This is a genomic window from Tahibacter amnicola, from assembly GCF_025398735.1.
GTDB lineage: Bacteria > Pseudomonadota > Gammaproteobacteria > Xanthomonadales > Rhodanobacteraceae > Tahibacter > Tahibacter amnicola.
Window position 1 is genome coordinate 237,501 of record NZ_CP104694.1, and the last position, 229,700, is coordinate 467,200.

A 229,700-nucleotide genomic window follows, 5' to 3' on the forward strand; every position below is an offset into this window, starting at 1 on the left:
TTCTCGAACGACAGCAGCTCGAAGTAGCGCCACATCAGATCGTCGGACAGACGCATTACCTTGCCGAAGATTTCGTTGGGCGGCTCATTGATGCCGATGTAGTTGCCCAGCGACTTCGACATCTTGTTGACGCCGTCGGTACCTTCCAGCAACGGCATGGTCAGCACGATCTGCGGCAGCTGTCCGGCTTCCTCCTGCAACTGGCGTCCCACCAGGAGGTTGAACTTCTGGTCAGTGCCGCCCAGCTCGACGTCAGCCTTGAGCGCCACTGAGTCGTAGCCCTGCACCAGGGGATACAGGAACTCGTGGATGGCGATCGGCTGTTCGTTCCGGTAGCGCTTCTGGAAATCGTCGCGTTCGAGCATGCGGGCGACAGTGTGCCTGGCCGCCAGCTTGATCATGTCAGCTGCGGACATCTGGCCAAACCACTCGGAATTGAACCGCACTTCCGTGCGTTCCTTGTCCAGCACCTTGAAGACCTGCTCGGCGTACGTCTCCGCATTGGCCTCGATGTCCGCGCGGCTCAGCGGCTTGCGCGTGACATTCTTGCCGGTCGGGTCACCGATCATTCCGGTGAAGTCGCCAATCAGGAAGATGACCTGGTGCCCGAGGTCCTGGAATTGCCGCATCTTGTTGAGCAGCACCGTATGACCCAGATGCAGGTCGGGCGCAGTGGGATCGAAGCCGGCCTTGATGCGCAGAGGACGGCCCAGCTTGAGCCGGGATTCCAGGTCTTCGCGCTTGATGATTTCTTCCGCACCGCGACCGATCAGGTCAAGCGCTTCCTGTAGCTGGGACATCGGCGTAACTCTCCGGATAGCAGGCCAGCCCGGACAGCCTTTGCATTTCTGGCCGTCCAGACGTCTGGTTCGTTAAATAAGAGGGGGTGGCAGTTAATTATTCGTTAACCACCGAGATCCTTGCAAACCCGCGCCAATGCTGGCGTTGACGGGATTCGAATGACGCGGCTATGGTACGTTCCGTTTTGTCGGAATGCGAACGTGACCGAGACCCCAGCCGCACATTCCAGCACCCGCCGCACCAACCGCCGCCTGGCATTGCGGCGGCGCGCACTTCGTAAACATTTTCATTTTTACTCGAAGTGCCGGAATTGGGCCCTGGCGAAAAATGTGTCGGTCGTGCCGATCAGCTGGCGCCGCGAACATTGGATCCTCGCCAGCGTTGCCGTCGCGCTGACCATCGTCGCCGGCCTGGTGATGCCGACCTGGGCCAACGCGATGCGTCACGACGAGCTCCCGCCGGTCACCACCGTCTCGATACCGTTGCCGCCGCTGACGTCCGATGCCATCCATGCCGCCGACGGTGCCGAAGCGGGGCTTGTGCAGGCCGGCATGATGCCGGGGATGGGGGAAGACCCCTGGACGGTCGTCACCGTACGTCCGGGCCAGTCACTCGCCGACATTTTCCACGAGCACGGGCTTTCGCCGACCTGCCTCCAACGCGTGGTCGACGCGAAGGTCGACAACGGCGCTTTCCGCCGCATTCATCCCGGCGACGAGTTCGCATTCAAACGCGCGGACGGCCGCCTGAGCACCCTACGCTTTGATCGCGACGATCACACCCGCGTTGTCCTGACGCTCGATGAAAAGGAAGTCCACACCGAGATCGTCGAGCGCGCGCTCGAGCGTCGCGTCCACGTCGCGCACGGTGTGATCAGAAGCTCGCTGTTCGAGGCCGGTGACCAGGCCGGCATGTCCGACTCGATGACGCTCAAACTGGCCCAGGCATTCGGCTACGACATCGATTTCGCGCAGGACCTGCGCGTCGGCGACAGCTTCACCGTCATCTATAACGATGTCTATCGCGAAGGCGAACGCCTGCGGGATGGTGAAATCCTCGGCGCCACGTTCATCAACGCCGGACAGCGCTACACCGCGTTTCGCTACGAAACGGCCGACGGCACGGTGTCGTTCTACAACGAGGAAGGCCGGCCGCTCAGAACCTCGTTCCTGCGCACGCCGGTAGAGTTCACCCGTATCTCCTCGCGCTTCAGCGCGGGCCGCATGCATCCGGTACTGGGCAAGATGCGCGCGCACAAGGGCGTGGACTACGCGGCGCCCTCGGGCACGCCCATTTATGCCGCAGGCGACGGAAAGGTCGAGTTCCGCGGCCAGAAGAGCGGCTTCGGCAATGTCGTGATCCTCCAGCACGCGGGCCGCTACAGCACCCTGTACGGCCACATGTCGCGGTTCGCCGCCGGCTTGTCCAACGGCCAGCGCGTCCGCCAGGGCCAGTTGATCGGCTACGTCGGCGCCACGGGCCTGGCGACCGGGCCGCACCTGCACTACGAATTCCGTCTCGATGGCGCCCATCGCGACCCGCTCAGCGTCACCCTGCCCAAGCCCGAGCCGCTGCCGGCCAGCGAGCTGGCGAAGTTCCGTGGCGTGACCCAGCCGATGCTGGCGCAGCTGAAGATGCTCGAAGACACACGCCTGGCTTCTGCCAGCAAGTAAGCGTGGCCGACACCCCGTTTTTTCTCGGCCTGATCTCCGGAACCAGCGCGGACGCCATCGACGTGGCGCTGTGCCGGTTCACGCCGACACCCGAGTGCGTCGCCACCGCAGCATTCCCCTACCCGCCTGACCTGCGCCGGCGCGTTCTGGCGTTGGCGCGCGATGCCGTCCATGTGAACCTGGACGAGCTCGGACAGCTCGACGTGGAAATCGGCCGCGTCTTCGCCGACGCCGCGCTGGCGGCCCTGTCCGATGCAGGGGTGCCCGCGGCCGCAATCCGCGCCATCGGATCGCATGGGCAGACCATCCGGCACCGGCCCGGCGGCACCGCACCCTTCACCCTGCAGATCGGCGACCCCAACACCATCGCCGAGCGCACCGGCATAACCACCGTGGCAGACTTCCGCCGCCGCGACGTCGCGGCCGGCGGCCAGGGCGCCCCACTGGTGCCGATATTTCACGCCGCGGTGCTGCGTCATCCCACGCACGACCGTGCCGTTCTCAATCTCGGCGGCATCGCCAATGTGACCTTGCTGCCGTCGGGCCCGTCGACCGATGTACGCGGGTTCGACACCGGCCCCGCCAACTGTCTGCTCGACGCCTGGGCCGAGCGGCACCAGGGCACGCATCGGGACGACGGCGGGCGCTGGGCGGCACAGGGAATGGTTGATCAGGGGCTCCTGGCCGACCTGCTGGCGGACCCCTACTTTGCCCTGGCCGGCCCCAAGAGCAGTGGCCGCGAAGTATTCAACCTCGACTGGCTCGACCGCGCCCTTGGCGGGCAGCAACGTCAGCCAGTCGATGTGCAGGCGACGTTGCTCGCCCTGACTGTGCGCAGCGTGGCCGATGCGATTCGACGGGATGCGCCCGGCACCAGGGAGGTGCTCGTCTGTGGCGGCGGCGTGCATAACGGTGCGCTGATGCGCGCGCTGACTGAATCGCTGGCGCCGGCCAACGTCGAGAGTACCGCCGCCTGCGGCGTGGATCCGGATTTCCTGGAGGCCATGGCGTTCGCCTGGCTGGCCCGGCAGCGGCTGGAGCGCCAGCCCGGCAGCCGCACGTCGGTGACGGGCGCGATCGGCGACCGGGTGCTGGGAGCCGTCTACGACGGCGGGTGACTATTCGCCGTCGTCGGTGAACAGGGGTTTGCCGGCGACCCGTTCGAAGGCTTCCAGGGCAGCGCGAAACGCCGCCGTTTCATTCGACTCCCAGGTTCCGCTGAGCACGGCGATGTCATGCAGCTCGCGCCGGGCGATGTCATCCTCGGAAAGGCCCACGCCGCGACGCAAGGCGTGCAGGATCGCCTCGTTGATCGACCATTGGTGTTCGCGAGCGATCTCCTTGATGCGCTCGGCAAGCGTGTCATCGATGTGGCGTACAAGAATATCCGGCACGTTCGTCCCTATTTCAAACGCTGTCGACCATGCCCCTGTATCCGCATTCTCGCAGCAAGTGTGGTCAATTTCAGCCGTCGACTCGATCACGTTCCATCCAATGGCGCAGGCGGGCGAATATCCACAGCGTAGGGATGATCGACAGCGCGCTGAAGGCGAAAAACGCCGCGTAGCCAAAGGATTCGACAAAAAACCCGGAGACACCCCCAATCAGCTTGCCCGGAAGGTTGGCCAGCGAGCTCAGGAGTGCGTACTGGGTAGCACTGAACCGGCGGTCCGCCAGGCCCGACATGAAAGCCACCAGGACCGTTCCGGCGAAGCCCTGGCAAAAATTGTCGGCCGAAATCGCCGCGACGAAGGCCCACAACTGCTGCGGGAAGAGCCACATCAGCAGAAAGGCAAAGTTCGACAGGGCAACACCGAAGGCGGCTACCAGCAGGCCACGACGGATCGGCCACAGCGTCGCCGCAACCCCGCCGAGGGTCGCTCCCGCCAGGCCCAGCCACACGCCGTACAGCTTCGAGACGGTGGCGATCTGTGCCTTGGTGAATCCGCTGTCGAGGTAGAACGGCCCGGCCATCACGCCGATCATCTGGTCCGGCAGCTTGTACAAGCCGACGAAGAGCAGGAGCGTCAGCGCCAGTGCGCTGCCATTGGACCGGAAGAACGCGATGATCGGTGCCAGGTAGGCCACCAGGACACCGGCCAGCCCCCGGGGCATCCCGCCGCGTGCCAATTGGTCGACCAACGGCTGGTCGATCGGTTGCTCCGTCGCGACGGCGGCGGCCGGCTCGCGCGACAGCACGATCGCCAACAGCGGCAGCAGCATCAACGATGCTTCAATCAGATAGGTGCGCTGCCAATCCAGCCACTGGGCGGCATAAAGTGCCCCGGCGCCGCCGGCGATCAGCCCGAATCGATAACCAAAGCTATAGGTGGTGACCAGGGCGGCCTGGTCTTCCTGCGCGGCCACGTCGATGCGGTAGGCATCGACGACGCTGTCCTGGGTCGCGCCGGCAAAGGTGGTCAGCGCCAGGAATGTGAGGAAGAGGGGCAGCTGACCGGTCGGACCGACCATCGCCATTCCGACGAGGCCGAGGACCACACCCAACTGCGACAGCACCAGCCAGCCCCGGCGACGCCCCAGACGTCCGAACAGGGGCGCCCGATAGCGGTCCAGCAGCGGCGCCCAGAAAAATTTCAGGACGTACAGCAGGGAGATGTAGCTGACCAGGCCGATGGAACCCAGGCTCAGGCCCGCTTCCCGGAACCAGTAGCCCAGGGTCACGCCGACCAGCAGGAACGGCAGGCCGGCGCCGAAACCCAGGAAACACAGCGTCAGTGCGGCCGGTTGCGCGAACGCCCGCCGCAACCGCGAAAAGCCGGATTCCCGGGCCAGGGACTCCGGCCGTGCACTCACCGGGCGCTCCCGGGTTCCGGCGCGTAGTCCACCGTATAGGGCGCGTGGTCGGAGAACCGCGGTTCGCGCAGGATCTCGCAGGACTTCAGTCGCGCCTTGAGCGACGGGGTCACGACCTGGTAGTCAATCCGCCACCCCACGTCGTTGGCCCGGGCCTGGCCGCGATTGGACCACCAGGTGTAGTCGCAGCCCTCCGGCTTCATGCAGCGGTAACTGTCAACCCAGCCGCGCTTGAGAAACAGCTCGTCCAGCCAGGCGCGCTCTTCGGGCAGGCAGCCGGAGTTTTTCTGGTTCGAGGTCCAGTTCTTGATGTCGTTGCGCGTGTGGACAATGTTCCAATCGCCACAAATCACATAATCGCGGCCACTCGCCAGCCAGCTGTCGAAGATCGGCATGATCCACTCCATGGCCTTGAACTTGAACTGCTGGCGTTCATCACCCGACGAGCCCGACGGCACGTACAGTGAAACGACGCTCAGGTTGCCGTAGCGGGCCTCGATGTAGCGGCCTTCGTCATCGAAGGGCGCCCAGCCCAGACTGGTGCGGACTTCATCGGGTTCCTGGCGGCTGTAGATCGCGACGCCGCTGTAACCCTTCTTGGTCGTCGCGTCACGGAAATACGTGTGATAGCCCTTGGGCCGGAACTGGGCGTCGGCCAGCTGGTGTTCCTGCGCCTTGGTTTCCTGCAGGCAGAGAATGTCCGGCTTGTGCGTGGCCAGCCAATCGAAGAATCCCTTGGTCGCCGCCGAACGGATGCCGTTGGCGTTGAAACTGACGATACGCATGCTCCATCAACCTGCAGCCGCAAAGCGCGCAGGGTAGCGGGCCCGCCCGGCGACGCCAAGCGCCGGACGGCATGCACGCAGACCGGCTCAGCTGCCGACGATACGCACCGACTGACCGGCCCGCAGGCGCTCGGCACCGCGCACCACGACCCGATCTCCGGCGGCCAGGGCACCGCTGACTTCCACACGGGCGTCACGCGCCACGCCGGCCTTCACTTCGACCTGTTCGGCGGTGTTGTCCGGTTTCACCCGCATGACATAGGTGTGCGATTCGCGCAGCACCAGGGCGTCACGCGGCACGGTCAGCCCGGCTGTTCCCTGGGATTCGGGCAGAGCGACTTCGACCGCGGTGCCGACCAGTGCGAATTCCTCCGGCAGGCTGACACGCAGCTCGAACTGGCGCGAGCGTTCGTCGCCCACCGGCACGATGGCGCGGACGCTGGCAGGCTGGCTGGCGCCCTTGAGACGGATCTGCAGCTCCTGCCCGGCACGCAGGTGGGGCGCAAGATCCAGCGGGGCCTGCACGCGCGCCTCGAGGTTTTCGGTGTTGACCAGGTGCACCACCGGGCCGCCGGTCTGCAGGTATTCGCCCCGCTGTACAAAGCGTTCGCTCACCACGCCGTCGAACGGTGCGCGGATGTCGGTTTCCGACAGCGCGTGCTCGATGCTGCGCCGTTCCGCATCGGCACGGGCGAGCTCCTGGCTGGCGCTTTCGAGCGTGGCGTTCGCCTCGTCGAGCTGGGTCTGCGCGACGGCGTTGCCGGGTGCGAGCTTGGCCAGGCGCGTGGCCTGGGTGCTGGCCAGATCACGCTGAGCCTTCGCGCGTCCGGCGCTGGCTTTCGCGCTTTCCAGGCGCAGGCGCAGGGCGACGTCATCGAGCTTGGCCAGCCGATCGCCACGTTTGACGACGGTGCCGACTTCGGCGATCTCCATGACGCGGCCGGCCGCCACGCCGGCGATCTTGGCGTCTTCGCGGCTCACGACACTGCCCGGCACCCAGCGCGTGGGCGCCAGCGCCGTGGTGGTGGCCTCGCCGACGGCGACGGTGGCCGGCGGCGGGGCGGGTGCCTTTTCCGGCGCCTTGTCCTGGGCCTGGGTGAAGGCGAACGGCACGGCCGCAAGGCTGGCGATGAGGAACGAGAAAGTGACTGTTTTCATGGACGTGGTTTTCATGGGTACTCCCCGTTTGCTCAGGCCGCGCGTGGATAACTGGGTGCGTTCTCATCGCGCACCGGTGCCGCGTCCGCGGGCTTCTTCTTCGGCCAGTGCGCCAGGCGCATCAGGCTGGGCAACAACAACAACGAAAAGACGAGGCTGATCACGACGCCGCCGACGTTCACCGCCGCCAGGCCGCGGTAGATGACGCTGCCCGGGCCGGGATTGACCGCCATCGGCAGCGCGCCGAGAGCACCGGTCAGGGTGGAGGCGAGAATCGCGCGCAGGCGCTGGTTGAGGCCGATCCGGATGGAATCTTCCAGCGAGTGGCCGCTGAGCTGGGCCTCCCGGGTGAGATCGACCAGCAGGATGGCGTGATTGACGATCACGCCGATCATCATCACGAAGCCGATCATCGACAGAAGGTCCAGCGGCTGGAACGCGAACAGCCCCAGCGCGCGCAATCCGACCATGCCGCCGATGAGCGCCAGCGGCACGGTCAGCATCACGATCGCGGCCTCGCGCACGGACTTGAACAGTGCCGCCATGATCAGGAACAGCACCAGCAACGCCAGTCCGAAGTTGGTCGCCATGGTCTGCACCACCTGCTGCAGGCGGTCGGCGCTGCCGGCCATGCGCACGGTACCGTCGGCGGGCAGGGTTGCCTTGATCGCGGGCACCACGTCCTTTTCCAGGGTCGCCAACGCATCTTCCAGCGACAGGTTGGGCGGCGGGTCCACGGTCAGGGTGATCGTGCGGCGGTGGTCGAGTCGACGGATCTGGGTCGGACCGATAACGCTGTTGAGCGAAACCAGGTCACCCAGCGGCACGATCTGGCCCGACGGCGTGACCAGCGGCGCCTCGGCCAGCTGTTCCGGCGATTGCCCGGCACTGGCACGCAGGATGATCGGCACGCGCGTTTCGCCGTTGAAATACTCGCCCAGCCAGGCGCCATCGCCGACGGCACGCACGACGGTGCCGACCGCGGTGCGATCCCAGCCGGCTTCGGCGATGCGCCGGTCGTTGGGCACGGCGTGCAGTTCACTCTGGACGGCGTCGGTATTGGGGAAGGCCTGAACGCTGGCCCCGGGGAATTTCTTCTCCAGCAACTGGCGTCCCTGCTCTGCCGCGCGCTCGAGCGCGGCGGTGTCGTCGCTCTGCAGGTGCATCGCGACCGAACGCACCGATCCACCAAAGCCGCCGAAGAGATCCCCCTCGGTGGCAAAGGCACGCGTATCCGGCAGGCCCTGCACTACCTCGTTGCGAATGATCTGTTCCAGTTCGCCGATGCGTTTTTCGTCCACCACGCGCGCACCAATGGTGCCTCCGCCCGGCCACAGCAGCAGGTAGTAGTTCTTCAGCTGCGGCTGCTTCTCGCCCTTCATGTAAGGCTGCAGGCGCTCCAGGATGACCGGCGCGATCTCGCGATTGACCGCTTCGGGGCTCATGCCGGGGGGAAATTGAAGAAGGCGTCGATTGCGGCACGCTTGACCGGCGGCAGGTAGTCCAGCCGCGGCAGGAACACCCAGCACAGAATCAACGGCGCTACCAGGAGTGCAGCAACCCAGCCCAGCTGCTTTGGGCGCGAATCGGTCCAGCGGATGATCCATTCGGTCAGGCCCGGCCATCCGTCGCCGTAGCCGGACGACAGCTTCTTGGCCTTGAGCCAGCCGCCGGCCGCTGCCGGCAGCACCGTCAGCGCCACGACGATCGAAATCGCGACGGCAATCGAGATCGTCAGGGCAAGGTCGGCAAAAATCTGGCCTTCGACGTCCTGCAGGAACAGCACCGGAAGGAACACGGCGATCGTGGTGACCGTCGAGGCAAACAGGGCCGGCACCACCTGGCGCGCACCGGCCAGGGCCGCCTCGAACGGCGTCTGCCCCGTTTCCTTCAGGCGGATGATGTTGCCCGAGACGACAATCGCGCCCTCCACCACCATGCCCACCGCGAAGGCGAGGCCGGCCAGCGAGATGACGTTGAGGCTGCGGCCGGTCAGCTGCAGCACGATGAAGGTGGCCAGCAGGCAGATCGGAATCGAGGTGGCAATCAGCAGGGTTGCACGCCCGTCCCGCATGAACCACCACACGCAGATCAGGGCCAGCAGCGCGCCCACGATCAGGTTCTCGGTCAGAAGACCCACGGCGCGATTGATGAACAGGCCCGAATCGAAGGACTGTTCGATGCCCAGCCCCTGGGCCTTGAGCGGTCCGTCACGCAGCTCGGCGACGACCGCCTTTACCTCATTGAGCGTGCCCAGGACGTTAGCGCCGCTCTGGCGCAGGATCTGCAGCCCGATCGCCGGATTGCCGTTCTGGTAGGCGAAGAACTGCTGTTCCGGCGGACGCACCTCGATCGTGGCCACATCCCCCAGCTTGATCGGCTTGCCGTCGCGCCAGGACAGCACCATCTCGCCCAGCTGGTCCGGTGTGTAGCGGCCGGTAAAGCGCAGGGTGAACTGACGGCGGCCCACTTCCACCTGGCCGCCGGAGACGTCGGTGGCGCTGGCGGCACGCGCGGCGATGTCGGTGATCGAAACGCCCATCGCCGCAGCCTTGGCCAGGTCCACGGTGATGCGCACTTCATCCGGCGGGCCGGCATTGATGTTCACACCGGCGACGCCCGGCACGGCCTCCAGGCGCGGGCGGATCGTCGCCTCGATGTATTCGCGGTACTTGCTCACCGGCCCTTCGGTGCCCGGCAGTAGCTGCACGAAGAACCAGGTCAGCGACTGGTTGGAGTCATCGGCGCCCATCTGTACGACCGGGCGATCCGCGTCGCGCGGCAGCGGCGGAAGGCGGTTGAGGCGTCCAAGCACTTCGACCAGGGCATTTTTCATGTCCGTGCCGATGGCGAAGGTCAGGTTGATGTTGCTGTTGCCGGTGCCGGCATTGCCGTCCAGCTCCTCCAGTCCCGGCAGGCCCTGCAGCACGCGCTCCTGGGGTTCGAGCAGTTCCGACTCCACTTCTTCCGGCGATGCGGATCGCCAGAAGGTGTTGATGGAGATCTGCGGACGCTCGATGTCCGGGAACAGCTGCAAAGGCAGCTTGCCCAGACTCAGAAGGCCAAACAGGCAGACCAGCAGCACGGTCACGCCGACGGCGACCGGATTTCGCAAAGATGATTCAATCAATTTCATGGCAGACCTCTCGCCGGAGCCCGTTCCCGGGATGAGTGCGGCCATAGCTTCGCCCCGTCCCGCAAAGGTCGGATGCGGCAGAGGTCATAGAGGTTGCGTGGATTGCGGTGAACGGCCGCCCGGGTGCGGCGAAACGTTCCTTGAGCTCGCTACGAGCGGGGCCCGGGGCAGAATCTGCGGCGCGGACGCGCCTTTTTACCTGCAGCGAGTGACGCGGCCGGACCAGCGCGGCGCACCGGTGCGCCGCGCATAGCCACAAAGAACACTAGTTCATCAAGTGAACTTTATCTTTGTAGCTTCGCGACAACTTCAACGTGTGGCCGGAATCCAGCGTGACGAAGTATTCGCCGTTCAGATGCGAACGCAGCTCGCGCACGCAATCGAGATTGACGATGGTGGAACGGTGGATCCGCTGGAACCGGCGCGGATCCAGGCGCTGTTCCATGTCGCGCATGGTGGCGCGGATGACGAAGTTCTCGGTGTTCGTGTGGATGCACAGGTAATCGCCCGCGGCGTCGATCCAGCGAATGCAGTCCGGGTCCAGGCGGATCGTGCGATTTCCGTCCTTGATGGCGAGCTTCGCGGCGGGGCCGGCACCGAGGGTGGATTCCTGGGCCAGCGCCTCATCCAGGCTCATTTCCGGCTTGCCCGACACGCGCGCGAGCAGGCGCAGCAGACGGTCGCGATTCTGTTCGGCCTCCCGCGCCGCCAACCGCTCGCGGACGGTCTTCAGGGCCTGTTCCAGGCGTGATTCGTCGACCGGCTTGAGGAGGTAATCCACCGCGCAGGTCGAGAAGGCGTTGAGCGCGTACTGGTCGTACGCCGTGACGAACACCGTCAGCGGCAGCTGTTCGGCAGGCAGCGACTTGAGCAGGGCAAACCCGTCGACTTCCGGCATCTGCACGTCGAGGAACATCAGGTCCGGCTGGTGCGATGCCACCGCGAGTGCGGCTTCGCGCCCATTGCCGGCCTGGCCGACGATGCTGATGTCACTGAAGGCGGCCAGGCGCAGTTCAAGCCCCCGGCGCGCGAGCGGCTCGTCGTCGACAATCAAGGTACGGATCATGATTTGGTCTGGCTGGTCGGATCAAAGGGAAGACGTAGTACCGCCTCGACGCCGCCGGTCGCCCGATTCCGCACGTCGAAGGACTGGTTGCTCCCATATAGCACGCGCAGCCTTTCCCGCGTATTCACCAGACCCACGCCGTGACCGTTGCAAGCGGGCCCTTCCGGCAGGCCCGGGCCATCGTCCTCGATATGGATCTCAAGCATGGCATTGTCGATGCGCGCGCGGATCGCAATCGTACCGCCCTCGATGCGGCGGCTGATGGCGTACTTGATGCTGTTTTCAATCAGAGGCTGCAGGATCAGGCTGGGCACCAGCGCTGTCCGTGCTTCGGTGCTGGCCTCGACTTTCACATTCAGGCGCTCGCCGAAACGCAGCTGCTCGATACCCAGGTAGCGGGTCACCGCCTCCAGTTCGTCGTTGAGCGTCACGCGCTGCATCGGATCCGAATCCAGCGAATGGCGCAGGAAGGCCGACAGTCCGCTCACCATGCGGTTGGCGGTGGCGTTCTGGTTGTCCAGCACCAGGGTCGAGATAGCGTTCAACGTGTTGAACAGGAAGTGCGGATTGAGCTGGTAGCGCAGCATCTTGAGCTGGGCTTCATGCGCCATCGCGTTGGCGCGCAGGGCGGTTTCGCGCTCGTGCGCGATCTCGCGACTAAACTTGATGCCGAAGTACAGGCCACTCCACGACAGGAAAACGTAGAAAGCCGTGCCGAAATAGCCCAGGTAACCCAGCAGGCTCGAGGGGCGGCAATCCAGGCACCAGCTGAAGACCACCTCGGCATACAGGCGCGCGTAGATCGCGGTCGCGATGGTCAGGAGCAAGGCCGCGGCACCGATCAGGCGCCAGGTCTGCAGGCCCCAGATCGCCCGGTAGCCCAGGCGCAGCAGTGTCGATGTGGCGAAACCCAGCAGCGTCGAGGCAAGGATCACCCGGTAGTAGCTCGGCGGTTTTCCGTAGCCGATCGCCGCCAGGAAGTTCAGCGCGAAATAGCCAGCCCAGCCAATGCATTGCAGCGCCCAGAACAGCCGCGTCGACGAGGCGAAAAAGCGTTTGAGGGCGGTCATCGTGAAGTCTGGCACCATGCGGCCCATGCTAGGGGGCCCGGCCCGATAGAAGAGCGCGTTTGGGCGTGTTTAGGCAACTCCTGGGCGCGTCTGGCGGCCGACCCTGACCATGTCCTCCATTCGTTTCCGGATGGGTACCGGTAGGCGGCCGCACGGCTCCATCCCTCCGCAGCACCCCGGCAGGTGCCTACAATTCCGCCTTTTCCGGAGGCCACCATGCGCGACCATCAACGCGATTTTCTCGACCTGGCACTGGCGCGGCAGGTTCTGCGCTTTGGACAGTTCACCCTCAAGAGCGGCCGCACCAGCCCCTACTTCTTCAACGCCGGACTGATCGACAGCGGTGCCGCCCTGCATCGCCTCGGCCAGGCGTATGCCACTGCGGCGGTCGAATCGGGCATCGCCTTCGACATGCTGTTCGGCCCGGCCTACAAGGGCATCGCCCTGGCCTCGGCCACCGCCATCGCGCTGTCGACGCAGCACGGACGCGACCTGCCCTTCGCCTTCAACCGCAAGGAAGCCAAGACCCACGGCGAGGGCGGCAACCTGATCGGGGCGCCGCTCAAGGGCCGGGTGCTGATCGTGGACGACGTGATCACCGCCGGAACGGCGATTCGCGAGTCCCTGGCCCTGATCCGCGACCAGGGCGCCCAGGCTGCTGGCGTGTTGATTGCATTGGATAGGCAGGAGCGTGGGCAAGGCAATCTGTCGGCCGCCCAGGAGGTCACTGCGGAATTTGGCATCCCCGTTATTGCGATTGCGCGCCTGGCAGACCTGCTCACGCTGGCCGCGGAGCGACCGGAGCTCGCGGCCGAGCGGGAGCGACTGGAAGCCTACCGCACCGCCTACGGCACGGAATGACGCATATCGGCCGATTCGCGCGCCGCGACACGGCCTGGACGTTCACATGCCACCTATACTGCTCCGAAGGAGGAGACACCCATGCGTTTAGCGGTACGAATCTCGATAGTCGGGCTGTTGGTGGCGTCCCTGGTCGGCGGCCTGGCGTACGCCCAGGGCGGCAGCTCCACGCGGCTGCGCTACAAGTGGCGTGACGAAAAGGGCGCTTTGCACTACGCCGACGCAATCACGCCGGAAGCCGCACGGCTGGGCTATGAGGTCGTGAACGGCCAGGGCCTGGTGGTCAAGCGCGTGGAGCGCGCCAAGACGGAAGAGGAACTGGCCGCCGCCAAGGTGGAAGCCGCCCGCGTCGCCGCCGAAAAGGCCGCCGCGGACGAAATGGCAAAGAACGACGCCCAGATGCTGGCGGCCTATCCGACGGAAGAAGACCTGCGCAAGGCGATGCAGGCGCAGATCGACCTGATCGACCAGAACATCCAGGCCACGGAGATCGGTATCGCCAGCCAGGAAAAGAGCCTTGCCGAACGGCTCAACCACGCCGCCGAACAGGAGCGCGAAGGCAAGCCGGTGCCGCAGACCGTCCAGAACCAGATCAGCAAGCTTCGCAAAGGCCTGACCGACCACAAGGCCTTTCTTGAAAAACGCACTGCCGATCGCGCCGCCATGCTCAAGCAGATGGAAAACGAACTGGTGCACTACCGCGAACTGAAGACGCGCACCAAGGACCACTGACGCCAGCGCCGGTGCGGCACCGATGCCCGCTGGCTGACGCCACAAATGCAGAGGGGCGCCCACTGGGCGCCCCTCTTCTTTTCCGGATTCACCGCCGCTCGCGAAGACGACCGGCCCTAGAACGGCAACTTGATATTCGGCTCCACGGCCTGCAGCTGCTTGCGGTAGGCATCCTGGATCCGCAGCATCGCCGTTTCGTTGTCCGCGTCGAATCGCAGCACCAGAATCGGCGTGGTATTGGACGCACGCACCAGGCCCCATCCGTCCGGCCAGTCGGCGCGGACGCCGTCGATCGTCGTCACGCGGGCGCCCTCGAAGCTGGCCTTTTCGCGGAACCGCTCGATAAAGCGGTAATGCTCGCCCTCGGCCATCGGGATTTTCAGTTCCGGCGTGCTCACACCCTTGGGCAGGGCGTCGAAGATCTGCTGCGGATCGCGTCCTTCCGGATCGCTGCCCAGAATTTCCATCAGGCGGGCCGCGGCGTAGATACCGTCGTCGAATCCGTACCAGCGTTCCTTGAAGAAGAAGTGGCCGCTCATCTCGCCGGCCAGTTCCGCTTCGATCTCGCGCATCTTGCTCTTGATCAACGAGTGGCCGGTCTTCCACATCACCGGGCTGCCGCCGTGCTTGAGGATCTCCGGCTGAAGCTTGCCGGTGCACTTGACGTCATAAATGATCGAAGCGCCCGGATTGCGCACCAGCACATCCTTGGCAAACAGCATCAGCAGGCGATCGGGGAAGATCACCTCGCCCTGACGCGTCACCACGCCCAGACGGTCGCCGTCGCCATCGAATGCAAGGCCGATATCGGCATTGACCTGCTTGACCGTGAGAATCAGGTCGCGCAGGTTGTGCAGGTCGGACGGATCCGGGTGATGGTTGGGGAATTCGCCGTCCACCTCGCAGTACAACGGCATCACATCGCAGCCGATGCCTTCGAGCACCTGCGGCGCGACCGCCCCCGGAACACCGTTACCGCAATCGATCACCACGCGCAGGCGCTGGTCGACCTGGATATCGCTGGTGACGCGGTCGATGTAGTCCGCCTTGACGTCCATGTGCTGCAGGCCGCCGTTACCGCTGGTGTAGCGGTTCTCGGAGATGCGCTCATAGAGCCCCTGGATCGCCTGTTCGGCGAGCGTCTCGCCCCCCAGGACAATCTTGAACCCGTTGTAGTCCGGCGGATTGTGGCTACCGGTAACCGATACGCCCGAGCCGGTATTGAGGTGGTAGGTCGCGAAATACACCAGCGGGGTCGGCACGAGCCCCAGGTCGATGACATCCATGCCCGCCTCGCGCAGGCCGGCGATCAGTCCTTCGGTCATGTCGGGACCGGACAGGCGGCCATCGCGGCCCACCACGATCTCACGCAACCCGCGCTCGATACCTTCGCTGCCGATGGCACGGCCGATCTGGCGCGCCACGCCTTTGTCGAGCGTCTTGCCGATCACGCCGCGAATGTCGTACGCACGGAAGATGCTGCGGTCCACGGCCAGTCCGTGCACATGGCGCGGCGCGGCCGGCGGCGGCGGCGGGGCACCGGTGTGACCGGTGACTGCAGGACGGGGAGTGGCGGGGCGAACCGTGGCTTTGGGTTCCTGACGCAGTGCTTCGGCCATCGTGATCTCGGGCTCCTTGGAGGTTTTCGAACCAAGCTTCCCGCCGAGTTTCTCCAGGCCTGCCTGAATGCCGACCTTGCGCAGCCACAGCGCCATCGCACTGGCACCAGCAAAGACGAGGCTGAGTACCAGGAACAACCAGGGGTTATCGGGGCCGACGATGTACAGGCCCGGCGGTACGGCAGCAACGCGGAAGGTGGTCCCGCCCACCGGCATGCCGGGATCGATCACCACTTCCTGCTCGCCCGAGCCGACACCCACCAGCAACAGGTCGCCGCTGGAGCCGTCGCCCTGGCGCAGTTCCAGGCGCCCGAGAGCCACGTCGGCCGACGCAAACTGGTCGAGCAAGGGCTGCATGGGCAAGGCCACCCACGCGACGGCGATGATCCGGTCGTCTTTCTTGACCGCCTCGGCAAAGGACAACACGCGCGTGGACTTGCCGATCACCGTGGACTGCACCGGAGCCGAGCCACCCTGCGCCTTCATCACCTGCGCCGCCTTGGCGTAGCCGAACTGGCGGAAATCCGCGCGGATCACCGCCTGCAGATCGGGATCAAAGAACTGGACCTCGCTCATTTCCGGCACCGCCAGACGCAACGCGGTTCGCGCCTCCTCGAAGCCCGCCTCGCCGTTCTCCAGCGGGCGCACGACAGCATCAGAGGCCAGTGCTGCGGCCAGGCGGTCGTGCGTTTCCTTGATGACCTGGGTCAGACGCACCGATTCGGTCTGGCGCAATCGCGCCAGATCCGCACGGGCGCCCGCATCACGCCACCGCTGTAACGCCTGCCAGCCGCAGAACACCGCGGCGATCATCAGTGCCGTCGCTGCTCCGAGCTGGGCGGCCCGCTTCCAGTTGATGTCGGGCAATGCGAACTTGCGGGTCGTGTCAGCCGCGGGTTCGACCACGGTTGCCGTTGCACCGGCCTTGCTATTCTTCATTCGCTGCACTCCGTGCGCCGGCAATCACGCAGTTCCGGACGAGCCGAAGCCGCCCTCTCCGCGTTCTGTGGGTACGAATTCGTTGACCAGGCGAAAATCCGCGCGGGCGATTGGCAAGAAGACCAGCTGCGCGATGCGGTCTCCCGGCGCGATGGTAAAGGGCTGATTGGAGCGGTTCCAGCACGAAATCATCAGCGGTCCCTGGTAGTCGGCGTCAATCAGGCCCACGAGGTTGCCAAGGACAATACCGTTTTTGTGCCCCAGACCTGATCGCGGCAGGATCACGGCGCAGTAGCCTGCATCGTTGATATGGATCGCCATCCCGGTGGCGACGAGCTCGGATTGGCCCGGCGCCAGCACCAGTGGCGCATCGACCAGGGCCCGCAGATCAAGCCCGGCCGAACCCGGCGTGGCATACGCCGGCAGTGGAAATTCGGTTCCCAGGCGCGGGTCGAGGATTTTGATGTCGACGTCGATCATGCGGCGTCCCTGCGGGAAGCGTTGAAGCGTGCGGTGATCCGCTCGATCAGACTGCGTGCGAGTTCGCGCTTCGACGCCGTCGGCAGATGTTCGGCACCATCGGCGGCGATGAGCGTGAGGGCGTTGTCGTCGGCTTCGAAACCCAGCCCGCCGCCGACGCGATTGGCGGCAATCATGTCCAGCCGCTTCTTTTCCAGCTTGAGGCGGGCATGCGCCTCGACATCCTGGGTTTCGGCGGCGAATCCGACCAGGAACGGCCGCCGCGGCAGCGCCGCGACCTCTGCCAGGATGTCCGGATTCTGGGTCAGGCAGAGGGTCATCCCGCCATCGCCCTGCTTCTTGATCTTGTGCTCGGCCACGGCGACCGGGCGGTAATCGCCGACGGCCGCCGCGGCGACGAAGATGTCGGCGCTCGCGGCGGCGGCCATGACTTCGCGATGCATCTCGCAGGCGCTGCGGACATTGATCCGGCGCACGCCGGCCGGCGTCGGCAGATGGACGGGCCCGGCCACCAGGGTGACCTGCGCCCCCTGCCGAGCCGCTGCCTCGGCGACGGCAAAACCCATGCGGCCAGAACTGCGATTGCCCAGGAAACGCACCGGGTCGATGTCTTCGAACGTCGGCCCTGCGCTGACCAGCACCCGGACTCCCGTCAGGATGCCGGGCGCGCGATGGCGCGCCAGCTCCGCCACGAGTTCGGTCGGTTCGAGCAACCGGCCGGGACCGATCTCGCCACACGCCTGGGCTCCGGATGCCGGGCCAAACACCGCGACGTTCCGTTGGCGCAGCACGGCAACGTTTGCCTGGGTCGCCGCGTGGGCCCACATCTGCTGGTTCATGGCCGGGGCGATCGCCAGCGGCGCGGCGCTGGCCAGGCACAGGGTCGTCAGCAGGTCGTCCGCCTGGCCTTGCGCCAGACGCGCGATCAGGTCGGCCGAGGCCGGCGCGATGAGGATCTGGTCCGCCCAGCGCGCCAGCTCGATGTGCCCCATGGCTGCTTCCGCCGACTCGTCCCACAGGCTCTGGCGCACCGGGTGACCGGACAGGGCCTGGAACGTCAGCGGCGTGACGAAGCGTGCAGCCGACTCGGTCATGACCACACGCACCTGCGCCCCCGCCTCCACGAGGCGGCGGACCAGGTCAGCGGCCTTGTAGGCGGCTATACCACCCGAGACGCCCAGCAGGATCCGCAGCTGCGCCAGGGAAGAAACGTCCATCAGAATATTCCTACGCAATTTCGCGACAATAGCTTACGGGAAAGCCGGCGCCGAGCGGACGCCCGCAGGCGTCGCGGCCGCTAATGTCCGACTGGTGGGCGGCCGGTGGTCGGCGGCCCGACGAAAGGACACTCGCAATGCCGATCTCCCAATGGCCAGTCCAGGAACGTCCGCGTGAAAAACTGCTCAGCCGCGGTGCCCGGCAGCTCTCGGATGCCGAATTGCTGGCACTGTTCATCGGTACCGGCAGTCGTGGCCGGAACGCCGTGGAGCTGGGCCAGGAACTGCTGGCCGGCTGCGGCGGACTGGCGGCACTGCTGAACACCGAGAGCGAGCTGCCGCGCGTGCGCGGGCTGGGCACCGCCAAGCAATGCCGGCTCAAGGCCATCATCGAGCTGGCGCGCCGGGCCTCCGAATCGGCGCTCTGCCGGGGCACCGGTCTGCGCAACCCGGGCGACAGCGCGCAATTTCTGGAAGAACGCCTGGCGGGCTATCCCTACGAAGTGTTCGCGGCCATCTTCCTGGACAACCGCCACCGCGTCCTTGCGTTCGAGGAAATGTTCCGCGGCACCATCGACAGCGCCTCGGTTCATCCGCGCGAAGTGGTGCGCGCCTGCATTCGCCACAATGCGGCAGCGGTGATCTTTGCGCACAACCACCCTTCCGGTGTTCCCGAGCCCTCGGAAGCCGACCGCGCGATCACCGCCGAACTCACCCGCGCGATGAGCCTGATCGGGGTGCGGGTGCTGGACCATTTTGTCGTCGGTGCCGGCTGCTCCGTATCGCTGGCCGAGCGCGGCATGCTTTGATCGATCCGTTCCGGTTTCGCCTGTGACGCACCCGCTATCGCGGGCAGGCCGGACGTACCTATACTGCCATCGGCTTGGGGAGGGCTTGGCCGCACGTGATCCTGCCGTTTCCGCATTCGTTTCCGGAAGACGCCACCGAACGCGCGATCCCCGACGTCGTCCGCGCACGGGCGCTGCTGGCGGAGAAAGCCCCGGCGTTCGGCCTTGCGCTGGCGCGCCGCAGCGAGACGCTCGCGCGGCTCGCCGGCCCCGCCGAAGCCGGCCTCATCGCCCGCTGCAACGATGCCGTTTCGCTGGCCTACGCGCGGCTTGCGCATCGTCACGGCTCGTGGGGCGAGGATTTCCACGCCTACCACAACGAACACCACATCCTGGAGATCTTCGACAGCCGCATCGCCCGCCTGATGAACGAGGTCGGCGCGACGGCCCTGTCGGTCCACGACTGGCTGCTGCTGGGCCTGTTTGCCGCCTGCCATGACCTGCGCCAGCGCGAGCGTGCCGACTACTGCGCCGGAGTGGGCAGCAACGAGCGCGCGAGCATCGAGGAAGGCCTGCGCATCCTGACCCTCTGCGGCTTCGATCCGGACAACGATGACGACTTTTTCATCGGCCTGGAGCTCATGATCGCCGGCTCCACGTTTGATGCACGCCCGGCGTCGGCGCTGGCCTGGGAGTACAACTCGGTGGACCTGCTGCAGTCCGGCGGGGCCCTGGCATCCAAGCTCGACGCCAAGCTCGACAAGCACGCGGCAGGCTGGCGCCTGAGTCCGGCCATTGCACACGCGCTGGACCTGGCAACCATCGCCGCGGACCTGGATACCGCCAACGTCGCCGAACCGTTCGCCCAGTTCGTCGAAACGGGGATGCGCCTGTGCCTGGAACGGGAGATGCGCTGCCACCGCAGCGTCGATGACCCGGGATCGGCGCTGCCTGTGCTGGGTTTCCTGACCGACGGCCAGGAACGCTTCTTCTTCGAGCTCCATCGCTTCAATTCCGAAGCCGGCCGGCGCACCTTCTCCGCTGCGAAGGCCGCCAACGCCGCGCCGCTGCTGGCCCTGACGATGGCGTTGCGCGATCGCGTCGAACGGTTCGGCCAGCCCGGCTCCGGCGCGCAGGTGATCGCCGAGTTGCGCGCCCTGACCCACCGGATCGCCGCCGACGCGACGTGATCTGCAGCACTGCCGCGATCACTGCCTCATGCGATTGCGCGACTCGTGTCTAAAAGGGAAGATTCCGTTTTTGTTGCATGTGCTGGAGTCGCCATGTCCTCGCTCGAAATGAACAACGGCGTCCATCGTGACGAAGCCGAAGCCGCCGTCCGCACGCTGTTGCGCTGGGCCGGTGAAGACCCGTCCCGCGAAGGATTGCTGGATACCCCGCGGCGCGTGGTCGATGCCTACCAGGACTGGTTTTCCGGCTATGCGGACGATCCGGCCGAATACCTGCGCCGCACCTTCGAGGAGGTCGCCGGCTACGACGAAATGATCGTGTTGCGCGATATCGAATTCGAGTCGCATTGCGAGCACCACATGGCACCGATCATCGGGCGGGCGCACGTGGGCTATCTGCCGACGAACAAGGTCGTGGGTATTTCCAAGCTGGCGCGCGTGGTCGAAGGCTTCGCCCGTCGCTTCCAGGTGCAGGAAAAGCTCACCGCGGAGATCGCCCGCTGCATCCAGGACGTGCTCGCCCCGCGCGGCGTGGGAGTGGTGGTCGAGGCGGTACACCAGTGCATGACCACCCGCGGCGTGCACAAGACGCGTGTCTCCATGGCCACCAGCCAGATGCTCGGCGCCTTCCGCGACGATGCGCGCACCCGCGCCGAATTCCTCCAGTTCATCGCCATTCCCGGCGCGCGCTGAGCCGGAGCGGCAGCGCGCTACACGCGGACGAAGGGCCGCTCGAACATGTGGTAGTGGCACTGCTCCATGCCCAGCGACGCGTAGGTCTGCTGCGCGCGCTGGTTCTCCCACTCCACGTAGAGACGCAGGCCGATCACACCGTCCTGGGCGCGCGCGCGGCGCTCCATCTCGGCGTACATCGTTCGGAATACGCCGAGCCGGCGCGCCTCGGGCGCCACGTAGACGCTCTGGATCCACCACCAGTCGCCGTTGCGCCAGTCGCTCCATTCGAAGGTGATCAGCAGGCAGCCAGCCGCGACGCCATCGCGCTCGGCGATCATGTAAAAGCCGCGGCGCGGTTCGTCGAAGACGCTGGTGATACCCCGCGTGAGCAACGCCAGGTCAAGCTGTTTCTGCTCGGTTTCCAGGGCCATGGCGGCATTGCCCTGGGCCAGGAAGGGAATGTCGGCGCGCGTGGCCGGACGGACGGTGACGGTCATCGGATTGCCCTTGAGTCGGTGATGGTCACTACGGCCGGTCCGCGCGACGGCGCGAACTGCCGAGTTTCCGGGTCAGTGTGTTGCGCCCCAGGCCCAGCGCCTGCGCCGCGTGTTGCCGGTGTCCATCGTTGGCACCCAGGGCCGCTTCGAAGAGCACGCGTTCGAGCTCTGCGGTAGCGGTTGCGTGGAGGCCGCCATGGCCAGCAGCCAGCTCGCTCTCGGCCCAGCGCCGCAGACGCGAGGACCAGTCGGCCAACGGATCCTCCGTCGCCACCACCGGCCGTGCGAACGGCAGGTCCTCCGCACGCACCTCGCGCCCCGGCGCCATGACGGCCAGCCGGCGGCAGACGTTTTCCAGCTGGCGCACGTTGCCGGGCCAGTCAAACTGAGCCAGCGCAGCCAGGGCCCCGGGCGTCCAGCGCTTGGATTCCACCCGCAGTTCGTCGGCCGCACGGGCCAGGAAGTGCTCGGCCAGCAGCGTGATGTCCTCGCGCCGCTCGCGCAGTGCCGGCAGATGGATGCGCACCACATCCAGGCGGTGCATCAGATCCGCGCGGAATTCGCCACGTTCGACCTTGGCTTCGAGATTCTGGTGGGTCGCGGCGATGACGCGCACATCGGCACGGATCAGCTCGCGCCCGCCGACGCGGTAGAACTCCCCTTCTGCCAACACGCGCAGAAGGCGCGTTTGCAGCAGGAGGGGCATGTCGCCGATCTCGTCCAGGAACAGCGTGCCGCCGTCAGCCTGCTCGAAGCGCCCGGAATGGCGGCGGGTGGCGCCGGTAAATGCACCGGCCTCGTGGCCGAACAACTCCGATTCGAGCAGTTCCGACGGAATCGCGGCCGTGTTGAGGGCGACGCAGCCGGCCGCCGCGCGGGGGCTGTGGATATGCAGTGCCCGCGCAACCAGTTCCTTGCCAGTTCCGGTCTCGCCGGTGATCAGCACGTTGAGGCCGCTGGCGGCGACGCGGCCGATGGCGCGGAACACTTCGCGCATCGCGGGTGAACGCCCGATGAGATCCGGTTCGCGCGGCGTCGGGCGCGCGGCGGCAGTGGTCACCGCCGCACGCCGCTGCGACAGCGCGCGCTGCGCCGCCTCGACGGCCTGGTCAAGGTCAAAGGGTTTGGGCAGGTAGTCGAAGGCACCGTGCCGGTACGCCGCCGCGGTCGTGGCGACGTCGGTGTAGGCGCTCATCACGATGACGGGCAACTGCGCCCAGTGCGTGCGCAGCCGCTCCAGCAGCGCAAGGCCACTCTGCCCGGCCATGCGGACGTCGGTGAACAGCAGGTCGGGCTGGCCTCCGGCCAATGCCTCCAGCGCGCTTTCGGCGTCTTCGAACTCGCGCACGCCCAGGCCCGCATCGCGCAGCGCCGCCGCCAGCACGAAGCGCACGCCTCGGTCATCGTCAATCAGCCAGACCGTCGCCGGCTCAGCCATGGCGCTCTCCATACGGTAGCAACAACGTGAAGTGGGTCTCGCCGGCCCGGCTCTGGCCATCCAGCGCGCCGCCGTGTTCGCGCGCGATCTCCCGGCACACGGCCAGGCCCAGGCCACTGCCGTCCGCGCGTCCGCTGACCATGGGGAAGAACAAGGTATCGGCGATCTCCGGCGGAATGCCGCGACCGTTGTCGACCACGTCCACGCGCAGCGCCAGACGCACCAGGCGGTCATCGATCCGCGCGCCATGCTCGGCACGGCTGCGCAGCGTGATCCGCTCGGCGCCCGCCTCCATCGCGTTGCGCGCCAGGTTCAGCACCAGCTGGGTCAGGCGGTCGGGATCGCCGTCGATGGCCGGCAGGCTGGGATCGAAGTCCCGGATGAGCCGCGGCGGATGCTCGTCGGCAGCCAGGAGCGCGGCGACCCGTTCGAGCACCTCGTGAATATTCAGCGGCGCCCGCTGGGCGGCTCCGGTGCCCTGCAGCAGCCGGTTGGCAAGGGCGGCCAGGCGGTCGGCCTCGGCAATGATGAGGTCTGCCAGCTCCTTCGACGCCGGCTCCACCACGCGCCGGCGCAACAGCTGCGCCGCGCCGCGCAAGCCGGCCAGTGGATTCTTCACTTCGTGCGCAAAGCCCCGTAGCGACTCTGACAGGCGCGCCGTGGACGCCGGGGGTGCGGGCGGCAGGGCGTGGATCTCCAGCAGCAGGTCGCCGTCGGGCAAGGGACTGAGGCTGACGTCGACCAGAACCACGCGCTGTGGCCCAACCGCCAGGGCCACGCCGCGCAGCTGGACGACCCGCTGTTCCAGTGCCGAGCGCGTCGCGGCCTCGACCAGTTCCGTGCGGCCGGGCGCCAGGTCCGCCAGGGTTTCGCCTTCCAGGCGTCGCCGGCTCTGCCCGAGCAGCTCGCACAGCGCGGCGTTCGGGGCGCACAGGCGCAAGCCTGCGTCGAGGCGCGCGGCGCCGGTGCTGAGCTGGTTCCAGAGTGCGGAGGTTTCCACGCAATTGGTGCAATCAGGTTGATCAGCACCATCATAGTGCGACTCGCACCGGCAGATCATCTTTCGGGCGGGACTCCGGATGGAATGCTGACACCCCCATTGGATCGCGTCATGCGCACTTCCCTGCCAGCCGGCGCCATTGCCGGTCGCCTGATTGCGCTGTTCTTCGCCCTGTTCGCGCTGGCGATCGCATTGCGTTATCCGATGGCCACGCGGACCGGGCTTGCGTTCAAGCTCGCTGTCATCCACTGGCCGCTGGGCCTGGCCATCGCCTGGTTCCACGAAGCGACCGCGCCACGCCTGCCCGCGCGGCTGTTGTACGCGGCGCTGGGACTGTTCCTTTTCGCGGGGGCAGTTCTTTGTGCCGGTGTCTACGGATGGGCGCCGGTGCAGGTGATCGGTCCGGCTCGCCTGGGCGCCGCCATTGCGATGGGCGTCATCAGCATTGCACTCGCCGTGTCCGCGTTCCGGATGTCGCGACCAGAGCCCCGGTAGACGGTCAGCCGGCCGACACCTGGATACGGGGGTTTCGCGATTCGCGGCCGCCGGAAAACGGTCGGGATATTCGAATCCGTACCGCGTGAAGCGCCATTGGAATCGCCATCTGTTCTTATGCCAGGGCCAGCCGCGAATACTCCGACTGACGCCCGCTTTCCTTCCGCCCCGGGCATTAACCAGGGCGATTTCTGGCGAACACAACAACGCCCCACATCTGGCGGATTCCGGCGCATCGGCGCCTGCCACAGGCAAATCCGGACGCGCGCCCACCGGTATGCGCGGCCACGAAATGCACCAAAAGCAAAGAAATATTCCAGACAAATCATGTCATTGGCGATTTGTTTATTTATTTATTCCAACTTCACCCCTATTCGCCTCCGTATCGTTTATTGTTACCGAGCGTCAGCCCCCGTACTTCTGGAATGCCTGCAGTTTGCCGTCCGGCACGACTCGCAAGCCGGATGGTGCTGTGCGCGGGCTTTCCTCGTGGCTGGCGAACCTGGTCAAAAGCCTTCCTGGAGGGGAGTTCATGAAACGCTTTTTACGAACCAGTAGTCGCTCACTTTCGGCTTCATCCCTGTTGAAGCCGCTATTGCTGTGCCTTTTTGCGGCGACCTCGGCCCAGGCTATCCAGCCTGCCGATACGTCCGCGCACCGGCCGTTGCTGACACGGCCCTACCTGGCACCGGAACTGGAGGTGCAGCCGGCATTGGAGCCGTCGGCGAACCTCACCGAAAGCTTCAGCCTGCATCCGGCCGCCGCCGCTTTCGTCAAACGCCATCCGGGGCAGTGGGAGCTGCGCTGGGACCGGCGTGCGGACCGTCCCAACCTGATCCAGGGCGCCGGCGTACCGCTGATTCCGGGACGCGGCAATTCGCTCACGGCCGAGAAGATCGGCCTTTCCGCGGGCGAGAAGATCGACATGGCCGTCGTGGAAGCGCGCCTGCTCGACTTCGTCGCCGAAAACAGCGACCTGCTCCGGACCGACGGCCTGGAATTCCAGCTCGATCCGCAGGGCAGCGTCGCCTACGGCGAAGACAACTCGCACTGGTTTGTCGAGTTTGCGCAATCCAAGGACGGTGTTCGCGTACGCGGTGCGAACCTCTTCTTCCGAATTTCCAATGGCAACATTGTGCAATTTGGCAGCCATATGGTCGCGCCGGTGAAGATCGACGCGTTCCCGGCATCCGTGCGCGAGAAGGCCTTCGAGGTGGCATTAGGCGAGCTGGCCTTCCCGGCACGCGTGAAGGTTGAGACCCTGGTGCAGCCCGGCGAACTGCTGATCGTGCCGTTCGCGGCGGACAGCGCCCGCGCCGGCGAAGGCTACAAGGGCGCCAACGGCGAGGGCTACGCCCATCGGCTCGCCTGGCGGTTCGTCTTCCGCCTCACCGGCGACAAATCCACCTACGAGCTCCTGGTCGATGCCAAGACCAACCGCGTGATCGAGGTGCGCGATCTGAACACCTACGCCAATGCCGTTGTCGACGGCGGCATCTTCACCGGCGTCAACACCGGCCCGGAAACCATCGTGCCGATGCCCTTCGCCGCCGTCACCAATGGCACCGCGAAGGTGACAGATGCATTAGGCATCTACGACTACACCGGCGGAGCAGCCACGGTCACCCTGGACGGCAAGTACTTCCGCATGAGTGACACCTGCGGATCGATCTCGCTGTCCAATTCCACCGACGGCAACCTGCACCTGGGCACCGACACCGGCACCGATTGCGGCGCAGCCGGCGGCGCGGGCGGCAACGGCAATACGCGCGCATCCCGCAACGGCTTCTACTACCTGACCAAGATCAACCGCAAAGCCGCCACCTTCCTGCCCGGCAACAGCTGGATCGCCGGCAAGGTGACCGCCAACATGAACATCAACGACGTCTGCAATGCCTACTGGAACGGCAGCACGTTGAACTTCTTCAAGTCCGGCACATCCGGGTCGACCTCCTGCGCCAACACCGGTGAACTGGCGGCCGTGTTCCTGCACGAGTGGGGCCACGGCATGGACACCAACAGCGGCGGAGCCGCATCCGAATACGGCAGCGGCGAGGCCGTGGGCGACACGTTCGCGTTCCTGGAAACCCGAACCGGCTGTATCGGCAACGGCTTCTTTGTCTCCGGCAGCGGCTGTCACAACTGCGCGGCTTCGTGCACCGGCGTTCGCGACCTGAATGCGTTCAGCACCCTGGGCGCCGCCACGATCGCCAAGCCCTCGACCATTACCGACAACGCCGGCGCCAACTGCGACCGTTTCGCGTGCCCGTACCTCGCCAATGGCATCACGCCCTACCAGGGCCCGATGGGCTACGAAGGCCATTGCGAAGCGTACATTTCCGGTTCGGCCAACTGGGACCTCGCGCAGAGCCTGGTCGCCCAGCACGGCGCGACGGCCGGCTGGGCGCAGATGGACAAGATCTGGTATGCCAGCCTCACGCCGAGCAAGAGCGCCTACCAGGTGACCTCCGGCGGCAAGTGCAACGTATCGGCCACGGTGAACGGTTGCGGCGCGAACAACTGGTACACCGTGTACCTGGCCGCCGACGACGATGACGGCAATCTCGCCAACGGCACCCCGAACGCCTGCCGTATCTGGGATGCTTTCAATGCGCACGGCATCGCCTGCGGTACGCGCCCGGCCTGCTCGGGCGGCACGCCCGACTTCACCATCGCCGCCACACCTGCCAGCCAGAGCGTCTGCGCACCGGGCACCACCAGCTATACCGTCAACATCGGCGCCACCGGCGGGTTCAGCAACAACGTCACGCTGGCTGCCAGCGGCCTCCCGTCCGGCGTCACGGCCTCATTTGCTCCCAATCCGGTAGCACCCGGCTCCAGCTCGACGCTGACACTCAACGTCGCCTCGTCCGCGGCCGCCGGCAGCTACACCGTCACCATAAACGGCACCGCCAGCGGCAGCGCCGGACACTCAGCCACCACGCAGCTTGTCGTCAATGCCGGTGCGCCCGCTGCGCCGACCTTGTCCGCGCCGGCGAATGGCGCCACGGGGGTATCGACCTCGCCGACGCTGTCCTGGAACGCCAGCGCCGGAGCCAGCACCTACACGCTGGAAGTTGCGACGGACGCGGCATTCAGCAACATCGTGCAGAACATCCCCGCCATCACCACGACCAGCCGCACGGTTACCGGGCTTTCGTCGGCGACGACCTACCACTGGCGCGTCCGCGCGGTCAGCGGCTGCGGATCGAACACCTCCGGCGGTTTCAGCTTCACTACCAGCACCTCCAGCAATGTGCTGCAGAATGGCGTGCCGGTGACCGGTCTTTCGGCGACGACAGGCAATTCGCTGCTCTACACGATGGTCGTTCCCGCCGGCGCGACCAACCTCCGGTTCGTCACGTCCGGCGGCACCGGCGATGCGGACCTCTACGTCAAGTTCGGTTCCGCACCGACCACCTCGAGCTACGACTGCCGTTCGATCGGTTCCACTAACAGCGAAACCTGCGCCATCACCACCGCGCAGGCCGGCACCTACTACGTGCTGGTCTACTCCTACGCCAACTTCTCCGGCCTGAGCCTCACCGGCAGCTTCAACACCGGCGGCGGCAACGTACTGCAGAACGGCGTACCGGTGAGCGGATTGGCAGCCACCAGCGGCAACTCCGTGCTGTACACGATGGAGGTTCCGGCGGGCGCCACCAATCTTCGCTTCACCACCACGGGCGGCACGGGTGATGCGGACCTGTACGTCCGGTTCGGTGCGGCGCCGACGACCTCGACCTATACCTGCCGTTCGTGGACGTCGTCCAACGCGGAGACGTGCAACATCACGCCGGCGCAGGCAGGCACCTACTACGTGATGGTGCGGGCGTATGCGACCTTCTCCGGCGTCACGCTGACAGGCAGCTACACGCCATGACGCTTCGCTGATCCAACGCATCGGACGCGTTTCGCGGCGGCCGGCGCAAGCCGGCCGCCGCTGTTCCCTCGCACGGGGCCGTCTGTCGGACCGTCGCAGACGTTGACAACCCGCATTGCCGGGCGCGGTTAGGATGCGACCGGGGTGGTCCGGGAGGTATCCGTCATGAAACAGCGCGTCCTCATCGCCGTCTGTGCCATTGTTCTGGCGGGACTGCTACTGGCCGAGCCCGCGCTGGCGGGACCTGGCGGCAAGATCGCCCGCGCCGTGTTCGAAACCTTCTGGGGCAAGGTCGCGCTGGCCGGCCTGACGATCGTGTTCGCGCCGATCATCATCTATACGCTGGTGCGGGAGAAGCTGGCCGAACGGCGCGCACTGCGCGATCTTCACTTCATGGCCAGGCATCATCAGCTGTTCGACTGGCTCGGCGTGCACCAGCGCGCGATCGACTGTTTCACGCGAGTGCATGCCGCCTGGAGCCGGGAAGATGTCCGCGAAGCCGCGGAATGGATGACCGAGTGGTACTGGCAGAACCAGCAGGTGGCGCATCTGGCACGCTGGGAGCGCGAGGGGCTGCGCAACGTCTGCCAGGTGCGGCGGCTGCGGCAGGTTCGGCCGCTGCTCTTCGCGCATCACAACAATGGCGCCGAGCACGAGGGCTCTCTGCTGGTGCTGTCGATCACCGCCAACCTGTGCGATTACCTGCAAGCGCGCGCCACGGGCGTCGTGGTGGAGGGCAGCAAGGCATTCAAGGACGTCACCACGCTCTGGACGTTTGTCGTTTGCGACGGCCGCTGGCGCGTGGCCAACATCGAAGAAGACACGCTGTCGCTGATGTACGCCCGCTATGCGGCAACGCTGCCGCCGGTCGAGTCGACGCTGGGGCATTCTCTTTCGGCCTGATTCGCGCGGGCCTCGCCCGACTGCTCGACATCCGCTGAAACATCCGATTGGACGGATTTCTCTGTCTCGCGAAGCTGATCGCTTGCAATTGGATCGCGCGCTATCTAATATGCGGCCCATGAAGTCCCGCACCCCACCCGCCAGCGCCACACCCGCCCTCCTGCTCGACCAGCAGCTGTGCTTCGCGCTGTACTCCACCACGCTGGCCATGAACAAGGTATACCGGCGCCTGCTCAAGGCGATGGACCTGACCTATCCGCAATACCTGGTGATGATGGTGTTGTGGGAGCGGGACGCCGTGACGGTCTCGGAAATCGGCGAGCGCCTGTTTCTCGACTCCGCCACCCTCACGCCATTGCTCAAACGGCTGGAAACAGCCGGTCATCTGAGCCGCACGCGCGCCAAGGATGACGAACGCAATGTGCTCATCGCGTTGACGCCCCAGGGACGCGCGCTGCGCAAGCAGGCCCAGCGCGTGCCCGATGCCGTCTTCTGCGCCGCGCAGTGCGACCCGGAGGAGCTCGCCACGGTGAAGAGTCACCTGGAAAAGCTCCGGGCCAATCTCATGAAAGCCGAATGATTCATCAGCGTACGCATTAGATCGCGCGCTATTCAGTCGTACACACCTCAATAAGGAGTCTGCCATGAAAGTCGAAAACGTCCTCTACCGTGCCCACGCCAAGGCCACCGGCGGTCGCGATGGCCGCGCCACCTCGTCCGACAACGCCCTCGACGTGAAGCTGTCCACGCCACGCGAACTGGGCGGCGCCGGCGGCGACGGTACCAATCCGGAGCAACTGTTCGCGGCTGGCTATTCCGCCTGCTTCCTGGGCGCGCTCAAATACGTCGCCGGTAAGGAAAAGGTCGCCCTGCCGGCCGAGACGACCATCGAAGGCAGCGTCGGCATCGGCCCGATCGCCACGGGCTTCGGTATCGAGGTGGAACTGAAGATTGCCCTGCCGGGCCTTGATCGTGCCCAGGCTTCCGCGCTGGTGGAGAAGGCCCACGTCGTGTGCCCGTACTCCAATGCCACCCGCGGCAACATCAACGTGACGCTGACCCTGGTCTGATCGTCCGGGCCGGCCGCAGCCGTGGCTGGCCCTTTTCGCGCAGGCGGCGCGCGTCCGCACAAGCCGCTAAGATCCGCTACGAAGCCGCCGCAACTGGCGCCGCCCGACTGTTCCGTCCGAGGAGTCACCTCCATGACGCAGATCGTGAAATGCGGACTCATCCAGACCTCCCTCGCCTGCAGCGTCGACGAGCCCCTCGAAACGATCCGCTCCGCCAACCTGGAAAAGGTGATGGTCTACCTCGACCAGGCCGGCCGAGAGGGCGTGCAGATCCTCTGCCTCCAGGAAGTGTGCACCGCTCCCTACTTCTGCGCCGAGCAGGACACCCGCTGGTACGGCTTTGTCGAACGGATCCCCGATGGCCCCACGGTCCGCCTGATGCAGGAACAGGCCCGGCGGCATCGCATGGTGATCGTGCTGCCGCTGTACGAAGAGGATGTCACCGGCATCTACTACAACACCGCCGCGGTCATCGATGCCGACGGAACCTACCTGGGGAAGTACCGCAAGAACCACATTCCGCACTGCGCACCGGGATTCTGGGAAAAGTTCTACTTCCGCCCGGGCAATCTCGGCTACCCCGTGTTCGCCACGGCCTACGCAAAGGTCGGCGTGTATATCTGCTACGACCGCCATTTCCCGGAGGGCGCGCGAGCCCTGGGACTGGCCGGCGCCGAAATCGTCTTCAACCCGTCGGCCACGGTTGCCGGCCTTTCCGAACACTTGTGGAAACTGGAGCAACCCGCGCACGCGGTCGCCAACGCCTATTTCGTCGGCGCGATCAACCGCGTCGGCGTGGAGGCCCCCTGGAACATCGGCCAATTCTACGGCCAGAGCTATTTCTGCGATCCACGCGGCCAGTTCCTGGCCATGGGCTCCCGCGACAATTCCGAACTCGTCACCGCGGAACTGGACCTGGCGATGATCCGCCAGGTGCGCAATGTATGGCAGTTCTATCGGGACCGGCGGCCGGATACGTATGCGTTGTTGGTGCAGCCTTGAGGTCGTAGGAATGGGCGCGTGCATAGCACCTGCGCTGTTTCCCGGCTTGCTCGAAATTCTACGGCCTCGCAGGGCAAGTAGTGTCGCAGGACGCGTGCGCTCCCTGCCGCGCCTCTCAATCTCCGGCAACGGAGGATCTGCTTCCCCGCATTGCCTGTCTGGGTTGAATGTGCCAGGGTCCTTCGGCTTGGCATAGCCCTTACATCCAGCAGTCGCAAACGTCACGCCAACTGAAATAGCACAAGACCTCGCCGCGCCGCCGCGCAGAGGCCCATAGGGAAGAGCTGCGAATAGCGCATTTGCCCTGCGCACATGTGCAATCAGCTCCAGAAGAGGTCACCCGCGCTTCTCCGCGTGCCCGGCAAACAGGGCTGGGATCCGTGATGCGCGAGACCTGGTCACCGTCAGTCGGGGCGATTTCCAGCGAACGCCGAACTTGTCCGGCATGCGAAGCAGGGCCGAGTTCGCGCGACTGAAGCCCACTACGGTGCTGTGGCGGGCGCACAAATCAGCGCGCCTCTATCCGCCAGCCCGATGGATTCGCCCTGCTAGTCAGAGTCGAAAGTTGCGAGACTCTTCTCGGCTAGCGCCAGGTTCCGCCCCACTTGTCTCGAGAACGTTCCGCTCTTTGGGCGAATCTTGCGGTAAATTCTTATCGCGTCCCTGTAGCGCCCCTGGTCCGCAATCACGTTGGCCAGGTTAAACATCAGCTCACATGAGGCAGGACGCAGCTTTAGCGCAGCCGCGTAGTACCGCTCAGCCAGTTTCGGTCTTCCAAGGCTGTCATAGCAACCCGCAACAGCCCACAACGCTTCACTATCTTCTGGCCAGCTGCGGACAGATTTCTTGAAGGCAGCCAACGCCTCTTCCCATCGACCGGATCGGGCGTAGGCATCGCCAACCAGGTACCACGCGTGGTTACAGTCGCTTCCAAACGGCGGCCGTATGCGTTTACCGTCCGTCAGCTCGCCGACTACTTCATCATACCTTCCGCCGCGGAGTTTCGCGGCGATCCTGTCGAAAGGGTCAGATCGCATATGGCCCCTTCTCTCTCACAACCAAACGGGGAGCATCATTGTTCCACACATTGCATCTTTGTACGTCAAACCATTTAGTAGCGTGTTGCTCACCCCTAATCATGCCGACAGAAGCTCGCCGTACCGTCAGAGTTCGCTTGAACCAGCAGAGCAATTGACCGCAACGCCAGTAGGCGCCTCATCGAATCTACCTGGTCTGGCGTACACGAGCTCACCACACCCATGCGCTCCACACTCTCAAGCATATCCTCACGCTCGCGCATCGCCCGTAGTCAATGCCTGATCTTGCCCCGATTTCCCGGACACCTGCTTAGAGTGCCTAACAAAACGCCGCGTAGTCTACAATGCGTCAGCCACAAAGAGTTGAGTGCTGACGGATGAGTAAGCTTGAGATCAAGGACGATCTATGGGACGTGATTCGGCGGCTACTTCCGCCGGAGCCAGATCGCCCGAAAGGTGGTCGGCCAAGAGTGCCGGATCGTGCTGCCATCAACGGCATCGTGTTTGTCCTGAGGACGGGGATTCCATGGGAGCATTTGCCGCTCCGGCTAGGCTATGGATCCGGCATGACCTGCTGGCGACGGCTGCGAGACTGGCAGCAGAGCGGTGTTTGGGATCGATTGCACAAGGAACTGTGATCCTACCCCAGTTTGCCGGACACCCGGATAAGCGATTCAATATCGCCATCTGAGGTGAGGCAAATGACCAAGAAAGTTGTGGCAAAGAAGACCCGCAATCGCTATAGCGCGGAGTTCAAGGAACAGGCGCTGGCCCGCGCCGAGAAGGACGGCGTCGCTATCGCGGCGAAAGACCTGGGATTGGCGGAAAGCCAGCTGTATTCGTGGCGTCTGAAGTCCAAGCAAGCGGGTCAAATGACCGAGGAGCAGCGGGCAATTTTGGCGGACCATGCACGCCTGAAGCGCGAGGTCGCCCGTCTTGAGGAAGAAGTTACCTTTTTAAAAAAGCGGCGGCGTACTTCGCGAAACAGCCCAAATGAAGTACGCCGTGGTCGCCGAGAACGAAGGGCAGCACTCGGTGCGGATGATGTGCCGTGCGCTTACCGTTTCGCCGGGTGGATACTACGAGTGGTGCAAGCGAGAGCCGTCGCGACGGACCCGCCAACGAGCAGCGTTGGATACCGTTGTAAATAGCGCTTTCCAGGCGCAAAAAGGTCGAGCAGGGGCGCCACGTTTGACTCACGGTTTGAAGCAGCAAGGCATCAATGCGGGACACAACCAAGTAGCCGAAAGCCTTCGCCGACAAGGTTTACGCGCCAAGGCGGCGCGCAAATTCAAGGCGACAACGAATTCCGCGCACTCGTTGCCGGTGGCGCCGAATCTGTTGCAGCAGAACTTCAGTGCCGAGCGTCCTAACCAAGCCTGGGTCGCGGATATTACATTTGTGGACACGGCGGAAGGCTGGCTCTATTTGGCGGTCGTGCTTGACCTATTTTCCCGACGTGTTGTCGGTTGGTCGATGTCGGATCGAATGACGGCTACGCTCGTGTGCGATGCCCTGCGAATGGCGCTATTTCGCCGCCAGCGGCCGCGTGGCGTGATCATTCATTCCGACCGCGGGAGCCAGTACTGTTCACGCGAACATCGCGCCTTGCTCGCGGAGAATGGCTTGGTAGCCAGTATGAGTGCCAAAGGAAACTGCTACGACAACGCCGCGATGGAAAGTTGGAATCACAGCTTCAAGGTCGAAGCAATCCACGGCGAGCGGTTCGCGACGCGCCAACAAGCGCGTACACATGTGTTCGACTACATCGAGGTCTACTACAATCGACAGCGGCTCCACTCCACCCTGGGCTACGTCAGTCCAGAACAGTACGAGCTTCCGAAAGTCGCTTAGGCCGGTGTCCGGGAAACTGGGGCAAGATCACAGCCCTTGCGACCGGCACCACGCGTTCTTCTCTTCCTCGCTCATTGCCGCCGTCGTCAGCAATGCCTCAAAGCGCGCTCCGGCTGTCCAACCGCCGTTCTTCTGGCCACTGGCCAGCGCCTCTGCGCGCCACCGCTCCAATGTATCCGCCGAGATGCCGATCTCGCGCGACACCACATTCACGTCCGCACTTTCCGGCGGCAGCAATCGCGCTACCGCCCGGTCCCTAAACGCCTTTCCGTATCGAGCCACGTTCTTGTCCTTCGCCCCAGGGGTACGATTCTATCGGGGCGACAAGTAGTCTGACGTAAGGGGCGCGGGAGCCAGTACTGTTCACGCGAACATCGCGCCTTGCTCGCGGAGAATGGCTTGGTAGCCAGTATGAGTGCCAAAGGAAACTGCTACGACAACGCCGCGATGGAAAGTTGGAATCACAGCTTTAAGGTCGAAGCAATCCACGGCGAGCGGTTCGCGACGCGCCAACAAGCGCGTACACATGTGTTCGACTACATCGAGGTCTACTACAATCGACAGCGGCTCCACTCCACCCTGGGCTACGTCAGTCCAGAACAGTACGAGCTTCCGAAAGTCGCTTAGGCCGGTGTCCGGGAAACTGGGGCAAGATCATGGTGCATCCACGAACCCCAGCGGATCCTCAGCTATGAACCGTCGCGCAGTCGGGCTGTAGTAACGTGCTCTGTAATAGTACAAGCCATTGTTATCATTCTCCCGTCCCGTGTATTGAAAAACGTTAGTCGACGGGGTACCGGCAACATTTTCGGACTGTACATCCCCGTACGCCCCATACCGATACCGTGTCGCGATTTCGCCAGAGCTGCCTGCCAGCGCAATCGAGGTTCCAAGGTGATCGGTCAAGAAGTAGCGACGTCCACCCACATCATCGATCGCATACCGCTCGTCGATCCCCAGCCCATTCAGAATCGTGGTCGTAACACCGCCGGCGGCGATGCTCACCGGGTTCGCGCCTTCATATCGATAGGCCAAGTTCTGACCATCGACTGTCCGGGAGGTCCGACGACCCACCGCGTCGTACCTGAACGTCGCCGTCGTAACACCTTGCGCGCGAATCTCCACCAGTCGGTTCTGCACATCGTAGACGTACTCACTGGCTCCATCGCCAGTCATGTTTCCGTTGGCATCGTGCGTCACCGCCTGACCTCCGAAGGTCGTGAGCGCGTGATTCGCGTTGGTCCCTGAGAGTGAATTCGATGCATCCGGCAACAGCGTCTCGGCCCAACTTCCGCCCTGCTCGATCAATTGCCCGGCACTGTCGTACCCATACGTCAAATCCCCAATCTGCGTCGCCCCCTTCAGGTACTGCAACGCCGTCAACTGACTCGCCGCATCAAACACCGAGTGCGTCCGAATGCCATTCGGCAACGTCACATCTGTCCGACGATCGAGGTTGTCGTAGCCGAATCGCACCACTTCGCTGCCCTGCGTGATGGTCTCCAGCCGCTCGAATGGGTCGTAGTCGTACGACGTCGTCGGCAGGCCGCTCGGCTGGGTGGTCCTCAGTCGACCGAGATCGTCGTAGCCGTAGACGATGGATCCGTCGGCGGTCGTTTCGGTGGTGACCTGATCGAACTCGTTGTACGTGTAGTCCAGATTGCCGTCGGCGGTATCGATGATGTGCTCAATGCGATCGCCAATGTCATAGAGGCGCTCCTGCTGTGCACCGTCGGGACGGAAGGACTTCGTGGCACGACGCAGCGCGTCGAACTCCGTGCGGAAGGTGCGCTGCATGCGGTCGGTGTGCGTCATCCAGCTCAGGTCGGGGGCGTAGGCCCACGACTCGGTCTTGCGCATCGCATCGGTGCGCGACTTCAGGCGCTGCTGGTGATCGTAGGTCCAGGTGGTTTTGCTCTGCTTCGGATCGATCAGTTCGATCAGGTTGCCGCGGGCGTCGTAGCGCAGCGTGGTGACGCCGCCGGCGGGATCGCGGAATTCCACGACATTGCCTTCGACGTCGTAGTCCCACTCGCTGCGCCGGTGCAGTGGATCGTCCACGGCGCGGGTGCGGCCGAGGGCGTCGATCATGCGGCGGCTGGTGCGCTGCAGGGGATCGGTCACGCGCGAGAGGTCGTAGACGTCGTAGCCCAGGCTGATGGTGCGCGATTCCGGCAGCGTCACTGTTTCCACCAGGTCGCGTGCACCGTAGCGGTAGCTGACTTCGCGGCCGCGGTAGTCGCGCACCGACAGCAGGCGGCGGCGCAGGTCGTATTTGTACGTGGTCGTGTGATGGAGCGTATCCGTCACGGTTTCCACGTCCAGGAATTCCGTGTACGTCACCCGGGTTGTCTGCGCCTTCGGCGTGCCGGCGAGAGCCGTGATCGTCTCCGGCAGCATGTCGGCGTTGTAGACGATCTCCGTGCGACGACCGAGCACGTCGGTGACCGCCGTCGGAAAGCCGGCCGCATTGCGCTCGTAGGTCACCTTGCGTTCGAGCGGCGTGCCCAGCGCCTCCACGTCTTCCATCGGTACGCCGGTCGGATGGAACCGCACGCGACGGATCGCGCGGTTGGGACGCGTGACCGTGGTTTCGGTGATCACGCCGGCATTGCTGGTGTAGGCGAAGTCGAAGGTCAGGCCTTCGGCCAGGTCCTGGTGCTTTACGCGGCCTTCTTCGTCGTACACGTTCGTCACCATCGTGGCGAGGCGGCGGTCGCGTACGCGTTCGGCGCGGTTCTGAGCGTTATAGAAGATGTGCTCGTTGGTCTGGTCCGGATAGACGATTTCTTCCAGGTAGCCCGCGGCGTTGTAGAAGTACTTCCAGGTCTTCTTCGCCATGTCGGTGACTTCCTTCAGACGGTTCTGCCCATCCTGGAAGACATCGATGTAGCGACCGCTGGGCGAGGTGATGCGGGATACCTGGCCACCGCCGGTCCGGGTGATCTCCAGCGAACGGCCGAACTTGTCCGTCATGCGCGTCAGGGCGGCGTGAGCGTGGCTGAACTCCATCGTCGTACCGTCGCGCATCGTCAACAGCCACTGGCCGTTCACATAGCGCAGCGTCGCGCCGTAGAACGCGCTCGGCGTGCTGGTATGCAGGCCGCGGTAGTTCAGCACATTACCGTTCATGCTCCCCTGCAGCTGGAAGTCCACCCAGCTGCAGTCACCGCGCACCAGGTACAAGGTGGACAGCTTCACATCCAGGTCAGCCGCGGAGAAGTTCGGGTTGTAGAAGTAGAGGCTGTAGGAGTGCTGCCCGCCCTTGCCCACGTCGCGTGAGGTGTGGTCCTCGCTACGGTGTGTGGTGGTGAAGTCGATCGGAATCACGTCGCTCAGCGATGGGCCCTGGCTGTGGTGCAGAAACACGCCCGTGCGCAGATCCACCGGATCGCCATCGAGCACCGGGCAGGTGCCCGGCATGGTCTTGGCCGGCAGCAGCGGACCGAAGCCCAGGGAGAACCCGGCCGTGGTGTACACCGCCGTGTTCGCTTCGGGAATTACCTGCTTGCCGTCGGCCGAGACGCGGCCGCCGCCGTAGGTGAACCAGCCCTTGTTCGCAGGATCGTAGTTGAGAAATTCCGCGTACGTGCCCGGTGCGCGCCCTTCGTAGTTCGGGTAGATGACCTGGATACCGGGCGTCAGGCCCGGCTTCAGACCCTCGATGCGCGCGTTGCCCGGCTGCAGCGACATATGGATCGGCGTGTTCGACGGGAAGTCCACCGCCGAGCGGTCCAGCGGCAGGGGCACCAGGGCGATGCGATGAATCACCTTTCCGTCGCGGTCGCGCAGGATGGTGCCGGCGGGCAGGCGCAGTTCGAGCCCCGGCATCAGCGGGCTTTTGACGACCATGTCCGCCGTCAGCGGCGACGGCAGGGCGATCCAGTCCTGCTGGCGGATCTTCGGCAGGTACACCGGCTTGACCGGCGTCTGGCGCGTTGCATCGACTTCAATGCCAAGGACGAACTGGCCGTAGCTGTCGCCGTCCTTGCCGACCTTGCTGCCGTCGACATGCAGTTCCTGATGGCCGCCGGGCACGCCGTGCAGACGGTAGCGGCCTTCGCCATCGGTCTGCGTCGTGAAGGCACCGATTCGTACGCGAACGCCGGCCAGCGGGCGATCGCTGTAGCCCAGCACCTGTCCTGTCACTTCGCGACCGGACTCGCGCAGCTGGCGCTTGCGGAAGGCCGTGTCGCGCGTGTTCTGGGACAACGAGAGGATCTGCGCCTCGCGCACATCCGGCGGCAGGTCACGGCCCGTGCGCCACCGGCCGTCGAGGTTCTCGTCCGTCGGGATCCAGATATCCGGATCCTTGGCGCTGGCCTTGGCCAGGTGATACGGAATGGCAATCCGCGCCGGCTCACCCTTGGCCAGGGCCTCCTTCAACGTCAGCGGTGTTTCCGGACGAGGCTTTCCGCCAACCGCTGTGGCGGTGGCAACGCTATTGAGGGTGCTGGGCGAACCCTCCTCGCCCCCCGGGAGCGCTTGAGCGCGCGGATCCGCGTTCGCGGGGACAAACGACTGCGTTCTGAATTCCAGCGCCGTGAACGGCAGGTTGCCGCCCTTTGCATCGCGCGCGCCGTTCACGAACAGCGTGTAGGCCGATCCGGGAAAGAGGTCCTGCTGCGGTGTGACAAACAGCAAGCGACCCGCCTCGGCCGGCACCGCCCGGATTGGTGTCAGGCCGTGGGGGCCCTGCAGGGTCACGGTGGCGTCGCTCAGGCTGGCCGGATCCAGCGGCGGCGTGAAGCGCAGCGCGATCAGCGCATCGATGGCCACGTTATCGGCGTTGGCGGCGGGCAGCGACGCCGCGATCCGCGGCACGCCACTTTCGCTGTCGGCCACTTCGCCAGGCGCGGTGACGAAACGCACACGGCTCGGCTCGTACAACGCAGTGCCGTGCTGGTCGTCCCGAATCAGCACGCGACCATCGGCCAGCAGCGTCGCCGAATGCCCATGCCGTGGCGGCGTCAGCACATCACGCAGCAGCTCCGAGCGATTGGTGCGCCAGTCCCACAACTCGGCTTCCGGCAGCGCGCCGAGCGTGCCGGAATGGCCGCCGATGACAAGCAGACGCCCGTCAGTGAGCACCGTGGCCGAATGGCCGGCGCGCGGCACCAGCGCGATGTCGGTCGCTGGCGACAGCGCGCCGGTCGCGGGATCAAACCATTCGCCCGTCGTAACCAGTTTGCCCGCATCGTCCACGCCACCCCAGATGAGCACGCGACCGTCGGGAAGCAGCGTGGCCGTGTGGTCGTAGCGCGCACGCTGCAGCGCCACCGGCAATGCCGCTGCGTTGGCGCGCAGATTTCCGCTCGCGTGACCGTCAACCCGGCCACCGGTGGCGAGGACATGGCCATTCGGCAACGTCACCGCCGCTGAATGATCCGCTGGCGCCGCGTGGCTGGTACCGGTCAGCAGGCCGAATACCAGCGCAAGCACCGTGTGTTTTGTCGAATTCGTAAACATCGAAGTGCGCATTCCTTATTGCACCGTCACGTCGAGGCTGGTGCCGTAGCCGTATTCCGGATCCATGAACAGGATGTAGCTGCCCTGCATGGGCGCCGCGGGTGGTGTCAGCGTGAGCGTGGTCTGGGAAGCCGAGAGCGTGAACGAGGCGACCGTCGATCCGTTCGGTGCCCATAGGAAACCCTTCACGTCACGACCTGCGCCGGCCGGCGAGGTGCGCGTGATGGTGATGGACGGTCGCTGGCTCTGGTTCAGGTCAAATCGCAGACGCGCGTTCTGGCCGCGTGCGAGCGTGAACTGACCGGTTTTTCCGGTGATTTCCTGGTCGTGCACCGCTGCACCGCCGATCTCGAACTGTTCGGGCTTGGTACCGGGCGTGAACTCCATCAGCACCTGGTATTGGCCACCTTGCGTAATTTCAGGCAGATCGAAGTCGCAACTCTGCCGGGTCAACTCGCAACTGGCGTAGGGCTTCAGGTCGTACTGCGCGATCGGCTTGACCTCGGGGTTGAAGACGTAGAGCTGCGCGGTACTTTGCGGCATCCTGGAAAGCAGCGCCCCGAAGGCGACGTGCTGGCCCACCATTGCGCTGAACGTGGAACGCCACCACGGACCGGGCACGACCGCCAGATGCTGCGTGGGCGGAACCTGGCTGCCCGTCGGTACGTCCACACCATCCGTGATGCGGCCCTCGAGCGACGCCTTGCCGGCATGCAGGGGATCGATGAAGACCTCATAGATGCCCTTGAGCGGAAAATCACCGATCTGGTACATCCCGTCCGCGGTCGCCTGGAAACCCTGCTGGAGGAGCGGCGCGCCGCTCAACACCACGCCATCGGGGCGCAGTATCGTCACGCCGACACGTTGCGCCGGATCCGAAACGAGCTTCGTGACATGGACCGTCTTGCCCGCGCCGGGCTCCGCATAGAACTTCAGGCGCGCGTTGCCGCCGAAGCGGTCGATGCTGACACCACCTGCCTGGTCGCCGAGCTCCACCTCTTTGTCGATGGTCGTGTGTATCGTGGCCGAGGACGACGTGACGGGGCCATTGGGGCGCACCAGCAGGGTGTAGCGGCCGTTCATGGTGGCCACCAGATCTATCTCACAGCCAGGTTGAGCCGGCGTAGTCGGTTTGCAGATCTGCCAGAACGCCTGGATACCGTTTGGCGCGTACACCTCCATCACCAGGCTCGGCGACGAATTTCCCGCGCCAGGGTTGACCACGATATCGGTGAAGCCAATACCCAGCTTCGCATCCTTGTGCGTATCGAGCAGCAGGCGCGTCACCTTGCCCTCCGAGGCACCGAAGTTGGCGGCAGCGCCATTGGGAGCGAGTGGCAAGCCAGGGTCCAGGCCGATCATCGCACTGCCCGTGGCCCCGAAATCCGGTGTCAGCAACAGCTCGTACGTGCCGGTTGCCGGCAAGTTCACCGGATTGATGATGCCGCCCGGAACGAGCAGGCTGTCCGGAACCATCGGTGCGGTCGGCAGAAGGGAACCGTTGGGCGCGAAGAGGGAAACAAATGCCTTTTTCAGGGGATGGCCCAGCGTCAGGCCACTGGCAGAAATGGCCGCGTCGCCGCCTGCTGTTCCACTGAAGCGCAAACGCGCGCTCTGGCCGACACGGCCAAACGTGTACTTGCGCGGGCCGTCGAGATCACCCACCAGGTCCGACGACACCCAGACACGGCCTTCGACGGTGCCGGTGCGAGCGGCAACGTGGGCCGCGTAGGTCGCCGAACGCGCCGGACGTGGCAACACGAAACCGCAATTGCCGTCATTGTTCGCGGTGCCGAACGAGCAACTGCCGCGGCTCGGACCAGCCGATGTCAGCTTCGCCGTCGGACTCTCGGTGGAGTACAGCGCCAGGTCAGCGGCGCCGAGGGTCGGTTCGAAACCGATGCCCAGCGCTTCGTTCTTCCCGGCGTCAAACAGCACGCGTTTGGACTGCGCCTTCTCCATGGCGGTGACCACGGCGCTGCCATCTTTGCGGGCAACCGCAGCCGACTCTACTTTCAACGAAACGGTGGTCGCACTGCTGGCATAGATGCGCATGGCATAGACACCGCTGGCCGGCATCGGCGCGAAGTGATGCGACTGCGCCGTACCCGCGTACAACGTATACCCGGTGACGGTCGATCCATCCGGTGCGAAGTTGTAACTCTGCAAGGATCCGCCGGCGGGTGTAGTGCTCATCGCACTGGCCTGCACGCTGAGCCACTGTCCAGTCGAGCCTTCGAAATAGACGACGTAGTACTTTCCTGCCGGCATTGCCAGCGGCTGCGCAGCACCATCGACCGTCAACCAGGCCGTTCCGCTGAAACGGGAGCAGTCCATCCCCTGCTCGGTCACCAGCAGCAGCGTGTCGCTGACGGCGGCACCGGCGGGCGTCCGTACGACCACCTTGCCACCTGCACTCTTGCGCGGCACGGTGACGCGCAAGCTCGTGTCCGAAAGGACCGTGACGACGGCGAGCTTGGCGCCCACTTCAACGCGCGTCATGCCGGCACGCGTGTCGAAATTCGAGCCGGTGATCGTGAATGTCTGGTCTTGAAGGACACAGGACGCCGACAACGATGCAATCGTCGGAGCGCCATCGGACGGTGTCACGGTGAATGCCTCGGCGCTCAGTGCCGATTGCCCGTCACGCATGACGCGGATCGGGCCGCTGGTGGCCGCGGCGGGCACTGTGACGTTGAGAGTCGTTGCGGTCGCCGCGACGACCGATGCGACGACGCCGTTGAATTCGACCTGGTTCTGCGCGGGCGACGGTGAGAAGCCCGTGCCTTTGACGGTCACTTCTGCTCCGGCAGGGGCCGACCGCGGTGAAAAACCCGTAACGGCAACCGTACCGGCGCTGTAGCGCTTGACCTCCAGGATGCTTCCCACCGCGTCGTACACATACTCCGCCGTCTCGCCGGAGGCATTCGTGACGGTTTTCAGGCGTCCAAGCTCGTCATAGGAATAGGTCGTCGCCTCGGCGACGAAACACAGGCAGAACAGCAACAGTGTGGCAACACCTCGCTGCCACGCAGAAAACGGATGAATCGTACGCACACGGTTCCTTGCCCGACGACAGATCGGGGATTGGCACGAGGGGGTTCGCTCGCTGCGGCAGGCTGGGCGCGAGCGTTGCATCGAAAGACAACCATCTATTGTACGGAAAATTCCCGTTGGGTCGAGCCAGATGCTCCAAACAGCAACATCGCCGATACATCGATGACGTGACACGTTATTCCACTGGCTTATGACGTCTCCGATGCGTTCGTCACCGCGACGTCGACGCTTCCTCCATGAACGAAATGGCACAAACGGTGTGATCGCGTATCATGCTTTTCCGTGGCGCAGCCCATTTACGCACATCAGGCGAGTTCCGAAAGCACCGGACGCCGGAAGAGCAACTTATGGCACACCGAGCTTTCCTCAGACTCCTGATTGCGGTTGTCGCGTGCAATGTCGCGACCCTGTCCTGCGCCGGCGGGACTTCAGAAGTGCACAACGCCGCATCCATGCTTGGCGAAACGCTTTTTCAAGCACCGCGCTCAGCGCGGATGGCACCGTCAGCTGTGCCACCTGTCACCGACCGGAACTGGCCTTTACGGATGGCCGTGCTGTGGCTGTCGGCGTTGACCAACGACAAGGAACGCGGAACTCACCGACGTTGATCGACCTGCCTTCCGATGCGCCACTGTTCTGGGACGGTCGTCGCCAGCACCTGGAAGAACTCATCGTTGATCCGTTGACGAGCTTCCACGAACACGGATTCGCAACCGCGCAGGACGTTGCAGACCGCGTTGGCGAAGTTCCGGCATTGCGTGAAGCCTATGCGCGCACTTTCGGAAGCGATGCCGCCATTGACGCGCAGCGCCTGTCGGCGGCACTCGCCGCCTATGTGCGTTCGATTGACACAGAACCGACAGCGCTCGAAAAGTTTCTCGTCCATCGCGACACTGCGCGTCTCACCCGCGAACAACAGCGGGGCCTTGAGCTCTTTCGCGGGCGCGCCGGTTGCACCGGCTGCCACACGCTCGACGAGAAGCGCGCAACCCTGACGGACAATCAATTCCACGATCGAGGTATTGGTGCCCGTCATCGCGAGGCCGGCCTGGGTGTGGTCGTCAACCGGGCACTTTCCAGCGAGCCCGAAAGGCTCGGCCAGACTATTCCCGCCGACGCGGCAGTCGCCGCACTGGGCCGGTTTGTCGTGACGCGAAATCCGAAGGATATCGGCGCATTCCGTACGCCGACGCTACGAAATGTCGCCGTGACCGGTCCATATATGCACGATGGATCGATCGCGTCGCTGGCCGATGCGGTGGATCACGAGCTGTACTACGCCGATGAAACGCACGGCGCCGGATTTGACGCGCAGGACCGGCAGGCGCTGGTAGCGTTCTTGTCGGCATTGACGGAGGCGCGCTACTGCCACCGTGATTCCACGTGTGCTCCCTCCGCCACACCGGCGCGCAGCGGCCCGTAGCGTGGCTCGCTGCGTGACGCCTGACATCCGCTACGGCCGCGGCTGCCCCAGCTGGCGGATCATGCTGTCGACACTGCCGCGCATCTTGCGTACCTGGTCCCAGATGTCGTGGTCCAGCGTCATCTTGTGGTGCAGCGCCGAGACCAGGGGCAGCAGGGTTTCCTCGTAGGCCTTGGCGATGCGCGTCAACGATTCGGCCAGCGCCGGAGGCACTTCGACCGCGGGCGTACGATCCAGTGCCGCGCGGATGGCATCGAGCGAATGCAGGGCGCGGAGCGCTTCTCTGGCATCGGCATGGTTCTGGCCGTGTTTCTCCAGTTGCGCGGCGATGCCGGCGAGCGCCTGCGCCGTGCGCGTGGCGCCGTCGGCGTCCTTGCCGCCCTGGCTCGCCAGCAGGCGGAAGCTGTCGCAGACGGACTGCCAGCGTGCGTTTTCTTCCGCCGAAGGCCGGCCGATCAGCTGGCCGAGCTTGAGCAGGTTTTCTTCGGCCCGCGCACCGAGCGTCTGGGCTTCGCCGCGGTAGTGGTCGCGGATCAGCGCGTCGAGTTCTTCCGGCGTCATCAGCGGGCTGAGCGCCGAGGCCAGCTTGGTCATGTTGCGATAGCTGCCCTGCAGCTTGAAGGGCGGCTCGGTGCGGTAGTGATCGTCCTGCGCTGCGCTGGCCACGTAGGCGGCGTTCACGCGCATCAGCACGTCGCGCACCCAGACCATGCGGCGTACCAGGGCGATCGTCTCCACGCTGACAGAACCGGCGACGGCACCTTCGTCTTCCTGGGCGGCGCGGATCGCAGACAGGATGTCGGCACGTGGACGTTCGGCCAGCGCGGCCGTTCCGGGATTGGCGGTCAGCGCGTTCTCGATGTAGCTGTCGGCGAACAGCGCCTCGCGCCCGCTGAGCACATCACCCAGGTTGTACACGTCGGCACGGTTGGCCAGCATGTCCGGAATGCGGAACACGTCGCCGCTCTCGGTGTACGGGTTGCCGGCCATCACCAGGGCGAACCGCTTGCCGCGCAGATCAATCGTGCGCGCCTGGCCGTCCACAACGGCATCGATACGGCGCGTCGCGTCGGCCAGGCTGATGAACTTCTGCAGAAATTCGGCGGAAAGGTGCTGGATATCGTCCAGGTACAGCATCACATTAGTGGCCATGGCCAGGCCCAGGTTGAGCTTGACCAGTTCCTCCGACGCGCTGCGGTGCGGCGACTGGGCGGGATCAAGACCCGTCGCCTCGTGCCCGAGCGTGGGGCCATTGATGCGCACGAAGGTCATGCCCAGGCGATCGGCGATGTATTCCATCAGCGTCGTCTTGCCATAGCCGGGCGGTGATATCAGCAGCAGCATGCCGGACCGGTCGCTACGGCGATCGTCAGCGCTGCCGATCTGCTTGGCGAGGTTGCGCCCGATCAAGGGCAGGTAGACCTCGTCAATCAGGCGATTGCGCACGAAACCGGCGAGCGGCTTGGCCAGGAAGCGATCCAGACCCAACCGCTGTCGCTCCGCCTCCACCAGCGCGTGGCGCACCGCGGCGAAGGCGTGCCACGCCGGCTCCACGCTGTCGGCATGGGCGGCGAGGCGTTCCAGGAACTCGGGGACGTCCAGCGGCAGTGCGCCGTCCTGGATGCGATCGTGGCGCCCGCGCAACGCAGTGAGCGTCTGCACCAGCGGCAACGTACGCCGCTCGCGCGGTACTGCAGGAAACGCCAGGATGACCGCCGCCTCCAAAGCTACCGATGGGGTAGCATGTTCTTCTCCGACCGCCTCGCACCAGCGGCAGGCCAGCCCCAGGCGGTCGGCCACGGCAAGCTGCGCATCGAGGGCGCCCAGCACGCCGCGCGGCAGTTCGCTGCGTACGCGGTCGGCGAGGTCCTGGGCGGCGGCGGAAACGTCGAAGTGCGGATGATCCTGTCCCACGCTGATGACGAGGTGCCGCGCCGCAGCCGCCAGCTGCGCCGGGCTCAGGGAAATTCCTGCGGCCTGCGCCGTGTGCGCGATCGCGGCCAGCCACGAGGGTGGTACCGGCGGCGCCAGGCTGTTCCGTACGAACCAGGCCAGGCCCGTCGCATGGCTGCGCAACGCGGTCTGCGCCGGGGGATCAAGCAGGGCGTAGTGGCATTGCGCCACCACGCGCGCGGCGGCTGGCACCGACAACTCGCCGGCACCACTGGCGAGTTTGGCCAGTACGTGCAGGATCTGGCCCGCATCGACGTCGTGCACGCCGCGCTGGTAATCCTCCACGGGATAGCGGCGCGCGTGTTCGGCCACCAGCGCCTGCACGGTGTCGGGTTCGACCGACAGGAGTGCGTCGCGCAAGGCGGTGTCGCCATCCTGCGCCGCGCGCCACAGGCGGTAGGCCAGGTATTCACCGCGATACACCGTGGCCGTTTCGTTCGGCAGGGATTGTCCCCACACCGCGCGAAACTCGTGTACGCGGGGGTCGTCGACCGGCCGCTGGTAGTCGCTGCCCACCAGGCGCAGTGATACCGCATCGGCAGTGTGCAGCAGCGCGATATCCAGCGGCTTGCGCTCGACCGTGAAGCGGAAATTTCCCAGCGCCAGCGTATCGCCAGTGATACCCAGCTCGGTGCGATCGCGCAGGTCGCGCAGGCTGGCCTCGCGCAGCGATTTCAGGCGGCCGCCGAGTTCGTCCGCCGCCACCGCGTGGCCCAGCGCGCGCAGCTCGTCGATCTGCCGCAGGGCGCGTTCGACCAGACTGTCGCCGGCAAATAAGGCATGCACCTCTTCGGCCTGCGACAGGCGCGCGACGCGGCGCGGCACGCCGTCCAGCACGCGTTCGACGGCCTCGCGCAAACCCTGGGCGCGCTGCTCGCGCTGGCCGGCGATCTGCTCGCGGCGCGCCGCGAAGGCATCGAGCACGGTTTCGCGCCGGCTGGTCAGTTCCACCAGGAAGGCGGGCTGCTCGCCAAAGCGGGCTTCCAGCTGCTCGATCTGGCCCAAGAGCTGCGCCAGCGCGTTGTCAGTGGATTCGGGCGTGTCGCTGCGACCGAGCAGATTCTCGACCGTCTGCTCCAGCACGGTCAGCTGCGCACCGAACTCCAGCCCCTGTTCTTCCTTGAGCAGGGTTTCGCGCCGGTTACGCTGCTGCGCGCGGATGCGGTTCACCTCGGCATAGAGCGTGGAGGTGCGGCCGAGCAGGTCGGCGCGCTGCTGCGCGTCGCTCTGTTCGAAACCAGCCACCAGTTCGCTCAGTCCGTCGAGCGATTCGGCGAGGGCATCCAGTTCCTTGCCCACATCCGCCAGCGCCGTGCTGGTCGTTGCCTTCGCGACATGGTCGGCGGCGTCGGCCAATCCCTTCTGCAGCGGCGCGAACGCTGCCGAATCGGCAAAGAACTTCAGCGCGCGCGCGCCGATGCGGTCCAGCTCCTCGCGCAGGCGCGTATCGAGGGACGCGACGTCCGTGGCGGCGACGTGCTCCTTCTCGCCCAGCAGAGTCAGCTCGCCGCGCTTGCGCTTGATCGAGCGGATCGCGTCGGTGAAATCCTCGGGTTTCTGCCACAACAGGCTGCTGACGCGCGAAAGCAGTTCGCCGACGGACTTGCCAGCCGCCTCCACCGCGTGACGCGCCTCGGTTTTCGCCTGTTCCAGCTTCTCGCAGGCCACCAGGGCTTCGCGCGCGCTGCGCCCAAGCGTGGCGACGTCCGCGCCGATTTCGCCGGCTTCTGCCTCCGTCAACCATGGGTAGGCGTCTGCGCAGCGTCCGCTCAGGCGCACGAGCTGTTCGTAGCCAGCCTGGTTTGCCGCATCCGATGCCAGGCGCAGCACCTCACGCAGATCGGCCAGTGCACGGACGACCGTCGCGTTGCCCACGCGCCCGAGCAATCCGCTCACGCGCGGCGCGACGCTGGCGTGTTCTTCGAAGGCAAAAGGCGTCCGCCAGAGCTGCATGGTGTGAAGGCGCGTCGGTTCTTCGCCCGACTCGGGTGTCATCAGCAGCACGCGGCCGTCGAGCAGGCGCGCATAGCCGTTGCCAAGGAGCGGCTGGCCCAGTGCTCGGTCAATCACGTTGTAGGACAACAGCGCATAGCGCCCGCCCACGGGCTCGTAGAACACGTAGAGCATGTCCTCGCCGCTGGGCGCGCGCAGCTGGCGCTTGATGCGGAAGGCGGAGAAGTCGTGGCCCAGGTCGGAGAAGCGCTTGTATTCGCCGGATTCGAGATAGCAGCCGCCGGGGAACACGATGCCATGGTCTTCGGGCAAGGCCATGCACGAGGCGCCGATCTCGTCCAGGCGCACCACGCTTTTCTGCCGTGTATTGAACACCAGGTAGCGCGTCTGGTTTTCGCGGTAGGGCTTGATCCGCAGAAGGATCAGCGCACCGACAGGCGCGTAGGCGATTTCCGCATCCGCCAGGGACTGGTTCTTGTCGTCGACCGGCTCGCTGTAGATGCCCAGGCCGCTTTCGGTGTTGTTCTCGATCTTGATAGTGAGATCGCCGCCGATGGTCTCGACGAACACTGTGTCCAGGATATTGGCGTGGGGATGGCGCCCCATGACGAACTGTTCGCGGGTGACGGGCTGCCACTCGAAGTCGTGCGTGGGCGGCAGCACGTGATCGCGTTCGCCGCGGTTGTCCAGGTACTGCACACGGCCTTCGCGATCGATCGAGAAGCGGAAAACGCGCAGGTCGGTGGCCTGGGTGCCGGTGCGGAAGATCATCAGCAGCCGCTCGCCGATCACGCGCAACTGGTCGAGCGTGGTGGCGCGGTAATAGGTGAAGAGCTCGCGGAAATCCGCTACGAACCGCGCGTCATCCAGGAAGGTTCCGGCAATCGGCTGCGCCTGCAGTTCGGGCCCCTCACCGCTCTCGGCGAGCCGGTACAGGCAGAACACGTCGCCGACCTGGGTTTCCTTCTTCAGGCCGATGAAGACGTTGTAGCCGAGCAGGAACACATCACCGGCGCGCACCACGTCCCGCGCCACGCCGTTGTGCTCGGTGCGCGCATTCAGTCGCGCCAGCAGCTTGGCCTCGATACGGCCAAAGGCATCCAGGCGCCGGCGATTGAGTGCCTGCACCTTTTCACCGAGCGCCTGGCCGGTGGTGGCCAGGCGCTTGCGCAGGAGTTCGAACGTGGCGGAGGCAGTCATGCGCGCGCCGCTCAGTCTTTGTTGCCGCCGGTTCCCGGCAGCAGGCCGCCATCGGACGCCTTGGCCCCGAGCCGCTGCGCCAGGTTCGCCACCGACAGGTCACGCAACGCATCCGCACCGCCGATCGCGGCGATGAGTTCGCGCGCGTCGGCGATCAGGTCGCGTTTGCCGGCCTTGTGCTCGGCCAGGGCCTGGCTGAGCAGCGCGCTTTTGTCGACCGTGCCGTCGATGGCCTTGCCCAGGCTCAGCGAGCGCATGAAGCGTTCGAAGTAGGCACCGTCGCCGCCGACGATCTCGATGTTGGCCACCGACAGCGCCTTGGCCAGCACCTCGGCCTGGTCGCGGGCGATGGCTTGATTGGCATCGATGCCTTTCATCGTCACCGCGTGGGCGTAGTCGAGCTGCATGCGCTGTTCTTCATGGGCGCGCGTTTCTTCGCTCATCGCCTTCATGGCTTCGAACTTGTCCTTCAGGCCGCCAGCCTCCGCCGCGAAACGGACAGCGATGGCGTGCGCCTCGGCTTCGCCGTGTTTCTGCTTGCCGGACGCTTCGGCTTCCAGTTTCAGACGCAGTGCCTCGGCCTCGGCGACGCCGTGCTTCTGCTTGCCCGTCGCCTCGGCTTCCAGCTTCAGGCGCAACGCCTCGGCCTCGGCCGAGCCGTGCTTGGCGATAGCCTCGGCGTCGGCGATTTTCAGGCGCGCAGCGACCAGGCCTTCCTTTTCCGTCGCATCGGCCTGCGCGATGGCCACCTTCGCGGCGGCCAGGCCACTGGCCGCCTCGACGGCTTCGATACCTTCCGCCTCGCGCTTCTTGCCCTCGGCCGCCTTGCCGGCGATGGCGAGCTTGGCCTCGGCCATGGTGAGTTCTTCGGCGGCCTTGTGCTTGGCGCGCTGTTCTTCGGCCATGGCCTTGCGCACCTCGGCAATGAAGCTCTCTTCCGCCGCGCCCTCGGCCAGCACAATGGTGCTCTTCTTCGTGCGTTCGGCGTCGGACAGGGTGCGCAGGTTCTTGATCTCTTCTTCCTGCTCGGCCACCGTGCGTTCGACCACGATGCGCTCGCGGATCACATCCGCGATCGCCTTCTTCTGCACTTCGACGGCCTTCTCTTTCTCGATCCGGTGCAAGGTGACTTCGCGCTCGCGGTCGACCTGCTCCAGCTCGCGGGCGCGCGTGACGCGCTCTTCCTCGATGGCCACCGCGCGCTGGCGGTTCTTCTCGGCGACTTCGGCCTCGCGCTTCATGTTTTCCTGCTGCACGGCGATCTGCTGGTCCGCCAGCAGCCGGGCGATCTCCGACTTGGAGCGCTCTTCCGCCGCCACTTTCGCCGACTCGGCTTCCTCGCGGGCGCGGGTGTTGGCAATCTCGCGCTGCTGGTTGGCCTCGGCGTAGGCCTTCTGGCGTTCCAGCTCCAGCACGGCCTCGGCGGTTTCGACGTCCTTTTTCTTGATCCGCATTTCTTCGTTGCGGCGCAGTTCGTTCGTGTGGACGTTCTGCTCGGCGGTCAGCTCGGTGATCTTGCGGATGCCCTGGGCGTCGAGGATGTTGTGCGGATCGAGCTTTTCCAGCGGCGTTTGCTCGAGATAGTCGATCGCGGCGTCTTCGAGTACGTACCCGGAAAGCTCATCGCCGATCTGGCGGACGATCTGGTCGCGGAAACGGTCACGGGCTTCGTACAGGTCGACGAAATCCATCGCCTTGCCCACGGTCTTGAGTGCTTCGGAAAACTTGGCGCTGAAGAGGTCTTCCAGCGTCTGTTGGCTGCTCGCCCGTGCACAGCCAATGCCCTGGGCGACGCGCAGTACGTCGTCGCGCGTCTTGTTCACGCGCACGAAGAACTTCACCTTGATGTCGGCGCGCATGTTGTCCTTGCAGATGAGGCCTTCCTTGCCCATGCGCTCGATTTCGATGGTCTTGAGCGAAATATCCATCGTCTCGCGACGATGCAGGATCGGAATGACCAGCCGGCCCGTAAAGCTGACTTCCGGCTCGGCGCGCATGGTGTTGACGATCATGGCATGGCCCTGGTCCACCTTCTGGTAGAACTTGGCGACCAGCGCCATGAAACCCAGCAGGAAAACGACCAGTACGCCAACGGCGGCAATCAGGGTGATAACGGCGGTATCCATCTTCGGGTACTCCCGGTGGGTTGGGATCAGTGACAGGGCAAACGGACTTGACGAAACGGCGGGACGGTGATGATCAGGACGGCGGGTCGTAGGCTTCCACGAGATAGCGGCCGCGCTCGCGATCCAGGTCGATGATGAGCGCCGTGCTGCCCTTGACGAGCGAATTGGGGACGCCGGCGTACACTTTGATGTTCAGTCGCGCGCCGCCCGTATCCACCTCGGCCTGGCCGAAATTCTCTTCGACGCTGAGCGTGAGAATGCGACAGCTGCGGCCGATGACCGATTCGTGGCTCGCCCCCGGGTGGACGACGAACAGGGGCTTGAGCGGCCGCAGGCAGATCGCGGCCAGGGGCACGGCGGCCAGGAGCGCGACCACCAGCACGCCGCCGCCCACCAGCCACGGCGACGCGGCATACCACACCGGCGCCAGCGACAGGGCGAGCATGGTCAGCAGCCACCAGAAGAACACGACGCCACTGATGACGATGGAGAACGGCAGGCGGTCCAGTCCCAGGGCCAGCAGCGACTCCGGCACCGCATCGCCGTCTTCGCCGCCGACCCAGTCGGGGCCAACCGCATCGAAATCGAACATGCCAGCGATGGCGAGCAGCCAGAACACGATCAGCACGCCGAGCAGAATCGACGGAATGATCGCGGGAAAGTGCGTGAGGAGATAAAAGAAGTTCATGGTGTCTTCGCCCTCTTCCTGGTGCGGCTCCTGCTCTGCGACTCGGCGAATGCAAACAGTTCCTGTGCCACGCGCTCCTTGATCGCCAGGTGGTCGCTGGCGTCAAGGCCATAGCGGCTGCCCAGGAGCTGGTAATCCTCACCGCTCAGGCTCACCGTCAGGCGCGGGCGCTTGACCTGGCGCACCACTGGCAGCCCCAGTACGACGCGAACCTGGTCGGAGTTGGACAGGTTGGATTCGAAGGCGGCCGTTCGGATCGCCTGCATGACCGTTTCGGAAACGTCGAAGGCCACCTGAACCGCACGCAGGGCCGGTTCCGAGGAGCGCCAGCGACTGGGCAGGCGCTCAGTCTTCATCGGCGGGCTTCCGGGGGTGCCGGGCGGGCAGTTGTTCCAGACGCTCCATCACGGCCTTGGGGCGGGCGCGTTCGAAACCGGCATCACGCCGGGTGCGCGCCACCGGCCGTGGGCGATCGCCCACGGCCTGGGTGGTCCGGCTGGCCGCGGTGGCGGTGCGGGCCATGGAAAGATCGCGCTCCAGCGTGCGCATCTGCAGGGCGATGCGTGCCTGCACGGCGTCCAGCTGCGTGATGTGGGCATCAAAGCTGCCCACCAGCTCGCTTTCCAGCGCGACGGCGCGCGCCAGCTCCACCAGCCGATCGCGGTAACGCGGATGCTGCCACTCGCTGCGGGTGAGCTCTTCCAGCTCGCCCTGCGCGCGCAGCATGCGCCGGCGCGCCGCTTCGGCGCGGGCGCGGGCCGACTGGAGGTCCTTCTGGGTGCGTTGCAGCAGCGCCTGCGCCTGGCGCACGGAGCGCGGTTCGGCCTCGGCGGCAGCCGATTCCGGCGAGCCGTCCAGTTCGTTACGCAGGGCACCGAGGATGTCGTTCCACCAAGCCATGGCGCGTTCCTAGACCAGGAAATCTGACAATGTGGAAATAGCGTCACGCCCGTTGTCGCTCAGTGTCGCCAACTCCAGCGCCACGTCGCGCGGCGAGGATTCGGGGCTGAGCGCGCCGAACAGCACGAAATGCCCACCGATCCGGCCGAACGCCGACAGGGGCACGCTCGGATTGAGATCGAGCAGGGTTTCCATCAGCTTGCTGCGCAGGCGCGGACGCACATCGCTGTCGCGCCACAGATAGCTGATGCACAGCAGCTGGCTGCCGGTATCGGTCACGTAGATCGGCAACCGCTCGCTGCGGGGAAATCCGACCTCGATGACCGGTACTTCGCCGGGAACGCTGGCGATTTCGATCGCCTCGGTCATCAACTGGCGCTTGAGCAGCGGAAGCGTCGCCTTGATCAAGGCAGGCAGATTGTGGCGCTTGGGCATCCCCGACCCCTCCCCGGATCGCTCGGACCTGGCACAGCCACGCTATCGCCGCCGACATAACATGTCAAGACATATTATGTCGGCATGCCGCTACCCCGGTCCCGCGTGCCGCTAGGCGATTGCACCCATCGACAGGTGGGGCTCAAACGAGGCGACGCGATTCCTGCCAGACCGCTTGGCGTGATAGAGCGCGACATCGGCGCTGGCGACGAGGCGTTGCAGGTCATAGCCGGCCGACGCGGTCTGCGCCACGCCGAAACTGGCCGAGACGGGCTGGCCATGGCTGTTCCCGGACGTGGTGACCGTGGCGATTCGCGCGCGCAGCTCATCGGCCTTGCGCATCGCGGCGTCCTGCGAGGCGCGCGGCAGCACGATGGCAAACTCCTCGCCGCCCAGGCGGCCCAGTACCTCGTCTTCGGCCAGGCAGGACTTGCACACCTTGGTGACCTGCTTGAGCACGAAGTCGCCGGCCGCGTGGCCGTGCGCGTCGTTGATCTGCTTGAAGTGATCCAGGTCGAACAGCACCATGCTGACCGGCTCGCCGGCGCGCCGGCATTCCTCGAGCGTGCGTTCGGCCACGAACATGAAGTGGGGGCGGTTGGAGACGCCGGTCAGGCCGTCGCGCTGCGCCAGGCGCATGAAGTGCAGCTGCGCGCGCTTGGTGCGGTAGGTCCACAGCAGCAGGAACAGCAGTACCGTGCCTAGCAGGACGATATACAGGCGCCCGTTCTCCACGGCCTTGTCGGCCAGCTGCTGCTGCAGCTGCAGAACCTGGTTCTGCTTGTTGAGCGCCTCGATGTGGAACCGGGCGGCCGCCACTTCCTGGCGGATCCGCTGGAATGCCAGCTGGCGCGCGCTGATGTCGTCGAGGTAGCCCTTGTCGGCCGCGGCGAACTTTTCATGGAAAGCCAGCGCCGATTTGTAGTCGCCCTGCGCACGGGCGATTTCGTACAGCACCTGGTAGGCCGTCACCAGGGGTTCGGTAATCTGGTTGGGAACCGCGTCGGCCACGGCGCGCTCGGCATGCTCGCGCGCCAGCGTCACATTGCCGACCTGCTTGTAGGCGCGCGCCAGCAACGCGTCGCTTTCGGAAACGATGCGGGCGTAACCGGTGCGACGCAGCGCGTCGTAGTGCCGGGTGAGCAGGTCGATCGCATCCTGGGCACGATCCTGCCGGGTCAACAGTTGCGCCACGTAGCCGCGGATCACGCTCGCGTGCAACGGTTCGCTCAGTTTCTCGCAGGCTTCGATGCCGGCCTGGAAGTCTTTGTCGGGGTTGGTCAGCTGGCCCGACTTGTACATCGCTTCCAGCCGCAGTTGCCCACCTTTGCAGGCGCCACGGCCCGCCCAGTCCTCGCTGAGCAGTTTTTCCGCATATTCCAGGCCCAGTTCGTACTGGCCGACCTGGTTGTAGAGGATCGCGGCGACGACGAATCCCTGTTCGCGCGCATCACGGTCGTGCACCTCGGGCAAGAGGTCGAGGATCTTGCTCAGCTGGCCGTAGGCTTCCTCGTAGCGCCGCGCGATGGCCAGCATGTTGACCACGGTGGCGCCGGCGCGGAAACGCAGTGTGGCGTCGGTGGAGCTGTCGATGATGCCGTTCAGGACCGGGATCGCCCCGGCATAGTCGCCGTCGTAGGCGATCTTCCAGCCCTGCAGGTAGCGCAGGTACATCGCTTCGGCCGGCGGCAGCGCGTCGCGCTGGCTCTCCAGCTTGGCCATGATCTGGTTGAATTCGGCGTGGTTGGACGTCTTGATGGAATCGGCTTGCTTGAGCAGCAGCATGGCCGCGTCGGGTTCGATCGCGGCCGTGCTGTGCAAGGCGAGGATGAGCGCCAGCCCGACGCGTCGGAACAACCGGGCGATGGCGCCGCGCATCATTGCCTCACGCGACCGCGCGGATGTGGCAGGCCGCGACGATGCGGCTCTTGTCGTCCTGCGGCGCGTCCTGCTCGTCGTTGTCCGGCGGCGCCAGAACGCAGGAACGTACTGGCGTCAGGCCCAGAGCCCGGCCGATCGCCGTGCGGTCGCCCGCCAGCAGGGCGGCCTTGATCGACGCATCGATCGTGCTGTCACCCAGCATGGCTTCCAAGCCTTCGCGGCCGCCGTCGCGCGCCGCCGTTGCACCGATACGCTCAAGAAACGCAATTGCCTCAAGCATGGATTCACCCCTTTCCGTTGTGCCGTGATGGCTGGTGTCGATGAGGTTGTCAGACCGCCTGCGGGTCACCCTCGCCCGTGCCGACGGCGTGCAGGGCAGCGTCGCTGCCTGCATTCCCGTCGGAGCCGGCGCCCCGGTGGGCGGCTCGCAGATACTGCACGCAATCTGCCCAATCGGAAAGCGGAAAATCGGGATTCCTGGCATCGTGTGCCGCTACGCATTTTGCGTGTCCGGCCATTTTGGCACTGGCTCAAATCACGCCGTGGATACGCATCAACCCGGTGCGCGCCGCATCCGCCAGGTGCGCCATGGCGGTGGCGCCGGATCCGCCGTTTCCGGCAGCGCCGAAAATCCGACGCTGACTACCAGCTGCTCGGCTCGCTCGTGCGCGCGGCGGTACTGCACGTAGACCTCATCCAGGCCAAAGGAGTCAAAGGCGATTTCGGTGAGTTTTCGCAGAATTTCCTTGCCGTAGCCGCACGACTGGCGTTCCGCCGGCAACAGGATTCCCGCCTCCGCGCAACCCCGGGTACGGTCGATGGACTGCAGTCCTGCCAGACCGAACGCGTTCTGCCCCGCCGCTTCGGCCACACTGAAAAAGGCGTGGCGGCAATCGGCGCCCGGTAACGACGGAAGTGCCGCGGCAAAAGCCCTTTCGACGCCGGCGGATGAGAGCGGCCGCGCCACGTGCTCCATGACCCCGGCGTCGCCGTAAAGATATTCGAAGAGGGCACGGTCGCCTTCCTGGAGCGGCCGAAGTACCAGGCGCGCCGTCGTGTAGATACGCATGATCAGTCGCCGGGAACCAGGGTCATGTCCAGCGCCGCCAGCTGCGCGCGTATCGCGCGGCGTGGCTCGAGCGGGCGCACCGGCGCGATGACGACCGTATCTTCCGCGTCGATCGGCGCCGCCGGCAGTTCGCACAGACGCACGGAATCCATACGCGGGGCCACCACGGGCAGTGTCGGTGCACGGTAGATCACGACGGGATGGTCGGCCGGATAGTGTTCCAGCAGCAGTTCCACCAGGAGCTGCCGATAGGCCGGCCCGGTCGAGGTTCGCGTCAGTGAGCGATCGCCGGCCAGTCCCACCTGCCACAGGACCAGGTAGGCCGAGCTGTCGATGGTGCGCCGGTACAGCATGAACTGGCTGGCTTCGTAGTGCTGGCAGCCGACACGTCCCGGATCGATGCCCAGGTCGGCATAAAGGCAATCTTCCGCGGAAACGCCCGGCACCATGAGCGCCTCGTGCCCTTCCGAACGGGCCAGTGCGATGGCCCGGTGCGGTGCCCAGGCGAACACGCCCGGGTGCCCGTAGAAGGCGCCGCAGACCGATTGTCCGGCGCGAACCGGCGCAAGCATCGCCTCGACCATCTCCCGGTAGGTCAGCCGGCGTGACTTGCCCGCTTCATAGAACGGCTGGAGGCTGCGGACGTCCGGATGCAGCGTGCGCAGCCAGGCTTCGACGACGCTGTCGGATACACCGGCGAAGACGACGTCGGCCTGGGTGATATGACTTTTCGCCAGCGGCCCGATATGCGAGCCAAGGGTCATGCCGATGCCGACGCAGACGAGCTTTCCCTGGGGCATGGTGCTTCCGTGCGGAGCTGGCTGGGGCGCGCCAATCGCGGGAATCGCGCTGCTGCAGCGACGAAATGGGCGAATCGGCGTGAAGAACCGGAGTACATCAGGAAGGACGCGGCAATGACGCGGTGCAGCGAGCGGAGGAAAACGTGCCCGACGGACACGTTTTCCCCCGCAGGGACGATCAGACCGCGGCGTCCTTGAGCTTCTTGAGCGCACGCGCCTTGACGCGGACGGTCGCCGGCTTGGCCGGGAACCAGCGCTCTTCGCCGGTGAACGGGTCTTTCGCGAAACGCTTCTTCTTGGCCGGAACAGCCTGGGCCGTCAGCTTGACGATGCCCGGCAGGGTGAACTGGCCGACACCCTTCTTGTGGATGGCGCCGAGGATGGTGCCCTCCAGCGCTGCAAGAACCGCCTTGACCGATTTCGGCTCAACGCCGGTCTGCTCGGCAATGTAGCGGCTCAGTTCGGACTTGGAGAAGGCTTCCTTGATCGGCTTGATTCCGCCGGCGGCGGCAGACGCCTTGGCGGCTTTCGCAGGAGCCGCGGAGCGGCGGGAAGCGGCGGCAGTGGTCGCAGATTTCTTAGGCATGTGGCAGTGGTCTCGTAAACAGTTGCGCTTGCGCGATCAATCGGCAAACGACCCTGCAACCAGGGCGCACGAACTTTACTGCATGTTCGGGTCGAGCAAGAAACCCCCCGAGGCATTTTTCTGCGCCCAAAGCCCGCCGGTTGTCGATTTCGGCCACCGGCGCCACCCCACCTGCGCCCACTTCGACAGCCGTTCGCGTCACATCTGTCCAATCGGACAAGAAATGTCGTACCGGCCGCGGCGATGGGTTTACGTCGTGTTGCAAATGGGTGTTCTTTTCCCGTACGCGCCCTCGTTTATTCCCTTTGAAAGGGCGACGTCCCTCACACATTCGGGAGTTTTGCCCGTGTCTGGCGGTGACAGGCGATGCTTCGGCAGACCGGACAGCGGGTATCGGCACGCTTGGCCCGTTTAATGCTTCATCAGGATTACAACAGAGGAGTTCAGCAAATGCGCACTTCGATGAAACTCAGCGATACGCTCAAAGAAGTCGAGACGCTGCGCCGTCGGCTGGCGCTCTGTGCCGACACGTCGTCCCGCGACAGCGTGAGCAACCAGTTGTTCAACCGCATCAATACGCTGTGGCGCGAAGGTGCCATGAGCCGTAGCGAATGCTGGGAAATCTACTCGGAAATCCAGGCCGCGACGCACTTTGAAGATACAAGCCGCGTGCCGATGCTGGCGCTTCGTACCTACGAATCGTAATCGTCACCATGCATCACCGGCAGTCGATCGTCCTTATCTCCGCCCGGCCGGCCCGGCGCCGGTACGCGGCGCCGGCACGATGTGTCGCTCTCACGCGGCGCTGATCCGCACCCGCATTGCCGCCGTCGGTGCGGCGTGTCCTCCTCCGGCGTCCGTCGCCGACCCCGCTTCCCACTGAACAGATCCCTACCCGGGACTGACGTTTTGTTGCTGCCCAGGCGGGCATAACGGCGAATTCACGGCGCCGTAAAGCGAATTACCCGTGCCCGTCGCGCAGGTCCGTGCGCATTGCCTACCCTGTCGGCGGGACAGAGCAAGCCGGCGCGACGACGGAATTCAGGCACGTGCAACGCCGCTGCACGCCGCCGCGCCCGCTCAGGCCAAAAGGGAACTTTTTCTTGCCCGGACTTCGCGGCGCAGGCAAGATCGGACATTGCCAACAGCATCTGGCGGACACTTTCCGGAATCGCGAAATGGCGCCTGACGACGCTCGTATCCGCGCCTTCTTTGCGCAGGAACTCTTCGGGGTTTTCGAGCTCGACGACCAGGGACGCTACCGCTCCAGCAACGCCTGCTGGGCGTCGCTGGCGGGCCTTCCCGAGCACACCCTCCGCGGTCGCCCCCTGTGGCAATTCGTGCCTGCCGATGACGTGGCAGCGCTGCAGGAGGCGCTGGGCCGGGCGGCCGCCGCGCCGGTGACGCACAATTGCCGCATTGTATACAGCGGCGGGGGCCTGCGCGGTGTCCGAATGACGCTCTCGCCCGTCGCCGGTGGCGGGCTGATCGGCATCGCTCTGCCAACGTCCGCGACCGCACCGGATGGATCCCGGCCCATCCCTACTGGTCATGCGCTGGCCACGGAGCTGCTGGCCATGGAGCGCTTGCATGCCATCACGACGCGCCTGTCGGGAGGCACCGACCTTGAGGCCATCCTCGGCGACATACTCGACGCCGTGCTCGACCTGCACGGCACGCAGAGCGGTGCGCTGCAATTGCTCGACAGCGTGCGCGGTTCACTGCAACTGGCGGTACAGCGTGGATTGAGCGAGTCCTTCGTCGCCCAGCTGGACGGCGTGCCGGTGGTCGAATCCACCCTGAGTGGTCGCGCCATCTGCACGGGGCAGCGTGCCGTGCTCCAGGAGAACGAAGCGCTGCTCCCTTTCGAGGTGGCAGCACCGGTGGCGGAACTGGCCGACATCCGCTCCGCCCAGTGCACCCCGATCCTGACCCACGGCGGCCGGATGCTGGGCGTCCTCACCACCTATTGCACCGATGAGCATTGCTTCGGCGAGCAGGAATTGCGACTCACGGATCTCTACGCCCATCAGGCGGCGGAGCTGATCGAACGCAACCAGGCCCAGGCCGAACTGCGTGCGAGCCAGGACCGGCTGCGCCTGGCGCTGGATGTCAGCCGCGTCGGCAGCTGGCGCTACGACCCGCTTACCGACGAGGGTGAGTGGGATTACCGCATGCGGGAAATCTGGGGCTGCACGATCACCGCCGCCGGCGCCAACATGCGCGAAGCACTGGGTCGCATTCATCCGCAGGATCGGGAAAGCGTGCACCGCGCCGTGCAGGATGCGCTCGATCCCGCCGGCGACGGCGCGTATTCGATCGACTACCGGATCTGCCTGCCCGACGGCTCGCAGCGCTGGATCTCCGCCAATGGCCGCGCCAGCTTCGAAGGCGAAGGCCAGGACCGTCACGCGGTCCTGCTCAATGGCACGGCGCTGGACATCACCGACCAGAAACGCGTCGAAGGCGTGCTCGAGCGCCTGATGCAGGATTCCGAACGCAGCCGACGCCTGTACGAGACCATCCTGTCCAATACGCCTGATCTGGTCTACGTCTTCGACCTGAAGCATTGCTTCATCTACGCCAACGACGCGCTGCTGCAGCTGTGGGGCAAGTCCTGGGACGAAGCCGCCGGCAAGACGTTTCTCGAGCTGGGTTATCCCGAGTGGCATGCCGCGATGCACGACCGGGAAATCGACCTGGTGATCCGCACCCGCCAGCCCGTCCGCGGCGAAGTGCCCTTCACCGGCACGCAGGGGCTGCGCATCTACGACTACATTTTTACACCGGTACTGGGCAATGAAGGCGAAGTGGAGGCCATCGCCGGCACCACGCGCGACGTGACCGAGCGCAAACAGGCCGAGGAATCGATCCGCACGCAGGCCGAGCGCCAGCGCCTGTTGTGGGTGGCGGCCGCGTCACTGCTCACCAACGATGATCCGGAACTGATGATGCGCGAGCTGTTTGCGCGCATCGCCCCGCACTTCTCGCTGGATACCTATTTCAACTACATCGTCGACGAAACTGACCACGTGTTGCGGCTGGAATCCTGCGTCGGCGTTCCGGACCAGTTCCTGTCCCAGTGTCGCCAGCTGGCTTTCGGCGAAGCCATGTGCGGCCACGTGGCGCTCACGCGCAATCCGGTCGTGGCCCGTTTTGTCCAGCAATCGGAAGATCCGCGCCAGGCGCTGCTCAAGACCCTGGGCATCCGTTCCTACGCCTGCTCGCCGATGCTGGCGGACAATCGCCTGCTCGGCACGCTCTCGTTCGCCAGCCGCACGCGCGATGTACTGGACGAGGACGACGTGAAATTCCTGCGCATCGTCACGCGCTACGTCACGGTGGCCTACGAACGATCGCGCCTGGTGAGAAAGCTGCGCGAAGCCGATCGCAAGAAGGACGAGTTCATCGCACTGCTGGCGCACGAGCTGCGCAACCCGCTCGCACCGCTGCGCAATGGCCTGGAAATCATGCGCCTTGCCGCCACCGACGCAGACGCCGTGGCGCGCGCCCGTTCGATGATGGACCGCCAGCTGGCGCACATGGTGCGGCTGATTGACGACCTGCTCGATGTCTCGCGGATCAGCCTCAACAAGATGGAATTGCGCCGCACCAGCGTATTGCTCGCGGACGTCGTCGCCAGCGCGGTGGATACGGCGCGCCCGTCGATCGAGGCCGCCGGGCACCAGCTGGAAATCGACCTGCCGCGCGACACCGTCGTGCTCGACGCCGACTTCACCCGCCTGGCACAGGTGATCGGAAACCTTTTATCTAACAGCGCAAAGTACACTCCTGCAAACGGAAACATCCTGCTGTCGGCCCAGGTGTTGCCGACGGAGGTGGTGATCCGGGTCATCGACAACGGCATCGGAATCCCTGCCGATTCCATGCATACGATTTTCGACATGTTCTCGCAGATCGACCGCAGCGTGGAACGCAGCACCGGCGGCCTCGGCATCGGCCTGGCACTGGTCAAGGGCCTGGTGGAAATGCACGGCGGCAGCGTGCATGCGCACAGCGACGGCCCTGGCCTTGGCAGCACCTTCACCGTGCAGTTGCCGCTGGGCCTGCGCGGCTCGACCGGCGAGACGGTCACGACAGACGCCGCCGCGGCGCCGGCGCGGCGCATCCTGGTCGTCGATGACAACCGCGACTCCGCAGCATCGATGGCTACCATGCTCAGCCTGCTCGGCAACGAGGTGCACACGGCGCACGACGGCCTGGAGGCGGTCGAAATGGCGCAGACCCTGCGACCGGACATCATCCTGATGGACGTGGGCATGCCCGAGCTGGATGGACACGAGGCCACGCGGCGAATCCGCGCGCAGGACTGGGGCGGATCCATCCAGATCATCGCGCTGACCGGCTGGGGCCAGGCCGAGGACCACGCCCGGAGTGAGCAGGCCGGCTGCGACGGGCACCTGGTCAAACCGGTCAGTCTGGTGGACCTGCAGCGCGTACTGCACGCCCGTCGTGCCGGCGCACCGGTTTCCTGAGCAGGGCCGAGCGCGGATTCACCGTGCCGTTGTGGCGCTACAGCCGGCCAGCCAGCGTGTCACCAGGCGCCGCTGCCACGGTGCGAGGTTTCGCGCGGTGAGATGGGGCTCCAGCTGGGCGCGTTCGCGCAAGGGCGTTTGCCGCAGGGCGCAGCGTGCCCTTTCCAGCGCAACCTGCTCCACATGGGGCTGCGGTTCGACCGGTGCCCCGCTGCCGCGCGCGGCGACCACGGCTTCCAGCTGGGGCAACGCCTGTGCGTAGTCGCCCTTTTCGACCTGGATGATGCCGATCAGGCCCTGTGCATCGGTCGTGATGCCATGACCAGGCGGCAGGCCTTTGCTGGCGAGGGTGTACGCGGCGTCGGCCGCGGCCGCGGCCGTGGCGAGGTCGCCCTGCGCCAGGGCGATTTCGGCGCGGTCGTTGTAGAGAGACGCCAGCTCCGGGTGTGCCTTGCCCCAGAAGGTTTCGCCCTTTGCCATCTGCGCATCGATCCGCTCGCGCGCTTCGTCGGGGCGTTCGTTGCACAAGGCCGCCCACGCGAGATTGCGCCCGATCAGGATGTCCTCGGCCGGATTGGGCGCCCGGCGGCGTGGCGTGGCCTCCTGCGCCATCCGCAGCCAGTTTTCGCCGCGCTGGCACTCGCCCGCGTTGAGGGCCAGCCCTGCGGCGTTGTTGAGGCCGAGGATGTAGCGCTCCATGTTGGTGTACTCGTTGAGGCGATGCACCCGTTCGAAGATCGGCCAGGATTTTTCCGCCTCGCCGATGAGGTAATAGCCGATCGCCAGGTTGCCGATCTGGGCAAGATAGAGATCGCTGTCCGTCTCGCCGATCGATTCAAGCAGCTTCACCCCTTCCTGCGTATGCGCGTGGAACGCCTTCGGATCATCCAGGTGGTAGGACTCGCCAGCGACGGAACGCAGCGCATCTGCCTGCGCCATGACATCGCCCTGGTCGCCCGCGGCCTGTGCGGCGCGGGTGGAGAGATCGCGCGCCTTCGGGTGGTCTCCCAGCTCGCAGTGCACGCGCGCCACCGCCAGCAGCAGGGGAACCAGGCTGCGTGCGTCGCCGCCGCGGGCGAGCTTGTCCTGCAGTGACCGGGTGCCCTGGTCGAGCATCTCGCGTACGCTCACGTCGCCGCTGCTCGTCTTGTTGGGCGTCGCGACGCGAAACAGCGTCACCAGGTAGTTGGCGACGGCCTTGGTCTTCTCGTGTTCGCGCCGGGTGCGCTCGAGCAGGCGATCCTGCTGCACGATGTGGAAAATGGCAAATGTCGACATGGCGACAATGCCCAGAACGACCGGCCACCGCCGCCGCAACCAGGCCTTGGCGCGATAGCCCCGCTCGCCGCGTCGCGCGTCGACGGCCTGGCGTGCGAGCCAGCGCGCGAGGTCGGCGGCGAGCGCCCCGGCGCTGGCGTAGCGCTCCTCCGGACGTTTGCGCAGGGCCATGGCACAGATCGCATCGAGGTCGGCATCCACACCGCGCAGCCGGCTCAGGCGCGAGGGCGCTTCGGCCTCCCGCGTGAGGATCGCGCTGATCAGTGCCTTCGGGTCATCCACGTCACCGTGTGGCGAGGCGCCGGTGAGCAGTTCGTAGAGCACCGCGCCCAAAGCGTAGACGTCGCAGGCGACGCCGGCATCCTGCCCTTCCGGCGACAACTGTTCCGGCGCGGCGTAGCGCAGCGTGAGCGGGCCGACCCCATCGGTGGTGATGGCCTCTTCGACCAGGAACCGCGCGATGCCGAAGTCGAGCAGCTGGGGCCTGCCATCGCGGTCGACCAGGATGTTCGCCGGCTTGATGTCGCGGTGCACGACCAGCTTGCGGTGCGCATAGGCCACCGCCTCGGCGACCTGGCGGATGAGCTGTACGCGCTGGATGACCGAGGCACCGGTGGTGGCGCAGTAGCGGTCGATGCGCTCGCCGTCGACATAGGTCGTGGCCAGGTACGGCGCGCCGTCGGCGTCGGTGCCCGCGTCAACCAGTGCCGCGATGTTCGGATGCAGCAGGCCGGCCAGAATCCGCCGTTCGCGCTCGAAACGGCGCCGTGCTTCATCCGTCCAGGCCGAGTGCAGCAACTGCTTGAGCGCCACGCGCTGGCGCGCGTCGCCGAGCGAGCGCTCGGCCAGCCAGACGCGGCCCATGCCGCCACGACCGAGTTCCCGCTCCAGCCGGTACGAGGCCACGCGCGGCAAGGCCGGTTCGCGGCCGCAGGCATCGAGCGCCGGCAAGGGCTGCCCGGCGGACTCCAGCTGGCGGGCCAGTACATCGGCCAGGGAAGGGTCGGTGGCCGCCAGCTGCGCCAGGTAGCCCACCCGGTCATCGGGCGGCAGGTCCAGCAGGTCGAAAAAGGCGTTCTTCTGGCGCAGGTAAGCGTCGGTATCGTTCATCACGGCGGCTGTAAAGACGGGTTGCGGTGGACTCAGCGGGCGCCGAAGACGTCGTTCTTGAGCCATGCACTGGCGTGGGCCCATTCGCGATTGACCGCCGACGGGCTGATCTGCAGGGCCTGCGCCGTTTCATCGATGGTCAGGCCGGCGAAGACCCGCAGCTCCACCACCGCCGCCGCACGCGCGTCCAGGCGCGCCAGCGTGGCCAGCGCGTCGTCGAGTGCCACCAGCTCGGCCGGGGTGCCCGCCACGGCGACCTCCAGGCCATCAAGCGATTCGGCCACCTCGCCGCCGCCGCGCTTCTCGGCCAGTTTGCGCCGCGCCCGGTCGACCAGGATCTGGCGCATGGCACGCGCCACGATGCGGGCGAAGTGCTTGCGGTCTTCGGCCGCCGGCGCACTCGCGGCAGTGGTCAGCTTGATCAGGGCGTCATTGAGCAAGGCGGTGGGCTGGAGCGTTTCGTGTCCCGATTCGCTGCGCAGCACGGCCGCGGCCAGGCGCTTGAGTTCCAGGTACAGGCGCGCGAACACGCGATCGCGCGCCTGGGCGTCGCCGTCCTGCCAGTCGTGGATCCACGCGGTGATGTCATCGCTGATGGGGTGCATGGCGCAAGCATAGGCGGTTTTGTCGACGCGAAAGGTTTTGCCATTCGACGAAATCCCGCAACGGCCACGGCGGCTTTCCGTCGCCAGGGACGGCGCTGTCGGGATCATGCCGATCCAGGCCGACATGTTGGGCAGGGTCAGGGCAACCATGGCGTCCTCGAAAAGTCCGTTGCGTCGTGATCGCAGTACGCAATCGGGCCGCCCTTTGGCCGTGCGGTGCTGCCGGGCCCGGCCGGCGCGATCTTTGCACATTGTTCTGGACCTGCACGACGCCGCTGTCACCTGACACGGCGCAATCGACGGACCAAGGAGCCGTCGGCGGGCGCGGTCGGGCCAGCGGAACACGGGGGATGGAGCGATGTTGGGAAATGTGAGGGGGAGTCGATCCGTACTGAGCCGCTTTGCCTTTGTCTGCGTGCTGGTCGCGTGGGCCGTTGCGGTCGCGCGCGCTGAACCCGCGCCGCCTCCGGTGGATGAGAACGTGTCCCACTGCGGTCAGGTTGTGCCGTAATTCGTACGAATCGAAACCTTGCCGTGTGTCACTCTCCGCCGCGCTTCACGCGGCCTTCACTGCCCTGCGCTTCGCCCGGTAGTGCTTGAGATCTGCGACGATCACGAAGGTGACGCTCGCCAGCAGCAGCCAGGAACTGATCTTCCCCGTATGGACCACGCGCCAGCCGGCATGCTGGTCCGGGTACATCCACGCCCCGTAGAAGGTGGCAATGTTTTCGGCCACCCAGATGAAGAATCCGATCAGGCAGAACGACAGCGGCACCGGCATCGACAGCCGCCAGCGCCACGGCGTGAAGTGCACGCGGGTGCGGGCGAACAGCAGCGCCAGCGCCGCGGCGAGCCACCAGCGCAGGTCTGGTAGCCAGTGGTGGGTGAAGAAGTTCAGGTACACGCCCGCGGCCAGCAGCACGGACAGGCGCGCGTCCGGCGCACGTGTCAGTTCCAGCCCGAACCAGCGCCACGCCTGGATCATGTAGCTGGCCACCGCGGCGTACATGAATCCCGAATACAACGGCACGCCGAACAGCTTGGTATAGCCGGGCTCCGGATAGCTCCAGGAGCCGATCGCCGGGTGGGTCTTGAACACCTCCAGCGCAAATCCCAGGACGTGGAACAGGCAGATGGTCTTGAGCTCGTCGAGCGTCTCCAGCTTCGACACCACGAGCAGGATCTGCAACACGATCGCCGCGATGAGGATCAGGTCGTAACGCGGAATCGGCAACGGCGGCAGCTGTGTCGACACCACCAGGACCAGGAAGAACCCGCCGGCAAACAGGCAGCTGGCGACTTCCTTCAGACCGAAGGCGAGAAATTCCGCAACGGCTTCCCGCAGGAAGCCGCTGGCACGAACACGGACGGACGTAGGCGTATGCATCGGCCCAGGCTGCATCGGGCCCGGGCGCGGATCCAGCCCGGCGTCGGGCAGAACGCGGGCAGATCCATCGGCCCGCGTCCGGAACCGCCCCTCAGTAGTCGTACGCCGACTCGCCGTGCGAGGTGATATCCAGTCCCTCGCGTTCCTCGTCGTGCGGCACGCGCAGGCCGACGGTCCAGTCGGCAAGCTTGTACGCCAGCACGGCCACCAGGGCCGACCAGGCCAGGGTCAGGCCGACGCCGGTCAGCTGGACCAGTACCTGGCGACCGATCGCGTAGTCCGGCGCCACGGCGTTGCTCACGTAGTCGAAGATGCCCGTGCCACCGAGCGCCGGTGAGGCGAACACGCCGGTCAGCAGGGCGCCGACGATACCGCCGATACCGTGCACGCCGAAGACGTCCAGCGCATCGTCGATGCGCAGCAGGCGCTTGAGACCCGTCACCCCCCACAGGCAGGCAAAGCCCGCGGCCGCGCCGATCACCAGGGCGCCGCCGACGCCGACAAACCCGGCGGCCGGCGTGATGCCGACCAGCCCTGCCACTGCACCTGACGCCGCACCGAGCATCGAGGGCCGGCCTTTGCCCAGCCACTCGCCGACGGTCCAGGCGACCACGGCGGCGGCGGGCGCGATCAGGGTGTTGACGAAGGCCAGTGCTGCCGTGCCGTTGGCCTCCAGCGCCGAGCCGGCATTGAAGCCGAACCAGCCCACCCACAGGATGGCGGCGCCTGCCATGGTCAGGGGCAGGCTGTGCGGGCGCATCGCCTCGTGGCCGTGTCCCACGCGCCGCCCGACCAGCCAGGCACCGACCAGGCCTGCCACGGCTGCATTGATGTGCACCACCGTGCCGCCGGCGAAATCCAGAGCGCCCCGGGCAAACAGGAAGCCGGATCCGGCGCCCGCCGCTTCGGCGGCAGCCTGGCTGGTGTAGGCGTCGGGGCCCGGCCAGAACCACACCATGTGCGCGATCGGCACATAGCTGAAAGTGAACCAGATCACCGTGAAGACCAGCACCGCGGCGAATCGCACGCGCTCGGCAAAGGCACCCACCACCAGCGCACAGGTGATCGCCGCAAACGCGGCCTGGAAGGCGAAGAAGCCCAGCTCCGGCACGACCACGCCTTTGGAGAAGGTCGCTGCCACGGTCTCGGGCTTGAGGCCGGCCATCAGCAGGCGGTCAAAGCCGCCGAAAAACGCATTGCCTGCGGTGAACGCGAGGCTGTAGCCGTAAACGGTCCACAGCACCACGACCAGGGCGAAGACGACAAAGCACTGCATCAGCACCGACAGCATGTTCTTGGCGCGCACCAGGCCCCCGTAGAACAGACCCAGGCCCGGCAGGGTCATGAAAATCACGATCGCCGTGCAGACCAGGAGCCACGCCGTATCGCCCTTGTCGGGCACGGGGGTGGTCGCCTGGGCCGCCGCATCGGCAGCCAGCAGGACGGAAACGGAAAACGCCGACAGCGCGCGGCGCACCCGGCGCCGCGTTGATTCGATGGTCGTCATGGTGGCCCCCTCAGAGCGCGTCGTCGTCGATTTCGCCGGTGCGGATGCGCACGGCGTGTTCCAGGTCGAGCACGAAGATCTTGCCGTCGCCGATCTTGTCGGTACGCGCGGAAGAGACGATCGCCTCGATGACGACTTCCGCGAGTGCATCGGGCACGGCGGCCTCGATGCGGATCTTGGGAACGAAATCCACGACGTATTCGGCGCCGCGATAGAGTTCGGTATGGCCCTTCTGGCGACCGTAGCCTTTGACCTCGGTGACGGTGATGCCGCTGACGCCGGCCTCGGAGAGGGCCTCGCGCACGTCGTCGAGCTTGAACGGCCGGATGATGGCGGTGATGAGTTTCATGGTGTGCCCGTTCGGTGAGATGGGAATCCGTGCCGCACATCGCTGCCGATGCGGGAACGTTGGCTTTCCGTGCCGTTCCACTCCGGGTACCACGAGGCTGTGCCGCCCCTTGTCGGCGTACCGGCTGCGCGGTCGCCGCTTGCTGGCCGCTTCCTGCGGCCGGCGTCCGGCATTGCACCGGCGCCGCCCTTCCCGAACCCGGTGCATCCCGCACCGTCGTCACACGCTTGCCACTGGGGCGTGGACCGGGAGCGGCCTTGGCCGCTCCCGGTGGTGTAGCACGTCAGATCGCGTAGTACATCGCGTATTCGAGCGGGTGCGTCGAAGCGCGGAACTTGGTCACCTCGCCCATCTTCAGTTCGATGTAGGCATCGATGAAGTCGTCGGAGAACACGCCGCCGGCCTTGAGGAAGTCGCGGTCCTTGTCCAGCGCGTCGAGCGCCTGGTCGAGGCTGTGGCAGACGGTCGGAATGTTCTTTTCTTCTTCCGGCGGCAGGTCGTACAGGTCCTTGTCCATCGGCGCGCCCGGATCAATCTTGTTCAGGATGCCGTCGAGGCCGGCCATCATCAGCGCGGTGAACACGAGGTAGCCGGAGTTCATCGGGTCCGGGAAGCGGATCTCGATGCGACGGCCCTTCGGATTGGTCACGAACGGAATGCGGCAGCTGGCCGAACGGTTGCGGGCCGAGTAGGCCAGCATCACCGGTGCTTCGTAACCGGGCACCAGGCGCTTGTAGCTGTTGGTGGTCGAGTTGGCGAACGCGTTGATGGCGCGGGCGTGCTTGAAGATGCCGCCGATGTAGTACAGCGCGGTCTGCGACAGGCCGCCGTAGAGGTCGCCCGAGAACAGGTTCTGGCCGCTCTTGGACAGCGACTGGTGCACGTGCATGCCCGAGCCGTTGTCGCCGACGATCGGCTTGGGCATGAAGGTGACGGTCTTGCCGTTCTTGTGCGCGACGTTGCGGATCACGTACTTGAGCAGGGCCAGTTCGTCGGCCTTCTTCACCAGCGTGTTGAAGCGCGTGCCGATTTCGCACTGGCCGGCGTTGGCCACTTCGTGGTGGTGCACTTCGACTACCTGCCCGAGCGCTTCGAGCGCCAGGCACATTTCCGCACGCAGGTCCTGGAAGGAATCGACCGGCGGCAGCGGGAAGTAGCCACCCTTCACGCCCGGGCGCAGACCCGAGTTGCCTTCCTCATAGCGGTACTTCGAGCTCCAGGCGGCTTCCTGCGATTCGATTTCGTAGAACACCTTGCCCATGTCGTTCTGCCAGCGCACCGAGTCGAAGATGAAGAACTCGGGTTCCGGGCCGAAGAACGCCGTATCGGCAAGACCGGTGGACTTCAGGAACGACTCGCCGCGCTTGGCGATCGAGCGCGGGCACCGCGAATAGGCCTGCATCGTCGACGGTTCGAGCACGTCGCAGACGATGGCCAGGGTCTTGTGCGCGAAGAACGGATCGATGACCGCCGAATCCGGATCCGGCAGCAGGACCATGTCCGATTCGTTGATGCCCTTCCAGCCGGCGATCGACGAGCCGTCGAACATCTTGCCGTCCTCGAAGGTGCCCGCGTCGATCGCGTGCGCCGGGAAGGTCACGTGATGCTGGGTGCCGCGCATGTCGGCGAAACGCAGGTCGACGAACTCGATGCCTTCATCCTTGATCAGCTTGAGAACCTTTTCAGCGGACATGCGGGAAACCTCATTGGGGAAGGGGAAGACGCGTAGCGCTATGGCAAGCCGCGTGCCAACTCAAATAGTTATTTAAGTTCAATCGGTTAGCGTTATTTGGAGCCGTCGCGCACGACCAAAGAGCACCATGGTGGTGCAAAATTCCCATGATGATCACCTACTTGGTGCAACGCGACATCCCGGCCCCGGATGACGCTCGAGCCTGACCGGCCCTACCATGCGCCCGCCGGTGCCGCGGCGCGTAACAGCCGCCGGCGCCACTGTTCCAGGGGAAGCCCGTTGCGAAAGTTCCTGTTGTTTCTTGTCGTGCTGGTCGGTGTCACGGCGCTGCACGTGGCCAGCCGGAAAGGCCCCCGCCCGTCTCCCGGTGATCCCGCAACGGCCCAGGACTGCCCCGACCTGTCGGGCACCTACAACGTCAGTAACGAGGGTCCGGTGAAGCTGTTCGCCTGGGCGATGCCGCACATTGCGTGGCTGGGCGGTGGGCCGGTGCTACGCATCGAGCAGCTGGCGGAGGGCCACATCCGGACCAGCCGCGTCGTCTCGCATGCCTACGTCGAACAGACGCTGGCCGAGATGCGCGAGCGCCAGCCCGACCGCTACCGCCGCGTCTATAACCTCCTGGTGAGCTGGCAGCAGGGCCGCGACGACGAGACATCCCGCGAGGCCCTTGCGGAGCAAGGACTGAGCCTTGAGTACGTTCACCACGCCTACCGCGACCGCGACTTCCGTTGCGCCGACGGGTGGATGGCCTTCGGCAGCGAGCCCGCGGTCGATCTCCAGCGCGACGCCAGCGGCGACCTCGTCGGCCGGGCCGTCGAAGTGTCGCGAAAGGATCTGTTCTCGGTCTGGTGTGGCGACGGCTGCAAGTACGTGAGCATTCCCACCGGCTGGAAAGCCCTGGAATCGACGTGGCCCCGCACGGATCCGATCGAATCCTGGAACCCCAGGAATCTGCGCGCGGGCTACGCCCTGCCCCTGCCGCAAGGCGTATCGCCGCCGGCGCCCCGGGCGACGCCGCTGCCCGAGGCTCCGGCGGACCAGATCATCGCCTACGCCGATGCCGAGACACTCCGCGCGCGCCTGCAGGTGCTGGGCATCGCGCCGGAAGCCATCGTGTCGGTGACGGTGAAGGCACCCCAGGCCATCGTCACGCTGCGACTGGACCGCAAGGCACTGGATCAGGCGATCTACGCCATCTGGCGCGCCGGGCGGTTCCGTCCGAAGGAACTGGAAACCCGGCCGGATGGCCAGTCGCTGCTGGCCACGCTCGAAATCGATGACTCGGACCTTCTGCGTGCCGCGGACATCCAGCCCGTCGCGATGCCGGCGACGGCAGCGGCCACCACTGCCAATACGGCAGCGGGCAAGCCGGCCGATCCGCCACCGCAGGGGTTCGGCACCGCCAAGTCCATCAGCCGCCGGCTCAACGCGCTGATTCCCGCGGGCTGCCGCGTCCACGATGTCCGCTTCGGCAAAGGGCTTGTCGTCGTGACCGGAACGGCGGCCAGTACGGCATGCGTGTCCGACACGCTCCGGGCAATCGACACGCACCAGCAGGGCATGCGGCTGCGCTCGCCGGAGCTGCAGGACATCGAAGACGGGCCCGGCACCGGCAAGACGTTCCAGATCACCGTCTATGCGTCATCCCTGACCGCCGAGTAGCGCAGGTCGACGCTCACGGCGTCGTATCCATGGCTGTCGACAGCCGTTCTTTCAGCAGGCGCTGGCGCAGGTATTCCTCGCGGGTGAGGCCATCGGGAAGCTGCGCCATGCGCATGACCTCGGCCGTGATCTCGCGCTCACGCGCCTGGTAGCGCGCCCATGCGGCGTCGCGACCAGTCCGGTCCAGTGAACCGGTTCCGGATGTATCGCGCAGGCGGTGCGAGGCGATCACATCGGCGATGCGGTCGGCCTGGGTGGCCTCGTCGGCACCATCGACCTGGATCAGCCCCAGGCGCAGGATGACCGCCTCGGTGGCCGCCATGTCGCCCGACGCCTCGTAGCGGACCACATCCGAGGCGATCCGCGCGGCTTCCCGCGCGCGGTCATCGGCCTGCATGCCGGACGCGGACAACAGGAACCGCTCGGCACGCCGGCGCAGGCTGGCGAGATCGTGGGGGTCAAACACGTCCGTCGCGGCAGGCCCCTGCGCCAGGCCACCCTGGCCCGAGTGCGCGCCATGCCAGCTGGCTGGTTCGCCCATGCTGCCCGGTGCTACCGGTACCCGCGCGCGGCCGGCGACCCAGCCGGCGACACCCAGCAGCGCGATGACGGCCACGGCCACCCAAAGTCCACGTTTCATTGAAGCTCCCTGGTCCGGGTGCGCAACCGGGCAGGACGGCGGCACTTCGGTGCGAAGTGCACAAGTATAGGTCCGGAGCGGGATACGGCTAGGACAGAATCAACGCCGGTGGCGGGGAAATCCAGACAAATTGCAAATCAGAATAATGCGGCGCCGAATGGGACCACTTGGGAAACGGCGGGACAAGACCGAGGCGCCCTTCGCCCTGCGGGCCGGCCCTTACGAGTCGTGTTCGTCGCGGATATCCGAGGGCACGCGGCCTGTCCAGCGCTTGAACGCACGGCGGAACTCGCGCACGTCACCAAAGCCGACCTGGCTGCCGATCTGGGTGATGGTCAGGCGGCGGTCGTTGAGCAGTTCCAGCGCCCGCTCGCAGCGCAGGCGGTCGTGGATGCGCGTGAAGCTGGCGCCTTCCAGGGCCAGCTGCCGGCGCAGCGTCCGTTCGCTGCGATGCAGGCCGAGGGCGATGTCCTGCAGACGCGGGTTCTGCGCCAGCCGCTGGCGCAGGGCACGTTCCACCGCCGTCGTGGCATCGCCCTGGCCGGCCGCGGCATTGCCGATTTCGCGTGTCAGCGCCGCCCGCGCCTGCCGCGCGGTCACCGGGTTGTACGCCGGAAACGGCAGGCCCAGCCAGGCGCGGTCAAAGCTCAGGCGATTCTGCGGCTGGTCAAAACGCACCGGGCATTGCAGCAAGGCCTGGTACTGCGCCGCGTACGGCGGCGCCGGGTACGCCAGGTCCGCGCGGCGAGGACGGAACGAAGGGCCCGCCATCTCCCGCGCCACGGCGATGAGGCTGGCGAACATCTCCTCGCACAGGAACGGCAGCACGTCCGGCTCGATGGTGGGGGTCTGCGCGACCACCACGACTTCGTCCTCCGTATCCGCGTCGAGCGACAGCATCATCAATGGCCCGGTGGCGCGCTGGTAGGTCAGGCCGATCTCGATCGCCTCGCCGAAATGACGCGCCGTCTTCATGGCCAGCCCAAGCAGGCCGAAGTTGCCCAGGTTCTGGCGCCGGCCCAGTTCCAGCCCGAGTTCGGGGAGATCGATCGAGGCCACTGCGCGACGCACGATGGTGATCGCATCGCGGTAGCTCACGCGCGCCAGCGGATCGCTCACATCCGCCAGGCGCAGACGGGTGCCGGCAAACCACGCGCTACCGTCGGTGTTGCGCTCCTGCGCCAGTTGCACCAGCCCAGAAAGAATGTGCGTAGGCAGATCGGCCGTGGTGAGTCGCTGATCGTCCATCCGGGGGGATTGCGCCATTGCCTGCTCGTCGCCTGTCCGCTTTGCCCCCCAAGTATGCCGCTCTTGCCCTCGATTAAGCCTTACGCACCGCACAAGACTTAGGACGGTATGTCCCAGCTGACGGGTGGAATGCCTGCCAACGCCAACATCCTTCCACCACCGCGCCAGAACGCTGGCTGGGCCAGCATTTGGCCTGCTCCCTCGAAACCAGGGGGCCTGGACGACCCGGAGCACAAGGCCGTGTCCGGACTTTCCCTGACGAAAGCGCGGGATTCCCAGCCCTTCCCGCGCCCGCCATTGCTACACCGGAGGCATTCCATGCGCATCACCGTGATCGTGCTGTCCGCCCTGGCGCTGGCCGCCTGCGGCAAGGAGGAGAAGGCCGCCCTGCCGCCGGCGGACGCCAGCTACGCCGCCACGCTGCAGCAGCAGCTGCTCGACGCCAAGCCCGGCAGCGTCATCACCATTCCCGCGGGTCGCTTCGCCTTCGAGCGCAGCCTTTCCCTGCGTGCCGACGGCGTCACCATCCGCGGTGCCGGCATGGACAAGAGCGTGCTGAGCTTCCGTGGCCAGAAGGCCGGCGCGGAAGGACTGCTCGTCAACGGCAACGATTTCACCATCGAGAACCTCACCATCGAGGATTCCAAAGGCGACGGGCTGAAGATCAGCGAGTCCGAGCGCGTCACCATCCGTGGCGTGAAGGTGCAATGGACCGACGGTCCCAGCACCAAGAACGGCGGCTACGGCATCTACCCGGTCAAGACGAAGAATGTGCTGATCGAAGACTGCGTGGCGATCGCGGCGTCCGACGCCGGCATCTACGTGGGGCAATCGCGCGATGTCGTGCTGCGGCGCAGCCACGCCGAGCGCAATGTTGCCGGCATCGAGATCGAGAACACCGTCAACGCGGACGTGTACGAGAACACCGCCGTCGACAACACGGGCGGCATTCTCGTGTTCAACATGCCGGCGCTGTCGCAGCAGGGCGGCGGCATCCGCGTGTTCAAGAACAAGGTGCAGCACAACAACACGGCCAACTTCGGCGCCAAGGGCACGCCGGTGGCCAGCGTCCCCGCCGGCTCCGGCGTCGTGATCAACTCCAACGACGATGTGGAAATTTTCGACAATGATATTTCCGACAACGCCACCGCCAACGTGATCGTCTCCAGCGTCTATTCCACCGGCTACAAGAACGACAGCATGTCCAAGGATTTTGATCCCTACCCCGAGCGCATCTTCGTCTACGGCAACCGCCTGAGCGGCGGTGGGGATTCGCCGGACGGTCTGGATCTCAAAGCCCTGAAGATCGCCGCGATGGGCATCGGCGGGCGCTTCCCGGATGTGCTCTGGGATGGCTACTTCAATGCCAATCGCCTCGTCGACGGCCAGGCGCGGGGGCCGGAGATCTGCCTTGCCGATGTGTCCGGCGTGATCAACGCCGATGGTCCCAATGGCTATGACAATCCCAACACGGACATGACCGCGTTCCGTTGCAGCCTGCCGAAACTGCCGGCCATCGACCTGGGCCGGGGCTGATCCGTGAAGGCAGTCGCCAGGGCGGTCGGGTTGTGGCTTTTCGTCATCCTGCTGGGCGGCTGCGGTGCCGAAGGGCCGGTGCAGTTCCATGCCGATGGCCTGCCGGCGCAACTGAGCCAGTGGAAGCTATTCCGCCATTCCGGCGGGCAGATGCGTCCGAACGAGGGCGTGGTGTCCTTCGACCTGAACACGCCACTCTTCAGCGACTACGCGCACAAGTGGCGCACCGTGTGGATGCCGGCCGGACAATCCGCGCGCTACAGCCCCGACAGCAGCTTCGACTTTCCCGTCGGCACCATCATCAGCAAGACCTTCTACTACCCACGCGGCAAGGCGCCTGGCCAGGTTGCGCGGACGGCGCCGGAAGCCACCGAGCTGGAGCGCGAAACGCTGCAGCTCGACCGCGTGCGCCTGGTCGAGACGCGCCTGCTGGTGCGGCGCCAGGAGGGCTGGCTGGCCCTGCCCTACGTGTGGAACGACGACCAGACCGAGGCCACGCTGCAACGCGTCGGCGCGCTGGTGCCACTGTCGCTGGTCGATGCGACAGGAACTGCGACCGAGCTGGCCTACCAGGTGCCCGACCAGAACCAGTGCGCCGGCTGCCACGCCACCGACAACCGCGCGCGCGCGCTGCAGCCGATCGGACCGAAGGCCCGCCACCTCAATCGCGAATTCGATTACGCCGGTGGCCGCGAGAACCAGCTGGCCAAGCTCAGCCGCGTGGGCTACCTTACGGGCGCGCCCGCCCCGCTGGCCGCACCACGCGCCGCCAACTGGCACGACAGCGCCACGCCGCTGGCGGCGCGCGCGCGCAGCTACCTGGACATCAACTGCGGCCACTGCCACAGCGCCACGGGCGCGGCCAACACCTCGGGCCTGTGGCTGGATGCGGCCGCCTCCCCCGACCTGCACATGGGCCTGTGCAAGCAGCCGGTGGCTGCCGGCAAGGGCACGGGCGACCGCCTCTATGACATCCACCCGGGCCAGGCACAGGCATCGGTGCTGGTCTATCGAATGGGTAGCAACGATCCGGCGGTGATGATGCCCGAGCTCGGCCGCTCGCTGGCGCACACCGAAGGGGTGCAGCTGATCAGCCAGTGGGTCGATTCGCTGGAGGGGACCTGCGGTCAATGACGACCGGCCGGCGCGGCCGGCCGGAACACCGACACAGCAACAGTCAGGAACGGGGAGCGGAGCATGAGGCTGATCGAACGGGGCCTGGTGGTGAGTATCCGGCGCGCGCTGCTGGCGGGTGGCATCCTGGCCGCCGCCGCGGCTGGTGCGGCCGAACCAGCCGGGGAGGCGGCGACGGAACTGGATCGTGTCGTGGTGACGGCGCAAAGCCGCGAGCAGGAGCTGCAGGACGTCCCCATCGCCATCCAGGTCGTCACCGACACGCTGATCGACGCCACCGCCTCCTACGACCTGCAGGACATCGACACCTTTGTTCCCGGCCTCTCCGTGACGGGACAGAAAACCCAGCCCTATTTCGCCATCCGCGGCATCAGCACCGGTGACTTCGGCATCGGCACCGATCCCGCCGTCGGCGTCTACGTCGACGGCGTCTATGCCGCGCGGTCCGGCGGCTCGGTCCTCGCCTTCAACGACGTCGAACGCATCGAAGTGCTCAAGGGGCCGCAGGGAACCCTGTTCGGCCGCAACAGCGCGGCCGGTGCCGTTTCCATCATCAGCAAGCTGCCGCAGGACGAACTCGAAGGCCGGGTGCGCACGCGCATCGGCGAAAACGGCGAGCGGTACGTCGATGGACTGCTCAACACTCCGCTGGGCGACACCACGGCGCTACGTATCAGCGCGCTGCGCAACCGCAGTGACGGCTGGCTCACGGACGCTGCCACCGGACAGGATCTCAATGGCGACGACAACTGGGCCACGCGCGCCGCGTTCCGCTGGAATATCAGCAACGACACGACGATGGTGTTCTCCTGGGACCACGAGGTGGTCGACCAGCTCGCACGGCCTGCCATCGGCATCGTCGCGCTTCCGGCCGCGCCGGAGCGCCCGCCCTCGCCGCCCGATCCGCGCCTGTTCCTGGATCCACGCCACGCACCGGTGCTCAACGACGTGGAGGGCAACGAGGAATCGCGCACCTTTGACGGCGCGACGCTGAGTTTCACCCACGCGGCAGATTGGGGCAGCTTCACCTCGACCACCGCCTGGCGCGAATTCGATACGGTCAATCGCGAGGACGAGGATGGCACCAACCGGCGCGACCTCTATCTGGACACGGCCAATATCGAGGACAACCGCAGCCTGTACCAGGAGTTCAAGTTTTCCGGCAACACCGGCCGGGTGGACTGGGTCGCGGGCGCCAGCTACTACAACGAGCGCGCCGACCAGATTTCCCAGGTGAACGTGTATACCGACAGCCTCGACACGCTGATCCGCAATCGCGGCCTGGCCCCGACGCCCGACGGCACGCTGTTCGGATTCTTCAGCGACGTGCTGGCCGGCTACGGCGTGCCGCTGTCCCTGCGCGACCACGCCTGGCGCGAGGAGATGATCAACCACGCCGATTCCAGGGCCTATGCCCTTTTCGGCGATACGATCTGGAAGCTGACCGATCGCACCAACTTCACCGTCGGCCTGCGCTACACCCGCGACGAAAAGCGCTTCAGCTGGCTCAATGGCCCGCGCACGGCCGCCACGCTCGACGCGACGCTGGCGCAGATCCAGCCGCTGATCGAGCAGCTGCCACCGGACGTGCAGGAGCAGGCGATGATTGCGCTGGGCGTGGCCAGCGGCGATATCGTCTTCAATGCGGGCGCGCTGGAAGGCCAGGTGGTGCGTGACGAGGATTCCTGGAGCGACCTCAGCCCGCGCTTCGTGCTCGATTTCCACCTCGATCCGGACACCCTGCTGTTTGCGTCGCTGGCCAAGGGTTACAAGGCCGGCGGCTACAACAGCCTGGATATCGGCGCCCAGTTCGACAACGAAGACGTGTGGAACCTGGAGACCGGCATCAAGCAGGTGCTGCCGGGCGTCGGGCTGCAGTGGAATGCGTCCGTCTTCCGGTATGTGTATTCCGATCGCCAGGCCATCCGGCTCGATCCGGACAGCGCCGGCAGCGGCGTGCCGCGCTATCTCGTCGATACCAGCGATGAAGAGGCCTGGGGCGTCGACGCGGGCGTGCTGTGGCAACCCACCCGACAGTTCAGCCTGGACGCGAACATCGCCTTCATCGACGCCACCTACAAGGACAAGGTCGCGCCCAGCGGCGCCGATCTTTCCGGCGCGCCGACCGGCGAGCCCTACCTGTCGTTCGCCGTCGGCGGCCAGTATGCGTGGCAGCTGGGCGGCGGTGGCGAACTGGCCCTGTCGTTGCGCCATGCCTGGCGGGGCAAGAGCCGCTGCAATGCCGATTCGCAATTGCAGGGCGATTGCAGTGTCAGCCCGAACTTCGACGTGGGCCGTGCGCAGCAACGCACCGACCTGCGCCTGGGCTGGCGCAATGCCGACGGGCACCTGGGCATCGCCGCCTACGCGAACAATGTCTTCGACCAGCGCTACGTGCTGGGCGTGGGCAACTACACCACCGACGTGTTCGGCACCACCTACGCCACGATCAGCCCGCCGCGCCAGGTGGGCGTGGAGGTGGAAGTCCGCTTCTGAAAGAGCGCGTGCCGGCCTGCGCGGCGCTGGCGATTCCGGCGCCGCGGATGCCGCATCGGGGCATCCCGCGTAAGCTATGCGGTTCCGCCGGCCGGGCCGGCCCACTGACGTACCTTCCGTGAGCGAGTACCTCGTCGCCGCCCTGCTCGGCGTGATCGAAGGCATCACCGAGTTCCTGCCGATTTCGAGCACCGGCCACCTGCTGATCGCCGAGCACTGGCTGGGTGCGAAGTCGGATCTGTTCAATATTGCCATCCAGGCCGGCGCGATCCTCGCCGTCTGTCTGATCTACCGCACGCGCCTGTGGCAGCTCGTCACGTGCCTGCACCAGCCCGAACAGCGCGATTACGCCGCGAAACTGGGCGTCGCCTTTGCGATCACGGCGGTGCTCGGCCTGATCCTGGCCAAGGCCGGCTTCAAGCTGCCCACCGAGGTCACGCCGGTGGCCTGGGCGCTGGTCATCGGTGGCGTCTGGATGGTGCTGGCCGAGTGGCGTGTCGCCGATCGCGCGCCGGTCACGGCCATTGGATGGCACACGGCCGTACTGGTGGGCGTGATGCAGGTGGTGGCGGGGCTTTTTCCGGGTACCTCGCGTTCGGCCGCGACAATCTTCGTCGCCCTCCTCGCCGGAACGACGTGCCGCGCAGCGGCGACGGAGTTTGCGTTCCTGGTCGGTATTCCGACCATGTTCGCCGCGACGGGCTATGAACTGCTCAAGAGCGGCCGGCACGGCGCGCCGCACGAGGACTGGTCGCTGCTGGCGGTCGCCTTCGCCGTGTCCACGGTCACCGCCTTCGTCGCGGTGAAATGGCTGTTGCGCTATATCCGCACGCACCGGTTCTTCGCCTTCGCCGTCTACCGCATTGCGCTGGGCGTGGCCCTGCTTCTGGGCCTGCCGGCTGGCGCCTGAGCATCCGCTGCGACACGCACGATGCCGCGCAAGCTGCACGGCCGTCCCGGCGGCGATCGTGCAGATCGAATCTGCCGCCGCGGCGCCCGCGCCGCTAAATGCTTGTCCTCGCTTGTGCCCGTGCCGATGCCGGTGCTGGCACGCCTCCTGTAGCGCACTGCCTGCCTGACCGCTACATCGGTAGCGGTTGCAGGGCATTGAACGAGGAGGACTCTATGCGCAGGCATATTCTGACCCTGGCGACGGCCGTTGCCCTGGCTTGCGGTCTGGTCGCCCCCACCCAGGCGAATCAGGAAAAAGGAAAGTCAGTCGAGCAGACCTTGAGCGATGCCAACAAGGAAGGTCGCATCTGGGCCAGCTTCGCGCTCAATCGCCACCTGGACGCGTTCGATTTCGATATCGACGTCAACGGCGACACCGCCACCCTGGGCGGCACCGTCACCGAGCCGATCGACAAGGAGCTGGCCGAACAGGTCGCCCTGAGCGTGAGCGGCGTGAAGGACGTGGTCAACAACATCAAGGTGGACGCGAGCTACCAGCCCAAGCCGCGCACGCACAGTGAGCGCAGCGTCGCGCAGATGACCGAGGACGCCACCATCACCGCCCGGGTGAAGAGCAAGCTCCTGTGGAGCGAGCACACCGAGGGCATGGCGATCGACGTGGACACCAAGAACAATGTCGTCACGCTCAACGGCAAGGTCGATACCAATGCCAGCAAGGACCTGGCCGAACGCTATGCCGCCAATACCAGCGGCGTGCGCAAGGTCGTCAACGCCCTGGTGGTCGGCGGCGAGGCCGTAGCGCGGAAGGAACCTGCGTCGGACCAGCCCTTGTCGGACGCCTGGATCACCACCAAGGTGCGCTCGTCGCTGCTGTTCTCGCGTCCGCTGATGGACGATGACATCGACGTGAACACCAGCAACGGCGTGGTGACCCTCACCGGTGCCGTCGAAGGTGCGAAGGAACGTTCGCTGGCAATCGAGATCGCCGACAACATCCGCGGCACCAAGCGCGTGGATGCCAGCCATCTGTCAACCCGTCGCTGACCGATGCGTTGGCGAGGAAGCGACCATGACATCCACGTCGATGAGCGAGCCGGTGCAGGAAGCCCGGCGCAAGAACGGCGCAAAAGCCAAGGCGCCCGCCCGCGACAGCGCGCGCAAAACGGACCAGGCGTCACCCAGGCCGGCACCGCCCAGGCCACCACGCGAGCGGCGCCGCTGAGTTCACCGGCCCGTGCAGGACATGTGTGACCTTCGCCCCGGCCAATCCGCCGGGGCTCTTTTTATCGCAGGAGGCAGCCATGAGTGATGGCATCAAAGCACGCGTTGCCGCCGTGCACCGCGGCAATCAGCGTTCCTTCTTCGACCGCCTGGCCAACCGGGTGACGCGCGTGGTCGGCTCTTCGATAGCCTTCTCGCTGGCCAGTCTGTCGATATTCATCTGGGCGGTCAGCGGCCCGTTTTTCAACTATTCCCAGAACTGGCAGCTGCTGGTGAATACGACCACCACCATCGTCACCTTCCTGATGGTGTTCATCATCCAGCAGTCGCAGAACAAGGACAGCGTCGCCGTCCACCTCAAACTCAACGAACTGCTCGCTTCGCACAAAGGGGCAAGCAACCGACTCGTGGCGATTGAAGACCTGGACGAATCGGAGCTGGAAATTCTGCGCGAGTTCTACTGTCGCCTGGCCGAGCTGGCCGAGAAGCGTCGCGCCCTGGGCGAAACGCACTCGCTGGACGAAGCGCATGCGGCCGACGAGAAGAAGCACGGCGAGGCCGGCAAATCGGCCGATTGAACCCACCGCATGCAAAAATAGGGCCGCCTCCAGCGGGAGGCGGCCTTAGGCGGACGGACCGCCGGGTCAGTTCTGGCTGCGGTCCTTGCCCTTGCGGACGTCGTCCGAGGCTTCCTGGATCTCCTCACCGGCGCGCTCGATATCCTTTCCGGCGCCCTTGACGGTGTGGCAGGCGGTCAGCGGCGCAAGCGCGGCGACCAGCCCGAGCAGCAAAGCCGAAGTCTTGAATACGGTGTTCATGGCCATCCCTCTCTCGATGTCTGGTTCACAGTTCCCTTGAGAAATCACCCGTGTCAGCCGCCGCTGGCTTTCTCGACGTCGTCGGCGTCCTTGAGCAGCTGGTCCTTGCGCACGTCGGCCAGGCGAACGGCGGAGTCATAGTCGGCCTTCGCCTGGTTCTGGCAGGTGTCGCGCGCTTCGCCGGTCACCGCGTCACATTTCTCCTTGGCCACTTTGTAGGCGGCGTCGGCGTCGGCCTTGGCGACTTCATAGTCGGCCTTGGCCTTGGCGCGGATGGTATCGGCGCGTTCCTCGCCGACCTTTTCAATCGCATCGGCATTGGCGCCGCCGAGCGTCTTGTTGGCGTCGGCCACCTCTTCGGAATGGTCTTTGCGTGCTTCTGCCAGGTCCTTGCTGGCGTCCGCCTGGGCCTTGGCCAGGTCAGCCTGGGCGTCGGCCACCTTCTTGGTGGCGTCTGCCTGCGCTTCCTGCACCTTCTTGCTGGCGTCGGCCTGGGCCGCTGCGACGTCGGCGCGGGTCTTGGCAGGGTCCTCGGCCTTGTCGCAGGCAGACAGCGCCAGGCAGGCCGCTATACACGCAGTCAGAATCAATTTTCGTGTATCCATGATCAGCTCCATGCGGGGTCACTCCACGCGTTGATTCGCGTACACGCCTTGCATCAGCCTTTGTGCCATCGTGGTGAATTTCCGTAAGTTGCTGATTTGGCGAAAAAGGTTATGATCAAAATGGACCCGGGACCGTGCAGCCGGCCCGGCCGTCGACGGGCGGCCATGCAGCTTGCATCGAAGCAGGCTCGGCGGGATCACCGTCGACCTGCGCTCCGCGCGCGCTGCCGAGGAGAAGGGAACTAGGTGATGGACAACCCGCCCGGTGAACCCACCCCCGCACCGCAGTCGTCCAGTTGGGAAGGATGGCAGCGCTATTTGCTGCTCTCGGCGCTGGCGCTGCTCCTGCTTGGCGGCGTGGGCTGGACGGCGTTCTCGGCCAGCAATCAGTTGCGGCGCACACTCAACGAAGTCATCGCCTTGCAGGAAGCCACCAAGGAGCTGGCGCTCCTGCTGCAGCTGACGGTCGACCTGGAAGGCGGCCAGCGCGGCTACCTGCTGACCGGCGACGAAAGTTACCTGGCGCCGTACCAGAACGCGGAAGCGGCGGTGCAACGCCAGCTGGACGTCGTCAATGAAAGCCTGCAAGGGTATTCGGAAGCGGCGGAGGAACTGGCCGCGATCCGCCGCAGCCTGGCCATGCGACGGGCTGACCTGGCCACCAGCATCCGCCTGTACCGCGAGGAAGGTCCGAAGGCGGCGCTGGACCAGATGCGCCAGCACCTCGGCCGCGAAGCCATGGAAGACATCCGCGCCGCCATCCGGCGCGTCTCGGTCGATGCCCGCAGCATCATCGTGGAGAAGCAGGCGAGCATCGAGGACATCATCACCTCGCGCAATATCACCATTTTCTGGGCACTGGCGATGGCGGTGGCCGCCAGTCTCGCCGGGGTGGTCCTGCTGCGCCGCCACCTGCGCGCCCTGGCCGCCGAGGAGCGCCTGCGCGCCGAAAAGGACCGCTCCGACCGCGCCAGCCGTGAGAAGAGCATCTTCCTGGCCAACATGAGCCATGAAATCCGTACGCCGATGAATGCCATCTTCGGCTTCAGCCAGCTCCTGGCCGAACGGGTGACCGACCCGGAACAGCGCCGCTACGTCGACGCCATCGTCACCAGTGGTCGTTCGCTGCTGGCGCTGATCAACGACGTGCTGGACCTGTCCAAGATCGAGGCCGGCCGCCTGGACGTGAGAGCCGCGCCGATGAGCCTGCGCGAGACGATCGACAGCGTCGTGCTGGTGTTTTCACAGTTTGCCAATGAGAAAGGGCTGCGCCTGGCTGCCCGGGTCGATTCCAGCGTGCCCGAGGGGCTGGAACTGGACCAGGCGCGGCTGCGCCAGATGCTGTTCAACCTGGTCGGCAACGCGGTGAAGTACACCGACGAGGGCCATGTACTGGTGCGCGCCAGCGCCCTGCCGGACGGCGACGACGAGACCCGCCTGACCTGTCTTATCGAAATCGAGGATACGGGCATTGGAATCGACCCCTCCGATCACGAGCGCATCTTCGATCCGTTTGCCCAGGCCCAGACGAGCACTCCGCGCGAAGGCACGGGCCTGGGCCTTTCGATCACCCGGCGTCTGGCGCGCCTGATGAACGGCGAGGTCACCGTGGACAGCATTCCCGGCCGCGGCTCGTGTTTCCGGCTGCGCCTGGCCAAGGTGGCAATCGCCGTGCTGCCGTCGGCGCCCGGGCCGATTGCCACCGAGCTGGCGGAACTGCCGGCGGCGACTATCCTCGTTGTCGATGATGTCGCGCTCAATCGCCAGCTGATCGAGGCCATGTTCCGCGGGTCCGCCCACCGGTTGCTCGAAGCGGAGGGGGGCTTGCAAGCGGTCGAACTGGCACAAACCTACCGGCCGCAGATCATCCTGATGGACATTCGCATGCCTGACCTGGACGGCGTCGCCGCACTGGAGCAGATCCGCGCGATCCCCTCGCTGGCCGATACCCGCGTCGTGGCGGTGACGGCATCGAGCCTCCTGGGCGAGGAGGAACGCCTGCGCGAACGCTTTGACGGCTACGTGCGCAAACCCATCTCGCGCGAGGTGCTGTTCGCCGAACTGCGCCGGCTGTGGCCGCAGGGTGTTCATGTCGCGATGGATCCTGCGGCCCTCACCCGGCCGCAGGAGCTGCCGGGAGTGCTCGCAACGCTCGAGGGCCTTGAGCGCGAGACCTGGCCGGCGCTGCGGGCCAGCCTGGCAGTGCGTGAAACGGCACGGCTGGCCGATGAACTGGCCGAGCTGGCGCAGCGCTGCGGTTCACGCCGGCTCGATGAGTACGCCGACAGACTCAAGGCCGCGGCGGCCAGCTTTGATCCCGCGGCCCTGGACAGCGCGCTGTCGGAATTTCCCCAACAACGGGCCGCACTGGCGGCCTATGCAACGGATACCACTGATGCCGCTTAGTGCTCCCTCGCGCGAACCACTGGTTCTCGTCGTCGATGACCAACCGGCCAACATCCAGCTCCTCGGGCAGGTGCTGTCGGCAGCCGGTTACGAGGTCATGCCCGCCGCCTCGGGCGAGCAGGCGCTGGCCCGCGCGCAGGCGCGGCAGCCGGACCTGGTGCTGCTGGACATGATCATGCCCGGCATGGACGGCTTCGAAGTGTGCCGGCGCCTGCACAGCGAAGTCGCACTGGCCGAGGTGCCGGTGATCTTCCTCACCGCGGCCACAGAACGCGATTTCCTCGTGCGCGCCTTCGAGTTCGGCGCCGTCGACTACATCACCAAGCCCTTCTTCGCCGAGGAGCTGCTTGCGCGGGTGCGCACGCATGTGAATCTCAAGCGCGCCAACGACCACCTGCGCCGCATCGTGCGCGAGCGCGAGGACGTCACCGCCATCGTCGCGCACGACCTGAAGAACCCGATTTCCAACGTCCGCTTCGCCGCGCAGATGCTGCGCCGCGCCGGCAGCACGGCCGACCGCCAGGTCTCCCTGATCGAAGACATCGTCAGCTGCTGCGACGAAGCAATCGAATTCATCCAGCGCTTCCTGCAGCGGCGCGCCGAAATCGAGCGCCTGCGCTCGATGGTGCTGGCACCGGTCGACCTGGGCCAGCTGGTCGAACGCGCGATTGCCCGCCAGGCCGTCGCCGCCGAGGCCAAGAACCTCACGCTGTCGCGCAGCGGCGAACCCCTGGCGGCGCAGGCGGACATTGCCGCGTTGCGCAACGTGATGCAGAACCTGCTCTCCAACGCCATCCGGTATGCGCCGGTTGGCTCGGAAATCGAGACGCGCATCGATGCCGACCGGCCAGGCCACGCGCGCGTGTTTGTGATGGATCGGGGTCCGGGCATTCCCGAAAGCGAGCGCACCAAGCTGTTCCAGCGCTTCGTGCGCATCGCGCGTACCGACAGCACGGTTGACGATTCACTCTCCACGGGCCTGGGTCTGGCCATCGCCAAGGGCGATATCGAGCAGATGGGCGGCTACCTGTGGTACGAGCCGCGCCAGGGCGGCGGCAGCGTGTTCGCATTCGAATTGCCGCTGGCGCAGGCCATCACGGCCTGACATCCGCAAAAAGAAAGGCGGCGACGTGTTACGCGTCGCCGCCCTTGCTCGCACTGTTGCCCTTGGGAGGCTGTGCCGCATCGCTTCTCAGCGGTGCACGAACCGGTCTCGGTCCGGGGGAAGGGATAGCGTATCGACCGGTTCGCTTGGGGAACTGTCCGCCATTGCGGGTTTGCCGTCGCGGGAGCCGTTCCGTGGCTCCCGCGCCGCGCGGCGCTGCTACAGCGCCTGTTCGAACTTCCTCACTTCGCTCTCGGCCTGATCCTTGGCCCAGCCGTAGCGCTCCTGCAGCTTGCCGATCAAGTAGTCGCGATGTCCTTCCGCCACCCCGAGATCATCGTCCGTGAGCTTGTTCCACGTCGTCTTGACGCGGCCGGCGATCTGCTTCCATTTCCCCTCGATGATGTCGTTGTTCATTGTCGTACTCCTGATGTGCACGCGTGGTGACGGACATTGCCGTCGTGCAGTCCCTTGGCAGGCGCATTCCGTTCAAGGTTCGTGAATGTCTCAGGCCGCGAGGCGGCTCTTGAGATCGCGCATCTCGTCATGGGCGCGCTTGATCTCCGGGTAATGCCGTTCGGCGATATTGCGTACTTCCACGTTGTCACTCTTGGTCAGCTCATCGCGGAAGGCTTCCAGGATGCGATCTTCCGTCTGCTCCAGCTGGGCCACGTACACGGCTTCGGCGTCACGGCTCATGCTGGCGCGGATGTCCGTGTACAGCTGGCGCAGCGCACCGAACATGGTGCCGCCCGTCGGCGCTTTCTCGCCGTGCGAGCCGACCTGCGTGGACAGGTCATTGGCAATCGCCTGCTTCATGCGCGCCATTCGCGCGAACAGGTTGGCAAAGGCCGGCACCTTCACCTTCGTCGCTGCCTCGGTGTAGAACTTCTCACCGTCGTGCAGCAACTCGATCAGGTCTTTCAACTTTCCGGTGGTATCGCTCATGGAGATCTCCTAGGTGATTTCGGGCCCAGCCATCCTTGGCATGCCGCGCGCGGCGCGACCGATCCTTGCGAGCAGGCTCGTCAGACCCTTCTGCGGCCGGTCACCAGCGAAATCACGAAGAGTACGAGGAAGACGAAGAACAGGATCTTCGCGATTCCCGCAGCGGCCCCTGCGATTCCGCCAAACCCGAGCACGGCCGCAATAAGGGCGACGATCAAGAACACGACGGCGTAGTGCAACATGGAGAAACTCCTTTTCGTCGGATCGTTTGTCTTTCCGCGCTGCACGTCGGCCTTCGCGGTCGAAGGAATAGAGTCAATCGCCGTGCCAGTTGCGCGCACCGCGAATTTTCTTGATATTTCAGTCTGTTGGAGGAAGCGTTCCGGGCGCGTCTGGCGGCGGAATGCATCAAACCCGGTAATGCTCGTGCGAGCTGCACGAGACAGCGAAGGAGCGGCCGATGAGCGATGTCAGTTCCGTACCGCGCGAACGCGTACTGCTGATCGATGACGACAGCACCGTGTTGCGCAATTTCCGTCTGTGTCTGGAAGACGCCGGCTATCAGGTCAACACCGCGCACAACGCCAGTTCGGCGTTATCCGCGGTGGCACGCAGCGTCTTCGACGTGTGCGTGCTTGATCTGCATATCGGTGACGAATCGGGACTGGACCTGCTTCCGCAATTGCGCGCCGCAGCGCCATGGATGCGCGTGGTGATGGCCACGGCCGAATCCGATGCGTCGATCGCCGTGGCGACGATGCGCTCGGGCGCGGCGGACTACCTCATCAAGCCCTGCTCGCCCGAGCAGCTCCTGCATGCCATTGCCCGGCAGATCGATGCCCGACGCATGGAGCGGCGCATCGAGGAACTGGAAGACCGGCGCAACGAACCCGCGCTTGAAAGTGTAGAAAGCGCCAATCCGCTAATGGCAAGAATGCTGGAAATTGCACGACAGGCCGCCGAATCGGACGCGACCATTCTGATCCTCGGCGAAAGCGGCACCGGCAAGAACGTGCTGGCACGCGCCATTCACAACTGGAGCAATCGCCGCAAGGCGGCGTTCGCGACTGTCAATTGTCCGTCCCTGTCAGCGGAACTGCTGGAAAGCGAACTGTTCGGTCATGTCAAAGGCGCCTTTACCGGTGCCCACGACCATCGCCAGGGCCGTGTGCAGGTGGCCGAGGGCGGCACGCTCTTTCTCGATGAAATCGGCGAGTTTCCGCTGTCATTGCAGCCGAAGTTCCTGCGCTTCCTGCAGGATCGCGAATACGAACGGGTGGGCGATCCGCGCACACGCAAGGCCGACGTGCGCCTTATCGCCGCCACCAACCGCGACCTGGCCGCCTCGGTCGCCGAAGGCACCTTCCGCGGTGACCTCTACTACCGGCTAAACGTGATCAGTCTCACCGTGCCGGCACTGCGCGAACGACCGGAAGATGTCATGCCGCTGGCGCGCAATCTCCTGACCAGCCTGGTCGCGCGTTACCGGCGTCCGGCGCGGCGGTTTTCCGACTCGGCCACCAACGCGATGATGACCTACTCCTGGCCCGGCAATGTGCGTGAGCTGGCCAACGCGATCGAGCGCGCTGTCATTCTGTGTGCCGGCGAGGAAATCAGCTACGAGCACCTGCCGTTCGCCGCTGCCGGCATGACCGCTTCCATCGCCAGCGCCACGCCGCGTGCCGGCGACCCGGTGACGATCGAGCAGCTGGAGCGGGCGCACATCGAGGCCATTCTCGGCGCGACACCCACCCTCGACATCGCCGCCAAGACCCTGGGCATCGACGCCTCCACGCTGTACCGCAAGCGCAAGGCCTATGGCCTGGGCTGAACGACGCAGAACGACCAGGAAGGCGAGACCGTCGCGGGCTCGCCTTCCGATGTTCGCGCTGATGCTTTTCCTGGCGTAGCGCGGCTAGGCGGCGTCCGCCGCACCGTTGAAGTCGCCGATCACACCGACCAGATCGGTGATCGCCGCGCGTTCCACGTCGGTGAGATCCGGATGCCAGGTATCCAGGATCATCACCACACGCGTGCTGTCGCTGCGGTTCCAGGCTTCGTGTTCGTAGGTGTCGTCAAATACGACGACCTTGCCTTCCTGCCACGCGTGATCCAGTCCACCCACGCGCAGGGCGCAACCGGGCGGCACGATCAGCGGCAGGTGCACCACCAGGCGTGTATTGGTCACGCCGCAGTGCGGCAGGATGTGCGAACCCGGCGTGAGTACGGAAAACAGGGTTTCCGGTGCGTGACCACGGATACGCACGACCGGCAGCGAATCGAGCACGGCCATCGTGTGCGGCGCGCGCGCGGCGTTGGCGTCGTTGCGCGCACCGTGACGGTAGAAGAAGAACGCATTCCAGGCCGGGGTGCCGCGCTCGCCACGCAGGTAGGTTTCCGCCTGCGCCGGCGAATCGAAATGCAGAAAGGGTTCGAAGCCTTCGTCCTGTGCCAGCATCTGCGCCAGTTCCGCGCGGATGGCGCCCGTCTGTGCTTCCAGCGCATCGGCCCAGGCGAACCGTTCGCGCCCGTAGAACGGTTGCGAGGCGATACCGGGAAAAAGAAGAACGTCGGACGCTGCCGCGGATCCGGCGGTGCCATGCCCGTGTCGCCCAGGTACAGCGACAGGGCCGCATCGACCCGGCGCAGGTCGTCTGCGCCGTAACGCACACGCAACGGTTCGATGGCGGCACCGAACAGCGTGCGGCGACCGTCGTTGATCTGGCGGATCGCATGGGTGACCAGGGGGCGGATCGGCGCCGGCGTGGTCGCCGGATCAAGCCAGCGGCCATTGGCCTGGGCATCACGCACGGCCCGGAAATACTGCACCAGCGCGGCCGATGCATCGCCGGTCTGCTCCAGGCTGTTGGCCAGGTGCGCGCGCCCCAGGAAGAACTGGGGCGCCTGTGCGATCAGGGCCGTCAGCGGCGCCAGCGACGCGGCGAAGTCGCCCACGTGGCGCAGCGCGATGCCGAGATTCTTCAGCGTTTCCAGGTCATCCGGTGCAGCCGCATGCGCCTGACGCAGAAGCGACAAGGCCTCGTCCGATCCACCCGCCGACAAGGCCATCATCCCGACGTAGTTCAGTGCCTCGACGTCGTCGGGCACCTGGTCGAGCAGCTGGCGGAACGTGGCCACTGCCGCGGCGGCATGGCCGCCCCGGGCGGAATCGCGCGCCGTCTGGCGCAGATGCTCGTAGGCGGCGACGGTCATGATGTAGCCGCGGCGAGGGCGTTGAAGGCCGCGTGCAGATCCTGCTCGTAGGCTTTCCAGCGACCAGCCGGCAGACCAAGCGGCAACCCGCCCAGGCCGCGATGCGCCGATCCGGCGACCAGTCCGTCGCGCCCCAGCACCCGCGCCAGCGACGCGCCCGCGGTGGCGGGATCAGCCAGTATCGCGTCGGCGTCGACCCGTTCCACCTGCAGCCCATCGATGGACCGCGCCGCCGCCAGATGTGCAGTGGCCGTGGCCAGCCATCGTGCGGACATCAGCGGCTCGATGACCGGGAAGCCCGGCATCCAGCCATAGGCCAGCCAGTTGATCAGAAGATCCTGCGGCGCCCGGTCGACCACGATGAGCGTGGCATCCGGGAACGCTTCGCGCAGCAGTGGCAGGAAGCGGGCGTCCCAGCGCAGCAGCCAGTCGACGGTGACGGTGGCGGCGGGATCCTGGACCAGACGCTCCAGCTCCTGCGAATAGCGCGCACGGATTTCAGCGACCGCCTCGGGGGCGAGGCCGGCCAGATACCGGTCGAAGGTGGGCGCTGCGAAATCGTCCGCGCGCGGAGAAACCCCGAAGGCGCGGTCGCGCAGGACCTGCACGCCCGGCTGTTCCGACAGGAGCGCGGCGACACGCTCGACCATGCTGCCCGGCAAGCCGACCAGGAACACCCGGCGCGGACCCGCAGCATCGGCCCTGGCAACCGGACGGGCGAGCGCCGCGGCGAGATCGTCCGGTACCGCTTCGAGCGCATGCACGGCGGTCGGTGCGCTGGCCTGCGCGTCGATCCAGGCGCGAACTGCGGTAGCGGTGTCGCCGCGACTGTCGCTCACGACGCCGTAGAGGTGCGCCGCCTGCATCGCCTGGCCAGGTTGCAGGGACAGCTCATGCAGGCCATTGAGCAGGGAAAGTGCCGCCGCGGCATCGCCGTCGCGGTACGCCGCGCGGGCGCGCAGCAGGATGAGTTCGACGTCCTTGGGGAAAACCGACGTGATCTGCGACGCCAGTGCCTGTGCGTTGGCGTTGTCACCCAGGCGCTCGCACAACAGCGCCATGCGCAGGCGCGGGAAGGGATCGGTCGGCTGCTTCTGCGCGATGCGCGACCAGATCGCCAACGCTTCGGCATGGCGGCCCATCGCCATGTGGTGATCGGCCAGGCCCGCCATCACCGGCAGGCTTTCGGGGTAGTTGGCAAGGTAGTCGTGGTAGACCTTGAGTGCATCCGCATCGCGGCCCATGGCGCCCAGGCACCAGGCCATCGAGTGCACGGCGCGCGGCTGCGCCGGTTCCAGCGCCAATGCCCTCCCGTAGCGTTCCACGGCCAGTTCCAGGCGGCCGCTGGCCCGCGCGGCATCGGCCAGGCCGAAGGCGGCGATGGCGCGCTGACCAGGCGCCTCGGCCAGCACCGAGAGCACCGCCTCGCCTTCCTCGATGCGCTGGGTCTCGATCAGGATCTGGCCCAGCAGGTGCCGCGCCGGATGCAGCTCGGGCGCGAGGCTCAGGGCATTGCGGGCGGCCTGTTCGGCGAAGGTCGGATTCCCGTTCAGGTACAGGGCGCGCGCCAGGGCCAGCTGGATGGTCGGATCACGCGGCGACAGTTCGCCGGCGCGGGTGAGGTAAGACAGCGATTTCTGCAGGTCGCCGCGATCCATCAGCAGGCGCCCGAGGCCGGCGAGGGCCTGGGTATCCTCGTCGGACAGGCGCAGCGCGGTGCGGTAAAGCGATTCGGCGCGGGTGTCATCGCCGGACAGGCGCGTGACCTGGGCCAGCAGGGTATAGGCGCCCGCCTGGTTGGGGTCGAGCTTCACCGTCTGTTCGAGCAGGACGCGCGACCCGACGGTGTCGCCTTCCAGCAGCGAAATGCCGGCCAGTTCCAGCAGGATGTCGGTGCGGGTCGGCGCCAGTACGCGGGCGCGGTCGAGCAGCAGTCGCGCCTCGATCCGGTCATTGCGCTGGCGCCGCAGGACGCCCAGCAGGTGCAGCACGTCGACGTTTTCCGGCTGGCTGGACAACAGGGCGCGGTAGCCGGATTCGGCCTCGTCAAGACGGCCGTCGCGGTGAAGTTGGGCGAGTTCCTGGAACATGGGGCTTTCGACGTGGGACGGGCGCGGCGCCCGGAGCCGGCCATTATGCCGCAGCGGGCTGCGGGGCGCAGACGCTGCGCCGCCGGGCGGTCCCCGGGTGCCCCTGCCGGTGCGCCAATGTCCTGCAATAGCACTAAGATGCGCGCTCTATGTCGACCAGCCATGATGATCTCGTCACCCTCCTGCGCGCGGAAACGCCCCTGCTGGCCATCGAGACCAGCGAGGAATCGCGCGCCATCGACAGCTTTCGCCACGCGGTGGGCGACGTGTTGCTGCCGCTGTTCCGGTGGAGCATCACCGATGGGCTGAAGCGCCTGGATATGGATGACGATGACGAGCCGGCGCTGGCGCCGGATGCGTCCTACACGCTCCAGGCGATCCGGCAGAATCCGCGGCGCAGCATCTACCTGCTGCTCGATTTCAACCCGTACCTGCGTTATCCGATGGCACTGCGCCTGCTGCGCGAGATCGTGCAGCGCCAGGGCACCGCGCCGCATACGCTGGTGCTGATCGCGCCGAAGCTGGAGATTCCCGAAGATCTCACCGCCTACATCACGCGCATCGGCCTGAGCCTTCCGGATGCCAAGGCCGTCGCCGACGTGCTGCGCGCGGAAGCCTTCAATTATTCCCGCGAGACGGGCAAGCGCGTGGAAGTGGACGCCGCCGCCGCCAAGGTGATGGTGCGCAACCTGATCGGACTGAACCTGTCGGATGTGCGCCAGATCGTGCGCCAGCTGGTCTGGCGCGACGGTGCGTTGACTGCCGCTGACCTACCGGAATTGTCCAAGGCCAAGTTCGAACTGCTCAACCGCGACGGCCTGCTCCACTTTGAGTATCACACCGCCCAGTTCACCGACGTGGCCGGACTGCAACGGCTCAAGACCTGGGTCGGCCAGCGCCGCGCCGCATTCCTGGGCGCCACGATGCCGATCAAGCTTGATCCACCGCGCGGCGTGCTGCTGCTGGGCGTACAGGGCTGTGGCAAGAGCCTTGCCGCCAAGGCCATCGCCGGTGGCTTCGGGGTGCCGCTGGCGCGGCTGGATTTCGGCTCGCTGTACAACAAGTTTCACGGTGAAACCGAACGCAACCTGCGCGCCGCGCTCAAGAACGCCGAGCTGCTTTCGCCCTGCGTGTTGTGGATTGACGAGATCGAGAAGGGCCTTGCTGGCGGCAGCAACGACGATGGCGTCTCGCGCCGCGTGCTGGGTTACCTGTTGACCTGGATGGCCGAACGCAAGGTGCCGGTGTTCCTGGTGGCCACCGCCAACCAGGTGCACGACCTGCCCGCCGAATTGCTGCGCAAGGGGCGCTTCGACGAAATCTTCTTCGTCGACCTGCCCACCGAATCCGCCCGCATCGAGATCTTCCGCCTGCACCTGGCCAAGCGCGAAATCGACGCCTCTGGCTTCGACATCCCTTCCCTCGCCGCCGCCGCCGCCGGCTTCTCCGGCGCCGAGATCGAACAGGCTATCGTCGCCTCGCTCTATTCCGCCGCCGCCGAACGCCGCGCCCTCTCCCACGCCGACGTGCATCGTGAAATCGCCGCCACGCGCCCCTTGTCGGTGCTGATGGCCGAACAGGTGCAGGACCTGCGTGACTGGGCGAAGGAAAGGACTGTCAGCGCGGATTGAGTCGGGCTATGGCGTCACGCTTTTCCGCGTCGATGCGATCGATCAGCAGCTACGTCTTCTGTAGCGTCGGTTACCTGCCGGACTCACCGGGGCAGCGCCACGCCCACAGAGCCCTTGTAGGTTGGGCTGAGCGCCAGCGATGCCCGACACCGCCGGGCCTTCGGCAACGCCTAACGCTCGAAGGCCCGAGTCATTTCGTCGATGCCAGCTCCACTTTAAGCCGCGCGAATCCCGCGCGACGCTTTCTGTAGCCCGGGTTAACCCGCAGGGTTCACCCGGGGAAGGGCTGCGATCACGGTGGGCTGGCGGTTTGACACCCGAACACATCACGGCGCCTGGCAATGTCGGGCATCGCTGGCGCTCAGCCCAACCTGCAGAGATGCAAATGCGCCGTGACAAGGGTGGGGCGTCAGGGCGCCACGCGTCCGAACTTCACCGATATGTAGTCCTCTGTCCAGCTGCGCAGCGAAAAGTCGCGGATGAATCCGCAATGTCCGCCCGCAGGCGCGATCTCCAGCTCGGTGGATGCCGACAGCTTCAGATCGTGGAATCCTTCCACCGGAATGATCGGATCGTCCGCTGCGGTGAGGATTGTTGTCGGCACGGACAGATCGGCCAGCCGGTCGCCCGCGATGGAATAGCCATTGAGGTAAGCATCAAGCGAACCGAAATCGGTGTGGCGCTCGACCATCGTCGCGGTGAGTTCGCGCATCGAGACGTTGAGTTCCGATTCGGTGAAGCGCGCAGCCTCGGGAAACAGCGACTTCTTGCGCTTGAGCGAGTCGCGCCACTTGCGCATGAAATACGCGTGATAGAACCAGGGCGCCCGCTCGATGGCGTCGAGAATCGCCGGAGGGTGTACGGCGGGGCACACAGCCAGCGCGTAGCTCAACGGCAAACCCACCGCCGGCGCACGGAGCGCAATGCGCAGGGCGAAGTTTCCGCCGAGGGAAAATCCGGCGAGCACCAGCGGCCGCGACGGGAAGCGGCGCGCGACTTCCTGCACGGCACCGACCACTTCGTCCAGCCGACAGGAATGGAACAGCTCCGGATTCAGGTGGTGTGTATCACCGTGATCGCGGAAGTTCAGGCGGAAGACGTCCCATCCCTCGGACAGCAGCCGCGCGCCGGTGTGGAGCAGATAGCCCGATTGCACGCTGCCTTCCCAGCCGTGCAACAGGATCGCAAGGCCACGCGCCGTTTCGCGCACGGCCTGCGCGGAGTAGAAGCCCTGCAGGCGCACGCCGTCACCGCAGTCAAGGATGTGTTCGACGGAGCCGGTTTCCAGCGCCTGACGCCGGCGCCGGAACAGCCAGCGTCGTACGCCGCTGGAGGCGAGCACCGATTGCAGGTGGGCGTTGCGCAACAGGCGATGGGGCAGGAAATCGGAGGCGTGCATCGACATGGGCGTGGGCGGTGTCCGGTCAGTCCGACGGGTAAGACTCATCGCACATCCGTGGCGCACGCGATGAGACGGCATTGCCGGGCCGCCAGTGCACCGCCCGGCGGCAGCGCCATTATCCGCCCGGCGGCCGCCAAACGCGACGATCAGCGCACGGCGCTTACTCGGCGTGGCCGAGCGCGTCGACGATCCGCGAGCGCGCGGTTTCCGCGGTACGGCGGCGTCCGTCATCGCTGGACGACAAGGGCTCGCAAAAGTGTACTTCGGCGCTCATCGACCGCCCGCCCAGCACACGCAGGAAGTTGGCCAGGAAGCTCTCACCCGGGCCAAACGGCACGGCCGGATCCTGGCGGCCGTTGTCACCGTACAGCAGTGCCACCGGCTGCACCGGCACGCCGGCATCGACCGCGACCTGGAAAATGCGCGCGTGAAAGGTCCGCACGTGCTCGCCCGAACCGGTACCGCCCTCCGGAAAAACCCCTACCGGCAGCCCCGAACGCAACCGTTCGACCATCACTTCCATCACCGACGCCAGCGAATGCCCGCTGCCGCGCTGGTGATAGATCGTGCCCGCGCGGCCCGCCAGCCAGCCCACAAGGGGCCAGCGGCTGATTTCCGCCTTGGCCACGAAGCACAGGAAGGCCTGGCTGTGCAGCAGTTCGATGTCCAGCCAGGAGACATGATTGGCGACAAACAGGGCCGCACCCGGCACTGGCTGGCCAAAACGCTTGACCTTGAAACCAAAGCAGCGCACCAGCCAGCGCGACCACCAACACACCATCCAGTGATCCAGCCGGTGCGGGCCGACACGGATCCTGGCGCCCAGCGGATTGATCACCAGCAGCGCCAGCGGCAGCGCAATCAGCACGTGCACCAGCAAAAGGGGTGCGCGTACCAGATACCGCAACGGTCGCAGGCGATCAGGGCGTGATGCGGTGGTCGTGGTGTCTTCGGCGGCGGCATTCATCTGCCGAACTGTAACCAAGCGCGCCATTCCGCGCCACGGAATACGCCTGGCCCGCCGCTTTGCGGCGTGTTTTCATTCACTGTCGGTCATGCGCGCGGCGGCGTCCTGCAGGTCGTTGACGTGCTGCTCCCACCAGCGCGCTTCGCCGACGAAGGCAAACGCGGCCGGAAACGCCGGATCGTGCCAGCGCGCGGCGATCCAACCAGCCCAGTGGATCTGCCGCAGCAGCCGCAGCGGTTCGATCAAGGCGAGCTCTGCCGGGTCAAAATCCCGGAATTCGACGTAGCCCTCCAGCAGCAGGTCCAGGCTGCGCCGGTCGGCTGCGAGCATCCACAGATCCTGCACGGCCGGGCCCATGCGGGCATCGTCCAGGTCGACGAAATGCGGGCCATCGTCGGTCCACAGGACATTGCCGGGATGGCAATCGGCATGCAGCCGCAGCGTGCGCGGCTCCACCGCCGCGAAGACCGCGGCCAGCGGCGCCGCCAGCGCATTGATGACGCTCCGGTAACGCCGTTCCAGGCCAGGCGGCAGCAGTCCTGATCCTTCCACGGCCGCGGCCGCGTCGCGATGGAAGGTGTTCAAGTCGATCGCACCGCGATGGCGGAATGCACCGCGCGCACCGACGCTGTGGATTCGTGCGATCAGCCGGCCCATCCAGGCCAGGTGATCGGCCGACTCCAGCAGCGGCGCGCGTCCGCCCCTGCGCGGATACAGGGCCACCCGGAAGCCCTCGACGTGATGCAAGGTACGGCCTTCGATGGACAGTGGCGCGACGATCGGCAACTCCGCGGCGACCAGTTCCGCAGCGAAGGCATGCTCCTCGGCGATGGCCGAGTCGGTCCAGCGTCCGGGTCGATAGAACTTGGCGACAACGGGCGCGGCATCCTCGATGCCGACCTGGTACACGCGATTTTCAAAGCTGTTGAGCGCGAGCAGGCGGCCGTCGGTGAACAGGCCGAGGGCTTCCACCGCCGCCAGCACGCGTTGCGGGCTCAGCTGCTCATAGGGGGCCTCGACGCTCATCCCGCTGACTCGCGGCGGGCCACGACCGCCATCGTCAGGCGCGAGATGCACGACAGCTGGCCGGTATCGTCCACGATGCGGATCTCCCACACCTGTGTCGTGCGGCCCCGATGAAGCAGCCGCGCGGTGCCCGTGACCTGGCCCTGGTGAACCGGGCGCACGTGGTTGGCGTTGATTTCCAGACCCACGGCCAGCTCGCGCTGGCTGTCGACGGTGAGATTGGCCGCCAGGCTTCCCAGCGTCTCGGCCAGCAATACCGACGAGCCGCCATGCAGAAGACCGAAGGGCTGGCGGGTGCGGCCGTCGACCGGCATGGTGCCGGTGACGTGGTCCGGCCCGACCTCGGTGATGCGGATGCCCAGGGAAGCGGCCGCTGTGTCGCGGTTCCACCCGTTGATGGTGTCCAGGTCAGGCAGGTGGTGCCACAGCGTCATCAGGTCGGCCCGTCGGGAAAAGACGCATTACACCGGTTCGGCGGGCGTGGCGGAAGGGCGAGGGCCGCCGCCGCGCCCTTCATCCGCTGCCGACATTGGGCGACAATCGCCGGTCACCACAGCGGAAGTGCGCGTGCATACCGTCACCCTGCAGGCCAGCGGCAAGCGATTTGAAGTCCGCGCCGATGAAACCGTCCTGGAAGCCGCGCAGCGGGCCGGGCTGGCCCTGCCCTATTCGTGCCTGGCGGGCGTATGTGGCAGCTGCAAGGCGAGCCTCGTCGAAGGCGAGGTGTGCTATCCGCGCAACCCGCCCAGTGCGCTCAATGCCTCCGAGCAGGCACGTCACCAGGTATTGCTGTGCCAGGCCGTACCGCGCGGCGACCTGACCCTGCTCGCCCGGGAAGTCGCCTCGGTGGCGGATATCCCCAAGCGCATGCTGGCGCTGCGCCTGCAGCACAAGCAGCTGCTCGCTCCCGACGTCATGCAGCTGTTGCTGCAACCGGCGCGCGGCGAGCGCCTGACGCGGCTGCCGGGCCAGTACCTCGACGTCCTCCTGCCCGATGGCAAGCGCCGCGCCTTTTCCATCGCCAACGCGCCGCACACGGACGACCGGATCGAGCTGCACATCCGGCATGTCGCCGGGGGCGGATTCACCGGCCAGGTGTTCGAGTCGCTGGCGCCGGGCGCCGTGCTGCGCGTGGAGGGGCCGCTGGGCACCTTCGTGCCGCGCGAGGATTCCGAACGCCCGATGCTCTTCGTCGCGGGCGGCACCGGCTTTGCGCCGGTGAAAGCGCTGATCGAGCACTTCCTGCACCTGGGGACGCGCCGCACGATGACTCTCTACTGGGGGGCGCGCCATGCCGCGGATCTCTACCAGGCCGCCCTGCCCCGGCAGTGGGCTGCCGAGCATGCGAACTTCCACTACCACCCGGTGGTCTCCGATCCGCAGTTTGCGCACGGCCTGCGCAGCGGCCTGGTTCACGAGGCCGTGGCGGAGGATCTTCCCGATCTTTCCGCCTGCGATGTGTACATGAGCGGCCCGCCGGCCATGATTGACGCCGGACGACGCTGCTTCGTGGAAGCGGGCCTGCCGGAAGAGCGGCTCTACTACGACAGCTTTGACTACGCGCCGGATGTGCTGGCGGAAATCCTGCGCAACCGCGCCGGAATCCACGGACTGTAGCGACGCTTGCGGCATCGCCGGAACGTTCTTCCAGAACGGGTTGGCGTGTGGTGTGATCGGAAAGACGCTCTGGCAAGCCCCATCCGAATCGTTTTGACAGGAGTCCGGTCATGTTCCGCTGGTTGGTCCTTCCCGCCCTGCTCCTGGCCACCACGCCAGCGATGGCTTTGCGCTGCGGCAGCCGTATCGTGCAGGAGGGCGACCGCGACGGCTCGGTCCGCGAGCGCTGCGGCATGCCGTACTACGTGGATCGCTACTACAGCGTGGATGTGCACGGTGCTGACGGCCCGTACGAACGCCAGATCGAAAACCAGTACGACGCCTGGTACTACAACTTCGGTCCGCGCAAGCTGCTGGTGCGCCTGGTCTTCCACAACGGCCGGTTGCAGAGCGAGGAAACCCTCGGCTACGGAGTCAACCAGATCGGCGACAGCTGCCACCTCGACACCGCGCCCTCCGGCACCTCCGCCGGCGAAATCGTTGCCTGGTGCGGCGAGCCGGCCTCTCGCCGCAACCTGCGCGAAGCCGAGATCCGTCGCGACGGCCGCGGCAATGAGCGCTACCGGCCCATTCGCCTGGAAGAATGGACCTACGACTTCGGCGACGACCGCTTCCTGCGCATCCTCACCTTCCGCAATGGCAACCTGCAGGGCGTGAGCGTGGAGCGGCGCTAGGCGCTGGCCCGGCGAGTTTTTCAACGGCCTCATTGAAGCCGAGTACAGTGCTTTCGATTCTGTAGCCCGGGTAAGCGCAGCGCACCCGGGGTGAATCACGATTGCCGTCTACACATCGTCACCCACACGACGTGGCGCATCTTCTGACGTCGACGCACGTTCACCCCGGGTGAACCCTGCGGGTTGACCCGGGCTACAGCAGGCGTAGCGATGTCAGCTTCTTGCCGTTGCCGTTGCTTCTGCGCGCAGGATGCGCGCCGCTTCTAAATGGGGCCCCATTAGGGTTGGCGAGGCCCCGTAGGATAGCCGCCGGAGGCGGGCGCGCACAGGGATGTGCGCGAGTTTGGTGCAGGGCCAGGATGGCCCTTCACCAAACCCCGGAGGGGACTCGCGTAGTGCCTGGCCATGGATGGCCAGGCACCAACCCGCCTGGGGTGTGCTTTCTCTTGCTTACTTCTCTTTGCACAAGCAAAGAGAAGTAAGTCGGCTGGCCGAAGGACAGACGAAACGCTCTTGCCTTCTGATGCCCAAATACACCAATGCGCCCGGCGATGTCGGGCATCGCTGCAGCGAAGCCCAACCTACAGAAGACGCAGTGCGCCTGGCGCGGTGCCGACGACGTTACTCCGCCCGTCCCAGCCGATAGTCAATCTCAACCCACACCTGCCTGCCGTACGGGTTGTAGTTGCCGGTGAAGTAGAACGGCCAGCCACTGGTATCCACCGGCGGACGCGAATTGCGGATGTTGTTCACCGCCAGCTTGAGTGCGAGGTTCTTGTCGACCTGGTAGCCGACGCTGCCGTTGTAGCGCACCACCGGAGCGATACGGCCGGTGCCGTAGTTGTTCGAGATCGTTCCGTAGCGCAGCGCGTAGAGGTTGGCGTTCCATGCGCCGATACTCCAGCTGATGGTGCCGTCGACCTTGCTGCGCCAGTTGCTGGAGTTGAGCGAATTGCGGTAGTCGAAGTATTCGTCGGTGGAGAACTGGCGGTACTTGTGCGAGATGACGAAGGTGCCGCCCAGGCCGAAGCGGAATTTGCCGAGGTGGTCGGTTTCAAGGCGGTAGTTGGCCTTCACGTCGACGCCGGCGGTGCGTTCGGTTGCGGCATTGATCGGATTGATCAGTACGCGCTGCACGGCATTGGGATCGATGTTGGCGTCGGGTGGATTGCGCAGCACGCGTGCGAGTGCGTCCTGGCACAGCGCGGAATGGATGTCACGCGCTTCGCCGCCCAGCGTCTGGCCCATCCGGCAGTCGGCCTCGTCGCGCAGGATGCCGCTGGAGCTGAGGTTGGTCACCTGGTCGCTGAGGTCGATGTTGTAGTAGTCCGCAGAAAGGTCAAATTCCGCCGATGGCGACCAGACGGCGCCGAAGCCGAAGGATTCGCCGTTCTCCGATTTCAGGTCAGCCGTGCCGCGGCTGGTGTAGTTGATATTCAGGCCGTTGTAGTCGCAGTCGTCGTACGGCTGGTTGGCGAGGCGGCAGCGGTAGTAGTCGGTCATGCCAGGGTTATAGCCGCGGGTTTCCGGCGCGAAGATGTAGTTCATGTCCGGCGCGCGGAAGCTGGTGGCGTAGTTGCCGCGCAGCAGCACCGTGTCGTGCGGGCGGAACTCCAGGCCCAGGTTGTAGGTGAACTTGCCATCCTCGCGGCCGGCGAAGCGGTATTCGTCGTAACGTCCGGCGGTCGACACGGTCAGGCGCGACCACAGCGGCAGTTTCAGTTCCGCGCCTGCGGCAAAACGGTCGCGGCTGCCGTTCGCAATGATGCCCGCGCTGGTGTTCCAGAACGTGCCATTGCCCAGGCGCGGATCCGGTTCGTTGGCGAACGACTGCGTGCCCACTTCCGCCACCGCGGCAAATCCCGCGTTGCCGCCGGGAAGCGCGAACAGCTCGCCGTTGATGCTGGCCGAGACGTTCTGAGTCGACGAGTCGTTATGACTGGTGTAGTGCCCGGTCAGTGCCTTGTACTCGGCGGGCGTGAGCGCCGTGAACAGCCGCGCCGGATTCGGCGCGTAGACCGGGATGCCGTCGCGATCGCCCAGGCGCGGGCCGAGGAAGAATTCATCCAGCCCGGCCAGGAAGGTGCGCCGGCGCGTGGCGTTGGCGTACTCGGACCGGTTCGCGACGATCTCGTAGGCCCAATCGCCATCGGCCAGCGAACCGTTCACGCCAGTGCTGATATTCCAGGAGCGCTCGAAGTAGTGCGCATTGACCTGCTCGCGGCCGCCGATTTCCTCCGGCGCCAGGCGCCGGTACCATTTTTCATAGGTACTGGTTGTTTCGTTGTAGAAATAGTTGCCGGCGGACGTCCAGCTGGAGGGACGGGTGTTGTTGCGGATGCGGTCGACGCCGATCATCAGGTCGGCGAACCACTCAAGCTGGTCGTTAATGGGATAGCGCACGGCGCCGAAGGCGCTGACGTTGCGCTTGCCGGTCTGCACGGTCCAGTAGGTCGGCAGGGCCGTGGGCGAGCCGCAGTAGTACCCGTAGCGCGCGCTCTGCGCCCGCACCAGGGTGCCGTTGTAGAGATCGCCCAGGGCTTCGCAGGTACCTTCGCCCGGATCGAAGTAGCGGCCGGTGCGCGCATTGGAGCGGTAGAACGTCGCCGTCGGAAGCAGCACCGTATCCGGATTGGGATTGTCGAGGTAGGAGTCCATGAAATCGCGGTCCGTGCCCCAGATCGGCTGCCGGTCGGCCAGTTCGATCCCGAGCACCGCCTCCAGCGCGCCCCAGTGCTTGCCGCCGATCAGCTGCAGGCGCCGGTTCGCGCCGCCGCCCTCTTCCGTGCCGCCCAGACGCAGGTTGATGGCCAGCTCGTCGACGCGGCGCTTGAGGATGATATTGACCACGCCCGCGACCGCGTCCGAACCGTAGATCGCCGATGCGCCGCCACCCAGCACTTCGATGCGATCGATCATCGCGCTGGGGATATTGGCGAGGTTGACGAAGTTGACCGAGCCTTCGTATGCGATCGGATAGTCGGCGACGCGCCGGCCGTTGATCAGCACCAGCGAATGGTTCGGGCCCAGCCCGCGCAGGTTGATCGTGTTCGCGGCCGCCGTGAAGGTGTTGCCGAAGTCCTCGCCCTGCACCGTGCCGGTGTTCTGGCTGAGTGAACTGATGGCATCGTAGGCATTGCGGAATCCCTGGCGATCGATCGCGGCACCGTCGATCACGATGACCGGCGAGGGACCCTCCACGGTCGCGCGCGGAATGCGCGAACCGGTGACGATGACTTGCGGAAGAGATTCGGCGGACCGGGTGTCCGGCGTCGCGCTGGCGGCCGAGGGGGCAGCTGATGGGTTCGGCGCGGCGTCGGCCGCCTCCGCCGGTGCGTCAGCCAGGGCGCCCGCCAGGGGCAGGAAGAGCAGCACAACACTTGCGCCAAGCCGCGCGCGCGGCGAGGTCGGGATTCGCATGCGGGGTTTCTCCAGGAAGGGAATTCGTCAGCGTCGCGGCCATCAAGGCCAGCTCGGCGGGGCGTCGGAGCATGCCCCTGCATCCCACCGGCCGGGAAATGGCCTGGCTCTATGCGCTTATGACGCAGTGCAGCACAAACGACTCACGGGATACGTTCCTTGTCAGTGCTCTGGTCGAGAAGATCGCGATTACGAACGCTGCCATCCGGCCCGTGGGGCAACGCGGCGCCCACATCGCGGGGCCGGCGAGGCAGCGCAACCTGCCCGCGTCGACTATAGGGCAGCCCTTCGTGCCCGAGCCATGCGTCGCCGCCAATTTGGCCATGCTACCGGTGGCGGAGCGCGCGATCGGAACAGGCAGCGGGACGTTCACGCCGCCCATCCCGCTCATGTGCGCAAAGCGCGTCCGGCAGGTGTCAGCCGACGCTGCCGGGCAGGCGCGGAACACCGTGTTCGCTGCGTTCCTCACCGATCAGTGCGCGCGTGTCGGGGACAGCCCGCGGCAATACCTGGGCAAGGCCGGGTACGGGCTCGCCACGCGCGCTACGCAAGGCGTTGCGGTAGCACGCCGTCGCCAGGGTGGCATCGCCATCGCCGGCGACGCAGTCGGCTAGGGCTTCCCAGGCCAGGGCACTGTCGTGCAGGGCCAGCGCCCGTTCCAGGTATTCGCGTCCCTTGCCCCACACCTGTGCCGCCGCGCACAGGCGGCCGAGCGCGACCAGCAGGGCCGGCGAATGCGGGTGTGCCTTGAGCCAGGATTCCGCCGTACGCAACCGCGCGGCCGCATCGGCGCCGGGCAGTTCGGCGTAGGCCAGCACGACCGGGTCGGACCAGTCTTTGCGCAGGTAGGCCTCGATCTCGCTCATGCCGGCCAGCGGCTGGCCCAGCGCGGCAATCCGCGTCGCGTACGCGACGAGTGCCGGCACGATGCGCCGCTGCCCCCGCGACAACGAGGCCCACAAGGTATTGAGATCCTCGGCGTTCGTCTGCGCCGACAGGGCGGCGGCGATCACCCGTGCCTCGATCGCCTCCAGGCGCGTGTGCGACAACGACTGGGTACGCGCCAGCGGCGTCAACGCGGCGAAGGCGGCATCGGCGTTGCCGATCGCCAATGCCGCTTCGATGTATTCCACCCACGCGGCGGGAACCAGCGTATTGGTGCGCGCTTCGGGTGCGAGTAACTCGAAGGCCTGGGCGTGCTCACCCTGCTCGCGCTTGAGCCGCGCCCGCAGGGTGAGGGCTGCCGCCGGCGCGGCCGCCGCGGCTTCGCCCAGCACCGCATCCACACGTGCGCTCTCCCCTTGCGCCAGTGCGGCGCGGGCAGCCGCCAGCAGGGCCGGTGCGCGCAGTTCGTGATATTGCGTGGCTCGTGCCAGTTCCTTCTCGGCGCGCTGGTAGCGGCCTTCGGTCAGCGCCACCAGGCCCGCGGCGAGCCGTTCGCGGCTCTTCTTGCGCGCACGGCGCGACCACAGGCGCAGCGGCCAGCGCGCCAGACGCCACGCGAGGGTCAATGCCGCCCAGGACAACGCCAGCGCGACGATCGCCAGCACCAGTGTCGTCTCCAGCGCGGTGTTGCCGTAGCGGATCAGCACGTAGCCCGGATTGGCCGCCACCCATTGGTAGCCGTAGGCCGCTGCCAGCATGGCGGCGACGAGGAGGAGCCCGGAAATCCAGTATTTCACGTCGGCTCACCTTCCGTCGGCGCGCGCCGGCGCTCGGCGTTGGTGGCGCGCAGGCGCCGCAGTTCCGCCAGCGCGGCACCCAGTTCGGGAGGCGTCGCCGGCGTGGCGGCCTGCAGCTTCCCGAGCGCCGACAGCGCGTCTTTCACAGGCACCGCTTGCGCATCGAACGCGACGGACAGCTGCGCCTTGGCATTCTTGACCGCGACCTGCAGCGCCTGGGGATTGCGCTCGAGCAGGGCCAGCTCGGCGGCGCGCAGATCCAGTCCGATCAGGCCGCGCAGCAGCGTGACGTCGTGCGGCGATGCGCCGCCGGCGTCGACGCGGCTGACGCGCACGAACTGGCCCAGCACGCGCCACAGGCGCGAATCGCCCTGGGATGCACCCGTATCTACAGGGCTGGCCGGCGGCAGCGACGGCAACGCGGCGCGGATCCGTTCCAGCTCGGCGATGCCGGCGCTGGCCGGCGCCGCCTGCACGGCCTGCAGGGCACGCTGTTCGACCGCGACGGTTTCGCGCACGGCGGCAAACGCCGGATCGGTCACCGTCGCCAGCGCGGCGTCGGCGATCGCGTAGGCGCGCACCGCCGATGCCGCATCGTTGAAAAGTTCGAAGCGCTCCTTGGCAAGAAGGAGAACCGTCTCGGCCTCCTCCAGCATCATCGCGTCGTGGCCGGACAGATGCCGCTCGGTCACGTTGGCGATGGCATCCTCGAGCACGCGGGCACGCTCGCTGACGCCGAGCACTTCTTCGCGCAGAGATTTGTTGACGTTCTCCGCGTCGATCAATCGCTGGCGCAGCTGATCGCGTTCGCGCCGCTCGGTCTCGACGCTGCGACGCAGGCCCTCCACGTCGACGGTGATCAGTTCCAGCGACTTCACCGCCTGCTCCGCGCCGCGGTTGATCGATGCGGCGCGCCAGAGCGCCACACCCGAGACGGCAAGCGCCAGCGTGCCGATCAGGAGCGCAGCGGAGCCGCCGCGGGAACGCGGCGGCGGTGAAGGCATGGCAGGGCGCGGTTCCGTTGCGACCGCGGGCGACGACGCAGGTGTCGCGGTATCCGGGGTATCCATAGGCATAGTCCGCATCGTACCGAAGAATCCAGCTGACGTGGCGCGCAGGGCCTGGTGCCGTGGTACCGGTCACGGTTGCCTGGATAGACCACCGTCCGTGGCAGGCTACAGTCGTCTTCGCCGTCGCCTACAGGCGATGTCGCGCCAGCGCCTGCGCGGCCGCCGTGAGCATGTCGTCCGTGACGGCTGACTTCGCCACGTGCACGCGGCCGAAGCCGTGCTCCCGCGCCAGCTCGCACAGGCGGCCGCTGCTGACCACGACTTCCGCCTCGCGCAGGGCAAGGACCAGCCCGGCCGGTAGTCCGGTTGCCAGATTGGCCAGCGCCTGCGCGCTGGACAACAGCAGGATGCGCGGCCGCGGCGCGGTGTCGAGGGCGGCAAAATGACGCCGGGTCCAGCGCGGCGCAGCGCGGCGGTAGACATCCACCTGTGCCACGTGCGCACCGCGGCGGCGCAGGGCGCCGGGCATCAGGTCACGTCCGCCAGGTGCGCCGATCACGGCGACGGCCGCACCGCGGACCGAACGCATCGCCGGCAGGGCCAGCAGGCCTTCGCTGTCCTGGCTGGTGGCAGGCTCGACCACGCGGGCGACGCCGCGACGCCGCAGGGCGGCAGCCGTTGCGCGTCCGACGGCGGCGACCTGGGTGCGCGCCGGGAAATGCAGGTTCGGCGCGAGTTGCCAGGCAAAGCGGACAGCCATGGGACTGACGAAAACAGCGATATTGGAACGCGCCGCCAGGTGCAACGCGGCACGCGCGGCTTCCGGATCCTCCGGGCCGCGCAGGCTCAGTCCGGGCAGCGCGATGCCCTCGCCGCCCAGCGCGCGGATGCGCCGCAGCACGGCATCGGCGGAACCGCTCGGACGGGTCACGATGACGCCCGCGCCGGTCAGGTCGGGACCCCGTTCAGGGGATTGTGGATACGCCATGGAATGGTCCTTTCGGCCGGAAAACGGCTTGTGGGTCGACCGGCGGCATGGCACCGTGCGCGCCCCGCTTGCCTGTCGTCCCGTCTGTCATGAGTGCCGTTCTCGTCAACGCGCTGGAGCGCGAAATCCTCTCGGAGATCCCCCTGGCCCGCGCAATGGAGTTGCGCGTGGATCGCACTGCCGGTGACCGCATCGTACTGGCGGCGCCGCTCGGCCCCAACATCAATGACAAAGGCTGCGCCTTTGGCGGCAGTTTGGCCAGTGTGCTGACGCTGTCGGGCTGGGCCCTGATCGTGCTGCGGCTACGCGAGGCCGGCCACGATTGCGATGTATACGTGCAGGATTCGCAACTGCGTTACCTCGCGCCGGTGTGGGGCGAGATCCGCGCCGAGGCCCGGGTGGCCGACGGCGACAGCTGGGACAGTTTCCTGGGCATGATCAACGCCCGCGGCAAGGGGCGCCTGCGCGTCGTCGCCGTGGTCGCCGACGCAAACGGCCAGCCGGCAACCACCCTGGAAGCCCGCTTCGTGGCGCTGCGGCGTGAACCGGCGGTCCAGGCCGCGCGTGCCGGGGTTGGCTGAAAACCGCGCCCCAGTACGGCACAATCCGGCCGATCAACACCGCGGAGGTGGCTATGTCACGCTGGATCAAGGCGATGCTTGCGGCTGTGTTCGTGCTCTTGTCGCTCGCTGGCACCGCCCAGGCGCGCAGCAAGAAGGACAAAGCGCTCGACCAGACGCTCATGGACTACGCCGCCACGCTGCGCTGGAGCGGGTTCGAACAGGGCCTGGCCTTCATCGACCCGGCCTGGCTCAAGGAACACCCCATCTCCGGCGTGGACCTGGCGCGTTACCGCCACGTCCGGGTCAGCTACTACCACGCCCAGTCGCCCGTGCAGGTCAGCAAGACCGAAATCCGCCAGCTGGTCGAGATCGGCGTCATCAACCAGCACACCCAGTCCGAACGCTCGGTGATCGACCGCCAGACCTGGCGCTGGGACGAGAAGGGCAAGCGCTGGTGGCTGATGAGCGGTCCGCCGGACCTGACCCAGCGCAACTGACCGGCCTCCCCTGCCACGCCGCCGCTAGGCGGCCGGCGCGTCGTGGCCGATAATCGCCGGTCCCCGAGCCCGAACCGGTTTTGCGCAATGTCCGAGTTTCTGCAGCACCTGCCTGTCTTCATCCAGGCCCATCCGATCCTGTCGATGGCCTTCGTCGGCATCCTGTTCGCCCTGATCAGCCTGGAAGCCAGCCGGCTGTTCCGCGGCTACAAGGAAGTCACGCCGGCGCAGCTGACCCAGCTGATCAACAAGGAAAACGCCTTGCTGGTCGACGTCTCGCCCCAGGCGGATTTCGACAAGGGGCACATCCCGACTTCGCGCAACGTCGCGATGGCCCAGTTTGATCCGGAACACAAGGACCTGGCCAAGGTGAAGGAATTGCCCGTCGCGGTGGTCTGCCGCAACGGCCAGACCTCCTCGGGCGCCGCCTCGCGCCTGGTCAAGGCCGGCTTCAAGAAGGTCTACACCCTGGGCGGCGGCGTGGCCGCGTGGACCCAGGCCGACCTTCCGCTGGCCAAGCGCAAGTAGGCTAGCCGGGAGCCGCCTGCAACACGCGGCTCCAAAGCGGCAACGTCACACACGAGAGCAAGGTGCCGTAGCCGACGAGCGCGGCACCCAGCTCCGGCGCAAGACCCGCCATCGCGGCCAGCGCCGCCGCCGTGATCATCGGCGGCATCGCCGCTTCCAGCACCACGGCCGCGCGCACGGCCGGTGCCAGGTCCATCACCTGTGCCAGCGCCAGCGCGACCAGCGGCATCAGCAGCAGCTTTCCGGCCAGCCCGATCGCCAGCGGCAGCCGGTGTTCGCGCGGCAGCTTGAACTTCAACTGCATGCCCAGCGCCAGGCACACCAGCGGCAGCAGCGCGCCGGCGAGCGACTGCAGCATCAGGCGGATCGCCTCGGGCGGTTCGTCCGGCATGGCCACCAGGGCAGCAACCAGGGCCAGCACCGGGGAAATCCCGCCACGCGGCGCACGATCGCGCGCAGCCCCGGCCGCTCGCCGCCGGCGAAGTACGCGATGACCGACAGGCCCACGATCGACAGGATCAGAAAGCTGCCGAGCTGGTCGAACACCACCGCATAGCGCAATGCCTCGGCACCGGCCAGTACCGGCACCAGGGCAAAGCCCAGGAACGAGGTGTTGCCCAGCGGAACTTCCAGCAGCAGCAGCGCGGTCGCGTCCCGGCGCATCCGGGTGAGGCGCGCCAGCGCCACCACCATCACGGTGCTCACGCCCAGCAGCACCCACGGCACGGCGGCGACACCCAGAACGTCCAGACTCCAGGTCAGCTTCGAGGCATTGAGCAGGACCGATGCCGGCAGGCAGACGTAGAGCACGACCATGTTGAGCGCGTCCGGCGCGCTCTCGGGCACGAGGCGGCGCAGGGCGAGGTATTTGCCCAGGCCCAGCAGGATGAGGATGAAAGCGAAGGATGCGACCATGAAGTGCCCGGGACGTCCGCCCGCGCCAGTCTATTGCGTACCGGCGCGCTCACCCGGCGCGGGGCATTCGACTTCCTGTCGCACGATCATGCTGCGGTAAAGCGCATAGCGGACCTTGGTGTCGACCAGGGCCTTGAGCGGCTCGGCGATAAAGGCCAGGTGCTCGGTGGTGGCGGCCTTCAGCTCGACCGGAAGGTCCGGCAGGACGATCTGCGGATACGCCACGCAGGGATCGGGCGTTACCTGGCGCGCCGGACCCGGGGCAAAAATCATCGGGTCGACGTTTGCGTACAGCAAGCCGCGACGGGGATCCTTGCCCAGAATGGTCATGAGGCCGTAGTTGCTGCCTTTCCAGTTCATCTGCGGGTTGGAGAGGGAGCCCTCGAAGGTGCGCAGCACGACCAGCGCGCCGAGCTGGTGCTGCTGGAGCAGCGCATCGACCTGCTTGAGTGTCTTTTTCGTCGGGCCGCCGGTCCAGACGCGGTCGAAAGCCGTGCCGTCCGCCAGCTGCGCCGCGAAATCCGCGGGCAAGGTCACCGGCACGACGGTGTAGCCGGCCTCGCCCAGCGACTGCATCGCCGCCGCCGTGGCCGTCCCGGGGATATCCCAGTCGTTCGGCAGCTCGGTCTTGTAGGCGCCGAACACGGTGACGCCGGTGTGGACGTGCCAGGCCACCGGCGACATGACGTTGGCCACGCCGATGTTCGCGCCCTCGGGCGGCTGGACGATCAGGAAGCGCTTTGCCGAGGCGGCACCGGCCGCCAGGCACGCGGCGATCAGCACCGCCGCGCGCACCAGACCCCGCATCAGGCTTCGCCCAGGGCTTCGCGCACGTATTCGGGCAGCGCCAGCGCGGCCTTGTGGATGTCGACGTTGTAGTAGCGGGTCGGGAACTGCTTGCTGGCGGCGCCGCGTTCGCGGAAGCCCGCCAGGTCGGCACCCTTGCGCGACATGGTGCAGCTCCACCAGCCGGTCGGATAGCACGGCTGCGGGAAGCTCAGGGTCTTGGTCGCCTGGAAACCGGCGGTGCGCATGGCCACGCGCATGGACTGGATCAGCTCCAGGTGCGCCAGCGGCGATTCCGACTGCTGCACCAGGATGCCGCCATGACGCAGCGCCTTGTAGCAGGTGGCATAGAACGCGGCGTTGAACAGGCCCTCGGCCGGGCCGACCGGATCGGTCGAGTCGACGATGATCAGGTCGATCGACTCGGGCTCGGCTTCGGCCATGTACTTGATGCCGTCGATGAACAGCAGTTCGGCGCGCGGGTCGTTATTGGCTTCGCAAAGTTCCGGAAAGTACTTTTCCGCCAGGCGCGTGACACGCTCGTCGATCTCGACCTGGATGGCCTTCTCGACCTCGTCGTGGCGCAGCACTTCGCGCAGCGTGCCGCAGTCGCCACCGCCGATGATCACCACGCGCTTGGCACGGGCGTGGGTGAACAGCGCCGGGTGCGACATCATCTCGTGGTAGAGGAAGTTGTCGCGGGTGGTCAGCATCATGCAGCCGTCGATGACCATCACCTTGCCCCAGTCGGTCGAGTCATAGATCTCGATCGTCTGGAAATCGGATTTCTCCGAATGCAGCAGCTGCTTCACGCGAAATCCGATCGACGAGCCGGAATGCTCGTGCTGTTCGGTGAACCAGGTGGTATCGGACATGACGGTCTACTCGATGCTCGTGGGTATTCGGGGCGCGCGATTGTACCGGTAACAGCGGCACTTGGAACGCGCGGTACCGCGGCCGTGCGCATTCTTTACGCAACAGGCCGCCAGCCCCCCACCCCGGCCGGCGCGCCGCTACAATAGCCGGCCCCCAGGGCCCCGCGGCGTGCGAGGCTTCCGGCCCCGGGGGTCGCTTGACGTCCAGGCCCCGCCGCTGCGACGCGTCTCATCGTGATGACGGAGTTACTGTCGATGACTACGTGGAACGTGGAAAAGGCGCGCCAGCGCTACGCCGTGCCCTACTGGGGCGAAAACTACTTCGATGTCGATGCGCAGGGTCGCGTCGTGGCGCAGCCGCAGGGGCCGGAAGGCCCGCGCGTGTGCCTGGACGACATCGTCTCTGCAGCCACCGCGCGCGGCTCGCGCCTGCCGCTGCTGGTCCGCTTCTCGGACATCCTGCACCACCGCCGGTCGCGCCTGCAGGCGGCCTTCGCCAAGGTCATGGCCGACTGGGACTACACCGGCGGCTACACCGCCGTTTTCCCCATCAAGACCAACCAGCAGCGCGGCGTGGCCGGTGAACTGGCCTCGCAGGGCGACGCCGGTTTCGGCCTGGAGGCCGGGTCCAAGCCCGAGCTGATGGCGGTGCTGGCGCTGGCCCGCCCGGGCAGCACGGTGATCTGCAACGGCTACAAGGACCGCGAGTACATCCGCCTGGCCCTGATCGGCCGGCGCCTGGGCCTTGAGATCTACATCGTGATCGAGAAGCCCTCCGAACTCACCCATGTGATCGAGGAGTCGCGTGCCCTGGGCGTTGAGCCGCTGCTGGGCGTGCGCATGCGCCTGGCGACGCTGGGTGCCGGCAAGTGGCAGAACACCGGCGGCGACAAAGCCAAGTTCGGCCTCACGCCGCGCCAGGTGCTGGATCTGGTCGACCAGCTCAAGGCCACGGGGCTGGATCACACCCTCAAGCTGCTGCACTTCCACATGGGATCGCAGCTGTCGAACGTGCGCGACATCGCCGGCGGCGTGCGCGAGGCGGTGCGCTATTTTGTGGAACTGTCCAAGATGGGCCTGCCCATCTCCACCATGGACGTCGGCGGCGGCCTGGGCGTGGACTACGAAGGGTCGCGCTCGCGTTCCTTCTGTTCGATCAACTACGGGCTGGAGCAGTACGCCGCCACCATCGTGCAGCCGCTGGCCGAGGCCTGCGCCGAGCACGGCCTGCCCGCGCCACGCGTGATCACCGAGGCTGGCCGCGCCATGACCGCCCATCACGCGGTGCTCGTCGTCAATGTCAGCGAAGTGGAGAAGGCGCCCGAGGGCGCGATCCCGCCGTCGCGCCCCAACGAGCCGGCGGTGCTGCGCCACCTGCGTGACATCTACGCCGAACTGGACGAGCGGCCGGTGATGGAGCTCTACCAGGAAGCCCTGCACCACGTGGCCGAGGGCCAGACGCTCTACGCCCTGGGCCAGTTGTCGCTGGACGACCGGGCGCGCCTGGACGACCTGTTCTACGCCATCGTCAATGTCGTGCGCGGCCGCCTCAAGCCGGACGAGCGCGCGCATCGCCAGGCGATCGACGAACTCGACCTGCGCCTGGTCGACAAATACTTCGTCAATTTTTCCGTGTTCGAATCGATTCCGGACGTCTGGGCCATCGACCAGGTGTTTCCGATCGTCCCGATCACACGCCTGGACGAGGAACCCACGCGCCGCGGCGTCATCGGCGACCTGACCTGCGATTCCGACGGACGCATCGACCAGTATGTCGAGGAAGACGGCATCGACGTCAGCCTGCCGCTGCATGCCCTGCAGCCGGGCCAGCCCTATCGCCTCGGCATCTTCCTGGTCGGTGCATACCAGGAGACCCTGGGCGACATCCACAACCTGTTCGGCGACACCGACGCCCTCAGCGTGCGCCTGGATGCGCAGGGCAAGGCCGAGCTCACGGCCTTCAAGCGCGGTGACACCTGCGATGTGATGCTCGACTACGTCGGCTATGACCTGGCGGCACTGCGCGCGGCCTATCGCGACAAGATCGCGGCGTCGGGGCTGGATGCCAGCCAGGTCGCGCACTTCGAGGCTGCGCTGGAAACCGGCCTCACCGGCTACACCTACCTCGCCGAGAGCTAGATCCGCCCGCCGCCTGTCACTGGGGTTTTGTGGAAGCGGCGACGGCGGCTGTCACGGCCGTCGTCGCCGGACCGGTTTCGTAGCGCACGGGTAGATCACGGTGGTGCGCACGCAGCCATTCGCCCCAGCGTTGTGCCAGTGGCACCAGCTTGCCGCGATAGATCGCGTTGAACCGGGGCGTGCGCGAGTGGTAGTTCGCCGCGCGCGTCCAGTAGTCCGGCTCCGCCGGGTCAGCCAGGTGCCGGTGCAGGATCCACGCCGCAAGCTCGGCGTTGTAGCACCCGCGCCAGGCCGCGTCTTCCTGCGCCACGACGGCCAGGTCGCCGCGCCAGTGAATGCTGTTGATCTGGAAGTGACCGATATCCTGCGTGCCGTTCTTGTTGGTCACGCGCTGGCCGTTCCTGCCCGATTCGATCGTCGCGATGGCCAGCAGAATATTGGCCGGCACGCGCTGGCGCCGCGCCGCCTCGATCACGCAGGCAACCGAGGCGGGCTTGTAGGCGTAGAAGTCATCGTCCCCCACCGACCCGCTGGCTGTCGCGGCGAGCAGCGCCAGGCTGCTCAGACCAGCCATCGTTCCTCCTTGAGCCACACCCAGAATGCCCCTTCGACGAACAGTTGCCCGTTGAGCACCTGCCAGGAGCGGTAGGAGCGCTTCATGCCGTGGGTCCAGCACACCAGCGCGAAGGCCAGCCAGTTCAGCGCCAGGATGACCGATGCGCCGGTTGCGACATAGTATAGAAATCCACACACGGTAAAGGCCGCGCCGGCAAAGCAGCAGCGTGACACCAGGCGGTGACGCCGGGCGATGTCCTTGCGTTCGTCCTGGTCAGTCGCCGCATACATCGTGCGCACCAGCTCATTGCGCCGGCCCTTCGCCGCTTCGCGCACCGCGGCGATGCCATTCCGGTCGGCCACGGTGAAGCGGCAGTTCTTGCACGACCAGGCGCCGTCCTCGCTGCCCACCGGTTCGAGCACAGCCTTCTGGCACTCCGGGCAGACGGGGTTGTGCAGGTTGCGCCAGAGCGAGGCGATCAGGGAATTATTGCGACGGATCTGCCCGGCACCCAGCACCTGCATAGGCAGGGATACCACCACGAACTTCGCCGCTTTGGCGATACCGCCGAACACACCCATGGCGTTTCCTCCCGATTGATGGCCCGGCGCCGTTCCGCACCGCCGTCTCTACCGCCGCACTACTGCTACGACCACCCCGTGCCGCCGCCATCGACCGTTTCCCGACGCGGCACGGACCCCGCCCGTGCCCGCGTCCCGGACGGCACGTCCACGCCGCCGAGGCGATCCCGCACGCTTTCGCAGCGTTCTTCCATCATCCACTTTTCTTCCAGGCTGTCGTACGGACGATCGCGGGCCGCCAGGTCCACGGCCAGCCAGCGGTCGCGCTCGACGATATCGCCGGGCACCGGAACCACCACGTCCGCCGGATCGTGCGCGCGGATCCAGCCGTCGCCGCCGGCCACGATGCCCGCCGACGCCGCCACGGTGACAATGCCGCTGGCCAGGCGCGCCAGCACCTCGTCCGCAGTGAGTTTCTGGGGGGACGGGGCCGGCGCTGCGGCGTTTTCCGTGCGCACCGCCGGAGGCGGGACCGGTGCGCCGGGCAGCGGTTTGGCACCGGCGAGGAACCAGCCCAGCGCCGCCTGCGCGGCCGACGCATCGGCCTGCGGCAGGCGCTCATCGGCCAGCCGGAACACACCGCGCAATCCCGTCAGTACATGGTCGGGGCGCAGCGCGGCGCGAACCGCACCCGGCAGGCTGCCATCGGTCAGCGCGGCGAGGATACCCTGGGCGATGCGCGCACCGCCGGGCAACTCATCCGCCTCGGGCTGCTCGATCGGTAGCAGGTCGTTGATGCGGATCTCGCGCGGCGCGGGGCCGGCCGTGTAGAAGCCCATGCCGCGGATCACGCGCACGCCGCCGCCCTGACCGTTCTTTTCCTTCTTGCCGATCAGGAAATGGAACTCGCCGTTCTCCTGCATGGCGAGGTCGTCGTAGTCCAGCCGGCTGCGCCGTTCGATGCCGATCGTGTCCTGTTGGCTGAGCCGGTCGCTGAATGCGCCGGACTTGCGGTCGAATCCCTGCACGACGGCTTCCTGCGTCTGTCCGGCAGCGCCTTCGATACGCCGCCAGGTCTCCGATTCCTGACCCGAGGTGATGCGGCCGATGGCGCGCAGGTTGGTGTTCTCCCAGGTCGCATCGGCCTCTTCGGCCGATGACTTCTTCAGCGAAGAGAAGTCCTGCGCCGCGAAGATCACCGAGAAACCGAGCGACCGCGCCTGCGCCGGTGCCACCGCAAAACCAAGCACGGCGTAGTAACCGTATTCATCGAGGATGCAGTAGAACGGCGTGGTCGCATTGGTCGGGCGCGAATCGATGATTTCGCGCACCGCGCCTTCCACGCGATTGCCCAGGCAGCCGGCCATCATCTGCTTGATGCTGCCCACGATCATCTTGCCCAGCATGCGCAGGCTGTCCGGCGCGCGTTCGAGCGCGGGCAGCAGGACGACGAGGATGCGACGGTTGAGCACCACGTCGTAGAAGTCGACGTCGCCGCCACCGCGCGTCTTGAAGATGTGGCCGTAGTTGAACGACAGGTCGTTGAAGATGCGCGTCAGCTGCATCACGATGAAGCCGTGCTGTTCCAGCGTCTTCTGCTCCTGCTTCTTGACCTTGCCGCGCTGGTAGCCCGGCAGGGTGAGAAGGTACGAGCGCAGCGGCGCAACGATCGCGTCGAAGCCCTCGCCGTAACGACCGTCGTGTTCCCACACCAGGGTTTCGATGACGTGCAGCTCGAAGTATTCGAGGTACTTGTCCGGCGAGAGGTTGATGAACCCCTTGTCACGCAGGAACACCAGCGGGCGCGTCAACGCCGCCACGAACATGATCGCGCGCCCCTTCCACATGCCGTCGCCGCCGGCGTCATCCATTAGCGACACGATCAGCTCGATCAGCATGCCCGACGACGTGTTCGCCATCAGGTTAAGGGTATTGGTGACCTTGTCCGGCTGCTTGTCGATGAAATCGCGGCCGCTGGTGATGAAGTTGACCAGGAGCAGATCGTCCTCGCGCCCGAGATAGCGCGCCAGGCGGAACATTTCCTTCTGCAGCTTGGGGTCGCCCTTGCCGTCGACGTAGATGCAGCCGGTGTTCTGCACCAGGGCATTGAAGACCAGTCCCAGCAGGAACTCGGTCTTGCCCGAGCCGGTGGTGCCGAGCACCAGCATATGCGTGCGCAGGTCCGAGTTGCCGGCGTAGATCTGGTCGCGGGTTTCCTGGTCAAAGCCGATGTAGGTGATGCCCTCGCCGAACGCCTTGCCGTCCTTGGCCGAACCGTCGCGCAGCCCGGCGTGCATCGGCGCGCGATAGGGGAAGTCGAAGGCGCGCCGGCGCGTGGAGATTGCCCGGCGGTAGAACAGCCAGGCAATCAGAAGGATCAGTTCGCCCGAAAAGGGCACCTTGATCAGGAGCACCGCGGCGATCGGCAGCGCGACCAGTCCAGCGACGATGCCGTCGGCGGAATCGAGAAAATCCCGGAACTTCTGGCCGAGCCGACGCGTGTCCCGTCGCCGCCGGCTGGCATTGACTTCATGGGCCCGTGACGCGCCTTTGTAATGGGGCATGGCGGACGATCCTGTGTCAGGCCGCTTCGTTCAGGCCACGCTGGTAGTAGGTTTCGATCAGCTCTTTGCCGATGCGCTCCACCAGCGATCCGGTCATGTCATCGTCCACGAAAGTCCCACTCTTGAATTGTTCGGTCTTGAGCCGTTCCACCATCGCCTTGCACGAGCCGCTGGGAAACTGCTCGGCCAGCAGGCGCCGCGCCACGGGCTTGGGCATGACGTCATAGAGCATGCTGCGTAAACGCCGGTCCTCGGCGGTGGTTGACAGCGCCCACAGGCGCATCGGCCCGGCGGTCATGGTGAACAGCTGGGTGAACGCGGCGCTCTTGGTCAGGAAGCGCGCGAGAAAGGTGGCGCCGTGGCGGCCTGCGCCGTGCACATAGCCCACCAGGGCGCGCTCCTCGACTTCGTTGAGGCCGATGTTCTTGCGCAGCCACTCACGGGTCTGCTCGGTGCCCGAGTCCATCATGAAGAAGGACGTCGCGATCTTGGTCAGCTCGCCGAAGTCCTCCATCAGCTGCGAGGCCAGCACCAGTTCGAGGTTCCACTTGCGCGCTTCGCGTCCGTCGGTGGTCAGTTGCAGCTTCAGGCCCGCATGTCCGCCGGTCTTGTGGAATTCGTCCATGCACATCACCTTGTATTCGTCGGTGATCTCGCCGATCAGCCGCTCGAAGTGGTGACGGTAGGCGCCGGTGAACGCGGGCAGGTCCTCCTTGGAATAGGCCACCTTCTTCATGAAGCTCTGCCGCGCGATCATGTACATGAGCGAGGTCTGCTTCTTGGCAGAGTCAGAGCCCTGCACGGCGACGTCCTGCAGGTCCAGCGCCATCACGCGGGACGGGCCGATGTCGAACTGCGTGTGCGAGGAGAAGATCGGGAAGTCACCGACCGCCTCGCGAATGCCGACCATGAACGCGTTGATGATCGACAGGCCGCCCTGGACGGTCATTTCGCCGTACTCGGAACGGATTTCCTCCGACGCCGCCGTCTGCACCAGGTCGTTGAGCACCGGCACCGCGTAGCGCTGGGCCACCTCGGCCTCGTAGTGCATGCCGGCGGCGAACAAGGCGTCGACCAGTTCCCAGTAAGTCGTCGCCGGGCGCACCTTGATCGGCAGCTGCGCCACGGCGGCATCGAGCATGCGGTCATGGCCGGGCTTGTAGGTTTCCGGCTGCGACTTTTCGTACGCATCGGACTTCTTGCGGTAAGTCACGTCAATGACGCGGCCAACGAAGTTGCTCATGCCCTCGTAGGGCAGGCCCTGGCGTTCGGGCGGCGTGACCAGGATGGTGACGAAGTTCTTGGCGAAATCGCGGTCGCGCTGCAGCGGTTCGCGCAGGCCCAGCGAGGTGTCCAGCGGATTGATCGCGTCACGCTGGGCATTCTGCAGGCGTTTGTAGATGGCCAGGTGTTTCTGGTCTTCGCGCAGCGAGTCCTTGACCAGGTCGATGAAGCCCGAGCTGGAAACACCGATGTCGATGATGCAGATGAAGGGCAGGCGCGTGGCGCCCGGCATGATGCACGACTCGAAATTGTTCGAGTTCATCAGCACCGACTTGCCCGAACCGGGCTTGCCGCTGATGAGGGTGATCCAGGTCGTCTGCTCGGACGAGAAGCGCTGGTAGCGCAGAATCTTGCCGTCCAGGCTGCGGTAGACCGTCGAACCACTGGCGAAGGGCGAGGCGGGGCGCGTCAGCGGCAGCAGCTTGATCGCATCGCCCAGCGGGGCAGGACACGGATCACCGATATGCTTGGTGGTCAGCCCCAGGCAGTTGCTCTGGAACGCCAGCATGGCGTCGCCGGTACGTTCGATCACGACCGGATTGCCCCAGCCTTCGATTGCGCGCCACAGCTTGTTCTTGCGTAGCGTCAGCTCCTTGACTTCGTCCGGGCTGATGCCCGACCAGGTCATCGCCGCGATGCGCAGCTTCACCACCTTGCCACCGTCGCGCCGGTACTCGTTGAGCTCGCGCGTGGCCAGGTTGATGTTGCGGTTGGATTCGCTGGTGAAGGCCAGGATGTTCGAGAAGATGCTCTTGAACATCATCACGCTCATGCCGTCGCCTTCGAGCATGAAGGAAATGCAGTACGGCACGGCACGCGTGACGCCGCGCTCGACCGTCTCCGCGCGGTTGAGCGCGTGGAACAGGTCGTTGAAGAATTCCGGTTCGCGCGGGGGAATGGCGACGACCAGCGGTGCATAGACGCGCGAGCCGACGCGGATGGTGCATGGGTCCGGCAGCAACGATCCCTTCTTGGCCTGGCCGATCTCGGCACCGGCCACCATGATTTGGTCCGGCAGCGAGGGATACAGTACTTCCGACAGGTCGGCCATGTCCTCGTTGGTCTTCCAGCGGAACGGAATCTTCGTGCCGGGAATCGCCGGGGTCCAGTCGGGATTGGTGATGTCCGGATAGGCGCAGTAGCGGATGCTGCGCAAGGCCGCCTCGACCGACAGCAGTTCCGCCGAGCAGCCGAATTCGGGCGTGCCCAGGTCGTCGCAGACCTTGGTGACGAACGCCAGGTGCCGGTCGCGCAGTTGCGCGATCGGCCGCAGCAGGTTCTGGCCGTTGGCCATCGCTGGCCAGTTCGATGCCTTGCGGAAGTCGTTGACGGCATCGCGCGACAGGCGGTGCTCGACCGGATCGAGCAGCGCGGGACGGGTCCAGCAGACGAGCCAACAGTCTTCGTCGTACACGTACGCGGAATATTTCTGCACGTTCTCGTCAATCAGGTCGTGTACCGAAAGACCCACGCGATCGGCGCTCTGGCGCTGCTGCAGCGCGATGCCCTCGAGCGTGGTGCGCGCATCCAGGTCGCGGCGGAAGACGACCTGCAGCTGGTGCCCGCGGTTGGCAAAGTACACCGACAGCGAGGTCTCCATCAGCTGGATCAGGCGCGTGTACTGGTCGCGTCCCAGCACGGACTTGGTGCCATGGAACTGGATGATCGAGGCCAGCGAGCCGTCGTTGGCCACGAGGCAGCGGCCACCGTCGATCGTTTCCAGGTCGCAGTAGTCGCGGATGCTGGTCTTTAGCTTTCCGATGACATGGAGGAGGACGGCTTCGAGCTTGCTGGTTGCACTCATGAATCAGGCCTTGTGCGGAGAATGGCGTGGCGCGTTGCGACAGTCAGGCCGCATCCCGGGGACGCAGCTCCGGCAGGGGCGCTCGCCACCGCCCGGTGCAGTACAGGGTTCACCCCAGCAGCTCGTGGAACGTCGAGAGCCATCGACCGGCGTGGAAGTGCGTCGGCAGGTGTCCGGCGTAGTAGGTCAGCTGCTCCGGTGGGAAGGCATTGGCAGTCGGAACCAGGCGCAGGGCGTCGAAGAGGTGCTCGCGTCGCGCGTAGACCGTGTCGGTGCAACTGGCCAGGGCCTGGGCGACGTCGTAGAGACTGGCGCCTGCGCCGAACACCGTGGCCAGCGTGTCAGGGCCGCGTGTCTCCAGCACGGCGTACAGCCCGCGCAGTTTCTCGCCCAGCGCGGCATCGCCCCGGTGCGGCGCGACGAACACGGCCCGTGCCAGGTGATTGATCTCGGTCTGGGTCAGTTCCGGAATGGCGGCAAGGAAGCCGCTGTCGGCCATCGCGGCAACACCCAGGTGATGCACCTGGTGACACAGCGGACAACACGTGACCAGGTTGTCCTCGTCCAGGTTGGTGTGATCGCCGTCCCGGTGATGGACCTCCTGGTAGCGATCGGCCTGGAAACCGCAGAAATGGCACACGCCGCCGTCCCGCGCCAGTACGCGGACGGCGGCGCTGCGGAAAGCGTCGACGCAATCCGGCGGCGTTTCACCATCGCTGCGCCACGCGCCACGCTTGATACCGAGTACGGGCTGCCGGCGCAGGCGTCCGGGAAGCCCGGACGCCTGCTCGCGCAGCGGTGTCGTCGCCACCGCTGCCATGGCTTACACGCCCGTGCCGAGCAGCTGGTTGCGCACCATCCACATCACGGTCGTCACGCCGGCCATCAGGCCGCCGACGATCAGGCCGACGATCGCGCCCTTCGGGGTTTCGCGCTCGTCCTTGCTCGCCTTGTACATCTTCCACAGGGAGATGGCGATCAGCACGAAACCCATGACAGCAAATACCGACAGGAACAGGGTGGCCAGCTCCCTGGTGGTCGAGTCGGCTTTGACGATGACGGTGCTGAGATCCTTGCCGTTGTTGGCATTAGGATCGAACTGGGTCAGCTGGGCGAACGCCGTGGACGACAGCGCGGTGGCGGCCAGGGTGGATGTCCACGCGCAGGCGGTCAGGTACTTTTGCCCAATGGCGTTCGACAGCGCTTTCAGGGGATTCATGGATGACTCCTTTGAGTTGGCAACGACGGTACGGCGAGCATCGGCGTTCAGGTTGGCAAGAACAGCCCGATGATTCTGAAACCCAGGGTGTTGTTGAGCATTTCGGCGAACCATTTGAAGTTCCAGCAGGCCACGCCGCCGATCATCCAGGCGCAGGCCTGGCCGACGCTGGCGTTCTGCTGGCCGTTGGCGCGCTGGTTCATGGTCATGAGCGCCTTGATCATCGCCACGAAGCCGACGATCTGCATGATCCCGTACAGGGCACTGGTGGCCAGGCGTGCGTTTTCCAGCAGCGTGCCGCCGCCACCGGGCGTGTAGGCCAGGAACTTGCTGTTGACGTAGTCGCCCGTGAACGTGCGGCTGAAGATGCCGACCATCTCCAGCGTGCCCAGCATCATCAGGAAGCTGCCGACGAGCAGCTGCGCCATCGCCGAGCCGACGGAAAAGCGGCTTTTTCCCGGAATATACTTCAGCGCACCGTCATTGCTGACGCCCCACATCTCGATCAGCGCGCCGGCGACCAGCCAGATGCCGATCACTCCCACCAGCGTCTGCAGGAGCGAGATCGTCGGCGGAATCACCACGCCGATGTTGATCAGGATGGTCATCAGGTCGGGCGAGCCTGAGTTCATGGTTCATGCTCCCGCTGGCGCGCTCAGTGACGGGCGCGCTGGGTGAAGACGGTCGTGCTTTCCGCATCCATGCCCATGACGCGACGGCCGGATCCCGGCAACGTCTCGCCCACGGTGACGCTCGTTTCCTGCTCGCCTTCCTTCACCCAGGCGCGATTACCGACAATCGCGACCGTCTTGCCGTCGGTGGGACTGGCGATATGCGCGCGGCGGGCAAGCTGCTGCGACACGGACACGCGCTGCGTGCTCTGCGGCCGCGTGGTCTGGGTCGATTCCAGCAGCGCAAGGCGCCGCTCCAGATCCTGGGCGTGCGTCGCCGCCTCGTTGAGCGACTGGGCAATGGCCACCTGGCCCGACTGGATGCCCTGCAGCAGGGCGCGCATTTCGCGTTGCTGCGCCTCGTCGCGGCTGCGGCGCTCGGATTCACGCAGTTGCGCCTCGACATCGACCCTGGGCGCGTCTTCCACCTTCGGGGAGACATAGGGCTTGGTCACCACCGCCGGCTTGCCGCCGCTGGCCATTTTCACGATCAACACGGCAAGGATCAGGAATCCTAGGAATCCGCCGAAAAAGATGCCGACGATCTTGCCGAACGATGCGCCTTTTTTCTTGGGCTGCTGCATGGGTGGTCCTCAATTGATTTTCTGTGCCAGCACATCGGCCAGGAAGTACACGCCAAGCCCCTTGTTGGCCGGGGTCCGGTAGGTCGGCGGACGATCGAAGCCCTTGGCGATTTCGCGTCCGGCATTGGTACCGACCTCGCCCAGCGCCATGCCGATGATCCGGCGGTCGTCGATCTCGTCGGCAGTCTGTATGACCTGGCCGTTGGGCAGGATGATCGTGGTGCCGGCCGTGGACTGCTGGTAGGCGCGCCCCACGCCGGTCAGCAGCGACGAGACGGCCAGCGCGGTGTAGCGGGAAAACGTGTGGTGATTCGTGTGCTCGGCGACGCCCTGCTTGGCGTCTTCCTCGCGCAGCGCAACGGCGTTGACGCGCAACACCGGGCGCTCGTCCTGCGGCGCGAGCGTGTGGAAATTGATACGGATGTTGTTCTGCGCTGTTTCGACCTGTCCGATCAGGCGCGAGCCGTCCCACACGCCGCCACGGATCGTTGCCAGCACATGACCGCCATCGTCGGTGTTCACTTCCGAATCGAGCGTGGCATAGAGGATGTTGCCGGTTTTGATGACCGGAACACCGCGCGCGCCGCCCACCGGAAGGGTTCCACCCGGCAAGCCGCCGGCAGCCATGGCAGCGGCGGCTGTCGCCGCCGGAGGGCCCATCGTGCCGGGCGCGGTGGGCAGTCCCGCCGGCGGCGTTCCGGCGGCGAGATTGCCCAGCATTGCCGGATCCTGGCCCAGCGGTACTCCCGCTGCGGTGGTGGCGCCGTTGGCTCCTGCTGCTGCCGCTGCCGCTGCGCGCCGCGGCGCGTAGCTCAAGGTGTGATAGCCACCGGTCTCGTTCACGCCGTTGCCGTTGGGTCCTTCCTTGCCGTCGCCAAACACCGCATTGACCTGGTTCATCACGCGCTCGGTGTGCGCGGCGATGTAGTCATCGCGGTCCGACTTCGCCTTCGCGATCGCCGCCTGCTGCTGTTCGTCGATCTGCACCTGCGCGCGAACGCGCCGCTGCGCCTGTACGTCGCCGCGCGCGATGCCGGATGTCGCCGGTGCGGCCGCTGCCGCCATCTCATCCAGCGTGGGTTGGGTGTCGCGCGTCTGCGCGGCGCCACCGGGTTGCAGCTCGCTGGCACTGGCCGAACCGAGGATGTCGAATTCCACGTTGCTGGCTTCGCGCTTTGCCTGGGCTTCCATCACCTTCGGATCGAACTGCGGCTGGTACGCCTTGCCCTGTGCGGCCGCTTCGGCGGCCTCGCGGTTGGACACTTCCGTCCGACGGGCGGCTTCCTTCTCGGAAATCGGCTCCAGGTTCACCGTCGGCCGGGGGCTTACTGCCACGTCGACCTTTGCCTTGTTCTCGACCTTTTCATCGCTGCGCAACTGGCGCAGCCCGACCGCACCCGCAACAGCCACGACGAGTGCGGCGCAGACCAGCGCTATGCGCCCGATGCCATGGCCGAAGACCGCCATGAAGTTGCGCTTCATCTCGTCGGTCTTGGATTGCTCCTCGCGCCGGCGACGTTGCGATGCGGTCTCGCCCTGGTCCTCGTCACCGGGATTCAGGCTCGGCAGTTCGTCCTGGGAAGCGGTGGGCTCCTGGCTCATGGTGCGTGGTCCTCGATGAACGCCGTGACCGCCTGGCCGCCGGTCAGGAAGGTGATGGCGTGGTGCCGTTCGGCGAAGCGGTAGACCGACAGGCCCGAGGTCGAGCGCGCCGCCGACAGATAGGCTGGAAACTGCGCATCGGCCTTGGTGCGCACGTAGAGGGAGTCACGATAAGCCCAGGCGTCAGTGCCGCTCAGGCCGGTGACGCGCAGGCGCCGCGCCTCCTGCGGCGGCACGCCGTCGAGGAATCCCGGCAGCGCGTCATCGATCTGCGGCATGGTGGAAATCGCGACATTGTCGATCGCGTTCGGGTTGCTGCCCGGTACCTTGGCGTCCACACGCATATCGACTTCGGCCTGTCCGGTGGTGAGGATGAAGATCACCGGCGTGGACAGGCCGCGCAGATTGACCGTGACATTGCCGTAGCTGGCCAGGGTCATCGGTTCGAGCGTGAGGATGTTGGTGTTCTGCGACTCCTCGCTCGCTTCCTTTCCGCCGCCGCCGCGCGCGTCGCGGAACTTGTCCAGATTGAGCGACACACTGTCGATGTACCAGGGATTGCCGGCGGTATCGCTGAAGACGATGGAGCTGAGCTGGCCGCGCGACAGGCGCACCACGGGCGGACTGACGCCCGGATCCAGGTTGACCATGAGCGTGCGCGTCACCGGATTGGGCGGCGTGACGTAGGGGGTCGCCCGCTCGCGTTGGCGCTGCTCGTTGAGACGCTTGAGCTTTTCCCATTGCTCGGGGGTGAGTTGCAGCTCTTCGATGGTGTTGAGGGTGTCTTCGGTGATCTCGCCGGGCGAGGGCCGCGGCAGGACGATTTCCGCGGGCGCGGCAACCTGCTGGCCCAGTCCGCCCGGCGGCGGCATGGGTGGTGCCGGTACGGCGGCGGCCGGCGGCGCCGCGGCCGGTGCCTGCGCGGGTGCAGCGCCGGCGGCTGCCGCGACGGGCACCAGGGGAACCGGGGTATCGGACGGCTGCGCGGACGCCGACAACACGACGCAACAGCCAAGGATCAGCGCGAGCGATTTCATTAGGATCCCGATAAGTTGGCCGACAGGACCGTCGACTCGGTAGCGATGCCTTTGACGTTCAGGGCGGACGGCGCTACCTGCACGACGGTGACCTGGGCCAGGAAGTCCTTGCGGACCTTGGTGTCTCTTTCCGAGCCGCTGTAGAACTCGATCGCGATCGGCACCGCAACGATCCAGAAGCGCTGCGCGCCGCGCCGGCCTTCCTGCTCGATCTGCGGCACCTTGGTGGCCATGGCGCGCAGGATGTAGCGGCCCTTGATGACGCGCTCGAGATTGCCTGACTGGTCCAGCGACGCCAGGTACTGCGCCCGCCCGTTCTCGGTGTAACGGCTGCTGGCGACGCGATTGATCGACTCGCGGTAATTGACGTAGTCGTAGGTATTGCTTTCCAGAACGGTATCTTTTGCAAAATCCGCAATGGTCGCTGGCGTCACGCGCGGTTCGGAGTCGGGGGTGATTTCGCAGACGGCCGTGGCATCGGTCGTGGCGATGTAGCGGTACTTGGGGAACAGCCAGATGCCGCCGGCGATGGTGACGGCGTTGAGTGCCGCGAGCGTGCCCACCGCCGCCCACACGCGCAGGTTGGTGCGCTTTAGGGTGCGGTTGTCCTCGTGCAGGCGATGCACTTCGCGCAGCACGGCCGCGCCTTCGCCGCTTTCGATCAGGATCCCCTCGTCGGGGGCGTCAGCGGTGGCCGGCGTTTCTGTGTCGTTACTCGACATTCCGTATCTGCCCCGTATTGCCGTCGTAGAAACAGACGTTGGTCGTTCCGTCCAGAACGATGCCGTTCTCGAAGTTGGTTCCCCACAGCACCTTCGCGACGCCGCCCACTGCCGTCACCAGCATGATGAAAACAGCGACTTCCCCGGCTCGCGCCGTCTTGGCCAGGAGGCGGTTGTAGCGTCGCAACGCACGTACGTCGGTTTCGTAGCGCGAGCTGCGACGTCCCCACGTGGTGTCCGAATCGATCACGTCCATCCCTTTCCCTCGCATTCTTTCGCAAGCGTCAGAATTCTGCAATAGCGAAATTCTGTCGTTTAGTGAAGGCGGATTGTAGACGAGCGCGCTTTGCGATGTCATTACGGGCGTGACGGGCAGCCCTACCGCGGCTATCTAGCGATTTATGCGATTGAAATCTCAATATTCGAGACTGTCGGAAGCGACCGTAGCGCGTCGCCGCAGTGACACTCCCTCTGCCCCAACCGGGCGCCACAATGGGTTGTTGTGGCCTTCACCGGGCCGCCGCACTGCCGTACCCCCGTCAACGCGGCTGCGGCCATTGCGTTGACCACGGCAGACGCCGTGACTGGCACAACACCTCGCCGCCGGGCGCTGTTCGACGTATAGCTATGAATTCGTTAATTATTCTTCAGGAGCGTGATGCGTGCGACGTTTTCGAAGAATTTTCGCACCACACTCGCATTGTTGTGATATTGTCGAGTTCTCAAAACTTTGTCGTCCTTCAAACCTGAGGACTTTATCGATGCGGGTATCAGTAGTCTTGGCGGCGACGGCACTGGCCCTGGGGGATGCGCCTCGCGTGCGCCGCGCCCGGCGGGCAACGACACCGAGGCCTTCGCCTCACGCCTGATCGCCGACCGGGTGGATATCGCCGCCCAGGCGCAGCGCGACTACGTCGCCTGGGTAGCCGAGGAAAAGCGCGATTCGCAGCACCGGTTCGAGTCGATCGACACCGACGCGATTGACGTCGACTACATCGGACGGCCGGTGGAGCTGCTGCGCGCCTTCGCGCGTCGCTACGGCCTGCGGTTCGTGACGCTGGGCCACGAAGACGACCTGCGCGTGGTGAATGTGCGGATGGGCAGCACCACGCCGATGGAAGTGATCCGCAACGTCAGTCGCCAGATCTCGCCCTATGCCGAGGTGATGGTGGATCGTGACGATCGCGTGCTGCGCCTGGTCTTCAAGGGTTGACGCCATGCCGGTCGACACCGCACTGATGACGCTGGCCGACGTGGAACGCCTGTACGAACGGCCGGGCTACGTCGAGATGATGGCCGAGTACAACGAGGCGCAGCAGGCGCGCCAGCGTGCCATTCGCGACACCGCGCTGGCCGCCGGCCTCAAGGCCGGACTGATCTGGCAATTGGGAAATGTGGAACGTTCCGTCGCACGCCGCGAGCGCGACTTCGACACGATCTACGATTTCGGCTACCTGCTGCTGCACAGCCGCGTGGTGCCGCCGGTCGTCACCGAGGCGCGCGACCTTTATCACCAGGAAGGCGAGCTGACCCTGCGCCTTTCCGGCATCAACTACACCATTCACCGCCAGGCGCGCTTCGCCTCGGCGGCGCCGACCTGGCGCGAGTACCTGTCGTTTCCCAAGCCCGGCAAGCCCACGCCGTCTTCCGGCGTGCGCCCGCGGACCAAATCCGAGAAGGCCGCCTGGCAGGCCGGCGCCCGCGCCGGCTGGGAACAGGGCGTGGAGCAGGCCAACGTGATGCTGCAGTACGCGCTGGATCGCCTCAACCGTGACTTCACCGGCATGCTGCGCTTCCATCACCTGGTGGCGGAGGGCCGCGTGACCATGCCCATCATCGCCAGCGACGACATCGCGCTTACGGGCGATGCGCGCAATCTCGTCCTGGACGAGACGATTCTACGCATCACCGTTCCGTCAGCCTTCGTCAGCGACATGACCCAGTGGCAGACCTGGATCCGCCCGACGGTCGGCAGCGCGACGGAAGCCGCAGCACCGGGCCCGTCCGGAGGCGTGCGTGATTGATCACGACGACGTCGCGCCGGCGACGCGGTTGCCAAAGCTCGAATGGGTCACGCGCTACCAGGATCCCTTCCGCTTCAACCACGCCGACAACTTCAAGGATCTGATCCTCGAAACGCAGGCGCACGGCGTCAGCGACGTCTTCATTTCGCCGAACCGGCCCATTGCCGTCCTCAAGAGCGGCGTGCTGCACGCCATCACGCACCGCATTCTCGACACGGGCGAGGTCGGCGCAATCCTCAAGTGGGCGGTCGGGCGCGATACGGCCGTGACGGATATCCTGGCCGGACGTCCGGCGAACGGACGTTACGAGGTCTACGACCCGGAGCGCATCGATTCCCGCGGCGCCCGCGTGCGCTACGGCTACCGCGTCAATGCCTCGCCGGTGCAGGCGTGGGGCGGTTCGTCGGCGCAGATCGTCCTGCGCGCGATTCCCTTCAACGTGCCGACCTACGACACGCTCGGTCTTACCGAGGAGATCGTGCGCGCCGCGACGCCACGCGACGGCATTGTCTACGTGGCCGGCGCGACCGGCTCGGGCAAGACGACCACCTTCGCCGCGATCATTCGCTACATTCTGGAAAACGACACGCCGATCAAGGGCAACCTGATCACGCACGAGGAGCCGATCGAGTTCACCTACGACGAGGTGCCGAGTGCCCATTCGATCATCGTGCAGTCGCAGATCCCGACGCATTTTTCCGATTTCTATTCGGCCAACCGCGAGGCGATGCGGCGCAAGCCCGGCCTGATCCTGATCGGCGAAATGCGCGACGAACAGACCATTCGCGCGGCGATCGAGGCCTCGCTGACCGGTCACCCGGTGTTCGGCACGGTGCACGCGATCAATGTCGCGGCGGTGATGCGGCGCCTGATCAGCCGCTTCCCCGAAACCGAGCGTGCGACGGCGATCTTCGACATCGTCGAGACAGCCCGTTTCATCATGGCGCAGAAGCTGGTGCGCTCGACCAGCGGCGGGCTGGTCGCCGCGCGCGAGTATCTCGTGCTCGATGCTTCGATGCGCGCCCAGCTGAGCGACCTGAACCAGATGGGCAAGGTCACCAGCGCCATCGAAGACCTGGTCGAAACGCGCGGCCACAGTTTCCGCCGCGAAGCGCGGCGCCTGCTCGAAGCGGGCCTCATCGACGAGGCCGTGGCACGCGAGCTGTCGCACCACTGACGATCCTGCCGGAGGACATGCATGTCACAAGGTCGTTATCACTGGAGCAACTGCGCCGTACCGGCGCGCTTCGTACGGATTCACGCCATCGGCTGCCTGCCGTGGCTGCTGTTGCTGGTCCGGGCCAGCTGGTACACGTTCTATTTTGCGATCGCCTTGACCGCGGCGCTGATCTACATCGAGATCATCAAGAAGATGACCCTCGGCGCGTTCTTCCGCTCGATCGTGGTCACCCTCACCGGCCGCGTGCGTCCGACCATCTCGCTGCACCGGGATTTGCCATGAGCGGCGCCCCGTCCGCGACCACACACAAACCCGCCAGCGGCGACGGTGCGCTGTGGGCGGCGATCGTCACGCCGGTCATCGCCTATTTCGGCGTCGGCATGCTGTGGGGTGGTTTCCACACGGCCATCGCGACAGCCTATGCCTATCTGCGCTACGCGGAACTGTGGCTGGTCTACGCCGCCGGCAAGTACCTGCCCTGGCCCGGGCTCCGGTCGGCGCACGACTGGGTCGACGCCCGCTGCGCGCCGGACGGGCTGGTCGGACCCTGCCAGCGCGATTTCTCGACGGTGCCCTGGGAAGAGATCAGCGCGTCGTCGCAGACGATGAATCTGATCCTTCTGGCGGTGCTGCTGGCGCTGTGCGTGCGCTGGTTCCTGCGCGCCAACCGCACCCATCCCAAGTTCACCCTGACCCGGCGCCATTCCGTCAGTTCGCTGGTCAAGGAAGTGTCAGGGCTGTACCCGCATCTGCGCCTGTTCGGCAAGCTCGATCTGGTGGAACAGCCGCTGGACCATCCGGTGTTTGGCATGTCGCTGACCTCGCGGCAGTTCGCTTTCCAGCATCGCCTTATCGCCGGCTGGCGTCTGCAGGGCAATGAACGCGTGCCCACGCTCGACCGCGTCCGCGCTGCCGCCGTGCTCCGCGAGCAACTGGGCGCGCTGTGGCGCGACACGCAGCGCCTGACGCCGGCCGAGACGCTGGTGCTGGCCATCGCCCTGCCGCGCGCCGCCGCGACCGACCCGAACATGGACGATGCGCAGTTCGAAACCGCCATTGCCGACAGCGACGCCCTGGTGCGCTGGTGCTGGGACCAGTTCCGTGCGCCGGAGAGCGAGGCAGACATGGCATCGGCCCTGCGGCCGGCCATCGACCTCACCGCTGCGCGGGCGTTGATCGAGAAGTACCGCCGTTCGCCCGCCGTGGCACCCCTGTTCCAGCGGCACGCCTACGTCCGCACGATCCTCTGCGCGGCGCTGACCCAGGCACGGCGGCTGGGCGTGCTGCCGCCGGCGGAGATGCGCTGGCTGCGCTTCTTTGATCGCCCGGTGTGGTACGTCGTCGAGAGTGTCGGCCGGCAGGCCAGTTTTGCCGAAGCCGCCGGGGTGCAGTGTCACTACTTCTACGAATCGCGCGCCCACGAGGCCCTGGTGCAGCCGCAACTGGGCAAGGCCGTTGATGCACTGGAGCACGCCATTTCCCACTATCGCTATTCGGCCACCGACCAGGCCGCCTATGGAGCGGCGCCATGAGTCCGGCCACGGACATCACGCGAGGCCGGCAACGCATCACGCGCCGGCTGCGCTGCCTGCTGGGCGCGCTCCTGGTCGGCGTCATCACCCTGCCCGCCGCCGCCGCGGAGAAGAAGCCGCCGGCCCCGGCGGCGCCTGCTACGGAAGACGTGGCTGCGCTGGTCGGCCGCTACGGCACGATCCTCGGCAAGGAGCCCGCCGGTGTCGGCGGCCTCACCGCATGGACCGTCTCCAAGAATGGCCAGCGCATGGTGCTGTATACAACGCCACCCTCGGACCAGCCGGTGGCGGTGATGGCCGGCATTCTGTGGGACGCGCGGACCGGCCGAAACATCTCGGATGACCTGGTCAAGCACAGCGCGGCGCTGAAGGAAACACCGCCAAGCGTCGCCAGCCTGTTCACCCCGCCCCTGCGACCGGTGCCGGCGATGGACGGCACGTACACGGGCGACATTCCCGAGTCGATGAAGACCGTCGAGTCACTGGCGGGCGTGAAGGAAGGCAAGGGCGCCGTCGGCGACCGCGTGTTCATCGTGGTCGACCCGCGCTGCCCCTACTGCCAGGAAACCTACCGCAAGACCCGCAAGCACGTGGCAGCGGGTGCATCGATCACCTGGATTCCCGTGCTGGCACTGGGTGATGCGGACAAGGGCCTGCCGCTGGCGGCCAGCCTGCTGCAGAGCAAGGACGCCGGCATCCTGGGCAAGGTTCTGGGCGAGAAGGCGGCGGTCAAGACCGAGGCGAGTGCCGCGACCATCGAGGAGTTGCGCCGCTCGCTCGCGTTCCTGTTTGCCGCCTTCGAACAGAACGGTTCGGGCAAGGCTGGCGTGCCCGCCGCCTTTTTCCTGGATCACCGCACCGGCAAGCCACGCATGCTGACCGGCCTGTCGGAAGACGCCGTGCTTGAAGATATTTTTGGAGCTATCCACTAATGGCCAAGAAGCGCTTTGTATTCGCCCCGCAGATCACGATCACCGGTTCGATCACGGCGATGATCGTCGCCTTCGACGCCGCATCCGACGATGACACCCGGAAGGAACCCCGCCTGGTGCGCGTGCCGTCCCAGTACCGGTCGCTGGCGGTGCGCTGCCGCGGCTTTGACACGGTTGCCCAGAGCAGCGGCCGCGTCGAAGGCACGATCGAGCTGCTGGTCCATCCGGAAGAAGGCGAGCCCCAGGAGCCGATCGTGCTGGCGGACGTTTCGCTGCCGGAGATGCCGGACCTGCGCGCCCAGGTCGAAGCGGGTACGACCCGGGCCTGGTCGCGCGCGCTGCAGGATTTCTGCCGCGGCCTGGGCAGCGGCGAAGCACCCGCCTACGCCGCCCTGCCGGCCGCCGTTCATGCGCGCGCCCTGCCACCGGTGGAGCCGCGGGGCTCGGGACTGAAGATGGCCGGCGTCACGGTGGCCGGCATTGTGGTCGCCATCGCGGCCATTGCCGCGGTGCGTAACCGCGCCCCGGAAGTACCACCCGGCCCGCCGGAGACCCTGGCTGCGCGCACCCTGCTCGCCGATCCGGCCACGCTCGACAGCTCGATTGCGCTGACCCAGCAGACCCTCAAGAGCATGGGCCTGGACCCCGGGACAGCGGCGGACATGGCGTGCCTGGCGGCGCCGCCTGTACCGAAACCCGAGTAATCCGTTACCCTTTTTGATGACAGTGGACCATTGCCGCGGGCGGAGCCTGCGGCGATGGTCCGTGCTTTCACGCCCTGCGGGGCAGGGGGCTTCCGCGGCAGTTCCCGCGGCTTCGGCCATTGGTGAGCCATCTATGGCTCCAATCGCGCTTTGACAATCGACGGGCATCGGGCTCGTGCGTCCCGCGCTGCATCACGTGGAAACAGCAAGAATCAGCCATGCGAACGGAAGCTGACAGCAGAAACACCAAGAAAATCGCCGAGTTCGCGCAATCGTGGCGGCTGCTGCGCCTGACGGCCATGCCGGCCCTGCAGACCGCCGTGGCCGCGCTCTACCAGCTCGTCCACGTCTCCAACAAGATCCTGCCGCTCAAGAGCTACTTCAATGTCGTGCAGGACATGCAGCGCGCCGCGGCCGGAACCTTCGCGCCCAACGCCGAAGGCATCTGCACCGAAGACGAATTCATCATCGCCTGCTCCTACCTCAAGGTGGAGATCGCCAAGCAGGGCGCCGTGCATTACCTCAAGGGCGAAAGCCCGGATCTGCGCCAGACCAAGAAGCACCGCACGCCCGTCGACCTGTCCGACGAAATCGTGCTGAAGAGTCTTTCGGCGGCCATGGCGCGTCCGGATGAGTCGCGCGGCTCGGTCGGCTTCGAGCAGATCGTCAGCGGCGTCAATCACCTGGCCCGTCTGATGCGCCTGCGCGCCATCATGCCTGACGCGGTACGCATGCACGGCAACTACTCCGAGAGTAGCAAGGCCGATGTCCGCCGCCATTTCGGACTGTCCAATACGGATTACGAGGCGATGATGGCGATGGCCCGGCGCGAGGGGCTGATCCAGTTCCGCAACCGGCGCCGGGCACCGGACAATCTTTTCAGTCTCAAAAGCGCGCTGTTCGCGAAGGTGTGCGAACGCGCCTCGGTGCTGGGCTATACGCCACAGCGCACGCTGAACCTGATCGTGGCCAATTTCTTCGAACTGGCCGAGAAGCACGAGCAGCAGGCGCGGCTCCAGGCGACAAGCGCGCCGCGGGCGGCGGGTGCGCGGGATGCATCCGGCGCGGGCGAAGAGGAATGACCATGGGACCGGATCTGTCACCCGGCGAACGCCTGGCACACCAGCTGGCCGCCTGTACGGGATTCCTGCGCTGGGCGGCGGCCTTTCCGGCCGAGTCGGTCCAGCGGCATCCCGAGCGTGACGGCGTGATGTGCCTGTCGCCGCTGCAGAGCAGCCGTTTCAGCTTCGCCTTGGCGGGCAGCACGCTGTATTGGGGCCTGCAGTCCTGCGAGGCGGAATGGGCGGCGTGGTTGCCGCTGGACCGGGCCTGGGTGACCGACCGGGTGTATCTGGCCGTCGCGGGAATCAACGGCATGGGCACGCGCCTGTCTCCGCTGACGATCAGCCTGTTCGTCGACGACCCGGATAAGCGCGCCCGCATGGCGCAGGCGTCGCAGCTGCAGCGGGTCCGCGTTGAGGCGCAGGCAGGCCGTATCGTCGCGACCGGACAGCGCATCGGTGCGCCGTGCCCCGTGACGGCCGCGCCGGCCGCGACGGACGTGCTGCGGGACGCGACGTCGGAACGGCCGGCAGCCCGCTTCCTGTAACCCGGAAGCGACCGCTCAGGCGGGCGTCGACCCACGCGGCGCCGGCGAATTCCACTCATCGGCCGCCGCCACGGCGGGTGCCGCACCGGCCGGCGCGCCGTCGAGCCATTGGCGATCCAGCCCGGCACCGTGGGAGATGTCCGCACTGACCCGCCCGCGCTGGTCCACGACCTGGGCGATCCCGCTGACGAGTTCGGCCGAGGCCGGTTCGCGCAGCAGTCGATCACCCAGCTCCGGCGGCAGCTGCGCCAGGGCCTCGCGCACTTCCTGCCCGTGATCGGCCAGTACCGCCTGCCGGGCGGCCAGGACCGGATTGTCCGGCGCGGTGCTGACGCTGGCGGTGAATCCGGCGAAGTGTTCCGGCGCGGGCATATCGCTCACGATGCGGGCTCGTCGCTGTGCGGCATCGGGTTCTTGATGAAGGGCGCGAGGCGTTCGGCCATGTAGCGTTCCATGTAGACCCGCTCGGCGTCCCGCAGCAGGCCCAGGGCAATCTCTTCGTTGCCGCACAGGCCGACCGCCTGGGTGCGCAGATTGCCCAGCCATTCGCGCCGCTCGTGGATGGAGCCGGGGGTTTCGTCGATGGCGCGGACGGCATCGATCAGGCGTTCGCGGATACGCTCGGTCGGCGGCGCGTCCGGACGCAGCTCGGCAAAGGCCAGCGTGGCCGAATGGACGGCCTTGAGGAAACGCACCTCGGCCTCCCGGCCCTGCATCACGCGCTCGGAGGTGCCGGTATGCAGGGGCGTATTGCGCAGCAGTCCTTCCTGCTGGTCGCCCAGGATCTGTAGCGCCTGGCGCAGACGGTCACCGGACTCGTCCGTGCGCAGGGCCGCATCGGCGACGTAGTCGAATGCGAGCGGTTTGCCGGCGTTTTCGGCGGTTTTCGCACGAAGCAGCTCGGCCGCGATCAGGAATCGGCTCACATCGCGGATGGAGAGTCGCATGGCGCCGTCATACCTCCAGAAAAGATATCCGGCCGAGCTGAGCCGAAAAGGCCGCTTATCGTAATAAAAATCCCGCCGGACGGAATACTTGCCGCCGGTGCGGCGGACGTGGCGGGGCCGGGAAACGCGACGGGCTTCATCCATGGCTAGCAGAGGTTGTTAAAATGATTGCACGATAAAAATTTGACTATCTGTTGGTTATTGCCGTCAAAAAGTAGCGTTATGATATCTTTACGCCTACCGACCTGACTAGCTGGGGATCGCCAATGACCATGCCGTTCTCGCCATGCCCGCCCACGGGCACATGCGAAGACAAGTCGTTCCAGCTACTCAATGATGTGTTCGGTGGCGCCGTGGCGGCGCTGGCGCAGGGCGCAGACCCCCATGGCGTCGACGCCAGCAGCAACATCCTGGCGATGATGTTTTCCTACTTCAATTCGGGCGTGCTGGTGATCGGCGCGCTGATCGTTTCCTATATCGCGTTCGTCGGCACCATCTCCACCGCCAATGACGGCGAGGCGATGGGCAAGAACTGGTCGTCGCTGTGGACCCCGCTGCGACTGGTCACCGGCGGCGCCTTCCTGCTGCCCACGGCCAGCGGGTATTCGTATGTGCAGCTGGTGGTCCTGATGATCTCCCTGTGGGGCGCGGGGCTCGCCAACGTGACCTACCGCGCCGGCATGGACCTTTCGGTGGTCTCGCCCAACGCGGCGGTCGCCGGCATCAACCAGCCCGGCCAGTTCTATGGCCTGCGCGACCTGGCGAAAAACCTGGTCACGGCCGAGTACTGCACGCTGGTGGCCAACAAGGTGTACGGCAATTCCGCGTTTGCCGCCGCCAATCCCGAAGTCGGCCTGATGGCCCAGGCGGAAAAGGTGACCAATGCGCCCGACATGCAGACGCGGTACTACTACTACCGCGATGCCAATTCGGCGTCGAACCTGGCCGGCCAGAACCCGATCTGCGGCACCTACAACCTGCACCTGCCGCGCACCATCGGCGCCAGCCCCGGCCCGGTGAGCAAGGACCGTGAGCTGGAGCTGGCCCTGGGCGCGCTGCGCAATTCCCTCTGGGACGACAAGACCGTCGTCATCCGTGGCATGCACTCGGCGCTGTTTGACTGGGTACGTCAGTGGCCGATTCCCACGGAGCCGGGGGCCGCGGGCGGCACGCCGGTCGATGCGCATCGCTTCAACCAGATCGTCAACGAGTACGAGCAGCAGCTGGTCACCCGTCTGGTTGCCACGGGCGAAGGCGCCAACGGTTCCACGACCAACACCATGGGCCAGTACCTGCAATCCCTGACCCGGGAAGGCTGGGCCTCCGCCGGCGGCTGGTGGCAGCGTTCGGGCCAGGTGCGCGGCCAGATCTACAATGAGATCCGGGAAAACCCGGTCACCGTCAGTGCGCCGTCGCTGGCCGGCTTGCCCAACGACGCGCGCGCGGCCGCATTTGTCGGCATCGTCAACGGCATGACCGAGAGTGTCTTTCGCAAGGCCGAATCTGCGCGTGGTTCGACCAACGCCTACGCCGATCCCCGCTCGGTCACGGACATGACCACCCTGCTACCCAAGGACGCCAACAGCGACGTCAACGTCGCCGCCCTGCGCGAAGACCTGGACGGCAAGCTCAAGAGCTATTCCACCAACATGATGAAAACGGTGGTGGACGTGGCCCTGGGCACCAACTCCTCGGGCGGCACCATGCCGGAATTCGTCTGCGGCACGGCCGGCACCATGGGCGGCGCGATGAACCGCATCAAGTGCATCGGCGACCTGATGACCACCGTCGACACCGCCCTGCAGACGGCGCTCTTCGCAATCAAGACATCCGCCACCGGCTTCCGCGTCGGCGCGGGTCTGCTTAGCGCATTCAAGGTGGCGGGGACGGGCGTGGAAGCGGACAAGGTCGCAACGCCCGTGTGGGACTTCGTGCTGCATGTCATCACGCCCATCCTGGAAGGAATGCGCCAGAAGACCACCTGGCTCGGCTTCTATTTCGGCGTGTTCCTGCCGTCGATGCCCTACGCGATCTTCATGATCGCGGTCATCGGCTGGCTGCTGACGGTAGCGCAGACCCTGATCGCAGCCCCGCTGTGGGTACTCACGCACATGACGCCGGACCGCTCGTTCATCGGCGGCCAGCGCCATGGCTACCTGCTGTTGCTGTCCCTGTTCGTGCGCCCGGTGCTGGCGATCCTCGGCCTGTTTGCCGCCATGCTGATCAGCACACCGGTGATCAATTTCATCGCGACGGGCTTTTTCAGCATGAAGTCTGCCCTGGTGACCTCGGGCGGCCACGCCGGTTCGCTCGCTGACTGGCAGGCCTTCTCCTGGTGGTTCAGCGCCTTCGGCGCCCTGCTGCTGCCGGTGCTGTACATGGTGTTCGGCCTGCCGCAGGTGCTGCCCGATGCCGTTCTCAAATGGATCGAAGCCGGCGCCGACAGCATGGGCACCGCCAACGCCGGCGGCGAGATGCGCGCCGGCATGACCGGCGCGGCGGCAGCGGCAGCCAGCAAGCAGATGAGCAAGGGGACGTCCGCCGCCGTGGACAAGCGGCTTGAGCGCAACAACGAGCGCCGCGCCGAGGAAAGACGCCGCGCGGCGGGCGACGGTGGCGGCGGTGGCGGTGGCCGCCACGAGCTGGTGAACGGCGCCAGCCAGGGCGCCGTCCCCGTGGCCGAAGACCGGCCGCCGTCCAGCATGGGCAGCAGGTCCGGTAGCGGGGGGTGGAGGTGGTGGAGGTGGTGGTGGATCCGGCTCGGGTTCATCGCCCGGCCCGCAGTCCACGCCGCCGACCGGCGCTCCCGCCGACAGTGGCCCCGGCCGTCGCCCCCCGGCACCGGTGGAGCGACGGCGGCGATGGCAGCGGGCGCTGCCGCCATGGCCGCCAGTGCCATTGCCAAGGCGAGGAATTCCGCGATGAACGTGGGCCCCCAGGGCCAGGCGCCGTCGAGCGCGTTCGAGGAGAGCGGTGATTCCGTGCTCAGCCAGCGGGACTCGGGGTCAACCTTCAGCGACCTGGAAAAGACCACGGGCGATTGAAGCATCGGCCCGCATCGACACCTGGCTCACACGCCGCTGAGCCAGGCTGTGGGAAACTCGCCAATTCCACCCCTGGAAAAAGGAACCCCATGAACGCCATCGCATGCGGCCTGCGCGCCGCACCGGTTCTCCTGGCTCTGGCCTTGTCGGCCTGCGGCGGCGGCAAGGACGCCGCGGCACCGACCGCCTCTTCGAACGCGAGCGCGCCAACCGGTGCATCCGTCGCCGCACCGGCCCCGACCGGCCTGCGCGCGCGCCGACTGGCCGATCTTCCGTCGGGTGCGGAAGGCGGCAACCTGCTGGCCAAGGAACTGTCGCCGGGCGAGATGACCCTGATCAACCAGTTCATGGGACGCGGCTCCTTCACGCCGGAAGAGCAGGCCTACACCGTGCAGCAGGCCCTGGACGACCAGGCTCGCCGCAACGGCGGCCAACCGGCGGACCCGGCAGCGATGCGCGACACCGCCGCCCGCTCGGTCAACTGACCCGTCGCGCGGATCAGGGCGCCATGGCCGGCTCGTCGTCGGCCATCGGCGTCACGCCCGCGACCAGCGGTCCAAGTCCCAGTGGATCCTGCAGCAGCGCCGCGGCGGCGGCGCCACCGGTCGCCAGGGCCCGCACCGCAATCGGCCGTTCGGCCAGCGCCTGGAACTGCTGGTGAAAGGTTTCCAGCACTGATTCCCATTGGGTGAACGGGTTCTGCTGCAGCTGGTGCATGGCCTGCAGACAAGTGGCCGTCAGCGTCATCTGCTGCGCATGGGCGCGGCGCAGGGCCGCCAGCTCGCGCTGAAGGGCTGACTGGCGTTGCTGCAGCTGGCCGACCTGCTGTTCCAGCCGTGTGTTGACTGCGACGTAGGCGGCGATCGCCGTGAGGTAACTGCGATCCGGTGCATCCATGGCAGCGGCGACGGCCAGATCCGTGTGCTGCCATTCGTCCACCTGAGCACGCAGGGCCGCGATCTGCTGCGCCTGCCCCTCCAGCTGGATGTGCAGCGCATCCCGCATCGCGGCCAGGCGCGCGCAATCTTCCCGGGCCTGCTCAAGCTGCAGCGTCCCCTCCGCGCGACCGCTTTCGAAGCCGCGCCTATATCCGGACTCGCTCTCTTCGGCGTAGCAGGCATCCGCGCGCCATTCCGTGGCGCCGCCGATTCCCCCCGGGCGCACGCCGGCATCATCACGCGTCGACATCTTCATCATCCTTCCCTGGAAAGGCGGGCCGCTCAGGCGCCCCGGGTGACGGGGGCTGGCAGGCCGAATGCCGCCAGCCGCCGGGTGGCCACGTCGACCCAGTCGGAGAAGCGCTCGTCCTCCAGCACGGCGCGCATGGCCAGCAGCGGCAAGCCGCGGGCCGGGTCGCCGTCGAGGTAGAACGCCACCCACCATTCCGGCACCAGCTGGACACGGCCATCGTGGGTTTCCACGGAGAAGGGCAGCGCGAGCACGCCCCCCATCGCACGGACGCGGTCGGAGCTCAGACTTTGCGACGCCCACAGCGCAACATGCGTGAGGGTGCCCGGCTCGACGAGCATCAACGCAACCACATTCCGTGACGCGGTGTTGAGGTAGATGCCGGGCTCCAGCGGCAGTGGTTCGCCGGCAATGACAGGGCGCTGCGGCAACCTGCCGAGCAGGTGTTCGAGCAGGGCATACATCTCGAAGGCGACCGGAATGTCCCGGCGCAGCGCGGACGATTTCGCCGACATGGCTGAAATAAATCCGTCTGACGCGGCAATGGCCTCGCAAATCATTGATGGCAGCGTGCTTTGTAGGCTATCCACGACTATAGATTTTGCCGCGTGTCAGGAGTAGACTGATGGTATCACAAAAAAACGGTATCTCGTTTTTATGACAAGCATCCTGCGGCGTGGCATCCTGGCGACCGCACTGGGCGCCCTCTCCTGTGCCGCTGGCGCACAGGACGTCATGGAGCTGGTGGTCAACAGACCCGACGGCTCGTCCTACACCTGCACCTTCGTCGCTGACGCCGAAGGATTCCGCATCGATCCGGTCACCGGACACTGGAAGGCCAACGGCACCAGTTTCGTCTGCCCGCCGCCCCCGGTACCCGGCGCACTGGCGCCGGCCGAGGCCCGCGCCGAAACAGCTGCCATCCCGGCGGCACCGGCACCACGGAGCCGCTGATGTCCGCCGACGTACCGCTTCCGGCATGGACCGCACACGGACCCCGCAAGGCAGCACTGCCCGGCGGCCGGTTCCCGTTGCAGTTCCTGCCTTTTTTGCCAGGCCGTTGCCCTGCCCGCGCGACGCGGGCGGGCGGCCTGGCTTCTCACCCGAGGAATGTGTTGCGATGAGCGATTCTTCTCTTTCTGCTGCCGCGAATACGCCACTCGGCCGGGGTGGTGAGGTATGAACACGGCAGTTCACGCATTGCAGGTCGTGCGGCTGGGCAAGCAGCACGCGGTGGAAATCCACCTGGTATCCGGCGGTTCGCTGCACGCGGACCGGCTGGCGGACTTCGTCAAGGATGGCCTGACCCACTTTTCCCGCTGGACCCTGCCCAGCGCGGCGACGGGACGCGTCTCGCGCCTGCTCGGTCCGCTGGTCAACACGGTCCGGGGTGCACTGGAGTCCGGTCGCCGCAGCGTGCAGCTCAACGAACTGAACGCGTGCGAGAAATTGACCAGTGCACGCGACATGGACGGCACGCTCGCCCGCTTCGCCGCGGATGAACTGGGTGAATGCGTCGTGTTCCGCGACGCCGACGGCACCCTGCCGGTGGCGGACATGGAAACCGACCTGAACGACGCGCTGGCGCGCCTGGATGTGCTGCTGGCACGGCTGGACATCACGTCCGTATCCGCCGACATCGACACGCAGGCGCCGGAACAGCGCTCGGTGCTCGCCGGGGCTCGCGCGCGTCGCGAAGCGCTGATCGCCGCCGAGGCCTGGCTGTCGAGCGATGAGGTCGGCCGCCAGCTGGGCGGCAACAACGCCAGTGCCGCCGCCATCAAACAGCGTCCGACTGACGCGCGCCGGCGCGGCAAGATCTTCGGCGTCTGGCACGACGGAAAGTTCTACCACCCGGTGTTCCAGTTCAACCAGGCGACGGGCACGCCGGTGGCGCAGATGGGCGCGATCCTGCGCGCGCTGCCCAAGGATCGCACGGGCTGGACCCAGGCCCTGTGGTTCTTCCGCAGCCGCGCTGACCTGGACGGTCGCCGTCCGGCCGACCTGATGCCTTCGGAGATCGACCGGGTTCTCGCCATGGCCCGCGCCGAGGGCAAGACCGAAGCCATCGCGCGCTGATCCGGCCGTCTCACATGTCCTTTTGGAAGGGGGCGCGCACCGCCCCCGGCTCAGGACGTCGCGCCGGACGGATTTCCGGCGGGCACGAGGCCGACGACGTCACGCAGAAAGGCCAGGCTCGCCTGGAACACCTCCTCGGCGCAGTCCGAACGCCAGGGCGATGCGATCACGTGCGCGCCGTTGGGGAAACAATCCATGCGCTTGTGCGCAGCGGGCGTCACCAGCGCGTCGAACATGGCCAGCATGGCTGAAACCCGCGCGGACGGATCCTGGTTGGCTTCGTCGCGGTAGTAGCAGGCCATGTAGTACGGCGCGATGACCCGCCGGAACAGCGCCGGCTGCATGACCTCGTCGAACAGCGCCGCCAGGCTCCGGTAACCATCGCGGTGAATGCGCAGCGACCAGTACTGGTTCTGGTGCGCAATGCGCGTGGCGGCATCGTGCTCGACAACCCCGCCCGGCAGGCACAGCTGCCGCATCAAGGGTTCGTTGAACGCCTTTACACCCGGCGACCACGCCAGGACGGCTGCCACGTGTTCAGGCCAGGTGCCCGCGAGCGCCGTGCACAGCGACGCCCCCATCGACGTGCCGACCAGGACAACACGCCGCCCCAGGGTCAGTCCCATCGCCAGCGCTTCGGCGGCCCGCGCCAGCAGGGCCGGCGCCGACAGTCCCTGCATGGCGTCGCCGTGATCGAAGCCGTGGCCGGGAAACCGGTTCAGCACCAGATTCGCGCCGAATGCCACGGCCAGGCGCCGGTGCTGTGGTTCCCCCTCGCCCTGGCTGGCGCTGAAGCCGTGCAGGTAGACCACGGCAAGCTCGGTCTGGCGGGGATGATCCGGATCTGCAAAGACGATACGTGCGGCGTTGTCCGGCTTGAGGCGGCGGAACAGGGCTTCGCGCCGCGCCAGCTCCGCCGCCAGGCGAACCGGGTCACGCGACACCGCCGGCAAGGGCGACGGTGTTGTTGCCGGCGAAGCGCCGACATCCCGGGCTGGCTGCAGCATCTGGCAGGCGTCCGTATCTGGAAGGGTGGAACACGCTGGCAGCGTTTACGCCTGCCGGCGGCGAATACGCTCCGCCTATGCCTTTGCGAGCACGGGATAGGCGAACAGGAAAAAGTGCACCAGGTTGAGCGTAGCATGCGCCAGCACGGCCCCTTCCAGGCCAGCCCGGCGATAGGCCAGGCCATAACCGACGCCGGCCAGGGTCGTGACACCCATGTACGCCCAGCCGCCGCCCAGATGGGTGATGCCAAAAAGCAGGGACGATACCGCGATGCCCGCCCAGGGCGCCCAGGATCGCCCGCCGGCCAGCCGTTCGACGCCTTCCTGCACATAGCCGCGGAAGAGAACCTCTTCGGTCAGGCAGACCAGCAGCAGGTTGTTGAGCATCCACAACGCCGTCGCGGGCGGCCAATGGGGATCCCAGCGGGTCAGGCCCGCCAGCGAGGCAACGGCGAGGCAGGCCGCCGCGGTGGCCAGGCCCAGCCCCACCCCGATCGGCACCCCCTGGCGCAGGGGCCCCCGTTCCCAGGCGACGTGGCGCCAGGCCCAGATCGCCCAGACCACGACCAGTGTCTTGTCCAGGTTGAGATAGAGCTTGAACGGAACGGTGTCCGGGCTGAAGACGCCATTCATGACCAGCGGGTTATTGAACCCCGGCACCGTGTGCAGGCGCAGGGCGATGGCGGCGAGGATGAAGAGCGCATGGCCCGGCACCACCAGCAGCAGGCGTCGACCCGGCTGCACCGCGTAGGCGCAGAACCCCATCAGGGCAAATGCCGGCACCGCGCGCCAGTCCAGCTGGCCGACCGCAAACGCCGCGGCGAATGCGAGCGCAAACAGCGGAAGCGCCGCCGCCCGCCAGGGCCGTATCCACACCACCACGCAGGCACTGAAGAGGAACAGCCACGGCACCAGACCGGCCGCCGACAGGGGGTAGAGCGTCATACCAGCATCCATTGCCATTAGTTCGTTTCCGCCGCAGTCGACCGCAGCGGCTCCAGGCGGTGCCGCCACTGCCATGCCGCCCATTGCAGCCAGAGCAGGATCGCCAGCACCAGAGTCTTCTGCACCAGCCCCCGCGGCAGGCCGGCTCCCAGCTGCATCACCACGTAGGTGGCCAGCGCCAGCCCCGCCAGGGCGATTCCAATGTCAGGACGGTGCGTCCTGTCGCGCTCCATCCCCCACAACGTCGTCTGCACCCCGATTCCGGCGACCAGGCACAGGAAGGTCGTCTGCGCGGCCAATCCGTGGATCAGCCGGGTCAGATCCGCACCCGGTGCAGTGTCACCGACTGCCAGGGCGGTGAAGGTTACCGGCAGCAAGGCCAGTCCGGCTGTGCCGAACAGCATGACTGGCAACGCGCAGTGTCGGCGGCGTCGCGGATCGCCCAGGCCGAGCAGGCCGGCCAGGGGAATACAGAACGCCATCACGCAGTAGGCCGCACGCAGCGCGGCGCCACCGGGGCCGGTCAGATAGGCGCTCATGGGGGCCTGCCAGGGCACCAGGTCCGGACGCTGGAGATGCGCGCCCAGGGTGGCCAGGAGAAACAGCAGCGGCGCCGTTGCCAGCGCGCCACACAGGCCGCGCTGCAACCGTTCGTGATGGGACATGGGCACTCGCTCGGAAACGCCGGGGACCGGCTCAGGACGGCTCGGTGGCCGGAAGATATTCCGGCTCCGTCAGGATGGCCGCCTGTGCGGCGGCGGCCTCGGCCGCCAGGACGGCAAACGCGGCCGCCAGATCGCCGCCACGGCGCTGCACCTCGGAAAACTGTTCGCAGGCTGATACGCCGGCGGCGAAATCGATGCTGACGAACTCGTTCTTGAGCGCGTGCACGGCGTCGATCGTGCCGAAGCCGTCGCCGGCATCGAGTGCGGCGCGCAGACTGTCCACTCCCTGGCCGAGGCTGGCATGCACCACCTGCAGGAACTGCCGGACGGCGGCGGGCGTGGTGATCTCACGCATCACGCGCAGGGGGAGCTGGCATCCGTCCGGATGCCCGGCACTGCACCGGGCGCCGGGCGCGACTGCGCCACCTGCTCGAGCGTTTCCAGCAGTTTCTGCGTCGCGATCGGCTTGGTGAGGTAGGCTGCCGCGCCCTGCTCGACGGCCAGGCCCTGCGCGGCCGGGTGCGAGTGGGCGCTGATCACCACCACTGGTACGGGCCCATCGGCCGTCAGCTGCTGCAGCTCGGCAAGGACGGACCAGCCCGACATCCCGGGCATGTGCAGATCGAGGAAGACGAGGTCGAACGGCGCCGCGCGGGCGGCGGCGAGGGCCGTCGGACCGTCCTCGGCGAAGGTGGCCGCGTGCCCTGCCCGTTCCAGGATGCGGGCGAAGATTTCCCGGTTTGCCGCGCTGTCGTCGACCACCAGGCAGCGCATCGGTGCGATGCGCCGGCGATGGCTCTCGAGCGCCTCGAGTACCGTCTGGCGCCGGGGAACCTCGCGCCGAGGTGCCAACGGCAGGCGGAATCGCCAGGTGAACACGGTGCCGCCGGCCGGGTTGTCCTGGACGGAAAGCTGGCCGCCCATCTGGTCCGAGACGTTCTTGACGATATACAGGCCCAGTCCCACCCCACCGTGCCGGCGCGTATCGCCCGTGCTGGTCTGGTGGAAGGCATCGAAAACGCGCTTCTTGTCCGCGTCGGCGATGCCGGGGCCGGTGTCGGTCACCGTGCAGATCACCGTCTGGTGACCGGGTGAGGCGGTGTTCTCGCGCCACACTGCGACATCCACCGTGCCGCCGGCCGGGGTGAACTTCACTGCATTGGTGACCAGGTTGCTGAGCACCTGCTCGATCCGGCCGGCGTCACCCAGGAGTTCATCGCCCAGCGAGCGGTCGACGTCGAACCGCAACGCCAGCGCCTTCTCATCCGCCAGGGGCTGGCAGATGTCGCTGACCGTCTGCACCACATCCGCCATGAAGAACGGCGCGGGGACCAGGCGCAGCCGGTTGCCGTCGATCGCGGCGACGTCCAGCACCTCGGTGACCCTGTGGTGCAGCGCGTTGGCGTTGGAGGCCACCAGCTCCAGCAGCCGCCGCTGGTCGCCGTCGAGCCCGCGCGTGTCGATCAGCGCGGCACCGGCGACGATGGAATTGAGCGGCGTGCGCAGCTCGTGCGACATGGTCGCGATGAACCGGCTTTGCGCCTGGCCGGCGACGATGGCCTGGATCGAGGCTTCCCGCAGGGCCGAGAGGATCCGATTGACGATCAGCGGCAAGACGAAGGTAAAGATGAAGGCATACAGGGCATAGGCCGGGCGGCTGATCCAGTAGCCCGGCGGGGCGGTGATCCAGGTGATGAAGACCGATGCCAGGGTTGCGGCCCAGAACGCGCCGCGGTGGTAGCGCACGCCCACTGCGACGGCGATCAGCGGGAGGAAGGAATTGAGCGAGATCAGCAGGATGAAGGCGCGGTCCAGCAGGATGCCGATGCCGGCGAAACTGGCGACGATGCCAATCGCGTCTGCCCACTCGGGCGGTTCCAGCCGGAAGAGGCGGAGGACGAGCATCCACCCTGCACTGGCGGCGAACAGCGCCAGCGCCCAGGGAAAGACCGCCACCGCGTCGCGGACCAGCACCTCCTGGTAGCCCACGCGGGTCTTCCAGTACCACACCCAGGCGAGAATCAGCCCGAACACCACGGTCCGCGTGACCGACATCTGGCGTTCGCTGACCATCGCCACCAGGCGGCTGATCTGTTCGTTGCGCAACTGCTTGGCGACTTCCGCCAGTGCCATCGCTGAACGGCGCGGTGGCGCGGCGCCGTCTTCCACCATCACCGGTCGGGACATGTCGCTCTCGTGTTCGCGCCAGGGGCAGCCGCGCCGACGTCCCCGCACGGATCCACCGGCAGGTGTCCTCCGAAGCGGCGTCGGTGCCAAAAACAAAGCCGCCTATGACAGCCGGCGGCGCGGGGCCAGTCTGCCCCAAAGGCTCCGGAGGGGGAGCCTACAGATTGTCTAGCACTGGCGCTGCTGCTGGTGTCGCCAGTGGGCCAGGAACTGTTCTTCCGCTGCCCATTTGGCTTCCAGCGAGGCGAAGGGTGCGCCGCGGCGCTCCACTTCAGCGGCCAGCCACCGGTGACGCACGATGGCGGGAATCTCATCGCCCTCGTCGCTACCGTCGTCGTCAAGTGACCGCATCCGGGCGGTTCCTCGCCAGGATGCGGCCGTCGAGGCGCCCGTCGACACCGCGCCATCCCCCGAGCCCAACACCTCGGGAGTTTCGCGGGTGCGCTCGCCCGCGTCCGCCAAGACCAACCTCATGTTCAACCCCGTCCCTTCGAGTAGAGAATGCGATTCCGCTACTCCGCTACTACACGCCGGCGGCCCTGGCTCCGGCGTCCCTGAACGCCGAAGAGCCTACGTGAAACAGCGGATTGTCCCCCCCGAAGAACCCAAGAGTATTGGCGTTCTGGCTATGGAGCGCGCGAGCGTTCCGAGTAGCGCCGTCAGACTCTAGAGTTTCTGAACAACGCCTGTCAACAAACGTGACTTTACTTGACAGCGACAGCGGGTACGGCCGGTGCGTCCTGCTCCGACGGTACCGCCAGCGATTGCCGCGTGAAGGATTCATAACGGGCGCAATAGTCGCCCAGGATTCGCGTGGTCAGATCGAAAACCGATTCATCGCGCGATACGGCGATCGTCTTGACCTTGGCCCACAGGTCGCGGCTGACGCGCAGGGTGGCCTGCTCGTCCTGCGGCACGATGACACCGTCATCCTCGGCCACCGGCGCCGGCGCCCGCGCGCTGGCCGAGCGGTACAGCTCGCAGAATTCGCCCAGCTGCTCGGCCGTCAGCTCGTGCAGCGCAATGCCGCGCTGGTGCGCGATCAACTTGAGCTTGGCGCGGATTTCCTTGGGCACGCGCAGGGTCTTGTCGCCTTCCTGCGAGGCCCTCGGCGGGGCCGTGGGTACCGCTCGAAGTGTTCGACGCAGGTCACTCATCGGTCGTTCCTTATCAAAAAGCGGGTTCAACCGCCCTGGCGATCGAGTTCGGCACGCAGGTCGCCAATCCGCATCTGGAAATCCATCCGGATACGGTCGAGTACCGCAAACACCCCTTCAGGCGTACTGCCGTCATCGCGATCCCGAATCGCCGACAGCCAGATATCCGGTCGCGGCAGGTTCTCGATGGCGAGCTGGTAGGCGGTGATCTTGTCGCGGATGGACACGCTCAGTTCGTGCGAACTCATGTCCCGACTCGTTTCGCTTCCGGTCTCATCGCGTCCGGCGCCGCTGGGACGCTACTATTAGCGGAATCGCGGAGTACCGGGTGGGCGGCCAAGCATACGCCGCGGCAACAATTGGGCGCAACAATGCAGACTCCTGAATCTTTTGCACTGGGTTCGTCGTGGTTGTGGCCAATGCCGGATGGAGAGGCCACGGGCGAACGCAACTACAACCTCAGCCGCATCGTCGCCGGCACCCTGATCGGGGTGAGTTTTCTGCTGGTATCGCTCCTGCGGCCGGGCAACCCCGCTGCGCTTCAGGTAGCAGCCGTGTGTGCCGCCGGCGTGCTGGCAGCGGCGATGACGCTGGGACACGTCTTCGCCTTCCCGGCCCCTTCGGCCTGGCGCCGCAGCGTGGCCGTGATCGGCGACACCGCCTTCGTCGGAGGCATCGTCGCCCTGGGCGGCGAGAACGCCATTCCGCTGCTTGTGCTGCTTCCCGCCATCGCGGTCGACGCGGGCCGGCGCTTTGGCCTGGGCTATCTGGCCGCCGCGTCGGCGTCGGGGACGGTGCTGTTCGCACTCGCCGCGATCGCGACGGACTACTGGGCCCAACGTCCCCTGGTGGTGATGGCACTCATCTTTGCCCAGTTCCTGATCACGGCCTTCGCCGGATTGTTCCTGGCCCAGCTCAATCGGGCGCGGCGGGAGGTGGTGCGGCTGTCGGGCGAGAAAGACCGCTTCATCACGATGATGGGCAACGAGATCCGCAACCCGCTCAACGCCATCGTCGGCAATGCCGACCTGCTGTTGCACGAGGCACTGCCCCCGGAGCAGCGCGAGAGCGTGCAGGTGATCCGTAGCCAGTCCGACCGGCTGCGCATGCTGGCGACCAACCTGCTGGGTTACTTCGACGCCAGCTCCACGGTGCCACGGCAGGCCGTGGAGTTTGATCTCACGGAGCTGCTCGACAGCGTCCGCGAAGGACTCCTGCCCCTGGCGTTCGAACGGCGCATCCGGCTGGATATCCACGAGGAGGCCGGCTGTCCCTGGCGGGTGACCGGCGATCCGCAGATTCTGCGCCAGATCGTCGGCAATATCCTGGCGCACGCGCTGGGAGTGACCGATCACGGACGCGTGGAGATGATCGTCCACGCCCTCGACGAGGGCGATGCAGCCCGCGGCATCCTCCGGCTGAGCGTCAGCGACACGGCGCCGGCCTTGTCGCCGGCCGCGTGCGCCGCGCTGTTCGAGCCGTTTGGTCTGCAGGGTCATACCACCCTGGGCAATCCGCCGGGTACGGGGCTGAACCTGTGCAATGCGCGCCGGCTCGCCACCGCCCTGGGCGGCAGCGTGGATTTCACCTCCTACACCGGTGGCGGTGGGCGCTACCGCATCGTCATTCCGGCCCAGGTACTGGATACGCTCGCCAGCCGCCCGGCGCGCACGGGCCCGGCCGCGGCCGTGGTGCGTATCGACGACCTGTATGTGCGCCACCGCGCCCGGGTGCGGCCGCAGCGCATCCTCGTCGCCGAAGACCAGCCCAGCAACCAGCAGATGCTCAGCAGTGTGCTGGACAAGGCCGGCCATCACGTCTTTCTCGCCAAGACCGGCGACCAGGCAATGGAACGGCTGGCGCGCGAGCGCTTCGACGTGGTGCTGGTGGATCTGCGGCTGCCCGGCACCAACGGTCTGGATGTGATGAAGCTGGTGCGGTTCTCCCACGCGGACCGCTACGCCAACGTGCCGTTCCTGGTGCTCACCGGCGAGGCCTCGGAGCGCACGCGGCAGGCCTGCATGGCCGCCGGCGCGGCAGCGTTCCTGATCAAGCCGGCTTCGCCCCACGCCCTGCTCGATGCCCTGTCGCAGGCGGTGGAGGGCGCGCGCCGGCAGGCCGGCAGCCGCGTTGCCACGACCGGCGACACCGGCCCGATCCGCGGCGCGGTCGCGCGTTCCACGATGGGCGGCGCCGCCCCGCGCGTCATGACCGAAGCCCTGCGCGACGCATTGCGTTACGTCGAACGCAGCGAAACCGCGGCCCGCGCGGGCAACTGGAAATTGCTGCGCGACCTCGCCAGCGCGATCCGCGGTGCGGTGGATCCCCTCGGCGCGGTGCGCGTGATCGCCGTTTGCGGGCGGATCATCGAGGCCAAGGACATCACCCTCGAAGACCTCTGGCCGCAGTACCTGGACGAGCTCAACGCCGGCCTGAACGAGGCGAGCGACGCGCTGGCCCGATTGTTCCGGCGCACCGAGACAGCCGGCTGATTGACCACCCTGAACATCGCGATGGGGTGTCATCCAATTTGAGGATCGTTCGTTAAATCAACAGGCTGCGCGCCTGCCAACCATGCTTTCGTATGGAAAAACCGGGCGATGTGGTAAATTTTTGTCGTTGCCAATTTTTGGCGCTGCGTCCGGTGGCTTTCCATGTCCTCAAGAGCGATTGCGCTGGCGTTCGCCCTGTTTCCGCTGGCCTCGGCGGCCATCACCACCACGTTCGGTGACGAAAAGGCGATCACTCTCTCGGGTTTCAGCTATCGCGCGGGCGTCGTTCGCGCCACCGTGTCCCAGGGGTTTCTGCTGTGTGCCAACACCGCCTGGTGGGTGAACAGCCCGACGCCCAATACGACGGGCCTGGCGGTTCAGCACGTGGATCCGGCCACCAGTACGGCGCGGTTCTTCTTCGGCGACCAGCGCCTCAATACCCTGCCCCTGGTACCGAACGATCTGCGCAGCATGACCGGCAGCGGTCCCGACACCAAGCTGTCCGGCGTCAACGGCAGCGGCACGGGCACCCTCGCCTGCTACGCGGTGGACGCCACCGGCCGCCGCATCGGCGCCTATGCCGGCCTGTTCGCCGATACCTTCGAACCGGCGCCGGCGCGCCAGTGCCCGCGCGTGCCGGCGGCCGGCCCCTGCCTGACGGTCCGGGTGGCCAGCATCGAGCCCAGCAACGGGGTCTATCTCTACACCTACTTCATCGACTACCAGCTGCCCGCTGCGGTCGGCCGGTACGTGATTCGCGACGGATTCGACCCGCGCCTGTTCAGCGAGACCACCGAGTGGTGCGCCGGCATGGTGGGCTCCAACGATTGCGTCGGCCTGAGCGGCACCTCGCACACGGTCGATTACCTGGCTTTTGGTTCCAGCGGTGAACCACAGCTGGGCCGCGTCATCGTCCGTCGCTTTACGCGCCTGGGCGTGGGCCCGGCCGACCTTGCCGCCTCGGCATCGCCGCCGGTGATCGCCGCGCTGTTCCCCGAAGCGTCGATCCTCCAGGCCGAGCGCCAGATTGACGACAACGTCGCCGTCGGCCGGGGCCTGGTCTCCGCGCCGGACGCGCTCGACCCTGCCATGGACTCCGCCGAATGATCCTCACCGCCACCTTCCTGATTGCTGCCGCCAGCTCGGGCGCAACGCCGCCGCCGGCGCCGGAAACCGTCCTCGCCACGTTTGTCAGTTGTGAGCGCAAGAAGGCGCGCCGGGAAGATTTCGAGGCCGCGATCGGCCACGCCGGCGGCAAGGCAATGATCCAGACTCATCCGGAAGCCGGCGAAGGCGAATACAGCGTGCCGCGACCGGTCGACGTGTTCGGCTTTCCGTCGCGGCGCCTGGCCGTCCAGGAAGAGATCAGCGATGCCGGCCTGTCAGCCGTGACCTACCTCGCCCAGCTGGACCGCACGCACGTGGCCGATGTCGCGCGCATCGCCGGCGTCGACAAGAACACCGTGGGTGAATACCGCAAGCCGATCGAGAAATTCGGCACCCTGCATCTCACCCAGATGGGCGAGGACGTCATCGTGGCCTGCGTTCACGACTGACCGCGCACGGGCGCCGCTGCGAGAGCGCTGCCAGGCGCGACGCAGCGTTTCAGAAGGGACGGCGCCGGTCAGCCGTGCGCCGCCATGAAGGACGCGACCCGTTCGTGCACGTGTAGGGCGTTGCCCGCCTGGGCCTGCGCCTGCCCGATCGCCCATTCCAGCACCGCCGTATCGGCGACGAACCCGGGACCGGCCTGGCCGGCGGCCTGCGCCAGGAACCATAGCGCGCGTCCGACGAACAACGGATCGGTTTCGATGCGCGGATCCAGCTGGGCGCGACAGTGGGCGATCAGATCCGCCAGCGCGCGCTGCAGGCCCGTCTGCTCGACCCATTCGCGCAGGTTTCCCCGCGGCACGGGATGCAGTGCGGGATGAATCGCCACCGGCGTGACCCGCTCGATATCCATAGCATCCCAGTAGGTCACGCCGTCCTTGCCGACCAGGACCAGCTTGCGCCCCCCGGACAGGTCATCGACCTCCAGGTAGCTGCCGGCGACGTAGCGGGTGGTCTTGGTCATGCGCTCTCCGAATGGCTGCTGTCTCAATACGTATTCCAGGGACCTTTCACCGCATGCGGCCAACCGACCGATGCGCCATCCTGGCGCCAGCCCCTGCACGCATCGCCTAGCTGGGACGATACGCGTTGAATCACGGCTCCTTGTTACCCGATTCCAGTGCGCCCGCCGGCCCCGTGGACCGCCGCGCGGCGGCGAGGATACCGGCATTGACCGACCGGTTCACGCCGCCGGATCAGCCCTCCGCGTCGCCCGCCCGCCTGCCGCCGCTGATCCCCGCCGGGGCGTCCGCGAATGTGATGCCGGCCGGATCGAAATCCGGCCGGAGCGTCCGCGCGGCGGCCGCAAACAGGTGCGTCACGTCGTAATGACCGTCCTCGAGATAACGCTCGAATGTCTCCAACACGAACGGCGCGACCTCGACGAACGCCCGTGCCTGCACCTGGACCGCACGCAACGGAAACACCGGGCTGGGTTCATCGGCCCACTCGAAGCGGTACCCGATGGCGCCGAATCCGAGCCGGCGCGCCAGGTCATCGGCCAGGCACAGCAGCGACGGCAGGACGATGTCGACGACATCCTCGGCGGTCAACATGCCGCCGTCGTAGGTCAGCCGCCGGCCGTCCCGGATCGCCTGGTCGGCAACGCCATGGATCAGCCGGCCCAGTTGCGCGTGCGTGTTGCTGTGAATCATCCGTTCCTCGCGCGGTTGTCGCGGTCGTGGCCGGCGACAACGCCTCCACCAGGCAGACACGGCCGCATCATCGCAGAGCCCCGCCCGGCGCGGTCAGGGTCGGCTGAGCGCATTTTGCATCGCAACATACATCGTTCACATTGCCATTTTTGCTATTACTACACAATGGACGGCGCCTCGAGCGCCCGCAGCGCCGCCAGGATCATGGCCAGGCCGCCGCACATGGCCAGGAACCCGACCCCCACCCGTGCCAGGCGGGCATCACCGTCCAGCTCGCCGGGTCGCAACCAGACCGCGCGCACCAGCAGAAATCCGGCGAACTGGATCAACGCCGGCGCCAGCACGATGTAGGCCCAGCCTGCGTACAGCAGCACCCATTCCAGCGGAGTGGCCGCCGTGTCGGCGAGGACCCAGGGCAGCGCCCAGAGCCATAACGCCCCCAGCATGGCCAGTCCGAACGCGGCCTGCGTCGCTGCGCTGAATCCGCGCGAACGCAGGAACTGTGCAATCGTCATCGGCGCCTCCGTGAAAGCCGCGGCGGGCCCCGGGAACGAGCCCGACCGATTTCGCCACGATCATCAGGGCGACGGCATTTCGTTCTCGGCCACGTTTCGACCGTTGCGGAACATGGCACCGATTTGCGCCGCCATTTCCCTGACGCGCTCGATGATACGCTCCATCGCTTCGTTGAAGCGTTCGCCGTGGGGAGCCTCAAGACCACCGATCGGCTTGGCAAATGCGGGCACGCCGGCCGTGCGTTCCTGCATCAGGTCGCGCGCCTGGGTCAGGCGCGCACCCATGGCGTCGTAGGCCGGCCCGACGGCGTCCGGATTGAGCTGTTCTTCCTGTGCGACGCCGTACTGGCGCGCAAACGAATCCAGCGCCTTGTCCATCGCGCGCTTGCAGGTCTGGGCTTCGGGAGACTGCACCACCGCCTGGGCGAAGCGCTCACCCAGCTGCGCCAATTCGCCGCCGGGCGCCGTCTTGGCCACGATGTCGACAATGCTCAGGCCACTGGTGCGGGCGCGTTCCTCGATCTCGTGGCGCAGCGACTGCAGGGTCGTGCTCGCCAGCCAGAGCCGGGCCTGGGCATCGCCATAGGCGTGAACGTGTTTCTCCACCTGGCTGACGCGGTACATCCCCAGGCGCGGCAGCACGGTGGCGCCGCGCAGCTGGGCAAACGCATCGGAGGTGATTGCGCCGACGGCGCGCACGGCCCCGGCCGGCGCGATGCCGGGCGCAGCCCCGGACGACGGCTCCGCAGCGGACGCGCGGCCGTCAGCCGGATTCCGGCCCAGATCGGCCATGCGCTGGAGCAGCGGCGAGGACAGTTCGGCGGGCCCGAGCTGGGCCCCTCGCAGGACGGCCGACACGGCGGCCATCAGTTCTTCGAATTCGGCGCGGGTGACCACGTCTGAAGGGGGCGGGGCAACTGGCGCGACGGGCGGCGGGGTCGAGATGCGCGGCACCGGGGGCGCCGCAGGATCAGCATGCTGGTGATCTTTCGCCACCGGCGGCGGGGTCGCGATCGGATGCGCAACGGTCACCGGCGCCACTGGCGCGACCACCGGCCGTGCCGCGGCCGGCTTCATCAGGTCGGCGACAACGGCCATCAACGCCGCGTCGACGCTGGGATCGGTGCCCGGCACGGGCCGCGCGCTGGTGGACACGCCCGGCGCGGCCGCTACCGGGTCTGTCGGGGATGAAGAGGATTTATTGGATGACATTGCCGATCGCCTGCCGCCGTGCCAGCTCGTTCGAAACCTGTGCGCGACGACGATATGCCTCGAGCCGCTGCGCGGTATAGGTCGCCAATAATGCCTCGACGCGTTCACGGCGTTTGTAGATTGCATGCGCCAGCGCATTCGAAACGCCGATCGAACGCACGAAATCCACCCACAGCGCGCGCTCGGAAAGCTGGGTCAGGTCCTGGTTCCAGCTGTCGCCGGAAAACCGTCGCGTCGCCTCGGAACTGAGCATCTCGTTGGCCGACATCGTCTCATAAAGACCGAACGGGGGGCTCGGGGGCGTACCGAAGCCTTCGCCGTCCTGCAGGAATTTTTCCGGCGTGGTGCCGGCGTTGCCCGCAATACGCGCATCCGCGTTGGCCGACGCCACCTGTGCCGGTTCCGCATCGTTGCTGGACGTGCCGCCCGGCGGCGGCGTGCCGCCGAACAGGATCGCGTGCTGCGCCTTGGTGTCGGCGCCCAGGATCGCCACGTGCTCCGGGTGGCCGTCGCGGATCGGAAAGGTCTGGCAGAAGTACGGTGCCGGATCCGTATTCCAGCCGAAACCCGGCTTGGCGCTCAGATTGGAACGCAGCTGGGCCGGATTGAAGGGGCCGAGCTGGGCGCGCGAGGAGAACTGCCGCACGCGGGCGTCTTCGGGGCGCGACGTGCCGTATTCGAAATGCAGATGCTTGGCCATACGCGGCCCGACGGGCGTGTTGCCGGAAAGACCGAGCACGTCGCCGGCGCGCACCTGGCTGCCTTCGCGCAGCCCAGGCGCAAAACTCTGCAGATGGAAATACGCAACAATATCGTTATTGGCGCGTTTGATCAGAATCAGGTTGCCGGCGGACGAACTGGTCCCGATGCGGGTGATCACACCGTCCGTCGTCGCCTTGAGCGGCTGCGAGGCGTTGTTGGTGCTGAAATCCAGGCCACGGTGCATATGTGGCCGTGTGTTGGCCGAACCGTGGTTGCCCGCGCCGCCGTCGCGCTGCTTGCCGTAGCGGCCGCTGACGATCTCGGCGGCGGTGGGCGAAACCATGCAGGTCTGCGCCGCGGCGTCGAACACCACGAGAAGACCGGCCAGGGCGATTGCGGCACGAATGATCACTGGATGCTCCGGCTCATGTTCTGCCGCCGCGCCGCCTCGGCGGCCTGGGCGGCACGCACGTCGGCGCCGCTGCGACGCGCCTCCAGCGCGACCAGGGCGGCCAGCTGGGCTTCCATGCGCTCGTACTGGCGGTACTGGCGTTCCTGGATGGCCAGGTCCAGCGCCTTCACCTTGAGCAGTTCGATCAGCACGCCGCGCTGCTTCTGCGCGCCCAGCACGCGGACCCAGTTGTCGTACTCCTGCGAATCACCGGCGTAGCGCTTGACCTGCGCCTCGAACTGCACGCTCAGCGGCGTGCTGGCGCCGCCGTGCGAGGTGCGTACGCCGGAGTTGTCGAGCTGGATTTCCTTGAAACTGGCCAGCGCGGGCGAGAGGATCGCATCCTTCTGCGCCTTGGCCAGCGCGTAGGCATCACTGGAAACCTGCTTCTCGGCGCCCGCCGGAAGCGGCTGGTCCGGCAATCCGACGACATTGTTCACGAAGTTCACTTTTGCCTTGTACAGCGTTTCCTCTTCCATGGTCGGCTCGAACAGCGTTGCCACGGTGAGGTCTGCGCCGGGAAATTCACCCACGCGGGCGCACAGGCCGGACGCCACTTCGTCGGGCGTGCAGAAATCCGCATGGTCGCGGATCAACTGCTGCTGCGCCTGGAGCCGATCGCCGTAACGGCCCGGAGCGGCCATCACTTCCGATTGCACGCGCAGCCGGCGTTCCTCGGCCAGGGCCGAGTCACGGTTGGTGATCATCATGCGCTCGGGCTGCACCTTGCAGGGCCGGAAGCCCTGGCCGAACCAGTCGCTGTATTCCAGGCGGGCCTGCTTGGTGCGGGCGTATCCCTGAAGGCCCTTGATCGCCGAGGCGGTACTCTGCGTGGCATTGGCCACGGCCTGGACCATCTGGTTGGCGCCGACCGCCTTCTGGCTGGCCAGCACGGCGATCGCACTGATCAGGCGCGAGCTGTTCCATTCCAGCGAGGCCTGGAACGCCGCGTCCATCGCCTGGATCGAGGCGGTGATCGTAGTCTGCGAAGCGGTGAACGCCGCCTGCACCGGCGGCACGATGTAGGGTGGGCAGTAGGCGGCACTGGCCGTGGAAAGCTGGCCCGCCAGCGCCAGTCCGGCAATAACGAATGCTGCGCTGCGCATGGCTTATTGCACCTTCCGGGAGAGGGCCTCGCGCTGGGCGCGCTGCGCGGCAGCCTGGGTGGTTTCGTCAAGGCCGGCACTGGCTGCCACCAGCAGCGCGGCGAGATTGGCCTCCATGCGCTGGTTCTGCTGGTACTGCTGGTAGCGCAGCCACGTCTCCAGGCCCGCCACCTTGGTCGCTTCCAGCACCAGGCCGCGGTCTGCCATGCGCGCCAGCTGGCCCGACCAGGCTTCGGCCTCCTTGCCGCCGAAGTACTGGTTGATGCGCAGGCGCAGCACTTCATTGGGCGACTTGTCGCTCATCGTCGCATCGCGCGTGTTCGCAGCGGCGATGCGCGCCAGGCTGTAGGCCGGCACTGACAGCAGGGCGCTCTTGCGGTTCTTGTCGATCAGGAAGCTCTGGCCGGCGGGCGTGTTGCCGGCCGCCTGCGGCAGTGCGCCGTCCGGTTCGCCCAGGACGTGCTGGATATAGGCTTCGCGCGCCTTGGCCGCCAGCGAATCGGGTTTTGCCCCCTCGAACAGCAGGGCGGCATTGGTGTCGCCGCCGGGCAATTCGCTCAATGTGCACAATCCCGCATCGGCTTCCGCCTTGGTACAGAACAGGCGCCGGTGCTCCTTGAGTCGGTTCTGCATCGCCTCGGCCGTCGACGCCACCAGACGCCCCGGTGCCATGTCGTTGCTGCCGACGGTGGCCTTGGCCCGGTCGTGGACGCGGCCGAATGCCATGTCCATCGTCTTGTTCTTGAGCGAGGTGCCGCAGGGATCAAAGCCCTGGCCGGTGACCGGATGGAAATCCAGCACGTTCTTCTGGACCTCGTCGGCCTCCTGCAGCGCCTTGATCGCGCTGGCCAGGGTCTGCTCGGAGTTGGCCACCGCATCGACGACTTGCTTGGTCGCGATCGATTCCTGCGCGGTGGCGCCACCGACGGCAGATACCACGTCGTCAAACTTGAGCCGCATCTGGTTGACGAAGGTGGTGGTGAAGGTCGTCAGCTGCGTCTCGACGTTGGCCGTAAGCATCTCGATCTGCGTGATCGTCCAGCCCTCGGCCGCGCCGCCGCACATGTAGGCGAACACCGCGGTGCTGGAGACGGACAGCGCGAAGGCAGCCAGGAGTCGGCGGCGCAGAGGCATTTTCCGCGTACGCATGGTCATTGGTTTCCTGTCAGTACGGGGACGCGCCGCTCGGTCGCCTGTGACACGATGGACGCCGCCGCCATGGAGGCCTGCGCGGTCGCGCCCAGCTGCTGCAACGAAGCGGCGGCGCAATCGGGTGTCATGCAGTCGATGATGGCGTCGGCGCGCTGGTCGGCCAGCATGCTGGCGTAGGCGTAGGCGGCCAGCTCGCCTTCCGGCGCGAGGGTCGGTCCGGAGAATGCACCGGCATAGTCGACGTCCCAGGACTGCATGCCGTTGGGCGAGAGCGTGCACAGCCCCTGTTCCGCCTCGTCGAGCGAGCAGTACACCTGGCGGTGCATGGACCAGATCTGTGCCTCGCCCTCCATCGCCGAGCCCACGCGGGTGGTGGAGAAGGTGGCCAGCAGCCGTGACGCGTCGATTTCGGCCTGTGCCTGGCTTTCGACGATGAAGGTGTGCTCCATCTGCGAGGTGCACTTGACCGAGGCCGGCTGGCCGACCGTCGGATGGAAGTCCAGCGCCGCGCGCAGCGTGCGTTCGTAGCCGTCCAGCGCCTTGATCGAGTTCGCCAGCATCTGCTGCGAGTTCACGAAGATGTCGGTCTTCTGCTTGGCCGAAATGGCCGTCTGCATCGCGCTGCCGGCCCAGGCCGCCGCCTCGGACATGAGATTGCGGATCATGGCCAGGATCGACTGCCAGCTGGCGTGCGCCGTCGTCGTCGTCAGCACGACGGCGACGAACACGAACAGCTGCGCGGGCCAGCGGCGCCGTCTCATTGCTCGAAGATCCGGCTCATGCGGCCCATCAGGCCGTCATCCTTCGGCTTGGCCGGCGCTTGCTGCGCCGGAGCACCCTGCGCCGGCTGGGCGGGGTGCACCAGCTTGCCATTGACCACCGGCGGCACCGGCGGCGGCGGGATCACCCATTGCACGGGCGGCGCCGCGTTGTCGAACTTGATCGCATCGGCGACGAAGGGATTGGTCTTCACGGTGTAGCGGATCGGCTGGTCGGCCGCCACTTCGCTGGTCATCGACGAATAGTCGAACAGGTTCTGCCGGGCCAGTCCCGTGGACATGCCGTTGAGGTAGTCGAACTCGGCGCCGAGGTTCTGCAGCTCGTTGTTCACATCGTCCACGGCGTTGTTGATCATGCCGGCGACCTGATTGACCGCCTGGCAGACCTTGCCCTGCACGTAGCTCTGGATCGCCTGCATGATCGCCTGCCGCACCGCGGCCCAGGTCAGGCTTCCCAGGGCACCGATCGCACCGGAGATATCCCACAGCTGGCGCAGGCTGGCCACGCAGTCGGCCTGGAACAGGGGTTCCACGTCCGGCCCTTTCATGGCGATCTTCACGTGCAGGGTCATCGCTCCCTTGACGGCGCCGCCGATGGTGTTGGGCGCGGCGCGATTGCAGTCCTCGCCCTGGCTGCGGATCTCGTCGGCCACGACGGAAATTTCGCCGGAGATCAGCTCGCTCTTCTTCATCGTCAGAATGTTGTCGAAGGCGACCGCCGGGCCGGCGGCGGCAACGGCGCTCACACCGACGACGGCGAGCGCGGCCAGTCGGCGACGCGTCAGCAGGTCAGACATCGCGGTAACTCCCCATGATCCGAGTGATTCGCTCCAGCCGGTCGGGCGCGAAGATCTGCCCGAGGCGCTGCGCGCGGACGAGGGCTTCGTCCTGGTCCGGCGCCGGCGGGGCGTGGCGGTCCAGCGTGGAAGCCAGTTGTTGGAAGAAGGTGGCATCGCTTCGGGCGATGGCGCGCATCAGTTCGATGCAGCGCGCCGGCGCCAGCGCGCGCAGGTGGCCGGACAGGGCGGGGGCGTGCGACAGCGCCTGCGCGGTCTCGTCGCGCAGCGCGGACACGGGCGCAAGGAGGTCCGTATCGTCGGGCTGCGCGGCGGAGACGATCCGCGCCAGGAGCTGCGGCAGGCGCGCGAGTGCGGCATAGCCGAGCACCGCGCCCGCCTGAAGGTCGAGCGCAGCTGTCGGGCCACTGCCAACGCTGCTGTCTGCCATACCGATTCCGCCTGTTGGACGCGCTGCGAGTGTGGCCTAAAAAAAATGGCATTTCAAGAATTTGTCGATATTCGGCATTATCCTTGCTATTGTTGCTTTTTACGATGATCTACGTAGTTCCAATAACGTTGTCGTTCAGTCGTTTATGTCACACTTTTTGGGCAGATAGTTGTACCGATAGCAATGTCTTTGGCGCCGTCTGTCAGCCGGACCGGCCTGGCTGCGTTAGGCACCGCCCATTGGTGCGGCGGGCGGGCTCGCACGCGGTGCCAGACAGGCGCCGGCACCGCTATGATCGCGATCTATTTACCCAGGCTCGAGGCAATAGCGATGAAGGTTTTGGTTACCGGCGGCGGCGGATTCCTGGGCAAGGCCATCTGCAAGCAGCTGGTCGCGGGCGGGCATTCGGTACGCGCGCTCAACCGGCATTCGTATCCCGAGCTGGATGCCCTCGGCGTGGAACAGTGCGTGGGTGACCTGCGCGAACTCGACACGGTCAGCCGCGCCGTCGAGGGCTGCGACGCGGTCATCCACACGGCCGCCAAGGCCGGCGCGTGGGGTCCGCTGGTCGAGTACTACGAGATCAATGTGCGCGGCACGGACAACATTCTCGCCGCCTGCGAGATCCACCGCGTCAACAAGCTTGTCTATACGTCCAGCCCGAGCGTCGTGCACAACGGGCCGGACCTGAACGGGGTGAATGAGTCCGTTCCCTACGCCACCCACTTCCTGGCCCACTATCCGCAGACCAAGGCGATGGCCGAGCAGCGCGTGCTGGCCGCCAATTCCCCCGCCCTGGCCACCGTCGCGCTGCGGCCGCACCTGATCTGGGGACCGGGCGACCCGCACCTCCTGCCGCGCATCCTCGACCGGGTCAAGAAGGGCCGCCTTCGCTTCATCGGCGATACGCCGAAGAAGATCGACACCGTGTATGTCGACAATGCGGCCGAGGCCCACGTGCTGGCGCTGCAGCGCCTGGAACCCGGCTCGCCGATCGCGGGCAAGGTCTATTTCATTACCCAGGGTGAGCCGATCACGACGGAGGCCATGGTCAACAGCCTGCTCAAGGCCGCCGGGCTGCCCGCGGAATCGCGGCGCATTTCCCTGGATTTCGCGCGCTTTCTCGGACGCAATCTGGAGCGGATCTGGAAGCTCCTGCGCCTGCGGTCCGAGCCGCCGCTGACGCGCTTCATCGTCGAGCAGCTGGCCAGCGCACACTGGTTCAACATCGCCAGTGCGCGGCGTGACCTCGGCTACGCACCGCGGGTGAGCACCAATGAAGGACTGGCGCGGGTTTCCGAGCACCTGGCGCGAGCGCGCATGAGCCAGCGCAAGGGCTAGCGGGCGTCGGCTCGTCTAGCCGCGCCAGCCGGCGAAGCCGGTCCATGCCGCCGCCACGACCAGCACCATCCCGGCGCCGCGCATCAAGCCCAGCGCCGCGGCGGGTCGCGCCGCCAGCCAGCGACGCGAGCCCGCAGCGCCCCAGGCCAGCGGTCCGTACACGCCGACCTGGGTGACCGCAATGATCGCGCCCATCGCCACGCACTGCAGCCAGACCGGCCCGTAGTCGGGCGAGACGAACTGCGGAAAGATCGCGAACATGAACAGGTAGGCCTTGGGATTGAGCAGGCAGGTCACCAGGCCGCGCCGGAACGTGGTCGCACCGGAAACGATGTCGGCAGGTGCCTGGAACGCCGGTCCCCCCGGCTGCGCAACAGCGACAGGCCGATCCAGGCCATGTAGGTCGCGCCAGCCAGCAGCACCGCATTGAACACCCCTGGCACCAGTTTGAGCAGCAGGCCCACGCCCAGCGCCGCCGCCGCGACGTGAATCACGCCACCGATCACGATGCCCGCGACCGCCAGCAGGCCATGGCGCCGGCCGCCGACCAGACCGCTGGCCATCACATAGGCCATGTCCATGCCGGGCAGCACGATCACGGCGAACACCACCAGGAAGAACAGCCACAGGTGCATCAGGTGTTGCATGGGGTATCTCCAGCGCAGGTACAGGATGCGTGCGGCCACGCCGCGGGCCGAGGTCCGCGGCACGCCGTCCCGGCGGAGCCACTGCAGGGCCGCCCGGGTTCGGCGCACACCCTAGCGATCAATCAGGGCGCCTTCCGCCCTGATGATGCGTATGCTGTACCGCATGAGCCATCCCGCATCCCGTGTATTGGCGGTACTGGAGCTGCTGCAGGCGCATGGCCGCCTGCCTGGCAGCGAGTTGGCGCGCCGCATGGGCGTGGACGTCCGCACCCTGCGCCGCTACATCCGCACCCTGGAAGACATCGGCATCCCGGTCACCGCCGAGCGTGGTCGCTACGGCGCCTATTCGCTGGTGGCCGGCTTCAAGCTGCCGCCGCTGATGTTCACCGACGATGAGGTGCTGGCGGTCGCGGTGGGGCTCCTGGCCGCGCGCGGACTCGGCCTGGCCGATGCGGCACCGGCAGCGGCCAGCGCGCAGGCCAAGCTCGAACGCGTCATGCCGCCCGCCCTGCGCGCCCGGGTGCGGGCGATCGACGAGACCGTCACGCTCGACATCCGCGGCGGCGATCCGGTGGGCGGAAACAATGCTGCGTTGTTGCAGTTGAGCAGTTCTGCGCAACTGCAGCGGCGCGTGGAGTTGCACTATTGTTCCTCCGCCGGCGATACCACGGCACGGGATTTCGATCCCTACGGTCTCACCTGGCGCAGCGGGCGCTGGTATGCCGTGGGCTATTGCCACCTGCGCCACGGCTTGCGCTCCTTCCGGCTCGACCGTGTGCTGGAGGTACGGCCGCGCCCGGTCAGCTTCGGCCGGCCCGCGGGCTTCGACGCGGCGGCATACCTGGCACTGAGCATCGCCTCGCTGCCACGCGCCATCGCCGTGGAGGTGCTGCTGGAGACCGATCTGGCGGGCGCCCAGCGCGAGTTCTTCGGCAACATCGGCGTGTTTGAAGCCGTCGAAGCGGGAGTGCTGCTGCGCACGCGCACCGACGACCTGGACTGGTTCGCCTGCCAGCTCGCCCGCCTGTCCTTCGGCTTCCACGTGCAGTCGCCGGATGCGTTGCGCGAAGCCATCGTGACCCATGCGCAACGTCTGCTCGATCGCCACGGCCGCGCAGTGGCGCCGGCGCAGCCCGGCGACCCGTCGTCGCACGCCCCGGGCGATCCATCCGCGCCTGCTAGAATCGACGGGTCATGAATGCCTCTCATACCCCCAATCCCGTGCTCAGCGTGCTGGGCCAGCTGCTCGAACGCGTGCTCAACCGTGTCGTGCGCCTGGACAGCGAAACCCTCACTCGCCTGGATGCGCTGGACGGCCGCGCCGTCACCGTCGAGTTCCGCGGAACGCCCCTGGCCCTGCGCGTGTGCGTGCAAGGCACCGAGCTACGGATTGGACCGGCCGCCGGCGGCGACAGCGCGCTGCGCGTGCTGACCTCGCCGGGAAGCCTGCTGGCAATGGCGTTGCGCCGCGGCAGCGGCGAAGCCGGCGTCGCGCCGGGCACGGTGGAGATCGCCGGCGATGCCGACCTCGCGCGCCGGCTCGAACAGATCGCTTCGCGCTATCGACCCGATATCGAGGAGGCATTCACGCGCACCTTCGGCGACGTGCTCGGTGTTCCGCTCGCGACCGGATTTTCCAATGCCCTGCGCTACGCCCGCGAACGCGGCGAACGCCTGGTGCAGGACACCGCCGAATACCTGCGCGAGGAATCCCGGGATCTGGTCGCGCCGGGTGAAATGGATGAATTCCTGGACGCGGTGGATCGGCTGCGCGAACGGGGTGAGCGCCTCGAAGCCCGTCTGAACCGGCTTGCCGCCGCGCGGGTACCCCGCGCATGACGCCGCTGACCAGCGTGCCGCGCCTGGTCGGCATCGCACGCGTCCTGCTGCGTTACCGTCTGGACGAACTGGTCGAAGCCACTCACCTGTTCCGTCCGCTCAAGTGGATCCGCCCCCTGTTCGGGCGGCCGCCGGCGCAGCTTCATGCGCTGTCGCGCGGGGCACGCCTGCGGCTGGCGCTGGCGGAGCTGGGGCCGATCTTCGTCAAGTTCGGGCAGATTCTCTCCACCCGCCGCGACCTGCTGGCGGCCGACATTGCCGACGAGTTGAGCCTGCTGCAGGACCAGGTCCCCCCTTCTCCGGCGAGGTCGCGCGCGAGGCCGTCGAACGCGCGCTGGGCGCGCCGGTTGGCCAGCTGTACGCTCATTTCGCCGAAACGCCGCTGGCATCCGCATCGATTGCCCAGGTGCACGCCGCCGCGCTCAAGGACGGCCGCGAGGTCGTGGTAAAGGTGCTGCGCCCCGGCGTCGGCGACCGCATCGCGCGTGACCTCGCTCTGCTGCGCGATTTTGCGCGGCTGGCCGAGCGATTCCATCCGAATGCCGACAAGATCCGTCCCCGCGAAGTCGTGGCGGAAATCGAATCGACCCTGATCAACGAACTGGATCTGCAGCGCGAGGGCGCCAACGCCAGCCTCCTGCGGCGCAATTTCAAGGACTCGCAGGACCTCTACGTTCCCGAGGTGTTCTGGTCGCACACCAAGGCCCAGGTGCTGACCATGGAGCGCGTGCGCGGCATCCCCGTCGACGATGTCGCGGCACTGGATGCGGCCGGCATCGATCGCTCGCGCCTGGCACAGAAGGGCGTGCAGATCTTCTATACGCAGGTCTTCCGCGACAACTTCTTCCACGCCGATGCGCATGCGGGAAATATCTGGGTCGATCCCTCGCGCCCCGACGAACCGCGCTTCATCGCGCTGGATTTCGGCATCATGGGCTCGCTGCCCGAAGCCGACCAGTACTGGCTCGCCGAGAACTTCATTGCCCTGTTCAACCAGGACTACGCGAAGATCGCACGCCTGCACGTGCAGGCCGGATGGATTCCCTCCACCGCGCGGCTGGATGAGCTGGAAGCGGCCACGCGCGCCGTGTGCGAGCCCTATTTCACGCGCCCCTTGAGCGAGATCTCGCTGGCCGAGGTCGTCGTGAAACTGTTCCAGACGGCCCGGCGCTACGAGCTGATCCTGCAACCGCAGTTGATCCTGCTGCAGAAGACACTGCTGAACATCGAAGGCATCGGGCGCCAGCTCGATCCGACGATCGACATCTGGGCGGTCGCAAAGCCCGTGCTCGAGCACGTCTGGCGCGAGCGCACGGGCCCGCGCGCGATCCTGCGTACGTTGCGCCAGCGCGTGCCCGAATGGCTGGCGGCCGCACCGGACATGCCGCACCTGCTCCACGACTACCTCAAGAAAGCCGGCAGCGGCGGCATCGAGATGCGGGTGCACTCGGAAGACCTGAAAAATCTGCATGTCGATGCGCGCGCCGGTCGCGCGCAGATCGTTCCGCTGGCCCTGGGCGCCACCCTGATTCTCTCCGCGGTGCTGCTGTACGCGCTGGATGCCCAGGCGGCGCGCGTCGCGGGCGTGCCGATAACAGCGTGGCTGGCGGCCATCGGCGGCAGTGTCTGCTTCTGGGTCGCCAACCGGCGCTCCTGATTCGCGTCCGCGTCGGCCGCGGCCGCTCTGGGGGTTTCGCCCTGTGCGCTTTGTACCCCCGCCGGCGTTACGCTAGACGGGCACCGGAACGGCGACAGCGGTTCGGGTGCGCCTTCGGGCAGGCACGGTCGCTTTGCGGGGGAAGCAATGGACAACCATGACGTCACGGCGCGAATCGCGGCAATGAACGCCGGACCGGAGCAGCGCCAGCAGGCGCTGAGCCTGGTGTACGAGGATCTGGTCCACATTGCGCGCGCGGAACTGGCACGCCACCGGCGCGGCGAGACGCTCAACACGCGCGCACTGGTCAACGAAACCTACCTGAAGCTGTTCGACGGCGATGCGGGGCACTTCGAGAACCGCAAGCACTTTTTCGCCACTGCCGCCAAGGCCATGCGCCAGGTAGTGATCGACTATGCCCGCAGCCGGCTCGCGGACCGCCGCGGCGCGGGCGCGGAACACGTCGCGCTGGATGCCCTGGACAACCAGCCCATCGCCATCGACGCGCAGGCCGAGGAACTGGTCGGCATGGACAAGGCGCTGGAGAAACTCGCCCAGCTCGACGAGCGCCTGGTGAGCATCGTCGAATTGCGGTTCTTCGCGGGATTGCCGGTGAAGGAGATCGCCGACCTCCTGGGTGTCTCCGAGCCCACCGTCAAGCGCGACACGCGCGCCGCGCGTGCTTTCCTGCACAAGGAACTCCAGGCCCACCTGGCGTCGTGAAGGATGTGGGCGGGTGCCCGGTTTGCGCGGCGCGGATGTACTAGCGTTCTCAACCAGGCTTCAACCGATATTCAGCACACCGGGGCGATACCTGGCCTGGGCCCCCAGGGAGAACGATCATGCGTCGCAGCGGAATTCTTGCTCTTGTCCTGGCCGGGCTGTTCGCCGCGCACACCGCAGCGGCCGACAGCTATGCCTTCGGGTTCAATCCTGACACCGGCGATGCGTGGCTCGACGCGCATCTTGGCGATATAAACGTCTATGCGGATGGCCATCTTGATGGCTATATCGACCAGGTCTGCATCCAGACCGGAGCGCCCCGTTACTACATCGAAACGCTGGTCATCGAAGAACGCTATCCACCGGCCGACGTGTGGATGATCGCGCAGACGGCCCAGGTCAGCGGCCAGCCGATCGAAACCGTCCGCACGCACTTCGACCGGAATCGCGGACGTGGCTGGGGCGTGATCGCAAAAGAGATGGGCATCAAACCGGGGTCAGCCCAGTTCCACGCTCTCAAGAACGGTGCGAAGCAGTGGCCGCCCTCGTCCCGTCGCACAGCGTCTGCCGCGGAAGGCGAACCGGCAAAACCGAAGAAGTCCCAAGGCCACTCCGGCAAAGGCCCGCCGTCCGGCCATCCGCACGGCAAGGACAAGGATCACGGAAAAGGCCATGGCAACAAGCACAAGTAGACATATCCGCTGGGTCGCGGTCGCGTTGGCGACGCTGGCGTGCAGCACCATCGTCACTGCTGAAAAACCGGCCGATATCGCGGCAATTCACGGTCGGATCCAGTTCGTCACTTCGTTTCCCGATTACACGGTGAAGGTCGTCGACGCGTTTGCCGACTTGCATGTGAAGGTGGTCGAGTCCTTTCCCGACGGCCCGGGGAAATGGCAGATCGTCGAGAGCTTTCCCGACTACCGCATCCAGTTCGTCGACAGCTTCCCGGATTTCACCATCCGCTACGTCGAGAGTTTTCCCGGCGTTCCATGAGACGCCGCGGCGGGCCGAACCGGCGTCCGCTAGAATGGGCGGTTTCCATGAGCTGATGCGCCGTGCAGTCCACTGACGCCTCTCCACCGGACGCCACGGCGGCCGGGTTGCCCCTGCTCTACTGCGATGACGACCTGCTCGTGGTCAACAAACCCCCGGCGTTGGCGGCGCATCGCAGCAACCTGGTGGGCGATGACGACGATTACCTGATCGACCGGCTGCGGCGGCAGGTTGGTGGGTCGCTGTACCTGGCGCACCGGCTCGACCGCGCCACCAGCGGCGCGCTGGTCGTGGCGCGAAGTACCGCGGTTGCCACCGAGATCGGCCGGCAGCTGATGGACCGCTCGGTCGAGAAGGCCTACCTCGCCGTTGTGCGCGGCTGGCCTGACGAAACCGGCACGATCGATCACCCGCTCACCGGCTCCAGCCTCAAGGGCGCGCCCAAACCGGCGGTGACGCATTGGCGCCGGCTGGCACGCGTAGAGCTGCCCATTCCGATGGGCCGGTATCCGCAGCAACGCTATTCGCTGCTGGAAGTGCAACCGCAGACCGGTCGTTACCAGCAGATTCGCCGCCATTTCGCGCACATCTCCCATCATCTGGTCGGCGACACCACGCACGGCCGCGGTGACCACAACCGCCTGTTTCGCATCCACTGGGCCATGCATCGGCTGCTGCTGCACGCCTGGCGCGTGGGATTCACCCACCCGGTCAGCGGCCAGCGCGTGGCCGTCAGCGCACCACTGGATGCCAGCTGGAACCGCATCCTCGACACCTTCGGCTGGCAGTCGGCGATTGCAGGGGCCGCCCCCAAAACCGACCCGCACGGATAGAATCGACCGCATGCCTTCCTTCGATATCGTCTCCAAGCTCGACCGGCACGAGGTCACCAACGCCGTCGACCAGGCCAATCGCGAACTCGACAAGCGCTTTGATTTCAAGGGCGCGAACGCGACGTTCGAACTGGCCGAACTCATCGTCACGCTCAAGGCCGACGCGGAATTCCGCCTCAAGCAGATGCAGGAAATCCTGATGCAGCGCCTGGTCGCGCGCGGGATCGACATCCGCTGCGCCGAGATCGACGAGCCGGAAACCAACCTCGCCGCCGCGCGCCAGAAGATCACCCTCAAGCAGGGCATCGATCAGACGCTGGCCAAGAAGATCGTCAAGATGATCAAGGATTCGGGCCTGAAAGTGCAGGCGCAGATCCAGGGCGACCAGTTGCGTGTCACCGGCAAGAAACGCGACGACCTGCAGCTGGCGATCGCCTTCCTGCGCAAGAGCGACATCGAAATGCCGCTGCAGTACGAAAATTTCCGCGACTGACCATGCTCGAAGTAAACGCCCAGATCCAGATTCCCGACGAGGAACTGCAGGAGAGTTTCGTGCGCTCCTCCGGTCCCGGCGGCCAGAACGTCAACAAGGTCGCCAGTGCGGTAGAGCTGCGCTTCGACGTGGTGAATTCGCGCGCCCTGCCCGAGCCGGTGCGTGCACGCCTGCTGGCACGGCGCGATCGTCGCCTCACCACCGAAGGCGTGCTGGTGATCGAGGCCAATCGGTTCCGCGACCAGGCCAAGAACCGCGACGATGCGCGGGCCCGCCTGGCCGACATCATCCGTGCCGCCCTGTTCGTGCCGAAGAAGCGCATCGCCACCAAGCCGACCCGCGCCTCGCAGGAACGCCGGATCAAGGAAAAGAAGGCCCGCTCGGAGCACAAACGCGGTCGATCCAAATCCTGGAAAGACGAATGAACCCCGGCCACCTGCCGCTTCCGCCTCCTGCTGTTCCGCAGTCGCCACAAACTCCGTTCCGTCGCTTCATCGCCTGGCTGCTGGCGCGGTTTGGCTGGCGTCTGGTGGGTGAATTTCCCAATATTCCCAAAGTGGTTTTTATCGCGGCACCCCATTCGTCGTGGTGGGACGGCGTCCTGGGGCTGATGTTCAAGGTCGCCGTAGGCCTGGACGCCTCGTTCATGGCCAAGCGTGAGCTCTTCTGGGGTCCGCTGGGATGGCTGCTGCGTCGGCTGGGCGGTATTCCGATCGAGCGCAGCACCTCGCACGGCGTGGTGGAACAGATGGTCGAGCGCTTCCAGACGCGCGAGCGGCTGTGGCTGGGTATCGCGCCGGAAGGTACGCGCCAGTCCGTAAGAAAGTGGAAATCGGGATTCTGGCACATTGCACATGACGCAGGCGTGCCGGTGTGGACGATCTATTTCCACTATCCGGAAAAGACCGTCGGGCTCGGACCGGTGTTCGAGCTCACCGACGACGCCGCGGCGGACATCGCCCGTATCCGGGAGTTCTACCGCCCCTGGCAGGGCAAGCACCGCGGCGCCTAGAGCGGGCGAGCCGGTTGTCGCCGGGCTGTAACAGCGGCCGGCAACAATTCCAGGCATGAGTGCCGCCCTTCTCCTCATCCTGTCGTGCCTGGCCCTGGCTGCCTTCGCCTGCGCAGCGGTGTGGAGCAGTGCGGTACCCGGTCACGCCCGCCGATGGGACGCCGCCTTCGCGCTGGCCCTGGGTTTCGCCGCGCTGGAACTGGTCGTACTGGGCAGTCCACTGGCGATGTGGTTTCCCGTCGCGGCAGTGATCGGCGCTCCCTTTCCGTTGATCGCACCCGTGGTGTGGCGGCGCGGACGTTCCTTGCAGCCCTGGTCCAGTGCGCGCTGGGCACGGCATCTCATGCCGGCTGGCGTCGTCGTGCTGGTGCTCGCCGTCATCCACGCCCTCGCCGGGCTGGACGCGATCTGGCCGCACGCGGCGCCGGTTCTGGTACTGGTCAGCGCCGTTGCCGGCGTGGCGCATGCGATCCCCCGGCGCCAGCGCCAAGCGGAATGGACAGCATTCAGGCCGTATCCGTACTGACCGGAATCCGCACTTCCAGGGCGTGGCCGCCGCCCTCGGCCGGTCCCACCCGCACGGTGCCGCCGAGCAGGCTGATCCGCTCGCGCATGCCCTTGAGACCATTGCCTTCGCGAATCTCGCCACCCCGGCCGTTGTCGCGCACGGTCAGCACGATGTGGTTTCCGTCCAGGTGCAGTCCCACGCGCACCTCGCTCGCCTGGGCGTGGCGCACGGCATTGGTCAGCCCTTCCTGCGCCGCCCGCACCAGCGCCTCGGCCTGGTGCACGTGACGGACGCGGGCGTCATCGGCGAGATCGAGCACGATGCGCGGGCGGGGAATGGGCGCAGCCAGCTGTTCGATTGCTCCGCGAAGATCCATGCCGTCGTGCTGGCGCATCTGTGCGACCACGCCGCGCAGATCGTCCAGGAGCTCGCCGGCCAGCTGGGTGGCGGTTCGCAACGTCGCGGCCGTGTCCACGTTCGGGTCGCGTTCGAGCAGGGCGAGGTTGAGTTTGAGCGCCGTGAGCTTGTGCCCGGCGACATCGTGCAGCTCACGCGCCAGGCGCACGCGTTCCTGTCCGCGGGCACTTTCCTCCAGTAGCGAGCGCGTTGCCAGCAGCTGGGCGTTGACCTGGGTGAGCCGCTCGGCATTCGCCTCGGCGCGTCGCGCGTAGACCGCGGTGAGGATGGCGAAGAGCTGGAAGCCGCCATAGATGGTGCCGACCAGCCACGGCTTGGTGCCGCTCCAGTTGAGCAGGAACACGGCCATCACGCCGGCGTTGAGCACCAGTCCGACCAGGCACAGAGCCAGCCCCGGCAGGATCATGGCCCACTGCCCCATCACGATCACGACGAGCACCGGTGCCGTGGTGCTGCGCGACAGCGCGATCACGGCAAGGGCCAGGATGGACTGCGCGGCAAAACAGGCGTACTCGGCCCGGCGCATTGCCGCCCCGGCGGGTAAGAAGTGCGGCGTCACGAACGCCACGAGGAACGCCACCATCAGTCCGACCAGCGACGGCGGTGCCGCGGCGCCAGGCTCCACCTCCTCCAGCAGCGCCATCAACACGGCCGCCCAGGTGGCGTAGGCGGCAAGGTTCAGCGGCTGGATCAACTCAGCGATGGTCGTGCGCAACGGCTTCACGGTGGACTCCGCGGGATCTATCCGGCGTAGTAGACCATGTGCGAGGCGCGCACCGTGCCGGTTGCGCGCAGAGCGGTCAGACGTCGCCGTCCGCCAACCAACCCTCGCCGGTACCACGCTGGAATACGGAATCGGTCGCCAGCACGTCGCCCGCCGGGAACGACGGTGCTTCGCGCAAACGGGCGTAGATCGGGGTGAAATCCGGCCGCGTGGCGTCCATCAGCTGTTCATAGCTGTCGATGACGAAATAGGTCTTCTGGTAGGTATCGATCCGGTAGCGCGTGCGCATGACGCGTTCCAGGTCAAAGCCGATCCGGTTGGGCGCCGGCGATTCCAGGCTGTAGATCGACTCCCCCTTGGAACTGACGATACCGGCGCCGTAGATGCGCAGTCCTTCGGAGGTGCGGATCAGGCCGAATTCCACCGTGTACCAGTACAGACGCGTGAGATTGACCAGCGCTTCCGGGCCGATACCGGCCGCCTTCACCCCGCCGCAGCCGTAGGCCTGCATGTAGTCTGCGAAGACCGGGTTGAGCAGCAGCGGCACGTGGCCGAAGAGGTCATGGAAGAGGTCCGGCTCGGCCAGGTAATCCAGCTGCTCCGGACGACGGATCCACCAGGTCACCGGAAAGCGCCGGTTGGCCAGGTGTTCAAAGAAGGTCAGTTCCGGAAGCAGCCCCTCGACACCGATTAGCTCCCAGCCGGTCGCCTGCCGGAGCACCCGGTTCAGCTCGTCGAACCTGGGAATGCGATCGGCCGACATGCCGAAGCGCTCCTGGTTCTCGACGAACTCCTTCGCCGCGCGGCCGACCAGCAGTTCGCGCTGGCGCTGGAACAGCGTGGCCCAGGTCGCGTGGTCGGTTTCCGTATAGGTCGACCAGGGCTGTTCGATGACGGCCGTGGTGTACACGGGCACGTAGCCCTTGTCAGTCATCTGGTGTTCGACGCGGCTGGGAGTATCCATCACGATTCCTTGGGGGCGTTGCGCCCTGCGTGCTGCGCTCAGTTTAGGCCGCCGCGGGCGCAATAGGCTTGCGTTGTTGCGCAGGTCCGCGCTTTCTGCGCAATAATCGGTCTTCCATAACTCGTTTTGCGCAACGATGTCCGAAAGCACGCTCGATCGTACCGATCGCCGCATCCTGGAGGTCCTGCAGGAGGCCGGCCGCATTACCAACGCAGACCTGGCCGAACAGGTGAATCTCTCCGCCTCGGCCTGCCTGCGGCGCGTCCAGCGGCTGGAGGAGTCGCGCGTGATCACCGGCTACGCGGCGCAGGTCGACCCGGCCGCCGTCGGGCTGGGGCTGCAGGCCTTCGTGCGCGTCCAGCTGGCCCGGCACGACGCGCCGTCGATCGCCCACTTCGTGCAGCGCGTGCAGGATTCCCGCGAGGTCGTCGCCTGCCATGCGCTGACCGGCGACATGGACTACCTGCTCCACGTCGTGGTCGAGGACCTCGACCATTTCTCCCGCTTCCTGCTCGATCGCCTGCTGAACGAATCCGGCGTCGCCGACGTCAATTCCAGCTTCGTGCTGCGCACGGTCAAACGCACGCACGCACTGCCGCTGGCCGAATAGTGGCGGCCTGGCGCCCGGCACACACCCGTTCGGTATAGGCCGGCCCTAGTGCAACGATTCACCGTCGTCGCGGCGACGCCTCACGGGAAAGTGAATCACCACGCCGCGCGGTGTCTCGGTGCGGTGCCAGATCACCGGTACGTGGTCCGGGCGCGGCGGTTCGTAGGTCTCGTCCGGGGCGGTGGCATTTTCCTCCTCCAGTTCCCAGCTCGGCTTCGGCTCCGCCGCGGCCGGATCCAGCCGTTGCCAGAAGAAGGCGGCCAGGATGCCAGCGAACGCGCCGCCCAGATGCGCCTCCCAGGAGACACCGGCCTCCCGCGGCAGGATGGTCACCACCATGCTGCCGTAGAGGAAGAACACGACCATGGCGATCACGGTGGCGCCACGATCGCGCCGCAGCAGGCCCATGCCGAACAGGAAGAACATCAGGCCGTGGGTGAGCCCACTGGCGCCGATGTGCCAGGAAGCCCGGCCAATCACCCACAGCCCAAGCCCACCGACCAGCCAGATCCACGGAATCGCCCGGCGGCTGCCGCGCGGGTACTGGAACAACGCCAGCGTCAACAGCACGAACAGCGGCATGCTGTTCATAAAGAGGTGTTCGAACGAGCCATGCACCAGCGGCGCAGTCAGTACGCCCAGCAGGCCTTCCCATTCGCGTGGCCGCACGCCAAGCCAGCTGAACGAGCCGGTGCTGCCGAGCTCGATGAACTTGATCAGCCACAACAGGGCGACAAAACCGAAGGCGATCCAGGCCGCGCGCTTGAGCTGCGGCGTGTCGCGAAGTGGGGCGGCGGCGGTGTCCATCGTCGCGAGGTTGGGGCGTAGCGCCGGCATGCAAGAGGTCGCTCATCCGTCGGCCCGGTTTCCGCGTCACCGCAAACGAATCACACACGCCACGGCCTCGTCGGGTCCGCTACGCTGGCAACCTGCCCAGGAGACTTCTATGCGACTGCGACCGCTGCGCTCCCTCTGCCTCGTACTGGCCTTCACCCTTGGTGCCCCGGCGCTCGCCGACGAGGCGACGGATCGCGCCTTCAAGGATCTGTACCAACGCGAGTGGACCTGGCGGCTGAAGCAGTACCCGACGATGGCCACCGCCGTTGGCGTGCACGACTACGACGACCAGCTCGGCCATGTCAGCGCGAAGCACCAGGCAGAACGCCTGAGGGATGTCGAAGCCTTCCGCAAGGAACTGGCGGCGATCGACCCGGCCCGGCTGAGCGAGGCGGAGCAGACCAACTACGCCATCTTCCGCACCCAGCTCGACAACTTCATCGAGTCGGTCCAGGTGAAGGCCTACCTGATGCCGATCAACTCCGACTCGAGCTTCTACGCCGACCTGCCGATGATGGCCGAGTCACACCCGTTCGCATCGGTGGCCGACTACGAGCACTACATCAAGCGCCTGTATGCCGTCGCACCGCTGTTTGACGAGTACATCGGGCTGCTGCGCGAAGGCGTGAAGTCAGGCATGACCGTGCCGCGGGTGGTGCTCGAGGGCCGCGACGGGCCGATCCGCACCATCGCCGAGCAGAAGTCCCCGGCCGAGGGCCCGTTCTACGCGCCGTTCAACAAGATCCCCGCATCGATCAGCAAGGCCGATGCCGAGCGCCTGCGCCGCGAGGGCGAGAAGGCGATCGCCACGGCGGTGCGCCCGGCCTTCGCCAAGCTGCTCAAGTACTTCACTGCAGAGTATCTGCCGAAAGCCCGCAAGACCCTCGGCGCCTATGACCTGCCCAACGGCAAGGCCTACTACCAGCTGATGATCCGCGACTTCACCACGCTGGACATGAGCCCGGAGCAGATCCACCAGATCGGCCTTGCGGAAGTCGCGCGCATCCGCAGCGAAATGGAAAAAGTGATGCGCGAGGCCAAGTTCGAGGGCGACTTCGCCGCTTTCCTGCATTTCCTGCGCACCGATCCGCAGTTCTACGCAAAGACACCGCGCGAGCTGCTGATGCACGCCAGCTATTACGCCAAGCGCATCGACGGCGAGCTGCCCAAGTATTTCAGCGTGCTGCCGCGCCTGCCCTACGGCATCGCGCCGGTACCCGAGACGATTGCCCCCTACTACACCGGCGGCCGCTACAGCCCCGCGCCCGAAGGCGGCCGCGGCGCCGGCTTCTACTGGGTCAACACCTACAAGCTCGACTCGCGCCCGCTCTACATTCTGCCTGCCCTGACGCTCCACGAGTCGGTCCCCGGGCACCACCTGCAGGGGGCGCTGGCGATGGAGCAGGGCGAGCAGCCGCCGTTCCGGCGCTACAACTACATTTCCGCCTATGGCGAAGGCTGGGCGTTGTATGCCGAGCACCTGGGCGTGGAGATGGGCATCTACGAAACCCCCTACGAGCACTTCGGCCGCCTGACCTACGAGATGTGGCGCGCCTGCCGCCTGGTGATCGACACCGGCATCCACGCCAAGGGCTGGACCCGCGAACAGGCCCAGGCCCTGCTGCGCGACAACACCGCCCTGTCCGAGCACGAACTGACGACCGAGGTCGACCGCTACATCAGCTGGCCCGGTCAGGCGCTCAGCTACAAGCTCGGCGAGATCAAGATCCGCGAGCTGCGTGCCAAGGCCGAGAAGGCACTCGGCGCGGCCTTCGACCTGCGCACCTTCCACGACACGCTGCTGGCCCTCGGCTCGGTTCCCCTGCCGGTGCTCGAGAAGCGCATCGACCAGTACATCGCCCAGAACCAGGCGCGCCGGTAGGCGTCGCCGGGCCCCATGACGTACCCGCCCGGCCCGGCGGGTACAATGGGCGGATGAAACACGCCGCCGAAACCAACCCCGCCGTCCAGCTCAAGATCGAGCGCCGCTCAAACCACCCCTGGATCTTCCAGAAGATGGTGGAGAAGCCGCCGACCAAGCCCAAACCGGGCACGATCGTGGACATCTTCGACCGCGATGGCGCTTTTGCCGGCCGCGGCTTCTACAACGGCCACTCGCGCATCGCCCTGCGCGTGCTGACGGAAAACCCCGACGAAGCCGTCGACGCCGCCTTCTTCGAGCGCAAGATCGCCCAGGCGGTCGAGCTGCGCCGCACGGTGCTCAAGCTCGATGCGACGACCGATGCCTACCGCGTCATCCATTCCGAAGGCGACGGCCTTTCCGGCCTGGTCGTCGATCGTTTCGCCGATACGCTGGTGATCGAGTTCTTCTCGGCCGGCATGTTCAAACAACGCGACCTGATCCGCCGCTGCCTGCTTGAGCATTTCCCCGACAGCCAGGTCTACGCCTTTGCCGAGGAGCACGTGCAGAAGCAGGAAAGTTTCGACTGCTCCACGCCGCCCACGCCAAAGCCAACCGTCATTACCGAGCACGGCGTGCGCTTTCACGCAGCGCCGGGCACCAAGCACAAGACCGGATTCTTCGCCGACCAGCGCGACAACCGCCGTTACCTGGCCGAGTTCTGCGCCGACAAGCGCGTGCTTGACCTGTGCTGCAATTCCGGCGGCTTCGCCATCTACGCCAAGACCCTGGGTGGCGCGTCGGAAGTGGTCGGGGTTGACCTCGACGAAGAGATCCTCGAGATCGCCGAGCAGAACGCCCGTCTGAACAAGGCCAAGGTGCGCTTCGTCCAGGCCGACATCTTCCACTGGCTGCGCGACGTCGCCGCCGGTCGCGCGGACAAGTTCGACGTGGTCGTACTCGACCCCGCCAAGATGACGCGCGACCGCGACCAGGTCATCCCGGCGCTCAAGAAGTACCTGGACATGAACAAGCTCGCGCTGGGTGCGGTCAAGCCCGGCGGCATCTTCGTCACCTGTTCCTGCACGGGCCTGGTGAGCGAAGAGCAGTTCCTCGACATGCTGCGCCGCGCGGCGTTCTACGCCAATCGCACCGTACAGATCATCAAGGTGACAGGCGCGGGCGCCGATCACCCCTACCTCGCCCACGTGCCGGAAAGCCGCTACCTCAAGGCAGTGTTCTGCAGGGTTGAGTAATCGCACTTTCCGGTGCGGCCACAAGGCCGCACCGGCGATTCAATCGGCACCGATCGCCTTCCAGTAGGCCTTGAAGCCGCGCTCCGGCGTATCGGCAAAGGTTTCGCCCGGCACCTGGCAGTCACTGATGCGGTCGAGCCGGAAGCTGCGGAATCCCTGGCGCAGGCGGCACCAGCCACCGAAGGTCCAGGCGCCGCCCCAGAAGGACAGCGCCAGCGGCTCGACCTCGCGCCGCGAGACCTGGCCGCTTTCATCGGCGTAGCAGATCGCCAGCACCTGCTGCGCGACAATGGCCGCGTGCACGCTGTCAAAATGCGCCTTCAACGATGCGTGCTGGCCAAAATCCGGTGCGAACACACGCGAGCGTTCGCTGCGTTCGCGCAGCGCCTCCGGCAGCACGGCCTGGATCTTCAACAGCGCCGCATCGGCCGAGCGCGACAGGCGCTGGCCCGCAAAGGCCTGGACGAAACGCGTGCCTGCCACCAGCGCTTCGAGTTCTTCGGCAGTGAACATCAGCGGCGGGATATCGCTGCCCTTGCGCAGCACATACCCCACGCCAGCCTCCCCCTCGATCGGCACGCCCGAGCGCTGCAGGTCCGCCACGTCGCGGTAGATCGTGCGCAGTGAAACGCCCAAGGTGGCCGCCACATCCCGCGCAGGCAGTGCCGTCCGGCGGCCTCGCAGGGCGTGGATGATCAGGAACAGGCGGTCGGCGCGGCGCATGGTCAGAGGGCGATGGGATTGACCTAGTCTTGCGCCCTGTCCGCCAGCGCGGAAGTCGTCCGCCACTGCGTCACTGCCGACTGCACCCGCGCAAAGACGATCACCAGTTGCGCCCAGGCTTCGCGCGACAGGCCCGCCGGGCGACGGATGGCGCCGCTGCGGCGCGTACGCAGGGCGGGCCCGGCGAAGACGATGCGATTGCCGTGATGGGCATCTTCGAGGGTGACCAGGACATCATCAAAGCTCTGGCGCAGGCGCGCGAGCATCAGCGGGGCGGATATGTCGTCAACGTTGAGATTGGCCACCAGCGTGCCCTGCGGCGTGAGCGCGGCGCGGCAGGCGTCGAAGAAGGCCTGCGATTTCAGGCGCGCGGGAACACCGGTCGGGTCGTAGGCGTCGAGCAGCAGCGCGTCAAAGCACGCCGGCGCGGTGTGGACGAAATCGGCGCCATCGCCGTGGTGCACCGCCAGCCGGTCGTCATCCGGCGGAACCAGGAACTGCTCGCGCAGGGCGATGACGTGGGGATTGTTCTCTATCACCGTGATGCGCGACTGCGGCAGGTGCCGGTGACAGAACTTCGCCAGCGAGCCGCCGCCCAGGCCCACCATGCCGATGTGGCCGGGTCGGTGCTGGAAATAGAGAAACCCCATCATCGTCCGCGTGTATTCCAGCTGCAGCGTGTCCGGCTCGCGGATCAGCATGCAGCTTTGCATCTCGTCGGCGGTGAAATGCAGCGCGCGAAGCTTGGCCGTCTGGCGGATGTAGGGGACGGCGTGGCGGGAAGGCTTGTCGCTCATCCGGAAAGACCATGGCGCACAGGGTGCGCAGGATGCCGGCGGCGTGACGCGGCGGCAAGCGGCGCACCGGGGGATTCGCGGAGGAATCCGCCCGGTACGCCGTTGCCGTCGCGTTCAATTCACGACGGAATTACGGTTCGAAACCGTTGGCGAAGATGCCGTCGTTCTGCGACGAGCAGGACTGCACGCGGATGTCGTCCACGTACCAGCCGTGCGGCGTGAAGCCGACCGAACCGTCGGTCGAGGTGCGGAAGCGCAGGCGCACCGTCTGGCCGGCGTAGCTGTTGAGATCAACCACGGCCTTCTTGTACGGACGCGTACCGCACCACACCTGCTTGCCCGAGGCCGGACCGTCGTTGGCCGCACCCGTGTACGGGTCGGTCAGCATGGCGGTGTTCGGCACCTGGGTCCAGGTGCTGCCGTCGTTGGTGGAGATCTCCAGGTAGCCGCCGTCCCAGCAACCGCCGGACGAGCGCGGTTCGAGATTCAGGTCGCTCTGGAAGCTCAGGGTCAGCGGGCTCTGGCCGGTCGGCAGCGTGATCGCCGGCGAGGTCAGCAGCTGGTCCGTGGTGTCTTCCTCGTCGACAGCCAGCCAGGACTTCGTGCCACCGAACGGACGTGCCGTGCTGACGCTCCAGTTGGCCGTGCCGGTCGCCGCGCTGGTGGTCCAGCCCGTCGTCGCACCTTCCACGTTCTCGGTGAACACCGCGTTGGTCGTCTGACCGACGGCGCAGTCACCCGGCAAGGTCAGCGTGCGGAAGCTGAAGACCTCGGAGTTGGTGCTGGTGCCACAGATGTTCTGGCTGCGCACACGCCAGTAGTACTGCGTGCTGCCGGCCAGGCCGTTGACCGTGACGCTGGTACCGCCGGTCACGTTCTGGGTCGCCACGATCGTGCTGAAGTTCGGGTCCGTCGACACTTCGACGATGTAGGACTTGGCCTGCGTGCTGGCCGTCCAGGTCAGGACCGGCGACACCGCAACGTTGGTCGCGTTGTTTGCCGGCACCGTCAGGGTCGGCACGGTGGGCGACTGGGTCGAGACGGCGACGCTGGCGTTGAGGAAGCGGGTGGTCGCACCCGACGTGCCGTTCACGCCGATCGTATAGGCACCCGCAGCCGCGCTCTGCGCCACCGACATTGCCAGCGTGCTGGTGCCCGGCGGCGTCACCGTCGCCGGTGTGAAGTCACCGCTGAAACCAGGCGGCAGGGTGTTGGCAAAGCTCATCGCGACCGGGTCGGAGAAGCCCATGGTCGAACCGACCGACACGCTGATCGGCGACAGCGCCGCCGGTCCGCTCGCGGTGCAGACTTCCTGGGTGAGGTTGTTGCCGCTGACCGTGAAGGTCGGCGAACCGCAGGCGTCAAAGCGGAACGAGCTGATGCGCGTGCCCTTGCTGTTCGTGGGCATGTACAGGCCGGTGAACCAGAAGGTGCAGTTGTCGACCGGATCGACGTTGAGCTGGAAGTAGTCGCCCCAGCGCTCGTTCGAGTGGTTGCCGGTGCCGGCCACCAGGGTGGTTTCCGGCGTGGTCATCGTGCCGAGCGGATCATCGCTGCGACGTCCGACGTAGCGCAGGCTGGGGAACACCGCCGGCGACTGGCGCACCGCGCTGTAGGCCATGGCGATGTTGCCCGAGGAGTCCTGCGCAATGCCGGCCATCCAGCGATCGGTACCGTCCTGCGGCTGCGCGTTACCGGCGTAGGTGCCTTCCTGGTACAGCGTCCAGGGCTGGTTGATACCGCCCGTGCGGCGCAGCTCGAACCAGCGGATGCCGCCCGTGTCGTTGCCGTCGATGTCGGTCACCAGGTTGCCGACCAGACTCTCGTGCGTACCGAAATTGCGGTAGGCCAGGCGATTCATGATCGGCTCGCGCAGCGGATCGAGCAGCTGACCGCTCGGCTGCGGGAAGGCTTCGAACGCCGTCAGGCCGTTGAGGTTGGAGCTGAACTCGGCGACCGGAATCGAGACCGGGCCGGTCAGAACCGTATTGGCCGGCGTCGTGAAATCCGGCTTGAGGTGCCACAGTTCCAGGAAGTCCTGGTTCGGGTTGTTCGAACCGGCGTTGTGCGACTCGTCGTCGCGATGACGCAGGAAGATACCCGGCGCGCCGGCGGGCGGAGCGTCGATGCCGTCGTGATCCGCCGGCGTGGTCATCTGGAAGCCGAAGCCGCTCAGGTTCGGGACCGTCACGCGCTGGAACGTTGCCGGCTCGCCGGCCAGCATCTTGGCGCGATCCATCACGTAGAACGGACGCTGGCCGGAGGTGCCGCCTTCGTTCGCACCCACGTAGTAGGCGTCGGGCCACACGCCGTACTTCGGGTAGTCCGGGAACGCAGGCATCGTGAAGGTGTAGCGATGCCAGGTGACGCTGGGCGCTTCCAGGTCGTCGGTGCTGCTCACATACACGCACAGCGAACGGCCGGCCTGGGTGGAGAATTCGGTCAGCACCCAGCGGTTGGCCAGCTGGTCGAACAGGACGATCGGATCACCCAGGCCGCTGGCGCAGGCGCCCGTACCGCCGAGCGAGGTCATGGTGATGCTGTTGACCAGGCTGCCGTCAGACTTGCGGTAGATACGCACCTGCGAACCGCCGGCCGCATTGACGGCCTGCACGAAATGACGCGTGCCCACGTCGCCCGAGGGATCCGGCGGCGACGCCTGCGAAGTGCTGCCGTCGATGTTGATGATCGGCGTGGTGAAGCCGCCGCTTCCGCGCAGCGCCTGCTCGAACTGCAGCGGCACCAGCGGATCGGCGGAAGAGACCGGATTGACCGGCTCGGGGATGACATTGGACACCTCTTCCCAATGCCGGCGTGGAATCTCGACCAGCGAATCGCCCGGCTGCCATTCACGGACAGTCGGCAATTCGGCCATGTTCACGGTAAAGGTTTCGGGCGTTGACACGCCCAGCAATTGCGCGCCGCGGCGCTCCTTGATTCCCTGGCTGTTGACCGATTCGACCGGCTTATACGGTGCATCGGCTGCCTGCGCACCGGCGAATACACCGGCCAACGCCACCCACATCATCGTTCTTGCGACTTTCACTAGACGACCCCGCCCACGTTCGATCCGCGTCCCACAGTCCTTGCAGTCGCGCAAACTTACGACGCCACCATCCGGATGGCGGCGCTACTGATTTCCCCTGACTGGCCGCCGGAGACGACGGCGAACCACCGCATGGGCCTGGCCGACGCGGTGGATTGGCGTTCATACCACAGTCAGGGGCTTTTGGAACGAGTTATGGTCCGCTTTTAGGCGGATTGGGCCCAGTCTTGGCGACGAGTGGTCTAACTTCGGGGGTGTAGTCGTACGGAGCCAGGTGGATATCACCGCTCTGACTGTCCAACTGGATGTGCTGGGAACCACGACCGGCCTTGAAATGCCCTTCGGTGCGGCCATCCGGCGCCTGGCGCATTTCCAGCGACACCGGACCGGTGAAGCGGCCCCTGGTGCGGGCTACCAGATCGATATCACCACGCACCGGCACTTCCATCACAATGTTGCCGGTGCGGGTTGCGCCGCGCAGCGGCCGTTGCCATTTGGCCGTAACCGGGAAAAGGCTGAGTTGGCCGCTATCGGTTTGCACATCCATGGAGCCGGCACCGGCCGCCACGAGGCTGCCCTCGCGCGTGCGGGCGACCAGCTCGTTGTTGACCCGGCGCACCTGGACGTCGCCGTAGGTCGTGGTCACGTGCAGCTCCGGCCCTGCCGGCACGAAGACGCCCAGGTCCACACGGCCTTTGCGGAATCCCTTGACCAGCCGATCCGCGCCGCCGTTTCGGTCGGAGGCATACGCCACCCTCAGGACTGCCTCGTCACCCTCGACCGCCAGGTGGATCTGGGGTTCTTCGGGTTTCTCGCCGATCCGCTGAATCGTTTCATAGACGCCCAGCACCGGTTTCTCCACCGGCTTGATCGTCACGCTGCCGTGCGGATTGTCGATGCGGATCCGCACGACGCCAGCCGGCACCGCCAGATCACGCCGGACATGCTCGACGGTATAGGGCGGTACCGGCGCGTCGGCCGGTGCGGGTTCCCGCCGGGTCGCCGGCGGCGAACAGGCAGTCAGGAAAATCGCGAAGAGCGCCGGAATGCAACCGGCGTAGCGGATGGAGCGGTTCTGCATGGGGATTCTGCCGAGGTACCTGCTTCCTGTGATGGTAACCCGCCACCGCCATCGGACGGAGCAGCCCCCGCCATAGACGCGCGCGGGGACGAGCGGGACAATGGCGAATTCGCCTTTCGTCGCCGAGCCGCCATGTCCGAAACGTCCCCGATCTCCCTGACGCGTTTTCTGATCGAAGAACAGCGCGCCCACCAGCACCTGAACGCCGACCTGCGCCTGCTGATCGAGGTGGTGGCGCGCGCCTGCAAGTCGATCTCCATCGCCGTGGGCAAGGGCGACCTGGGTGGCGTTCTGGGTGATGCGGGCACCGGCAACGTGCAGGGCGAGGCGCAGAAGAAGCTCGACGTGCTGTCCAACGAAATTCTCCTGGAAGCCAACGCCTGGGGCGGCCACCTGGCCGGTTGCGCATCGGAAGAGATGGACGATCCGCATCCCATTCCGGATGCGTATCCGAAGGGCAATTTCCTCTTGCTGTTCGATCCGCTGGACGGTTCGTCGAACATCGACGTGAACATCTCGGTCGGCACGATTTTCTCGGTGCTCAAATGCCCGGATGGCGTGACCAATCCCAGCGCCGAGCATTTCCTGCAACCCGGAACGATGCAGGTCGCGGCAGGCTATACGGTCTATGGTCCGAGCACCCTGCTCGTGCTGACCCTGGGCCACGGCACGCACGTCTTTACCCTCGACCGCGAGCTGGGCAGCTTCACGCTGACGCGCCGCAATGTGCAGATTCCCCCTGACACCCGGGAATTTGCGATCAACATGTCGAACCAGCGCCACTGGGAAGCGCCGATGCAGGGCTATGTGGAAGAGCTCCTGGCCGGCAAGACCGGTCCGCGTGGCAAGGATTTCAACATGCGCTGGGTCGCCTCGATGGTGGCCGACGTGCACCGTATCCTGACCCGCGGCGGTATCTTCATTTATCCCTGGGACAAGAAGGATGCCGGCAAACCGGGCAAGTTGCGCCTCATGTACGAGGCCAATCCGATGGCGTTCATCGTCGAACAGGCCGGCGGCGCCGCCACCACCGGGCGTGACCGCATCATGGAAGTCGGCCCGACCGCGCTGCACCAGCGGGTGCCGGTATTCCTGGGCTCGCGCAACGAAGTGGCCTACGTCACCGAGTTCCACCGCAACCACGACCGCAAGGCCTGAGGTCACCGCCAGGAACGCCCATGCATCCGGATTTCATCGAGGTGTACGACAAGGTGCTGGATCCGGCGATCTGCCGGACGCTTATCCAGCGCTTCGAATCCAGCGGCCAGGCCCAGCGCGGCGAAACCGGCAGCGGCCTCAACCTGGAGATGAAGGACAGCTGGGATATCCGCATCAGCGAGCGGCCCGAGTGGAACGACGTCAATCAGCGCCTCAACCAGACGGTACTGACGGGCTTCAAGAGCTACCTGCGCAAGTACGCGCACGCCGCGCTCGCGCCGCTGCAGCTGAAGATGCCGGACCCGGCAACCGGCCAGCTCGTATCCATCGACGCCGCCGCCATTGCCGCGATGGACGACCGCACACTGGGCGCGATCGTGATGAAGATCTTCCGCCCCGGAAGTATCAATATCCAGAAATACAATTCCGACCAGGGCGGCTATCCCTATTGGCATTGCGAGCTGTATCCCAAGGCCGACAACGGCGAAACACTGCACCGCGTGGTATTGTGGACGATCTACCTCAACGACGCATTCGAAGAGGGCGAGACCGAGTTCCTCTACCAGGAACGCAAGATCAAGCCCACCACCGGCTCGCTGCTGATCGCGCCCACCGCCTTCACCCACACCCACCGCGGCAACCGCCCCAAAGGCGGCGACAAATACATCGCGACCAGCTGGATCCTGTTCAATCGCGCTGAAGTCTTGTACGGCGCACCGCCAGCGCGGTAAGACCGTCGCAGCCCAGCCCCGTTGCGCGCCTGCAGTTGCCTCTGCGCGCAGGATGCGCGCCGCTCTTGCCGGCGCCCCATGCGGGTCGGCAATCCCGTGGAGGACCAGCCGCCGAAGGCGGTCACGCACACGGATGTGCGCAAGTTTGATGCAGGGCCAGGATGCCCTTTCGTCAAACCCCGGAACGCGATTGCGCAGTTTTCGGCCAACGGATGGCCGAAAGCCGACCAGCCTGGGGTGTACTTTCTTCCGCTCTTCTTTATACACGTAAAGAAACGTAAGCCGACTGGCCGCGGGACAGGCGAAACGCTCTTGCTCTTCGAGAACCGCCTACCTATCGACGTTACAGAATCAATAGCGCCCGCCTGGCACCCCCAGGCCTACCTGAACGTCACCACTTTCTCAAACCCCAACCGCTCGATCGGCGGCACCCGGCAATCGTCCTCCGGATAGCCCACCACCATCAGCAGGTATGGCATCTCGTTCCTGGGCCGGTCCAGCAGTTCATTCAAGAAGCCCATCGGGCTGGGCGTATGCGTCAACGTTGCGAGCCCCGCGTGATGCAACGCGGCGATGAGTAGACCGCAGGCGATGCCGACGGACTCCAGCGGGTAGTAGCGCTTGGCCTTGTTGCCGCATTCGTCGAATCCGAACCGCTCGTAGAAGACGGCGATCAACCAGGGCGCCGTTTCCAGGAAGGGTTTTTCGGCGTTGGTGGCCAGGGGCTCCAGCGCGCGTTTCCATTCGTCCGGGGCACGATGGCCGTAGAACTCGCGTTCCTCGGCTTCGGCGGCATCGCGGATCTGGCGCTTGAGCGCCGGATCGGAAACCGCGACAAATCGCCAGGGTTGCTGGTTGGCGCCGCTCGGCGCCGAAACCGCGGCGCGAAGACACTGCGCGATGATCTCCTGCGGAACAGGACGCGGTGAGAAATCACGCATCGTGCGACGCCGTGCGGCTTCGGCGGCAAATTCTTCCGCCCGGCGCAGCATTTCGTCCTCGGGATAGGAGCGATAGTCGGACCACGGGACGTACGACGGGTGTGACATTGCGGCCCTCGATCCTGGCAACTGGCGACGCTCAACAATAACCGAGCCCTCCCAGGGGCGATACAGCCCCAACACGTCAGAAGAGCTCCCCCTGTGCCGATGGCGGCCGCGGCGGTGAGAAGGCGGTGGTGTCCAGATCACCGACGGCGCGCGCGCCGATTCCGTAGCGCCGGCACGCCAGGTAGAACCGCTGGCGGATCAGTTCCGCAAACGTGCCTTCGCCGCGCATGCGGAATCCAAAACGCGGCTCGTTGAGCTCACCGCCGCGGATCTGGCGGAGGATACCCAGCACGTGTGCCGCCCGGTCCGGCTGGTGCGTCGCCAGCCATTCCTCGAAGAGCTGCTTGAGCTCATAGGGAAGGCGAAGCAGCGTGTAGCCGGCCGTTGGCGCACCGGCCTGCGCGGCCCGCTCGAGGATGCCCTCGATGTCGTGATCGGTCAGCGCCGGAATGATCGGCGCTACCAGGACACTGCAGGGAACGCCCGCGGCGTTGAGTGTGGCGATTGCCCCCAGCCGCCTGTGCGGCGCGCTGGCGCGCGGCTCCAGCCGGCTCGACAGGCGATTGTCGAGCGAGGTGACGGAAATGAACACATGTACCAGGCGTTGCGCAGCCATCGGCGCGAGCAGGTCGATATCGCGCTCGACCAGCGCGTTCTTGGTGATGATGGTGCAGGGATGGCGATGCGCCAGCAGCACCTCGAGCACTGCACGCGTGATGCGGTAGCGTCGCTCGATCGGCTGGTAGGGATCGGTGTTGGCCCCCAGGTTGATCGGCGTGCAGCGGTAATTCTTCCTGGCCAGCTCCACGCGCAGCACGTCGGCGGCATTGGTCTTGGCGAACAGGCGGGTTTCGAAATCCAGCCCCGGCGACAGGTTGAGGTAGGCGTGGGACGGCCGCGCGTAGCAGTAGGCGCACCCGTGCTCGCAGCCGCGGTAGGCGTTGAGCGAGGCGGTGAACGGGACGTCCGGCGACTGGTTCCGCGTGATCACGTGGCGCGCGCGTTCCTCGGTCACTACGGTGGCCGGCGGCGACGCGGGTTCGCCGTCGCGGTACCAGCCGTCGTCTTCCGCCTCGCGCCGGGTGGTTTCGAAGCGCCCCTCGGGACGACTGCTGCTGCCACGGCCCTTGATGCGGATCGGTGGCACGGTGGGATCAGGCATGACGGGCACAGGGACGGTGCGATCGGGCGCGGCGCGCCACCATGCTACTGCGGCGTCGCAATGGCTGCGACGGCACGTGGGGCCACGCGCCGAGCGGTATCAGTCCGGGGTGTCGCGGTGGACCGGACAAGCGGTCGTGCATGCCGCGCCTGGCGCCGGAAGCCTGCGCTATGATGCCGGCGTGTCGTCGGCCTGGGTGCCAGGGCGGAGGTAAGCCATGCGTTTCGTCTGGTTGGTTGTTTCAGTGTTGGCGTTTATTTTTTGCTATGCGGCTTCCACACCGGGACTGCTCGCCATTGGCCTCCTGGTCGGATTCGGCAGCATGTTCTGTGCGGTGCTGGCATTCGCTGCCGCACGTATCGAGTCAACGTCGCGTCCGGATTCGGCGCTGCTGACGCCCGAAGTCCTGGCCGAAGCCACCGAGCGCGCCAAGCGCCAGCGCGCCGCTGCACAGCCAGTACCGGTGGCCCGTCCGGTGATTCCGCAGCAGCCGCGCGAGCAACCCTGATCGCCTCTCTGGTGGAACGGGACTCCACCGGCCGCGGTCCTGATCGTTGCTCTGATCGAAGATCGCCGTTGATTCCGGACCTGCCACGCCATGCCCGTTGAAGCGCTGCTCATCACCGTTCTTGTCGGTATCGCCAGCGGCTGGCTGGTTACGCGCTATCGCCGCGGTCGCGGCTTCGGCCTGCTCGGCAATATCGTCGCCGGTATTCTCGGTGCTTTTGCCGGCGGTTACGGCCTGCGGCGACTGGGCCTGGGCATCGCCGACAGCCTGGCCGGCGCGGGCGCCGAGGCCGCCATCGGCGCCCTGCTCGTCGCCGTACTGGCCGGCCTGGTGAAGCGGCCGACGCGCCCGCTCAGTTGAGGTCGGCGTCGCGCGTATCGCGCAGGAACAGGCCACCGATGATCACGGTCGCCACCGCCACCACGATCGGATACCACAGCCCCGCGTAGGGGTCGCCTGTCAACGCCACCAGGGCGAATGCCGTGGTCGGCAGGAAGCCGCCGAACCAGCCGTTGCCGATGTGATACGGCAGGCTCATCGAGGTGTAGCGGATCCGTGTCGGGAACAGTTCCACCAGCCATGCGGCGATCGGCCCGTAGACCATCGTCACATACAGCACCAGCAGCGTGAGCAACGCGAGTACGGCGCCACGGTTGATCCGCGCCGGATCGGCCTGGGCCGGATACCCGGCCGCCGCCACGGCGGTGGTGACGGCCGTGTTGAGCCGTTCGAGCCGCGGCGCCAGCGCCTCGGGCGCCAGCTGGCGGCCGTCAAAACTGTCGATCTGCGCCGATCCCACGCGGATCACCGCGCCACTGCCCGGCGCGCCGGCGATCGTGCGGTACGGCAGGTTGCGGCCAGCCAGCGCGGTCTTGGCGATATCGCAGGCGCTGCGGAAGGCCACATGCGATTTCAGCTCGCTCGGCACGAACTGGAACGCGCATTCGGAAACATCCGCCGTGAGCGTGATCGGCGCTGTTGCACTCGCCGCCTCCAGCTGCGGATTGGCGTAGTGCGTCAGGCCGCGGAAGATCGGGAAATAGGTCAGCGCCGCGATGAGGCAACCGGCCAGCACGATCGGCTTGCGGCCGACCCGGTCCGACAGCCAGCCGAACAGTACGAAGAAGGGCGTGGCCAGGATCAACGCGCCGGCCATCAGCAGATTGGCGAGGGTCAGATCGACCTTGAGCGTGTGGGTCAGGAAGAACAGCGCATAGAACTGCCCGCAGTACCAGACGACGGCCTGGCCGGCGGTGGCGCCGAGCAGCGCCAGGAGGGCGACGCGGCCATTGCGCGAAAAGAAGCTCTCGCGGATGGGCGACTGGCTGACCCGACCGCTGCGCTGCATCTGCTGGAACAACGGCGATTCGGCCAGCTGCAGGCGGATCCACACGGAAACGCCCAGCAGCACGATCGACAGGAGGAACGGAATGCGCCAGCCCCAGCGGGCGAAGCTGTCGGCATCCATGGCGCCGCGGCAGGCCAGGATCACCACCAGCGACAGCAGCAGGCCGAGCGTGGCCGTGGTCTGGATGAAGCTGGTGTAAAACCCGCGCCGCCCCGGTGGGGCGTGTTCGGCAACGTAGGTCGCTGCGCCGCCGTACTCGCCACCCAGCGCCAGGCCCTGCAGCAGGCGCAACACGATCAGGATGATCGGCGCGGCGATGCCGATCGAGGCATAGCCCGGCAAGATGCCGACCAGGCACGTCGAGACACCCATCAGCACGATCGTCACCAGGAAGGTGTGCTTGCGACCGACCTTGTCCCCCAGGCGCCCGAACACCAGCGCGCCGAAGGGGCGCACCGCGAATCCGGCCGCAAAGGCCAGCAGGGCAAAGATGAAGCCACTGGTCGCATCCAGTGCGGTGAAGAACTGCCTGGCGATGATGCCGGCCAGGGCGCCATACAGGTAGAAGTCGTACCACTCGAACACGGTACCCAGGCTCGACGCCAGGATCAGCCGGCGGTGCTCGCGCGTCATGCCGCCGTCGGCACGGGATACGGCTTCAACGGGAACAGTCGCCATGCGCCGCGCCTCTGGAGGGATGATCAGAAACCCACGCCTGAAACGTCGAGCCGGGCGCTTGCGTCCGTGGCCACGTGCATGGAGGACGCCTATGGTCCAGCCTGGCTCGTCGCCCCGGATCTTGCCGGCCCCGTCCCTCCGCTCGCAGGCCGGGCCCTGTCTCATGCCAATCGGTGATTAGGGCCGTCCGCGCCGTTTCGCAAACGTATGTTCGTCCGGCGCAGGGTGCGCCGGTGCGGCAACCACGCCTATTGGCTATTGGTCGATGCGCGATCGTCATTCGACTAAAGTTGAACTGGCGTCCATTGAATGCGTCTGCGTAAGTCATGCTCGCCCTGCCTGGAACAGTGCCCGCAAGCGGGCAACGGGGTTGTGAAGACAACGTCGGGTGGGGACCGTCCCCCATCCGGACAGACGCACGTCGGATCCGTCGAGCGACGGCGCCCTCACCGGCCCGCGCGGCCACAAGTACACATGGAGAGAATGTATGTCCGGAAAAGTCTATCCGGTCGACCCGGCCTTTGCCGAGCGGACCCGCATCAATGCCGACACCTACGAAGCCCTCTACGCACGCTCGGTGGCCGACCCGGAGGGCTTCTGGTCCGAGATCGCCCGGCGCCTCGACTGGATCACGCCGTTCAGCCGGGTCAAGGACGTGTCTTTTGATCCGAATAACCTCCACATCCGCTGGTTCGACGACGGACGCCTCAACGTCTCCGCCAATTGCCTGGACCGGCACCTGGCCAGCCGCGGCGACAAGACCGCGATCGTGTTCGAGGGCGACAACCCGGACGAATCGCGCCGGATCAGCTACCGGGAACTGTACGAGGAGGTCTGCCGCGCCGCGAACCTGCTGCGCAACCTGGGCGTGAAGAAGGGCGACCGCGTCGCCATCTACCTGCCGATGATTCCCGAGGCGGCGGTCGCCATGCTCGCCTGCGCCCGTATCGGCGCCGTGCACTCGGTGGTCTTCGGCGGCTTCTCGCCCGATTCGCTCGCCGGCCGCATTGCCGACAGCCAGTGCAAGCTGGTCATCACCGCCGACGAGGGCCTGCGCGGCGGCAAGAAGGTGCCGCTCAAGGCCAACGTCGATGAAGCACTGACCCGGCCGGGCACCACGTCGGTGGAAACGGTGCTGGTGGTACGCCGCACGGGCGCCCCGGTGCCGATGCAGGTGCCGCGTGATCGCTGGTGGGCGCCGCTGGTGGCCATGCAGGCGACCGAGTGCGCGCCCGAGCCGATGGGCGCGGAAGATCCATTGTTTATTTTGTATACATCCGGCTCCACCGGAAAGCCCAAGGGCGTGCTGCACACGACGGGCGGGTATCTGGTGTACGTGAGCTACACGCACGAGTGCGTGTTCGATCTGCGCGAGGATGACGTGTACTGGTGTACGGCTGACGTGGGCTGGGTGACCGGGCATTCGTACGTGCTGTACGGCCCGCTCGCCAATGGCGCCACCACGCTGATGTTCGAAGGCGTGCCGAGCTGGCCGGACGTGAGCCGTTTCTGGCGCGTGGTGGACAAGCACAAGGTCACCCTCTTCTACACCGCGCCGACCGCCATCCGCGCGCTGATGCGCGATGGCGACGCGCCGGTGAAGCAGGCCTCGCGCCAGTCACTGCGGCTGCTCGGAACCGTCGGTGAGCCGATCAATCCCGAAGCCTGGGAGTGGTACCACAAGGTCGTTGGCGACGGACGCTGCCCCATCGTGGACACCTGGTGGCAGACCGAAACCGGCGGCATCCTGATCTCCCCCCTGCCCGGCGCCACGGCCACCAAGCCCGGTTCCGCCACGCGGCCGTTCTTCGGCGTGAAGCCGGCGGTGGTCGATGCCGCAGGCCAGGTGCTGGACGGCGCCTGCGAGGGCAATCTCGTCCTCACCGATTCCTGGCCCGGCCAGATGCGCACGGTGTACGGCGATCACGCGCGTTTTGTCGAAACCTATTTCACTGCCTATCCCGGCAGCTACTTCACCGGCGATGGTGTGCGCCGCGACGAGGACGGCTACTACTGGATCACCGGCCGCGTGGACGATGTGATCAATGTCTCGGGTCATCGCATCGGCACGGCGGAAGTCGAGAGTGCGCTGGTGGCGCATCCGAAAGTCGCCGAGGCGGCAGTGGTCGGGTGCCCCCACGACATCAAGGGCCAGGGCATCTACGCCTACGTGACGCTCAACGCAGGTGAACCGGGCAGCGACGAACTGCGCCGCGAACTGATCGGCTGGGTGCGCAAGGAAATCGGGCCGATCGCCTCGCCGGACTACCTGCAGTGGGCGCCGGGACTGCCGAAGACGCGCTCGGGCAAGATCATGCGCCGCATCCTGCGCAAGATTGCCGAGAATGCGCCGGAGCAGCTGGGCGACACCTCCACCCTGGCCGATCCGTCGGTGGTGCACAACCTCGTGGAGGAACGCCTCGTCCGCTGACACGGCAATCATTGCGCACTCGCCGATGCATGACCTTGGCGGCATTGCGGGAGCATTGCCGTCGATGCCATGCTGGTCGCCATGTCCGAATTCCTGATAGCCGACGATCATCCGTTGTATCGCGACGCATTGCGCCGCGCGATCACCCAGGCCGCGCCCGACGCGCGGTTGTTCGAGGCCGATACCGTCCCGGCGTTGTTCAGCCTGGTGGAGGCACACCCGGACGCCGAGCTGTTGCTGCTGGACCTGCACATGCCCGGCGCCCGCGGTTTTTCCGCTTTGGCACATTTGCGCGGCCAGCACCCGGGGTTGCCGGTGATCGTGGTCTCCGCCCACGAGGAAGCCACGGTGGCGCGTCGCGCCCTCGCGCACGGCGCGGCCGGCTATATTCCCAAGTCCAGTTCGGCCGACACGATCGTCGCGGCGATCCGGCAGGTGCTTGACGGCGAGATCTGGCTGCCGCCACAGCATGCCGCGGGGGCTGCCGAACTGCGCAGCGACGAAGCCCAGGTGGCCGCACGCGTGGCCGAGCTCACGCCACAGCAGTTCCGCGTGCTGGCGATGATTGCCGAGGGCTTGCTCAACAAGCAGATCGCCTACGAGCTGGGTGTCTCCGAAGCCACGGTCAAGGCGCACATGACCGCGATCATGCGCAAGCTCGGCTGCAACAACCGCACTCAGGTGGCCTTGGCGGCCAGCCAGCTCGCGCTCGAACCGGTGACGCCGCCGGCGCCCTCCATCGACGACGATCAATAGCGTCGCTGCCAGGCCGGCGCCCGCCCGCCGGAGGGGGAGATCGGCACCGGCGCTCGTTCCAGGGAAAGCCCTCCCGCCACGCCCGCTCCATCGGCCGGACGACGCCGGCCGGCACCGCGCCGCACGCGCGGTGTTACCGCGGTGCTAGTCTTGCCAACGCGCGCGGGTCGGTCCGCCCGTGACCGCACAGACAGGCATACCGTGGCAGAAGACGACATCACCGCACTCCTCAAGCAAGCGCACGCGGGTGACGGCGACGCTCTGGAAACCGTGCTCGAGCGGGTCTACGAGCGCCTGCGCCAGCTGGCACGCCGGCAGCTGGCCGGTGACCGCCACCAGACGCTCTGCACGACGGCCCTGGTCCATGAAACCTTCATGGGACTGGTGGAGCGCGGCCAGCTGGATTTCGACGACCGCGGACGCTTCTTCGCCTACGCCGCCACGGCGATGCGCAATGCCCTGATCGACCGTATCCGCCGGCGCGGCACGCGCGACCGCTACGCCGCGGCCGTGGCCCTGGAAGACGACACCGGCGGAACCGATCGCGCGCTGGACCTCGCTGCCCTCGACCAGGCGTTTGCCAGGTTGACCCAGGTGGATCCCCGCCTTGCCCGCGTGGCCGAGCTACGTCTGGCGGCCGGTCTGAGCTCCCCGGAAATCGGCGCGGTCCTGGGCGTGACCGACCGCACCGTCGAGCGCGAATGGCTCAAGGCGCGCGCCTTCCTGGTGGCCTGCCTCGACGGGGCGTGATGAAGCTGTCGCTGGACCAGCGCTGGGCGGAGCTGGCGCCGCTCCTGGATGAACTGCTGCCAATGCCGCCGCAGGCGCGCGCGGCCTGGCTGGCCAGTCAGCCCATCGATGATGACCTGCGCGAACTCGCGCGGCGCCTGGCAGAGGCCGACAGTCGCGCCGGTGATGCCCTGGAAGCCTCCTGCGACACCGAGCGTGATATCCCGCTGGAGGAACCATCGTCCTTTGTCGCGCCGGAAATCGCCGGCTACCGCGTGATCCGTTTCGTCGGCGCGGGCGGTATGGCCAGTGTGTTCCTGGCCGAACGCCGTCTTGCCGACACCGTGCAGGCGGTTGCACTGAAGTTGCTTCGTCTCAATGTGCACAATCCGGAAGAGCGTCGTTTGTTCCGACGGGAACAGGCGGCCCTGGCGCGACTGGAACATCGCAACATCGCCCGCCTGATCGACGCCGGTTTCGCCGCCGACGGCACGCCCTGGCTGGCCGTGGAGTATGTCGAAGGTGAATCGCTGCTGGCCTGGTGCGACAGCCGGTGCGTCGATCTGCGCCAGCGCGCAATCGTTTTCCTGGAGATCTGCCAGGCCGTATCAGCGGCGCACCAGGCCCTGATCGTTCACCGCGACCTCAAGCCCGCCAATGTGCTGGTACGCACGGATGGCACGGTGAAGCTCGTCGATTTCGGCATCGCCAAACTGCTGGAAGCCGACGGTGACGCCACGCGGACCGAGATGCGCCGCCTGACCCCGGGCTATGCCGCGCCCGAACAGTTCCACGGCGACGCCGTGGGCACCGGGGCCGACATCTATGCGCTGGGCGTGATCCTGACCGAGTTGATGACGGGCACGCGCCCGGAACCGCATGCGGACGGATCCGTCGCGCGGCTGTCGACGCAGCGGATCGACCTTGCCTGCGCGCAGGCCCGCGGCACCGACGTGGCCAGTCTGCGCCGGCTCGTACGCGGCGACCTGGAAGCGATCGTCGGCCGCGCCCTGCGGCCCGACCCACGCCAGCGCTATGCCTCGGTCGAGGCCCTTGCCGCCGATGTCGACGCCTGGCTGCAGAACCGGCCTGTCGCAGCACGGCGCGGCACGCGGCGCTACCGGCTGGGTTGTTTTCTGCGTCGCCACACGATGGCGCTGGCCGCCAGCACGATCGCCGTCGTGGCGTTGCTGGCCGCGACGGGCATCAGCCTGCGCCTGGCGCAGCGCGCCGACCAGGCAGCGGCGCTGGCGCGGGAAGAAGCGCAGCGCGCGCGACGGGTGCAGGACTTCGTCGTCGGCATGTTCCGCGTGGGCGAGAACGGCATTCCCAAGGGCCGTGCGACGTCCGCCGAGGAGCTGGTCGACCGCGCCCTCGCCGTGGCACGCCGCGAATTTCGCAACCAGCCCGAATCGCTGGTTCCGCTGCTGGGCGCCCTGGGTGAACTGCACCGCGGACTGGGTCACCTGGATACCTCGCTGGCCGTGCTGGCCGAAGCGGCGGATATCGGCCAGTCGCGCCTGGGCGCCGGGGACTCGCGCACCCTCGGAGCCGAAGCGGAACTGGCACACACGCGGTTTCGTGCCGGCGACTACGGCCCGGCCGCGGAGCGCCTGCGCGCCGCCATGGCCCGCTACCACACCGCCGGGGGCGCGCCGAGCGAGGCGGTTTCCGCGGCCCTTGGCCGGCTGGGCATGCTGGAACTGCAGCTGGACGAGCCCGGTACCGCACTGGCGCACCTGGCCGAATCCGTGGAGATCGGCCGGCGCGTCTTCGCCGGCGACCACCCTGCCCTGCAACGCACGATCGAGGTCTACGGTGGAGCACTCGCCGATGCCGGCCAGCCCGCCCACGCCGCCGCCGTGCTGGGCGAAAACCTCGCGATGGCGCGCCGCCTGTATGGCAACGACCACATCGTTGTTGCCAGTGCGCTGGAATCCATTGCGGTCCTTGAAGCCAGCCGCGGCCGGCTGGCGCCGGCCGCAACGGCGATCGAAGAAGCTCATGCCACTATCCGTCGCGTAGCACCGGGCCCCAGCACGATCGGTGCCTACGTGGCCAATACCCGCGGCATCGTACAACTGCGGCGCAGCGATGCACTCGCCGCTCGCGCCTCCTTCGAGGAGGCCATGCAGATGTATGCCGCCCTCAATCCGGCGGAGCATCCGATGGCCGCCGCCACCCAGGGCAACCTCGGGCTGGCGGCGATGGAGCTGGAGGACTATCCCGCCGCCGCCACGCACTATCGCCGGGCGCGCGACATCAGCCGCATCGTCCGCCCCGCCGGCGATGAGCGCATCGCCAGCTTTGCCTGCCTCATGGCGGCTGCCCTGCAGCATGCCCGCGATCCCTCCGTCACGGCCGAGATCGACGCGGCGCTGGCGATCTTCGGCTCACCACGCGCCGCGCTGTCACTCACGCATGCGGAGTGCCTGGCGCTGGCGGCGCTGGCCGCGCTGGAAAACGGCGATGCGGCGCGGGCTGTGCTGCTGGCCGATCCGGTGCTCGCGCACGGTCCGCGACTGGGCGGCGACGGCACGCCGGTACTGGTGGCCAGCGTGGTGCGGGCGCGGGTCGCGCTCGCCGCCGGCGACAAGGCAGCCGCGATGCGCGTTCTGGCGGCATCGACGACCGCGTCAACGATCATCCTCACGCCGCGGCGCGCTGCCACAGCCTGGTCCGAGCTGGCCGGACTGGCACGTCAAATCGGCAACGAGGAACTGGCGCGCACCGCCACCGCCCGCGCGGAAGCGCTACGTCTTTAGCAGCATGCTTGCACTGCGGCTGCCGGGTCGCTCCCGGGTCGCCGCGACAACGTGCGCGGCGACCTCCACTCACATGTTCTAGCCGAACTGTACGACGCTGAACCAGCGTCCAGAGCTGGACTCCACAAGCGCGTCCATCGCCTCGTTCCACGAATACCAGCCCCCGTTTTCATCCCGCGCCCACCGCAGCCATTCACGCCGCCTCGGCTCGCATTCGGGATTTCGGGGTTCCTGGAAGACGCGCAGTTCCCGTTCCACACCCTCGGAATCGCGAACGACCAGCCTGCCCTTGCCTGCGAACATGTCCATACGAGTGTTACCTCCGCCAGCTATGCTCACGGGAGCAGTGCTCCCGATGCAGATGCAGCAGAAGATGTGCCAGCGCGCGCGATGTCGCAGAAATCATCGCGACCGCGGCGGACCCGGCCATTTTGATCGAGCAGTTCACAGTTTTCCGTGGGTCCGCCGCGCACAACGCCCGACTGGACCGTCGCTTTGCCGCAATGCGTCAGCGTGCAATGGCACAGGCGGACATTTTTCGCGCAATGCCGGGGGTTTCCGTGCCACGCCGTGCGCGCGTCCGGGCACTTCGAGTGCGCGGTGGCGGGGTGGTTCCTAGCCCGGCATCTGCACGTCCAGCGGCTGCGCCGCAAGCGCCATGAGGGCGTCGCCGCTGACGCGCTGCACCGTCCATTCGTCCATGGGTACGGCGCCGAGGCTGCGATAGAAGGCGATGGAGGGCGCGTTCCAGTCCAGCACCCACCACTCGAATCGGCCACAGCCACGTGCGACCGCCAGCTTCGCCAGGTACACCATCAGCGCCTTGCCGTAGCCTTTGCCGCGATAGGCCGGGCGCACGAACAGGTCTTCCAGGTACAGGCCGCGGCGTCCGACAAAGGTCGAGAAATTGTGGAAGAAGAGCGCGAATCCGACGCAGGCGTCCGATTCGTAGGCCAGAATCACTTCGGCGACCGGCCGGTCTCCGAAGAGCTGGTCGCGCAGGATCGCTTCGGTGGTGACGACCTGGTCCAGCATCTTTTCGTAGTCGGCCAGTTCACGGATCAGGGCGAGGATCTCCGGGGTGTCCTCGGCGGTGGCGAAACGCAGCGTCAGTGACATGGCGGACTCGTTCGGAAGGGGCACGGCAGTATGCCATTGCGACGGAGCGCCACCGTCACGCGGCGGGCGTCTGCGTGACGCGGTGATGCCAGCCGCGCGCGGCGCTGTGGCCGCGCATTGCCGGGCCTGGCCGCGCCCTGCTCAGCCTGCGGCGCTATCCAACCTATCCGCTACGTACTCCGTAGCTTATGCGCGAGTAGCGTCCTTGACGCCGCGACCCAGCGCGGAAAGCAGGGCGCGCAGCGCGGCAGGCTTGATCGGCTTGTGCAGCAGCGCGTAGCCGCGCAGGCGCGCGCGCTGCTTCAGCTCGGGGCTGTAGTCGGCCGTGATCAGCGCCGCCGGCGGCGGCGGGCGCAGGGTGCGCTGGATTTCCGAGAGCGCATCCAGGCCATCCTGCAGCGTGCCGAGGTGGAAATCGGCCAGGATCAGGTCCGGCCGGCGCGCGCGCACCGCCGCGCGCGCCTCGTCGACATTGGCTGCGAGGTCGCAGCTCAGGCCCCAGCGTGTCAGGAGCGCGCTCATGCCTTCCAGGATCGCCGGCTCATTATCCAGGCACAGCACGTGCAGCGGCGGCAGTGCCGCGCCGGCGGCCACCGGCCGGCCGATGCCGCGGGGTTCGTGCGCCGCGCGGCGCGCCACCACGGGCACGCGCACGGCGAAGCAGCTGCCACGCCCGGGAATCGACCGCACGCTCAGTCGATGGCCCAGGATGCGCGCCATGCGCTCGCAGATCGCCAGGCCCAGGCCCAGTCCCTGCTCGCCCCAGGGCGAGGACTGCCCGGAGCGCTGGAATTCGTCGAAGATGCGATTCTGCTGTTCGGGCGGAATGCCCGGGCCCGTATCCCAGACCTCGATCACCGCGTCGGTGCCCTGGCGGCGTACACCGACCACCACCCGGCCCTGCGAGGTATAGCGCAAGGCGTTGGAGACGAAGTTCTGCAGGATGCGCTGCAGCAGGTGTGCATCCGTGCGCAGCACGACGCGGCTGGGCCGCGTGCGCAGCGACAGGCCGCGGCGCTCGGCGACGACGGAGAATTGCTGGCGCAGCGGCTCGACGATATCGGCATAGGCCACGTTGGCGATATCCGGGCGGTATTTGCCGGCATCCAGGCGCGAGGCTTCCAGCAACGCATCCAGTAGCGTCTCGGCGGCGCGGAAGGCCGTATCGATGCGCTCGGCCAGCTGCGCCGACTCGGCGTCCAGCCCCGGCTGGTGGCGCAATGCCGAAGTGAACAGCTTGGCGGCGTTCAGTGGCTGCAGCAGGTCGTGGCTGGCGGCGGCGAGAAAGCGGGACTTGGACTGGTTGGCCGATTCGGCCTCGAACTTGGCGCGTTCCTGCGCCGCCAGCGCGGCGGTCAGCTGCGCCGTGCGCTGGGAAACGCGCTGTTCCAGCGTCTCGTTGGCTTCGCGCAGGGCCAGCTCCGCGCGCTTGTAGTCCGTCACGTCCGTAAACGTGGTGACAAATCCGCCGCCGGGCAGCGACTGGCCGCGCATCTCCAGCACCGTGCCGTCGGCACGGACGCGCTGGTAGACATGCGCGGTACCCGCCCGCATGTGCTTGAGCCGCTTGTTGACGTGCGTATCGACATTCCCTGGCCCGCATTCGCCGCGCTCGGCGTTGTAGCGGATCAGGTCCGCAATGGGCCTGCCGACGTACACCAGTCCTTCGGGATAGCCGAACATTTCCAGGTAGCGCCGATTCCAGGCGACCAGGCGCATATCCGCGTCGACGACACTGATGCCCTGGGAAATGTTCTCCATCGTGGTCGACAGAAGCTCGCGGTTGAAGCGCAGTTCCTGCGAGGCCTCGTCCAGCAGGGCCACGGCCTCGCTGAAATCAAGGCCGGTACCGCGCAACGCCGTGGTCAGCATGCGCCGGGCCGACGCCGAGCCGATCGCCGAGGCGAGCAGGCGTTCGGTGTGCTGCAGCAAGGTACGGTCGGCCGATTGCTGGTCAGCCAGTGGCTTGCCGCTGGTGGCGGCGTAGTCGTCGAACGCACGCGCCGCATTGCGCTCGCCGATGATGCGACCGACGATGACGCGCAGGTCGCCGACGCTGATCCGGCCACGCCATTCGCTGAACATCGGACTGGCGCGCTCGCCGGTCGGATCCAGGAAGCTTGCCGCGCGCAGGCGTTCCTCCACCCGCGGCCGGTAGCGCAGCGACAGGAAGACGCAACAGGCCACGTTCACCAGCAGTGACCAGAACACGCCGTGGGTCAGCGGGTGCCAGCCGGAGAGCTGGAACAGGGCCTCGGGCTTGAGCCAGGCCAGCCCCAGCGGTCCTTCGCGCACCCAGGCGTCGTCGAACCAGCCCGCCGCGGCAAGGCTGGGCAGCAGGAGGGTGTAGATCCAGACCAGGAAGCCCATGCTCATGCCCACCTGGATCGCCACGCGGCTGGCGCTGCGCCAGTAGAGCGCGAACAGCAGCGCCGGCGCGAACTGCGCCACCGCGGCAAAGGCGAGCAGACCGATCGACGCCAGCCCCTGCGACTGCGAGATCGTCCGGTGGTAGGCATAGGCCAGGAGGGCCAGCACCAGGATGGACACCCGGCGCACGCCCAGCACGACACCGGAGAGATCCTTGTGCTGCTCCAGTCGCAGCGCACGCACGCGCAGCAGCGCGGGCATCACCAGGTCGTTGGAGATCATCGTCGACAGGGCCACCGCCGCGACGATCACCATGCCCGTCGCGGCCGAGAACCCGCCGACATAGGCCAGGATCGCCAGGCCGCGCTCGCCGTTCACCAGGGGCAGCCAGAGCACCCACGCATCCGGGCTGAGGCTGGCACTGCCGATCGCGGCGGCGCCGGCCGCGGCGATCGTGGGCACGAAGGCGCAGATCAGGAGCAGGTAGAGCGTGAACATCCAGCGTGCGCGGCGAACGTCGCCGGGCTGTTCGCACTCGACCACGCCGACGTGGAACTGGCGCGGCAGGCAGATCATCGCCGTGAACGCGATCAGCGTCTGCGCGATGAACCCTGGCGGCAGGCCCTGCTCGCGCAGGTCGGCCACCACGTTGGCGGCAGCGGTGAGCTCGCCCTGGGGCAGGGTCGCAGCGTAGAGGCCCACCGCGACGAAGGCGACGAGCTTGACCACCGACTCGGCCGCGATCGCCAGCATCATGCCGTGGTGGTGCTCCGTCGCGTCCACCTTGCGCGTGCCGAAGAGAATGGCGAACAGCGCCAGCAGCAGCGCCACGTAGAGGGCGGAGTCTTCGAAGATTTCCACCTGCTCGCGCGCCACGCCCAGGCTCAGCACGTCGATGCTCAGGGCAACAGCCTTGTACTGCAGCGCGATGTAGGGAACGGCCGCCGTGATTGCGATCAGCGTGACCAGCGCACCCAGCGCATGGGATTTGCCGAAGCGTGAGCCGATGAAGTCGGCGATCGAGGTGACGTTGTTGGCCTTGGCGATCCGCGTCAGGCGCTCGAGCATGCCGCTGGAGAGGGCAAACAGCAGTATCGGGCCTAGGTAGATCGGCAGGTAAGACGGCGCCGAGTGCGCGGCGCTCCCGACCGCGCCGTAGAAGGTCCAGGACGAGCAGTACACCGCCAGCGCCAGCGAGTACACCCAGGGACGCAGCGAGGCTCGGCTCGGATACAAGGGGCGTGCGTCGCCGACATAGGCCAGTGCGAAGAGGATCGCCACGTAGCACAGCGAAACGAGCAACAGCACCCAGCCGGCAATCACAGGCAATACTCCCCGAGGCGTGGGTGGATTTTAGGGAAGCCGGCTCCGCTTTGCGTGATGGCGTGCCTCGCCCCGCGGCTTGACCGGCCCCTCGGCGCCGACAAGCATAGCCGGATGATCACTGCCTCTGCTTTCCAGCCCGTCGACACCGTGCAGCCGGCGACCGGTGATATTCATTTGTATATGTGTGAATTCGCCCACAGTTCTGCGATGCAATGCCGGCAGGCGATGCGGTCGCGGCTGTACGCTGTGCTTTCCGGCTGGTGCGGGCGTACCGTGAGTGCGGATGACCTGCATCGCAGCGAGCACGGCAAGCCCACGCTGCGGAATGGCGGACCGCTGCATTTCAGCCTCAGCCACAGCGGTTCGCTCGGGTTGATCGCAGTGGCCTGGGATACGGAACTGGGCGTTGACGTGGAGCAACCGGGCAAGCCGCGCGCCGTGGCGGCACTGGCACGGCGCTACTTCACGGCCACGGAGGCGGATTGGCTGGCTCGCTGCGACGAGTCGGTCCGCCAGGATGCCTTCCTGACGTTGTGGACCGCCAAGGAGGCCGTGGCCAAGGCGATCGGCCGCGGCCTTGCCTACGGCCTGGACCGGATCGGTTTCGTCGCGCAGTCCGGCGACGGGCGCTGGCGCCTGGACGCCGTGCAGGGCGAGGCGGGGCCGGCGGCGAGGTGGCAATGCCATCCGCTGCAACCCGGCCGCGCCTGCCACGGGGCCGTGGCGTGGCGGGGTACGCCGCGGCCGATCCAGGCGTTCCGTTTTTTCCGTTGACGGCCGCCGCGGATGGCAGTCCGCCGGAGGCTGAAGGCCCTGTTGTGGTACCACCATGAACGGGCTAAGTTTCCTTTGAACGCGACGCCAGGGCCTGGTCAGAATTTCTCCATGTGGAAGCTGCTGCGCAATCTGCTGCTGACGGCGTTGTTGCTGGTCGGCGGAGCCAAGCTCGCGCTGTGGGCCGCGGCCTACCAGCAGGCGGGCGTCATGGCGCAGTTGCTGCAGCCGTGGGGAACGCTGAACTGGTCCAGCGCGAGCGGCCGCTTGAATGGCAGCATCCGCCTGACCGGTGTTCGCTTTGTGCCAAAGGCACCGCTGCCGACCGCACCGATCGATGCCGCGGCCGTGGTGGTGCAGACGCCCGGCCCTTTCTGGCTGCTGCGCCGCGCGGTCATGCGCGACGTGAGCCCGCCCGAGGAGCTGGCGGTCAGCCTGGAGCAGAGCCGCGTACCGTTCCTCCACGGAGCCGATGGCAAGGGGGTGGCCGAGTGGATCGGCGATGTCAGCCTGCTGCCGTTCGAGGCCATGGGCTGCGGCTCGGTGACCCGGATGAGCGAGGCCGACTTCAAGACCATGGGCGTCACCTACCGCCTGCCGACCTTCACCGTCGACTACCGCTACGATTCCAACGCCCGCTCGCTGGTCATGGGTCTGTCGGGCACCAACGAGGCCTTCGGCAGCGTGCGGATCAAGGCCGATCTGTCCGAGTTTTCACCCCAGATCGCCACCAACAAGACCGCCCGCGACGCCGTTCGCATCGGTGCCATCACCCTGCGCTACCAGGATCACGGTTACCTCGCCAAGCGCAACCAGTTCTGCGCCGGCCGCCGCGGCGATTCGAACGAGTCCTTCATCGAGGCGCACATCGGAGCCGTGCAGGATTTCCTCAAGGAACGCCATGTAGTGCCAGCCGAAGGCGTGATCGAGCTGTATCGCGCGTTGCTGGTGCACGGTGGTTCGGTAGAGCTGCTGAGCCTGCCCAATGTGGAAGTCGCGCCGGCCCAGTACGCCCGCTACGACCCGGAGGAAGTACTGCGCTGGTTGAACCTCACGCTGCGTCACAACGATGCGCCGCCCGTGCTGTTCAAGCTCTTCTTCCTGGCGACCGAGCCGACCGAAGCCCTGGCCGGCATCGACAAGGCCTTGATGCACGATCCATTGGCCGAGCCGGCGCCCGAACCGGAGAAGCCGCCGCCGGCAGAGCCGCCGGTCACGCCGCCCCCGGCAACAACCAGCCCCCTGTCGCCCGTGACGACAGCGACTGCCGCCGTCACGCCGCCGCCTCCCGTGGCGCCGGCCACACCGGCCCGCCCGCCCGTCGCACCGGCCACGGCGCCGCGACCACCAACGGTCACGACCGTGACGGCGCCCCCGGCCAGCTCTACGGCTTCCACTGCGACGACGACTCCGCCACCGGTAACGTCCCCGCGCCCGACAGCGACGCCGCCCCGTCCAGCGGCCACCGCGAGCGCCACGCAGACTGCTCCCACCTTGCGGGTCACCGCGCCGCGCGAGGATCCGCGCGTGGCCGGGCGCAGCTCCGCACCGCCGCCGCCGCCGGGATCCACTGCCGCCCTGGTCTGGCAAGGCGCCGGAATTGACCGCCTGCCCACTGACCTGGATCCCGTCGAGAAGCCCTATACGGTGATCGCCTACGCCAACGCGGGACAGTACGCGGGCGCTTTCGTCACCCTGATCACCTCCGGCGGCAAGGAGATCGAAGGGCGCATCACCTCCGTGGACGACGAAGGAATCGCCTTGTCGGTGCAGAAGGGTGGCGGCCAGGCGCGCTTTTTCGTCGAACGCTCGCGCATTCTGGAGATCCGCCTGCTGCGCAAACGCGCATGAGCCTGCGACGGTCACGCGCACCAGCGCGTCTGCGGTAGACGCATGATGACGACTCGAACCGACGACAAATCCGGCTTTGCCCAGGACATCGATCCGCTCACCCTCGCCCGCGCCCGCCGCGGCGACGTGGGGGCTCATGGCCAGATCTACCGCACCTACTCGCGCGCCTGCTACACCCTGGCCCTGCGCGTGGTCGGCAATACCGCTGCCGCGGAAGACATCGTGCAGGACGTGTTCCTGAAGATGATGGACGCCATCCGGCACTTCCGCGGCGATGCGCCGTTCGGGTCCTGGCTCAAGCGCATGACGGTGAACGCGGCGATCGACCAGCTGCGCTCGCAGCGCCATTTCGATCCGGATGATCCGGAGCGGCTGTTCGCCAACGTGGCGGAAAATGTCGCGGGTACGCCGGACGACAGCCATGACGCCATGACCTTGCTGCAACGCCTTCCCGCGCGGGCCCGTCTTATCCTCGTGCTGCATGAGCTGGAAGGCTACACGCACAAGGAGCTGGCTGAACTTTTTGGCCAAACGGAAAGTTACTCAAAATCCATTTTGTCGCGTTCTTTGAAACGGCTGCAGGAATGGCTCGACGCGACCAAACCCGTTGTGGAGTTGCAGCCGTGGCCGACCCGGAGCTGAGCTTGAAATCGCTATCCCTGGGCGCGCTGCCCGAATTCGATCCGCCGCCGGATCTGTGGACGAAGATCCAGGCCGAACGAACCCGCCGCATCCGCCGTCGCGGGCAGTGGCGCTGGGGCAGCGGCATTGCCGCGGCGCTGGTACTGGGCGTCGCCGGATGGGTGGGTTTGCCTGCCGGTCCAGGTAATGATCCGCTGGTGCTGCTGGAGCAGGAATCGCACCAGCTGGAGCTGGCCTACGCGGCGCTGGATCACTCGGGCCTGCCGCTGGAGAGCGCGGCCGAACTGCGCGCCGTCGAGCAGGCGCTGCAGCAGGCCTACGATCGCGGTGCGGGCCATGCGGAGCTGACGCCGCTGTGGCGCCAGCGCAATGAAGTACTGAGCAGCCTGATCGCCCTGTCGGCGGCCGGTGCGCAGCTGACCCGAATTTGAAGTGGAGATTGGCAATGCCTATGCGTTTGAAATCCTTCACCATCCTGCCCGCCGTCCTGGCATCGGCCCTGGCTGCGGCGCAGACCGACACGGTCGAGCAGCAGGTTCGTGACGAGATGCAGCTGGTGTTGGTGCGGATGATCGAATCGGGCGCCTTTGCCGGCAAATCCGCCGATCAGATCGCTTTCACGCTGGACGAGCCGGAGCGGCGCGTGACCAACCTTGGCCTGGTGGTGGATTCGGCCAGTGGTGAGCGGGCGCATGACGGACTCCGGGTACTGGCGGTTTCGCCGCGCAGCTCCGCGCAGAAGATGGGCATCCGCACCGGCGATACGCTCACCGCCGTCAACGGCACCCCGCTGGCGCGGCTGGGCGCGGATGCGAACGGTCATGCGCGGGCCGCCAGCGTGTTACGCGAGGTCGTGGATGCCAGCGCCGAGACGGCCAGCCTGAGCTTCGCACTGCGCCGCAACGGGCAGGACATGACCGTCTCCGGAGCACTGGCCAGCGTCACGCTGCCGCCGATTCATCTGAAGGTGGGCCGCGGCGAGCTGTTGGCCGACGCCGGCTCCAGCCGCAACCGGCGACGCCAGGAAGAAACGAGTTTCCAGGGGTGCGGCCACCTGAGTGTCTTCGACGTCGCACCGCGCGGCCAACGAATCTATGGTGTGAAGCTCCTGTCGATCGACGGCGAAGTGGCGGGCCCGGGCAACAGCCCGCAGTTCCGCGTGGCAGCCGGGCCGCACACCCTGGAAATCGCCGAACTGATCGATCCGGAACAGTTGTCCTTCAACAGCCGCCAGCGCGGCGACAATGCCCGCAAGACACTCAACGTCACGGTGCAGGCCAACACGACCTATTACCTCGGCGCCAAGCTCGATCCATCGCGCCGCTCCGAGTGGAAGGACGGCGCCTACTGGGAGCCGGTGGTCTGGAAGGAAGCGCCCGGCGACTGTCGCTGAGGGACCGCAACCGCCTGTTGCTCCGGTAAAGCGCCAAGCGCGGTGATGTCGCGCGTCTGTGACGCGGCATCACCGTATTCTGACGTCGAGGCGCTATGCTTGCGTTTCGATGTCGATCCTATCTCTTCTTTGTCGTGCCACTGCGCTAGTGCTGGCCGGGCTGTCTGCAGCATTGGCCGAAGACGGCCCACCAACCTTGCCGCCCGCCGTCCACCAGGCGCTCGAACGGGGCACGGCCACCGGCGTGTGGCCGGCCGTCATCCTGGTACAGGTCCGCGATGGCGCGGTGTCCGCGTTTCCGTTCGGCCGCGTCGATGGAGAAGGCAGTGCCGTTCCGTCAGAGAACCACCGGTTCCAGCTCGACGGCGTCAACGCGGTCTTCAACGGGTTGTTGCTGGCGGACCTTGCGTCCCGCGGCGTCGTGCGTCTGGATGATCCGATCAGCCGGTTTCTCCCCCCGGCGCCGGTTGCGCCGACGAGCGGGTGTGCGCGATCACCCTCGCCCAGCTGGCCAGCCAGCGCTCCGGCTTGCCGCCGGTGCCCTTCAACCTCTTTCCATCGGATACCCGCGACCCGTACCGGGACTACACCGAATCGGACCTGCTCCAGTTCCTGCAGCAGTTTCGGGCAGCAGCCGACAGCGACGGCGGCGATTCGGAACTCGCCAGCGGCCTGCTCGGGTGGGCGCTGTCCCGCGCGTCGGAACAGATGCTTTCAGACGCCCTCGCCGGCCGGGTGATCGGCCCGCTGTCGCTCGGCGCAACCGACACGACAGACCGGGAGCTGTTGCCGGGATTCGAGGGGGCATTGGCAGCCGTCCCGCAGCATTTTGACGGCATCGCAGGCGCAGGCGCACTGCGCTCGACGGCGGCGGACATGGCGCGGCTGCTGCAGGCTCTGCTCAAGCCCGGCGATTCGCCGCTGCGACCGGCCCTGGTGATGGCCCGCCAGGTGCGCGGTGACGGGGCGTCGGCGCGGGGATTGGGATGGCGTGTGCAGTGGGTCGGCGCCGATGGCCAGGACTGGCCGGTTCTGTGGCAGCAGGGGCGCAGCGGCGGGCATTCGGTTTTCGTCGGCTTTCGCGTCGACCGCCAGCAGGCGGTCGTGCTGATGGGCAACCAGGCCAGTTCCCTGGCCGGCATCGGGCTTGCGCTGCTGACCGACTCGGCGCCGCCGCCGTTGCCGCCGGCGCCGCGCAGTGCCCCTGTGCCGGACGACGTTTCGGCGTACGCAGGCCTGTACGAATTCGCGGCGGGCCAGGAGCTGGTGCTGCGTGCGGTCGGCTCGACACTGACGGCCCAGACCACCGGTCGGCTCGCGGTGCCGCTGCACCCGGTGGAACCGGACCAGTTCGCCTATCCGCAGCTGCCGGTGCTGCTGACCTTCACGCGCGATGCCGGCGACCGGATTGAATCCTTGCGCTGGACCGAAGGCGGCGTGGTGGTGCCGGTGCGACGCCTGAGCGCGCGTGCACCGCGCATTGCCCGTACCGCGCGCACCCTCACCGCCGAGGCGCTGGCGCCGTATCGCGGTGACTATCAACTTGATAGCAACGTCCTGGCGCGGGTGGATGTCCGCGATGGCGTTCCCGGCATACAGCTGACCGGCACGGCGCGCCGCCCGTTGATCGCCTACGCCGACGACCGCTTCGCGACCGAGGACGGCGAACTGGAAGTCGAGGCTGTCCGCGACGCGAGCGGACGCGCCACCCGCTTGCATCTGCATCTGCTCGGCGGCAAGGTCACCCTGCAACGCGTAGAGCCTGTGCGGGCCATTTCCGGACCGGTGCCGGAGGCAGCGGCTCCGCCAACGAAACCCCGGCCGACCCGGAAGTCACCCGGCAAGGATTCCGCCCCGGCGCCCCCGCCGCCGACAGGGCACTGACACGATGACAGCAAGGGCCCCATGACCGTCCTGAGCGTGAACCTCAACAAGATCGCCGTGCTGCGTAACTCCCGTGGCGATGACGAACCCGATATCCGCAAGGCGTGTGAGACGGTGATCGCCGCCGGGGCCGGCGGAATCACGGTGCACCCGCGACCGGACCAGCGCCATGTGCGTCCGGGCGACGTGGACGCACTGGTGGAGCAGATCGGCGGTCGCGTCGAGTTCAACATTGAAGGCAACGGATTCGCCGGTCCCCGGGGCAGTTATCCCGGATTGGTGGCCCTGGTGGCGAAGGCGCGGCCGGCGCAGTGCACCCTGGTGCCTGATTCGGATGCGCAGATCACCTCCGATCACGGTTTCGACCTGGCGGCTGACGCGGCGCGGCTGCGACCGCTGATTGCGGAACTCAAAGCCCAGGGGGCGCGCGTGAGCCTCTTCGTGGACGCCGACTGCCCCGACGTGGAGCGCGCGGCCGAGCTGGGTGCGGACCGCATCGAGATCTATACCGGACCCTATGCCAAAGCCTTCGCGCGCGGCGACCACGGCGCCGCGCTCGCAGACTGCGTGCGCGTTGCCGAACGCGCCCACGCGGCGGGACTGGGCGTCAACGCGGGCCACGACCTGAACCAGGCCAACCTGGGTACGCTGCGCCAGGCGATTCCGCAACTGGCCGAGGTCTCCATCGGTCACGCGCTGATCGGTGAAGCGTTGTATGACGGCCTTTCGACGACCGTCGCCCGGTACCTGGCGATCCTTTCCGGAAATGGCACGCTGAATATCTCCGATGCCCTTCGACCACGCCCTTGATCGCGCGCCGGCGCGTCCTGCGGGGGTGCGCTACCTGCCAGTCCGATCGCATGAGCCGTTGGGGCGGATGGACCTGATGCCGGCCGTTGGCGTCCTCGCCGCGCTGGTGGCGCTGTTTGCCGCCAGTGCGATCAGGACGCCGCGCCACGTGATCGCGATGCCAGCGCACGGTGGCTGCGGCAACATCGCAGATGTATCGCACCTTCCCCACGACGACATTCTGGTTACCCCCGAAGGGGTTGTTCGCCTGAATGATCGCGCGGTGGACGCCGCGGCGCTGGACGAGGCATTGAAGACGATCAGACGTACCGGTGGGTTCGTCGATGTCTTTCCACACGCTGCTGCCCGCTATGACGATGTTGCACAGCTTGTCGGCACGCTCCGCGCGCACGGCGTTTCCTTTGCGCTGACGAGTGCGCCGAGCGGTTCGCCGTCGTATCGCATCTATTGAATATCTATAAACGTACCGATGTGGTGCTCGCCAGCGGTCAGTTCTTCGCAGATCTGGTCGATCGCCTGGTACTGCGTCGCGTAGGCCTGGCGAAATGCGGCGTAGTGCGATTCGGACTGCCAGCGATCAATCGTGAAATAGCGGCCCGGTGCGTCGGTGTTCCGTAGAAGGGACGTACCCAGATGCCCCTCGCCCCGGCGAAACAGAGCGGCCCAGGTGCCGTTCGGCCCGTAATGTTTCTCGAAGGCTTCGCGGTGTTCCTCCGGCACCTGGAATTCCCAGATAGTGATGTGGATTTCCCCGTCGGCGCTCATCGCGGCGTCTCGATTGCGATCTGCTCCAGGCCCGCCTGCCGGATCAGGCTCAAGGTCGCGACCACATGCTGGTGCGAGGTGGCCGCCGCAGGCCGCAGCTGCACGACGACCGGCTTGCCCGAGCCGGCCAGCATGACCAGGTCGGCCTCCAGCTCTGCGGCGGTCAGCGCCCTGCCGTCGCGCAGGACCTGCCCTTCGGTACCGAGTGTCAGTTCCACGGTTTGTGGCGGGGCGCCGGCTTCCGGGCGGCCACCGAGCGGCAGCGGCAATTTTCCGCTGAGGACCGGCGTCGCGAGCATGAAGATCAGCAGCAGGGCCAGCATCACGTCAATCAGCGGCGTGATGTTGATCTCGGCGATGCTTTGCGAATGGACGCGCTGTGCAGAGGCGAAAGCCATGGCGGAACCCCCATTGCCCGCGAGTGGGCGTTTTCAGGATAGGTCCGCTGCCACGGCCAGAGCCAGCGCGTTGGCGTCAGCGGTATTGCGGCGGCTGAGCGTTCAGGCCGGCCGACACGCAAGCGAGCGCTCGCTGCAACGTCGTCGCCCTGGACGCTGATCGGTGAACGTCACCGGATCGCGTGAAGCCGGGCCCCGGCGCCCTCCACACCAGCGCACGTGCGGTTCCGTATTCGGCGGTTCGCGTTTGACGCTGGAACGGGCCGCGTCCGCCGGTGCTGCGCTTGCGTATCCCTTCTTCGCTCAGACCAGCGCGTCGCAACCGTTACGGTCGACGAGTGGGGTGCTTGGCCTGCCGCCATGACAGACAGCGCAGCCGCCGACGCCGCCAGCCGTCGATCTCCTCCCACAGTTTGCGGCTCTCGCTCAGCGCGACGTAGCTGCCCATCGCAGCAACGGATTCAACCGTCCCGGCGTGCCGCACAGGCTTCGTCGGCATCCCTGACGGGACAGCTCGCGGGCACGTCCCTGTAGCCGCATCACGCGTTCATGGGCTTCCGCCAACTCGTCCCCATGGCGGACGACCAGCGGACTTTCATCCCAAGGCAGGTGCGCCCTGCCGGGCGCACCAATAAAAAAGCGCCTCGGTTTCCCGAGGCGCTTATCCGGCTCGCACCGGCAGGGTAGCGTTGGCGAGCTTGCGTTTCTTGCTGTGTTACTGACGGGCCGGCGTCGTCACGAAGCCGATTTTCACCATGCCCTGGTTCTTCGCGTCCGACATCACCTTGGCGACGATTTCGTAGCGGGTGTTCTTGTCCGCACGAATCTGCAGCTCCGGCTGCGGCGTCTTCTGGGCCGTAACGGCGAGCTGGGCCTTGAGCTCCATGTCACTCAGCAGCTGGTCGTTCCAGAAGAAGCTACCGTCTTCCTTGATAGCCAGATCCACCGGTTCAACGGGGTTCTGTTCCGACGGCTGGTTGGTCGCCTGGGGAAGGTCGATGCGGATTTTGTGCTGCATCAACGGTGCCGTGATCATGAAGATGATCAGCAGCACCAACATGACGTCGACGAGCGGCGTCACGTTGATTTCCGCCATCGGGGCGCCACCGCCACCGCTGTTAGCGCTGAATGCCATGGCTTACTTCCTTGCGGCAGGGGCCGCCGTCTGACCAGGACGCGCCGGGGCGACCGGGGCGCCGGCTTCCACGCGCGAACCCGTGGCGAAGAAGTCGTGCAGGTCGTGCGCGAATTCATCGAAGCGGGCCAGGATGACGCGGTTGGAGCGCACGAAGAAGTTGTACGCGAGCACCGCCGGGATAGCGACGAACAGACCGAAGGCGGTCATGATCAGCGCTTCACCGACCGGGCCGGCCACGGCGTCGATCGAGGCATTGCCCGAAGCACCGATGCGGATCAGGGCGTGATAGATACCCCACACCGTACCGAGCAGACCCACGAACGGGCCGGTCGAGCCGACGGTCGCGAGGACGGTCAGGCCGGCTTCCAGGCGGCCGCTTTCGCGGGCAACGGCCTGGCGCAGGGCGCGGTCGATGAACTCGGAGCGGTTCAGCGCTTCCACCAGGCGGCTGCCTTCGTGACGCTGGTGATGGGCGGCGGCCGAGGCGCAGTCCAGGGCGATCTTCGAGAAGGGCTCGGACTTGGGCTGTTCTTCCATGAAGCGGATGGCTTCCTGCGCCGACGGGGTTTCCCAGAAGGTGCGCATGACGGTGTTCATCCGCGCGCGGATAGCCGTGTTGCGGATGGCGTTGAGCACGATCCAGTAGATCGACAGCAACGAGAACAGCACCAGCGTCACGAAGACGATGAGGCCGACCAGGTCGAAGTTCTCGGAGGCCGGGTTGTAGTTCTGGATCAGGTGGCCGAAACCCATTTCTTTGAGGGCGCCGGCGTTGCCGCCATGCAGTGCGGCAGCGGCCGCCTCAGCAGGAGGAGCTGCCGGGGGAACGGATCCGGCTGCGGTCGAGGTGTCTTGGAACATGACGCTACCCTTCGTAAGTGGAACTTAATGGAATTTACAGATCGTTGAGGCTGAAACGGAACGGAACCAGCGCCCAGCCCTCAACCGCCGCACCGTTTTTCTGACCCGGATTGAACACCCAGGTCTGCGCGGCATCAATCGCCGCACGATCCAATTCGCGAAAACCCGAAGATTTTTCGACTTGAATGTCCTTGGGCTTTCCGTCGACACCAACCAGCACGCGCAGAACGACTTCGCCTTCGTGGCGTTGACGAACCGCTTGCGGCGGGTACCTCGGCGGACGCGCCTTGCGATAACTGATGTTTTCGCTCGGTGCGATTTCCGAGGGTGGTGCCGGGGGCGCCGGAGGCGCCGGAGGCGGAGCCGGGATCGACATCGGCGTCGCCTCTTCCGTCACGATCGGCGGCGGAGGTTCCGGCGGCGGCGTCGGCGGCGGCTTGACCTTTTCAATGATCTTCGGCGGCGGCTTCTTCGGCGGTTCCGGCGGCGGCGGCGGTGGAGGCGGCGGCGGCGGTGGAGGCGGCGGCGGCGGCGGCGGTTCGACGAATTCGACCGACACTATCTTCTCTTTTCCTTCTGCTTCGCCTGCGGCGGAGCCACGGGCGCAATCATCAGCAGGAAGGCAAACCCGTGCACGGCCATGGCGGCGGCCAGCGCGGATGTGCGCCTCCAACTGTACGTTTCGCGCTGGTCTTCTCTCGTCAACGCCATTGCTTTGAACCAAGGTTCGCTAGTGAAAAACGGTGGACTGGATCACGCGTTGTGCCGGACAGCGGTCGCAGTTCCGGCGGGGGCAGGCACCGTACACGAGGCCCGCCCTCCGCTCAAGCGTTCATTGCCGGATTCTTATCTTAACCCGGCCTGAAGCCTGGCGGATATCGCTCAAGATGCAGGGAATGCGGTCTGGATATTATTTTTTCTTCGGTGCGCCGGTATTGCCCTTGATCATCTTCAACCAGGTTTCGGACATCTTGCGGGTTTCTTCGTACCCGTGCGCCTTTTCCATGGCGGCGATCGCGGCAGACTTGTTACCGAGTTCGTTCTCGGCATTGCCGAGCAGCACGTAGGCCGCACCCTGGCGCTTGACACCGCGCTGCAGGGCCTTGGTCATCGAATCCTTGGCCTCGGCCCAGCGCTGGGCGTTCACCAGCATCTGGCCGCGCAGGAAATCGGCTTCGCCGTCTTTGGCGAGCGGCGAGGCCTTGCCGTAGGCTTCAATGGCTTTGTCTTCGTTATCAGCCAGGGCGTAGGAATCGCCCAGGAGCTTGTACATTTCGTAGGTGGGCTGGACGGCGCCCTTCTGGAAGCCTTCTTCCAGGAGCGCGGCGCCCTCGGCCGGCTTGTCGGCCTGGCCGTACAGCTGGGCGAGCAGCTTGTAATCGTCGGAGGTGGTGATCAGGCCACGTCCCTTGGCGTCGGACAGCAGCTTGAGCGCCTTCTCGGGGGTGTCCCCGTTGACGTAGACCGAGGCCAGTTGCTGGATCAGCTTCTTGTCAGACGGATTCTTGGCCAGCTGGGCCTCGATGATCTTGGCCGCTTCGCCATACTGGTTCGATTCGTAGTACGAGGCCATCAGGATCTGCGACCAGCTTTCCTGCGGCTTGTCCGAAGCGGCAACGGCCTGCTTCATGACTTCGATGGCTTCGTTGTACTTTTCCATGCGATAGAGGGCGTTGCCCTTGATCGCCAGCGCCTCGGGCTTGTTGTCGCCGCTCTGCGCGATGTACTTGTCGATCGACGCGATTGATTCGCTGTACTTCTCTTCCTGCAACTGGAACTGCGCCAGGGTGTAGATCGCCGGGAAGTGATTGGCGTTGGGCAGCGCGTCCAGCTCGATGGCCTTGGCGAGGTCCTCGATCGCACCGGCGCCGTCTTCCTTGTCCCACTTGATGTTGGAGCGCAGGTAGAGGGCGAATGCGTGGGCGTACGGGGTGAGCTTCTTGTCGTCCAGGACGTCGTCGATGATCGGGAGGGCGTCGTCACCCTTTCCGTCGGCGACCAGGTCATTGACCTTGTTCAGCTTGGTGCCCAGGCCCGACGGCATCGACGTCTTCGGATCGACGCGGTTGGCATGCGGGTAGGCATTGGCCTGTTCGGCGCCCTTCTTCGAGGCACTGCGGCTGGGCTCCGAGCCCGGCCGGCGGTCGGCCTGCGCGGCGGTCGTGGCGAGTCCCAGCGCGATGCCCAGACAAAGCACGATCTTCTTGGCGGTGATGGCCTGCATTTTTTTTGCCTCGAGTGGTCAGTTCGATACGGCAATCGCCGTAGCCGGAAAAGGGGCCCGAGAGGTTAATCCGCGTGCTTGCAAACTACAAGCGGAGCAAAACGCCCAATCGTTAGGCTTGTGTTAAAGGCAGCGCTTGTATCCCTTCCGCGATGCAATTTGTTGTTACGGATTGCGCTTTGATGCGACGAAGGTCTAATAAAAACAGGGGTTTTTGGCGATCTGCGCAACGTCGGGAAATAATCCCGGACGCTGATTAAGTCGCCAAATACACTATTCCAGTTGGGAAAATCCGGGCGGTGCGGACCTTCGCGCCGCCCGGAATCGTTCAGACGTCGAGATTTGCGACACGCAAGGCGTTCGATTCGATGAACTCGCGGCGCGGTTCGACCACGTCTCCCATGAGGGTCGAGAAGATCTGGTCGGCCGCCACGGCGTCTTCGATGCTCACCTGCAGCAGTCGGCGCGTTTCCGGATTGACCGTGGTCTCCCACAACTGGTCCGGATTCATTTCACCCAGGCCCTTGAAGCGCTGGATAGTCCGGCCCTTCTTGGCCTCGTCCATCAGCCACTGGCGGGCCCGCCCGAACGATTCGATCGGGTGCGCGGCGTTGCCGCGGCGGATCTCCGCGCCGGCCTGGATCAGTCCGGACAAATCCCTGGCGACCGTCTGGATGGGCGCCATCTCCGGGCTGGCGATAAATGCGGCCGGCAGGAACTGGGTATGCGTCAGGCCGTGCTGGTCGCGTTCGATCACCAGGGCTGCCGGATGATCCGGCGTGGCCGGCTGGGAACGGATCCGATAATTCGGCCGCCCCAGGCCGACGTTGTTCAGGCGTCCGGTGAGTCCGGCGATCCAGCTGTCCAGGCGCGGGGTGTCGTCCCAGATGGCCTCATCCAGCGGCGCGATTTCGAGCATCGCCGTCAGTACCGTGGCGTCGCAGCGGTGGCTCAGACGGTCGATCTGGTCGAGCGCCAGCTGGTAGTGCACCAGGAGCCGTTCCAGTGCTACGCCGGTGACACCCGGGGCCCCACCGCCCGGCCGCAGTTCCGCATTTTCGACGGCGTTGTTGATCAGGTACTGATTGAGCGCCGTATCGTCCTTGAGATACAGCTCCTGCTTGCCCTGCTTGAGCTTATAGAGCGGCGGCAGGCCGATGTAGACGTAGCCACGCTCGATCAGCTCCGGCATCTGCCGGTAGAAGAAGGTGAGCAGGAGGGTGCGGATGTGCGAACCGTCCACGTCCGCGTCAGTCATGATGATGATGCGGTGGTAGCGCAGCTTGTCCGGGTTGTATTCGTCTTTGCCGATACCGCAACCGAGTGCGGTGATCAGTGTGCCGACTTCCGCGGACGAGAGCATCTTGTCGAAGCGCGCGCGCTCGACATTGAGGATCTTGCCCTTGAGTGGCAGCACGGCCTGTGTCTTGCGGTTTCTGCCCTGCTTGGCCGAGCCACCGGCCGAGTCACCCTCGACGATGAACAGTTCGGACAGCGCCGGATCCTTTTCCTGGCAGTCGGCGAGCTTGCCCGGCAGTCCGGCGATATCGAGTGCGCCCTTTCGGCGCGTCATCTCGCGTGCCTTGCGGGCGGCCTCACGGGCGCGCGCGGCATCGACGACCTTGCTGGCAATCGCACGTGCCTCGGCGGGGTTTTCGAGCAGGAACTCCTCGAGCTTGGCGTTGACCACCTGCTCGACGACCCCCTTCACTTCCGATGAGACCAGCTTGTCCTTGGTCTGAGATGAGAATTTGGGGTCCGGAACCTTGACCGAGAGAACCGCAATCATTCCCTCGCGCATGTCGTCGCCCGACAGCGCCACCTTGGCGTTCTTGGCGACGCCAGAGTTCTCGATGTAGTTCGTCAGGGTTCGGGTCAGCGCGGCTCGAAAGCCGGTCAGATGGGTACCGCCATCTCTCTGGGGAATGTTGTTGGTGAAGCAGAAACACGTTTCCTGGTACGCATCCGTCCACTGCAGGGCGGCTTCGACCGTGATGCCGTCCTGCGCGGCGTCGAAGGTGACGACATTCGTGTGGAGCGGTGTCTTCAGCTGAGCGAGGTGCTGCACGAAGGAGCGGATGCCGCCCTCGTACTGAAAGATGTCGTGCTTGTCGTTTCGCTCATCCAGGATCTCGATCTTTACACCCGAATTGAGGAAGGACAGTTCGCGCAGCCGCTTGGCGAGAATGTCGTAGTGAAACTCGGTGTTCGAGAACGTCGCAGGGCTGGGCTTGAAGCGGACCGTGGTTCCACGCCGGTTGGTCGGTGGGCCCTTCTTTACCGCGTAGAGCGGTTCGCCCAGCGAGTATTCCTGAACATGCTCATGACCATCGCGATAGATGGTTAGCCAGAGATGGTCGGATAGCGCGTTGACGACGGATACGCCGACGCCATGGAGGCCGCCCGAGACCTTGTAGGAATTGTCGTCGAACTTGCCACCGGCGTGGAGCACCGTCATCACGACTTCCGCCGTGGACCTGCCCTCTTCCGGATGGACGTCCACCGGAATACCGCGACCGTTGTCCGAGACGCTGACGGATCCATCCTGATGGATCGTTACGTGCACGTGGTCGCAATAGCCCGCGAGCGCCTCGTCGATGGAGTTGTCGACGACTTCGAAGACCATGTGATGCAGGCCCGTGCCGTCATCGGTATCTCCGATGTACATGCCGGGGCGCTTGCGGACGGCTTCGAGGCCTTTGAGGACTTTGATGTTACTGCTGTCGTACTGTTCGCTCATGCGGGTCGCCAGGGCGTGGCTGCGGCGGGGCGCAGCGGGATCGGAGAACGATCAATTATAGCAGCGCGGAGAATTGACCTTGTTCCACGTGGAACGTCATTCGCTCCATGTCGTCGGGCAATGCTGAGCGCGGCGCGTCGGTACCCGTAAGAAGGATCTGCGCTCCCTGCGCCCGTAGCCAACTGAGCACCGCAGCCTCGTGCACTGCATCCAGTTCGGACGACAAATCATCCAGGCAGATCACTGGCCACTCACCGGTCTGCGTTGCAAACAGGCGGGCCTGCGCGAGAATGCACGCCATCGCGCAAAGCTTCTCCTGCCCCCGGGATAGATGCTCGCGGTCCGGGGCCTCCTGAAACGAGATCGACCAATCCGCCCTGTGCGGCCCTGCCCCGGTATGCCCCCGTACCTGGTCGCGTTCCCGACGCTCGAGCAACACATCGCACAGCCGCGCTCCGGCGGCCCAGCCACTGGATAGGCGAAGCGAGCAGGCGCCCAGCTCCGGCAGAAACTGCCTACATAGCGTCTCGACCTCCGGAAACCACGCTGCGACGTAGCGTTCCCGCTGTGCCTGCCAAGCCTCACCGGCGTCAGCGAGCGCGGCGTCCCACGGATCCAGGTCCCGGCCAGATACGCCACGACGCAGTAGGGAATTCCGCTGTTTCAGCGCGCGACGGTACCGTCGTGCCACGTCCATGAATTCCTGTTCCACGTGGAACAAGGCCCAATCCAGAAAGCGTCGTCGCTCCTCACCCGGCCCGCCGATCAGGCCATGCGACCCCGGCTCGAAACACACCACGGCAATCTCACGCAACAGTTCTACCAGACCCTCGGTGTTACGCCCATCGACCCGGCCGACCCACTTGTCCGCGTCCCGCCGCAAGCCGACCCGTCGTTCTCCCCGCGAACCAGACTCCACCACCGCAAATACGCTCAAGCTCTCGGCGCCCCGCCGAACCAGCGACTCCCTCTTCCCACTTCGAAAGGAACGGGCATGCGACAGCAGGAACGCTGCCTCCAACAAACTCGTCTTTCCAGCGCCGTTGGCGCCCAGGAAAAGATTCAGACCCGGCCCCAGCGACACCGAGGCCGACGAAATATTCCGAAGGTTCTCAACACGCAACTCGCGGATACGCATTCATCCACCCATAAAAAAACCCGCGGTACTTCATTCCCGCGGGTTCTCGTTTCCATCCGGAAGACTTCTCAGAGTCGCAGCGGCATCACCACGTGCCGGGATTGCTCCGACTCTGGCGTACGAAGCAGGCACGACGACTGGCCGTCCCGCAAGCACAACAGCACTTCCTCGCCCTGCAGCGCGCCGAGCGCATCCAGCAGGTAATTCACATTGAAGCCTACGCTCAGATCGCTGACAGGCGTCTCCGCCTCCAGTTCTTCGTGTGCCTCTTCCTGTTCCGGATTGTGCGCCACGATACCCAGCTTGTTCGGGCTCACGTCCAACTTCACACCGCGGTACTTCTCGTTGGAGAGAATCGCCGCGCGTTGCAGAGCCGCCCGGAGAGAGTCCCTGCCGATCCGGACCTCCTTGTCTGCACCAATCGGAATGACGGCCTCGTAGTCCGGAAAACGGCCGTCGATCAGCTTCGAGGTGAACTGCACGTCTCCACGGCGAACGCGGAGATGGTTCTTCCCAAACTCCAGATCAACCGTGCCATCGCCGTTCTCGAACAGACCCTGCAGTTCCAGCACACCCTTACGCGGAATAATGATCTGGCGGCGCGTGGAGACCTTTGCCTCTACAGCCGTCTCACTCAGCGCCAGTCGGTGTCCGTCCGTCGCTACGCAGCGCAGCGCGTTCTCACGTAGATCCACCAGCATCCCGTTCAAGTAATAGCGGACATCCTGATGCGCCATGGCAAAGGCGGTTCTATCCATCAGGTTCTTGAGCGTGGCTTCGGGCAGCGTGACCTTCTCCACCAGCTCAATATTGTCCACGACGGGGAACTCGGTGGCAGGCAGCGTCGCCAGCGTGAAGCGGCTGCGACCAGCGCTGACGGTGACCCGATCGCCCGACAGCTTCACATCCACCTTCACGCCATCAGGGAGCGCGCGACAGATATCAAAGAGCTTCTTCGCCGGAATGGTGATGTCGCCCGCTTCTGTGTCATTCGCATCTGTCGTGGCAACCATTTCCACTTCCAGATCGGTACCCGTGAACGAGACGCGTCCTCCACTCACGTTCACCAACAGGTTGGCCAGTACGGGAAGGGTCTGGCGCCGTTCGACCACGCCGACCACTTGTTGCAGCGGTTTTAGGAGAGCTTCGCGTTGGATGCTGAATCGCATGGTCAAGAATCCCGGTTCGAAAACAAAACGTTTTTTTTCTTTTAAGAGGGTGACGGTGGTTGTAGAGCACCGCGAAATCTGGGGACTTCGCCGTTTTCATTTTATTTTTCAATCAGTTGTGTGATTGGAAAACTCCCCGGAACCCGCTTGGCCGCCTGTCGATCATCTGTGGATAACTATTGCCCCCAGCGCCGACCACTGTTTATCCACAGGCAATCACCCGGTCAAGATACGCACCAGCTTTTCCCAGTCCTGGCGCAGCTTTCCATCCGTTTCCGTAAGATCGCGGATGGTGCGGCAGGCGTGCAGCACCGTCGTATGGTCACGGCCCCCGAACGCCTCGCCAATCTCCGGCAAGCTGTGCTCGGTCAATTCCTTCGAAAGGGCCATCGCCATCTGCCGCGGACGCGCCAGTGAGCGCGAACGGCGCTTGGACAACAGGTCCTGCAGCCTCAGCTGGTAGAAGTCGGCTACCGTCTTCTGGATGTTCGGAACCGTGATCGCCTGGGCATGGACCGTCAGGAGGTCACGCAGCGTCTCCTGGGCAAATTCCAGCGTGATCGATCGACCCAGGAAGTTCGCCCGGGCGGCCAGCGTGTTCAGGGCGCCCTCGAGGTCGCGCACATTCGAACGCATCCGCTTGGCGATCAGCAGCGCCACATCCTCCGGCAGGCTCATTCCCTTCGCCTGCGCCTTGGAGAGCAGGATCGCCGCGCGCGTCTCGAAATCCGGTGGCTCGATGGCCACCGACAACCCCCAGCCCAGTCGCGACTTCAGGCGCGGCTCGAGATTGTCCACTTCCTTCGGATAACGGTCGCAGGTCAGGATGATCTGCTGCTTGCCCTCGAACAGCGCGTTGAAGGTATGGAAAAACTCCTCCTGCGTCGTGTTCTTGCCGGCGAAGAACTGGATGTCGTCGATCAGCAGCGCATCCACCTCGCGGAAGCGCCGCTTGAATTCATCCATGTTCTTGTTGCGCAGGGCATCGATCATGGCCGACACGAACTGCTCCGAACGCAGGTACAGCACCTTGGTTCGCGGATTGTTCGCGCGCATCAGGTTGCCGGCCGCATGCATCAAGTGCGTCTTGCCAAGACCGGTGCCGCCGTAGAGCAGCAACGGGTTGTAGGCGCGGCCCGGGTTGGTCGCAACCTGTATCGCGGCCGCCTTGCCCAGCTGGTTCGACTTGCCCTCGACGAAACTGTCGAAGGTGTAGTTCGGATCCAGATTGCCGTCGAACTCGACGACAGGCTCGACCACCGGAACAGGGGGGCGGCGGACGCCGGCATGGGGCGCGTCGCGGGCGAGGCTTTCGCGGCCGGCGGACGCCGGGCGCTCAGCGTGCCCACTTCCAGGCGCACGGGCACCTGGTGACCCTGCAGGTGCGACAGCACCACGCGGATCCGCGGCAGGAATTCCGTCTCGATCCGCTCCAGCGTGTAAGCGTTCGGGGCAAGCAGACGTAGACCGTCGTCGCCTTCGGCTGGCTGTAGCGGTTTGAGATAAGTATGTATATCTTCGGCGCCGAACTCGCCTTCCAGGCGTTCCAGACAGCGCCGCCAGAGTTCGCTCATTACGTCCTCGTCGACTGGCGGTCCGGGGTCTAAACCCCGGAGTGGGCGCGGAAGTCTACGCCGTTGCTGGGTTTTTAGCCACGCGCACCTTGACACTGCCGTCCTCGGCGAACTATTCTCCCGCCCCTTTTTCCATCCCCACTTTTTTCGGAGACGACGCCATGAAGCGTACGTACCAGCCGAGCCGCTTGAAGCGCGCCCGCGACCATGGCTTCCGCAGCCGCATGAAGACCAAGAACGGCCGCAAGGTCATCAACGCCCGCCGCGCCAAGGGCCGCAAGCGCCTGGCCGTCTGACGACCGTCGGACCGGCGCCATGGAAGCGTTTCGCTTCCCGCGCGCCGCGCGGCTACTGACCGTTGCGGATTTCAACGGGCTGCGCCAAGGCAGCCAACGTGTCACCAGCCGCTACTTCCAAGCGCAATATCGTATTACCGATGGCACCGCCGCCCGCATGGGGCTGGCGGTGTCTCGTCGCGTCTCGAAACTGGCGGTCGAGCGCAACCGGCTAAAACGCCTCACCCGCGAGAGTTTCCGGCGACACCGGCAGCATCTGGTGCCGCTCGACATCCTCATTATTCCCCGATCGTCGGCCGTGCCGGTGTCATCGCGGGAACTCCTCGACGATCTCGCACTGCTCTGGCACAAATTGCCGCCATTGAAGCCGCAACACGCCGCCGGCACAATGCGCGACTGACTCGCGATCTGCCGAGCGCGCCTTGATCGCGTCCCCGGCCGTCCCCACCCCGCTGCGGATACCTCTCCGCCGCACGATTCTGCCTACGCCATGAATAATCCGCGTTCTTTCCTGCTGCTCGCCCTAGCACTGGTTTCCTTCATGATCTGGAACCAATGGCAGCAGGATTTCAGCCAACCGCCGGTCGCCGTGACCGCCGCGGAAAACACCGGCGTGCCGGCAGCCGCCACCGGGACCACCCCGGCACCGGGAACGATTCCGTCCGCCGACACCCCTGCACCGGCTACCGCCAGCGGCAGCACGGCTGCCAGCGTTCCAGCCGCCACGGCCGCCGCGGGCGACCTGATTGAGGTCAAGAGCGACGTCCTGAAGCTGGCGATCGACACCCGCGGTGGCACCATCGTCCGCGCAGACCTGCTGGCGTACCCGCGCGAACCGAAAGACTTCGCCAACCCCGTCCGGCTGCTGGACGACAACGCCGCCACGTTCTTCATTGCCCAGACGGGCCTGGTTAGCGCCCAGGGCAGTGCTGCCGCGCCCGACCACATGGCGACGTTCACCGCCGAGCAGAAGTCCTACGCGCTGGCCGACGGACAGGACAGCCTGGAGATCCCCCTGACCTGGCAGGACGCGCAGTCCGGCCTTACGGTTCGCAAGGTCTTCGTCATCAAGCGCGGCAGCTACGTCGTCGATAGCCGCCAGGAAATCGCCAACAACGGCACTGCACCGTGGACGGGCAACGCCTACCGCCAGCTGCAGCGTGTCAGTCCGCCGGCGGCAAAATCCACCTTCGGCATCACCAATCCCGAGGCCTACAGCTTCACCGGCGCCGCGTGGTATTCGCCGTCGGACAAATTCAAGAAGCTCGCCTTCGACAAGTTCGCCAAGTCGCCCCTGGTCGATACCACCGTGACGGGCGGCTGGATCGCAATGCTGCAGCACCACTTCGTCACCGCGTGGATTCCGCCCGCCGACGAAGCCGACGTGTATTCCACCAGCGAAATCACCACGGCTACGCCGCCCCGCTACATCGTCCGCGCGAAAAGCCCGCTGCTCACTGTCGCACCCGGCGCGACGCAGACGACCCAGGCGCGTCTCTTCGTGGGTCCCAAGCTGCCTTCCGCGATGACGGCGACGGCCCCCGGCCTGCATCTGGCCGTCGATTTCGGCATGCTCACCTTCATCTCCGAGCCGCTCTACTGGGTGCTGTCGAAGCTGCACGGCCTGGTGAACAACTGGGGCTTCGCGATCATCCTGCTGGTTCTTCTGATCAAGATCGTCTTCTACAAGCTGTCCGAGGCCCAATACCGCTCGGCCGCCAAGATGCGCAAGCTGCAGCCGCGCGTGCAGGCCCTCAAGGACCGCTATGGCGATGATCGCCAGAAGATGGGCCAGGCCATGATGGAGCTGTACCAGAAGGAAAAGATCAATCCGCTCGGCGGCTGCCTGCCGATGCTGGTGCAGATCCCCGTCTTCTTCGCGCTCTACTGCGTGCTGCTCGAAAGCGTCGAGCTGCGCCACGCGCCGTTCATCCTGTGGATCCAGAACCTCACGGCGCCCGATCCGTACTTCGTGCTGCCCATCCTCAACGCCGCGGCCATGATCGCCACCCAGCATCTGACGCCGACCACGGGCATGGATCCGGTGCAGGCTCGCATGATGAAGGCGATGCCGGTGGTGTTCTCGATCCTGTTCGCGTTCTTCCCGGCCGGACTGGTGCTGTACTGGACGGTCAACGGCATCGCCTCGCTCGCCCAGCAGTGGTTCGTCACGCGCCGCGTCGAGGCCAGCGACAAGGCCTGATGCCGTGACCCCCGCCACCGATACCATCGCCGCGATCGCCACTGCGCCCGGCGCCGGTGGTATCGGTGTGCTGCGCATCAGCGGTCCGGGCGCCCGCGCCATTGGCGCCGCCTTCCTGGATCGCAACCCGCGCCCGCGCCACGCCCACTACACCGCGCTGCGCGACAGCGAAGGCGCCCTGATCGATCGCGCCATCCTTCTCTACTTCGCCGGCCCCTACTCGTTCACCGGCGAAGACGTGGTCGAACTCCAGACCCACGGCGCGCCGGTCGTCCTCAACATGCTGCTGCGACGCGTCTGCGAGATGGGTGCACGTCCGGCCCGTGCCGGTGAGTTTTCCGAGCGCGCGTTCCTCAACGGCAAGCTGGACCTGGCGCAGGCCGAAGCCATCGCCGACCTCATCGCGAGCCAGTCCGAGGCGGCGGCCCGCGCGGCGATGCGCTCCCTGGAGGGCGCCTTTTCCGACCGGGTCAACGCGCTGCTCGCGCTACTGATCGAGTTGCGCGTATACATCGAGGCAGCGATTGATTTTCCCGAGGAAGAGATCGATTTCCTCGATACCCAGGAACTGCGCGACCGCCTGGATGCCGTGCGCCTGACAACCTCCCAGCTGCTGACGCAAACCCGTCGCGGCGTGCGTCTCACCGACGGACTCCACGTGGTGATCACGGGCCGGCCAAACGCCGGCAAGTCGAGTCTCCTCAATGCGCTGGCGGCGCAGGATCGCGCCATCGTCACGCCAATCCCGGGCACTACGCGCGATGTGCTGCGCGAGAGCATCGAACTCGATGGCGTCATCCTGACCCTGGTCGACACCGCCGGCCTGCGCGAATCGGGCGACGTGGTCGAGCTGGAGGGCATCCGCCGCGCCCGTCGCGAACTGGAACGGGCCGACGTCGCCCTGCTGGTCACCGACCAGGATCACATCGCGGCCGACCTCGCCCTGCTCGGTCCGCCCCAGTCAGGCCAGACGCGCCTTCTGATCTGCAACAAGATCGACCTCTCCGGCGAACTGCCCGCGGTCGCGGAAACGCCGGCTGGCCTGCGGATCGACCTGTCCGCCAAGACCCACATCGGCCTTGATCTCCTGCGCACCGCGCTGCGCCGTCTCGCCGCCGGCGGCGACAGCATCAACGGCGCCTTCACCGCGCGCACGCGCCACGTCGTGGCCCTCGAACAGGTCGCTGCCCGACTGGCCGCGGCAGAACTGGCACTGGTTCACCGCCGCGCCGGCGAACTGGCCGCCGAAGAACTGCGCCACGCCCAGCGCGCCCTGGGCGAACTCACCGGTGAATTCTCCAGTGACGATCTGCTCGGGGCGATCTTTTCCAGTTTTTGCATCGGGAAGTAGTTTTGTTTCCTGGCGGATCCCTGGACCGTCCTCGGAATGTTCTCACCATATCGCGCGACACTTTCGCGCTCGTTCCTCGAATAGCTCCGCCAGCTCGCGCTCGAAAGGTTGAGCACGTCGCAGAAGGTCTGCCATCAGAGCCCGGAGTTCGTTGGCCAAAGCGCGCTCTTTCGAGGCCGCAGCCAACCATGTGCCTTGAGAAAACACGGCATGGCTTTCACGCGATCAGCGGTGTCACAACGCCCGGGTTCGCGCAGCTGGTTGTCTATACGGAATGGCGTGCTGCGTGCGATAGCTTCGATTGCCACAAGCATTGCATACGATGAAGCGCGTTCCCGAAGCGGATCAAACAGTAGTGCGCATTCGCCGCCGCTTCGATCGCCTGAGTCGCGCAGTCGGAGGATCGGCAGACTTGCGCAATCTGTTGCCGGGCAAGAGCTCCCTTGTTCCCGTGACGTACCTGCGTGACCAGGACACCGAGAGACGTTTCGATCGTCTCAAGGAAGCGAAGCTGGTAAGTCGGGAGGCGGCCATCGCGCGCTCTCCATCGCGGCCACATCCAGGAGGGGCTGCTCTCACGCACGCCGCCGCACCACGGGCCAGATCCGTGCGCTTCGGCTTCTGACTATCGACTTGGCGGTCCTCGCATAGGCTGACAAGACAGACGATAGCCACTCGGCAGTCCCTGGTTGCCGACGTCCCCTCCTGGCTCGACACCGACGGCTCCGACGACCCGCCGCACCGCGATACCGGACAGCCCGTTACCCTAATGCACACGCCCGGTTTGGCACGGCTATGCGCCGGGATGCATTCTTGTGTACATGACGCCAGCCCCGGAAACCGCTCTAATCGGGGCTTGGCTGCGGAGTCCCTTATGCGCACGATGCTGTTTACCGGCCTGATGGCCCTTTCCCTGCCCGCGATGTCCGAAAAACTCACTATTGAACGATTGCTGGATGACCCCGCGCTGCTCGGCACCACGCCGCGCGGGCTGAAGATTTCGCCGGACGGCAGTCGCGTGAGCTTCCTGCGCGGCAAGGAAAGTGACCAGAACACCATGGACCTGTGGGAGTACAACCTCGCCGACAACACCACGCGGCTGCTGGTGGATTCGCGCGCGGTGCAGCCGCAGGAAGAGGAACTCTCCGACGCCGAAAAGGCCACCCGCGAGCGCATGCGCATCGCCAGTCTCAAGGGCATCGTCAGCTATCGCTGGTCGCCGGACGGTCGCCAGCTGCTGTTTCCGCTCGGCGGGCAACTCTACCTGTACGATCTTGGCGCCAAGGCCGACCAGGCCGTGCGCTCGCTCACCCCCAAGGATGCTGAGGTGATGGATCCGCAGGTGGCGCCGTCCGGGCGCTACGTGTCCTACGTGAGCAAGCAGAATCTGTGGGTCGTCGACGTCAAGAGCGGCGAAAATCGCGCGCTCACCACCGATGGCAAGGATTCGGTCCACAACGGCGAGGCGGAATTCGTCGCGCAGGAGGAAATGGAGCGCTTCACCGGCTACTGGTGGTCGCCGACGGGCGACTGGATCGCCTTCGAACGCTACGATGAAATCGACGTGCCGATCGTCCAGCGCTTCGAGATCAACGCCGACCGCACCAATATCACCGAGCAGCGCTATCCGACCACGGGCAAGGCCAACGTGCGCGTGAAGCTCGGGCTCATCCGCCCGGACGCCCCCGCCAACACGGCGCCCACGTGGATCGACCTGGGTCCCGAAGAAGATATCTACCTGACCCGCGTGAACTGGACGCCGGATGGAAAGTCCGTGACCTTCCAGCGCCAGAGCCGCGACCAGAAGACCCTGGATCTGGTGCGGGTCGACGTGCAGACACTCAAGCAGCAGGTGCTGCTGACCGAGACCAGCAAGACCTGGATCAACCTCCACGACGACCTGAAATTCCTCAAGGACGACGCCGGATTCATCTGGGCTTCCGAGCGCAGCGGGCAGAAACATCTATACCTTTACGGAATGGACGGAAAGGAAAAAGTGCCGTTGACGCGCGGCGACTGGCATGTCGATCGCGTGCTGGCAGTGGACGAGGCGCAGGGACGTGTGTATTTCGCCGGCAACAAGGACCATCCCCTCGACAAGCAGGTGTACGCGGTCAAGCTCGACGGCAGCGATGCGGCCGCACCACAGCGCATCACGCGCGAAGACGGCTGGCACGAAGCCACCTTTGCCGCGGACGATTCCGGCAAGGGCGTGAAACTGTTCGTTGACAGCTGGAGCGATCCGAAGACGCCGAGCCAGGTGAGCGTGCGCGCCCCGGACGGAAAGCACCTGGCGTGGATCGCCGAGAACAAGGTCGACGACAAGCATCCGTACGGGCCGTATCGGGCAGCACATATCACGCCGGAGTTCGGCACGCTCACCGCCAAGGATGGCCAGACGCTCTGGTATCGCCTGCTCAAGCCCAGCGGATTCGACCCGTCCAGGCGCTACCCGGTCGTCTCGCACTTCTACGGCGGACCGACGGCGCAGCTGGCAACGCGCGGCTTTCCCGATGTCTTCGATGAATATCTCGCGCAGCACGGCTACGTCGTGATCACGCTCGACAACCGCGGCATGGCACGTCGTGGTCGTGCGTTCTCCGACGCGATCTATCGCCAGACGGGTGCGGCGGAAGTGGAAGACCAGCGCGTCGCCATCGAGTGGCTGGCCAGGCAGCCCTGGGTCGACGGCAAGCGCATTGGTGTGTTCGGCTGGAGCTACGGCGGCTACATGGCGCTGATGATGCTGGCCAAGGCGTCGGATGTGGTGGCCGCGGGTGTTTCGGTCGCGCCGGTTACCGACTTCTCGCTCTACGACACGCATTACACGGAGCGTTACCTCGGCACGCCGCAACAGAACCCGGAAGGCTACACCAAGAGCAGCATCTTCCCGTGGCTCGACGGCATGACCTCGCCGCTGCTGCTGATTCACGGCATGGCCGACGACAATGTGCTCTTTACCAATTCGACCCAGCTCATGGCGGAACTGCAGAACCGGGGCAAGGCGTTCGACCTGATGACCTACCCCGGCGGCAAGCACGGCATGTCGACACCGGCGATGAAGAAGCACGTCTACAACACCATCGTGCGCTGGCTCGACCGGCAGTTGAAGAACGATGCCGCTGCTCCGGCGGCGGGAAAGAAGAGCTAGTGCACGCCACAGCGGTCGCCGTCGGCGTGACGGCGACCGCTGGCTCCTATGGTCGCCCGTCCGCGATCAGAACCGGCCGGCCTGGAAGTCGCGCACGGCCTGGGTGATTTCCTCGGCAGTGTTCATCACGAAGGGACCGTAGCGGGCCACGGGTTCTTCCAGTGGACGGCCGGCAACCAGGATCAGGCGAGCCCCCTCGTCGGTCGATGCAGCAAGTTCCACTCCGCCACTTTTTGACAGTACCGCGAGTTCGCCGCGTGAAATGTCCGCGGCCGCACTGCCGACTGCGACCTGGCCAGCGTACACGTAGGCGAAGGCCGTATGGCCCTGCGGCAACGGGACTTCGCAGCGCGCTCCGGCAGCCAGGCGCACGTCCAGGTAGACCGGGTCGGTCGCGACGGCATTGACCGGTCCGACCGCGCCGCCGAATTCACCGGCGATGACGCGCACGCTCACGCCCTCGCCGGGACTCACTTCGGGAATCGCCTGTGGCGCGATGTCCTGGTAGCGCGGCGCCGTCATCTTCTGCGCTGCCGGCAGGTTCACCCACAGCTGGAATCCCCACAGCAGCCCGTCCTCCTGCGCCGGCATCTCCGAGTGGACGATGCCGCGCCCGGCCGTCATCCATTGCACGCTGCCGGCACCCAGATCACCCCGGTTGCCCTGGTTGTCCGCATGACGCATGTGGCCGGCCAGCATGTACGTGACCGTTTCGAAGCCCCGGTGTGGATGGCTCGGAAAGCCGGCGAGGTAGTCCGTCGCCTCGTCGGAGCGGAACTCGTCGAGCAACAGGAAGGGATCGAGGCTGTCGAGGGCCGGCTGGCCAATGACGCGCGTCAGGCGGACGCCGGCACCGTCGGAGGTCGGACGGCCGCGGACGGTGTGCAACACGTGACGTGATTCAAGCAAGGACATGGCGATCTCCCGGTGAGAAACCACCCAGATGGCGCCGCGCGGCCGCGGTACCAGTGCGCCTTTCGTGGAAAGGCTGGTACCACGGCGGAAACAATCACGGGCGCGCGGCCGGAGTCAGTGCACCCAGCGACCACCGCGGCGCCGCGGCGGGTCGCGGAATTCCGAAGAAGAAGCGCCACTGCCCGCCTTCTCGCGCTCGGTGGCGGGATGCACGCGCCAGTACTGCGCCACGTGTGCCACGACCGCCGGTATCTGCGCCAGACACTCGTCGTATTCCTGCTCGGTGAGGCGCTCAAATTCCGTGTCCGCCTGCAGGATGCCCTCGTCGACCGCCAGTGCCATGACGGGCCCGAGCATTTCCATGAGCTGGGCGTCCTCGCTCAGGCGGGATTCCCAGGCGTTGGCGCGCAGGTCGATCGCCCGGCTCACGCCTTCGCACCAGCCGGCGGCTGACAGGGCGATGCCACCGTCTTCCAGGTCGACTTCGCCGAGTATGGGTTCGTAGGTCTCGGCCTCGATCTCGGGCAGGATCGAATCATTCAGCTTGGCCAGGAGGGCCAGGATGCGTTCGCCCTCTTCCTCATCTTCGAACGGGGCGTGCAGGATTTCCGGCAGCCATTCGTCCGGCAGGGCCGGATCAGGGCCAATGGCGAGCACGGTCAACAGTCCGTGCACGCCGTCGAGGAGGAGATCCGGTTCGTCCTCGCGCGCATGGGCGCGCAGGAACTGGTCGAGTTCCTCCAGCTCGTGGTCCTCCAGGGAAACAGCGTTCTCGCGTTCGGTCATGCGCTCAGTTCCAGCAGTACCGGCGCGTGGTCGGAAGGCCGTTCCAGGCGCCGGGGGTGATATCGATGCTCGCGCCGCTCATGCGCGGGCGCAAGGCGTGGCTGGCCAGGATCAGGTCGATGCGCAGGCCGAGGTTGCGGCGGAAGGCGGCCTGGCGGTAATCCCACCAGCTGAAGTGCCCGCCAGCGGATTCAAATTCACGGAAACTGTCGATGAGGCCGATGTCCAGCAGGCGCTTGAGCGCGTCGCGTTCAGGCGTGGAGCACAGGATCTGTTCATGCCAGGCGACTGGATCGTGCACGTCGCGGTCGTCGGGCGCGATGTTGAAATCGCCCAGGACGATCAGGTTCGGGTGCCGCTGGATTTCCTGCGCGAGGTAGTCGGTCAGGTGCTGCAGCCAGGACAGCTTGTAGGTGTACTTTTCACTGCCGACCGCCTGGCCGTTCACCACATAGAGATTGGCGATCCGCAGGTCGCCGACCGTGGCGACCAGGATGCGCCGCTGCGGGTCGCTGAATCCGGGTACGTCGGTGACGATGTCCGTGGGCATCTGGCGCGCCAGGATGGCCACGCCGTTGTAGGTTTTCTGGCCGGAGAAGACGCAGCGGTATCCGAGTGCGGCAATATCCGTATCGGGAAATTTAGCATCTTCCAGTTTGGTTTCCTGCAGCGCGACGATGTCGGGCTGCGCCTGCCCCAGCCATTCCTTGAGGTGCGGCAGGCGGATGTTGAGCGAGTTGACGTTCCACGAGGCGATCTTCATCGGCCCAGTTTACCGTAACGCGCCGGCCGGCCGCCGGCCGGCGCTACGCCGGGGCGAGCGAACCGGCCGGCCGCCAGGCAAGCGCTCAGGCCAGGCCGTAGCTGCGCAGCAGGGCCGTCGAATCCGGTTCGCGGCCGCGGAAGGCAATGAAGCTCTCCAGCGCGGGCCGCGATCCGCCCACGGCCAGCACCTCGCGCCGGAACGCATCGCCCGTCTGCCGGTTGAACACCCCTTCTTCTTCGAAACGCCCGAATGCATCCGCCGACAGCACTTCGGCCCACAGGTAGCTGTAATAGCCGGCGCTGTAGCCGCCCGAAAAGATGTGCGTGAAACCGTGCGCAAAGCGCTGCCAGGCGGGGGGCTGCACGACCGCGACTTCGGCGCGGACCTCCTGCAGCAACTCCACGGTGCGGGCGCCGCGCGCCGGGTCAAACTCCCGGTGCAGGCGGAAGTCGAACAAGGCGAACTCCAGCTGGCGCACCAGGAACATGCCGGCCTGGAAATAGCGCGCGGCCTGCATGCGCTCGAACAGGGTCTGTGGCAGCACCTCGCCGGTCTGGAAATGGCGCGCGAACAGGTCCAGCGATTCGCGCTGCCAGCCGAAGTTCTCAAGGAACTGGCTGGGCAGTTCGACGGCATCCCACTCCACGCCGCTGATGCCCGAAACGCTGGGGTAATCGACCTCGGTCAACAGGTGGTGCAGGCCATGACCGAACTCGTGGAACAGGGTGAGCACGTCGTCGTGGGTGAGCAATGACGGTGCGGCGGCCGTGGGCGGAGCGAAGTTGCAGGTGAGGTAGGCGATCGGCCGGTGCAGATCGCCGCCGTTGCGGAAACGGGAACGGCACACGTCCATCCAGGCGCCCCCGCGCTTGCCGCTGCGGGCGAAGAGATCGACATAGGCTCCGGCAATGCGTTCGCCCTGTGCGTCGTACACATCGTAGTACCGCACATCGGGATTCCATACGTCGACATCGTCGCGCAGCTGCAGGCGCACGCCGAAGACGCGCTCGGTGATCGCGAACAGGCCGTTGAGGACGGCGTCGAGCGGAAAGTAGGGCTTGAGCTCCTCTTCATTGAGCTGGTAGCGCACCTCGCGCAGCTTCTCCGAGGCGTAGCCCACATCCCAGGCCTGCAGGTCCGCGATGCCCAGCGCATTGGCGGCGAACTCGCGCAGCTGGGCCAGCTCCTTCTCGGCGACGGGCTTGGCCTTCTTCACCAGGTCGTGGAGGAAGGCCAGCACCTTTTCCGTCGAGGGCGCCATCTTGGTGGCGAGCGATTCCTCCGCGGCATTGGCGAAGCCGAGCAA

203 protein-coding genes and 7 pseudogenes (2 of these 210 cut by a window edge) are annotated in these 229,700 nt (G+C 66.3%); 89 read left to right on the top strand and 121 right to left on the bottom strand.

Annotation, left to right across the window (positions count from 1 at the left end; all coding sequences use genetic code 11):
* Positions 1-800, bottom strand: the 5' portion of a protein-coding gene (gene tyrS / locus N4264_RS00900) for a tyrosine--tRNA ligase (protein WP_261695198.1). It extends 412 nt beyond the left edge of the window; 800 of the gene's 1,212 nt are visible here — the first part of the coding sequence; it begins with the start codon at positions 798-800; its stop codon lies beyond the left edge, outside the window.
* A gap of 339 nt (positions 801-1,139) precedes the next feature.
* Here tyrS and N4264_RS00905 point away from each other — a divergent pair, with 339 nt between their 5' ends.
* Positions 1,140-2,474: an OapA family protein gene (locus N4264_RS00905; RefSeq protein ID WP_261695199.1), complete on the top strand. Its 1,335-nt coding sequence runs from the start codon at positions 1,140-1,142 to the stop codon at positions 2,472-2,474.
* Between the two features lie 2 nt (positions 2,475-2,476).
* Positions 2,477-3,592 (top strand): anhydro-N-acetylmuramic acid kinase, encoded by a 1,116-nt coding sequence (locus tag N4264_RS00910; RefSeq protein ID WP_261695200.1) that lies wholly within the window; start codon positions 2,477-2,479, stop codon positions 3,590-3,592.
* On the opposite strand, the gene N4264_RS00915 is transcribed toward N4264_RS00910, so the two are convergent.
* From N4264_RS00915 to N4264_RS00950, 8 genes are all read right to left on the bottom strand, one after another.
* Positions 3,593-3,868 (bottom strand): hypothetical protein, encoded by a 276-nt coding sequence (locus tag N4264_RS00915; RefSeq protein WP_261695201.1) that lies wholly within the window; start codon positions 3,866-3,868, stop codon positions 3,593-3,595.
* 70 nt (positions 3,869-3,938) lie between these two features.
* A complete protein-coding gene (locus tag N4264_RS00920) occupies positions 3,939-5,288 on the bottom strand; it encodes an AmpG family muropeptide MFS transporter (RefSeq protein ID WP_261695202.1) in 1,350 nt (449 codons plus the stop codon).
* Positions 5,285-6,073: an exodeoxyribonuclease III gene (locus tag N4264_RS00925; RefSeq protein WP_261695203.1), complete on the bottom strand. Its 789-nt coding sequence runs from the start codon at positions 6,071-6,073 to the stop codon at positions 5,285-5,287. Before N4264_RS00925 ends, N4264_RS00920 begins: the two co-directional genes overlap by 4 nt.
* Before the next feature lie 87 nt (positions 6,074-6,160).
* Positions 6,161-7,231, bottom strand: coding sequence for an efflux RND transporter periplasmic adaptor subunit (locus N4264_RS00930; RefSeq protein WP_261695204.1), 1,071 nt, complete (start codon positions 7,229-7,231; stop codon positions 6,161-6,163).
* Positions 7,232-7,263: 32 nt separating this feature from the next.
* On the bottom strand, positions 7,264-8,676 hold the full coding sequence (locus N4264_RS00935) for an efflux RND transporter permease subunit (protein ID WP_261695205.1): 1,413 nt from the start codon (positions 8,674-8,676) through the stop codon (positions 7,264-7,266).
* Complete coding sequence (locus tag N4264_RS00940; RefSeq protein ID WP_261695206.1) at positions 8,673-10,367, bottom strand: efflux RND transporter permease subunit; 1,695 nt, start codon at positions 10,365-10,367, stop codon at positions 8,673-8,675. Before N4264_RS00940 ends, N4264_RS00935 begins: the two co-directional genes overlap by 4 nt.
* Positions 10,368-10,632: 265 nt before the next feature.
* The gene (locus N4264_RS00945; protein WP_261695207.1) at positions 10,633-11,433 is read right to left on the bottom strand and encodes a LytR/AlgR family response regulator transcription factor; all 801 of its coding nucleotides are present in this window, start codon (positions 11,431-11,433) and stop codon (positions 10,633-10,635) included.
* Complete coding sequence (locus N4264_RS00950) at positions 11,430-12,503, bottom strand: sensor histidine kinase (RefSeq protein ID WP_261695208.1); 1,074 nt, start codon at positions 12,501-12,503, stop codon at positions 11,430-11,432. The genes N4264_RS00945 and N4264_RS00950 overlap by 4 nt, the downstream gene beginning before the upstream one ends.
* 216 nt (positions 12,504-12,719) lie before the next feature.
* On the opposite strand from N4264_RS00950, the gene pyrE reads away from it, so the two are divergent.
* The gene (pyrE, locus tag N4264_RS00955) at positions 12,720-13,364 is read left to right on the top strand and encodes an orotate phosphoribosyltransferase (protein WP_261695209.1); all 645 of its coding nucleotides are present in this window, start codon (positions 12,720-12,722) and stop codon (positions 13,362-13,364) included.
* 81 nt (positions 13,365-13,445) lie between these two features.
* Positions 13,446-14,096 (top strand): DUF4124 domain-containing protein, encoded by a 651-nt coding sequence (locus N4264_RS00960; RefSeq protein WP_261695210.1) that lies wholly within the window; start codon positions 13,446-13,448, stop codon positions 14,094-14,096.
* Positions 14,097-14,212: 116 nt separating this feature from the next.
* Here the strand turns inward: N4264_RS00960 and N4264_RS25640 are convergent, their stop codons facing one another.
* From N4264_RS25640 to coaBC, 3 genes are read right to left on the bottom strand one after another with little or no spacing between them, the layout of a single operon-like run.
* Entirely contained in the window at positions 14,213-16,654 is a 2,442-nt protein-coding gene (locus tag N4264_RS25640; RefSeq protein WP_282563028.1) for a phosphomannomutase/phosphoglucomutase, read from the bottom strand.
* A gap of 24 nt (positions 16,655-16,678) precedes the next feature.
* Positions 16,679-17,134: a dUTP diphosphatase gene (gene dut / locus N4264_RS00970; RefSeq protein ID WP_261695211.1), complete on the bottom strand. Its 456-nt coding sequence runs from the start codon at positions 17,132-17,134 to the stop codon at positions 16,679-16,681.
* Positions 17,131-18,351 (bottom strand): bifunctional phosphopantothenoylcysteine decarboxylase/phosphopantothenate--cysteine ligase CoaBC, encoded by a 1,221-nt coding sequence (coaBC, locus tag N4264_RS00975; RefSeq protein WP_261695212.1) that lies wholly within the window; start codon positions 18,349-18,351, stop codon positions 17,131-17,133. Before coaBC ends, dut begins: the two co-directional genes overlap by 4 nt.
* Before the next feature lie 137 nt (positions 18,352-18,488).
* Here coaBC and radC point away from each other — a divergent pair, with 137 nt between their 5' ends.
* From radC to folE, 3 genes are all read left to right on the top strand, one after another.
* Positions 18,489-19,160: a RadC family protein gene (gene radC, locus N4264_RS00980; protein WP_261695213.1), complete on the top strand. Its 672-nt coding sequence runs from the start codon at positions 18,489-18,491 to the stop codon at positions 19,158-19,160.
* 95 nt (positions 19,161-19,255) lie between these two features.
* The gene (locus tag N4264_RS00985; protein ID WP_261695214.1) at positions 19,256-20,329 is read left to right on the top strand and encodes a hypothetical protein; all 1,074 of its coding nucleotides are present in this window, start codon (positions 19,256-19,258) and stop codon (positions 20,327-20,329) included.
* Between the two features lie 93 nt (positions 20,330-20,422).
* Positions 20,423-21,022, top strand: a complete 600-nt coding sequence (folE, locus tag N4264_RS00990; protein WP_261695215.1) for a GTP cyclohydrolase I FolE — start codon at positions 20,423-20,425, stop codon at positions 21,020-21,022.
* Between the two features lie 17 nt (positions 21,023-21,039).
* Here the strand turns inward: folE and N4264_RS00995 are convergent, their stop codons facing one another.
* The 3 genes from N4264_RS00995 to N4264_RS01005 are packed head-to-tail and all read right to left on the bottom strand — an operon-like array spanning position 21,040 to position 23,939.
* Entirely contained in the window at positions 21,040-21,501 is a 462-nt protein-coding gene (locus N4264_RS00995) for a GNAT family N-acetyltransferase (protein WP_261695216.1), read from the bottom strand.
* 28 nt (positions 21,502-21,529) lie between these two features.
* Positions 21,530-22,939, bottom strand: a complete 1,410-nt coding sequence (gene ntrC / locus N4264_RS01000) for a nitrogen regulation protein NR(I) (protein WP_261695217.1) — start codon at positions 22,937-22,939, stop codon at positions 21,530-21,532.
* The gene (locus N4264_RS01005) at positions 22,932-23,939 is read right to left on the bottom strand and encodes a two-component system sensor histidine kinase NtrB (protein WP_261695218.1); all 1,008 of its coding nucleotides are present in this window, start codon (positions 23,937-23,939) and stop codon (positions 22,932-22,934) included. Before N4264_RS01005 ends, ntrC begins: the two co-directional genes overlap by 8 nt.
* Before the next feature lie 111 nt (positions 23,940-24,050).
* On the opposite strand from N4264_RS01005, the gene N4264_RS01010 reads away from it, so the two are divergent.
* The 6 genes from N4264_RS01010 to N4264_RS01035 all read left to right on the top strand — a co-directional run bounded on the left by N4264_RS01010 (position 24,051) and on the right by N4264_RS01035 (position 31,292).
* Entirely contained in the window at positions 24,051-24,434 is a 384-nt protein-coding gene (locus N4264_RS01010) for a hypothetical protein (RefSeq protein ID WP_261695219.1), read from the top strand.
* A gap of 2,410 nt (positions 24,435-26,844) precedes the next feature.
* Positions 26,845-28,317, top strand: a complete 1,473-nt coding sequence (locus N4264_RS25750) for a pre-peptidase C-terminal domain-containing protein (protein WP_425508327.1) — start codon at positions 26,845-26,847, stop codon at positions 28,315-28,317.
* A gap of 165 nt (positions 28,318-28,482) precedes the next feature.
* Positions 28,483-29,220 (top strand): Tim44 domain-containing protein, encoded by a 738-nt coding sequence (locus N4264_RS01020; RefSeq protein WP_261695221.1) that lies wholly within the window; start codon positions 28,483-28,485, stop codon positions 29,218-29,220.
* Between the two features lie 118 nt (positions 29,221-29,338).
* The gene (locus N4264_RS01025; RefSeq protein ID WP_261695222.1) at positions 29,339-29,800 is read left to right on the top strand and encodes a MarR family winged helix-turn-helix transcriptional regulator; all 462 of its coding nucleotides are present in this window, start codon (positions 29,339-29,341) and stop codon (positions 29,798-29,800) included.
* A gap of 64 nt (positions 29,801-29,864) precedes the next feature.
* Positions 29,865-30,290 carry an organic hydroperoxide resistance protein gene (locus tag N4264_RS01030; protein WP_261695223.1) on the top strand — a complete coding sequence of 142 codons (426 nt, stop codon included), beginning with the start codon at positions 29,865-29,867 and terminating at the stop codon, positions 30,288-30,290.
* 132 nt (positions 30,291-30,422) lie between these two features.
* Positions 30,423-31,292 carry a nitrilase-related carbon-nitrogen hydrolase gene (locus N4264_RS01035; RefSeq protein WP_261695224.1) on the top strand — a complete coding sequence of 290 codons (870 nt, stop codon included), beginning with the start codon at positions 30,423-30,425 and terminating at the stop codon, positions 31,290-31,292.
* 548 nt (positions 31,293-31,840) lie between these two features.
* Here the strand turns inward: N4264_RS01035 and N4264_RS25755 are convergent.
* Complete coding sequence (locus N4264_RS25755) at positions 31,841-32,329, bottom strand: tetratricopeptide repeat protein (RefSeq protein WP_425508303.1); 489 nt, start codon at positions 32,327-32,329, stop codon at positions 31,841-31,843.
* A 377-nt stretch (positions 32,330-32,706) separates the two neighbouring features.
* Between N4264_RS25755 and N4264_RS01040 the strand changes: the two are divergent.
* Positions 32,707-32,964, top strand: a pseudogene (locus N4264_RS01040) (transposase); the annotation flags it as partial.
* A gap of 66 nt (positions 32,965-33,030) precedes the next feature.
* A protein-coding gene (locus N4264_RS01045) for an IS3 family transposase (RefSeq protein WP_261695225.1) occupies positions 33,031-34,183 on the top strand; the annotation gives its coding sequence in 2 pieces (ribosomal slippage) (positions 33,031-33,302 and positions 33,301-34,183; 1,155 coding nt in all).
* 30 nt (positions 34,184-34,213) lie between these two features.
* On the opposite strand, the pseudogene N4264_RS01050 reads toward N4264_RS01045, so the two are convergent.
* A pseudogene (locus N4264_RS01050) lies at positions 34,214-34,465 on the bottom strand (transposase); the annotation flags it as partial.
* 63 nt (positions 34,466-34,528) lie between these two features.
* Here N4264_RS01050 and N4264_RS01055 point away from each other — a divergent pair.
* Positions 34,529-34,810, top strand: a pseudogene (locus N4264_RS01055) (IS3 family transposase); the annotation flags it as partial.
* A 27-nt stretch (positions 34,811-34,837) separates the two neighbouring features.
* On the opposite strand, the gene N4264_RS01060 reads toward N4264_RS01055, so the two are convergent.
* Together N4264_RS01060 and N4264_RS01065 are read right to left on the bottom strand one after the other, a co-directional pair.
* Positions 34,838-39,652, bottom strand: coding sequence for an RHS repeat-associated core domain-containing protein (locus tag N4264_RS01060; protein ID WP_261695226.1), 4,815 nt, complete (start codon positions 39,650-39,652; stop codon positions 34,838-34,840).
* 15 nt (positions 39,653-39,667) lie between these two features.
* Entirely contained in the window at positions 39,668-42,709 is a 3,042-nt protein-coding gene (locus N4264_RS01065; protein ID WP_261695227.1) for an IPT/TIG domain-containing protein, read from the bottom strand.
* A gap of 202 nt (positions 42,710-42,911) precedes the next feature.
* Here N4264_RS01065 and N4264_RS01070 point away from each other — a divergent pair, with 202 nt between their 5' ends.
* Positions 42,912-44,132, top strand: a complete 1,221-nt coding sequence (locus N4264_RS01070) for a cytochrome-c peroxidase (protein WP_261695228.1) — start codon at positions 42,912-42,914, stop codon at positions 44,130-44,132.
* A 30-nt stretch (positions 44,133-44,162) separates the two neighbouring features.
* On the opposite strand, the gene N4264_RS01075 is transcribed toward N4264_RS01070, so the two are convergent.
* The 11 genes from N4264_RS01075 to N4264_RS01125 all read right to left on the bottom strand — a co-directional run bounded on the left by N4264_RS01075 (position 44,163) and on the right by N4264_RS01125 (position 57,723).
* Positions 44,163-49,238 (bottom strand): DNA repair ATPase, encoded by a 5,076-nt coding sequence (locus tag N4264_RS01075; protein ID WP_261695229.1) that lies wholly within the window; start codon positions 49,236-49,238, stop codon positions 44,163-44,165.
* An 11-nt stretch (positions 49,239-49,249) separates the two neighbouring features.
* Positions 49,250-51,364, bottom strand: a complete 2,115-nt coding sequence (locus N4264_RS01080; protein ID WP_261695230.1) for an SPFH domain-containing protein — start codon at positions 51,362-51,364, stop codon at positions 49,250-49,252.
* Positions 51,365-51,437: 73 nt separating this feature from the next.
* Positions 51,438-52,052, bottom strand: a complete 615-nt coding sequence (locus N4264_RS01085; protein WP_261695231.1) for a hypothetical protein — start codon at positions 52,050-52,052, stop codon at positions 51,438-51,440.
* Positions 52,049-52,408 carry a hypothetical protein gene (locus N4264_RS01090; protein ID WP_261695232.1) on the bottom strand — a complete coding sequence of 120 codons (360 nt, stop codon included), beginning with the start codon at positions 52,406-52,408 and terminating at the stop codon, positions 52,049-52,051. The genes N4264_RS01085 and N4264_RS01090 overlap by 4 nt, the downstream gene beginning before the upstream one ends.
* Positions 52,398-52,952 (bottom strand): hypothetical protein, encoded by a 555-nt coding sequence (locus tag N4264_RS01095; RefSeq protein WP_261695233.1) that lies wholly within the window; start codon positions 52,950-52,952, stop codon positions 52,398-52,400. The genes N4264_RS01090 and N4264_RS01095 overlap by 11 nt, the downstream gene beginning before the upstream one ends.
* A gap of 9 nt (positions 52,953-52,961) precedes the next feature.
* Positions 52,962-53,387: a DUF2170 family protein gene (locus tag N4264_RS01100; RefSeq protein WP_261695234.1), complete on the bottom strand. Its 426-nt coding sequence runs from the start codon at positions 53,385-53,387 to the stop codon at positions 52,962-52,964.
* Between the two features lie 111 nt (positions 53,388-53,498).
* Positions 53,499-55,265, bottom strand: a complete 1,767-nt coding sequence (locus N4264_RS01105; RefSeq protein ID WP_261695235.1) for a GGDEF domain-containing protein — start codon at positions 55,263-55,265, stop codon at positions 53,499-53,501.
* Positions 55,266-55,272: 7 nt separating this feature from the next.
* Positions 55,273-55,548, bottom strand: a complete 276-nt coding sequence (locus N4264_RS01110; protein ID WP_261695236.1) for a hypothetical protein — start codon at positions 55,546-55,548, stop codon at positions 55,273-55,275.
* A gap of 273 nt (positions 55,549-55,821) precedes the next feature.
* The gene (locus N4264_RS01115; protein ID WP_261695237.1) at positions 55,822-56,337 is read right to left on the bottom strand and encodes a GNAT family N-acetyltransferase; all 516 of its coding nucleotides are present in this window, start codon (positions 56,335-56,337) and stop codon (positions 55,822-55,824) included.
* Positions 56,338-56,339: 2 nt separating this feature from the next.
* A complete protein-coding gene (locus N4264_RS01120; protein WP_261695238.1) occupies positions 56,340-57,137 on the bottom strand; it encodes an SAM-dependent methyltransferase in 798 nt (265 codons plus the stop codon).
* A 178-nt stretch (positions 57,138-57,315) separates the two neighbouring features.
* Positions 57,316-57,723, bottom strand: a complete 408-nt coding sequence (locus tag N4264_RS01125; protein WP_261695239.1) for an HU family DNA-binding protein — start codon at positions 57,721-57,723, stop codon at positions 57,316-57,318.
* A gap of 450 nt (positions 57,724-58,173) precedes the next feature.
* On the opposite strand from N4264_RS01125, the gene N4264_RS01130 reads away from it, so the two are divergent.
* Positions 58,174-58,428 carry a hypothetical protein gene (locus N4264_RS01130; RefSeq protein ID WP_261695240.1) on the top strand — a complete coding sequence of 85 codons (255 nt, stop codon included), beginning with the start codon at positions 58,174-58,176 and terminating at the stop codon, positions 58,426-58,428.
* 473 nt (positions 58,429-58,901) lie between these two features.
* Positions 58,902-62,219 (top strand): GAF domain-containing protein, encoded by a 3,318-nt coding sequence (locus N4264_RS01135; RefSeq protein ID WP_261695241.1) that lies wholly within the window; start codon positions 58,902-58,904, stop codon positions 62,217-62,219.
* Positions 62,220-62,237: 18 nt separating this feature from the next.
* Here N4264_RS01135 and N4264_RS01140 read toward each other — a convergent pair whose 3' ends face one another.
* The 6 genes from N4264_RS01140 to glnA form a co-directional block, all read right to left on the bottom strand.
* Positions 62,238-64,607, bottom strand: coding sequence for a serine/threonine-protein kinase (locus N4264_RS01140; protein WP_261695242.1), 2,370 nt, complete (start codon positions 64,605-64,607; stop codon positions 62,238-62,240).
* 32 nt (positions 64,608-64,639) lie between these two features.
* Positions 64,640-65,362 carry an ECF-type sigma factor gene (locus tag N4264_RS01145; protein ID WP_261695243.1) on the bottom strand — a complete coding sequence of 241 codons (723 nt, stop codon included), beginning with the start codon at positions 65,360-65,362 and terminating at the stop codon, positions 64,640-64,642.
* 406 nt (positions 65,363-65,768) lie between these two features.
* Complete coding sequence (locus tag N4264_RS01150) at positions 65,769-66,599, bottom strand: DUF817 domain-containing protein (protein ID WP_261695244.1); 831 nt, start codon at positions 66,597-66,599, stop codon at positions 65,769-65,771.
* Between the two features lie 91 nt (positions 66,600-66,690).
* Entirely contained in the window at positions 66,691-68,106 is a 1,416-nt protein-coding gene (amt, locus tag N4264_RS01155) for an ammonium transporter (RefSeq protein WP_261695245.1), read from the bottom strand.
* Positions 68,107-68,116: 10 nt separating this feature from the next.
* Positions 68,117-68,455 (bottom strand): P-II family nitrogen regulator, encoded by a 339-nt coding sequence (locus N4264_RS01160; protein WP_261695246.1) that lies wholly within the window; start codon positions 68,453-68,455, stop codon positions 68,117-68,119.
* Positions 68,456-68,738: 283 nt separating this feature from the next.
* Positions 68,739-70,148, bottom strand: coding sequence for a type I glutamate--ammonia ligase (glnA, locus tag N4264_RS01165; RefSeq protein WP_261695247.1), 1,410 nt, complete (start codon positions 70,146-70,148; stop codon positions 68,739-68,741).
* 279 nt (positions 70,149-70,427) lie between these two features.
* On the opposite strand from glnA, the gene N4264_RS01170 reads away from it, so the two are divergent.
* Positions 70,428-71,813, top strand: a complete 1,386-nt coding sequence (locus N4264_RS01170) for a hypothetical protein (RefSeq protein WP_261695248.1) — start codon at positions 70,428-70,430, stop codon at positions 71,811-71,813.
* A gap of 13 nt (positions 71,814-71,826) precedes the next feature.
* Here the strand turns inward: N4264_RS01170 and N4264_RS01175 are convergent, their stop codons facing one another.
* The gene (locus N4264_RS01175; RefSeq protein ID WP_261695249.1) at positions 71,827-72,453 is read right to left on the bottom strand and encodes a hypothetical protein; all 627 of its coding nucleotides are present in this window, start codon (positions 72,451-72,453) and stop codon (positions 71,827-71,829) included.
* A gap of 219 nt (positions 72,454-72,672) precedes the next feature.
* Positions 72,673-73,719 (bottom strand): AraC family transcriptional regulator, encoded by a 1,047-nt coding sequence (locus N4264_RS01180; RefSeq protein WP_261695250.1) that lies wholly within the window; start codon positions 73,717-73,719, stop codon positions 72,673-72,675.
* Positions 73,720-74,019: 300 nt separating this feature from the next.
* Between N4264_RS01180 and N4264_RS01185 the strand changes: the two genes are divergently transcribed.
* The 7 genes from N4264_RS01185 (at position 74,020) to N4264_RS01215 (ending at position 81,578) form a co-directional block, all read left to right on the top strand.
* Positions 74,020-75,237, top strand: coding sequence for a parallel beta-helix domain-containing protein (locus N4264_RS01185; RefSeq protein ID WP_261695251.1), 1,218 nt, complete (start codon positions 74,020-74,022; stop codon positions 75,235-75,237).
* A gap of 3 nt (positions 75,238-75,240) precedes the next feature.
* Positions 75,241-76,371, top strand: coding sequence for an SO2930 family diheme c-type cytochrome (locus tag N4264_RS01190; protein WP_261695252.1), 1,131 nt, complete (start codon positions 75,241-75,243; stop codon positions 76,369-76,371).
* Between the two features lie 63 nt (positions 76,372-76,434).
* A complete protein-coding gene (locus tag N4264_RS01195; protein WP_261695253.1) occupies positions 76,435-78,867 on the top strand; it encodes a TonB-dependent receptor in 2,433 nt (810 codons plus the stop codon).
* A 118-nt stretch (positions 78,868-78,985) separates the two neighbouring features.
* Positions 78,986-79,777: an undecaprenyl-diphosphate phosphatase gene (locus N4264_RS01200; RefSeq protein ID WP_261695254.1), complete on the top strand. Its 792-nt coding sequence runs from the start codon at positions 78,986-78,988 to the stop codon at positions 79,775-79,777.
* Positions 79,778-79,992: 215 nt separating this feature from the next.
* A complete protein-coding gene (locus N4264_RS01205; RefSeq protein ID WP_261695255.1) occupies positions 79,993-80,823 on the top strand; it encodes a BON domain-containing protein in 831 nt (276 codons plus the stop codon).
* Between the two features lie 25 nt (positions 80,824-80,848).
* Positions 80,849-81,001 (top strand): hypothetical protein, encoded by a 153-nt coding sequence (locus N4264_RS01210; protein WP_261695256.1) that lies wholly within the window; start codon positions 80,849-80,851, stop codon positions 80,999-81,001.
* Between the two features lie 79 nt (positions 81,002-81,080).
* Positions 81,081-81,578: a low affinity iron permease family protein gene (locus tag N4264_RS01215; protein ID WP_261695257.1), complete on the top strand. Its 498-nt coding sequence runs from the start codon at positions 81,081-81,083 to the stop codon at positions 81,576-81,578.
* A 66-nt stretch (positions 81,579-81,644) separates the two neighbouring features.
* Here N4264_RS01215 and N4264_RS01220 read toward each other — a convergent pair whose 3' ends face one another.
* Both N4264_RS01220 and N4264_RS01225 read right to left on the bottom strand, forming a co-directional pair.
* Positions 81,645-81,818 carry an entericidin A/B family lipoprotein gene (locus N4264_RS01220; protein WP_261695258.1) on the bottom strand — a complete coding sequence of 58 codons (174 nt, stop codon included), beginning with the start codon at positions 81,816-81,818 and terminating at the stop codon, positions 81,645-81,647.
* Positions 81,819-81,871: 53 nt separating this feature from the next.
* Positions 81,872-82,423 (bottom strand): hypothetical protein, encoded by a 552-nt coding sequence (locus N4264_RS01225; protein ID WP_261695259.1) that lies wholly within the window; start codon positions 82,421-82,423, stop codon positions 81,872-81,874.
* A gap of 249 nt (positions 82,424-82,672) precedes the next feature.
* On the opposite strand from N4264_RS01225, the gene N4264_RS01230 reads away from it, so the two are divergent.
* Complete coding sequence (locus N4264_RS01230; RefSeq protein ID WP_261695260.1) at positions 82,673-84,829, top strand: ATP-binding protein; 2,157 nt, start codon at positions 82,673-82,675, stop codon at positions 84,827-84,829.
* Positions 84,819-85,934 carry a hybrid sensor histidine kinase/response regulator gene (locus N4264_RS01235; protein WP_261695261.1) on the top strand — a complete coding sequence of 372 codons (1,116 nt, stop codon included), beginning with the start codon at positions 84,819-84,821 and terminating at the stop codon, positions 85,932-85,934. Before N4264_RS01230 ends, N4264_RS01235 begins: the two co-directional genes overlap by 11 nt.
* 219 nt (positions 85,935-86,153) lie before the next feature.
* Here the strand turns inward: N4264_RS01235 and N4264_RS01240 are convergent, their stop codons facing one another.
* The 3 genes from N4264_RS01240 to N4264_RS01250 form a co-directional block, all read right to left on the bottom strand.
* Complete coding sequence (locus N4264_RS01240; protein WP_261695262.1) at positions 86,154-86,351, bottom strand: CsbD family protein; 198 nt, start codon at positions 86,349-86,351, stop codon at positions 86,154-86,156.
* Positions 86,352-86,441: 90 nt separating this feature from the next.
* On the bottom strand, positions 86,442-86,882 hold the full coding sequence (locus N4264_RS01245; RefSeq protein WP_261695263.1) for a PA2169 family four-helix-bundle protein: 441 nt from the start codon (positions 86,880-86,882) through the stop codon (positions 86,442-86,444).
* A gap of 80 nt (positions 86,883-86,962) precedes the next feature.
* Complete coding sequence (locus N4264_RS01250; protein WP_261695264.1) at positions 86,963-87,124, bottom strand: DUF1328 family protein; 162 nt, start codon at positions 87,122-87,124, stop codon at positions 86,963-86,965.
* A 218-nt stretch (positions 87,125-87,342) separates the two neighbouring features.
* Between N4264_RS01250 and N4264_RS01255 the strand changes: the two genes are divergently transcribed.
* Positions 87,343-88,713, top strand: coding sequence for a sigma-54-dependent transcriptional regulator (locus N4264_RS01255; protein ID WP_261695265.1), 1,371 nt, complete (start codon positions 87,343-87,345; stop codon positions 88,711-88,713).
* A gap of 84 nt (positions 88,714-88,797) precedes the next feature.
* Here N4264_RS01255 and N4264_RS01260 read toward each other — a convergent pair whose 3' ends face one another.
* The 3 genes and pseudogenes from N4264_RS01260 to N4264_RS01265 all read right to left on the bottom strand — a co-directional run bounded on the left by N4264_RS01260 (position 88,798) and on the right by N4264_RS01265 (position 92,185).
* Positions 88,798-89,340 (bottom strand): aspartyl/asparaginyl beta-hydroxylase domain-containing protein, encoded by a 543-nt coding sequence (locus N4264_RS01260; RefSeq protein ID WP_261695266.1) that lies wholly within the window; start codon positions 89,338-89,340, stop codon positions 88,798-88,800.
* Between the two features lie 395 nt (positions 89,341-89,735).
* Positions 89,736-90,095 (bottom strand): annotated as a pseudogene (locus tag N4264_RS25680) (tetratricopeptide repeat protein); the annotation flags it as partial.
* Positions 90,092-92,185 (bottom strand): tetratricopeptide repeat protein, encoded by a 2,094-nt coding sequence (locus tag N4264_RS01265; protein ID WP_261695267.1) that lies wholly within the window; start codon positions 92,183-92,185, stop codon positions 90,092-90,094. The gene N4264_RS01265 and the pseudogene N4264_RS25680, both read right to left, overlap by 4 nt.
* A gap of 149 nt (positions 92,186-92,334) precedes the next feature.
* Between N4264_RS01265 and N4264_RS01270 the strand changes: the two genes are divergently transcribed.
* Positions 92,335-93,816: an AAA family ATPase gene (locus N4264_RS01270; RefSeq protein WP_261695268.1), complete on the top strand. Its 1,482-nt coding sequence runs from the start codon at positions 92,335-92,337 to the stop codon at positions 93,814-93,816.
* Between the two features lie 409 nt (positions 93,817-94,225).
* On the opposite strand, the gene N4264_RS01275 is transcribed toward N4264_RS01270, so the two are convergent.
* From N4264_RS01275 to N4264_RS01290, 4 genes are all read right to left on the bottom strand, one after another.
* The gene (locus N4264_RS01275; protein ID WP_261695269.1) at positions 94,226-95,263 is read right to left on the bottom strand and encodes a YheT family hydrolase; all 1,038 of its coding nucleotides are present in this window, start codon (positions 95,261-95,263) and stop codon (positions 94,226-94,228) included.
* Positions 95,264-95,378: 115 nt separating this feature from the next.
* A complete protein-coding gene (locus N4264_RS01280) occupies positions 95,379-96,185 on the bottom strand; it encodes a lysophospholipid acyltransferase family protein (RefSeq protein ID WP_261695270.1) in 807 nt (268 codons plus the stop codon).
* Between the two features lie 72 nt (positions 96,186-96,257).
* The gene (locus N4264_RS01285) at positions 96,258-97,211 is read right to left on the bottom strand and encodes a serine/threonine protein kinase (RefSeq protein ID WP_261695271.1); all 954 of its coding nucleotides are present in this window, start codon (positions 97,209-97,211) and stop codon (positions 96,258-96,260) included.
* Entirely contained in the window at positions 97,208-97,645 is a 438-nt protein-coding gene (locus N4264_RS01290) for a hotdog fold thioesterase (protein WP_261695272.1), read from the bottom strand. Before N4264_RS01290 ends, N4264_RS01285 begins: the two co-directional genes overlap by 4 nt.
* Before the next feature lie 133 nt (positions 97,646-97,778).
* Between N4264_RS01290 and N4264_RS01295 the strand changes: the two genes are divergently transcribed.
* A complete protein-coding gene (locus tag N4264_RS01295) occupies positions 97,779-98,828 on the top strand; it encodes a CDP-6-deoxy-delta-3,4-glucoseen reductase (protein ID WP_261695273.1) in 1,050 nt (349 codons plus the stop codon).
* 110 nt (positions 98,829-98,938) lie between these two features.
* On the top strand, positions 98,939-99,502 hold the full coding sequence (locus N4264_RS01300) for a DUF2845 domain-containing protein (RefSeq protein WP_261695274.1): 564 nt from the start codon (positions 98,939-98,941) through the stop codon (positions 99,500-99,502).
* A 621-nt stretch (positions 99,503-100,123) separates the two neighbouring features.
* On the opposite strand, the gene N4264_RS01305 is transcribed toward N4264_RS01300, so the two are convergent.
* The 4 genes from N4264_RS01305 to N4264_RS01320 form a co-directional block, all read right to left on the bottom strand.
* A complete protein-coding gene (locus tag N4264_RS01305; RefSeq protein ID WP_261695275.1) occupies positions 100,124-102,922 on the bottom strand; it encodes a TonB-dependent receptor plug domain-containing protein in 2,799 nt (932 codons plus the stop codon).
* Between the two features lie 416 nt (positions 102,923-103,338).
* Positions 103,339-104,604, bottom strand: a complete 1,266-nt coding sequence (locus N4264_RS01310) for a heme biosynthesis HemY N-terminal domain-containing protein (protein WP_261695276.1) — start codon at positions 104,602-104,604, stop codon at positions 103,339-103,341.
* Positions 104,601-105,608, bottom strand: coding sequence for a uroporphyrinogen-III C-methyltransferase (locus tag N4264_RS01315; protein WP_261695277.1), 1,008 nt, complete (start codon positions 105,606-105,608; stop codon positions 104,601-104,603). The genes N4264_RS01310 and N4264_RS01315 overlap by 4 nt, the downstream gene beginning before the upstream one ends.
* A gap of 193 nt (positions 105,609-105,801) precedes the next feature.
* Positions 105,802-106,602, bottom strand: coding sequence for a uroporphyrinogen-III synthase (locus N4264_RS01320; RefSeq protein ID WP_261695278.1), 801 nt, complete (start codon positions 106,600-106,602; stop codon positions 105,802-105,804).
* Between the two features lie 89 nt (positions 106,603-106,691).
* Between N4264_RS01320 and N4264_RS01325 the strand changes: the two genes are divergently transcribed.
* The 3 genes from N4264_RS01325 to N4264_RS01335 all read left to right on the top strand — a co-directional run bounded on the left by N4264_RS01325 (position 106,692) and on the right by N4264_RS01335 (position 108,190).
* Positions 106,692-107,183, top strand: coding sequence for a YiiD C-terminal domain-containing protein (locus N4264_RS01325; RefSeq protein ID WP_261695279.1), 492 nt, complete (start codon positions 106,692-106,694; stop codon positions 107,181-107,183).
* 53 nt (positions 107,184-107,236) lie between these two features.
* On the top strand, positions 107,237-107,662 hold the full coding sequence (locus N4264_RS01330; RefSeq protein WP_261695280.1) for a hypothetical protein: 426 nt from the start codon (positions 107,237-107,239) through the stop codon (positions 107,660-107,662).
* An 87-nt stretch (positions 107,663-107,749) separates the two neighbouring features.
* Positions 107,750-108,190 carry a rhodanese-like domain-containing protein gene (locus tag N4264_RS01335; protein ID WP_261695281.1) on the top strand — a complete coding sequence of 147 codons (441 nt, stop codon included), beginning with the start codon at positions 107,750-107,752 and terminating at the stop codon, positions 108,188-108,190.
* Between the two features lies 1 nt (position 108,191).
* On the opposite strand, the gene N4264_RS01340 is transcribed toward N4264_RS01335, so the two are convergent.
* Genes N4264_RS01340 through speE form a run of 4 tightly spaced genes read right to left on the bottom strand, consistent with a single transcriptional unit; the run spans position 108,192 to position 110,766 of the window.
* Positions 108,192-108,581 carry an AEC family transporter gene (locus N4264_RS01340; protein WP_261695282.1) on the bottom strand — a complete coding sequence of 130 codons (390 nt, stop codon included), beginning with the start codon at positions 108,579-108,581 and terminating at the stop codon, positions 108,192-108,194.
* Positions 108,548-109,105, bottom strand: coding sequence for an AEC family transporter (locus N4264_RS01345; protein WP_261695283.1), 558 nt, complete (start codon positions 109,103-109,105; stop codon positions 108,548-108,550). Before N4264_RS01345 ends, N4264_RS01340 begins: the two co-directional genes overlap by 34 nt.
* A gap of 30 nt (positions 109,106-109,135) precedes the next feature.
* Positions 109,136-109,912, bottom strand: coding sequence for a hypothetical protein (locus N4264_RS01350; RefSeq protein ID WP_261695284.1), 777 nt, complete (start codon positions 109,910-109,912; stop codon positions 109,136-109,138).
* Positions 109,912-110,766: a polyamine aminopropyltransferase gene (speE, locus tag N4264_RS01355; protein ID WP_261695285.1), complete on the bottom strand. Its 855-nt coding sequence runs from the start codon at positions 110,764-110,766 to the stop codon at positions 109,912-109,914. The genes N4264_RS01350 and speE overlap by 1 nt, the downstream gene beginning before the upstream one ends.
* 255 nt (positions 110,767-111,021) lie before the next feature.
* Between speE and speA the strand changes: the two genes are divergently transcribed.
* Positions 111,022-112,905 (top strand): biosynthetic arginine decarboxylase, encoded by a 1,884-nt coding sequence (gene speA, locus N4264_RS01360; RefSeq protein ID WP_261695286.1) that lies wholly within the window; start codon positions 111,022-111,024, stop codon positions 112,903-112,905.
* Between the two features lie 16 nt (positions 112,906-112,921).
* On the opposite strand, the gene N4264_RS01365 is transcribed toward speA, so the two are convergent.
* From N4264_RS01365 to N4264_RS01420, 12 genes are all read right to left on the bottom strand, one after another.
* Positions 112,922-113,479, bottom strand: coding sequence for a transglycosylase SLT domain-containing protein (locus N4264_RS01365; protein WP_261695287.1), 558 nt, complete (start codon positions 113,477-113,479; stop codon positions 112,922-112,924).
* On the bottom strand, positions 113,467-114,042 hold the full coding sequence (locus N4264_RS01370; protein WP_261695288.1) for a hypothetical protein: 576 nt from the start codon (positions 114,040-114,042) through the stop codon (positions 113,467-113,469). The genes N4264_RS01365 and N4264_RS01370 overlap by 13 nt, the downstream gene beginning before the upstream one ends.
* A 65-nt stretch (positions 114,043-114,107) precedes the next feature.
* Positions 114,108-116,546, bottom strand: a complete 2,439-nt coding sequence (locus tag N4264_RS01375; protein ID WP_261695289.1) for a TraM recognition domain-containing protein — start codon at positions 116,544-116,546, stop codon at positions 114,108-114,110.
* A gap of 16 nt (positions 116,547-116,562) precedes the next feature.
* Positions 116,563-119,634: a putative type IV secretion/conjugal transfer ATPase gene (locus tag N4264_RS01380; RefSeq protein ID WP_261695290.1), complete on the bottom strand. Its 3,072-nt coding sequence runs from the start codon at positions 119,632-119,634 to the stop codon at positions 116,563-116,565.
* Between the two features lie 109 nt (positions 119,635-119,743).
* Entirely contained in the window at positions 119,744-120,454 is a 711-nt protein-coding gene (locus tag N4264_RS01385; RefSeq protein WP_261695291.1) for an HNH endonuclease, read from the bottom strand.
* Positions 120,455-120,457: 3 nt separating this feature from the next.
* Positions 120,458-120,853 carry a hypothetical protein gene (locus tag N4264_RS01390; RefSeq protein ID WP_261695292.1) on the bottom strand — a complete coding sequence of 132 codons (396 nt, stop codon included), beginning with the start codon at positions 120,851-120,853 and terminating at the stop codon, positions 120,458-120,460.
* 47 nt (positions 120,854-120,900) lie between these two features.
* Positions 120,901-121,485, bottom strand: coding sequence for a type IV secretion protein DotIE (locus tag N4264_RS01395; RefSeq protein WP_261695293.1), 585 nt, complete (start codon positions 121,483-121,485; stop codon positions 120,901-120,903).
* 23 nt (positions 121,486-121,508) lie between these two features.
* Positions 121,509-122,108 (bottom strand): hypothetical protein, encoded by a 600-nt coding sequence (locus N4264_RS01400; protein WP_261695294.1) that lies wholly within the window; start codon positions 122,106-122,108, stop codon positions 121,509-121,511.
* Positions 122,109-122,117: 9 nt separating this feature from the next.
* The gene (locus N4264_RS01405; protein ID WP_261695295.1) at positions 122,118-123,710 is read right to left on the bottom strand and encodes a DotG/IcmE/VirB10 family type IV secretion system protein; all 1,593 of its coding nucleotides are present in this window, start codon (positions 123,708-123,710) and stop codon (positions 122,118-122,120) included.
* Positions 123,707-124,747 (bottom strand): DotH/IcmK family type IV secretion protein, encoded by a 1,041-nt coding sequence (locus N4264_RS01410; protein ID WP_261695296.1) that lies wholly within the window; start codon positions 124,745-124,747, stop codon positions 123,707-123,709. The genes N4264_RS01405 and N4264_RS01410 overlap by 4 nt, the downstream gene beginning before the upstream one ends.
* The gene (locus N4264_RS01415; protein WP_261695297.1) at positions 124,747-125,469 is read right to left on the bottom strand and encodes a DotI/IcmL family type IV secretion protein; all 723 of its coding nucleotides are present in this window, start codon (positions 125,467-125,469) and stop codon (positions 124,747-124,749) included. Before N4264_RS01415 ends, N4264_RS01410 begins: the two co-directional genes overlap by 1 nt.
* Positions 125,459-125,725, bottom strand: a complete 267-nt coding sequence (locus N4264_RS01420) for a hypothetical protein (protein ID WP_261695298.1) — start codon at positions 125,723-125,725, stop codon at positions 125,459-125,461. The genes N4264_RS01415 and N4264_RS01420 overlap by 11 nt, the downstream gene beginning before the upstream one ends.
* Before the next feature lie 474 nt (positions 125,726-126,199).
* Between N4264_RS01420 and N4264_RS01425 the strand changes: the two genes are divergently transcribed.
* The 9 genes from N4264_RS01425 to N4264_RS01465 all read left to right on the top strand — a co-directional run bounded on the left by N4264_RS01425 (position 126,200) and on the right by N4264_RS01465 (position 133,450).
* Positions 126,200-126,682: a DotD/TraH family lipoprotein gene (locus tag N4264_RS01425; protein WP_261695299.1), complete on the top strand. Its 483-nt coding sequence runs from the start codon at positions 126,200-126,202 to the stop codon at positions 126,680-126,682.
* 4 nt (positions 126,683-126,686) lie between these two features.
* Positions 126,687-127,493, top strand: coding sequence for a type IV secretory system conjugative DNA transfer family protein (locus tag N4264_RS01430; RefSeq protein WP_261695300.1), 807 nt, complete (start codon positions 126,687-126,689; stop codon positions 127,491-127,493).
* Positions 127,486-128,670 (top strand): ATPase, T2SS/T4P/T4SS family, encoded by a 1,185-nt coding sequence (locus tag N4264_RS01435; protein ID WP_261695301.1) that lies wholly within the window; start codon positions 127,486-127,488, stop codon positions 128,668-128,670. The genes N4264_RS01430 and N4264_RS01435 overlap by 8 nt, the downstream gene beginning before the upstream one ends.
* A 21-nt stretch (positions 128,671-128,691) precedes the next feature.
* Positions 128,692-128,955 (top strand): IcmT/TraK family protein, encoded by a 264-nt coding sequence (gene icmT, locus N4264_RS01440; RefSeq protein ID WP_261695302.1) that lies wholly within the window; start codon positions 128,692-128,694, stop codon positions 128,953-128,955.
* Positions 128,952-130,205, top strand: coding sequence for a secretion/conjugation apparatus DotM-related subunit (locus tag N4264_RS01445; protein WP_261695303.1), 1,254 nt, complete (start codon positions 128,952-128,954; stop codon positions 130,203-130,205). Before icmT ends, N4264_RS01445 begins: the two co-directional genes overlap by 4 nt.
* The gene (locus tag N4264_RS01450) at positions 130,202-131,137 is read left to right on the top strand and encodes a hypothetical protein (RefSeq protein WP_261695304.1); all 936 of its coding nucleotides are present in this window, start codon (positions 130,202-130,204) and stop codon (positions 131,135-131,137) included. The genes N4264_RS01445 and N4264_RS01450 overlap by 4 nt, the downstream gene beginning before the upstream one ends.
* On the top strand, positions 131,137-131,841 hold the full coding sequence (locus N4264_RS01455; protein ID WP_261695305.1) for a hypothetical protein: 705 nt from the start codon (positions 131,137-131,139) through the stop codon (positions 131,839-131,841). Before N4264_RS01450 ends, N4264_RS01455 begins: the two co-directional genes overlap by 1 nt.
* Before the next feature lie 218 nt (positions 131,842-132,059).
* On the top strand, positions 132,060-132,923 hold the full coding sequence (locus N4264_RS01460; protein ID WP_261695306.1) for a hypothetical protein: 864 nt from the start codon (positions 132,060-132,062) through the stop codon (positions 132,921-132,923).
* A 2-nt stretch (positions 132,924-132,925) separates the two neighbouring features.
* Positions 132,926-133,450, top strand: a complete 525-nt coding sequence (locus N4264_RS01465; RefSeq protein WP_261695307.1) for a hypothetical protein — start codon at positions 132,926-132,928, stop codon at positions 133,448-133,450.
* Between the two features lie 15 nt (positions 133,451-133,465).
* On the opposite strand, the gene N4264_RS01470 is transcribed toward N4264_RS01465, so the two are convergent.
* Together N4264_RS01470 and N4264_RS01475 are read right to left on the bottom strand one after the other, a co-directional pair.
* Positions 133,466-133,831 (bottom strand): hypothetical protein, encoded by a 366-nt coding sequence (locus N4264_RS01470; protein WP_261695308.1) that lies wholly within the window; start codon positions 133,829-133,831, stop codon positions 133,466-133,468.
* The gene (locus N4264_RS01475; protein ID WP_261695309.1) at positions 133,828-134,397 is read right to left on the bottom strand and encodes a hypothetical protein; all 570 of its coding nucleotides are present in this window, start codon (positions 134,395-134,397) and stop codon (positions 133,828-133,830) included. Before N4264_RS01475 ends, N4264_RS01470 begins: the two co-directional genes overlap by 4 nt.
* A 266-nt stretch (positions 134,398-134,663) precedes the next feature.
* Here N4264_RS01475 and N4264_RS01480 point away from each other — a divergent pair, with 266 nt between their 5' ends.
* Positions 134,664-137,441, top strand: a complete 2,778-nt coding sequence (locus N4264_RS01480; RefSeq protein ID WP_261695310.1) for a DotA/TraY family protein — start codon at positions 134,664-134,666, stop codon at positions 137,439-137,441.
* Between the two features lie 89 nt (positions 137,442-137,530).
* A complete protein-coding gene (locus N4264_RS01485) occupies positions 137,531-137,926 on the top strand; it encodes a hypothetical protein (protein WP_261695311.1) in 396 nt (131 codons plus the stop codon).
* 13 nt (positions 137,927-137,939) lie between these two features.
* Here the strand turns inward: N4264_RS01485 and N4264_RS01490 are convergent, their stop codons facing one another.
* A complete protein-coding gene (locus tag N4264_RS01490; RefSeq protein WP_261695312.1) occupies positions 137,940-138,629 on the bottom strand; it encodes a FliH/SctL family protein in 690 nt (229 codons plus the stop codon).
* A 32-nt stretch (positions 138,630-138,661) separates the two neighbouring features.
* A complete protein-coding gene (locus tag N4264_RS01495; protein WP_261695313.1) occupies positions 138,662-139,144 on the bottom strand; it encodes a hypothetical protein in 483 nt (160 codons plus the stop codon).
* A gap of 142 nt (positions 139,145-139,286) precedes the next feature.
* On the opposite strand from N4264_RS01495, the gene N4264_RS01500 reads away from it, so the two are divergent.
* Both N4264_RS01500 and N4264_RS01505 read left to right on the top strand, forming a co-directional pair.
* Positions 139,287-139,583: a hypothetical protein gene (locus tag N4264_RS01500; RefSeq protein WP_261695314.1), complete on the top strand. Its 297-nt coding sequence runs from the start codon at positions 139,287-139,289 to the stop codon at positions 139,581-139,583.
* A 225-nt stretch (positions 139,584-139,808) separates the two neighbouring features.
* Positions 139,809-140,708 (top strand): hypothetical protein, encoded by a 900-nt coding sequence (locus tag N4264_RS01505; protein ID WP_261695315.1) that lies wholly within the window; start codon positions 139,809-139,811, stop codon positions 140,706-140,708.
* A gap of 50 nt (positions 140,709-140,758) precedes the next feature.
* Here N4264_RS01505 and N4264_RS01510 read toward each other — a convergent pair whose 3' ends face one another.
* The 8 genes from N4264_RS01510 to N4264_RS01545 form a co-directional block, all read right to left on the bottom strand.
* A complete protein-coding gene (locus N4264_RS01510; protein WP_261695316.1) occupies positions 140,759-141,715 on the bottom strand; it encodes an alpha/beta hydrolase in 957 nt (318 codons plus the stop codon).
* A gap of 75 nt (positions 141,716-141,790) precedes the next feature.
* Positions 141,791-142,660 (bottom strand): CPBP family intramembrane glutamic endopeptidase, encoded by an 870-nt coding sequence (locus N4264_RS01515; protein WP_261695317.1) that lies wholly within the window; start codon positions 142,658-142,660, stop codon positions 141,791-141,793.
* Positions 142,661-142,677: 17 nt separating this feature from the next.
* The gene (locus N4264_RS01520) at positions 142,678-143,325 is read right to left on the bottom strand and encodes a DUF998 domain-containing protein (protein WP_261695318.1); all 648 of its coding nucleotides are present in this window, start codon (positions 143,323-143,325) and stop codon (positions 142,678-142,680) included.
* A 31-nt stretch (positions 143,326-143,356) separates the two neighbouring features.
* Positions 143,357-143,680, bottom strand: coding sequence for a hypothetical protein (locus N4264_RS01525; protein ID WP_261695319.1), 324 nt, complete (start codon positions 143,678-143,680; stop codon positions 143,357-143,359).
* Positions 143,680-145,512: an ATP-binding response regulator gene (locus N4264_RS01530; protein ID WP_261695320.1), complete on the bottom strand. Its 1,833-nt coding sequence runs from the start codon at positions 145,510-145,512 to the stop codon at positions 143,680-143,682. The genes N4264_RS01525 and N4264_RS01530 overlap by 1 nt, the downstream gene beginning before the upstream one ends.
* A 168-nt stretch (positions 145,513-145,680) precedes the next feature.
* A complete protein-coding gene (locus tag N4264_RS01535) occupies positions 145,681-145,986 on the bottom strand; it encodes a hypothetical protein (protein WP_261695321.1) in 306 nt (101 codons plus the stop codon).
* 230 nt (positions 145,987-146,216) lie between these two features.
* Positions 146,217-146,669, bottom strand: a complete 453-nt coding sequence (locus N4264_RS01540) for a hypothetical protein (protein WP_261695322.1) — start codon at positions 146,667-146,669, stop codon at positions 146,217-146,219.
* 26 nt (positions 146,670-146,695) lie between these two features.
* A complete protein-coding gene (locus N4264_RS01545) occupies positions 146,696-146,917 on the bottom strand; it encodes a hypothetical protein (RefSeq protein ID WP_261695323.1) in 222 nt (73 codons plus the stop codon).
* A 123-nt stretch (positions 146,918-147,040) separates the two neighbouring features.
* On the opposite strand from N4264_RS01545, the gene N4264_RS01550 reads away from it, so the two are divergent.
* From N4264_RS01550 to N4264_RS01560, 3 genes are all read left to right on the top strand, one after another.
* A complete protein-coding gene (locus N4264_RS01550; RefSeq protein ID WP_261695324.1) occupies positions 147,041-149,161 on the top strand; it encodes an ATP-binding response regulator in 2,121 nt (706 codons plus the stop codon).
* A 162-nt stretch (positions 149,162-149,323) separates the two neighbouring features.
* On the top strand, positions 149,324-150,268 hold the full coding sequence (locus N4264_RS01555) for a hypothetical protein (protein ID WP_261695325.1): 945 nt from the start codon (positions 149,324-149,326) through the stop codon (positions 150,266-150,268).
* The gene (locus N4264_RS01560) at positions 150,265-150,717 is read left to right on the top strand and encodes a hypothetical protein (RefSeq protein ID WP_261695326.1); all 453 of its coding nucleotides are present in this window, start codon (positions 150,265-150,267) and stop codon (positions 150,715-150,717) included. The genes N4264_RS01555 and N4264_RS01560 overlap by 4 nt, the downstream gene beginning before the upstream one ends.
* A gap of 68 nt (positions 150,718-150,785) precedes the next feature.
* Here the strand turns inward: N4264_RS01560 and N4264_RS01565 are convergent, their stop codons facing one another.
* The 10 genes from N4264_RS01565 to N4264_RS01610 form a co-directional block, all read right to left on the bottom strand.
* On the bottom strand, positions 150,786-151,235 hold the full coding sequence (locus N4264_RS01565) for a hypothetical protein (RefSeq protein WP_261695327.1): 450 nt from the start codon (positions 151,233-151,235) through the stop codon (positions 150,786-150,788).
* A 232-nt stretch (positions 151,236-151,467) separates the two neighbouring features.
* Positions 151,468-151,926, bottom strand: coding sequence for a hypothetical protein (locus N4264_RS01570; protein ID WP_261695328.1), 459 nt, complete (start codon positions 151,924-151,926; stop codon positions 151,468-151,470).
* Positions 151,927-152,084: 158 nt separating this feature from the next.
* A complete protein-coding gene (locus N4264_RS01575; RefSeq protein WP_261695329.1) occupies positions 152,085-152,441 on the bottom strand; it encodes a hypothetical protein in 357 nt (118 codons plus the stop codon).
* Positions 152,442-152,504: 63 nt separating this feature from the next.
* On the bottom strand, positions 152,505-153,653 hold the full coding sequence (locus tag N4264_RS01580) for a hypothetical protein (protein ID WP_261695330.1): 1,149 nt from the start codon (positions 153,651-153,653) through the stop codon (positions 152,505-152,507).
* On the bottom strand, positions 153,640-154,767 hold the full coding sequence (locus N4264_RS01585) for a M23 family metallopeptidase (protein WP_261695331.1): 1,128 nt from the start codon (positions 154,765-154,767) through the stop codon (positions 153,640-153,642). Before N4264_RS01585 ends, N4264_RS01580 begins: the two co-directional genes overlap by 14 nt.
* Positions 154,764-155,912 carry a hypothetical protein gene (locus tag N4264_RS01590; RefSeq protein ID WP_261695332.1) on the bottom strand — a complete coding sequence of 383 codons (1,149 nt, stop codon included), beginning with the start codon at positions 155,910-155,912 and terminating at the stop codon, positions 154,764-154,766. Before N4264_RS01590 ends, N4264_RS01585 begins: the two co-directional genes overlap by 4 nt.
* 3 nt (positions 155,913-155,915) lie before the next feature.
* Complete coding sequence (locus N4264_RS01595) at positions 155,916-157,061, bottom strand: hypothetical protein (RefSeq protein ID WP_261695333.1); 1,146 nt, start codon at positions 157,059-157,061, stop codon at positions 155,916-155,918.
* Between the two features lie 2 nt (positions 157,062-157,063).
* A complete protein-coding gene (locus tag N4264_RS01600) occupies positions 157,064-157,825 on the bottom strand; it encodes a hypothetical protein (protein WP_261695334.1) in 762 nt (253 codons plus the stop codon).
* Positions 157,822-158,640, bottom strand: a complete 819-nt coding sequence (locus tag N4264_RS01605) for a hypothetical protein (protein ID WP_261695335.1) — start codon at positions 158,638-158,640, stop codon at positions 157,822-157,824. The genes N4264_RS01600 and N4264_RS01605 overlap by 4 nt, the downstream gene beginning before the upstream one ends.
* Positions 158,633-159,070 (bottom strand): hypothetical protein, encoded by a 438-nt coding sequence (locus N4264_RS01610; RefSeq protein ID WP_261695336.1) that lies wholly within the window; start codon positions 159,068-159,070, stop codon positions 158,633-158,635. The genes N4264_RS01605 and N4264_RS01610 overlap by 8 nt, the downstream gene beginning before the upstream one ends.
* A gap of 330 nt (positions 159,071-159,400) precedes the next feature.
* Between N4264_RS01610 and N4264_RS01615 the strand changes: the two genes are divergently transcribed.
* On the top strand, positions 159,401-160,411 hold the full coding sequence (locus N4264_RS01615; protein ID WP_261695337.1) for an NAD-dependent epimerase/dehydratase family protein: 1,011 nt from the start codon (positions 159,401-159,403) through the stop codon (positions 160,409-160,411).
* Between the two features lie 15 nt (positions 160,412-160,426).
* Here N4264_RS01615 and N4264_RS01620 read toward each other — a convergent pair whose 3' ends face one another.
* Together N4264_RS01620 and N4264_RS01625 are read right to left on the bottom strand one after the other, a co-directional pair.
* On the bottom strand, positions 160,427-160,708 hold the full coding sequence (locus N4264_RS01620) for a LysE family translocator (RefSeq protein WP_261695338.1): 282 nt from the start codon (positions 160,706-160,708) through the stop codon (positions 160,427-160,429).
* Complete coding sequence (locus tag N4264_RS01625; RefSeq protein WP_261695339.1) at positions 160,705-161,058, bottom strand: LysE family translocator; 354 nt, start codon at positions 161,056-161,058, stop codon at positions 160,705-160,707. The genes N4264_RS01620 and N4264_RS01625 overlap by 4 nt, the downstream gene beginning before the upstream one ends.
* A gap of 163 nt (positions 161,059-161,221) precedes the next feature.
* On the opposite strand from N4264_RS01625, the gene N4264_RS01630 reads away from it, so the two are divergent.
* The 11 genes and pseudogenes from N4264_RS01630 (at position 161,222) to N4264_RS01680 (ending at position 169,137) form a co-directional block, all read left to right on the top strand.
* Positions 161,222-162,256, top strand: a complete 1,035-nt coding sequence (locus N4264_RS01630; RefSeq protein ID WP_261695340.1) for a helix-turn-helix transcriptional regulator — start codon at positions 161,222-161,224, stop codon at positions 162,254-162,256.
* Positions 162,253-162,897 carry a ubiquinone biosynthesis accessory factor UbiJ gene (locus N4264_RS01635; protein WP_261695341.1) on the top strand — a complete coding sequence of 215 codons (645 nt, stop codon included), beginning with the start codon at positions 162,253-162,255 and terminating at the stop codon, positions 162,895-162,897. Before N4264_RS01630 ends, N4264_RS01635 begins: the two co-directional genes overlap by 4 nt.
* Positions 162,898-162,902: 5 nt before the next feature.
* Positions 162,903-164,554 (top strand): annotated as a pseudogene (ubiB, locus tag N4264_RS01640) (ubiquinone biosynthesis regulatory protein kinase UbiB).
* Between the two features lie 147 nt (positions 164,555-164,701).
* Complete coding sequence (locus N4264_RS01645) at positions 164,702-165,277, top strand: ECF-type sigma factor (protein ID WP_261695342.1); 576 nt, start codon at positions 164,702-164,704, stop codon at positions 165,275-165,277.
* Positions 165,278-165,396: 119 nt separating this feature from the next.
* A complete protein-coding gene (locus N4264_RS01650; protein ID WP_261695343.1) occupies positions 165,397-165,969 on the top strand; it encodes a hypothetical protein in 573 nt (190 codons plus the stop codon).
* A complete protein-coding gene (locus tag N4264_RS01655; RefSeq protein ID WP_261695344.1) occupies positions 165,950-166,273 on the top strand; it encodes a 7(1) septoil knot domain-containing protein in 324 nt (107 codons plus the stop codon). Before N4264_RS01650 ends, N4264_RS01655 begins: the two co-directional genes overlap by 20 nt.
* Positions 166,274-166,335: 62 nt before the next feature.
* Positions 166,336-167,106 carry a pseudouridine synthase gene (locus N4264_RS01660; protein ID WP_261695345.1) on the top strand — a complete coding sequence of 257 codons (771 nt, stop codon included), beginning with the start codon at positions 166,336-166,338 and terminating at the stop codon, positions 167,104-167,106.
* A gap of 10 nt (positions 167,107-167,116) precedes the next feature.
* A complete protein-coding gene (locus tag N4264_RS01665; protein ID WP_261695346.1) occupies positions 167,117-167,599 on the top strand; it encodes a YajQ family cyclic di-GMP-binding protein in 483 nt (160 codons plus the stop codon).
* A 2-nt stretch (positions 167,600-167,601) separates the two neighbouring features.
* A complete protein-coding gene (gene arfB / locus N4264_RS01670) occupies positions 167,602-168,024 on the top strand; it encodes an alternative ribosome rescue aminoacyl-tRNA hydrolase ArfB (protein ID WP_261695347.1) in 423 nt (140 codons plus the stop codon).
* The gene (locus N4264_RS01675; protein ID WP_261695348.1) at positions 168,021-168,611 is read left to right on the top strand and encodes a lysophospholipid acyltransferase family protein; all 591 of its coding nucleotides are present in this window, start codon (positions 168,021-168,023) and stop codon (positions 168,609-168,611) included. The genes arfB and N4264_RS01675 overlap by 4 nt, the downstream gene beginning before the upstream one ends.
* Positions 168,612-168,666: 55 nt before the next feature.
* The gene (locus N4264_RS01680; protein WP_261695349.1) at positions 168,667-169,137 is read left to right on the top strand and encodes a hypothetical protein; all 471 of its coding nucleotides are present in this window, start codon (positions 168,667-168,669) and stop codon (positions 169,135-169,137) included.
* On the opposite strand, the gene N4264_RS01685 is transcribed toward N4264_RS01680, so the two are convergent.
* Positions 169,118-170,260, bottom strand: coding sequence for a sensor histidine kinase (locus N4264_RS01685; RefSeq protein WP_261695350.1), 1,143 nt, complete (start codon positions 170,258-170,260; stop codon positions 169,118-169,120). The genes N4264_RS01680 and N4264_RS01685 overlap by 20 nt on opposite strands.
* A 76-nt stretch (positions 170,261-170,336) precedes the next feature.
* Positions 170,337-171,224: a phenylalanine 4-monooxygenase gene (gene phhA, locus N4264_RS01690; RefSeq protein ID WP_261695351.1), complete on the bottom strand. Its 888-nt coding sequence runs from the start codon at positions 171,222-171,224 to the stop codon at positions 170,337-170,339.
* A gap of 136 nt (positions 171,225-171,360) precedes the next feature.
* On the opposite strand from phhA, the gene N4264_RS01695 reads away from it, so the two are divergent.
* Entirely contained in the window at positions 171,361-171,834 is a 474-nt protein-coding gene (locus N4264_RS01695) for an Lrp/AsnC family transcriptional regulator (RefSeq protein ID WP_261695352.1), read from the top strand.
* Between the two features lie 45 nt (positions 171,835-171,879).
* On the opposite strand, the gene N4264_RS01700 is transcribed toward N4264_RS01695, so the two are convergent.
* Complete coding sequence (locus N4264_RS01700; protein WP_261695353.1) at positions 171,880-172,671, bottom strand: rhomboid family intramembrane serine protease; 792 nt, start codon at positions 172,669-172,671, stop codon at positions 171,880-171,882.
* Positions 172,672-172,780: 109 nt separating this feature from the next.
* Between N4264_RS01700 and N4264_RS01705 the strand changes: the two genes are divergently transcribed.
* Together N4264_RS01705 and N4264_RS01710 are read left to right on the top strand one after the other, a co-directional pair.
* Positions 172,781-174,553, top strand: coding sequence for a DUF885 domain-containing protein (locus N4264_RS01705; RefSeq protein ID WP_261695354.1), 1,773 nt, complete (start codon positions 172,781-172,783; stop codon positions 174,551-174,553).
* A gap of 53 nt (positions 174,554-174,606) precedes the next feature.
* Positions 174,607-175,788, top strand: a complete 1,182-nt coding sequence (locus tag N4264_RS01710) for a class I SAM-dependent rRNA methyltransferase (protein WP_261695355.1) — start codon at positions 174,607-174,609, stop codon at positions 175,786-175,788.
* A 39-nt stretch (positions 175,789-175,827) separates the two neighbouring features.
* On the opposite strand, the gene N4264_RS01715 is transcribed toward N4264_RS01710, so the two are convergent.
* From N4264_RS01715 to N4264_RS01730, 4 genes are all read right to left on the bottom strand, one after another.
* Entirely contained in the window at positions 175,828-176,511 is a 684-nt protein-coding gene (locus tag N4264_RS01715) for a helix-turn-helix transcriptional regulator (protein WP_261695356.1), read from the bottom strand.
* A gap of 23 nt (positions 176,512-176,534) precedes the next feature.
* Entirely contained in the window at positions 176,535-177,308 is a 774-nt protein-coding gene (locus N4264_RS01720) for a fused MFS/spermidine synthase (RefSeq protein ID WP_261695357.1), read from the bottom strand.
* Between the two features lie 130 nt (positions 177,309-177,438).
* The gene (locus tag N4264_RS01725; protein WP_261695358.1) at positions 177,439-180,354 is read right to left on the bottom strand and encodes an immune inhibitor A domain-containing protein; all 2,916 of its coding nucleotides are present in this window, start codon (positions 180,352-180,354) and stop codon (positions 177,439-177,441) included.
* A gap of 193 nt (positions 180,355-180,547) precedes the next feature.
* Positions 180,548-181,435, bottom strand: coding sequence for a DUF4097 family beta strand repeat-containing protein (locus N4264_RS01730; protein WP_261695359.1), 888 nt, complete (start codon positions 181,433-181,435; stop codon positions 180,548-180,550).
* A 132-nt stretch (positions 181,436-181,567) separates the two neighbouring features.
* On the opposite strand from N4264_RS01730, the gene N4264_RS01735 reads away from it, so the two are divergent.
* Positions 181,568-182,593: a class 1 fructose-bisphosphatase gene (locus N4264_RS01735; protein WP_261695360.1), complete on the top strand. Its 1,026-nt coding sequence runs from the start codon at positions 181,568-181,570 to the stop codon at positions 182,591-182,593.
* Between the two features lie 20 nt (positions 182,594-182,613).
* The gene (locus N4264_RS01740) at positions 182,614-183,324 is read left to right on the top strand and encodes a 2OG-Fe(II) oxygenase (protein ID WP_261695361.1); all 711 of its coding nucleotides are present in this window, start codon (positions 182,614-182,616) and stop codon (positions 183,322-183,324) included.
* Positions 183,325-183,704: 380 nt separating this feature from the next.
* On the opposite strand, the gene N4264_RS01745 is transcribed toward N4264_RS01740, so the two are convergent.
* Positions 183,705-184,373, bottom strand: a complete 669-nt coding sequence (locus tag N4264_RS01745; RefSeq protein WP_261695362.1) for a nitroreductase family protein — start codon at positions 184,371-184,373, stop codon at positions 183,705-183,707.
* A gap of 76 nt (positions 184,374-184,449) precedes the next feature.
* Entirely contained in the window at positions 184,450-185,535 is a 1,086-nt protein-coding gene (locus N4264_RS01750; RefSeq protein ID WP_261695363.1) for a PA0069 family radical SAM protein, read from the bottom strand.
* 217 nt (positions 185,536-185,752) lie between these two features.
* Between N4264_RS01750 and N4264_RS01755 the strand changes: the two genes are divergently transcribed.
* Both N4264_RS01755 and N4264_RS01760 read left to right on the top strand, forming a co-directional pair.
* Complete coding sequence (locus tag N4264_RS01755) at positions 185,753-186,043, top strand: hypothetical protein (RefSeq protein WP_261695364.1); 291 nt, start codon at positions 185,753-185,755, stop codon at positions 186,041-186,043.
* 90 nt (positions 186,044-186,133) lie between these two features.
* The gene (locus tag N4264_RS01760; RefSeq protein WP_261695365.1) at positions 186,134-186,403 is read left to right on the top strand and encodes a GlsB/YeaQ/YmgE family stress response membrane protein; all 270 of its coding nucleotides are present in this window, start codon (positions 186,134-186,136) and stop codon (positions 186,401-186,403) included.
* Here the strand turns inward: N4264_RS01760 and N4264_RS01765 are convergent.
* Complete coding sequence (locus tag N4264_RS01765) at positions 186,396-188,069, bottom strand: MFS transporter (RefSeq protein WP_261695366.1); 1,674 nt, start codon at positions 188,067-188,069, stop codon at positions 186,396-186,398. The two genes, N4264_RS01760 and N4264_RS01765, sit on opposite strands and share 8 nt — an antisense overlap.
* Before the next feature lie 487 nt (positions 188,070-188,556).
* Between N4264_RS01765 and acs the strand changes: the two genes are divergently transcribed.
* The 4 genes from acs to N4264_RS01785 all read left to right on the top strand — a co-directional run bounded on the left by acs (position 188,557) and on the right by N4264_RS01785 (position 194,750).
* Complete coding sequence (gene acs / locus N4264_RS01770) at positions 188,557-190,500, top strand: acetate--CoA ligase (RefSeq protein ID WP_261695367.1); 1,944 nt, start codon at positions 188,557-188,559, stop codon at positions 190,498-190,500.
* An 81-nt stretch (positions 190,501-190,581) separates the two neighbouring features.
* Complete coding sequence (locus N4264_RS01775) at positions 190,582-191,256, top strand: response regulator transcription factor (RefSeq protein WP_261695368.1); 675 nt, start codon at positions 190,582-190,584, stop codon at positions 191,254-191,256.
* Between the two features lie 201 nt (positions 191,257-191,457).
* Positions 191,458-192,006 carry an ECF-type sigma factor gene (locus tag N4264_RS01780; protein ID WP_261695369.1) on the top strand — a complete coding sequence of 183 codons (549 nt, stop codon included), beginning with the start codon at positions 191,458-191,460 and terminating at the stop codon, positions 192,004-192,006.
* Positions 192,006-194,750, top strand: a complete 2,745-nt coding sequence (locus N4264_RS01785) for a serine/threonine-protein kinase (RefSeq protein ID WP_261695370.1) — start codon at positions 192,006-192,008, stop codon at positions 194,748-194,750. The genes N4264_RS01780 and N4264_RS01785 overlap by 1 nt, the downstream gene beginning before the upstream one ends.
* A gap of 78 nt (positions 194,751-194,828) precedes the next feature.
* Here N4264_RS01785 and N4264_RS01790 read toward each other — a convergent pair whose 3' ends face one another.
* From N4264_RS01790 to N4264_RS01800, 3 genes are all read right to left on the bottom strand, one after another.
* Entirely contained in the window at positions 194,829-195,059 is a 231-nt protein-coding gene (locus N4264_RS01790; protein ID WP_261695371.1) for a hypothetical protein, read from the bottom strand.
* Between the two features lie 306 nt (positions 195,060-195,365).
* Entirely contained in the window at positions 195,366-195,869 is a 504-nt protein-coding gene (locus N4264_RS01795) for a GNAT family N-acetyltransferase (protein ID WP_261695372.1), read from the bottom strand.
* A gap of 186 nt (positions 195,870-196,055) precedes the next feature.
* Positions 196,056-199,562 carry a hybrid sensor histidine kinase/response regulator gene (locus N4264_RS01800; RefSeq protein WP_261695373.1) on the bottom strand — a complete coding sequence of 1,169 codons (3,507 nt, stop codon included), beginning with the start codon at positions 199,560-199,562 and terminating at the stop codon, positions 196,056-196,058.
* Positions 199,563-199,676: 114 nt separating this feature from the next.
* Between N4264_RS01800 and N4264_RS01805 the strand changes: the two genes are divergently transcribed.
* The 8 genes from N4264_RS01805 to N4264_RS01840 all read left to right on the top strand — a co-directional run bounded on the left by N4264_RS01805 (position 199,677) and on the right by N4264_RS01840 (position 207,370).
* Positions 199,677-200,339, top strand: a complete 663-nt coding sequence (locus tag N4264_RS01805; RefSeq protein ID WP_261695374.1) for a 4'-phosphopantetheinyl transferase family protein — start codon at positions 199,677-199,679, stop codon at positions 200,337-200,339.
* 111 nt (positions 200,340-200,450) lie between these two features.
* Positions 200,451-202,190 carry an LSm family protein gene (locus N4264_RS01810; RefSeq protein WP_261695375.1) on the top strand — a complete coding sequence of 580 codons (1,740 nt, stop codon included), beginning with the start codon at positions 200,451-200,453 and terminating at the stop codon, positions 202,188-202,190.
* 42 nt (positions 202,191-202,232) lie between these two features.
* The gene (locus tag N4264_RS01815; RefSeq protein WP_261695376.1) at positions 202,233-202,832 is read left to right on the top strand and encodes an RNA polymerase sigma factor; all 600 of its coding nucleotides are present in this window, start codon (positions 202,233-202,235) and stop codon (positions 202,830-202,832) included.
* 2 nt (positions 202,833-202,834) lie between these two features.
* Complete coding sequence (locus tag N4264_RS01820; protein ID WP_261695377.1) at positions 202,835-203,263, top strand: hypothetical protein; 429 nt, start codon at positions 202,835-202,837, stop codon at positions 203,261-203,263.
* Positions 203,264-203,277: 14 nt separating this feature from the next.
* Positions 203,278-204,225, top strand: coding sequence for a PDZ domain-containing protein (locus N4264_RS01825; protein ID WP_261695378.1), 948 nt, complete (start codon positions 203,278-203,280; stop codon positions 204,223-204,225).
* Positions 204,226-204,708: 483 nt separating this feature from the next.
* Positions 204,709-206,109 carry a serine hydrolase domain-containing protein gene (locus N4264_RS01830; protein ID WP_261695379.1) on the top strand — a complete coding sequence of 467 codons (1,401 nt, stop codon included), beginning with the start codon at positions 204,709-204,711 and terminating at the stop codon, positions 206,107-206,109.
* Between the two features lie 21 nt (positions 206,110-206,130).
* Positions 206,131-206,919: a pyridoxine 5'-phosphate synthase gene (locus N4264_RS01835; protein WP_261695380.1), complete on the top strand. Its 789-nt coding sequence runs from the start codon at positions 206,131-206,133 to the stop codon at positions 206,917-206,919.
* A 76-nt stretch (positions 206,920-206,995) separates the two neighbouring features.
* Positions 206,996-207,370 carry a hypothetical protein gene (locus N4264_RS01840; protein ID WP_261695381.1) on the top strand — a complete coding sequence of 125 codons (375 nt, stop codon included), beginning with the start codon at positions 206,996-206,998 and terminating at the stop codon, positions 207,368-207,370.
* Here N4264_RS01840 and N4264_RS01845 read toward each other — a convergent pair.
* From N4264_RS01845 to dnaA, 10 genes and pseudogenes are all read right to left on the bottom strand, one after another.
* On the bottom strand, positions 207,364-207,684 hold the full coding sequence (locus N4264_RS01845) for an antibiotic biosynthesis monooxygenase family protein (RefSeq protein WP_261695382.1): 321 nt from the start codon (positions 207,682-207,684) through the stop codon (positions 207,364-207,366). The two genes, N4264_RS01840 and N4264_RS01845, sit on opposite strands and share 7 nt — an antisense overlap.
* Positions 207,681-208,082, bottom strand: coding sequence for an ExbD/TolR family protein (locus N4264_RS01850; RefSeq protein ID WP_261695383.1), 402 nt, complete (start codon positions 208,080-208,082; stop codon positions 207,681-207,683). The genes N4264_RS01845 and N4264_RS01850 overlap by 4 nt, the downstream gene beginning before the upstream one ends.
* Positions 208,083-208,797: 715 nt before the next feature.
* Positions 208,798-209,217, bottom strand: coding sequence for an ExbD/TolR family protein (locus N4264_RS01855; RefSeq protein WP_261695384.1), 420 nt, complete (start codon positions 209,215-209,217; stop codon positions 208,798-208,800).
* Between the two features lie 3 nt (positions 209,218-209,220).
* Entirely contained in the window at positions 209,221-209,973 is a 753-nt protein-coding gene (locus N4264_RS01860; RefSeq protein WP_261697557.1) for a MotA/TolQ/ExbB proton channel family protein, read from the bottom strand.
* A gap of 142 nt (positions 209,974-210,115) precedes the next feature.
* Entirely contained in the window at positions 210,116-210,478 is a 363-nt protein-coding gene (locus N4264_RS01865; RefSeq protein ID WP_261695385.1) for an energy transducer TonB, read from the bottom strand.
* A gap of 513 nt (positions 210,479-210,991) precedes the next feature.
* Positions 210,992-212,305: a tetratricopeptide repeat protein gene (locus N4264_RS01870; RefSeq protein WP_261695386.1), complete on the bottom strand. Its 1,314-nt coding sequence runs from the start codon at positions 212,303-212,305 to the stop codon at positions 210,992-210,994.
* 328 nt (positions 212,306-212,633) lie between these two features.
* Complete coding sequence (gene gyrB, locus N4264_RS01875) at positions 212,634-215,045, bottom strand: DNA topoisomerase (ATP-hydrolyzing) subunit B (RefSeq protein WP_261695387.1); 2,412 nt, start codon at positions 215,043-215,045, stop codon at positions 212,634-212,636.
* 55 nt (positions 215,046-215,100) lie between these two features.
* Positions 215,101-216,183: a DNA replication/repair protein RecF gene (recF, locus tag N4264_RS01880; protein ID WP_261695388.1), complete on the bottom strand. Its 1,083-nt coding sequence runs from the start codon at positions 216,181-216,183 to the stop codon at positions 215,101-215,103.
* A gap of 68 nt (positions 216,184-216,251) precedes the next feature.
* Positions 216,252-217,352: a DNA polymerase III subunit beta gene (gene dnaN, locus N4264_RS01885; RefSeq protein ID WP_261695389.1), complete on the bottom strand. Its 1,101-nt coding sequence runs from the start codon at positions 217,350-217,352 to the stop codon at positions 216,252-216,254.
* 216 nt (positions 217,353-217,568) lie between these two features.
* A pseudogene (dnaA, locus tag N4264_RS01890) lies at positions 217,569-218,926 on the bottom strand (chromosomal replication initiator protein DnaA).
* Between the two features lie 161 nt (positions 218,927-219,087).
* Between dnaA and rpmH the strand changes: the two are divergent.
* From rpmH to N4264_RS01915, 5 genes are all read left to right on the top strand, one after another.
* Positions 219,088-219,222, top strand: a complete 135-nt coding sequence (gene rpmH / locus N4264_RS01895) for a 50S ribosomal protein L34 (protein WP_255916217.1) — start codon at positions 219,088-219,090, stop codon at positions 219,220-219,222.
* 19 nt (positions 219,223-219,241) lie between these two features.
* Positions 219,242-219,622: a ribonuclease P protein component gene (gene rnpA, locus N4264_RS01900; protein ID WP_261695390.1), complete on the top strand. Its 381-nt coding sequence runs from the start codon at positions 219,242-219,244 to the stop codon at positions 219,620-219,622.
* A 90-nt stretch (positions 219,623-219,712) separates the two neighbouring features.
* Entirely contained in the window at positions 219,713-221,425 is a 1,713-nt protein-coding gene (gene yidC, locus N4264_RS01905) for a membrane protein insertase YidC (protein WP_261695391.1), read from the top strand.
* Positions 221,426-221,429: 4 nt separating this feature from the next.
* Positions 221,430-222,776 carry a tRNA uridine-5-carboxymethylaminomethyl(34) synthesis GTPase MnmE gene (mnmE, locus tag N4264_RS01910; RefSeq protein ID WP_261695392.1) on the top strand — a complete coding sequence of 449 codons (1,347 nt, stop codon included), beginning with the start codon at positions 221,430-221,432 and terminating at the stop codon, positions 222,774-222,776.
* Positions 222,777-223,650: 874 nt separating this feature from the next.
* On the top strand, positions 223,651-225,927 hold the full coding sequence (locus tag N4264_RS01915) for a S9 family peptidase (RefSeq protein WP_261695393.1): 2,277 nt from the start codon (positions 223,651-223,653) through the stop codon (positions 225,925-225,927).
* 66 nt (positions 225,928-225,993) lie between these two features.
* Here the strand turns inward: N4264_RS01915 and N4264_RS01920 are convergent, their stop codons facing one another.
* The 4 genes and pseudogenes from N4264_RS01920 to N4264_RS01935 all read right to left on the bottom strand — a co-directional run.
* The gene (locus tag N4264_RS01920; protein ID WP_261695394.1) at positions 225,994-226,842 is read right to left on the bottom strand and encodes a pirin family protein; all 849 of its coding nucleotides are present in this window, start codon (positions 226,840-226,842) and stop codon (positions 225,994-225,996) included.
* A 114-nt stretch (positions 226,843-226,956) separates the two neighbouring features.
* Entirely contained in the window at positions 226,957-227,628 is a 672-nt protein-coding gene (locus N4264_RS01925; protein ID WP_261695395.1) for a YecA/YgfB family protein, read from the bottom strand.
* Positions 227,625-228,391, bottom strand: a pseudogene (gene xth / locus N4264_RS01930) (exodeoxyribonuclease III). The gene N4264_RS01925 and the pseudogene xth overlap by 4 nt, the downstream one beginning before the upstream one ends.
* A gap of 85 nt (positions 228,392-228,476) precedes the next feature.
* Positions 228,477-229,700, bottom strand: the 3' portion of a protein-coding gene (locus N4264_RS01935) for a M3 family metallopeptidase (RefSeq protein WP_261695396.1). Its footprint extends 819 nt past the window's final position; the window shows 1,224 of its 2,043 coding nt (coding positions 820-2,043); the start codon falls outside the window, past its right edge; it ends in the stop codon at positions 228,477-228,479.

Coding starts and splice junctions, on each gene's coding strand:
- N4264_RS00925 (WP_261695203.1), bottom strand. CDS start 6,073: ATGCGTATCGTCAGTTTCAACGCCAACGGCATCCGTTCGGCGGCGACC.
- N4264_RS00930 (WP_261695204.1), bottom strand. CDS start 7,231: ATGAAAACAGTCACTTTCTCGTTCCTCATCGCCAGCCTTGCGGCCGTG.
- N4264_RS00935 (WP_261695205.1), bottom strand. CDS start 8,676: ATGAGCCCCGAAGCGGTCAATCGCGAGATCGCGCCGGTCATCCTGGAG.
- N4264_RS00940 (WP_261695206.1), bottom strand. CDS start 10,367: ATGAAATTGATTGAATCATCTTTGCGAAATCCGGTCGCCGTCGGCGTG.
- N4264_RS00945 (WP_261695207.1), bottom strand. CDS start 11,433: ATGATCCGTACCTTGATTGTCGACGACGAGCCGCTCGCGCGCCGGGGG.
- N4264_RS00950 (WP_261695208.1), bottom strand. CDS start 12,503: ATGACCGCCCTCAAACGCTTTTTCGCCTCGTCGACGCGGCTGTTCTGG.
- pyrE (WP_261695209.1), top strand. CDS start 12,720: ATGCGCGACCATCAACGCGATTTTCTCGACCTGGCACTGGCGCGGCAG.
- N4264_RS00960 (WP_261695210.1), top strand. CDS start 13,446: ATGCGTTTAGCGGTACGAATCTCGATAGTCGGGCTGTTGGTGGCGTCC.
- N4264_RS25640 (WP_282563028.1), bottom strand. CDS start 16,654: ATGAAGAATAGCAAGGCCGGTGCAACGGCAACCGTGGTCGAACCCGCG.
- dut (WP_261695211.1), bottom strand. CDS start 17,134: ATGATCGACGTCGACATCAAAATCCTCGACCCGCGCCTGGGAACCGAA.
- coaBC (WP_261695212.1), bottom strand. CDS start 18,351: ATGGACGTTTCTTCCCTGGCGCAGCTGCGGATCCTGCTGGGCGTCTCG.
- radC (WP_261695213.1), top strand. CDS start 18,489: ATGCCGATCTCCCAATGGCCAGTCCAGGAACGTCCGCGTGAAAAACTG.
- folE (WP_261695215.1), top strand. CDS start 20,423: ATGTCCTCGCTCGAAATGAACAACGGCGTCCATCGTGACGAAGCCGAA.
- N4264_RS00995 (WP_261695216.1), bottom strand. CDS start 21,501: ATGACCGTCACCGTCCGTCCGGCCACGCGCGCCGACATTCCCTTCCTG.
- ntrC (WP_261695217.1), bottom strand. CDS start 22,939: ATGGCTGAGCCGGCGACGGTCTGGCTGATTGACGATGACCGAGGCGTG.
- N4264_RS01010 (WP_261695219.1), top strand. CDS start 24,051: ATGCGCACTTCCCTGCCAGCCGGCGCCATTGCCGGTCGCCTGATTGCG.
- N4264_RS25750 (WP_425508327.1), top strand. CDS start 26,845: ATGGACAAGATCTGGTATGCCAGCCTCACGCCGAGCAAGAGCGCCTAC.
- N4264_RS01020 (WP_261695221.1), top strand. CDS start 28,483: ATGAAACAGCGCGTCCTCATCGCCGTCTGTGCCATTGTTCTGGCGGGA.
- N4264_RS01025 (WP_261695222.1), top strand. CDS start 29,339: ATGAAGTCCCGCACCCCACCCGCCAGCGCCACACCCGCCCTCCTGCTC.
- N4264_RS01030 (WP_261695223.1), top strand. CDS start 29,865: ATGAAAGTCGAAAACGTCCTCTACCGTGCCCACGCCAAGGCCACCGGC.
- N4264_RS01035 (WP_261695224.1), top strand. CDS start 30,423: ATGACGCAGATCGTGAAATGCGGACTCATCCAGACCTCCCTCGCCTGC.
- N4264_RS25755 (WP_425508303.1), bottom strand. CDS start 32,329: ATGCGATCTGACCCTTTCGACAGGATCGCCGCGAAACTCCGCGGCGGA.
- N4264_RS01060 (WP_261695226.1), bottom strand. CDS start 39,652: ATGTTTACGAATTCGACAAAACACACGGTGCTTGCGCTGGTATTCGGC.
- N4264_RS01070 (WP_261695228.1), top strand. CDS start 42,912: ATGCGTTCGTCACCGCGACGTCGACGCTTCCTCCATGAACGAAATGGC.
- N4264_RS01075 (WP_261695229.1), bottom strand. CDS start 49,238: ATGACTGCCTCCGCCACGTTCGAACTCCTGCGCAAGCGCCTGGCCACC.
- N4264_RS01080 (WP_261695230.1), bottom strand. CDS start 51,364: ATGGATACCGCCGTTATCACCCTGATTGCCGCCGTTGGCGTACTGGTC.
- N4264_RS01085 (WP_261695231.1), bottom strand. CDS start 52,052: ATGAACTTCTTTTATCTCCTCACGCACTTTCCCGCGATCATTCCGTCG.
- N4264_RS01090 (WP_261695232.1), bottom strand. CDS start 52,408: ATGAAGACTGAGCGCCTGCCCAGTCGCTGGCGCTCCTCGGAACCGGCC.
- N4264_RS01095 (WP_261695233.1), bottom strand. CDS start 52,952: ATGGCTTGGTGGAACGACATCCTCGGTGCCCTGCGTAACGAACTGGAC.
- N4264_RS01100 (WP_261695234.1), bottom strand. CDS start 53,387: ATGCCCAAGCGCCACAATCTGCCTGCCTTGATCAAGGCGACGCTTCCG.
- N4264_RS01105 (WP_261695235.1), bottom strand. CDS start 55,265: ATGCGCGGCGCCATCGCCCGGTTGTTCCGACGCGTCGGGCTGGCGCTC.
- N4264_RS01110 (WP_261695236.1), bottom strand. CDS start 55,548: ATGCTTGAGGCAATTGCGTTTCTTGAGCGTATCGGTGCAACGGCGGCG.
- N4264_RS01115 (WP_261695237.1), bottom strand. CDS start 56,337: ATGCGTATCTACACGACGGCGCGCCTGGTACTTCGGCCGCTCCAGGAA.
- N4264_RS01120 (WP_261695238.1), bottom strand. CDS start 57,137: ATGCCCCAGGGAAAGCTCGTCTGCGTCGGCATCGGCATGACCCTTGGC.
- N4264_RS01125 (WP_261695239.1), bottom strand. CDS start 57,723: ATGCCTAAGAAATCTGCGACCACTGCCGCCGCTTCCCGCCGCTCCGCG.
- N4264_RS01130 (WP_261695240.1), top strand. CDS start 58,174: ATGCGCACTTCGATGAAACTCAGCGATACGCTCAAAGAAGTCGAGACG.
- N4264_RS01135 (WP_261695241.1), top strand. CDS start 58,902: ATGGCGCCTGACGACGCTCGTATCCGCGCCTTCTTTGCGCAGGAACTC.
- N4264_RS01140 (WP_261695242.1), bottom strand. CDS start 64,607: ATGAACGATACCGACGCTTACCTGCGCCAGAAGAACGCCTTTTTCGAC.
- N4264_RS01145 (WP_261695243.1), bottom strand. CDS start 65,362: ATGGTTGCCCTGACCCTGCCCAACATGTCGGCCTGGATCGGCATGATC.
- N4264_RS01150 (WP_261695244.1), bottom strand. CDS start 66,599: ATGCATACGCCTACGTCCGTCCGTGTTCGTGCCAGCGGCTTCCTGCGG.
- amt (WP_261695245.1), bottom strand. CDS start 68,106: ATGACGACCATCGAATCAACGCGGCGCCGGGTGCGCCGCGCGCTGTCG.
- N4264_RS01160 (WP_261695246.1), bottom strand. CDS start 68,455: ATGAAACTCATCACCGCCATCATCCGGCCGTTCAAGCTCGACGACGTG.
- glnA (WP_261695247.1), bottom strand. CDS start 70,148: ATGTCCGCTGAAAAGGTTCTCAAGCTGATCAAGGATGAAGGCATCGAG.
- N4264_RS01175 (WP_261695249.1), bottom strand. CDS start 72,453: ATGAAACGTGGACTTTGGGTGGCCGTGGCCGTCATCGCGCTGCTGGGT.
- N4264_RS01180 (WP_261695250.1), bottom strand. CDS start 73,719: ATGGCGCAATCCCCCCGGATGGACGATCAGCGACTCACCACGGCCGAT.
- N4264_RS01185 (WP_261695251.1), top strand. CDS start 74,020: ATGCGCATCACCGTGATCGTGCTGTCCGCCCTGGCGCTGGCCGCCTGC.
- N4264_RS01195 (WP_261695253.1), top strand. CDS start 76,435: ATGAGGCTGATCGAACGGGGCCTGGTGGTGAGTATCCGGCGCGCGCTG.
- N4264_RS01205 (WP_261695255.1), top strand. CDS start 79,993: ATGCGCAGGCATATTCTGACCCTGGCGACGGCCGTTGCCCTGGCTTGC.
- N4264_RS01210 (WP_261695256.1), top strand. CDS start 80,849: ATGACATCCACGTCGATGAGCGAGCCGGTGCAGGAAGCCCGGCGCAAG.
- N4264_RS01215 (WP_261695257.1), top strand. CDS start 81,081: ATGAGTGATGGCATCAAAGCACGCGTTGCCGCCGTGCACCGCGGCAAT.
- N4264_RS01220 (WP_261695258.1), bottom strand. CDS start 81,818: ATGAACACCGTATTCAAGACTTCGGCTTTGCTGCTCGGGCTGGTCGCC.
- N4264_RS01225 (WP_261695259.1), bottom strand. CDS start 82,423: ATGGATACACGAAAATTGATTCTGACTGCGTGTATAGCGGCCTGCCTG.
- N4264_RS01230 (WP_261695260.1), top strand. CDS start 82,673: ATGGACAACCCGCCCGGTGAACCCACCCCCGCACCGCAGTCGTCCAGT.
- N4264_RS01235 (WP_261695261.1), top strand. CDS start 84,819: ATGCCGCTTAGTGCTCCCTCGCGCGAACCACTGGTTCTCGTCGTCGAT.
- N4264_RS01240 (WP_261695262.1), bottom strand. CDS start 86,351: ATGAACAACGACATCATCGAGGGGAAATGGAAGCAGATCGCCGGCCGC.
- N4264_RS01245 (WP_261695263.1), bottom strand. CDS start 86,882: ATGAGCGATACCACCGGAAAGTTGAAAGACCTGATCGAGTTGCTGCAC.
- N4264_RS01250 (WP_261695264.1), bottom strand. CDS start 87,124: ATGTTGCACTACGCCGTCGTGTTCTTGATCGTCGCCCTTATTGCGGCC.
- N4264_RS01255 (WP_261695265.1), top strand. CDS start 87,343: ATGAGCGATGTCAGTTCCGTACCGCGCGAACGCGTACTGCTGATCGAT.
- N4264_RS01260 (WP_261695266.1), bottom strand. CDS start 89,340: ATGCTGGCACAGGACGAAGGCTTCGAACCCTTTCTGCATTTCGATTCG.
- N4264_RS01265 (WP_261695267.1), bottom strand. CDS start 92,185: ATGTTCCAGGAACTCGCCCAACTTCACCGCGACGGCCGTCTTGACGAG.
- N4264_RS01270 (WP_261695268.1), top strand. CDS start 92,335: ATGTCGACCAGCCATGATGATCTCGTCACCCTCCTGCGCGCGGAAACG.
- N4264_RS01275 (WP_261695269.1), bottom strand. CDS start 95,263: ATGAGTCTTACCCGTCGGACTGACCGGACACCGCCCACGCCCATGTCG.
- N4264_RS01280 (WP_261695270.1), bottom strand. CDS start 96,185: ATGAATGCCGCCGCCGAAGACACCACGACCACCGCATCACGCCCTGAT.
- N4264_RS01285 (WP_261695271.1), bottom strand. CDS start 97,211: ATGAGCGTCGAGGCCCCCTATGAGCAGCTGAGCCCGCAACGCGTGCTG.
- N4264_RS01290 (WP_261695272.1), bottom strand. CDS start 97,645: ATGACGCTGTGGCACCACCTGCCTGACCTGGACACCATCAACGGGTGG.
- N4264_RS01300 (WP_261695274.1), top strand. CDS start 98,939: ATGTTCCGCTGGTTGGTCCTTCCCGCCCTGCTCCTGGCCACCACGCCA.
- N4264_RS01305 (WP_261695275.1), bottom strand. CDS start 102,922: ATGCGAATCCCGACCTCGCCGCGCGCGCGGCTTGGCGCAAGTGTTGTG.
- N4264_RS01315 (WP_261695277.1), bottom strand. CDS start 105,608: ATGCCTTCACCGCCGCCGCGTTCCCGCGGCGGCTCCGCTGCGCTCCTG.
- N4264_RS01320 (WP_261695278.1), bottom strand. CDS start 106,602: ATGGCGTATCCACAATCCCCTGAACGGGGTCCCGACCTGACCGGCGCG.
- N4264_RS01325 (WP_261695279.1), top strand. CDS start 106,692: ATGAGTGCCGTTCTCGTCAACGCGCTGGAGCGCGAAATCCTCTCGGAG.
- N4264_RS01330 (WP_261695280.1), top strand. CDS start 107,237: ATGTCACGCTGGATCAAGGCGATGCTTGCGGCTGTGTTCGTGCTCTTG.
- N4264_RS01335 (WP_261695281.1), top strand. CDS start 107,750: ATGTCCGAGTTTCTGCAGCACCTGCCTGTCTTCATCCAGGCCCATCCG.
- N4264_RS01340 (WP_261695282.1), bottom strand. CDS start 108,581: ATGCCGGACGAACCGCCCGAGGCGATCCGCCTGATGCTGCAGTCGCTC.
- N4264_RS01345 (WP_261695283.1), bottom strand. CDS start 109,105: ATGGTCGCATCCTTCGCTTTCATCCTCATCCTGCTGGGCCTGGGCAAA.
- N4264_RS01350 (WP_261695284.1), bottom strand. CDS start 109,912: ATGCGGGGTCTGGTGCGCGCGGCGGTGCTGATCGCCGCGTGCCTGGCG.
- speE (WP_261695285.1), bottom strand. CDS start 110,766: ATGTCCGATACCACCTGGTTCACCGAACAGCACGAGCATTCCGGCTCG.
- speA (WP_261695286.1), top strand. CDS start 111,022: ATGACTACGTGGAACGTGGAAAAGGCGCGCCAGCGCTACGCCGTGCCC.
- N4264_RS01365 (WP_261695287.1), bottom strand. CDS start 113,479: ATGGCTGGTCTGAGCAGCCTGGCGCTGCTCGCCGCGACAGCCAGCGGG.
- N4264_RS01370 (WP_261695288.1), bottom strand. CDS start 114,042: ATGGGTGTGTTCGGCGGTATCGCCAAAGCGGCGAAGTTCGTGGTGGTA.
- N4264_RS01375 (WP_261695289.1), bottom strand. CDS start 116,546: ATGCCCCATTACAAAGGCGCGTCACGGGCCCATGAAGTCAATGCCAGC.
- N4264_RS01380 (WP_261695290.1), bottom strand. CDS start 119,634: ATGAGTGCAACCAGCAAGCTCGAAGCCGTCCTCCTCCATGTCATCGGA.
- N4264_RS01385 (WP_261695291.1), bottom strand. CDS start 120,454: ATGGCAGCGGTGGCGACGACACCGCTGCGCGAGCAGGCGTCCGGGCTT.
- N4264_RS01390 (WP_261695292.1), bottom strand. CDS start 120,853: ATGAATCCCCTGAAAGCGCTGTCGAACGCCATTGGGCAAAAGTACCTG.
- N4264_RS01395 (WP_261695293.1), bottom strand. CDS start 121,485: ATGAACTCAGGCTCGCCCGACCTGATGACCATCCTGATCAACATCGGC.
- N4264_RS01400 (WP_261695294.1), bottom strand. CDS start 122,108: ATGCAGCAGCCCAAGAAAAAAGGCGCATCGTTCGGCAAGATCGTCGGC.
- N4264_RS01405 (WP_261695295.1), bottom strand. CDS start 123,710: ATGAGCCAGGAGCCCACCGCTTCCCAGGACGAACTGCCGAGCCTGAAT.
- N4264_RS01410 (WP_261695296.1), bottom strand. CDS start 124,747: ATGAAATCGCTCGCGCTGATCCTTGGCTGTTGCGTCGTGTTGTCGGCG.
- N4264_RS01415 (WP_261695297.1), bottom strand. CDS start 125,469: ATGTCGAGTAACGACACAGAAACGCCGGCCACCGCTGACGCCCCCGAC.
- N4264_RS01420 (WP_261695298.1), bottom strand. CDS start 125,725: ATGGACGTGATCGATTCGGACACCACGTGGGGACGTCGCAGCTCGCGC.
- N4264_RS01430 (WP_261695300.1), top strand. CDS start 126,687: ATGCCGGTCGACACCGCACTGATGACGCTGGCCGACGTGGAACGCCTG.
- icmT (WP_261695302.1), top strand. CDS start 128,692: ATGTCACAAGGTCGTTATCACTGGAGCAACTGCGCCGTACCGGCGCGC.
- N4264_RS01445 (WP_261695303.1), top strand. CDS start 128,952: ATGAGCGGCGCCCCGTCCGCGACCACACACAAACCCGCCAGCGGCGAC.
- N4264_RS01450 (WP_261695304.1), top strand. CDS start 130,202: ATGAGTCCGGCCACGGACATCACGCGAGGCCGGCAACGCATCACGCGC.
- N4264_RS01455 (WP_261695305.1), top strand. CDS start 131,137: ATGGCCAAGAAGCGCTTTGTATTCGCCCCGCAGATCACGATCACCGGT.
- N4264_RS01460 (WP_261695306.1), top strand. CDS start 132,060: ATGCGAACGGAAGCTGACAGCAGAAACACCAAGAAAATCGCCGAGTTC.
- N4264_RS01465 (WP_261695307.1), top strand. CDS start 132,926: ATGGGACCGGATCTGTCACCCGGCGAACGCCTGGCACACCAGCTGGCC.
- N4264_RS01475 (WP_261695309.1), bottom strand. CDS start 134,397: ATGCGACTCTCCATCCGCGATGTGAGCCGATTCCTGATCGCGGCCGAG.
- N4264_RS01480 (WP_261695310.1), top strand. CDS start 134,664: ATGACCATGCCGTTCTCGCCATGCCCGCCCACGGGCACATGCGAAGAC.
- N4264_RS01485 (WP_261695311.1), top strand. CDS start 137,531: ATGAACGCCATCGCATGCGGCCTGCGCGCCGCACCGGTTCTCCTGGCT.
- N4264_RS01490 (WP_261695312.1), bottom strand. CDS start 138,629: ATGTCGACGCGTGATGATGCCGGCGTGCGCCCGGGGGGAATCGGCGGC.
- N4264_RS01495 (WP_261695313.1), bottom strand. CDS start 139,144: ATGTCGGCGAAATCGTCCGCGCTGCGCCGGGACATTCCGGTCGCCTTC.
- N4264_RS01500 (WP_261695314.1), top strand. CDS start 139,287: ATGACAAGCATCCTGCGGCGTGGCATCCTGGCGACCGCACTGGGCGCC.
- N4264_RS01505 (WP_261695315.1), top strand. CDS start 139,809: ATGAACACGGCAGTTCACGCATTGCAGGTCGTGCGGCTGGGCAAGCAG.
- N4264_RS01510 (WP_261695316.1), bottom strand. CDS start 141,715: ATGCTGCAGCCAGCCCGGGATGTCGGCGCTTCGCCGGCAACAACACCG.
- N4264_RS01515 (WP_261695317.1), bottom strand. CDS start 142,660: ATGACGCTCTACCCCCTGTCGGCGGCCGGTCTGGTGCCGTGGCTGTTC.
- N4264_RS01520 (WP_261695318.1), bottom strand. CDS start 143,325: ATGTCCCATCACGAACGGTTGCAGCGCGGCCTGTGTGGCGCGCTGGCA.
- N4264_RS01525 (WP_261695319.1), bottom strand. CDS start 143,680: ATGCGTGAGATCACCACGCCCGCCGCCGTCCGGCAGTTCCTGCAGGTG.
- N4264_RS01530 (WP_261695320.1), bottom strand. CDS start 145,512: ATGTCCCGACCGGTGATGGTGGAAGACGGCGCCGCGCCACCGCGCCGT.
- N4264_RS01535 (WP_261695321.1), bottom strand. CDS start 145,986: ATGAGGTTGGTCTTGGCGGACGCGGGCGAGCGCACCCGCGAAACTCCC.
- N4264_RS01540 (WP_261695322.1), bottom strand. CDS start 146,669: ATGAGTGACCTGCGTCGAACACTTCGAGCGGTACCCACGGCCCCGCCG.
- N4264_RS01545 (WP_261695323.1), bottom strand. CDS start 146,917: ATGAGTTCGCACGAACTGAGCGTGTCCATCCGCGACAAGATCACCGCC.
- N4264_RS01550 (WP_261695324.1), top strand. CDS start 147,041: ATGCAGACTCCTGAATCTTTTGCACTGGGTTCGTCGTGGTTGTGGCCA.
- N4264_RS01555 (WP_261695325.1), top strand. CDS start 149,324: ATGTCCTCAAGAGCGATTGCGCTGGCGTTCGCCCTGTTTCCGCTGGCC.
- N4264_RS01560 (WP_261695326.1), top strand. CDS start 150,265: ATGATCCTCACCGCCACCTTCCTGATTGCTGCCGCCAGCTCGGGCGCA.
- N4264_RS01565 (WP_261695327.1), bottom strand. CDS start 151,235: ATGACCAAGACCACCCGCTACGTCGCCGGCAGCTACCTGGAGGTCGAT.
- N4264_RS01570 (WP_261695328.1), bottom strand. CDS start 151,926: ATGATTCACAGCAACACGCACGCGCAACTGGGCCGGCTGATCCATGGC.
- N4264_RS01575 (WP_261695329.1), bottom strand. CDS start 152,441: ATGACGATTGCACAGTTCCTGCGTTCGCGCGGATTCAGCGCAGCGACG.
- N4264_RS01580 (WP_261695330.1), bottom strand. CDS start 153,653: ATGTCATCCAATAAATCCTCTTCATCCCCGACAGACCCGGTAGCGGCC.
- N4264_RS01590 (WP_261695332.1), bottom strand. CDS start 155,912: ATGCGCAGCGCAGCATTCGTTATTGCCGGACTGGCGCTGGCGGGCCAG.
- N4264_RS01595 (WP_261695333.1), bottom strand. CDS start 157,061: ATGCGTACGCGGAAAATGCCTCTGCGCCGCCGACTCCTGGCTGCCTTC.
- N4264_RS01600 (WP_261695334.1), bottom strand. CDS start 157,825: ATGAGACGGCGCCGCTGGCCCGCGCAGCTGTTCGTGTTCGTCGCCGTC.
- N4264_RS01605 (WP_261695335.1), bottom strand. CDS start 158,640: ATGTCTGACCTGCTGACGCGTCGCCGACTGGCCGCGCTCGCCGTCGTC.
- N4264_RS01610 (WP_261695336.1), bottom strand. CDS start 159,070: ATGGCAGACAGCAGCGTTGGCAGTGGCCCGACAGCTGCGCTCGACCTT.
- N4264_RS01615 (WP_261695337.1), top strand. CDS start 159,401: ATGAAGGTTTTGGTTACCGGCGGCGGCGGATTCCTGGGCAAGGCCATC.
- N4264_RS01625 (WP_261695339.1), bottom strand. CDS start 161,058: ATGCAACACCTGATGCACCTGTGGCTGTTCTTCCTGGTGGTGTTCGCC.
- N4264_RS01630 (WP_261695340.1), top strand. CDS start 161,222: ATGAGCCATCCCGCATCCCGTGTATTGGCGGTACTGGAGCTGCTGCAG.
- N4264_RS01635 (WP_261695341.1), top strand. CDS start 162,253: ATGAATGCCTCTCATACCCCCAATCCCGTGCTCAGCGTGCTGGGCCAG.
- N4264_RS01645 (WP_261695342.1), top strand. CDS start 164,702: ATGGACAACCATGACGTCACGGCGCGAATCGCGGCAATGAACGCCGGA.
- N4264_RS01650 (WP_261695343.1), top strand. CDS start 165,397: ATGCGTCGCAGCGGAATTCTTGCTCTTGTCCTGGCCGGGCTGTTCGCC.
- N4264_RS01655 (WP_261695344.1), top strand. CDS start 165,950: ATGGCAACAAGCACAAGTAGACATATCCGCTGGGTCGCGGTCGCGTTG.
- N4264_RS01665 (WP_261695346.1), top strand. CDS start 167,117: ATGCCTTCCTTCGATATCGTCTCCAAGCTCGACCGGCACGAGGTCACC.
- arfB (WP_261695347.1), top strand. CDS start 167,602: ATGCTCGAAGTAAACGCCCAGATCCAGATTCCCGACGAGGAACTGCAG.
- N4264_RS01675 (WP_261695348.1), top strand. CDS start 168,021: ATGAACCCCGGCCACCTGCCGCTTCCGCCTCCTGCTGTTCCGCAGTCG.
- N4264_RS01680 (WP_261695349.1), top strand. CDS start 168,667: ATGAGTGCCGCCCTTCTCCTCATCCTGTCGTGCCTGGCCCTGGCTGCC.
- phhA (WP_261695351.1), bottom strand. CDS start 171,224: ATGGATACTCCCAGCCGCGTCGAACACCAGATGACTGACAAGGGCTAC.
- N4264_RS01695 (WP_261695352.1), top strand. CDS start 171,361: ATGTCCGAAAGCACGCTCGATCGTACCGATCGCCGCATCCTGGAGGTC.
- N4264_RS01700 (WP_261695353.1), bottom strand. CDS start 172,671: ATGCCGGCGCTACGCCCCAACCTCGCGACGATGGACACCGCCGCCGCC.
- N4264_RS01705 (WP_261695354.1), top strand. CDS start 172,781: ATGCGACTGCGACCGCTGCGCTCCCTCTGCCTCGTACTGGCCTTCACC.
- N4264_RS01710 (WP_261695355.1), top strand. CDS start 174,607: ATGAAACACGCCGCCGAAACCAACCCCGCCGTCCAGCTCAAGATCGAG.
- N4264_RS01715 (WP_261695356.1), bottom strand. CDS start 176,511: ATGCGCCGCGCCGACCGCCTGTTCCTGATCATCCACGCCCTGCGAGGC.
- N4264_RS01720 (WP_261695357.1), bottom strand. CDS start 177,308: ATGAGCGACAAGCCTTCCCGCCACGCCGTCCCCTACATCCGCCAGACG.
- N4264_RS01730 (WP_261695359.1), bottom strand. CDS start 181,435: ATGCAGAACCGCTCCATCCGCTACGCCGGTTGCATTCCGGCGCTCTTC.
- N4264_RS01735 (WP_261695360.1), top strand. CDS start 181,568: ATGTCCGAAACGTCCCCGATCTCCCTGACGCGTTTTCTGATCGAAGAA.
- N4264_RS01740 (WP_261695361.1), top strand. CDS start 182,614: ATGCATCCGGATTTCATCGAGGTGTACGACAAGGTGCTGGATCCGGCG.
- N4264_RS01745 (WP_261695362.1), bottom strand. CDS start 184,373: ATGTCACACCCGTCGTACGTCCCGTGGTCCGACTATCGCTCCTATCCC.
- N4264_RS01750 (WP_261695363.1), bottom strand. CDS start 185,535: ATGCCTGATCCCACCGTGCCACCGATCCGCATCAAGGGCCGTGGCAGC.
- N4264_RS01755 (WP_261695364.1), top strand. CDS start 185,753: ATGCGTTTCGTCTGGTTGGTTGTTTCAGTGTTGGCGTTTATTTTTTGC.
- N4264_RS01760 (WP_261695365.1), top strand. CDS start 186,134: ATGCCCGTTGAAGCGCTGCTCATCACCGTTCTTGTCGGTATCGCCAGC.
- N4264_RS01765 (WP_261695366.1), bottom strand. CDS start 188,069: ATGGCGACTGTTCCCGTTGAAGCCGTATCCCGTGCCGACGGCGGCATG.
- acs (WP_261695367.1), top strand. CDS start 188,557: ATGTCCGGAAAAGTCTATCCGGTCGACCCGGCCTTTGCCGAGCGGACC.
- N4264_RS01775 (WP_261695368.1), top strand. CDS start 190,582: ATGTCCGAATTCCTGATAGCCGACGATCATCCGTTGTATCGCGACGCA.
- N4264_RS01785 (WP_261695370.1), top strand. CDS start 192,006: ATGAAGCTGTCGCTGGACCAGCGCTGGGCGGAGCTGGCGCCGCTCCTG.
- N4264_RS01790 (WP_261695371.1), bottom strand. CDS start 195,059: ATGGACATGTTCGCAGGCAAGGGCAGGCTGGTCGTTCGCGATTCCGAG.
- N4264_RS01795 (WP_261695372.1), bottom strand. CDS start 195,869: ATGTCACTGACGCTGCGTTTCGCCACCGCCGAGGACACCCCGGAGATC.
- N4264_RS01805 (WP_261695374.1), top strand. CDS start 199,677: ATGATCACTGCCTCTGCTTTCCAGCCCGTCGACACCGTGCAGCCGGCG.
- N4264_RS01810 (WP_261695375.1), top strand. CDS start 200,451: ATGTGGAAGCTGCTGCGCAATCTGCTGCTGACGGCGTTGTTGCTGGTC.
- N4264_RS01815 (WP_261695376.1), top strand. CDS start 202,233: ATGATGACGACTCGAACCGACGACAAATCCGGCTTTGCCCAGGACATC.
- N4264_RS01825 (WP_261695378.1), top strand. CDS start 203,278: ATGCCTATGCGTTTGAAATCCTTCACCATCCTGCCCGCCGTCCTGGCA.
- N4264_RS01835 (WP_261695380.1), top strand. CDS start 206,131: ATGACCGTCCTGAGCGTGAACCTCAACAAGATCGCCGTGCTGCGTAAC.
- N4264_RS01840 (WP_261695381.1), top strand. CDS start 206,996: ATGCCGGCCGTTGGCGTCCTCGCCGCGCTGGTGGCGCTGTTTGCCGCC.
- N4264_RS01845 (WP_261695382.1), bottom strand. CDS start 207,684: ATGAGCGCCGACGGGGAAATCCACATCACTATCTGGGAATTCCAGGTG.
- N4264_RS01850 (WP_261695383.1), bottom strand. CDS start 208,082: ATGGCTTTCGCCTCTGCACAGCGCGTCCATTCGCAAAGCATCGCCGAG.
- N4264_RS01855 (WP_261695384.1), bottom strand. CDS start 209,217: ATGGCATTCAGCGCTAACAGCGGTGGCGGTGGCGCCCCGATGGCGGAA.
- N4264_RS01860 (WP_261697557.1), bottom strand. CDS start 209,973: ATGGGTTTCGGCCACCTGATCCAGAACTACAACCCGGCCTCCGAGAAC.
- N4264_RS01870 (WP_261695386.1), bottom strand. CDS start 212,305: ATGCAGGCCATCACCGCCAAGAAGATCGTGCTTTGTCTGGGCATCGCG.
- gyrB (WP_261695387.1), bottom strand. CDS start 215,045: ATGAGCGAACAGTACGACAGCAGTAACATCAAAGTCCTCAAAGGCCTC.
- recF (WP_261695388.1), bottom strand. CDS start 216,183: ATGCGTATCCGCGAGTTGCGTGTTGAGAACCTTCGGAATATTTCGTCG.
- dnaN (WP_261695389.1), bottom strand. CDS start 217,352: ATGCGATTCAGCATCCAACGCGAAGCTCTCCTAAAACCGCTGCAACAA.
- rpmH (WP_255916217.1), top strand. CDS start 219,088: ATGAAGCGTACGTACCAGCCGAGCCGCTTGAAGCGCGCCCGCGACCAT.
- rnpA (WP_261695390.1), top strand. CDS start 219,242: ATGGAAGCGTTTCGCTTCCCGCGCGCCGCGCGGCTACTGACCGTTGCG.
- yidC (WP_261695391.1), top strand. CDS start 219,713: ATGAATAATCCGCGTTCTTTCCTGCTGCTCGCCCTAGCACTGGTTTCC.
- N4264_RS01915 (WP_261695393.1), top strand. CDS start 223,651: ATGCGCACGATGCTGTTTACCGGCCTGATGGCCCTTTCCCTGCCCGCG.
- N4264_RS01920 (WP_261695394.1), bottom strand. CDS start 226,842: ATGTCCTTGCTTGAATCACGTCACGTGTTGCACACCGTCCGCGGCCGT.
- N4264_RS01925 (WP_261695395.1), bottom strand. CDS start 227,628: ATGACCGAACGCGAGAACGCTGTTTCCCTGGAGGACCACGAGCTGGAG.